The 190,540-nt window shown below is 62.2% G+C and carries 176 protein-coding genes, 5 tRNA genes and 3 pseudogenes; 73 read left to right on the top strand and 111 right to left on the bottom strand.

Annotated elements, in window-relative coordinates; genetic code table 11:
• Positions 1-254 precede the first annotated feature (254 nt).
• The 5 genes from HY921_01415 to HY921_01395 all read left to right on the top strand — a co-directional run bounded on the left by HY921_01415 (position 255) and on the right by HY921_01395 (position 4,618).
• Positions 255-1,010 carry a L,D-transpeptidase gene (locus tag HY921_01415; GenBank protein MBI5629521.1) on the top strand — a complete coding sequence of 252 codons (756 nt, stop codon included), beginning with the start codon at positions 255-257 and terminating at the stop codon, positions 1,008-1,010.
• Positions 1,011-1,086: 76 nt separating this feature from the next.
• Positions 1,087-1,827: a hypothetical protein gene (locus HY921_01410; GenBank protein MBI5629520.1), complete on the top strand. Its 741-nt coding sequence runs from the start codon at positions 1,087-1,089 to the stop codon at positions 1,825-1,827.
• Positions 1,828-1,839: 12 nt separating this feature from the next.
• A complete protein-coding gene (locus tag HY921_01405) occupies positions 1,840-2,739 on the top strand; it encodes a hypothetical protein (protein ID MBI5629519.1) in 900 nt (299 codons plus the stop codon).
• Positions 2,739-4,022, top strand: coding sequence for an amino acid permease (locus tag HY921_01400; GenBank protein ID MBI5629518.1), 1,284 nt, complete (start codon positions 2,739-2,741; stop codon positions 4,020-4,022). The genes HY921_01405 and HY921_01400 overlap by 1 nt, the downstream gene beginning before the upstream one ends.
• Positions 4,019-4,618: a YceI family protein gene (locus HY921_01395; protein MBI5629517.1), complete on the top strand. Its 600-nt coding sequence runs from the start codon at positions 4,019-4,021 to the stop codon at positions 4,616-4,618. The genes HY921_01400 and HY921_01395 overlap by 4 nt, the downstream gene beginning before the upstream one ends.
• Positions 4,619-4,629: 11 nt before the next feature.
• On the opposite strand, the gene HY921_01390 is transcribed toward HY921_01395, so the two are convergent.
• From HY921_01390 to HY921_01370, 5 genes are all read right to left on the bottom strand, one after another.
• Positions 4,630-5,457, bottom strand: coding sequence for an SDR family oxidoreductase (locus HY921_01390; GenBank protein MBI5629516.1), 828 nt, complete (start codon positions 5,455-5,457; stop codon positions 4,630-4,632).
• Positions 5,448-6,272: an aminopeptidase P family protein gene (locus HY921_01385; protein MBI5629515.1), complete on the bottom strand. Its 825-nt coding sequence runs from the start codon at positions 6,270-6,272 to the stop codon at positions 5,448-5,450. The genes HY921_01390 and HY921_01385 overlap by 10 nt, the downstream gene beginning before the upstream one ends.
• Positions 6,269-7,138 carry an alpha/beta fold hydrolase gene (locus tag HY921_01380; protein ID MBI5629514.1) on the bottom strand — a complete coding sequence of 290 codons (870 nt, stop codon included), beginning with the start codon at positions 7,136-7,138 and terminating at the stop codon, positions 6,269-6,271. The genes HY921_01385 and HY921_01380 overlap by 4 nt, the downstream gene beginning before the upstream one ends.
• The gene (locus HY921_01375) at positions 7,138-8,142 is read right to left on the bottom strand and encodes a diiron oxygenase (protein ID MBI5629513.1); all 1,005 of its coding nucleotides are present in this window, start codon (positions 8,140-8,142) and stop codon (positions 7,138-7,140) included. The genes HY921_01380 and HY921_01375 overlap by 1 nt, the downstream gene beginning before the upstream one ends.
• A 66-nt stretch (positions 8,143-8,208) precedes the next feature.
• Positions 8,209-9,168, bottom strand: a complete 960-nt coding sequence (locus tag HY921_01370) for a radical SAM protein (protein MBI5629512.1) — start codon at positions 9,166-9,168, stop codon at positions 8,209-8,211.
• 103 nt (positions 9,169-9,271) lie between these two features.
• On the opposite strand from HY921_01370, the gene HY921_01365 reads away from it, so the two are divergent.
• From HY921_01365 to HY921_01350, 4 genes are read left to right on the top strand one after another with little or no spacing between them, the layout of a single operon-like run.
• The gene (locus HY921_01365) at positions 9,272-11,293 is read left to right on the top strand and encodes a thioredoxin domain-containing protein (protein ID MBI5629511.1); all 2,022 of its coding nucleotides are present in this window, start codon (positions 9,272-9,274) and stop codon (positions 11,291-11,293) included.
• Positions 11,290-12,657, top strand: coding sequence for a DUF255 domain-containing protein (locus tag HY921_01360; GenBank protein MBI5629510.1), 1,368 nt, complete (start codon positions 11,290-11,292; stop codon positions 12,655-12,657). The genes HY921_01365 and HY921_01360 overlap by 4 nt, the downstream gene beginning before the upstream one ends.
• 26 nt (positions 12,658-12,683) lie before the next feature.
• Positions 12,684-13,082, top strand: a complete 399-nt coding sequence (locus HY921_01355) for a hypothetical protein (GenBank protein MBI5629509.1) — start codon at positions 12,684-12,686, stop codon at positions 13,080-13,082.
• Positions 13,083-13,106: 24 nt separating this feature from the next.
• Positions 13,107-13,532: a DUF2231 domain-containing protein gene (locus HY921_01350; protein ID MBI5629508.1), complete on the top strand. Its 426-nt coding sequence runs from the start codon at positions 13,107-13,109 to the stop codon at positions 13,530-13,532.
• Here HY921_01350 and HY921_01345 read toward each other — a convergent pair.
• The 9 genes from HY921_01345 to HY921_01305 are packed head-to-tail and all read right to left on the bottom strand — an operon-like array spanning position 13,519 to position 19,773.
• A complete protein-coding gene (locus tag HY921_01345; GenBank protein MBI5629507.1) occupies positions 13,519-14,211 on the bottom strand; it encodes a cytochrome c in 693 nt (230 codons plus the stop codon). The two genes, HY921_01350 and HY921_01345, sit on opposite strands and share 14 nt — an antisense overlap.
• A complete protein-coding gene (gene cyoE, locus HY921_01340) occupies positions 14,212-15,054 on the bottom strand; it encodes a protoheme IX farnesyltransferase (GenBank protein ID MBI5629506.1) in 843 nt (280 codons plus the stop codon).
• Positions 15,051-15,902 carry a COX15/CtaA family protein gene (locus HY921_01335; protein ID MBI5629505.1) on the bottom strand — a complete coding sequence of 284 codons (852 nt, stop codon included), beginning with the start codon at positions 15,900-15,902 and terminating at the stop codon, positions 15,051-15,053. Before HY921_01335 ends, cyoE begins: the two co-directional genes overlap by 4 nt.
• Complete coding sequence (locus HY921_01330; GenBank protein ID MBI5629504.1) at positions 15,899-16,126, bottom strand: hypothetical protein; 228 nt, start codon at positions 16,124-16,126, stop codon at positions 15,899-15,901. The genes HY921_01335 and HY921_01330 overlap by 4 nt, the downstream gene beginning before the upstream one ends.
• Positions 16,123-16,317, bottom strand: coding sequence for a hypothetical protein (locus HY921_01325; protein ID MBI5629503.1), 195 nt, complete (start codon positions 16,315-16,317; stop codon positions 16,123-16,125). Before HY921_01325 ends, HY921_01330 begins: the two co-directional genes overlap by 4 nt.
• Entirely contained in the window at positions 16,318-16,668 is a 351-nt protein-coding gene (locus HY921_01320) for a cytochrome C oxidase subunit IV family protein (protein MBI5629502.1), read from the bottom strand. It lies immediately after the preceding gene.
• A gap of 2 nt (positions 16,669-16,670) precedes the next feature.
• Positions 16,671-17,249 carry a heme-copper oxidase subunit III gene (locus tag HY921_01315; protein MBI5629501.1) on the bottom strand — a complete coding sequence of 193 codons (579 nt, stop codon included), beginning with the start codon at positions 17,247-17,249 and terminating at the stop codon, positions 16,671-16,673.
• An 8-nt stretch (positions 17,250-17,257) separates the two neighbouring features.
• Positions 17,258-19,000 (bottom strand): cbb3-type cytochrome c oxidase subunit I, encoded by a 1,743-nt coding sequence (locus HY921_01310; GenBank protein MBI5629500.1) that lies wholly within the window; start codon positions 18,998-19,000, stop codon positions 17,258-17,260.
• Complete coding sequence (locus tag HY921_01305; protein MBI5629499.1) at positions 18,994-19,773, bottom strand: hypothetical protein; 780 nt, start codon at positions 19,771-19,773, stop codon at positions 18,994-18,996. The genes HY921_01310 and HY921_01305 overlap by 7 nt, the downstream gene beginning before the upstream one ends.
• Positions 19,774-19,981: 208 nt before the next feature.
• On the opposite strand from HY921_01305, the gene HY921_01300 reads away from it, so the two are divergent.
• Entirely contained in the window at positions 19,982-20,434 is a 453-nt protein-coding gene (locus HY921_01300) for a hypothetical protein (protein MBI5629498.1), read from the top strand.
• Here the strand turns inward: HY921_01300 and HY921_01295 are convergent.
• A complete protein-coding gene (locus HY921_01295) occupies positions 20,418-21,110 on the bottom strand; it encodes a cytochrome c (GenBank protein MBI5629497.1) in 693 nt (230 codons plus the stop codon). The genes HY921_01300 and HY921_01295 overlap by 17 nt on opposite strands.
• A gap of 51 nt (positions 21,111-21,161) precedes the next feature.
• On the opposite strand from HY921_01295, the gene HY921_01290 reads away from it, so the two are divergent.
• From HY921_01290 to HY921_01275, 4 genes are read left to right on the top strand one after another with little or no spacing between them, the layout of a single operon-like run.
• Positions 21,162-21,335 (top strand): twin-arginine translocase TatA/TatE family subunit, encoded by a 174-nt coding sequence (locus tag HY921_01290; GenBank protein MBI5629496.1) that lies wholly within the window; start codon positions 21,162-21,164, stop codon positions 21,333-21,335.
• Positions 21,336-21,340: 5 nt separating this feature from the next.
• Positions 21,341-21,724, top strand: a complete 384-nt coding sequence (locus HY921_01285; protein MBI5629495.1) for an adenylyltransferase/cytidyltransferase family protein — start codon at positions 21,341-21,343, stop codon at positions 21,722-21,724.
• Complete coding sequence (tatC, locus tag HY921_01280) at positions 21,721-22,434, top strand: twin-arginine translocase subunit TatC (protein MBI5629494.1); 714 nt, start codon at positions 21,721-21,723, stop codon at positions 22,432-22,434. Before HY921_01285 ends, tatC begins: the two co-directional genes overlap by 4 nt.
• Positions 22,427-23,653 carry an MFS transporter gene (locus HY921_01275; GenBank protein MBI5629493.1) on the top strand — a complete coding sequence of 409 codons (1,227 nt, stop codon included), beginning with the start codon at positions 22,427-22,429 and terminating at the stop codon, positions 23,651-23,653. The genes tatC and HY921_01275 overlap by 8 nt, the downstream gene beginning before the upstream one ends.
• Here HY921_01275 and HY921_01270 read toward each other — a convergent pair.
• Positions 23,627-24,862, bottom strand: a complete 1,236-nt coding sequence (locus tag HY921_01270; GenBank protein MBI5629492.1) for a C40 family peptidase — start codon at positions 24,860-24,862, stop codon at positions 23,627-23,629. The genes HY921_01275 and HY921_01270 overlap by 27 nt on opposite strands.
• An 18-nt stretch (positions 24,863-24,880) precedes the next feature.
• Positions 24,881-26,614, bottom strand: coding sequence for a trypsin-like peptidase domain-containing protein (locus HY921_01265; protein MBI5629491.1), 1,734 nt, complete (start codon positions 26,612-26,614; stop codon positions 24,881-24,883).
• Positions 26,615-26,782: 168 nt separating this feature from the next.
• Between HY921_01265 and HY921_01260 the strand changes: the two genes are divergently transcribed.
• Positions 26,783-29,836: an AsmA family protein gene (locus HY921_01260; protein ID MBI5629490.1), complete on the top strand. Its 3,054-nt coding sequence runs from the start codon at positions 26,783-26,785 to the stop codon at positions 29,834-29,836.
• 24 nt (positions 29,837-29,860) lie between these two features.
• On the opposite strand, the gene HY921_01255 is transcribed toward HY921_01260, so the two are convergent.
• From HY921_01255 to HY921_01240, 4 genes are all read right to left on the bottom strand, one after another.
• A complete protein-coding gene (locus HY921_01255; GenBank protein ID MBI5629489.1) occupies positions 29,861-30,874 on the bottom strand; it encodes an LPP20 family lipoprotein in 1,014 nt (337 codons plus the stop codon).
• Positions 30,875-30,938: 64 nt separating this feature from the next.
• The gene (locus tag HY921_01250) at positions 30,939-32,306 is read right to left on the bottom strand and encodes a hypothetical protein (protein MBI5629488.1); all 1,368 of its coding nucleotides are present in this window, start codon (positions 32,304-32,306) and stop codon (positions 30,939-30,941) included.
• 6 nt (positions 32,307-32,312) lie between these two features.
• Positions 32,313-32,915: a penicillin-binding protein activator LpoB gene (locus HY921_01245; GenBank protein ID MBI5629487.1), complete on the bottom strand. Its 603-nt coding sequence runs from the start codon at positions 32,913-32,915 to the stop codon at positions 32,313-32,315.
• Between the two features lie 35 nt (positions 32,916-32,950).
• A complete protein-coding gene (locus tag HY921_01240; GenBank protein MBI5629486.1) occupies positions 32,951-33,535 on the bottom strand; it encodes an LPP20 family lipoprotein in 585 nt (194 codons plus the stop codon).
• A 133-nt stretch (positions 33,536-33,668) separates the two neighbouring features.
• Between HY921_01240 and orn the strand changes: the two genes are divergently transcribed.
• Positions 33,669-34,211 carry an oligoribonuclease gene (gene orn / locus HY921_01235; GenBank protein MBI5629485.1) on the top strand — a complete coding sequence of 181 codons (543 nt, stop codon included), beginning with the start codon at positions 33,669-33,671 and terminating at the stop codon, positions 34,209-34,211.
• Positions 34,212-34,246: 35 nt separating this feature from the next.
• Here orn and HY921_01230 read toward each other — a convergent pair whose 3' ends face one another.
• From HY921_01230 to shc, 8 genes are read right to left on the bottom strand one after another with little or no spacing between them, the layout of a single operon-like run.
• Positions 34,247-34,546: a hypothetical protein gene (locus HY921_01230; protein MBI5629484.1), complete on the bottom strand. Its 300-nt coding sequence runs from the start codon at positions 34,544-34,546 to the stop codon at positions 34,247-34,249.
• Positions 34,543-35,526 carry a 4-hydroxy-3-methylbut-2-enyl diphosphate reductase gene (gene ispH / locus HY921_01225; protein MBI5629483.1) on the bottom strand — a complete coding sequence of 328 codons (984 nt, stop codon included), beginning with the start codon at positions 35,524-35,526 and terminating at the stop codon, positions 34,543-34,545. The genes HY921_01230 and ispH overlap by 4 nt, the downstream gene beginning before the upstream one ends.
• A complete protein-coding gene (locus HY921_01220) occupies positions 35,526-37,457 on the bottom strand; it encodes a 1-deoxy-D-xylulose-5-phosphate synthase (GenBank protein MBI5629482.1) in 1,932 nt (643 codons plus the stop codon). The genes ispH and HY921_01220 overlap by 1 nt, the downstream gene beginning before the upstream one ends.
• A 4-nt stretch (positions 37,458-37,461) precedes the next feature.
• Positions 37,462-38,373 (bottom strand): polyprenyl synthetase family protein, encoded by a 912-nt coding sequence (locus HY921_01215; protein ID MBI5629481.1) that lies wholly within the window; start codon positions 38,371-38,373, stop codon positions 37,462-37,464.
• Positions 38,370-39,068: a hypothetical protein gene (locus HY921_01210; GenBank protein MBI5629480.1), complete on the bottom strand. Its 699-nt coding sequence runs from the start codon at positions 39,066-39,068 to the stop codon at positions 38,370-38,372. The genes HY921_01215 and HY921_01210 overlap by 4 nt, the downstream gene beginning before the upstream one ends.
• A complete protein-coding gene (locus HY921_01205; GenBank protein MBI5629479.1) occupies positions 39,052-40,044 on the bottom strand; it encodes an NAD-dependent epimerase/dehydratase family protein in 993 nt (330 codons plus the stop codon). The genes HY921_01210 and HY921_01205 overlap by 17 nt, the downstream gene beginning before the upstream one ends.
• Positions 40,044-41,099 (bottom strand): adenosyl-hopene transferase HpnH, encoded by a 1,056-nt coding sequence (hpnH, locus tag HY921_01200; protein ID MBI5629478.1) that lies wholly within the window; start codon positions 41,097-41,099, stop codon positions 40,044-40,046. The genes HY921_01205 and hpnH overlap by 1 nt, the downstream gene beginning before the upstream one ends.
• 3 nt (positions 41,100-41,102) lie before the next feature.
• A complete protein-coding gene (gene shc / locus HY921_01195; protein MBI5629477.1) occupies positions 41,103-43,154 on the bottom strand; it encodes a squalene--hopene cyclase in 2,052 nt (683 codons plus the stop codon).
• Positions 43,155-43,219: 65 nt separating this feature from the next.
• Here shc and HY921_01190 point away from each other — a divergent pair, with 65 nt between their 5' ends.
• The 20 genes and pseudogenes from HY921_01190 (at position 43,220) to HY921_01095 (ending at position 63,942) form a co-directional block, all read left to right on the top strand.
• Positions 43,220-44,368 carry a branched-chain amino acid ABC transporter substrate-binding protein gene (locus HY921_01190; GenBank protein MBI5629476.1) on the top strand — a complete coding sequence of 383 codons (1,149 nt, stop codon included), beginning with the start codon at positions 43,220-43,222 and terminating at the stop codon, positions 44,366-44,368.
• Positions 44,369-44,384: 16 nt separating this feature from the next.
• On the top strand, positions 44,385-45,281 hold the full coding sequence (locus HY921_01185; GenBank protein MBI5629475.1) for a branched-chain amino acid ABC transporter permease: 897 nt from the start codon (positions 44,385-44,387) through the stop codon (positions 45,279-45,281).
• A complete protein-coding gene (locus tag HY921_01180; GenBank protein ID MBI5629474.1) occupies positions 45,278-46,222 on the top strand; it encodes a branched-chain amino acid ABC transporter permease in 945 nt (314 codons plus the stop codon). The genes HY921_01185 and HY921_01180 overlap by 4 nt, the downstream gene beginning before the upstream one ends.
• A complete protein-coding gene (locus HY921_01175) occupies positions 46,219-46,995 on the top strand; it encodes an ABC transporter ATP-binding protein (GenBank protein ID MBI5629473.1) in 777 nt (258 codons plus the stop codon). Before HY921_01180 ends, HY921_01175 begins: the two co-directional genes overlap by 4 nt.
• The gene (locus HY921_01170) at positions 46,992-47,714 is read left to right on the top strand and encodes an ABC transporter ATP-binding protein (GenBank protein MBI5629472.1); all 723 of its coding nucleotides are present in this window, start codon (positions 46,992-46,994) and stop codon (positions 47,712-47,714) included. Before HY921_01175 ends, HY921_01170 begins: the two co-directional genes overlap by 4 nt.
• A 21-nt stretch (positions 47,715-47,735) precedes the next feature.
• A tRNA-Thr gene (locus HY921_01165) sits at positions 47,736-47,807 on the top strand.
• Positions 47,808-48,060: 253 nt separating this feature from the next.
• The gene (locus HY921_01160) at positions 48,061-49,308 is read left to right on the top strand and encodes a Fic family protein (GenBank protein ID MBI5629471.1); all 1,248 of its coding nucleotides are present in this window, start codon (positions 48,061-48,063) and stop codon (positions 49,306-49,308) included.
• 180 nt (positions 49,309-49,488) lie between these two features.
• Entirely contained in the window at positions 49,489-49,914 is a 426-nt protein-coding gene (locus HY921_01155) for an ester cyclase (protein ID MBI5629470.1), read from the top strand.
• Positions 49,915-50,152: 238 nt separating this feature from the next.
• Positions 50,153-52,435: an O-antigen ligase family protein gene (locus HY921_01150; GenBank protein ID MBI5629469.1), complete on the top strand. Its 2,283-nt coding sequence runs from the start codon at positions 50,153-50,155 to the stop codon at positions 52,433-52,435.
• 72 nt (positions 52,436-52,507) lie between these two features.
• The gene (locus HY921_01145) at positions 52,508-54,337 is read left to right on the top strand and encodes a hypothetical protein (GenBank protein ID MBI5629468.1); all 1,830 of its coding nucleotides are present in this window, start codon (positions 52,508-52,510) and stop codon (positions 54,335-54,337) included.
• A 13-nt stretch (positions 54,338-54,350) separates the two neighbouring features.
• Entirely contained in the window at positions 54,351-55,988 is a 1,638-nt protein-coding gene (pilM, locus tag HY921_01140; protein ID MBI5629467.1) for a pilus assembly protein PilM, read from the top strand.
• The gene (locus HY921_01135) at positions 55,985-56,572 is read left to right on the top strand and encodes a hypothetical protein (GenBank protein ID MBI5629466.1); all 588 of its coding nucleotides are present in this window, start codon (positions 55,985-55,987) and stop codon (positions 56,570-56,572) included. Before pilM ends, HY921_01135 begins: the two co-directional genes overlap by 4 nt.
• Positions 56,569-57,252, top strand: a complete 684-nt coding sequence (locus tag HY921_01130; protein MBI5629465.1) for a hypothetical protein — start codon at positions 56,569-56,571, stop codon at positions 57,250-57,252. The genes HY921_01135 and HY921_01130 overlap by 4 nt, the downstream gene beginning before the upstream one ends.
• Before the next feature lie 14 nt (positions 57,253-57,266).
• Complete coding sequence (locus HY921_01125; protein MBI5629464.1) at positions 57,267-58,928, top strand: hypothetical protein; 1,662 nt, start codon at positions 57,267-57,269, stop codon at positions 58,926-58,928.
• A 66-nt stretch (positions 58,929-58,994) separates the two neighbouring features.
• Entirely contained in the window at positions 58,995-60,740 is a 1,746-nt protein-coding gene (gene tadA / locus HY921_01120) for a Flp pilus assembly complex ATPase component TadA (protein ID MBI5629463.1), read from the top strand.
• Position 60,741: 1 nt separating this feature from the next.
• On the top strand, positions 60,742-61,965 hold the full coding sequence (locus HY921_01115) for a type II secretion system F family protein (GenBank protein ID MBI5629462.1): 1,224 nt from the start codon (positions 60,742-60,744) through the stop codon (positions 61,963-61,965).
• Positions 61,962-62,063: pseudogene (locus HY921_01110) on the top strand (type II secretion system protein). The gene HY921_01115 and the pseudogene HY921_01110 overlap by 4 nt, the downstream one beginning before the upstream one ends.
• Positions 62,064-62,492: 429 nt before the next feature.
• The gene (locus HY921_01105) at positions 62,493-62,963 is read left to right on the top strand and encodes a type II secretion system protein (protein ID MBI5629461.1); all 471 of its coding nucleotides are present in this window, start codon (positions 62,493-62,495) and stop codon (positions 62,961-62,963) included.
• A 4-nt stretch (positions 62,964-62,967) separates the two neighbouring features.
• On the top strand, positions 62,968-63,585 hold the full coding sequence (locus HY921_01100; GenBank protein ID MBI5629460.1) for a hypothetical protein: 618 nt from the start codon (positions 62,968-62,970) through the stop codon (positions 63,583-63,585).
• A gap of 3 nt (positions 63,586-63,588) precedes the next feature.
• Positions 63,589-63,942 carry a hypothetical protein gene (locus HY921_01095; GenBank protein MBI5629459.1) on the top strand — a complete coding sequence of 118 codons (354 nt, stop codon included), beginning with the start codon at positions 63,589-63,591 and terminating at the stop codon, positions 63,940-63,942.
• A gap of 717 nt (positions 63,943-64,659) precedes the next feature.
• On the opposite strand, the gene HY921_01090 is transcribed toward HY921_01095, so the two are convergent.
• From HY921_01090 to hpnJ, 3 genes are read right to left on the bottom strand one after another with little or no spacing between them, the layout of a single operon-like run.
• Entirely contained in the window at positions 64,660-65,634 is a 975-nt protein-coding gene (locus HY921_01090; protein MBI5629458.1) for a flippase-like domain-containing protein, read from the bottom strand.
• A 6-nt stretch (positions 65,635-65,640) separates the two neighbouring features.
• Positions 65,641-66,858 (bottom strand): bacteriohopanetetrol glucosamine biosynthesis glycosyltransferase HpnI, encoded by a 1,218-nt coding sequence (gene hpnI, locus HY921_01085; GenBank protein MBI5629457.1) that lies wholly within the window; start codon positions 66,856-66,858, stop codon positions 65,641-65,643.
• A gap of 7 nt (positions 66,859-66,865) precedes the next feature.
• Positions 66,866-68,311 (bottom strand): hopanoid biosynthesis associated radical SAM protein HpnJ, encoded by a 1,446-nt coding sequence (gene hpnJ / locus HY921_01080; GenBank protein MBI5629456.1) that lies wholly within the window; start codon positions 68,309-68,311, stop codon positions 66,866-66,868.
• Positions 68,312-68,401: 90 nt separating this feature from the next.
• On the opposite strand from hpnJ, the gene HY921_01075 reads away from it, so the two are divergent.
• Positions 68,402-69,208 (top strand): hypothetical protein, encoded by an 807-nt coding sequence (locus HY921_01075; GenBank protein ID MBI5629455.1) that lies wholly within the window; start codon positions 68,402-68,404, stop codon positions 69,206-69,208.
• Between the two features lie 94 nt (positions 69,209-69,302).
• On the opposite strand, the gene HY921_01070 is transcribed toward HY921_01075, so the two are convergent.
• Together HY921_01070 and uvrA are read right to left on the bottom strand one after the other, a co-directional pair.
• On the bottom strand, positions 69,303-70,592 hold the full coding sequence (locus tag HY921_01070) for a hypothetical protein (GenBank protein MBI5629454.1): 1,290 nt from the start codon (positions 70,590-70,592) through the stop codon (positions 69,303-69,305).
• Positions 70,593-70,855: 263 nt separating this feature from the next.
• Positions 70,856-73,705, bottom strand: coding sequence for an excinuclease ABC subunit UvrA (uvrA, locus tag HY921_01065; protein ID MBI5629453.1), 2,850 nt, complete (start codon positions 73,703-73,705; stop codon positions 70,856-70,858).
• 49 nt (positions 73,706-73,754) lie between these two features.
• Here uvrA and HY921_01060 point away from each other — a divergent pair, with 49 nt between their 5' ends.
• Together HY921_01060 and HY921_01055 are read left to right on the top strand one after the other, a co-directional pair.
• Positions 73,755-74,108 (top strand): hypothetical protein, encoded by a 354-nt coding sequence (locus HY921_01060; GenBank protein ID MBI5629452.1) that lies wholly within the window; start codon positions 73,755-73,757, stop codon positions 74,106-74,108.
• Between the two features lie 107 nt (positions 74,109-74,215).
• Positions 74,216-74,980, top strand: a complete 765-nt coding sequence (locus tag HY921_01055; GenBank protein ID MBI5629451.1) for a hypothetical protein — start codon at positions 74,216-74,218, stop codon at positions 74,978-74,980.
• Positions 74,981-75,088: 108 nt separating this feature from the next.
• Here the strand turns inward: HY921_01055 and nadB are convergent, their stop codons facing one another.
• Positions 75,089-76,675, bottom strand: a complete 1,587-nt coding sequence (gene nadB / locus HY921_01050) for an L-aspartate oxidase (protein ID MBI5629450.1) — start codon at positions 76,673-76,675, stop codon at positions 75,089-75,091.
• A gap of 26 nt (positions 76,676-76,701) precedes the next feature.
• On the opposite strand from nadB, the gene HY921_01045 reads away from it, so the two are divergent.
• The 3 genes from HY921_01045 to HY921_01035 are packed head-to-tail and all read left to right on the top strand — an operon-like array spanning position 76,702 to position 79,395.
• Complete coding sequence (locus tag HY921_01045) at positions 76,702-77,229, top strand: gamma carbonic anhydrase family protein (GenBank protein ID MBI5629449.1); 528 nt, start codon at positions 76,702-76,704, stop codon at positions 77,227-77,229.
• Positions 77,217-77,942 (top strand): hypothetical protein, encoded by a 726-nt coding sequence (locus tag HY921_01040; GenBank protein ID MBI5629448.1) that lies wholly within the window; start codon positions 77,217-77,219, stop codon positions 77,940-77,942. Before HY921_01045 ends, HY921_01040 begins: the two co-directional genes overlap by 13 nt.
• A complete protein-coding gene (locus tag HY921_01035) occupies positions 77,920-79,395 on the top strand; it encodes a hypothetical protein (GenBank protein MBI5629447.1) in 1,476 nt (491 codons plus the stop codon). The genes HY921_01040 and HY921_01035 overlap by 23 nt, the downstream gene beginning before the upstream one ends.
• On the opposite strand, the gene HY921_01030 is transcribed toward HY921_01035, so the two are convergent.
• Together HY921_01030 and HY921_01025 are read right to left on the bottom strand one after the other, a co-directional pair.
• Positions 79,381-81,360, bottom strand: a complete 1,980-nt coding sequence (locus tag HY921_01030; GenBank protein ID MBI5629446.1) for a ferrous iron transporter B — start codon at positions 81,358-81,360, stop codon at positions 79,381-79,383. The two genes, HY921_01035 and HY921_01030, sit on opposite strands and share 15 nt — an antisense overlap.
• The gene (locus tag HY921_01025; GenBank protein MBI5629445.1) at positions 81,357-81,602 is read right to left on the bottom strand and encodes a ferrous iron transport protein A; all 246 of its coding nucleotides are present in this window, start codon (positions 81,600-81,602) and stop codon (positions 81,357-81,359) included. Before HY921_01025 ends, HY921_01030 begins: the two co-directional genes overlap by 4 nt.
• A 79-nt stretch (positions 81,603-81,681) precedes the next feature.
• Here HY921_01025 and HY921_01020 point away from each other — a divergent pair, with 79 nt between their 5' ends.
• Entirely contained in the window at positions 81,682-82,650 is a 969-nt protein-coding gene (locus HY921_01020; protein ID MBI5629444.1) for a tetratricopeptide repeat protein, read from the top strand.
• A gap of 426 nt (positions 82,651-83,076) precedes the next feature.
• Positions 83,077-84,915: a hypothetical protein gene (locus HY921_01015; protein ID MBI5629443.1), complete on the top strand. Its 1,839-nt coding sequence runs from the start codon at positions 83,077-83,079 to the stop codon at positions 84,913-84,915.
• On the opposite strand, the gene lptB is transcribed toward HY921_01015, so the two are convergent.
• The 26 genes from lptB to HY921_00885 form a co-directional block, all read right to left on the bottom strand.
• On the bottom strand, positions 84,912-85,631 hold the full coding sequence (gene lptB / locus HY921_01010; protein ID MBI5629442.1) for an LPS export ABC transporter ATP-binding protein: 720 nt from the start codon (positions 85,629-85,631) through the stop codon (positions 84,912-84,914). The genes HY921_01015 and lptB overlap by 4 nt on opposite strands.
• On the bottom strand, positions 85,628-86,323 hold the full coding sequence (locus HY921_01005; protein MBI5629441.1) for a hypothetical protein: 696 nt from the start codon (positions 86,321-86,323) through the stop codon (positions 85,628-85,630). Before HY921_01005 ends, lptB begins: the two co-directional genes overlap by 4 nt.
• Positions 86,301-86,816 (bottom strand): LPS export ABC transporter periplasmic protein LptC, encoded by a 516-nt coding sequence (gene lptC, locus HY921_01000; protein ID MBI5629440.1) that lies wholly within the window; start codon positions 86,814-86,816, stop codon positions 86,301-86,303. Before lptC ends, HY921_01005 begins: the two co-directional genes overlap by 23 nt.
• Positions 86,813-87,166, bottom strand: coding sequence for a zinc ribbon domain-containing protein (locus tag HY921_00995; GenBank protein ID MBI5629439.1), 354 nt, complete (start codon positions 87,164-87,166; stop codon positions 86,813-86,815). The genes lptC and HY921_00995 overlap by 4 nt, the downstream gene beginning before the upstream one ends.
• Complete coding sequence (kdsA, locus tag HY921_00990) at positions 87,163-87,993, bottom strand: 3-deoxy-8-phosphooctulonate synthase (protein ID MBI5629438.1); 831 nt, start codon at positions 87,991-87,993, stop codon at positions 87,163-87,165. The genes HY921_00995 and kdsA overlap by 4 nt, the downstream gene beginning before the upstream one ends.
• Positions 87,986-89,599, bottom strand: coding sequence for a CTP synthase (locus HY921_00985; GenBank protein ID MBI5629437.1), 1,614 nt, complete (start codon positions 89,597-89,599; stop codon positions 87,986-87,988). Before HY921_00985 ends, kdsA begins: the two co-directional genes overlap by 8 nt.
• Positions 89,596-90,369: a 3-deoxy-manno-octulosonate cytidylyltransferase gene (gene kdsB / locus HY921_00980; GenBank protein MBI5629436.1), complete on the bottom strand. Its 774-nt coding sequence runs from the start codon at positions 90,367-90,369 to the stop codon at positions 89,596-89,598. Before kdsB ends, HY921_00985 begins: the two co-directional genes overlap by 4 nt.
• The gene (rfaE1, locus tag HY921_00975; protein ID MBI5629435.1) at positions 90,360-91,370 is read right to left on the bottom strand and encodes a D-glycero-beta-D-manno-heptose-7-phosphate kinase; all 1,011 of its coding nucleotides are present in this window, start codon (positions 91,368-91,370) and stop codon (positions 90,360-90,362) included. Before rfaE1 ends, kdsB begins: the two co-directional genes overlap by 10 nt.
• Before the next feature lie 11 nt (positions 91,371-91,381).
• Entirely contained in the window at positions 91,382-92,194 is an 813-nt protein-coding gene (locus tag HY921_00970; GenBank protein MBI5629434.1) for a DUF3108 domain-containing protein, read from the bottom strand.
• The gene (gene lpxK, locus HY921_00965; GenBank protein MBI5629433.1) at positions 92,194-93,288 is read right to left on the bottom strand and encodes a tetraacyldisaccharide 4'-kinase; all 1,095 of its coding nucleotides are present in this window, start codon (positions 93,286-93,288) and stop codon (positions 92,194-92,196) included. Before lpxK ends, HY921_00970 begins: the two co-directional genes overlap by 1 nt.
• A complete protein-coding gene (locus HY921_00960; GenBank protein MBI5629432.1) occupies positions 93,285-94,262 on the bottom strand; it encodes a glycosyltransferase family 9 protein in 978 nt (325 codons plus the stop codon). Before HY921_00960 ends, lpxK begins: the two co-directional genes overlap by 4 nt.
• Positions 94,263-95,078, bottom strand: coding sequence for a polysaccharide deacetylase family protein (locus tag HY921_00955; GenBank protein ID MBI5629431.1), 816 nt, complete (start codon positions 95,076-95,078; stop codon positions 94,263-94,265).
• On the bottom strand, positions 95,068-95,823 hold the full coding sequence (locus HY921_00950) for a glycosyltransferase family 2 protein (protein ID MBI5629430.1): 756 nt from the start codon (positions 95,821-95,823) through the stop codon (positions 95,068-95,070). Before HY921_00950 ends, HY921_00955 begins: the two co-directional genes overlap by 11 nt.
• On the bottom strand, positions 95,810-96,856 hold the full coding sequence (locus HY921_00945) for a glycosyltransferase (GenBank protein ID MBI5629429.1): 1,047 nt from the start codon (positions 96,854-96,856) through the stop codon (positions 95,810-95,812). Before HY921_00945 ends, HY921_00950 begins: the two co-directional genes overlap by 14 nt.
• A gap of 55 nt (positions 96,857-96,911) precedes the next feature.
• Entirely contained in the window at positions 96,912-97,994 is a 1,083-nt protein-coding gene (locus HY921_00940) for a glycosyltransferase family 4 protein (protein MBI5629428.1), read from the bottom strand.
• Positions 97,952-99,421, bottom strand: a complete 1,470-nt coding sequence (waaF, locus tag HY921_00935; protein ID MBI5629427.1) for a lipopolysaccharide heptosyltransferase II — start codon at positions 99,419-99,421, stop codon at positions 97,952-97,954. The genes HY921_00940 and waaF overlap by 43 nt, the downstream gene beginning before the upstream one ends.
• 246 nt (positions 99,422-99,667) lie before the next feature.
• Positions 99,668-101,023, bottom strand: coding sequence for a hypothetical protein (locus HY921_00930; protein MBI5629426.1), 1,356 nt, complete (start codon positions 101,021-101,023; stop codon positions 99,668-99,670).
• Positions 101,024-101,103: 80 nt separating this feature from the next.
• Positions 101,104-102,408, bottom strand: a complete 1,305-nt coding sequence (locus tag HY921_00925; GenBank protein MBI5629425.1) for a 3-deoxy-D-manno-octulosonic acid transferase — start codon at positions 102,406-102,408, stop codon at positions 101,104-101,106.
• Complete coding sequence (locus HY921_00920) at positions 102,405-103,040, bottom strand: lysophospholipid acyltransferase family protein (protein ID MBI5629424.1); 636 nt, start codon at positions 103,038-103,040, stop codon at positions 102,405-102,407. Before HY921_00920 ends, HY921_00925 begins: the two co-directional genes overlap by 4 nt.
• Positions 103,040-103,624: a hypothetical protein gene (locus tag HY921_00915; protein ID MBI5629423.1), complete on the bottom strand. Its 585-nt coding sequence runs from the start codon at positions 103,622-103,624 to the stop codon at positions 103,040-103,042. The genes HY921_00920 and HY921_00915 overlap by 1 nt, the downstream gene beginning before the upstream one ends.
• A complete protein-coding gene (gene secF / locus HY921_00910; protein MBI5629422.1) occupies positions 103,625-104,530 on the bottom strand; it encodes a protein translocase subunit SecF in 906 nt (301 codons plus the stop codon).
• 3 nt (positions 104,531-104,533) lie between these two features.
• On the bottom strand, positions 104,534-105,952 hold the full coding sequence (gene secD / locus HY921_00905; GenBank protein MBI5629421.1) for a protein translocase subunit SecD: 1,419 nt from the start codon (positions 105,950-105,952) through the stop codon (positions 104,534-104,536).
• Positions 105,953-105,964: 12 nt separating this feature from the next.
• Entirely contained in the window at positions 105,965-106,285 is a 321-nt protein-coding gene (yajC, locus tag HY921_00900; protein MBI5629420.1) for a preprotein translocase subunit YajC, read from the bottom strand.
• Between the two features lie 43 nt (positions 106,286-106,328).
• Entirely contained in the window at positions 106,329-108,470 is a 2,142-nt protein-coding gene (locus HY921_00895) for a sodium-translocating pyrophosphatase (GenBank protein ID MBI5629419.1), read from the bottom strand.
• Between the two features lie 100 nt (positions 108,471-108,570).
• The gene (locus tag HY921_00890) at positions 108,571-109,125 is read right to left on the bottom strand and encodes a hypothetical protein (GenBank protein ID MBI5629418.1); all 555 of its coding nucleotides are present in this window, start codon (positions 109,123-109,125) and stop codon (positions 108,571-108,573) included.
• Positions 109,122-109,889, bottom strand: a complete 768-nt coding sequence (locus tag HY921_00885) for a helix-turn-helix transcriptional regulator (GenBank protein MBI5629417.1) — start codon at positions 109,887-109,889, stop codon at positions 109,122-109,124. The genes HY921_00890 and HY921_00885 overlap by 4 nt, the downstream gene beginning before the upstream one ends.
• A gap of 130 nt (positions 109,890-110,019) precedes the next feature.
• Between HY921_00885 and HY921_00880 the strand changes: the two genes are divergently transcribed.
• Both HY921_00880 and HY921_00875 read left to right on the top strand, forming a co-directional pair.
• Positions 110,020-113,379 (top strand): methyltransferase domain-containing protein, encoded by a 3,360-nt coding sequence (locus HY921_00880; protein MBI5629416.1) that lies wholly within the window; start codon positions 110,020-110,022, stop codon positions 113,377-113,379.
• 45 nt (positions 113,380-113,424) lie between these two features.
• Complete coding sequence (locus HY921_00875; GenBank protein MBI5629415.1) at positions 113,425-114,966, top strand: hypothetical protein; 1,542 nt, start codon at positions 113,425-113,427, stop codon at positions 114,964-114,966.
• Between the two features lie 46 nt (positions 114,967-115,012).
• On the opposite strand, the gene HY921_00870 is transcribed toward HY921_00875, so the two are convergent.
• The 9 genes from HY921_00870 to HY921_00830 all read right to left on the bottom strand — a co-directional run bounded on the left by HY921_00870 (position 115,013) and on the right by HY921_00830 (position 123,075).
• Positions 115,013-116,740: a DUF2723 domain-containing protein gene (locus HY921_00870; GenBank protein MBI5629414.1), complete on the bottom strand. Its 1,728-nt coding sequence runs from the start codon at positions 116,738-116,740 to the stop codon at positions 115,013-115,015.
• On the bottom strand, positions 116,737-117,873 hold the full coding sequence (tgt, locus tag HY921_00865; GenBank protein MBI5629413.1) for a tRNA guanosine(34) transglycosylase Tgt: 1,137 nt from the start codon (positions 117,871-117,873) through the stop codon (positions 116,737-116,739). The genes HY921_00870 and tgt overlap by 4 nt, the downstream gene beginning before the upstream one ends.
• 29 nt (positions 117,874-117,902) lie before the next feature.
• On the bottom strand, positions 117,903-118,934 hold the full coding sequence (gene queA / locus HY921_00860; GenBank protein ID MBI5629412.1) for a tRNA preQ1(34) S-adenosylmethionine ribosyltransferase-isomerase QueA: 1,032 nt from the start codon (positions 118,932-118,934) through the stop codon (positions 117,903-117,905).
• A gap of 1 nt (position 118,935) precedes the next feature.
• Positions 118,936-120,063 carry a SpoIID/LytB domain-containing protein gene (locus HY921_00855; protein MBI5629411.1) on the bottom strand — a complete coding sequence of 376 codons (1,128 nt, stop codon included), beginning with the start codon at positions 120,061-120,063 and terminating at the stop codon, positions 118,936-118,938.
• Positions 120,060-121,073 carry a Holliday junction branch migration DNA helicase RuvB gene (ruvB, locus tag HY921_00850; GenBank protein MBI5629410.1) on the bottom strand — a complete coding sequence of 338 codons (1,014 nt, stop codon included), beginning with the start codon at positions 121,071-121,073 and terminating at the stop codon, positions 120,060-120,062. The genes HY921_00855 and ruvB overlap by 4 nt, the downstream gene beginning before the upstream one ends.
• Positions 121,070-121,693 (bottom strand): Holliday junction branch migration protein RuvA, encoded by a 624-nt coding sequence (locus HY921_00845; GenBank protein ID MBI5629409.1) that lies wholly within the window; start codon positions 121,691-121,693, stop codon positions 121,070-121,072. Before HY921_00845 ends, ruvB begins: the two co-directional genes overlap by 4 nt.
• A complete protein-coding gene (ruvC, locus tag HY921_00840; GenBank protein MBI5629408.1) occupies positions 121,690-122,211 on the bottom strand; it encodes a crossover junction endodeoxyribonuclease RuvC in 522 nt (173 codons plus the stop codon). The genes HY921_00845 and ruvC overlap by 4 nt, the downstream gene beginning before the upstream one ends.
• The gene (locus tag HY921_00835; protein MBI5629407.1) at positions 122,208-122,963 is read right to left on the bottom strand and encodes a YebC/PmpR family DNA-binding transcriptional regulator; all 756 of its coding nucleotides are present in this window, start codon (positions 122,961-122,963) and stop codon (positions 122,208-122,210) included. The genes ruvC and HY921_00835 overlap by 4 nt, the downstream gene beginning before the upstream one ends.
• A 40-nt stretch (positions 122,964-123,003) precedes the next feature.
• Positions 123,004-123,075: transfer RNA gene (locus HY921_00830), tRNA-Arg, on the bottom strand.
• A 102-nt stretch (positions 123,076-123,177) separates the two neighbouring features.
• Between HY921_00830 and HY921_00825 the strand changes: the two genes are divergently transcribed.
• Positions 123,178-126,486 (top strand): PepSY domain-containing protein, encoded by a 3,309-nt coding sequence (locus HY921_00825; GenBank protein MBI5629406.1) that lies wholly within the window; start codon positions 123,178-123,180, stop codon positions 126,484-126,486.
• A 2-nt stretch (positions 126,487-126,488) separates the two neighbouring features.
• Positions 126,489-127,637, top strand: coding sequence for a PorV/PorQ family protein (locus HY921_00820; GenBank protein MBI5629405.1), 1,149 nt, complete (start codon positions 126,489-126,491; stop codon positions 127,635-127,637).
• 65 nt (positions 127,638-127,702) lie between these two features.
• On the opposite strand, the gene typA is transcribed toward HY921_00820, so the two are convergent.
• Together typA and HY921_00810 are read right to left on the bottom strand one after the other, a co-directional pair.
• The gene (typA, locus tag HY921_00815; GenBank protein ID MBI5629404.1) at positions 127,703-129,517 is read right to left on the bottom strand and encodes a translational GTPase TypA; all 1,815 of its coding nucleotides are present in this window, start codon (positions 129,515-129,517) and stop codon (positions 127,703-127,705) included.
• Positions 129,518-129,520: 3 nt separating this feature from the next.
• On the bottom strand, positions 129,521-131,209 hold the full coding sequence (locus HY921_00810; GenBank protein MBI5629403.1) for a hypothetical protein: 1,689 nt from the start codon (positions 131,207-131,209) through the stop codon (positions 129,521-129,523).
• 131 nt (positions 131,210-131,340) lie between these two features.
• Between HY921_00810 and HY921_00805 the strand changes: the two genes are divergently transcribed.
• Together HY921_00805 and HY921_00800 are read left to right on the top strand one after the other, a co-directional pair.
• A complete protein-coding gene (locus tag HY921_00805; protein MBI5629402.1) occupies positions 131,341-132,669 on the top strand; it encodes an aminopeptidase P family protein in 1,329 nt (442 codons plus the stop codon).
• Positions 132,644-133,717 (top strand): N-acetylmuramoyl-L-alanine amidase, encoded by a 1,074-nt coding sequence (locus HY921_00800; GenBank protein MBI5629401.1) that lies wholly within the window; start codon positions 132,644-132,646, stop codon positions 133,715-133,717. The genes HY921_00805 and HY921_00800 overlap by 26 nt, the downstream gene beginning before the upstream one ends.
• A 270-nt stretch (positions 133,718-133,987) precedes the next feature.
• Here HY921_00800 and HY921_00795 read toward each other — a convergent pair whose 3' ends face one another.
• The 4 genes from HY921_00795 to HY921_00780 are packed head-to-tail and all read right to left on the bottom strand — an operon-like array spanning position 133,988 to position 137,288.
• Complete coding sequence (locus HY921_00795; GenBank protein ID MBI5629400.1) at positions 133,988-134,761, bottom strand: undecaprenyl-diphosphate phosphatase; 774 nt, start codon at positions 134,759-134,761, stop codon at positions 133,988-133,990.
• Position 134,762: 1 nt separating this feature from the next.
• On the bottom strand, positions 134,763-135,194 hold the full coding sequence (locus HY921_00790; protein MBI5629399.1) for a hypothetical protein: 432 nt from the start codon (positions 135,192-135,194) through the stop codon (positions 134,763-134,765).
• The gene (locus tag HY921_00785; protein ID MBI5629398.1) at positions 135,191-136,369 is read right to left on the bottom strand and encodes a hypothetical protein; all 1,179 of its coding nucleotides are present in this window, start codon (positions 136,367-136,369) and stop codon (positions 135,191-135,193) included. The genes HY921_00790 and HY921_00785 overlap by 4 nt, the downstream gene beginning before the upstream one ends.
• A 19-nt stretch (positions 136,370-136,388) precedes the next feature.
• The gene (locus HY921_00780; GenBank protein MBI5629397.1) at positions 136,389-137,288 is read right to left on the bottom strand and encodes a hypothetical protein; all 900 of its coding nucleotides are present in this window, start codon (positions 137,286-137,288) and stop codon (positions 136,389-136,391) included.
• A 230-nt stretch (positions 137,289-137,518) separates the two neighbouring features.
• On the opposite strand from HY921_00780, the gene HY921_00775 reads away from it, so the two are divergent.
• On the top strand, positions 137,519-137,809 hold the full coding sequence (locus tag HY921_00775) for a YtxH domain-containing protein (GenBank protein ID MBI5629396.1): 291 nt from the start codon (positions 137,519-137,521) through the stop codon (positions 137,807-137,809).
• A gap of 65 nt (positions 137,810-137,874) precedes the next feature.
• Here HY921_00775 and HY921_00770 read toward each other — a convergent pair whose 3' ends face one another.
• The 4 genes from HY921_00770 to HY921_00755 all read right to left on the bottom strand — a co-directional run bounded on the left by HY921_00770 (position 137,875) and on the right by HY921_00755 (position 141,131).
• Complete coding sequence (locus HY921_00770) at positions 137,875-138,483, bottom strand: DUF502 domain-containing protein (protein MBI5629395.1); 609 nt, start codon at positions 138,481-138,483, stop codon at positions 137,875-137,877.
• On the bottom strand, positions 138,480-139,304 hold the full coding sequence (locus tag HY921_00765) for an SDR family oxidoreductase (GenBank protein MBI5629394.1): 825 nt from the start codon (positions 139,302-139,304) through the stop codon (positions 138,480-138,482). Before HY921_00765 ends, HY921_00770 begins: the two co-directional genes overlap by 4 nt.
• Before the next feature lie 3 nt (positions 139,305-139,307).
• On the bottom strand, positions 139,308-140,078 hold the full coding sequence (locus HY921_00760; GenBank protein MBI5629393.1) for an enoyl-CoA hydratase/isomerase family protein: 771 nt from the start codon (positions 140,076-140,078) through the stop codon (positions 139,308-139,310).
• 276 nt (positions 140,079-140,354) lie between these two features.
• Positions 140,355-141,131 carry a hypothetical protein gene (locus HY921_00755; protein ID MBI5629392.1) on the bottom strand — a complete coding sequence of 259 codons (777 nt, stop codon included), beginning with the start codon at positions 141,129-141,131 and terminating at the stop codon, positions 140,355-140,357.
• Between the two features lie 74 nt (positions 141,132-141,205).
• Here HY921_00755 and HY921_00750 point away from each other — a divergent pair, with 74 nt between their 5' ends.
• Together HY921_00750 and HY921_00745 are read left to right on the top strand one after the other, a co-directional pair.
• Positions 141,206-142,108: a TIGR01777 family protein gene (locus tag HY921_00750; protein MBI5629391.1), complete on the top strand. Its 903-nt coding sequence runs from the start codon at positions 141,206-141,208 to the stop codon at positions 142,106-142,108.
• 21 nt (positions 142,109-142,129) lie between these two features.
• Positions 142,130-142,204: transfer RNA gene (locus tag HY921_00745), tRNA-Asn, on the top strand.
• A gap of 268 nt (positions 142,205-142,472) precedes the next feature.
• Here the strand turns inward: HY921_00745 and HY921_00740 are convergent.
• The 12 genes and pseudogenes from HY921_00740 to HY921_00685 all read right to left on the bottom strand — a co-directional run bounded on the left by HY921_00740 (position 142,473) and on the right by HY921_00685 (position 149,479).
• The gene (locus HY921_00740; GenBank protein ID MBI5629390.1) at positions 142,473-142,781 is read right to left on the bottom strand and encodes a hypothetical protein; all 309 of its coding nucleotides are present in this window, start codon (positions 142,779-142,781) and stop codon (positions 142,473-142,475) included.
• Positions 142,782-142,807: 26 nt separating this feature from the next.
• On the bottom strand, positions 142,808-143,500 hold the full coding sequence (locus tag HY921_00735; GenBank protein MBI5629389.1) for a class I SAM-dependent methyltransferase: 693 nt from the start codon (positions 143,498-143,500) through the stop codon (positions 142,808-142,810).
• Positions 143,501-143,627: 127 nt separating this feature from the next.
• A pseudogene (locus tag HY921_00730) lies at positions 143,628-144,671 on the bottom strand (DUF1016 family protein).
• A gap of 157 nt (positions 144,672-144,828) precedes the next feature.
• Complete coding sequence (locus HY921_00725; GenBank protein MBI5629388.1) at positions 144,829-145,455, bottom strand: DNA-3-methyladenine glycosylase 2 family protein; 627 nt, start codon at positions 145,453-145,455, stop codon at positions 144,829-144,831.
• Entirely contained in the window at positions 145,456-145,965 is a 510-nt protein-coding gene (locus HY921_00720) for a methylated-DNA--[protein]-cysteine S-methyltransferase (protein MBI5629387.1), read from the bottom strand.
• 18 nt (positions 145,966-145,983) lie between these two features.
• The gene (locus tag HY921_00715) at positions 145,984-146,367 is read right to left on the bottom strand and encodes a nuclear transport factor 2 family protein (protein ID MBI5629386.1); all 384 of its coding nucleotides are present in this window, start codon (positions 146,365-146,367) and stop codon (positions 145,984-145,986) included.
• 119 nt (positions 146,368-146,486) lie between these two features.
• Positions 146,487-147,293 (bottom strand): helix-turn-helix transcriptional regulator, encoded by an 807-nt coding sequence (locus HY921_00710; protein MBI5629385.1) that lies wholly within the window; start codon positions 147,291-147,293, stop codon positions 146,487-146,489.
• A complete protein-coding gene (locus HY921_00705) occupies positions 147,290-147,676 on the bottom strand; it encodes a RidA family protein (protein MBI5629384.1) in 387 nt (128 codons plus the stop codon). Before HY921_00705 ends, HY921_00710 begins: the two co-directional genes overlap by 4 nt.
• A gap of 36 nt (positions 147,677-147,712) precedes the next feature.
• Positions 147,713-148,096, bottom strand: a pseudogene (locus HY921_00700) (VOC family protein).
• The gene (locus HY921_00695) at positions 148,093-148,578 is read right to left on the bottom strand and encodes a GNAT family N-acetyltransferase (GenBank protein MBI5629383.1); all 486 of its coding nucleotides are present in this window, start codon (positions 148,576-148,578) and stop codon (positions 148,093-148,095) included. The pseudogene HY921_00700 and the gene HY921_00695 overlap by 4 nt, the downstream one beginning before the upstream one ends.
• Positions 148,575-148,913 (bottom strand): VOC family protein, encoded by a 339-nt coding sequence (locus HY921_00690; GenBank protein ID MBI5629382.1) that lies wholly within the window; start codon positions 148,911-148,913, stop codon positions 148,575-148,577. The genes HY921_00695 and HY921_00690 overlap by 4 nt, the downstream gene beginning before the upstream one ends.
• Positions 148,914-149,332: 419 nt before the next feature.
• A complete protein-coding gene (locus HY921_00685) occupies positions 149,333-149,479 on the bottom strand; it encodes a helix-turn-helix transcriptional regulator (GenBank protein ID MBI5629381.1) in 147 nt (48 codons plus the stop codon).
• A 90-nt stretch (positions 149,480-149,569) separates the two neighbouring features.
• Between HY921_00685 and HY921_00680 the strand changes: the two genes are divergently transcribed.
• Positions 149,570-150,631: a transglutaminase domain-containing protein gene (locus HY921_00680; protein ID MBI5629380.1), complete on the top strand. Its 1,062-nt coding sequence runs from the start codon at positions 149,570-149,572 to the stop codon at positions 150,629-150,631.
• A 148-nt stretch (positions 150,632-150,779) separates the two neighbouring features.
• On the opposite strand, the gene HY921_00675 is transcribed toward HY921_00680, so the two are convergent.
• The 4 genes from HY921_00675 to HY921_00660 form a co-directional block, all read right to left on the bottom strand.
• Positions 150,780-154,049 (bottom strand): efflux RND transporter permease subunit, encoded by a 3,270-nt coding sequence (locus HY921_00675; protein MBI5629379.1) that lies wholly within the window; start codon positions 154,047-154,049, stop codon positions 150,780-150,782.
• A 1-nt stretch (position 154,050) separates the two neighbouring features.
• Positions 154,051-155,403 (bottom strand): efflux RND transporter periplasmic adaptor subunit, encoded by a 1,353-nt coding sequence (locus HY921_00670; GenBank protein ID MBI5629378.1) that lies wholly within the window; start codon positions 155,401-155,403, stop codon positions 154,051-154,053.
• A 3-nt stretch (positions 155,404-155,406) separates the two neighbouring features.
• Positions 155,407-156,645, bottom strand: a complete 1,239-nt coding sequence (locus HY921_00665; protein ID MBI5629377.1) for a TolC family protein — start codon at positions 156,643-156,645, stop codon at positions 155,407-155,409.
• 98 nt (positions 156,646-156,743) lie between these two features.
• On the bottom strand, positions 156,744-157,103 hold the full coding sequence (locus HY921_00660) for a hypothetical protein (protein MBI5629376.1): 360 nt from the start codon (positions 157,101-157,103) through the stop codon (positions 156,744-156,746).
• A gap of 147 nt (positions 157,104-157,250) precedes the next feature.
• Here HY921_00660 and HY921_00655 point away from each other — a divergent pair, with 147 nt between their 5' ends.
• Positions 157,251-158,915, top strand: coding sequence for a cation:proton antiporter (locus HY921_00655; GenBank protein MBI5629375.1), 1,665 nt, complete (start codon positions 157,251-157,253; stop codon positions 158,913-158,915).
• Here HY921_00655 and HY921_00650 read toward each other — a convergent pair.
• Positions 158,890-159,912, bottom strand: a complete 1,023-nt coding sequence (locus HY921_00650) for a hypothetical protein (GenBank protein MBI5629374.1) — start codon at positions 159,910-159,912, stop codon at positions 158,890-158,892. The genes HY921_00655 and HY921_00650 overlap by 26 nt on opposite strands.
• 50 nt (positions 159,913-159,962) lie before the next feature.
• Between HY921_00650 and HY921_00645 the strand changes: the two genes are divergently transcribed.
• Positions 159,963-160,439 (top strand): hypothetical protein, encoded by a 477-nt coding sequence (locus HY921_00645; GenBank protein MBI5629373.1) that lies wholly within the window; start codon positions 159,963-159,965, stop codon positions 160,437-160,439.
• 10 nt (positions 160,440-160,449) lie between these two features.
• The gene (ald, locus tag HY921_00640) at positions 160,450-161,562 is read left to right on the top strand and encodes an alanine dehydrogenase (protein ID MBI5629372.1); all 1,113 of its coding nucleotides are present in this window, start codon (positions 160,450-160,452) and stop codon (positions 161,560-161,562) included.
• Between the two features lie 133 nt (positions 161,563-161,695).
• Here the strand turns inward: ald and HY921_00635 are convergent, their stop codons facing one another.
• The 11 genes from HY921_00635 to HY921_00585 all read right to left on the bottom strand — a co-directional run bounded on the left by HY921_00635 (position 161,696) and on the right by HY921_00585 (position 172,332).
• Positions 161,696-162,400: a hypothetical protein gene (locus HY921_00635; GenBank protein ID MBI5629371.1), complete on the bottom strand. Its 705-nt coding sequence runs from the start codon at positions 162,398-162,400 to the stop codon at positions 161,696-161,698.
• Positions 162,400-163,155 carry an ABC transporter permease subunit gene (locus HY921_00630; GenBank protein ID MBI5629370.1) on the bottom strand — a complete coding sequence of 252 codons (756 nt, stop codon included), beginning with the start codon at positions 163,153-163,155 and terminating at the stop codon, positions 162,400-162,402. Before HY921_00630 ends, HY921_00635 begins: the two co-directional genes overlap by 1 nt.
• Positions 163,152-163,886 (bottom strand): ABC transporter ATP-binding protein, encoded by a 735-nt coding sequence (locus tag HY921_00625; protein ID MBI5629369.1) that lies wholly within the window; start codon positions 163,884-163,886, stop codon positions 163,152-163,154. Before HY921_00625 ends, HY921_00630 begins: the two co-directional genes overlap by 4 nt.
• The gene (locus HY921_00620; protein MBI5629368.1) at positions 163,871-165,457 is read right to left on the bottom strand and encodes a phosphoglycerate dehydrogenase; all 1,587 of its coding nucleotides are present in this window, start codon (positions 165,455-165,457) and stop codon (positions 163,871-163,873) included. The genes HY921_00625 and HY921_00620 overlap by 16 nt, the downstream gene beginning before the upstream one ends.
• Complete coding sequence (locus HY921_00615; protein MBI5629367.1) at positions 165,458-166,561, bottom strand: alanine--glyoxylate aminotransferase family protein; 1,104 nt, start codon at positions 166,559-166,561, stop codon at positions 165,458-165,460.
• Positions 166,558-168,996 carry an endopeptidase La gene (gene lon, locus HY921_00610; GenBank protein ID MBI5629366.1) on the bottom strand — a complete coding sequence of 813 codons (2,439 nt, stop codon included), beginning with the start codon at positions 168,994-168,996 and terminating at the stop codon, positions 166,558-166,560. Before lon ends, HY921_00615 begins: the two co-directional genes overlap by 4 nt.
• Positions 168,993-169,595 (bottom strand): ATP-dependent Clp protease proteolytic subunit, encoded by a 603-nt coding sequence (locus tag HY921_00605; protein ID MBI5629365.1) that lies wholly within the window; start codon positions 169,593-169,595, stop codon positions 168,993-168,995. Before HY921_00605 ends, lon begins: the two co-directional genes overlap by 4 nt.
• Positions 169,596-169,634: 39 nt before the next feature.
• Positions 169,635-170,921: a trigger factor gene (tig, locus tag HY921_00600; protein ID MBI5629364.1), complete on the bottom strand. Its 1,287-nt coding sequence runs from the start codon at positions 170,919-170,921 to the stop codon at positions 169,635-169,637.
• Positions 170,922-171,021: 100 nt separating this feature from the next.
• Positions 171,022-171,105 (bottom strand) — tRNA-Leu (locus HY921_00595).
• A gap of 93 nt (positions 171,106-171,198) precedes the next feature.
• A tRNA-Lys gene (locus tag HY921_00590) sits at positions 171,199-171,271 on the bottom strand.
• A 107-nt stretch (positions 171,272-171,378) separates the two neighbouring features.
• Entirely contained in the window at positions 171,379-172,332 is a 954-nt protein-coding gene (locus HY921_00585) for an NADP-dependent oxidoreductase (GenBank protein MBI5629363.1), read from the bottom strand.
• Between the two features lie 245 nt (positions 172,333-172,577).
• Between HY921_00585 and HY921_00580 the strand changes: the two genes are divergently transcribed.
• The 16 genes from HY921_00580 to HY921_00505 all read left to right on the top strand — a co-directional run bounded on the left by HY921_00580 (position 172,578) and on the right by HY921_00505 (position 189,423).
• On the top strand, positions 172,578-174,167 hold the full coding sequence (locus HY921_00580) for a hypothetical protein (protein ID MBI5629362.1): 1,590 nt from the start codon (positions 172,578-172,580) through the stop codon (positions 174,165-174,167).
• Positions 174,168-174,179: 12 nt separating this feature from the next.
• Positions 174,180-174,677 (top strand): hypothetical protein, encoded by a 498-nt coding sequence (locus tag HY921_00575; GenBank protein ID MBI5629361.1) that lies wholly within the window; start codon positions 174,180-174,182, stop codon positions 174,675-174,677.
• 9 nt (positions 174,678-174,686) lie between these two features.
• Complete coding sequence (locus HY921_00570) at positions 174,687-175,208, top strand: hypothetical protein (GenBank protein MBI5629360.1); 522 nt, start codon at positions 174,687-174,689, stop codon at positions 175,206-175,208.
• On the top strand, positions 175,205-177,055 hold the full coding sequence (locus HY921_00565) for a SpoIID/LytB domain-containing protein (GenBank protein MBI5629359.1): 1,851 nt from the start codon (positions 175,205-175,207) through the stop codon (positions 177,053-177,055). The genes HY921_00570 and HY921_00565 overlap by 4 nt, the downstream gene beginning before the upstream one ends.
• The gene (locus HY921_00560; GenBank protein ID MBI5629358.1) at positions 177,052-178,206 is read left to right on the top strand and encodes a glycosyltransferase family 4 protein; all 1,155 of its coding nucleotides are present in this window, start codon (positions 177,052-177,054) and stop codon (positions 178,204-178,206) included. Before HY921_00565 ends, HY921_00560 begins: the two co-directional genes overlap by 4 nt.
• Positions 178,190-179,050 carry a patatin-like phospholipase family protein gene (locus HY921_00555; GenBank protein ID MBI5629357.1) on the top strand — a complete coding sequence of 287 codons (861 nt, stop codon included), beginning with the start codon at positions 178,190-178,192 and terminating at the stop codon, positions 179,048-179,050. Before HY921_00560 ends, HY921_00555 begins: the two co-directional genes overlap by 17 nt.
• A 1-nt stretch (position 179,051) precedes the next feature.
• Complete coding sequence (locus tag HY921_00550; protein ID MBI5629356.1) at positions 179,052-180,623, top strand: hypothetical protein; 1,572 nt, start codon at positions 179,052-179,054, stop codon at positions 180,621-180,623.
• A 221-nt stretch (positions 180,624-180,844) separates the two neighbouring features.
• Positions 180,845-182,221 (top strand): NADP-dependent isocitrate dehydrogenase, encoded by a 1,377-nt coding sequence (locus tag HY921_00545; GenBank protein MBI5629355.1) that lies wholly within the window; start codon positions 180,845-180,847, stop codon positions 182,219-182,221.
• Between the two features lie 18 nt (positions 182,222-182,239).
• Positions 182,240-183,211, top strand: a complete 972-nt coding sequence (locus HY921_00540; GenBank protein ID MBI5629354.1) for a glycosyltransferase family 2 protein — start codon at positions 182,240-182,242, stop codon at positions 183,209-183,211.
• Positions 183,198-183,620, top strand: a complete 423-nt coding sequence (locus tag HY921_00535) for a DUF177 domain-containing protein (GenBank protein ID MBI5629353.1) — start codon at positions 183,198-183,200, stop codon at positions 183,618-183,620. The genes HY921_00540 and HY921_00535 overlap by 14 nt, the downstream gene beginning before the upstream one ends.
• Before the next feature lie 37 nt (positions 183,621-183,657).
• Positions 183,658-183,885, top strand: coding sequence for a 50S ribosomal protein L32 (rpmF, locus tag HY921_00530; protein ID MBI5629352.1), 228 nt, complete (start codon positions 183,658-183,660; stop codon positions 183,883-183,885).
• Between the two features lie 91 nt (positions 183,886-183,976).
• Positions 183,977-184,759 (top strand): 3-oxoacyl-[acyl-carrier-protein] reductase, encoded by a 783-nt coding sequence (gene fabG / locus HY921_00525; protein ID MBI5629351.1) that lies wholly within the window; start codon positions 183,977-183,979, stop codon positions 184,757-184,759.
• 38 nt (positions 184,760-184,797) lie between these two features.
• Positions 184,798-185,043, top strand: coding sequence for an acyl carrier protein (gene acpP, locus HY921_00520; protein MBI5629350.1), 246 nt, complete (start codon positions 184,798-184,800; stop codon positions 185,041-185,043).
• A gap of 21 nt (positions 185,044-185,064) precedes the next feature.
• Complete coding sequence (gene rnc / locus HY921_00515; GenBank protein MBI5629349.1) at positions 185,065-185,739, top strand: ribonuclease III; 675 nt, start codon at positions 185,065-185,067, stop codon at positions 185,737-185,739.
• A gap of 1 nt (position 185,740) precedes the next feature.
• Entirely contained in the window at positions 185,741-186,988 is a 1,248-nt protein-coding gene (locus HY921_00510) for an acyl-CoA dehydrogenase family protein (GenBank protein ID MBI5629348.1), read from the top strand.
• Positions 186,985-189,423: a HEAT repeat domain-containing protein gene (locus HY921_00505; GenBank protein MBI5629347.1), complete on the top strand. Its 2,439-nt coding sequence runs from the start codon at positions 186,985-186,987 to the stop codon at positions 189,421-189,423. Before HY921_00510 ends, HY921_00505 begins: the two co-directional genes overlap by 4 nt.
• Before the next feature lie 58 nt (positions 189,424-189,481).
• Here the strand turns inward: HY921_00505 and HY921_00500 are convergent, their stop codons facing one another.
• On the bottom strand, positions 189,482-190,150 hold the full coding sequence (locus HY921_00500) for a response regulator transcription factor (GenBank protein ID MBI5629346.1): 669 nt from the start codon (positions 190,148-190,150) through the stop codon (positions 189,482-189,484).
• Positions 190,151-190,540 lie beyond the last annotated feature (390 nt).

Genomic DNA, 190,540 nt, shown 5'->3' with positions numbered 1-190,540 from the left:
AGGCCCGAGCTTGAGGCGAGTTCGAGGCGCGACGAGGGAGCATAGCGGTAGCTATGTGACCGAGGAGCAACGAAGAAATCGGCCAAGCTCGGGCTTCCCCGAAGGGGCCGAGCGCTTTTGGGCTGCGACCGCGTCGCTCGTCGCTCACATACCGCTGCGGGTATGCTCGCTCCTTGCTCCTTGTCTCGCTCCAAAAGCGCTCGGCCAAATTGATCATATTATTACTTGACAGGGCCTAAGCGCACCGCCATCGCATGGATCGCTACATCCTGGCCCTTCTGGCCTGGATCCTGATTTTCGCCTGGCAGGCCTTGAACGTTGGCGTGCAGTGGTCGAGAAGCGCGCGCCTGGCCGAAAGGATCGAGGCGCGCGGCCAAATCCTCAGCTTCCAGGCCAAGGAGCTTTCCAGCCTCCACCGTCTCATCCAGGCCCAGGACGGTGAAATGCGGTTTCTGCAGAACCTTCCCGAGCTTCTTCCCAAGGACAAGGGCTACCTCAGGACCCAGAAGGTGATCTCTGATGATGTGCAGGCCCTGCGGCGCAAGCTCGCCCCCAAGCTCAAGGGAGTCCTCCACGTCCTTGTGGACGCCAAGGCCAATAAGCTTTACGTCAAGAGAGGCTTCCAGCTCCTCTGGCAAGCCGATTGCTCGGTCGGTCGCGGCGGGGTGCTCGTGGACCGCAGGACCGGAAGGCGCTGGGAGTTCGTCACCCCTCGCGGGGAGTTCCGGGTCATCGGGAAAACCGAGAATCCAAAATGGAGGAAGCCCGACTGGGCCTACGCCGAAACCGGAGAGCCTCCGCCTCCCCCGGACGACCCAAAACGCCTCGTGGAAGGCGAGCTCGGGGCCTACCTCCTTAATCTGGGCGACGGCTACCTGATCCACGGCACGAAGAAGGAGGCGCTTTTGGGCCGGCCCGCCTCCCACGGCTGCGTCAGGCTGGGCGCTGCGGACTTAAAGAAGCTCTACGATTTGGCTCCAACGGGAACCCGTGTCTATATATTCTATTAGGACGGCCGGCGCGCGCTGGTCCCGGGCGCTCTCAAGGGGCTCTCCTCGAGACATACTATGGGCTGTCGGCGTCTCCTTGCTGATCGCGCTGAACGCGACCCGCCTCCACCTCAAAAGCGAATGCCGCGCGCTGGAGGAGCGCCTTTCCGATGTCGAGGCGCGCGGGGAGCGCCTTTCCCGCATCGCGGAGGAGGCGGGTGCGGCGCAATCGCTCAAAGCGCGGGATCTTTCCGCGTTCAAGGACGACCTTTCCAAGCTCACCCAGTCGCGCCGCAGTCTCTACGAGGGGGGACTGCAGCTTCAAGAGGAGAAGAGGCTGCTCGAGAAGCAATGGGAGATCGTCTCCGTCTATCTCATGATTGACGAGGAAGCGAAAAAAATACACTTGATGAGGGGCGAGCAGTCGCTCGAGAGCTATCCGATTTCCTACGCCCCATCCCATGGCTTCGGCGCGGGCTTGTCCCCGACCCCGCCCCCTTTTCTCCAAATCGTCTCCAAGGAGCGCTTCGCCCACCCGGAGCGGGGCAAGTCCGAGCAGGTCGCCGGCCAGCTTCAGTGGGAGCCGCCCCAGGTAGGCACCTCGGTGCGCAGCAACGCTTTGGGGGAATACGTCATGTTCACCAGGGGCGCTCTAATCCTTCACGGCCCTCCGCGAAAAACGGAGGAGCACGGCCTTTTCCCTCATTATTGCGTGGGCCTCGGTCTCGGGGCGGCGCGCAAGCTTTACCTCAACAGCTTCATCGGCACCAAAATATGGATCAAGCCCGCGCCGAGACCCGCGGCGCCGGCCGCTCCCGCCAAGGAAAAGAAAAAGTAGTAGAATGTCCCCATGAAAAAATATGGAGCGGTATTCTTGGCCGCGGCGGCTTTGGGCTCGGCCTTGCCGGCGCGGGCCTTATTCTTCAACGCGGGAGCAAGCCAGACCACGGGAAGCCGCAATTACTCGGGCACGCGCGTCTACGCCGACTTCGGGGATTCCCTGCATGTCCGCCCCTCTTTTTCCGCGTACCATTCGGATTCCTCCAGCGGGACGTACAAGACCATCTCGGCCAGGATCGGTTATGACCTGCCTTTCTTCGGCGTCGGGCTGACGGCGGGGGGGAGCCCGACCGTGAACGGCTACGGCAACACCTTCTTCGGCGCGGACGCCGTGGTGTCTCTCTCTCCGACCGGGTCGGGCCCGATCCGCCGCATCAAGGCCTCGGAGCAGGGCGGGGGCAAGGCCCGGGGCAAGGGCGTGGCCCGGGTGGATTTGGGGGCGGGGCTTCTTTACACGGCTCACCGGGACGATCTTCAGGCCGGCGGTGCGCGCAGGAGCCGGGCCGTGAGCGTGGGCCAGACCGACCTTGGGGCCTCCCTCGGAGTCTCCTTCCTCGGCAATCTCGCCAGCGCGGATCTCACGAAATCGGTTTACGACCGGGATTTGCGCGCCCTGTCGCTTCGTCCGGCCCAGACCCTCGCCCCGCAGGGCCTCGCGGCGGTGATCCAGGGATTTCCGAACACCAGCGCCCACCTCCAGTTCGAGATGGGAATGCTGCCTCTGGTCTCGCCCTTTGTCTCCTACACGCGCACGACCTTCGAGCTTGGAGAGCCCTCCCTGAACGCCTACGCGCTCGGGGCCTATGCCGAGCTCATGATGGTGGAAGTCTCGGCTTCTTACCAGCGCTACGCGCAGTCCGGGCGGGCCGATCGCAATTATTTTGGCTTGGGGGCCAGTTTGAGATTTTAATGGCCCAGGAACACTCCCAAAGGCCGCTAACTTTCCTCGACATGACCTGCGTCGGCGTCAACGCCATCGTGGGCTCGAGCATTTTCCTGTTTCCGGGAAAGCTCGCCGCGTTCCTGGGTCCGGCCTCGGTGCTTTCCTTCGCCTTCACCGGCCTCCTGCTTTCCAGCGTCGCCCTGTGTTTTGCCGAGGCCGCCAGCCGCTACGAGCGCCCCGGAGGGGCCTACCTCTACACCCGGGACGCCTTCGGGGACTGGGCCGGGTACGGGGTGGGCTGGATGTGCTGGGTGACCCAGATATTGTCCTGGGCCGCGGTTGCCAACGGCATCGCGGTCTACCTCGGCTATTTCGGCCCGCTTTTCACCCAGAAATGGCTGGTCAAGGCCGTGGCCGCTTCCGTGATCCTCCTCATGGGAACCATCAATTACCGAGGCGTGAAGATGGGGGCCTGGACCTCGGATTTCTTCACCATGGCCAAGCTTGTCCCTTTGCTCCTGTTCGCGGCGGTGGGCCTGGCGCGTTTCGACGCTTCGGCTCTGCATCCCTTTGCGCCGACAGGCCTGCGCTCCATGGGCCCAGCCTGCTTTCTCGCTTATTTCGCCTTCCAGGGCTTCGAGTCCATCCCGGTCCCCGCCGGCGAGGCCCAGAACCCGCAGAGGAATGTTCCTCTCGCCGTGATTTTCTCCATGGCCCTGGCCACGGTCCTCTACATGCTGGTCCAGTTGGCCGCCGTCGGCTCCTATCCCGGCCTGGCGGGCTCCGAACGCCCCCTGGCCGAGGCCGCGGCCCGTCTTTTGGGCCCGGTGGGAGCCTCCGTCATCGTGGCCGGAGCGGTCTTGTCCATGATCGGCTACAACGCGGGCTGCGCCTTGGGCTCGCCGCGCTACCTCGTGGCCCTGGCCCAGGACGCTCATCTGCCCCCAAGCCTCGGCGCGCTCCACGAACGCTTCGGCACCCCGTCCAAGGCCGTGGCTTGGACGGCGGGGCTGTCGTTGCTCGCCGCGGTCCTGGTTGACTTCGGCAAGCTCGTGGACGTCACCAACATCGTGGTCTGTGCCCAATACCTGGCCACCTGCGCGGCCGTTCCCCTGTTGAGACGGGGAGGGGCCGGCCCGTTTCAAATTCCCGGGGGGGCGCTCGTCCCGAGCTTGGGCGTGGCCGCCACTCTATGGTTGGGAGCCCAAGGGGGCTTGGCCGAGATCGCTTGGACCTTGGGCTTTCTCTCCTTCGGCCTGATTTTAAAGCTGGCAATGAAATCGCGCGTTCCTACGGAGGTTTACTCATGAAAACGGCCTTGGCTCTGGCTCTTCTGGCGGCGGCAGCGCCCCGCATCTGCGCAGAAACATACCAAATAGACCCGGACCACAGCGAGGTGCGCTTCAAAATACATCATCTCGTGGGCAACGTGGGAGGGGCCTTCGACAGATTCGAGGGGAGCTTCGACTTCGACCCCAAGAAGCCCGGAGACGCCAAGGCCTGGGCCAAGATAGACGCCGCCAGCATAAACACCCGCAACGAGAAAAGGGACGGACACCTGAGAAGCCCGGATTTCTTCGACGCGGTCCAGCATCCCTTCCTGGAGTTCAAAAGCAAGAAGCTGTCGTTGTTCGACGGCAAAAAGGGGAAGCTCTCGGGCACTCTTACCATGCACGGCGTGACCAAGCCGGTTGTCCTCGAGGTAAAGATGGGGGAGATCGGCAAGGACCCCTGGGGAGGCGTGCGCGCCGGATTCTCGGCCGAGGGCACGCTCCACCGGAAGGATTTCGGGATCGTCTGGAACAAGACCTTGGACAACGGGGGCCTTATGCTGGGCGATGACGTGAAGATAGAGATTGAAATCGAAGGGAAAGCCGCCCCAAAGGACGCCCAGGCGCAGAAGTAGTCGCGCTTCCTTTAAAAGGAGATGGGCGTGAGGCCCAGGGCCTCGGCCAAAGACCTGGCCGCGAGCAGGCGGGAAGCCCGCAGGGCCAGGGCTGGAGAGACCCTGTGGAGGTTTCTCATGATTTTCGCGCTTAAATCCGGGTAAATTTCCGCTTTTCCTTTTTTTATCCCGTTCACGATCCGCGCCGCTACGGCTTCCGGCCGGGCCACCATCCACTCGAGGAATTTCGGGAATGGCGCGTTTTTCTGCCGCATGAGAGGCGTGTCGAAGAATCCAGGGGAAACCAGGCAGGCCCTCACCGGACTGCGGGAAAGGCGCAGCTCGGCCTGGAGAGCCCTCGTAAAGCCAACGACCCCGAACTTGGACGCGGCGTAAGCGGTCATGAACCCGGCGGGGATGTGCCCCGCCATGGAGGAGACGTTCACGATGAGCCCCTCTCCCGCCGGCTTCATCCGAGAAAGCGCGAAATGGCTGCCGTAAACCGTCCCGAGGAGGTTGACCCTCATGATCTCCTCAAAATGGGCGAGGTCCATTTTCTCCAGCGCCTCTATTCGGGCAAGCCCGGCGTTGTTGATGAACAGCTGCGGCGGGTCCTTTTCGCCGCAGCTGCTGGTAAGAGTCGTTAAATAGGATTCCTTGGCCGAAACGTCGGCTTGAAGAGTAGCCAGAGAGAACGCCCTACCCTCCGCCTCTCTAGCGAGAGCCGCGAGTCCCTTTTCATTCTTATCCACGGCCAAGACTTTCGCCCCCTCCTGCAGGAGCTCGAAGACGAGAGCCCGACCAAGGCCCCCGGCCGCACCGGTCACCACCGCTTTTTTTCCGGCCAAGGCTAGCGCCAAGGTATTTCCTCGGAAAGCCAGCGGACGCCCGTTTCCTCCACGACCAGTATCTCCTCGAATTTGGCCCCGAAACCCTTGCCTCCCAAGTGCGGCTCGATGGCCCAGGCTCCCCACAGCTCGCCGCGGTGCTCCTCATTGAGAAGATCCGGGAGCAATCCCTCCCTCAGGAAGCGGCTCAAGGCTTGCCAGCTGAACGGAATGAAGGTGGGAGGGCGCCGGGACTCTGGCATGGGATGGAGCCGGTGCCCCAGGACCCCGCCGGGATATTTATGATGGGCGGGTTCATAGCCCGCGGCCGCGATATGGCGGGCTATGGCGGAGGCGATGTCGCCTCCCGTGGTCCGGCCCGGATTTTTCACGGCCTGCTCGAACAACCGCAGGACGGTCGCACGCAGCTCCTCCAGGACCGCAGCGGCCTTGCCCAGCTCCGGGTCGGGTCCGAGCGAGAAAGAGTAGCCGATGTCTCCGGGATAGCCTTTGAAGACCGGGGCAGTGTCCAAGATCACGCAGTCTCCTGAACCTAGGGCGCGCTTTCCGGGCAGGAAATCGGCCCAGCGCCGCATTCCGTCGAATCTACTTCTCTCCCCGAACCAGGCGAAGGACTTGTGGAAGAAGACCCGAACCCCGTGGTCGGCCAGCCATACATCCATGAGGCGCGCGGTCTGGGCCTCGCTCCAGCCCTCGCGCATCTCCCGGGCGATGGCCTTGGCGCAGCGGTAAGCAAGGTCCTGGGAGCGCGCCAGTCCCTCCAGGACCTCGCGGTCGAGAGTTCGTCCCTTTTTGCCTCGGTAAAGCAGAGCCTTGAGGGGGTTCATACCGATCCGTGGTTTTGAGCCCAAAACTCCGCCAAGAGACGGTTGATGCGCTCCGGCTGCTCGCGGTGGAGCCAATGCTTGCCGCGCACGACCCGGAGGGTGGGCTTGGCCGCGATGTCCTTAAGCTCCAGGGCCGTGGGAGCCTCCAGATAGCGGTCCTGCTCGCTTGATATGACCAGGACCGGGACCTGGACGGGCTTGGCCTTCTCCTTCATGAAATGGGGGATGTCGCGCACGAATTGCCGATACTGGTTCATGGCGTTGATGACGGCCCCCTCGAAGTCATCCAAGGACAGCTCCCCTTGGGGGGGCTCCCAGCCCTCGCGCGAAAGGATTTTAAAAAACTCCTTATGGAAGAGCCAAAGGAGGGCCTCGCAGACGTAGGGCACCTGGAAGGCCCCCATGTACCAGCTTTTGAAGAGCTGGCGCGGCCAGAGCAGGCGCCGCAGGTACTGCCTGGGGTGGGCGCTGTTGAGAATGGTGACGGTCTTGATGCGGGGGTGGGGGTGGCAGGCGAGCATCCAGGCGTGCACGCCTCCGACGTCGTGGCCCACCACGTGGATGGGCCTTTCTCCCGCCGGATCCACGGCCCGCAAGAGCTCGAGGTGGTCGAGGAGAATGGAGTAAGCCCCGTAGCGCCGGAGGTCCTTGGGGGGCTCGGAGGGGCCCACCCCGCGGGCGAAGGGGAGAATCACGCGGTATTTGTCCGCGAAGGCCGCGGCCTGGGGGCTCCAAGTGGCGGGCGTGTCCAGGTAGCCGTGGATGAAGAGAAGTATCTCTCCTGCCGCGTTGTCGTTGTCGAGCCAGGCGGTCTTTAATTCTCGAAAGCGGGTGCTTTTGGCGGCCGTCCCGGCTAAGGTGATCATCAGTCCGCGCTCAGAGGCAGGGGCTGGGGCTTGGGCGTGGGAATGCGCAGGGCCCGGAGCCTTTCCACCAAGCCCTGGTAGTCGTGGTGGTAGTTGGGGTTGAGCAGCAGGCTCACGAAGGGGGCCGCCACGAAGAGGCGGCGGATGATCTCGATGGGGGAGAGCTTGCGCAAGAGGGGCATGCAGGAGTAGAGGGATGCGTAAAAGGGGTGCTTTTTCCTTAGCCAATACGTATTCCGTATCCGGGAGAGCGACGAGAACGCCCAGGAGACCTCGAGGGCTTGGGCCAGGGGCAGATCGGTCTTGCGCCAGAAGACGTTGGCCCAGGACTTGTTCCGGCGGTAGAGATGCTCGAGCATCCAATAGGAGTAGGGATTGTGGCGGATTTCCTCCTCGAAATGCCTGCGATGGATGTCGAAATAGAGGGGGTCGAGCTGTTTTTTAAAGGGCTGCATCTGCTTGTAGATGAGGATGGAGACCTCCTCCACCAAGGTTAGGACCCACCAGAGGGCGTGGCCGCCGTAATGCGAGTTTAGCTTAAGCGTCCTGTGGAGCAAGGTCCCGGACACCGTGGGGAGTATGGTCAGAAGGTCCTTGTGCTCGATGCCGGTTTGCTCCGCGAAGGCCACGAGGAAGCGCTTGAACACCCGGGAGTGCTTTTCCTCCTCGGAGAAGAACTGTTCGCCCATGGCCTCGAATTCGGGGCCCACCGGGTAAAGGGCGAGGTTCCTCTCCCATACCAATTCCTTGGCCTGCACGAGGGCCGTCTCCATCTCGGAGAAGGTCTGGGCGATCACGAGACCCAGGTACTGGCTGATGATGAGCCTTTGCTCGTGGGAGGCCTCCGGGAACACCAGGTTGTCCTGATCGAGGGGGACGAAAAAGCGCCCGAGGTCTATGCCCCGCTCCCAGGGCAGGCCTTTCTCGAAATCCCAGGAAAGCCTTTTCTGCCTTTCCAAGACCTTGGCCAGGGCCTGCTCGTCGTCCGGATCGAGCCTCTTCACCGGATAATTATATAAAACCGGGCAAGGGGCCGGTGAGGTACGGAGCGGTTATTTGCGGTAGACGACCTACCGGCGCATGCCCAAGGCGAGCCTCACGCTGGCGCCGAAGGTCTTCATGGGCTCGCCCAAGGTGTGGGAGATCATGCGCACGCAGCCTAGCGAACAGCCGGCCTCGCAGGGCTTGTGGCGGTCGTTCTGGGCGAGGATATTGGAGTCGAGCTGGTCCAAGGGGTACATGTAGTCGCGCTGCTGGGCGCACCACTGCACGCCTCCCTTGGCGTTGACGTAGAGGAACTTGAAGCCCGCCAGGCATTTCCAGGGCCTAGAGAAGTCGCCCGCCAGCATCTCCGTCAAGTGCTCGCCGTAAAAATTGACGCCCTCGAAGACCCCGTACTTGCGCAAAAGCTCGAGGTACTTCTCGCCGCGGATGGCGATCTGCCCGCCCTTGCCGTGCATGACGGAGAAGCCGAAGGTGAAGGGGAAATCCTTGAGGGCCTCCCGGAACCGGGCGTAGTCGGCCAAGGTCGCCTCGTTGAGCACGGTTTGTATCTCGACCTTGAACCTGGCCTCCCGGGCCAGAAGCTTGAGCCTGGGCAGGATGGACTTGAGGCTCTTGTCCGAGAGCGCGGTGGGCTCCAGGGAGTCCACGGACACCTGCATGAAGTCGAGCCCCGCGGCGTTGAGCTCTTGGATTGCCTTTTCGGTCAGGAGAAAGCCGTTGGTGATGATGGTGGCAAGGTTCGAGCCCCCGCGCTTGGCCTTGACGTAGGCGACGAGGGCCGCGATCTCGGGGTGGAGCAAGGTCTCCCCGCCCAGGAAGTCGTAGACCTGGACCCCGAGCCTGTCGAGCCGGTCTATCCGTTCCTTTAGGACGGCCAGGGGGATTACGGGAGCTCCGGGGGTGTACTCGTCGCAGTAGGCGCAGGTGAGGTTGCAGTCGTCGGTCACGACCACCTGGGCGTACATGGCCTTGGAATCCACCACCCTCTTGGCTCCGGTCAAGATGAAGCGCCAGTCGACAGCCATGAGTCGGTATGATACCAAAAACGCCGTCGCGAACTTATCCACCAAAATTCCCGGGAAGCTTTGGTGGATAACTCGAACCCCTCTCATTGTTATAATAAAACCAATGACAGAGCATGGCGCGCCCAACCGCCTGATACGCGAGAAGAGCCCGTATCTTCTCCAGCACGCGCATAATCCCGTGGACTGGCATCCCTGGGGGGAAGAGGCCTTCGCCAAGGCCCGGGCAGAGGAGAAGCCCATCCTCCTATCCATCGGCTACTCGACTTGCCATTGGTGCCACGTCATGGAGCAGGAAAGCTTCGAGGATCCCGGCATCGCCGGGCTCATGAACAAGTGGTTTATCTCCATCAAGCTCGACCGCGAGGAGCGCCCGGACGTGGACAAGATATACATGACCGCGGTGCAGGCCATGACCGGGCAGGGGGGCTGGCCCTTGAACGTCTTCTTGACGCCCGAGCTCAAGCCTTTTTACGGCGGGACATACTTTCCCCCGGAGCCGCGCCGGGGCCAGCCGGGATTTGCCCGGCTCCTTGAGCGCATCGCCGAGCTTTGGCGCACCCAGCGGGCTGACTTAGAGAAGGACGCCGGCTCCCTCACCGCGGCGGTCGGGGCTTACGTGGCCGGGGAGGCGAAGCCCTCGGAACTCCGCGCCGAATGGCTGGACAGAGCTTTGGCGGCCTACCGGGGAAGTTTCGACCCCGAGCACGGGGGCTTCGGCAGCGCTCCCAAGTTTCCCATGCCGGTCTACCACCACTTCCTCCTCAGGTACTACGCGCGCACGGGGAACAGGGAAGCTCTCGACCTTTGCCTCGTAACCTTGCGCCGCATGGCCCGGGGAGGGATATGCGACCAGATCGGGGGGGGATTCCATCGCTACTCCACGGACGCCGAGTGGCGCGTGCCCCATTTCGAGAAGATGCTTTACGACAACGCCCAGCTGGCCGCCGTCTATTTGGAGGCCTTCCAGGTCAGCGGCGATCCCGAAATGGCCTTGGTGGCGCGGGAAACTTTGGACTATCTCCTGCGCGACATGCGCCATTCCGAGGGGGGATTTTTCTCCGCCGAGGACGCCGATAGCCTAGAGCCTGAAACCGGGCGTAAAGAGGAGGGGGCGTTTTATCTTTGGAGCGAAGTGGAGCTGCGAAACGTTCTGGGAGCGGACACGGAGCCTTTCATCCGATATTTCGGAGTCGAGCCCTCGGGCAAACGTATCCTCCATGCCGGGCCATCCTCACCCCGCCCCGACCTTGGCCAGGCCAAGGCCAGGCTATTGGCCGCCCGCGCCGCCAGGCCTCGGCCGGGGCTGGACGACAAAGTCCTCGTCTCCTGGAACGGGCTCGCCATATCGGCCTTCGCCAAGGCCTGGCTGATTCTTGAGGAGCCCCAGTATCTCGCGGCAGCCCAGGTCGCCGCGGGCTTCATCCGCAAGCGCCTCTACGATTCAGACTCCAAGCACCTTTGGCGGCGTTGGCGAGGGGAGGCCGGGGTGCCGGCGATGGCCGACGATTACGCCTTCCTCGCCCAGGGCCTGCTCGATCTTTACGAGGCGGACTTCGACCACTCGTGGCTAGACTGGGCCATGGCGCTCGCCGAGGAGCAAAACCGCCTGTTCCTAGCCGATCAGGGAGGATTTTATTTGACGGCCGAGGGCCACGATAAGAACCTCATCCTGCGCGCCATGGACGACTCCGACAACGTGGAGCCTAGCGCCAGCTCTATTGGCGCCTTGAACCTTCTGCGCCTCCATCAGTTTACCCGCCGTAAGGACTTCCTGGAGGCGGCGGAGAAAACCCTTCGGCGCTTCGGCCCGCTTATGGAGCGGCGCCCCCTGTCCTTGGCGGCCATGCTCTCGGCTCTAAGCTTCCATCTCTCGAAGCCACGGCAGATCGTGATCGCGGGCGCTCCCGGGATGCCCGGCTACGAGGAAATGCTCCGGACCATACGTTCCCGCTTTTTGCCGGAGAAGATCACGGCCCTCGCCCGGCACATGCCCTTTCCCGAGGCTTTTGCGCCCAAGGACGGCAAGACGCTCATCTACATTTGCGCGGGGGGAGTCTGCGAACTTCCCATCATGGACGCCGCTCTCTTGAGAAAAACTCTCGACGCATTGCTTCCCAAGGCATGAAGGATCCGGCGCGGGGCAAGGAAATCCACCGCCGGGTCATGATGATGCTCGGCCTCATGATCACAGCCTTCGCTTTGGCCGCGGCCTATCTCGCCTTCGGGCCGGGGGGCAGTATGCCGCCGCTTTTCTTTGGCCATTGGCGGCGGCTAGGCCCGCCGTCAGGCGGGCCGGTGGTAAGAATTGCGAAGCATTCCGAAATGAGATGGCGCTCCTTAACTTCTGAGGTTCTTGAGGAAGCACGAAAACGAAACTGCCTCATTCTCCTGCACCTGGCAAGCCCGTCGTCGCGGGCTTCCCAGGTGCAGGAGGAAGTCTTCAACGATTCCCGCGTTGAGTCATGGATCGAGGGTCGCGCCATTGCCGTGAAGGAAGACCTCGACGAAAGACCGGACCTGCAGCTGCGCTTCGGCGCCGGCCTTCGCGCAAGCCTCGCCCTCATCACGCCCTCCGGAGAGGTTCTCGGGGCCTCGGCCGCGGGCTCGCCCGGGCTTTTCCTCAACTGGGCCAGGGCATTGGAGGCGGCTTACCGCAGAAATCCCGCGGCCATTGACGCGGCGCTTAAGAAGCGCCGCGAGGGCGCGCGCTTTCGCCCTCCTCTGGACTCTGCCGTCTTGGGTCCTGAGGATCCGGTCTGGGGCGGGGTTCATAGGTCGGCGGTGGAATACGAGAAATTGCTGGCAGATCAGGCCCGCACTTTGGAGGCCGAATCAGAACCCCAGAGAGCCTCCAGAGCGCTTTCTTATGTGCGGCATTTCCTTTCAGCCCCTGCGGGAGGTTATTTCAACGCCCAAACCGGGGAGCTCCTGCGGCCGGACGGCCGGATCGTGGAGGGGCGCTATTATTTCTCCCTCCCCGAGGCCAAGCGCCGGGGTTTGGGAATTCCCGCCGTGGACAAGCGCCTCTTCGCGGCCCCCAACGCGGCCATGGCGGCAAGCGTTCTCGCCTCGCCCCATGCCCGGGGGCAGGACCGCGAGCAGGCCCTCAAGACCTTGCGGCGCTGGCGCCAAGAAGACCTCTTGGGGGGCTGTGTTGTTCACCGTCTCGGGGGGCCGGCCTCTTGTTTTCTCCAAGACCAAACGGCCATGGGGGAGGCATTTCTCACCGGATACCAGCGGACCGGAGACCCCGCCTATCTCAAGGCATGCGTTGCCATCTTTCGGGGAGCCGAGAGACATCTCGCCGACCCCGTCTCGCGGGGATTGCGGGACCGGCCGGGAGATGGGGTTCTCATCCCAGCGCTTAACGCGGACGCCGGGCGGTTTTACCTGAAGCTCGCCCAGGCTCTCCCCCGGGCCGCGCCGGAGAAAGGCATCCTCCTTGCCTGGGGAGGGAGCTTGCTGAGATTATTTGCTAGGATCAAATGATGCCGCATTTTAGGAGGAACTCCATCATGAAATTCGTCCCATTCTCTTTGCTGCTGGCCGCGCTTGCAAGCGCGCCCCTTCTGGCCCATGAGGGCCACGACGCCAAGGCCCACGCCAAGCATGAGGCGGCCAAGACCGCTGGCCCTGGAACCCTTTCCGGAGAGATCGTGGACATGGCCTGCTACATGGGCCACGGCGCCATGGGGAAAAAACACTCCGACTGCGCCAAGCAATGCATCCTGGGCGGAGCCCCCATGGGCCTGGTCACTGAGAAGGGCGGGGTTTACCTGCTGGTCGAAAACCACGACAAGAAGGAGGCCTACGTTCAAGCCAAGGACTTGGCCGGGAAAAGCGCCAAGCTCTCCGGCACGATCGCCAGCCGCGGCGGGGTGCAGGCCCTGATTGTGGATAAGATCGAGAAATAAGCCCCGGCGGCTGCCGGACCCGCGATGGAATTATTCCTCCTGCACCCGGCCTTCGTGCATTTTCCGATCGCCCTTCTGTCGCTCGGGCTTGCGGCGGAGCTCTCCTCTTTCCTGAGCCGGGGCTCAGGAAACCTCGCCAGGGCTTCCTCCGCGCTGCTATGGCTGGGGACCGCGGCGGCCTTGGCCGCCGCGGGACTTGGGCTCCTGGCCGAGAAAACGGTCCCGCACGTTCCGAGGGCCTGGGAGACCTTCGCCGAGCACAAGAGCCTCGGCCTATGGACTGCAGGGGTTTTCAGCCTCCTTTCCGCGTGGCGCTGGCTCAAGCCCTCGGCCGGACCGCGGCTTTTTCTCGCGGCATGGCTTGCCGCGACGGGATTGCTATTCTCGGCGGCCTACCACGGAGGAGAGCTCGTCTTCCACTATGGAGTTGGGGTCCTTACCACTCGCTAGTCGGACCTTTTTTGGGGGCGAGGGAAATCAAGTAGTCGGCCACGGCCGAGATCTCGTCTTGCTTCAACACCTCCGCCCATTTCGGCATAAAAATCATGGGCGGGGGAGCGTTGGGGTCGGCTGGAGCGGGGAAAACGCCTCCCGCGATTTTCTTTTCCAGTTCTTCCTTGGAGTAGCCCTCCGCGACCTTGGTGAGGGAGGGGATGAGCCCCCCGACCACGTTATTGTTGGGATAGCCCCCGCGCCCCTTCTCGGCATGGCAGGCGACACAGCCCGCCAAATTGAAGATCATCTCCCCGCGCTTGAGCGGATCCTGGAGGATTTCAGGATGATTCCAGGGTCGGCCGCCCTCCCAGGCCTGCCCCTTCTGGGTGGATAGATAGGCCACCAAAGCGGCACGCATCTCCTGGTTGAGGTTGAAATTGGGCATGACGGTTTGCTTGCGCCAGGAATGCGGGTTTTTGAGCCAGGCGTCGAGCCACTGTGGGCTCTTTCTGAAACCGATAAAAGTCAGATTGGGTCCGTAGGAGCCGCCGACCGCGCCGACTTGATGGCATTGGCGGCAGCCCAAGGCGTTGAAATAGGCCTGGCCTCTGGCTTCGGGAGAGGAGGCTCTCTGGCAGGCGGCCAGCGCCGCGGCGGCTAAGATCACGAGACAAGCGGAAGTTTTCAACCTCATTTAAACTCCTCCGAACAAAAGCATTCCGAACAGGAGAGGCAAATAGGCCAATGAGGCCATGAACAGGCGGCGCGTGTCCAAGGCGGCCAAGGTCCAACTGGCGCGCATTCCAAGCCCCAGATAAGCCGTGCTTAAGAGCAAAGCTCCGATGGCGTAGCCCAGCCCCGCCATACCCAAGAATAGGGGGAAGAGACTGGCCAAGAGCACCGTGAAGGAGTGGAGCGCCATCTGGAAGGCCGTCAGGCCTCCATTGGGATCGACCACCGGCATGACGCGAAAGCCCGCGGCCGCGTACTCCTCGCGATAGATCCAAAACAGGGAAAGAAAGTGTGGGATCTGCCACAAGAACTGGATCGCGAACAGAGCCCAGGCGCGAGGCTCAAGATGGCCCATTCCTGCGGCCCAGCCGATCAATGGGGGCATGGCTCCGGCCGCGGCCCCCAGCCAAGTAGTATGGGGAGTGATCTTTTTGAGCGGTGTGTATAGTCCCAAATAGAGAATCAACGTTAAAGCCGTTAGGGCTGCCGCCAGGCCTCCCGCCCCCGCCGCCAGGAGGCCGATTCCGGCGGCCGAAAGCGCGCCGCCCAGGGCCAAAGCGGCCTCCGGTTTTACGGAGCCCGCGGGGAGGGGGCGGGAACTCGTGCGGCGCATGAGCCGGTCCTCGCGGCGCTCCAGGTACTGATTGAGGACGCCGCAGGCGCATGAGGAAAGGGCGGTGCCGGCAAGCAGGCAGAGCAGCGGCCGCGCATCCCGGGCTCCCGAGAGCCAGTACCCAAGCCCGGAGGTCGACATCACCATGAGGGCGATGCGGCCCTTGAAGAGCGCGAGAATGTCCTTGGTCATGGCTGGCGCAGGGACCGCAAGGTCCAAATCACGCAAGTGCCCAGAATCAAGGCCCCCGCGGCCACATGGCAGGCGGTAAGAGCGGCCGAGAAGTTGATGGCGCGCCCCAAGTCCAGCACGAAGCGGGCCCTAAACGACTCGAAACCTAGAAACCACTGGAGGGGCAGAAGGAAAGCGAGCATAAGCGCGGGCCTGGCCAGGGCCGCGCGGTCCCCGCCCCGGGCCCAGGTCTGGTAGAGGAGGTTCCCAAGGGTGGCCGAGGCGGCGAAGGCCCAGAGAAAATGCAGCCACAACCCCGAGCGGGCGTGGCGCACCAAGGCGCCCCAAAGAATCTGGAGGTAGACGGCCCCAAGCGCCCAGGCGCCCGCCTTCCAGAGGCCGCTTTCCGCGGGCTCGGGAGCAGAGCCCGCGTACCACGGAGACGTCGCCTGCGCCAAAGCCAAAAGAAGGCAGAACACGGCCTGGCCGAGGCAGGCGTGGGCAATCGAGACCGGGTGGGGCAGGCCCCAGAGCACGGTAATTCCTCCCAGAAGCGCCTGCAGCAAAATCGCGCCGGCGGCGGCGTAAGCCAAGCTCTTGACCCAAGCTCGAGTTTCTTTGAGGCGCAGTCCCAAGGCCAGGGCGCAGGCCAGAATCGCCACCAGGCCTGCGATCACGCGATGCCCGTGCTCGAAGAAGACTCCGCCTTCCATCCTCGGGAAAAACTGGCCGAAGGAGAGTGGCCAGTCCGGAACGGCCAGGCTCGAGCCCGTCGAGGTGACCAGGCCTCCGGCTAGGATCAGGAAGAAAGCCAGAACCGCGGTGAGCTCCGCCAGGGGATGGATCCAAAGAGGAAGAGGGGGCATCACGCGGAGCGGGCCTCGCTGGCCGCGCGGTTTCTTTCGATCCGCCACATGGTCCAGGCCAAGGCCCCCAGAATGGAGAAGGTAAATCCCAAGAGGACGACGAGCCCCCAGCCGAGGCCGCGGAACAGCCCGCTCTGCTGGGGCTGCCCAAAACAGACCGCGCAGGCGTGAGCCGCGGCGGGCGAGAGAAGCCACAGGACCGCGGCTGGCGCGAGCGCCTTTTTCATAAGAGTTCCTTGTGCCTTCGCATGAACCATCGCAAATAGAAGAGCCCGAGGCTCAGGCCGAGGGCGGACGAGCCCGCCATCATCCAGGCCAGCTCTCCGCGCGAGAGCTGGCCTAACGACCAATAGCCCAGAAACCCCATCAGCGCCAGGCTTGTCAAGATGAAAAAGAGATGGAAATTCTTGAGAGACATCTAGCGAATGCGCGTCTCGGAGGGGCTCTCCTCGGAGGCGACAGAGACCGCAATCCGGGCCCTGCGGTCGGCGATGGAGACGCTGTCTTTGATGGGCGCCAAAAAAAGGAAGGACATGAAGAAGATGGTGACGCCCAGCAGGCCATAGATGACGATCCTCTCGCCCTTCAAGTGCATGAAAAACGCGGCCACCAGCCCCGCCTTGAGCGTGGCGATGGCCATGCCCACGGCCACGCCGGCCGCGATGGGGAGATGGAGGTATGAGACCAGGACGGTCACGACGGTCAGCACCATCAGCGCGCCGAATATCGCGAGGTAAAGCTTCACGTCGGCTTGGGAGTGTCCCTTCATGTTTATAGCAGGTATAGGGCCGGGAAGAGAAATATCCAGACGATGTCGACGAAGTGCCAGTAAAGGCCGGCCCCCTCGACCCGCCCGACAAAGAGAGGATGATCCCACTCCTTGCCGCTCAAATAATACAGCGCGCTGTTGACGATGATCCCGCCGATCACATGAAGGCCATGCAGGCCGGTCATGGTAAAGTAGATCGCGAAAAAGATGTTGGTGGAGGGGTAGTGGTGGTGATGGAACTTCGTGCCGTACTCGACGGACTTGACGGCGAGGAAGGCGAACCCGAGCAGTATCGTGATCCCCATGAACTTCCTAAAGCCCGCCAAATCCCGCTCCACGGCCTTGGCATAGGCCAAGACCATGGTCACGCTCGAGGTGATGAGAACGAAGGTGTTCATCATGGCCAAGGGCACATTGAGGGTTTCCCAGCCGCGCGGCCAGGAGGCCGACCCTAGCCGCAGGACCAGGTAGGTGGTGAACAAGGTCGCGAAAAGCATGACCTCCGAGGCCAGGAAGAGCCAGACGCCGAGCTTGGCGTTGGAAACTCCGCTGCCGGCGCATTGCGGCGCGGAGGCGGCCATGGCGGAATTCATGCGGCCTCCACGTTTTGGGGAATATAGTCCCGCTCGCAGCCGCGAGGGGAGTAATCATAAGGCTCCCGGTAGACGCAGGGGGGTTTCTCGAAGTTGCCGTGCGGAGGAGGGGAAGGGCAGGCCCATTCAAGAGTCGTGGCCTGCCAGGGATTCTCCTCGCTCTTCTGGCCTTTGAAAATGCTGTGGAAGAAGTTGTAAATGAACGGCGCTTGAAACAGGAGGAGAAGGTAGGCCGAGGCCGTGCTCACGACGTTGAGATGCTGGGTGGTGAGGTTGTGGGCTTGGGCCGTGGGATCCCATAGGCGGCGGGAAACCCCGGCCATTCCCATGATGAACATCGGGAAGAACACGCCGTTCATCGAGAGCAAGGTGCCCCAGAAATGAATCCGTCCGAGCCTGTCGTCCATTTTGCGGCCGAACCATTTGGGAAACCAATGGTAGACCCCGGCCATGAGACCGATGATGGAGCCGGTCACCACCACGTAGTGGAAATGCCCGATCACGTAGTAGGTGTCGTGGAGGTAAATGTCCGTGGCGGTCAGGCCCAGGGGAAGCCCGGTGAGGCCGCCGATGCCGAACATGGGCAGGAAGGCCAGGGCGAAGAGCATGGGGGTCGTGAAGCGAATCGAGCCCCCCCGCAGGCTGTAAATGAGGCAGGTCAAAATGGCGACGGAGGGCACCGAGATGATCATGGTGGTGACGAGGAAAAAGTTGCTCAAGATTGGGCTCATCCCGCTGATGAACATGTGATGGGCCCAAACCACGAAGGACATGACCCCCACGGATATCATCCCCAGGACTATCGTTTTATAACCATGCAGGGGCTTGCGGGTGTTGGCGGCCATGATCTCTGCCACGATGCCCATGGGGGGAAGCACGAGGACATAGACCTCGGGATGCGCGAGGAACCAGAACAGATGCTGCCACAGCAGGGGTTGGCCTCCCCCGGAGGCCCGGTGCCTCAGCCCCAAGACCACTAGATCCGAGGGGATGTAGAAGCTGGTTCCGGCCACCCGGTCCATGAACTGAAGCACGGCGGCCGCCTCAAGGGGGGGGAATGCCAGGAGCAGGAGCACGGAGGTGACCAGCTGGGCCCATACGAAGACCGGCATGCGCCAGAGGCTCATGCCCCGAGCCCGCATGTTCAAGGTCGTGACGAGGAAATTGATGGCGCCTAAAAGCGAGGAGGTGATGATGATGACCATGGCCAGGAGCCAGACGGTCTGTCCGGGATTTATGATGGAAAGCGGGGGATAAGAGGTCCAGCCCGACTGGGCGGCCCCACCCGGAAGGATGAAGGACGAAAGCATGAGAAGCCCGCCGGGAAGATAAAGCCAGTACGACATCATGTTAAGCCTCGGGAAGGCCATGTCGGGCGCCCCGATCTGAAGGGGAAGAACGTAATTGCCGAAGGCGCCCACGGCCAAGGGAACGATGCCCAAAAACACCATGATGGTGCCGTGCATGGCGCCGAGCGCGTTATAAAACTCGCCGGTCATCACTCCGTTGGGGGCGAGGCTAGGGGAGAGAAGTTTCCCTATTATGGGGATGGGCTGGCCCGGGAAAGCCAGCTGCCAGCGCATCAGGAGCATGAGACCGAACCCGGCCAAGAGGAAGAGCATGGAGGTCATCAGGTACTGCAGGCCGATGACCTTGTGGTCCACCGAGAAAACGTAGGCGCGCAGCCACCCCGAGGGGGCTTGGGCGTGTTGGTCGTGGGCTGCGTCGTGGGTTACCATGTTGATGGGGCCTTGGCGGGCTCGGGGGCTTGCGCGGCCTGGGCCTTGAGCCAGCCTTGGTATTCCTCCGGATTCTCGACGAACACCTCGCCTCTCATCAAGCTGTGCGCAAATCCGCAAAGCTGGGCGCAGGTGATCTCGTAGTGCCCAACCCTGTTGGGCTCCACCCAAACCGGGATGGTGAGGCCCGGCACGGCGTCCTGCTTCAAGCGGAACTCCGGCACGAAAAAGCTGTGGATGACGTCCTTGGAGCTGAGATGGATGAGAGTGGTCTTGCCCAGGGGGAGATGAAGCTCGTTGGCGCCCACCACGTCGTCCTGGGCGGCGGGATCGTCGCGGTCTAGCCCTATGGGATTGGAAAAATGCACCAGATCCGGGCTTCTGCGGCCAAATTTGCCGTCCGGGCCGGGATAATGCACGTTCCAGGCGAACTGCTCGGCGACGAGCGCTACCTGGTTCGACTCCTGGGATTTTGGGGAGTGAATTTTAATCCGAGACCAGACCGGAATGGCGTACAGGGAGATGAGCGCGATCTCGAAGATCAGGACGACGATATCCGGAATCAGGCTCGTGGAAAACAAACCATGGTCGTCCTCCCGCTGGGCCGCCACGCCCTCGCGGCGCCGATAACGGACCAGAAGATAGGCGAAAAAAATACCCCACAGCACGAATATGACAAGCATCGCGACGTGAATGAGCTTGAGTCCGAAATCGATGTCCTTGGCGAAGGTTGAGGCCGCGATCGGCAGCCCCATGCTGTAGTTGGAATTCATCGAACTTATAACAAATTATCAAATCCGCGGCCGCCTTTGCAACTTTTCGTCCACGAGCCGGCTTGACAGCCGGCGAGTCTCGACCCATACTATCGGCGCCATGCTCCCAAAGGCTTATTGTCTTGCGGCGCTGCTATTGACCGCGGGCGCTTCGAGGCTCTTTGCATGGGGAGAACTGCCGTTCGAGCAGCTCTGGGGCCGATGGAGGGTGGCGGAGAGAACCGGCTTGATTTACGACATCTCGAAAATGACCTCGCGTCAGCTCGCTTTTTTTTTCCCCTTGGAGGCGCGGGTCCAAAACAGCAGGGCTACGGCCGGCCTCATTGAATTCATCGAGGCGGGCAAGGTGAATGCCAATAACATAGGAATAGGCGGGAGCCTGGAGCTGGTAAGTCCTGTCGAATCGATTGAAAACACTGCCCAGGTAATATTCTCCTTGCGCTCGAAATTCTTTTTGGATGACGACGGCAAATTCCGGCTCCGAGCGGACTTGCGCTGCGCGCGGCAAGAAGATGAAAACGGCCCCAGACTCTCCTGCGCCGTTGTCTGGAGCAAGCTCTATCGTCAGCCTGCTTCCGAGAAGAGAATCCATTACACGCTCGCGGGCGTGGTGCGTGAGGATTATGTGTTGAGGCCCGCGCCGTTCACCAGGCGTCCTTAGACCCGGGCCCCTCGGACTTGAGAGAGAAAAGGTACTCCGCTAAGGAGTCAAGCTCGCTCTCCTTCAATACCTGGCCCCAAGCCGGCATGGACACCAGAGGCTGGGGGCCTTTCGGATCGGCTTTCTGGGGCGCCGAACCCGCACGGATCTTGCGCGCAAGCTCTTCCTTCGTATAGCCTTTGGACGTATCCAGGAGCGCCGGAATACGGCCTCCCGCGACGTTGTTGTTGGGGAAACCTCCTAGCCCGCCCTTGCCGTGGCAGGCAGAGCAGCCGGCGCGGTTGAACAGGACCCTCCCCCTCTCTGCCCCGGAGAGGCCCTCTTGGTCCCAAGGCGCGGAGCCCTCGCGGTAACCCTGGCCGCGCAAGGTGGAGAGGTAGTCCGCCACGGCCTTGCGGGCCTCGTCCGATAGGCGGGGGTTGGGCATCAAGGCGTCGCTTTTCCAGGCACGGGGATCTCGCAGCCACGCCTCGAGCCATGCCTTGCTATGTCGGAAGCCCACGAAAGTCAGATCAGGGCCGCCGCTGCCGCCCTGGCCCGCGATTTTGTGGCAGACCCTGCAATTGAGGGCTTTGTAATAAGCCGCGCCCCCGCCCGGCTCTTGGGTCTTTTTCTGGCAGGAGGCCAGGGCCGCGAGGAGGAGGACGCAAGTCCAGGAGCGCCAATTCGGCATCATTCAGATTCTATAAAAATGATAAAATTAAGCCAATCAGCAGCCAGGAGGTATATGGGGAACTTGGGATATGGGGAACTCCTAGTCATTCTCGTGGTGGGCCTCATCTTGTTCGGGCCCAACAAGATTCCGGAATTCGCCCGCCAATGCGGCCGGGCGGTCAATATGTTCAAGAAGGGTCTGCGCGAGGGCCTCGATGAGGACGGGCCGGAAAAAAAATCCGAATAACATAGGTGGCAGGAGTCAAAAAGACCGTATTCACGGCCGGATGCTTTAACAGGCTTCATAAGGCCCATCTGCGCCTGTTGGGCGCTGCCCGCGCCATGGGAGACCGCCTGGTCGTGGTGCTGTCCCATGACGCGCACAACAGAAAGCCCAACGCCGTTCCCGCGAAGCTGCGCCGCAAGCGCCTGAAGGCCCTGGGCGTGGCCGACGAGATCCTGATAGGGCGCCCGGACAGCTTCGCCCGCTCCCTGCGCCAAGTTCGCCCGGACATCCTGGTTCTCGGCTACGACCAGCGCCTGCCGGACGCCGAGACAGAGAAGGCGGCGGCCGAGCTCGGGGTGGAAATCAAGGTCCTTCCGTGGTTCCCGGGCAAGGAGGAGCGTATCCCATGACCCCGCCTCTGGAAGCGCATCTTGACGTTCCCATGCCACTGGCCGAGCACTTGATTGAACTGCGCGAGCGCCTAATCCTCTGCCTGCTTGCCTGGGGTGTAGCCGCCGCTGCGGTTTACCGCTATTCTGGCGCGGCCCTCTCTTGGCTGGTGCGCCCCGCCGGCACCTTGGTGTTCCTGGCGCCCACCGAGGCCTTCATGACCAGGCTCAAGGTCGGCTGCTACGGCGGCTTCATGCTCGCTTTTCCCTTTATATTCAGCCAGGCCTGGCTGTTCGTGGCCCGCGCTTTCGACAAGAACTGGCGCCGCAAGCTGGTCCCGATCCTGCCCGCCTCGTTCTTCCTTTTCCTGCTTGGAAGCGGATTGTGCCTGACCGTCGTGGTTCCGGCCGCGATGAGGTTCCTGCTGGCCTACGGAACGGAGAACTTAAAGCCCCTCCTGAGCCTCGGCGCCTACCTTGATTTTGCGTTGGGACTGGCCCTCTCCTTCGGCCTGGCTTTTCAGTTGCCCTTGGTGCTTTACCTCCTCAACCAGGCCGGCCTCGTTTCCCGGACCCAGCTCGCCTCTTGGCGCAGGCCCGCGTATTTTCTGTGCTTCGTGTCCGCGGCCTTCCTGACGCCGGGCCCCGACGTTATTTCCCAGGCGAGTCTGGCGCTGCCCGCAGCGCTCCTCTACGAGCTTTCCCTTCTTCTGATGCGCCGCGATGCCTGAGGACCATGGCGACCGCGGGCTCTATCTTTTCTTCGCCCTGAACTACTTGGCCCAGGGCTTGGGCGGAATCGTCTATGAGCCGATTTCCTACCTGCTCAAGGACTCCCTCGGCCTTTCCGCGGGGCAAAGCGCGGTTTTCATCGGCTGGATGACCTTCCCATTCCTCCTCAAGCCCTTGTTCGGCGTCCTCTCCGATCTCTGCGCTTATAAAGGGCGCCGCCGCAGGCCCTTGCTGCGCCTGCTCTCTGGCCTGGCCGCGCTCGCATGGATCTGCTTGGCGCTCCGGGGGCGGCACAGCTACGTGCCTTTGTTGGCCGCGCTCATCATGGCCAACGTGGGCCTGGTGGCCGCTGACGTGGCCTGCGACGCGGTCATGGTGGAGCAGGGGAAGAAAACCCGAAAGACGGGAATCTATCAGGCCGTCCAAATCGGAGTCCTTTACGCCTCTCTCGTCTTCACGGGCCTGGGCGGCGGCTGGCTTTCCGCGCACATGCCCATAGCCAGGATTTTCCTCATGGCCTCGATTTTCCCGCTCATGATCCTTTGGTCGAGCCGCTGGTCCCGGGAGGGATTAGCCCCGGCGCCGGCGCGCCGGGGGCTCTCGGGGATTCTTTCCCTGCTCAAAGGCGGCCGCTTCTGGGCTTTGAGCCTTTTTATCTTTCTTTTTAATTTTTACCCGTTCCTGGGCACGGCCCAGTTCTATTATCAAAGCGAATTCCTGAAGCTGAGCCCGATATTCATAGGCTCGTTGAGCACCTTGGCGGGGCTGGCCGGAGCCATGGGAGCGGGCTTTTACGCAAGAAGTGCCAGCAAGTTGATCTCGCCCATTCTCCTGCTCCGGGTCGGAGTTTTAGCAGGAGGGCCTTTAAGCCTTCTTTATCTTCTTTACCTGGGCCCGATTTCCGCGGCGGCCCTCACGTTGCTGTTCGGATTCTCGGGGGTGGTTTTTAGGCTGGCCCTGATGGATCTGGCCGCGCAGTCCTGCCCCGACCATGCCGAGGCCTCCAGCTTCGCGCTCTACATGTCGGTGTTCAACCTGGCGGCCTGGGCCTCCAACATGGCGGGGGGGAAGCTCTACGACGTCCTGCGCGGCCATTGGGCGACGGGCTCCCACGCCGACTACCAGGCCATGGCGGCCCTGACCTTGATCGGGACGGCGAGCACCTTGTGCTGTCTTCCTTTATTGTCTCGATTAGGGAATAATTCGGCGACCGCCTAGGTAGCGGGCCTTATAATATTTCTTCTCGAGCTCGGCGATCACCACGCCGCGCGAGGATGAGGCGTGGATAAAGCGCGGGCCCTCCCGAGAAACAATCATGCCCACATGGGAAACGCCGACTCCCATGGTGTTGAAAAAAACCAAGTCTCCTTCACGCAGGCTCGCGTACTCCACGGGAAGTCCCGTTTGCCATTGCTGGCGGCTCACACGTGGAATTCCCACCAGGTTCTCGCTGTAGGTGTTCTGGGTGAGGCCGGAGCAGTCTATGCCGTTATGCGTGGTCCCTCCCCAGACATAGGGGGTGCCCAAGTAGGAGTAGGAGCTTCCCTTGAGCCCGGGCCAGACGCTGGACAAGACGGGCGGCGGCGCTGCTGGCGCGGCGCGGCCCTTGGGCCCAATGGGCGGCTTTACTGGCGCCGGTTTTTCCACGGCCCCCCGCTCCGCCTTCTTCGGCGCCTCAACAGCCGGCCGGGGAACCGGCTCGGATTGAGGCTTGGCTTCGTAGACGAATTTTTCCGCCGGCTTGCGCGAGAAGGCTCCCTCGTAGGAGGGCAGCTCCGGCTTGGCGCCCGAGGTCTTCAGCTTGCGAAAATAGGCCCGCGCCGATTCGCAAAGAGCTCCGGGCTTGCGCCCATTTTTAGCCATGTTTCCGAAGAGATAGACCGCGTAATCCCGGATCTCGAAGTTCTCCTTGATTCCTTGGACCAAGGCCCATTTGAGGGTGTTGAAGGATGAATCCTCCCATTCGCCCTCCATGGCGTTTCGAACCAAGTCCGCGGCCACGTCGCCTGGAACCCGGTTCTCCACCAGCTGCTGGTAGCCATTGGCCCAAACGCTCAAGCTCTCTGCCGAGACCTTCTTGCGATAGCCGTAAAGCGCGATCCCTTCCACCACCTCGCGGGGAGCCCCGCGCGAAATGGCCTGATAAGCGGAGAATGCCACCTCCGCGATTCTTTCCGCCGGGGCGGCGTCAAGGGAGCCCTCCACGAGCATGTGGAGGGCCGCTTGCGCGGCGTCGGGGCGATCCTTGGGCACGACCTGGAGGGCGTAACTCGCGAATCGCTCCTTAACGGCCTCGAGGATTTCCGATCTCTCATCGGCGGAAAAGCCCCTGTCTTTCTCAAGGGCCGCCGCGAGATATTCCACGACGTTTTGACGGCCCTGGGCCCAGAGGGACGGCGCCCAGAGGCAGAAGATCAGCGCCAGCATTCCGCGCGGGCCCATGACTCAGCGGGACCTGCGCAGGACTTCCTCGTGCATTTCCTGTTCGAGGTCCTCCATGCTCTTGATCTCCTCGAGGATCAGCCGCTCGCGGTCGTAGGGCTTGCTTTCCGTGACCATTTCACGTTTGAAGACGGTGGCCCCGGCGGGCCGAGAGGGCGCCGGGGCCGCGCTCGGGGCGAGGGCTGGAGCTGAAGGCGCGGCGACAACCTTGGGGCTCGACGCATTCCCAAGCGGCTCCGAGGGGCGGGGCGCCGAGGCGGCTTGGGGTCGGGCGTAGGCAAACTTCACCCCATTCTTCTCGAGCCAGCGCTTGGCCACGTCGGCCTTCACCGAGAAGTTAACGGCCGTGATGGCCAGGCCGTCCGCGGCCTTCCTGGCCATGGAGGTGTTGACGCCGATGATTTGCCCCGCGGCGTTCAAGAGCGGTCCCCCGGAGTTGCCTCGGTTGATGCTGGCGTCGGTCTGGAAGGCGTGCTTGCCCTTGACCCCGCCCAAATCGGCGACCACGCTGCTGATCACCCCCGTGGTCAGGGTCCACAGCCCGCCCTGCTCCGGATGGCCGATTGCGGCGACTCGCTCGCCCACCTCGATTTGTGCCGGGTCTCCCAGAGAAAGGGCGGCAGGGGCGGAGACTCCGCCCTTAAGCTCAATCAGGGCCAGGTCCAGCGCCGGATCCCAGGCCAGGATCTTGGCTTCCACGGGGTTGGCCAGGTCCTCCTTGGGGCTTCCCGTCATCTTGGAAGGCTTGAAATAGACGTGAATCGCCGGCCAAGGCTGGCGGGTCGAATCCCGGACCACCACGTGGGCGTTGGTCAAAATCCTGCCAGATGCGTCTATCACGCTTCCGCTTCCAACTTCACCAACGCCCTCTGGACTTGAGGCCAGGATGAACACCACCGCCCTCGATGCGGCGCCGTAAATTTTCCGCGGAGCGAATTCTCCATCGGTCACGGCATCGCGGGATGTAGGAAGCTCGATCGTGGAGTTCAGGGAGGCGGTCTTGCCCGCGGGAGCGGCCGACGCGGTCCGCAGGGGGGCCCTCGAAAGTTCCAGATAGGCCTGCCCCGCCAAGAGGTGGGCCCTCGCCTCCTGCTCGGCTGGAAGATTCTTCTCCTGCCATGAACTCTGCAGGTTCTTGAGCATCTCGTCGATGGAAAGCGTGGCTGGATCGAAGGCCCGGCCCTCGCCCGCAGGTTTCGACTCCAAGGGGGGAGTCAAGGCCCGGCAATACTCTCCCCAACCCGCAGCGACCAAGCCTGCGTCGCTGAGATCGGAGGATGAAGAGCCCAGGAAGGCCTTCAATTTCTCGGGGATGGCGTCCTGGCTCCCTGACCCGGCCCAAAGCGCCAAGGAACGCCTGACATCGGACTTAAACCCGCTTTTTTGGCTCCTTTCCAGGGCCTGCACCCACTGTGACACGGCCAAGGCCCGGTAAATGGCCCTGAGCCGGTTCTCATCCTGGCTTGAGCGGGAATCCGAGAAGAGCCCTTGGCGCAACAGGAAGGCATTGTCAAGAAGGCGTTGATCAAGGTTCTCCCCCTGATCCATGGGAATGCCGCCTCTCACCGCGGCCACGGCCGCGGACACCCGGGCCTTGCGCACTGGCTCCGAATTCAGGTAGCTCGAAACCTGGGCGGCCAAGCGGCTCAGCCCCGAGGGCTGGGCCGCCTTCCGGGAATGGGCCGGATTGGGGAGGGAAAGCGACAGCAAGGCGAAAATCAGGCTTAATTTTCTCATAGCCTGAATTTAACAGAGGGCGGCGACTTTGTCAATAGAACTTAGAACTTGAGACGGAGGACCTCGTTCCTGAAAACCCACTCCCCGGAACTGAGCCGGCTCTCTGACCGGCGGAAAAACCAGGGCTCGATATGGGTCCTCCGAGCTGTGCTATAATCACCTTGTTTTATGGCCATGCGCGGGAAATTGAAGATTCTGGTTGGAATCGCCGCGGCGTTCCTCGGGCTTTCCCTGCTCATCGCGGCCCTGGCTCCTTTCCTGCTCAGGAAGTACCTGCCTCCGGAGAAAATCCGCGCCCTGCTCGTCGGCCAGGCGCAAAAAACCCTGAGACGCGAGCTGCGCCTGGGGGAGGTCTCCTGGAGCCTGGTCAAGGGACTTTCCGCCAGGGACCTCGCCGTGTCCGAATTCCCCGACTTCAAGGCGGGCACCTTCGCGCAGATGCGCTCCTTCGACCTGAAGGTCCGGATTCTGCCGCTCCTGCGCCGGAAACTTATCGTGGACCGGGTCAGAATCGAGGGCTTGGCCCTGTCCGTGGTCAAACGCAGCGACGGCTCCTACAATTTCACGGACTTGTCGGCCTCGAGCGCTCCGGCCAAGCCCCAGCCCTCCGCCGGGGCCGCGGCCGGAGCGGGCGTGGCCCTTCCGCTCTCCTTCGACGTCAACCGCGCCCACATCTCGGGCAGCCGCTTCACTTACCAGGATTTGGCTCAAGGCGAGCATGCGGAAATCTCGGGGCTCGAGGCCGTGATCAAGAATTTCCGCCTGAGCGGGCCTTTCGAGCTGGAGCTTTCCTTCAAGAGCTCGGGGAGGCTCTTCAAGCGCTCCGTCCGCGGGGGGCTGTCTTTCTCCGGCTCGCTGGACCTGGGAAACCAGGACCCGGCGAGAATCTCGGCCGACATAAAACAACTCACCGTCCGCTATCTTGACTGGCGAGCCCAAGCCGAGGGAAAGATCGAAAATCTCAAAAAGCCGAAAGGGCAATTGGCTTTCAGCTTCCTATCGAAGGAAGCTGAAATACTGAGCGGTGAAGTTTCCGGCGCCGCCGTCCTGCCCGGGCCCGAGGCCCAGGCCGCTTTCGAGGGGGATTTCCAGGTGAAGACCCCCGGCTTCAAAGGGAATGCCTTGAGCGGCCTGGTGGCATCCCTTCCTCCGGGACTGCGCGTGCCCGCCTTCAAATCCTCCGGAAGGGCCGCCCTTAAAGGGGACGCGCTCGAGCTTTCTCCCCTCAAACTTGAAGGCTCGGCGGGTATCATGGATATTTCTGGGCGGATTTCGGGCTGGAAAGCCAAGAAGCCGGACCTGGATATCCATATCGCCTCCCGCTTGAACCTGCCGGAGCTTAAGGCCGAAGACATTCCCCTGCTCAAACTTGCGCCCAAGCTCGTCATGCCCGCGGCCAAGGTAGACCTTCAGGCCGGGATAAAAGGGCAGGACCTGAGCCTCTCTCGCTTGCGCCTGGAAACGCGGCAAGGATCTTTCCAGGCCTCGGGAACGGTGAAAAAAGCGACCTCTCCCAAGCCGGAATTCGACCTCGAGATGGCGGCCAACCTTTCCATTCCCGCCTTTAATACCTCGGCCCTCCCTGTGCCCGTTGCGCAGATCCCGCCCGGCCTGAGCGTGCCGCCCTTTTCCCTTGACGCCCAGGTCACCCTTAAGGGGACCGACGCGCGGATTTCCAGGTTCAACCTCAAGACGGGCTGGGGAAAAATGGCCGCCACGGGCGTGGTCAGGCAGGCGCTGGGAGACAAGCCGCTCCCCGATCTCTCCCTTTCCGTCGATCTAGACTTGCCCGAGCTCAAGGCCGGAGAGATTCCTTTCTTGAAGCTTCCGCCGAGCTTCATCACCCCCGCGGCCGCCATCGCGGGCCGGGTTCGTCTCCAGGGCGACACTTTGAGCGTTGACAGCCTCGAGGCCAAGAACAAGGCCGGAATGGTCGCGGTGTCGGGGGTGGTGCAGAAGGCCTTCTCGCGGCGCCCGAAGCCCAACCTCGACGTTACGGCCAAGCTCTCTTTGCCCGCTCTGCGTGCCGCCGATATCCCGTTTGCGGGCCTTCCCGCGGGCCTTGAGCTTCCGCCTTCCCGTTGGGACGGGGCGCTCTCCGCGACTTTGGACGAGGCCAAGATCAAGTCCTTGAGAATTCTCATCGGAAGCAATGATGTTGAACTCTCCGGCAAGATCTCCGCCTTGCGCGCGCCCAGGCCCAGTCTAGACCTCCTAGTGAAGTGCCGTTCCTTCGTGCTCGAAGAGCTCACGAAACTTACGCCCAAAACGAGGGAAATGGAGCTCTCCGGCCGGGGATTTTTAGCCATCGCGATTTCAGGCAAGCCAGACAAGCCGGTTCTCGAGGGGAAGATGCAGTTCAAGGGTCTGGGCGCGACCGTGGCCGGGCTCAAGCTCTCGGATTTCACCGGCACGGTCAAGTTCGACGAGAAGCGCATCGACATCCCGAACCTCAAGGGGCAAGTCGCCGATGGAGCCTTGAGCATGGATCTGACCGTTAAGAACTACGGTAAGGCCCCGGACATCGACCTCGACGCTTCCTTAAGCCAATTCGACCTGGGGAAATTCTTGGCCGCGAAAGCCGCCTTGAAGGCCGCGGCCGAACATCCCTCGGGAGCTCTCGCCCAGGAGACCGCGCAACCCCACAAAGAAGAAGGGCGTCCCCTCATCAACGCCAAGGGAAGGTTTGCCGTGGCTAAGCTCACCCACCCCAACGCCGAATGCCGGGACCTGCGCCTGAGCTGGGACCTGGGGGGGATTTCTCCGGACATGAGCAAGCTTGGGGGCTGGGCCAAGATGCAGGTGGCCGGGGGAAAATTCAACAACTTGGGGATGCTCGCCACCCAATCGCCGCTGGTCAAGGTGCTGATATTTCCTCTCCTCATTTTTCAAAAAATCGGAAGTTTGGGGGGGATCAGGCTCTTCCCGGACTTCAACAACATCGATTTCAGCGAGATCGCGGGAGACTACGCCTTCAAGGAAGGGGTCATGACTTTGCAGGACAGCCACCTCTACAGCGACGCCGCCAACGTAAACTCCCAGGGCCGGATCGACCTGCCGGCCGAGAAGCTCGACCTCACTGTCACGGCCCAGGTCGCCAATATCGCCCCCATGGACATAGACGTCAAGGGCACCTTCTCCTCGCCCTCCACCAAGCTCAAGGTCGGCAAGTTCCTGGCCGAGCCCGCCAAGCAGCTCATCGAGAACATCTTCCGCAAATAGCTGGGTCTTTTTCCGGGCTCGGTCTCACTGATTCTCGAAGTATTCCGTAACGGCCGAACTCACCTGGGACGAGGCTTTCTTGGCGAGCTCGACCTGGACGCGGCGCAGGGCCTCGCTGTAGTCGGCCGAGGCCTGGCGGTCCGTCACCTCGAAAGCCAGGAAAATCTTGCCCGCCTTGTCCTTGAGCTTGAAGGAGCCCGTGCTCCGCGCCCATTTCCAGCGCGGATCGCCGCCCTCCACGGGCTTGGTCTCAAAGCGCCCCTCGACCGCGATGTCGGCGGGAGCCCCGGCAGCCCCGGCCCGGGCTTGGAGGCCCGCCTTGTTGAGCCCCTGGATGATGCCCGTTTCCACGCGGTTTGAGCCCTCTCCAACGTCCACCATGACCTCGAGCTCGGCAAGGGCCTTGCCGGCTTGGATGCGCAAGGTCGCCTCGTCAACCGGGCTGGGGATGGTCTTTCCCTCCGGATCGAGGATGCGCAGCTCGGAATTGACGTCCGCCCGGGCCTTGAGCAAGGCCATGAGCTTCATGGCGGATTTGACGAGGGTGAATTTTTCCTGGGCCTTCTCCATCTCCGCCTTCCATTGCGCGATTTGGCGGTCGAAATCCGATATCTTTTCCTGAACGGCCAGCATGCCCTTGCCCCGGTCGAGCACGGCCAAGGCGTACTGCTCCCTGGTTGCGGGGTCCTGCCAATGGTCCTTGATCGGGGCATCCTCGAGAATTTTGCGCGACGTGGTCTGCACGCTCTGGCTGACGGCCTGGGAGAAGCTCGACTCTTTCTTGGCGCCCTCCTGGCGGCTCGCCTCCAGGGCGCTTGATGCGTCGCTGACCGTGACTTGGGCCGAGAATATCTTCGCGATTTCCGCGCGCGCCCTATCCTCGGCCGCGGCCCGGCTGTCGGCCACGCCCACTCCAATAATGTATTTCTCATTCGGAAATTCGATGCTGGAGCCATCGGCCCATTCCTTCTTAGGCTCTCCGGCCCAGAGAGACGCGGCGGCCGCCAGGGACATCGCGGCGAGTGCAATGCTTTTCATTGATTTTCCTCCTTAAAATGCAACGGAACCCCTCACCGAGTCCCCGCGACGTCGCGGGGACTTTTCAGATCGCGGTCCGGTAGTGCAGATAGACCCTTTTGCCCTTGGGCACCTGAACATCCTTAAAAACCGCGCTTGAGAGCTGAGTGCCGGAAGCGTTCTTGAAGTAAACCGTGATGGTTCGGCTTCCGGGAGGGAGCTTGAGTCGGGCCATGCGTATTTGAGAGGGAAGCGAGGACCAAGCCCTGGTGTCGGCGATCTCGGTCGCGGCCGCGACCCCATGGGCGAGCCCCCGGCTCATCCCGCGGCACAGGGAGGACTGCCAGGTGTTCTTGCCGTACTGCTTGTCGCAGGCGTCGGCCGCGGCCCGGGAGGCGGACTCTGCGATCACGTACTTGACCGTCGCCCGCACTATGGCCCGGGCCTTGACGGCCCCTTGGTGGTCCTTTAAATTCTTCATGGCGATGGCCGAGACGTCCTCCATGAGACGGCTCTCGGCCTTGAGTCCCTCTCCGGCGTCGATCTCGGAGGAGACGATGGCGTAGGAGTCCTGGATATAGTCCGGGAAGGCCACGGTCACGGCCTTGCCCAGGAACCCAGCGGCGACGGCATTTTTATAGCGGGGATCCTCCCGGTCAGAGTCTGGACTCGACTGCACCAGGGCCGCGGCCTGCCCCCAGGCGACCTGGACGGTTTTCGAGATCTTGCGCGGAGCCACGCCGTTGTAGTGGATGAAGACCACCTCCCCCAGATCCTTGCCCGGATCGGGAGGGAGATCGAACCTGGGAGCCGGAGTCCCGTAAGCGGACGCGTACCAGGCATAGGCGGCCTCGGCCGCCTCCCTGGAGATGCGGGCGTCGTCGTATTTCCCGGCATCCTCATAAAGGAGCGCGTCCAGGTAGCGGGCGAACGCGTCATCCTTGTAGACGGGTTTTTTTTCCAGCTTGCGGCCGAGCTCCTCCAGGAAAGTCTCGACTTTCCTGGATTCGACCAGGGCCTCCTCCGGCAGGCCCAAAAAAACATAGTTAAGGGCGCGGTAAACGTTGGTCATGGCCCTCTCGAAGGGTTCGCCCGCGTAGTCCACGGTGTTGTCGTTGAGAAGCATGGTCCCCGCGGCCTTGCTTACGCTCTTGGTGTAGAGCTCCTCCATGCGCTTTTCAGCCATGTCGAAGCTGCCGTCGCTTTCCTTGTATTTGCCGGCATCGTGAAGGACCGCGCCCTTGTCCAGGTAGTAGAGGACCAGATTTTTCTTGCCGTACTGGGTGAGCTTGGCGCTTTCCAGGAACTTCTCCGCCCCGGCGTAGTCCCGCGCCGCGATGAGGCTGTTAAGACCCTTCTTGGTGGCTCCGGAAGGGCCGGCGCAGCCCAGACCAAGCAGGGCGAGAGTCCATGCGGCGGCGGCCAAGGGCCAAGGCCGGCTGCGGTGCCTCATGACGGCTTACCAGGAGGCTCTGGCTCTCTTGATGAACTTCTTGATCTGCTTCTGGCCGTTCCAGGCGATTTTATTGGACTTCATGTTGAGGAGTTTGAGGTTCACCTGGTAAAGGACGACTTCCTTGCCGCCTTCCTTGTCCTGGATCGAATTGATGGTGCCGCTCAGCATGAAGTCGGCGCCGGCCTCCTGGCCGTGAGCCTTGCGCGTTTCCTCCGAGGAGTTTGTGTCCTGGTCCAGACGCTCCTCCCGCACCTCGCCCCTCTCGCCCTTGCTGGCCACGAACTCGACCTTGTCGGAGTTGATGAGCTCGCGCTGGAGGGCTTCCACGAAGGTGTCGGTGGCGATGTGTTCGTGGCTCTGGTTTTTCACCGTGCCCACGATGACGGTGGGGGAAGCCCCCTTCTCCGAGGCGGCCTTGGGGAGCCAGGGCCTGGCCAGGCAGTCCCGAATCATCTCCTCGGCGACCAAGCGCGAGTCGGTGTCGTTCCAGCGGCCGCTGATGTCCTTGACTTCGCCCACGTCCATGCGCTGGACCGAGGTCGAAGCGCATCCCGCCGCCGCGGCCAGCGCCGCGCAGAGCATAAATCCCCTGCCAGAATGAGCCATGTCCGTTCCTCCCTGGAGAATGATCCGGCCGCGTTCTAGTGCTTGGCTTCCTCGGCGGAAAGCTCGTCGAAGGCCTTCTCGGCGTTGGCCCGAACGAAATCCCTCATTTTATTGTCCAGCTCCTTGGATTCCTCCAAGGTTCTCTTGACCGCAGCCAGGTCAAGCTTGCACAGGGCAAATAGCGTGCCGTCCGAGGGATCCTTCCAGTGATCTATGATCATGGCCCCGCGCAAAGTGACCTTGGCGAAGCTCTTCAAGGTGGAGCTCACATGCTGTTCCTCGCTCGATTTGGACATGTCTCCGGCCGTGGTGGAAGCCATGTAGTCCTTGGTCAGGACCGCGATATAGGTCTCCATGATCTTGGCGATCTCGGCCCGGGCTCGGTCGTCGGAGGCGGTCACGGCCAGGGCCCGATTGCGGATGCCCTGGGCGATCCCGACGCCGTAGAAGGCGCCCTGTCCGCCGTCCTTGAAGGCTCCGTTCCCTTTATTGACCCACTCCGGCCCCTTTTCGGCGATGGGGCCCGGGACGTGTCTCGTGGCGCAGCCGGCCGCCAGGGCCAAGGCCGCCGCGAATAAAAAGGAACTGAATTTTGCGGTTACCGCGTTCGCGCTTCGCATAGATGCACCCTCCTTAAAACATGATTCGCCAACCCACGGAACTGGGGGTAGTCTAACAGACCGTCCTTTTCTTGTCAAGACAAGCGCGCCACAACTTGGTCACAGCTTATTTTTGGTATCATGAGAGCGGAAAATGGAAGCCAACGAAAAAAACATGGTTTGGCTTGACTTGGAGATGACGGGCCTCGACCCAGAAAGGGACGTGATCCTGGAAATCGCGACCGTGGCGACCAACAGCGAGCTCAAGATCCTGGCTGAAGGGCCGTGCCTGGCCATCTCCCAGCCCGAGTGGGTCTTAGCACAGATGGACCCTTGGTGCATCGAGCAGCACGCCAAGACCGGCCTCACGCAGCGCTCCCGGAACTCCGCGGTCACCTTGGAGGAGGCCCAGGCCCGCACTTTGGAGTTCGTCTCCCGCCATTGCCAGCCGCAGAAGGCGCCTCTGTGCGGCAATACCATCGGCCAGGACCGCCGCTTCCTCATAAAGTACATGCCGCGCCTGCACGACTACTTCCATTACCGCAGCATCGACGTAAGCTCCATCAAGGAGTTGGTGCGGCGCTGGTATCCCAACGAGAAGTACGTCTACTCCAAGAGCAAGCAGCACCAAGCCTTGGCGGACATCTACGAATCAATCGCCGAGCTCTCCCATTACCGGCGGACCGTGTTCAAATAGGTGGAGTATCTCGGAAAGACCGCCCTCTGCGCGGGCTAATTGCCGTCGGAAAGACGCTTATGGTCTGAGGAGCCCTCGCAGGCGCACCAGTCTGGGTGGGGCTCGCCCTCGCGCCAGCCGCGTTTCTCGAGCTCGGCCTTGACCCAACAGGGGTAGCAGAGCATGAGTCGGTTGACGGGCTTGTTCTGCCCGCAGCGCCGGCAGAGGCCGTCCGAGGGGGGCTTGCGCTGCTTGAGCTTCTTGACGTCTTTTTCGTTCTGAAGCTCATCCTCCTCAATGGGGACGGCGTTCTTGTCAATGGCTTCTTCCAAAAGCTCTTCTATGGTTGTTGTCATGGGACTTGCCTGTTCTTGATGATTTGCTCGAGCTCGTAGGGGAGGGAGAAATGGACGTCCTCCTCGACCGTCTCGAATTCCTCGACCCGGCCGACACCGTAACGGGCCTGGCAGTGCTTGATCACTTCCTGCACCAGTATTTCGGGGGCGGAGGCGCCGGCGGTGAGCCCCAGGTTGCGCACTCCGGAGAGCCACTCGTCCTTAATGTCGGAGGCCCGCTCGATGAGATACGAGGGCAGGCCCTTGGACTTGGCGACCTCGCAGAGGCGCAGGGAGTTGGAGCTGTTCGGAGCTCCCAGAACCAACAGGAGGTCTATGGCCGGGGCCATGGCCTTGACCGCGTTCTGGCGGTTCTGTGTGGCGTAGCAGATGTCGTCCTTGGACGGGGTCTTGAGATGCGGGAATCGCCGCTGGAGCACGCCCACGATCTCCTGGGTGTCGTCCAAGCTCAAGGTGGTCTGGGTGAGGTAGGCGACCTTCTCGGGATTGGGCAGCTCGACTTTTTCTGCCTGCTCCACGCTTCCCACCACTCGAATGCTCTCGAGGGCGTAGCCCATGGTCCCGATGGTCTCGACATGGTCGTCGTGGCCGATGAGGATGATGGTGTAGCCTCTCTTGGCGTAGGCCAGGGCCTCCAGATGGACCTTGGTCACCAAGGGGCAGGTGGCGTCTATGATGTTGAGCTTCCTGTCCTTGGCTTCCTGGACCACGGCCGGGCTCACCCCGTGGGCCGAGAAGATCAGCCAGGAGCCGGGGGGAACCTCGCTTAAATCCTCCACGAAGACGGCGCCCTTGGCGCGCAGCTCGTCGACCACGTAGCGGTTGTGGATGATCTCGTGGCGCACGTAAACCTTGCCGCCGCAGACGTCCAAGGCCTTCTCCACGATGTCGATGGCCCGGACCACGCCCGCGCAAAAGCCGCGGAGCTTGGCCAGGATGAGCTTGTCCACCTTGATTTTCGACGGCGTTTGCGTGGTCATTAAATCTCCTGCGCGGCGGCCGCGGTCCCGTCGCAAGCCGCGGGTTTGCGCCCGATCCACTCCGCCACGCGTTCCGCGATTCTTGGAGCGGACAACCCGAGAGAGTCGTACAGCAACGCCTGAGCCCCGTGCTCAACGAAGTGGTCGCTGATTCCCAAGCGCAACACACGGGCCCCAGCGGGGCCCAGCGCGGGGCCGCTGCCGCGCCCCAGGGCCTCCAGCACCGCGCTGCCGAAGCCGCCGTCGAGCACATGGTCCTCCACCGTCACCAAGCGGGGAGTCCTGGCCGCGGCCTCGAGCAGGAGCTCGGCGTCAATGGGTTTTACGAACCTCATGTTCAAGACCCCCGCGGAGATGCCTCTGTCAGCGAGGATCTGCGCTGCCTCCACCGCGGGATGGACCCTGCTGCCGACGGCGAGCAAGGTCACGTCGCGGCCCTCCTTGCAGCGCACGCCCTTTCCCACGGGCAGGAGCTTGGGCTCCGAATCCATAGAGACCCCCACTCCCGCTCCCCTGGGGTAACGCAGGGCCACCGGAGCCCCGAGCTCAATCGCGGTCCTCAGCATGTGCTGGAGCTCGTTCTCATCGGCGGGAGCCATGATCGTCATGCCTGGTATTGTGCGCAGGTAGGAGTAGTCGAACACTCCATGGTGAGTCGGGCCGTCCTCCCCGACCAGGCCCGCCCGGTCAAGACAGAAGATCACCGGAAGGTTCTGCAGACAGACGTCGTGCTCTATCTGATCGAAGGCCCTCTGGAGGAAAGTCGAATATATGGCCACGATCGGGCGGTAGCCCCCGCAGGCCAGCCCCCCGGCGAAGGTCACCGCGTGCTGCTCGGCCAGGCCCACGTCGAAATAGCGGCGGGGGAATTTATCCCTGAAGGCGTCAAGGCCTGTTCCCTCTGGCATGGCCGCGGTGATGGCCACGATGCGCGGGTCCCGCTCGGCCTCTCGCAGGAGGGCCTTCGAGAACACCGCGGTGTAATTGGGGGGGGCGGGCTTGGCGACCGGCGCCTTCAGGAACCTGCCGCTCGCCACGTCGAATTTCCCGGGGCCATGCCAGGCGATGGCGTCGGCCTCGGCCGGGGCGTAGCCCTTACCCTTCTTGGTGACGCAGTGCAGAAGTATCGGCCCTTTGAGCTCCTTGACGTGCTTGAGGATGCGCACCAGCTGCTTGACGTCGTGCCCGTCCACCGGGCCGAAATAGGCGAACCCCATCTCCTCGAAAAGCATGCCCGGAAAAAGCAGGACCTTGGTCCTCTTGGCCACCCGCAGGATGCTCGCGCCCCAGAACCTGAAGCGAGTGAGGAATTTCTTTATCTGGTCCTCGGCATTGCGCACAGCACCCAAGGTCAGGAGCTTGGCAAGGAAGGTTCCAAGAGCCCCCACCCGGTGGGAGATGAACATCTGGTTGTCGTTCAAGATGACCACGATATCGCTCTGCAGCATTCCCGCGTTCTGGAGCCCCTCATAGGACTCCCCTCCGGTCATGCAGCCATCGGAGACTATGGCCACCACCTTGTGCTTCTCGCCCTTGAGATCGCGCGCCGCGGCCAGTCCCAGGGCCGCCGAGATAGCGGTGGAGGCATGGCCCGCCCCGAATGCGTCGTAAGGAGACTCGGCGCGACGCAGAAAGCCCGAGATGCCGCCGTATTGCCGGATGCGGCCGAGGGAGTCCCGGCGTCCGGTCAATATCTTGTGGCCATAGGTCTGATGCCCGGTATCCCAGACCAACTTGTCCTGGGGGGTATTGAAGACGTAGTGCAGGGCCACCGTGATGTCGGCAGCGCCCAAGCTCGAGCCGAAATGCCCGCCGATCCTGGAGATGGCGTTGATGATGCACTGGCGCAGCTCCGACACCGCCTGGGGGAGGCTCTCCGGCGGGAGCTTGCGCAAATCCTCCGGAGACTCGATCTTGGACAGAAATTCCATGGTCTTATTTGTCCCTCTCCACGATGTAATCCGCGAGGCTGTGGAGCACCGGGACATTGTCCCTGAAAGGCCGCAGGGCCCGGTGCGCGGCCCGAATCAAAATCGCGGCCTTCCCGCGGGCGTTCTCAAGTCCGTAAAGGGAGGCGTAGGTGAGCTTGCGGTTCTTGGCGTCCGAGCCGTTCTTGCCGAGCAGCTTCTTGTCTCCCACCACGTCCAGGATATCGTCGGCGATCTGGAAGGCGAGCCCGATGGAGCGCCCGTAGCGCCGCAGGGCGGCGCGCTGGGCGGAGCTCCCCCTCGCGAGCAGCGCCCCGGCCTCCAGGCTCGCCGTGATGAGGGCGGCGGTTTTGTGGAGATGGATGTATTCCAGGGCCTTCCCCGGGTTAAAGCCGCCGTTGCGCTTGCGCCAGCCCTCTGCCTCGAGATCGGCCACCTGCCCGCCCACCATGCCCCGGGTCCCCGCACCCCTGGCCACGACGCGGACGAGCTCCAGGGAGCCGCGGGCATCCAGGCCAAGCTCGGAGGCGTTCTCGGCGAGCACTTCGAAAGCGTAGGTCAACAGCCCGTCGCCGGCCAGGATCGCGACGGCCTCACCGAAGATCTTGTGGTTGGTGGGCTTGCCGCGCCTGAGGTCATCGTCGTCCATGGCGGGCAAGTCGTCGTGAATGAGGGAATAGGTATGGATCATCTCCAGCGCGGCCGCGGCCTTGAGCACGCGCCGTGCCCGCAGGCCGCAGGCCTCCGCGGCCGCGATCACCAGGGCAGGGCGCAGGCGCTTGCCGCCGGCGAAAAGGGAATAGCTCATGGCCCGGCGGATGCTCTTGGGCTCGTGAGGCTTCTCGCGGAGCAGTTCCTTAAGAGCCCCGTCCACCATGCGGCCGCGGGAGGCCAGATAGCGCTCCAGGATGGGATTCATAGCTTGCCCAGAAGCTCGGCCAAAAACGCGGCCAAAGCCTTCAGGGCTTTTTTCTGCTTGAGCCCCAGACTCACGAGCCAAGGGGCTTGCGCGGGATGCCGCGCCAGATAGGCGACCCCGGCCGACCAGGACTCGCAAACCGGCGGTTCGCTCGGAAGCCGATCCTCGACTTCGTCGAGGACAGCCCTCAGGACCAGGCTTGCCACGCCCCTGCGCCCGGCCCAGGCCCTGATCGCAGCACTTTCCATGTCCACGGCGATGGCCCTCTCCCTGCGCCCCAAGTCTGATTTATCGCCCGGTTCGCAAAGTATCCGATCCGAATGCAGGACCCTGCCGAAATAAATGGGCGCGCTCCTGGCATACGCCGCGGCGCGCATGGTTTCCAAGATTTGAAGATCGCAACCCTGAAGGTCCGCGACCAAATCCCCGGATTTAAGGCCCGGCTGCAGGGCGCCGGCCAGGCCCACGCTCAGGACCATGGAGAAGTCCTCCGCCTTGAGGGCCTCCAATGACACGGCGGCGCGCCCAGGCCCCATTCCCGTTCTCAAAAGAGTCGCCTTCGCCCCGCCGGCGAGAATTCCGGAACGCAGGGCGCCCTCTGCCTCGCCGAGCCCGAGGGACTTGGCCAGGGGGCGGGCCTCCCAGGCGGTGGCCGCGCAGAGCAGGAAACTCTTGGTCTCAGTTGGAATAGCCATGGGATGTGAAATACGCTACCGCGTCAACCAGGGCCTGACGCGCGGCGGCGGGCGAGAATCCAAGCTCCCGGCCCGCTTTTGAGGAATCGAACCACATGTAATATTTTGCCATTTTCACGGCGTCCAGGGGAGCCAGCGGCTCTGCGCCGAAGGCCCTGGCCCGGGCGCTGTCCAAGGCGCTGAAAACCCAGGCCACGGCGTACGGGGTCTTGAAGCGCGGACCGGGCCGGCCCGTGATCTCTGCCAAGGTCTCGAGCAGGGCCTTCAAGGTGAGGTTCTCGCCGCCCAGGATGTAGCGCTGCCCCGGACGTCCCCTGAGGGCGGCCAGATAGTGTCCCAGGGCCACGTCGAGCACGTGCACCACGTTTAAGCCCGTATCTATATAAGAAGGAATGCGGCCCCTCAGGAAATCCACCACGATTTTTCCGGTGGGAGTGGGCTTGATGTCGTAAGGGCCGATGGGAGCCGAGGGATTGACCACCACGATCGGCGCCCCCTTGGCCGCCAGCTCCAAGGCGGCGCGCTCGGCTAGGAATTTCGACTTCTTGTAGGGGCCGACGATCGCCTCGGGGCCCGGATATTCGGAGGTTTCGTCAACCGCCCGGCGGTCCCGGGCGGGGCGCACCGCGGCCACGCTCGAGCAATGCACGATTTTCTCGGCCCCGGCGGCCGCCGCGGCCTCGAGCACTCTGATGGTCCCGGCGATGTTGGTGGCGTACATCTCATCTGGCCGCGGCACCCAGATTCGATAATCGGCGGCCACGTGGAAAACGTAGCGCGCGCCGCGAACCCCCGCTTGCAGAGCCCCTCCGTCTCCGAGGTCTCCCTCCACTATCTCGACGGCCAGGCCCTCCAGGTTCCTGCGGTCGCCCCCGCGGCGAGCCAGAGCCCGGACCCGGAAGCCCTTCTCGAGCAGAAGCCGGACGAGGTTGGCCCCGACGAAGCCCGTCCCGCCCGTGACGAACACGGAATCCATTAGCTGCGGGGGTAGGCCAGCTCGGCCTTGCGGGGCCCGTGAATCGTCGCGTAATCTCGCACCAGCTCGAAGAACTTGGACCAGCTCGAGAAACCGTCCGTCACGGAGGTGGGCTCGAAGCCGCAGTGAGTCATGCAGTTGGCGCACTTGGGGTTGCCGGAGGCGTGGCCGTACTTCGACCAGTCAGTGGTTTCCAGGAGCTCCTTGTAGGTCTTGGCGTAGCCGGCCTCGGCCATGAGATAGCAGGGCTTCTGCCAGCCGAAGACGTTGCGCAGGGGGTTGCCCCAGGGGGTGCAGTCGTAGTCTCGCTTACCCTGGAGGAAGTCCATGTAAAAGGGCGAGTGGTTAAAATCCCAGCCATTCCTTCGCCAATCCTTGAGCACCTTGTTGAACCAGGCCTTGGTCTGCTCGTTCTTGAGGAAGATGTCCTGCTGCGGGGCCTTCTCATAGGCGTAGCCCGGGGAAATCATCATCCCATCCACGCCCATCTCCATGAGAGCGTCGAAGAATCGCCGGAATTCCTCCGCGTCCTCTCCCTGGAATATCGTGGAGTTGGTCATGACCTGGAAGCCCAGAGACTTGGCGAGCTTGATCGCGGCCACTGCCACCTTATAGACGCCCTCCTTGCACACCATCCGGTCATGGGTTTTTTCGAGGCCGTCGAGGTGTATCGAGAAGATCAAGTTGGGGGAGGGCTTGAACTTCTGGATGTTTTTCTCGAGAAGGATGGCGTTGGTGCAGAGGTAGATGAACTTCCCGCGCGCGATGAGGCCCTCCACGATCTGCTGTATCTCTGGATGGATAAGGGGCTCGCCTCCGGCGATGGAAACGATGGGGGCCCCGCATTCCTCGACGGAATCAAAGACCTCCTGCGGGCTGAGCCTCTTGCGCAGGATGTCCGTCGGGTACTGTATCTTCCCGCAGCCGGCGCACTCCAGGTTGCAGGCAAACAACGGCTCCAGCATCATGACCAAGGGATATTTCTCCACGCCCTTGATCTTTTGCCGGACCAGGTATTTGAAAACCGACATCTGCAATTGAAAGGGTGATGGCATGGTTTATTGTCTCCAAGACGCCGAGGCGGTTTCCTTGCGCCCCTCCAGGGCCTTCTGATAGACGCCCAGGGCTTGAAGGGGGAAGTAGAGGCGGTACATGGTGTATTCAAGATAGAAGACCTTGGGGAACCCGGTGCCGGTGCACTCGGACTCGTCCCAATCGCCATCGGGGCGCTGGGTATTCACCAGATGCTGTATCCCGCGCTCCACCGACTCGTCGCAGACTCCCGCGGCCATCAGGCCCATGACGGCCCAGGCCGTCTGGGAAGGAGTGGAGGGGCCGCGCCCCTTGAGGCTGGGGTCGGCGTAAGTGGCGCAGGTCTCTCCCCAGCCGCCGTCTGCCTGCTGAACCGACTTGAGCCACGACACGGCCCGGCGCACGCAGGGCTGGTCCATGTCCTCGCCGATTGCCGCTAGCCCGCGCAGGACCTGCCAGGTGCCGTAAATGTAGTTGACGCCCCAGCGACCGAACCAGGAGCCGTCGGCCTCCTGCTCGCTTTTAAGGAAGCGCACGGCCTTGGCCACGCTCGGGAACCTCCGGTCGTAGCCGATGTAGCCCAGCAGCTCCAGCACCCGGGCCGTGATGTCGGCGTAGGGGGGGTCGATCATGGCGTTGTGATCGGCGAAGGGAATCTTGGTCAGGATGAATTTCGTGTTGTCCTTGTCGAAAGCCGCCCAGCCTCCGTTGGCCGACTGCATCGAGAGAATCCAGTTGAGGCCCCGCAGGCACGCCCTCTCCCGGGCCAGGGCCTGGGGCTCCTCGAGGTGGACGTGGCGCAGGGCCAGCATGACCATGGCCGCATCGTCCACGTCGGCGTAATAGTCGTTCTTGAACTCGAAGGCCCAGCCGCCCGCTCGGCCGTCAGGGTTGTTGACCTTCCAGTCTCCCTCTATCTTGATTTCCCTCTCGAGCAACCAGCGAACAGATCCCCGCAGGGCCGCGTGGTCTCGCCGCAGTCCAGACTCGGCCAGCGCGATGACGGCGATCGCCGTGTCCCAAACGGGGGACTGGCAAGGCTGGTACTCGAGGCTCTCCGCATCCACCGGCAGCTCCAAGCGCTCGAGGACCTCGAGTTGCTCCACGAGTCTGGGGTCGGTGTCGGCATAGCCCAGGCATTTCATGGCCATGATGGTGTTGATGATGCCCGGGTAAATCGCCCCGAGCCCGTCGGATTCCTGCAGACGCTTGAGCGTCCAGTCCTCGGCCAGGCGCAGGGCCCAGAGCCGGATCCAATGGCCGCCGCGGCCCTCGACCGTCTTTAGGAATCTGTCCCAGAGCAGGAAAAATTTGGTCCACGAAATCCAGTCGTGGGGCTCCACCGCCTCCTCGAGAGGAATGTGCCGCTTGGAGTCGGGGAAAAGCTCGGAGAGCACGGCGTGGGGCGGGCAAGCAACGGCCGGCTGGTAGGCCCAGACGATGCTCAAGGGAACCACTATGGAGCGGGTCCAAGCCGACATCTGGTAGATGTTGAAGTAAAACCAGTTCGGGAAAAGCATCAGCTCCGGGGGGATGGAGGGCACGCCGCGCCAATCGTATTGGCCGAACAGGGCCATGTAGAACTTGGTGTAGGTGTTGACCCGATGCACGCCGCCCAGCTCCTTGATCTTGCGCCGAGCCAGGGCCATGCGCGGCTCCTGGGCGGAGTATCCGGCGAACTTCAAGGCCCAATAAGCCTTGACGGTGGCGGAGATGTCGGCCGGGCCGCTCGGGTGGATGGGCCAGCCTCCATCCGGCATTTGGCGGCTCAGGATTTGGTTGGCCAGCCTCCTCACCTTAATCGAGCTTCCCCGGCCCAGGAAATTGAGGAGCATGATGGTGTCCGATTCCAAGGTGGTGTCGGCCCTGAGAGGCGCGCACCAGTAGCCGTCATCGTGGTTCTGGCGGTGAAGCAGGGCTTCCTGGGCCTTGGCCACGGCGCGCCGCAGGGCCTCGGGAATCGAGTCGCCCGGCTCCAGGCAGGCGAAGGGGGGACGCAAATTCTCGGCCCAATCCTTGGGCTTGCGGTAGAGCCGGAAGCTTTGATCCATCCAACCGCTCATGAGGTTTCTGATCACGTTTCTCTCCTGATATTCAGCGAAAAATGATTGATAATTATACCAAGAATCGCTATAGTCATGCCATGAGATTTGCAAGATCGCCGTTTTTCGCGGTTTTGGCGGCACTCCTGGCTTCGGCGGGCTGCGCCTCCAAGGACAAAGCCGTGAGAATCGCCGTGGCCGTGCCCTTGACCGGAGACATGGGGACCGAGGGCCAAGGCCTGCGCCGGGCAGTGGAGCTCGCCGTGGAGGAGGCCAACGCGGCCAAGCGCTTCCCTTATAAAATCGAGGCCCTGCCCTACGACGACCGCGCCGATCCCAAGGAGGCCGTCAACGTCGCCAACCTCATCATCTCCGACCCCAGGATCGTGGCCGTGATCGGCCATTATAACTCAAGCTGCGCCATCCCCGCGGCGAAGGTTTACGCCAGGGCTCCGATCCCTTTCGTAACCCCGGCGGCCACCAATCCCGACGTCACACGGCAGCAATTGAGTCCCGACTGGAGGGGCCCGCTCGTGGTCTTCCGAGTGGTTCCAACCGATGATGTGCAGGGGCCCTATGCGGCTCAGTTCGTCTATCGCAATCTTGGAAAAAAAAGAATCTCCTTGCTGCATGATAAAACATCCTACGGCCAAGGCTTGACTGAAGAATTTAAGGAAACTTTCGTCCCGCTGGGAGGGCAAATCCTGAGCGAGGACGGTATATCGGTGGGCGACAAGGACTTCAAGGCCCTGCTTACCCGGCTCAAGCAAGTCAACCCGGAAGCCGTCTATTTCGGCGGGCTCTACACCGAGGCCGGCCTCATCGTCAAGCAGATGCGCGAGCTCGGGATGAAGTCGCTCTTCCTTTCCGGCGACGGCTCCAAGACCACCGGCTTCTTTGACGTGGCCGGCGACGCCGCGGACGGCGCCTACCTGTCCATGGTCGGGACCCCGGTCGAGGCCCTGCCCAGCGCGAGGGAATTCGTGGCCCATTACAAGAAGCGCTGGCAGGGAAGCTCCGAGGAGCTCAAGCCCTTCGACCACTTCGCCTACGAGGCGGCGCAAATTCTTTTCGAAGCCCTGGAGCGGGCCGGGCCGGACAGGGAAAGGCTCATCGACGCCTTGCGGCGGACCAAGCATTCGGGGCTTCTCGGGACCACGGTCTTCGATGCCAAGGGCGATACTCTCAACAAGACCATCACCATGACCCAGGCTCGGGCCAGGGACCGCTCTTTCCCCGCCGTCAACTAGAGTCCGCGCAAAGGCCATGCTCGCCCAGCAAATAGTCAACGCCCTCACCTTGGGGGCCATTTACTCCCTGATCGCTTTGGGCTATACCTTGGTCTACGGCATCCTCCTCATGATCAACTTCGCCCATTCCGAAGTCTTGATGTTGGGCGCCTTCATGGCTCTCTTCTCGGCCAAGGCGGCCGGCGTGCGCTCCGGCAGCTGGGGCCTCATGCTCTGGCTCCTGGCCTCGAGCATGGCCGCGGCTGGGCTTCTCAATCTCGCGATCGAGCGCCTGGCCTACCGCCCCCTGAGGCAGCTCTCTCGTCTAGCGCCATTGATCTCGGCCATAGGCGTCTCGATCGTCCTGCAGAACGCGGCCTTCCTGTGGATCAGTAGCCAATCTTTGCCTTTCCCCACTTTGGGCGCCTCTCGTGTTTACCGCCTCGGACCGGCGACCGCCTCCTCCCTGCAGATCGCCATCCTGGCCGCGGCCCTCTGCCTCATGGCCTCGCTTCATTTCTTCATCCAGAAGACCAGGATGGGCAAGGCCTTGCGCGCCTGCTCCGATGATTTGGAGGCGGCCGGGCTCATGGGGATCGATGCCAACAAAGTCATCGCGCTGGCATTTTTCATGGGCGGGGCCTTGGGCGCGGCCGCGGGCGTCCTCTATGGCATGAATTACGGCTCCATCAAGTACAACATGGGATTTCTTCCCGGCATCAAGGCCTTCACCGCCGCCGTCCTGGGGGGGATCGGCAACATCCACGGCGCGGTCCTGGGCGGTTTTCTCCTGGGAGCGCTGGAAGTCCTGGCCGCCGGCTACCTCCCGAGCGGCGCCCAATGGCGGGACGTCATCAGCTTCGGGGTCCTGATCCTGGTCCTCTTATGCCGCCCTTCTGGAATTCTTGGCGAAAAAATAGCCGACAAGCTATGAGGAGACTCCCGCCTTTTCTTCTCGCCGCCGCGGTCCTGGCCCTTCCCTGGGCCGTGCGCGGGACGCACTTGGAGCATCTGGTGCGGGCGGGCGGCATCGTGGGCCTGCTCATGCTTCTGGGGCTCGGGCTCAACTTCACCTTGGGCTACGTCGGCCTCTTCGACCTCGGCTTCATCGCCTTTTACGGCGTCGGCGCCTACGGCGCGGCCTTGGCCGCGGCCAGGGGCTGGCCGGCCCCCGCGGCGGCTTTGTTCGCGGTCCTCTTGTGCGTGGGGTTGAGAGCCCTCCTCGGTCTCACTATCCTTCGCCTGCGGGGGGACTACCTGGCCGTGGTCACCCTCGGCTTCGGGGAAATGGCGCGACTCACCATCAACAACCTTGACCGATTGACCAATGGCCCCAAGGGTCTGCAGGTCCCGGCCCTGCGCCTGGGTCCCTGGCTCCTCGCCGCCAATTGGCAGTTCTATTACCTCATCATGGCCTGCGTCCTCCTGGTCGCGGCCGCTTCCCTGAGATTGGAGAACTCCCGCTTGGGACGGGCCTGGGTCGCCATCCGCGAGGATGAGGCCGCGGCCGAGCTCTCTGGCGTGGCCGTGGGCTCGCTCAAACTCTTGGCTTTCATCCTGAGCGCGGTACCCGCGGGCCTGGCAGGGGCGCTATTCGCCTATTGGGAGGGCTTCGTGACCCCCGAATCCTTCGTGTTTTGGGAATCCATACTTGTCGTAGCGGTGGTGGTCCTGGGAGGGATGGGCTCGGTTCCCGGAGTTCTCCTCGGCGCCGCCATCTTGAGCGGCGCGCCCCTCGTCCTCCAAGCCTGCCTCTCTCCGGAGTGGATTAATTTGCGCTACCTCTTTTTCGGCGCGACTTTGGTGGCTTGCGTCATCTTCCGCCCCCAGGGCCTATGGCCCTCGCGGCGGCGCCAAGCGGAGCTCTTGGAATGACCCTCTCGGAGAAGCCGCTTCTTGTGGTGTCCGGCCTGTCCCAGCATTTCGGCGGCCTCAAGGCTCTCGATCGAGTGGACTTGAGCGTGGCCAAGGGCGAGATCATGGGCGTGATAGGCCCCAACGGGGCGGGCAAGACAACCTTCTTCAACGTCCTGACCGGGGTCTATCCCGCAAGCGCGGGAAGCATTCTTTTCCAAGACCGCCCCATCCTGGGCCTGCCGAGCCACAAAATCGTGGCCCTGGGAATCGCGCGCACATTTCAGAATATACGCTTGTTCCCCGCGATGACCGCCCTTGAGAACGTGATGGTAGGGCGGCACTGCCGCTCCAAGGAAGGAATGCCGGGAGCGCTCCTGCGGCTGCCCTCTTTTAGGCGGGAGGAGGCGGCCATCGAGGCCAAGGCCAAGGACATCCTTGGCTTCGTGGGTCTGCGGGGTGTCGCGAACACTTTGCCCAAGAACCTGCCTTACGGAAGCCAGAGACGCCTGGAGATCGCCCGGGCTCTGGCCACGGAGCCCAAGCTGCTGGTTTTAGACGAACCCACCGCGGGCATGAACCCGACTGAGAGCCAGGGGCTGGTGGACCTGGCGCGGCGCGTTCGCGACACGGGGATCACGGTCCTTCTCATCGAGCACCAGATGAGGGTCGTGATGGACGTCTCGGACCGCGTCGCGGTCTTGGACTACGGCGTGAAAATCGCCCAGGGCACCCCCAGCCAAGTGGTCGAGGACGCCCGCGTCATCGAGGCCTACCTGGGAAAGGGATCATGAGCCAACGCCCGCTGCTCGAAGTCTCGGAGCTCGCTGTCGTCTACGGCCGGAAGATTGAGGCCCTCAAGGGCGTCTCCCTCTCGGTTTTCCCGGGAGAAATCGCGGCCCTCATCGGCAACAACGGGGCGGGGAAAACCACCCTTTTGCGGGCAGTCGCCGGGCAGCTCAAGCCCGAGCGAGGCTCCATCCGCCTTGACGGCGCCGAAATAAGGGGCCTTGCGTCCCATCGCGTCATGCGCCTGGGCATTTCCCTGGTGCCGGAGGGGCGCCGGATTTTCCCTCGGCTCACGGTGAGGGAGAACCTCGAGATGGGGGCCTACGCGCGTCCCGACAGGGATCTGGGTCGCGATTATGCCCGGGTCTTCGAGCTTTTCCCGCTTCTAGAGAAGCGCGCTTCCCAGCTGGCCGGAACTCTCTCTGGGGGAGAACAGCAGATGCTGGCCATGGGCCGTGCCCTCATGAGCCGGCCGCGCCTCCTGATCCTGGACGAGCCTTCCATGGGGCTAGCGCCGGTGATCGTGGACAGGGTCTTCGACGCCATAGCGCGAATCAGTCAGGAGGGCATGACCATCCTCCTCGTTGAGCAGAACGCGAGGAGGGCCCTCAAGGCGGCGCGAAGGGCCTACGTCCTTGAGACCGGGCGCATCGCGCTCTCCGGCGCGGCCGAGGCCCTTCTCAACGACCCATCCGTCAAGGAGACCTACCTGGGTCTCAAGTAATTTGCTAAAATCGTTTTCCTTGCCGGGGTAGCTCAACGGTAGAGCAATCGCTTCGTAAGCGATAGGTTGTGGGTTCGAGTCCCATCTCCGGCTTTCTTCTTTTTGAGGTTCCTGGAAACCAGGCGCTCAACTGTTGCCGCGTCCTTGTTTCTCACCAATCCAGTCTCCGAAGAACCGCGGATTCCGTATACGAAGGTCGGGCGGCTGACGCGGTTCCCGGAGGAGCACATTGACACCTGGATTCGCTCAAATACGGTCGAACCGAAGGCCGAGGTTTCGATAACGGCTTGACAGACTATTATCGTCAATCTATACTATCCGATAATAAGATGAGGCGCTATTTTCGATGATCCGAAAGCAGGCTGCGGCTGGCCCTAAGCCGCCCGGACGCTGGCTGCGTTGCCCAGGGGGCTATTCCGCCTTCGTTCCCGACCCATTGCCGCCCGAAATCACTTGGACGCCGCGCTTGGTGCGCGCGTTGTCCGATGCGGACCAACTGATCGGCCGCTTGGCGGGCGAAGGCGGGCGCCTGCCCAATCCGCATCTGTTGATGCGCCCCTTCATCAAGCGCGAGGCCGTGCTCTCCAGCCGCATCGAGGGCACTCAAGCCACCTTGGGCGAACTGCTGGAGGCTGAGGCCGGCGGCTCTGTTGACCGGAGTCCGGACGATCTCCGGGAAGTCGGGAATTACGTCATAGCTCTGGAGTACGGTATCAAGCGGCTCAAACAGCTCCCGCTGTCGCTACGGCTTGTCCGGGAGCTGCACGAGCGCCTGATGAAGGGCGTTCGCGGAGAGCGCGCGACGCCGGGCGAGTTCCGGCGGTCTCAGAATTGGATCGGAGCCCCAGGATGCACTCTGTCGCAGGCCTCGTACGTGCCTCCGCCGCCGGCGGACCTCATGGACTGCTTGGGGGCTTGGGAGAAATTTCTCCATGAATCTAGTCTGCCGCCGCTCGTTCAAGTGGCGCTGGCGCATTACCAATTCGAGGCGATCCATCCCTTCCTGGACGGCAACGGCCGTGTAGGACGCCTGATGATAACCCTCTACTTGGTAGAAAGGGGGATTCTGCCGACGCCGCTCCTTTACTTGAGCGCCTTCTTCGAGGCCACTCGCCGCGACTACTACGACCTCCTGGGCGCGGTCACGGCGCGCAACGAGTGGGAATCGTGGCTCACGTACTTTCTCAACGGCGCTGCCCGACAGTCCGAGGACGCGCTTGGAAGAGCCGGGCGGATCAACAAGCTTTTGGAAGAATGGCGGGTCAAGGCCGGGGGGTTCGCCATGCCTCGCAGAGGCAAGGGCGAACTAGCGGAAGGCGGCCGTCTGACCCAGGTTCCCTTGAGCCTGGTGGACATGCTGGCGGCCAACCCTTTCATCACGATCAATAAGGCGGCTGAGCAACTCGGCGTCGCCTTCACCACGGCGCAACGCGGCATCGAGAAGCTGGAGAGGCTCGGCGTGCTCCGCCAAGCGAACAAGGCTAGGCGCGGCCGAGTGTACTGCGCGCAGGCGATCTTCGACATACTGGAGGAATCGACCCGTATCGTGCCGGACGGACCGCCGGCGCGCGGGGTGAAGGCGCGGGAGGGGTGATGGGGATCAAACGAAGGGCGACAACTGGTTCATCGACTACCGCGCCGGAGGGCGGCGCATTCGCGAGAAGATCGGGCCGAGCAAGAAGCTCGCCGAGTCGGTCCTGGCCAAGCGCAAGTTGGAGCTGGCCAAGAATCGCTTCCTCCACGTGCGCAAGGTGAGCCGCGAGAGCTTCGGACGATGACCACGCATGATAAGGCGGTCGCACGGCGCTTCTATTTGGAAGCGGTTGGAGGCGGGGAACTCGCGCATGTCGAGTCTCTTGTTGGGGCCGACTATGTTGACCATAACGCAGGACTCGCGGCGGGGCGGGGGCCGGAGATGGTCCGCCGCCATCTCGCAGCGCTCCGTCGCACATTCCCGGACTTCACGCTCCAGATCGAAGACATGGTCGCTGAAGGAGACCGGGTCGCAACCCGGGTCAGCGGACGTGGTACGCACCTCGGGGAGTGGAAGGGCATCCCTCCGACAGGAGCGTTGATTCAGTTGCGCGGCATGAACATCGACCGTCTTGCGGGTGGAAAAATTGTGGAGCATTGGGGTGAGGCCGACACAGTCGGCATGCTCGTTCAGATGGGAATCGATCCGTTTGCAGGCCGACGCTGATGCATTCCGCCTGGAATCTATGGCGGGGAAATCGCCGCGACGTTTGCTGTTGGTGATCGAACGCCTCGCGGGACGAAGCCCCACGCGATCGTCCTGTGGTTATCCACAGAACTTCGCTGCGAAGTTCTGTGGATAACTGGGATGAGCAAGGGGGTAAATCTCCAGCTTGCGCTGCGCGTTTATTCGCAGGCGGGCGCGACCGGCAGCGCCCGAAGTTTTTTGTATGATTCTCATCACCATGGCCGCCACGCTCGGATCCGCCCTCCTGGCCGCGTGCTTTTTTGCCTGTCCCCTGCTGTTTTTCACCAACCTCACCCGCAACCCCTACGTCGCGCAAATAGTCCTGCTCAACGTCTGCCTGGCCGCGGCCTCGGCTCTCTGCATCCATGAGGCGCTGTCCCAGGGCCGGCCCTGGCGGCCGCGCAGTCCCTTGGATCTGCCCTGGCTTGGCTGGCTGGCGGCATGCCTGGTCAGCTGGGCCGTATCCTATTGGGGCCGGACCCCGTTTTTCAGACCCGCCATCGCCGCCGAGGGGTCTCGCGCCTTCCTCTTCCTGGGCGTCAACTGCTTCCTGCCCTTTCTGCTGGCGCTGCACCGCGTCAAGGCCGAGGATTGGTCCGCTCCGGTTTCCGCCGGGGCTTGGGCTTGGTTCATCTTGGGCTGGGGGCTGGCTTGGATGGGATTTCCGGCCCTTCGTCGCCCGGGCGGGGGAGCCGTGGATTTCATCGGCAATTTCTGGGACCCCTACGGGGCGCTGCTCTGGGCCCTGGGGCTGGCCGGAGCCTGCCGACTCTGTCGAAAGGGCCGGGCGATCGACTTCCTGCACCTGGCCCTGGGCACGGCCTTCCTGGCCTCGGCTTACGGGGTGCTGCAATATTTCAACATCGAATGGATATGGCCCAACGTACTCAACCCCTACGGCGGGCGCTCCGTCTCGACTTTCGGAAATCCCAACTTCATGTCCTCGTTCAACGTGGTGCTATTTCCGTCCGCCGCCGTCTTGTTCCTCCTGAGCAACGCAAGCCGGCGCTGGATTTACGCAACCCTCCTGTTGACCATGGAGGCCGGCCTCCTCTGCAGCCTCACCCGCTCCTCGTGGCTCGGAGCCTTGGCCGGGCTTGCGGCACTCCTGGCGGCGCCCGAGCTGCGCCGCCAGCTTCGCCAAAACCCCCGCCCGCAGGGCTTGATGCTGGCCCTCGGGCTCGCCCTGGCCCTTCTCTGGCCGCATAGCTCGATTAAGAGCGGTTACACCCCGACCGTCATCGGGCGCCTGGCGGAGATCGGCCAGGCCGCCCAAGCCCGGACCATCTACGGCCCTTGGCACCAAAGACTGCTCATTTGGACCGCGTCTTGGAGCATGGGCGCCGAGAACCCGGCCACCGGCGCGGGGTACGGGCTCTTCGAGCTCTTTTACCCCTTCTACCAGGGCCCCTTGGTGGAAGCCCTGGAGGTCTTTCGCGGGCTGCGCACCCACGCCAACAACTCCCATAATGAAATCCTCGAGGTCTGGGCCCAAACCGGCGTTTTAGGGCTGGGGGTCTGGCTCTGGTTTTGGACGGCCTTCTTCACGCCTATGCTCAAGGCCGCCAAAAACGCCCCGCGCTCTTTTCTCCTGCCGTTGGCGGCTGCGGCGGGCGCCTTCGGCATGCTCGCCGACAACCTCTTGAACGTCTCCCTGCATTTTCCCGTGCCGGCCTTCGTGTTCTGGTGGTGCGCGGGCGCGGCCTTGGCGAGCCTGCCGGGGCGGCAAGAAGACGCTCGCCAGCCGCGCCGATGGAGCGGCGTGGCCGTCGGCCTCGCATCTGCCGCGCTAGTGGCTGGAATAGCCTGGCATTGGACCAAGGTCTTCAACCGGGAGTGGCGGTATTTCTCCGGATTCAAGCTTCTGCGCCACTCGGCGCTGGCCCAGGCCTCCCAACAGCTCGAAAAGGCTCGGGACTGGGGGCCGCCGGAGGTCAACAGCCTCTATGAGCTCGGCAACTCCTACGCCCGCGCCCAGCGTTTCCAGGAGGCCCGTAAGGCATACGCTGCGGCCTTGCAAGCCAACGCTGGTTATGACGAGATTTATTATAACATCGGCGTGATCGAAGCCGCCCATTTGGGCAGTCCCCGGCAGGCCATCCCTTTCCTCGAGGCCGCCCTCTGCATCAATCCCCTCTCCGCCGAGGCGCACAACCAACTGCAGAACATTTACCTCGGCGATCCGCAAAGCCATGCAGAGCGGGCCGAAGCCCTCCTCAAGCGCGCCCTCGCCCTGCACCCGGGAAACCCCAGCCATTGGAACAACCTCGGGTTCCTGCGCGCCTTGAGCAGCGATTATCCGGCGGCGGAAAGGGCCTACGCCCAAGCCTTGCGGCTGGACCCCAACTTCTCCGCGGCCGAGAGGAACCTCTTGGCGCTGGCTCGCCAAAGCGGGAGGCCGATCCACCCCATCGTGGAGCGCCTGCCTCTTTTGCGCCGGCAGCTCCAGAATCCCCCCCGAATCCCTCCCGGCAATCCTGTAATAAATCAGCAACGATAACAGTCTAACATTAGGCAGATTTCCAAAGGCTTTTTCAGGGCCTTTGGGAGCCGCGATTGCATCGGGACAAAAATGGCACGGATAATGAAAGCGATCGGGATTCTCTTCTTAGGCCTGCTCCTTCAGGGGGGCTTGCCCGCCATGGCCCAAGAGGAAGAAGCCGCGCCCCGCGACGCGGGCTTAAGCCGGCAAATGCGCATGGGCATCTACTTCTTCGAGAAGGGCGACGACATGCAGGCCATGGACCGCTTCATGGACGTTCTCACCAACGGCGCCCCCGCGGAGAGATCTCTGGCCAACGAGTACATCAATCTCCTCAACCGGCGCATGAACACCCTGGAGAAGACGCCGCTCCGCCCCAGCGCCTTGAAGCCTCATGCGGCCACCATCGAGAGCGTGGAGCCCGAGAAGAAGGCGGCAGAGGTGGCTCCCGCACCGCCTCAAGCTCCGGTTCAGGTGCTGGTGGAACCCGGGGAGGAGGTCGCCGCCGCTCCGGTTTCCGAGTCGCCCAAGCCCGCACCCAGGCCGCTCTACGAAACGCGGCAGCCTCCGGCGGAAAAATCCGCGATGAAGCAGGAGATACGAGCCCAGCTTCAAGCCCTCAAGGAGTCGGCCCTGCGAAAGCTGAAAGCCTGGGAGCAAACGCGCGTCATCCTGCTGGAAAACGGCGATCCGCAAGCCCTGGCCATCCCCTCCGCCCTGCTGTTCCAGCCGGGGGTGGTATTCCAAAGGCAGGCCCGCGGCGTTCTCGACGCGTTGACCCAGCTGACCTACGCCCTGGGTTCGGCGCAAATCTCCATTCTCCCGGAGGGAACGGCCGTCGGAGACGCAAAGGTGCTCGACATGCGGCGCAGCATGGGCATCTCCGCTCATCTCTATTCCGCGGGCATCGCCCCTGCCCGCGTCAAGGTCAACCTCCTCAACGGCCAAGTGGAAATTCCCAAGGCCTTGCGCAGCTACAAGGGTATCATCCTCCTGTTCGAGTACGGCAAGCCTCTGAAGCTGGACATGGACGGCGCGTTGGGGGAGGAGGCGGGGCCCGCGATTTCACTCGGGGTTTATCCCCGGGCCGTGCGCGCCGCTTCCGCGGAGGGGGGCGCCATCATAGAGTTCTCGGTCCAAGACCCGCCCTCCGGCCTGGCCTCGTGGAAATTCCAGCTCCTGAGGCCAGCTTCCTCGGACGGCAAGGATTTGGCTCCGCTTCAGGAGCTCTCGGGAACGAGCCCTATTTTTCATCAGATCTATTGGAACGGGTCTATCAATTATTCCGGCCCGCCCCTGCCAGCCGGCCGCTATGAGTGCGTGTTGACCGCCACCGACTCCAGAAACCGGCAGAAAACCCTGCATCGCTGGATACAGATATCCGGGGCTTCCGCCGGCCCGGCTCAAGCCAAGCCCGGAGGCGGAGCACCCTCGCCGGAAATGCCGCGATCCCCGTCTTCTTCGGCGAAGTCCCTGATCAAAGATTCTCTTATTAAGGAAACGCAGACCCGGCCGCGGGCGGGATTGTCCAAGGTCGAGATCTCCCCAAGGCGCAAAAAAGGGCTCAAAGCGAAGACTCGCCAGAAACCGGTGAAGAAGCCCACAGTCAAGGCGCCGGCCCCCACTGACTACGAGATAATCTTCCTCCCGGACGGCTACAAGACGGCCGGGAACTCAGGGCCCATTTTATCGCAGATCGCAGAGCGCAGCGTCTACTACCCCCAGGAAACTCTGCAAGTGACCGGCTACGCGCGCAGCTCCGAGCCGGACGCCTCCGTCTTGGCCGAAAAAAGGGCGCAGATGTTGGCTGGCCTCTTGATAAACAAATACCAGGTCGAGTCGAAGAAAATCAAGGTCAGCTCGAGCGTCTCGGACGCCGCCGAACCCAAGGCCGCGGTGAATTTCGTGAGGGGAGAATGAGGACGAAGAGAGAATGGCTTTAGACGAATTCATAGACCAGCTGGCCTTCGGCAGCAGCACGCCCCAGGTGAGCGCCTGCCTTGGGATGTACCTCAGCCCCGAGGTCATCTACATAGCGGAGGCGCGGATCGAGAAGGGAAAGCCGCTGGTGGACCATCTGGTGCGCATCCCGGTGCCTGCTCCGGCCGAGGCCGCCAAACAGCCGGGAGCCGGCCCCAGCACCACGTCTCTCAACACCGACTTCCTCTCCGATGGGGAGAAATTGGCGCTGCTCATCCGGCAATCCATGTCCCAGACGAAATGGAAGACAAAGAACGTCATGGTGACTCTGTCCCACCACCTGGGGCTCCTGCGCTACTTCACCATGCCGGAAATCAACCCCCGCTTTTGGAAATCCGCCATACCCCTGGAGGCCAAGAAATACATCCCCATCCCGTTGGACATCTTGAGCCACGACTACCAGGTGATTGCCCTCCAGCCCGACGCCAACAACAAGGCCCGCCAGGGGGTTTTGATCGCCGTGACTCAAAAGAAAAACATAGCGGCCATCAGCACCCTCCTCCAGGGCTTGGAGCTCAACCTCGTCGGAATGGAGGTCGCGCCCTGCTCCGTCCTGCGGCTTTGGCAAAGCCTGGAGCCCGGACCACTCGACAAGCCGCTCTGCCAGGTCCATTTCGACGGGGGGAACATACGCATCCTCGTGGCGGACAAGGGCCTGCCCGTGTTTTTCAGGGAGCTGTTCCTGGGTTCAGACGTCTCTATGGGAGACATCAGGAAGGTGGACCTCGGCGGCTGCGTGGCTTTCGCCCAGAAACAGCTGGGTGTCGCGGCCCTGGGACAGGTCAAGGTCAGCGGCGCGGCTCAGGCTCTGCCCAGCTGGCAGGCCGCCTTCTCCCAGGAGTTGGGCCTTCCCGCAGGGCTCCAAGACACCGCGGCCCTTCTGGGAATAAAGGGGGGAGACTGGGGCGGATACGCCTCCATCGGGACCGGGCTGCGCTTTTTACGCCCCGCCACCATGAACCTGGATTTGGGCCGGGTGGGCAAAGTCTCGGAAGAAGACCACCGCGTGGCCCGGGACATCTTCATGATCGCGGCCTTCCTCTCGGTTTGCTTCTTGGCCCTGGGCCTGGGCCGCATGGGCTTGTACCGCTATAAATCCAGGGAATTAGCCCGCTTCCGAAGAGATCCGGAGATAGAGGCGGTATTCACAGGGAAAACGCCCCAGCAGATAGAAGAGATGATCAAAAGCCTGCAAGGCCAGGTGGAGTCCGTCCAGGGGTTGGGCATCGACCGCGTCAAGGTCTCGACCCTCTTGAAGGACGTGGCCGAAAGCCTTCCCGAGAAAACCTGGATCACGAACATTTCGCTCACCAATCCGCTCGTCAAAGGGAGCCAAAGCCTCGAGCTGCGTCTTTCCGGTCACGCCGTGGCACCGAGCCTAAGCCAAGAGCAGGACCTGGCGTTCCAATTCAAGGAGCAGTTGATCAAATCCAAGGTCGTGGGAAAAACTTTCTCGGACATTCAATTATCCGTCACGGGTAAACCCCTCGCCGACGACGCCGTTCAAGGCCTTGACCCGGGCGCGTTGATGCAGCGTCTGGAGACCAGGACTCAATTCGTGATCACCGCCCGAGCGAGGAAGCCGCAATGATCATGGCCGATCTGGGAGAATGGCTGGAATCGGCGCGCAACGAAGCGCGTATTATCAACTCCACCATCCGCGAGAGAGGCTTAAACCGCTTCCTTCGGCCGATCCTTTTCGGCGGAATCATCGTCTACATCTGCTATTCCATGGTCTATCAGAAGCCCGGCCGGCAATTGGCCGGGCTCAACAAGAAAATCGAGGCTTCGCGGGCCACCTCCCAGTACGCCGACAATTACAAGACCCTCCGGGACAGGCTGGGAGAAGTTCGGGCCCTGCTTCCCACGGTCAAGGAGCGCGACCGCTGGCTCACCGGAGCGATCCTCGATTCCATGAGAAGCGGGAACATCCTAGCCGACTCCATTCTTCCTCCGGATGAGGTGGAGCAGTCAGGGCTGGTGTTCCAAAAGGTATCGGTCAGTCTGGAGCTCAAATTCCCCGATCTCGTGGCCTGGCTCTCGCGAATGGAGGATGCCAAGCCGCTGATGCACATCGCCTCCTTCGACCTAAGCAAGAAGGCCGATCGGCCGGGCCGAAACGGCGTCAACTGCACGATCGCGACCATTATTCCCGCGCAGGGCGGAGCCAGATGAAGGGCTTGGGCTCCTGGAGCTGGGCCGTGTTGGCCGGGGTTCTGGCCGTGCCCGGCTTCATGTTTTACCAATGGCGAGCCAGACTCGACACGACTAACCGCCAGCAGATGTCACAGAAAGTCCGCAAACGCCTTCCAGAAGGGCAAGGCTTGTTCTCCGATTCTCCCAGCCGGGGACGCCTTAATAATCCCATGACCGAGGCCTCCAAGCAGTCGGAAAGGGAAACATTGGCGATCGCCGCCCCCATGCCGAGTCTAAGCGACGAATCGGCCGCCAGCGTGGAGCAGTCCACCCCCACTGTCCAGCCCAACGCATCTCCTGAAGGGTCCCAGTACAGCGCCCCTGCCGGGGCGCAGCCCGCTGCGCCCAGGCGAGACCCCACTCTTTCTCCTTACGACATGCTTCGGCTCCAGCAGGCGGAGCTCGAAAAATCCGCGGCCCAGGGAGGGGTTGTCCGCGCGGCGGTCAAGCGCATACAGGCCAAACGGGAGCCGCCCGTCGAAAACGACATCTCCCTGCAGGGAATCATTTCCATCGACGGCCGCAACAAGGCCATCGTCAATGGAGAGACCGTCGGAGAGGGAGACATGGTCGGGGCGGCCAAGGTCCTGCGCATTACATCACAAAGCGTCATTTTCATCCATAAAAACAGGAGATTCACTAAGACGATTGGAAGATAAGGGGAGAGGTTCCCATGAGAAATAGAAAAGACATCTTGGCTTGGCTTTGCGAATCCCTCAAAAGGGCGGCGGCCCTGGCCGCTGCCTTGGGGCTGGCTCTCTCGAACGCCTCCCCGAGTTGGGCCCAGCGCCGCTCGGCCGAGCCCGAGGCCAATCCTCAATTCCAGAAGGAGCTCCAGTCCCCGGAAAACTCGCCCGCGGGAACCCCCTTTACCACGGCTCCCCCGGAGGAAGAGGCTGCGCCCGCCTCGGCGTCGTCCGCTCTGGAGTCGGTGCAGATAGGGACGTCCCCGGCTCCAAAGCCCTCCGGCCAGGAAAAAGTATCGCCCCTAGACATCCGCGTGAGCGTCAGGGTCAAGAGCGCTCCCTTGGCGACCTTTCTCGACACCATAGCGGCCCAGGCGAGGGTGAATTTCATCATCACGGAGGGCCTGGAGACCAAGAGAGTGACGGCATTCCTGCAAAACGTCACCGTGCGCGAGGCCCTCCAGGTTCTTCTCGAGATCAAGGGACTGACTTATCAGCAGATCGGCAAGAGCAACACCTACGTCGTCACTCCCCGATCCAAGACCGTCGAGAACCTTGTGACGCGCATCTATACCCTATCCTACGTCCCGCTGATTCCCCTGGCGACCCCCGCCTCGGATCAGTCCGCCTCCGGCGCCGCCGCGGCGGCCGCATCCTCATCATCGTCCGGCAGCGAGGTGGCGATCGTGAGCGTCCTCAAGAGCGTGTTGTCCAAGTCGGGTCAGGTCGCCATGGAGCCGCGCACCAATTCGCTCATCGTCACCGACATACCGGAGGTGTTCCCGCAAGTCGAGCAAATCATCGCGGAGTTAGACAAGAAGGCCCCCCAGGTCATCATCGAGGCGCAAATCGTGATGATCAACTCCACCCGCAGCAAGGATCTCGGCATCGAGTGGGGAGGGCCGAATGGGGAGCTGGGGAGCTTTACGGCCGGTCAGCGCGACACAAGCTTCCCGATGCAACTGCCTGGCAATTTCTCGAAGCTCCGCTTCCTCGACCCGGTCAGCAACGTGGTCACCACCGTGGGCTCGGCGTCGGGAAACACCGCTCTCTTGGCCGCCAGCAACAGCGCGCTATTTACGGGAGGGCTCAAGACCAGCTTGATTGATCTGACCCAGCTCAAGGTGACGTTGAGAGCCCTGGTCTCCCGCTCCGAGGCCAGGTTCCTGGGAAAGCCCAAGGTCCTCACCCTCAACAACAAGGCCGCCTTCATCGAGACCACGAGCCGGGAGGGGGTCTCGGTGCAGCAAAGCCAGTCCAGCGGAGGCTCCTTGACCCAGTCCAGCATCACCGTGGAGCGCTTCGACACCGGCCTCAAGCTCACCGTCACCCCCCAGATCAACAAGGACGGCTACATCACCATGCTGGTCCAGCCCAGCTTCACGGACGTGGAGGAGGCCGTCATCTCGTCCGCCGCCCAGAGGGTGTTCAACCCGGTCGTCCGCAAGGCCTCCACCCTCGTGCGGGTCAAGAACGGGCAAACCTTGGTCCTGGGAGGGCTTCTGGAATCCAGGGAAATAAAAACCGTCCGCAAGGTCCCGTTCCTGGGCTACATTCCCCTGATCGGCTGGCTTTTCACCAGCACCCACGCCCAACGCCGCAACGAGGACCTGGTGGTGTTCCTAACACCCACCATCGTCAATGACTGATAAATCTGCGGGTTTAGGCTTGATTTTTGGAGCACTCCCGCTATACTTAAAGAAGGCCGCGAAACCATGAGCCAAAAACTGCAGTTGGCCGATATCCTTGTGGCCAGCAACGTCATTACAGAGGACCAGCGCCAGCGCGCGGCCAAAACCGCCGCGCAAAGCAAATGCCTGTTCGGCGAAGCCGTCGTCAAGCTTGGATTTGCCAAGGAAGAGGACATAGCCGTGGCCTTCTCCAAGCAGCTCGGGATCCCCTATGCCTCGCGGGAAAACCGGATCCTTAAGGTTGAAAAGAACCAGAACCTCGAGAAAGTCATCACGGAGGATTATGCCCGTGAGCACCTGGCCCTGCCGCTATTCCTGGACGACAAACTCCTGGCCGTGGCCATGGCCGACCCCGACAACGTCCTCACCTTGGACAATTTAAGGCTCCTGACCGGCTTGGAGATACAACCTTTCGTCGCCACCAAGACCCAAATACTCAAAGCCATCGATGATTTCTACCAGGCCGGGGGAACCGCCCTTATCGAGACGACCATGAACGCGCCGAGCGGAACGCCGGACAGCGACGTTCAGGAGGCGGAGTCCTCGGACATACGGCTCGACCTCGACCAGGCCTCCGTTGGAATCAAGAGCGAGCAAGTCGTGGCTCTCGTCAACGCCGTGATCAAACAGGCCATTTCCGAGCGCACCTCGGACATCCACCTCGAGAGCTACGACGAACGCGTCATCCTGCGTTTTCGAATAGACGGCATCCTCTACGAGCGCCTTCCTCCGCCCAAGAAGGTGTTCATGGCCGTGGTCTCGCGCATCAAAATCCTGTCCAAGCTCGACATCGCCGAGCGGCGCCTCCCCCAGGATGGAACCTTTTCCATCAAGCTTCAAAACCGGCCTATCGACCTGCGCGTTTCAATATGCCCCACGGTTTACGGGGAGAAGGTGGTGCTGCGCATCCTCGACAAGGGGGCCGTCGAGCTCGACATAGAAAAGATCGGCTTCGAGGCCAAGCAAAAGGAAGACTTCCTGACCGCCGCCAAGATGCCCCACGGCCTGATCTTTCTCACCGGCCCCACCGGATCGGGGAAAACCACCACCCTCTACGCGGTGCTAAACACCATCAAGACCTCCGAGCTCAACTTCATGACGGTCGAGGATCCCGTGGAAATTAAGCTCGAGGGGATCAATCAGGTCCAGGTGCGCTCCAACATCGGGCTCACCTTCGCCTCCGCCCTGCGCTCCTTCCTCAGGCAGGACCCCGACGTCATACTCGTGGGAGAGGTCAGGGACCAGGAAACGGCCCAGACCTGCCTGCGAGCCGCTCTCACCGGCCACTTGGTGCTCTCGACCTTGCACACCAACGACGCCCTTTCCTGCGTGGTGCGCCTCATAGATCTCGGCATAGAGCCATTCCTGCTCTCCAACAGCCTGGCCCTGGCCGCCGCCCAGCGCCTGGTGCGCCTGCTCTGCCCCCACTGCAAGAAGCCCTACAAGCCCGACAAGCAGGCCGTGGAGACCTGCATCAAGGAGTCCCTCCTCGAACACCCTCCGGACCCGGACTCCGTGGTCTTTTACCAGCCTCGGGGCTGCGATCACTGCGCGCGGACGGGATTTGTGGGGCGCAAGGCCATCTACGAGGTTTACCGCATCAACCCCGAGATGCGCGAGATCATCTACCGCTACGGCGGTGATTTGGCCCGGCTCAAGGAGGTCGCGGTCAAAGCCGGGATGTGGAGCATCCGCGCCAGCGGGTGGAGGAAGGTCTTGAAGGGCCTCACCACGCCGGAAGAGGTCATGGCCGTCACGACGGCGGACTGACATGGGGCGATTCTCCTACACCGTCCAAGACAACAAGGGCGACACCAGCGTCGGCGTGGTGGAGGCCTCCGATGAAAACGAGGCCATCAACAGCCTCCAAGCCAAGGGTTATTTCATCCTGTCTCTGTCCGCCGACAAATCCACGACTTCCACCGCCCGGGGTGCTGGCAAGCAGTCCGGCGGCAAGGCCGGCATCCGGGATCTTGTATTCCTTGCCGAGCAGTTGGCGACCTTGCTCAACGGGGGGGTCCCCCTCGTGCGAGCCCTCTCTCTCTTGGGAGAGCATTCAAGCTCCAAAGCCTTGCACCTGGCCTTGGGCCAAGTCACCAAGGACGTGGCGGGGGGAATGGCGCTTTATAAGGCCCTAGAGAAGCACCCCCGCATATTCAACACCCTTTGGGTCTCCTTGGTGCAGGCCGGCGAGATGGGCGGTCAGCTTCCCAAGGTCTTGAAGCAGATCGCCGCCTACTTGTCGGCCCAGGCGGAGCTCCAGGGCAAGGTCATCACGGCCCTGGCCTATCCCGCGGTGCTGGCCACCTTCTCGCTGGGCGTACTCGCGTTCTTTATCATCAAGATCGTTCCGGTATTCGCCGAAATCTTCAACAGCTTCCAAGTAAAGCTTCCCGTCCTCACGCAGGTCATCATCATGATCTCGAACCTCCTGGTCCACCACTTGGCCCAGGTCATTTTCGTCGTGATGGGCATTGGCTTTATGTGGAACGCCTACACATCCACCGAAACCGGCAAGGAGATGCGCTGGAATTTGATCTTCGGAGTCCCGTTCTTCGGCACCTTCCTCAAGAACCTGATGGTGGAGCGGCTTCTAACCACCCTTTCGACTTTGATAGAGAGCGGTGTCAGCATCTTGAACGCCATCTCGGTCCTCGAGGGCGTCTTTGGCGACAACATCATATTCCAGCGCCTGCTCAAGTCGGTCAAGAACGACGTGGCCAGCGGCAAGGCCATCTCCGCGGCCTTCCGCAAGACCGGGGTCCTGCCGCCCCTGGTGACCGAGATGATGTACATGGGGGAGGAGTCCGGCAAGCTTCCCGACATGCTGGTGACCCTCTCGGACTTCTACCGCGAACAGATAGACCAGTTCACCCGGCGCTTCACAGCCATCATAGACCCCATTCTCGTCGTCGGGATTGGAGGGCTCGTCGGGGTGATCGTCCTGGCCGTGTTCCTGCCCATATTCAAGCTGTCCACTTTCGGAGGGAAATGATGCCTGGAAACGCCGAAGGCGGCTACACCTTGGTCGAGCTGCTGGTCGTTATCACGATCATCGGCGTGCTGGCCCTGGTGGCCGTTCCCTCCTACCTCAAGTCCATAGAAACCAGCAGGGCCGACGACGCGGTGGCCGTGAGCAACATGCTCGCGGCCGCCAACCGCATGTTCTATCTAGACCACGTCAGCACCTACACCACCGGCACCCTGTCGACCACAGCAACGGGATGCAACGCAGGAGACTCCTGCCCCACCTCAGGCCCCTACACCGCCTGCGCCTTGGTGGCCTGCAAGTACCTCGCGGCCCAGGATTGGACCTCCAAGCACTACACTTTCGCGACTGCCGACGGCACCGCGGGCGGCTGCCAGTCCATGAGCGGCTCTTACGTGGCCTGCGCCAAGCGAAAAACTTCCGGAACCAACAGCACGAGCATCTCGCCGTACAACACCTGGGCTTACGGAGTCCAGTCCAACGGCGTGATCGCCACCGAGGGAACGTCCACTCCGACCCCCGTGCAATGATTTATGTCCAACGACGGCCGTTCGGGTTATACTCTGGTAGAGGTGGTGGTGGCGATGCTCATCAGCGCGATCATGGTCGCCGCCATCATGAGCGTGGCCTTGTCCGCCAAGAAGGGCGAGGTCAAGAACGATAGGAAAATCGTGGCCAACCAGGCGACTCGGGAGCTGGCCGCCAAGCTCAACGCCTACATCACCGCCGACCCCGCCAGCACCATCATCGCCGGGCCTGGCTCTGGCTCCAACAAATGGTCCATGACCTCAGGAAGCATCGTGGACACCTGCCCAGACGCCAGCACCAACTGCTACGCCCTCACCACGGGCTCCCATACCTTGACGGGATTTCTTCCCACCTGGTTCGAGGCAACGCCCTACAGCGCGCGCGCGATCTATTTCGTATCCTACCCCCAGGCCTACAGCGTGGCCAACGGAACCGTTCCCCTGGTCAACGTCACCGTGAGCTGGACGGAGCCCTAAACCCATGAAAATACGCAAGGCGGGGGGATTCACCTTGATCGAGCTCCTGATCGCGGCGGTCCTCTCGATCGCGGTCCTCTTGGGCATCATTTCCCTGTCCTCGTCGATTTTGCGCTACCAGTATGAAGGCGTGCGAAAGGGCAAGGTCTCCGGGCAGACCCTTTTCGCCCTGTCCCGGATGCAGAAGGAGATCGAGGAGGCGACCCATCTCGAGCTTCCCTCCTATTCCTCGACCACCGGGAACGTCCTCAGCGCCTGCGCCAACTGGTCCATGGCCCTGAGCCCGCCGGGGGGGGCCAGCGTCGACTCAACCCTTGCCGTGAGCTCCTTCTACTATTGCGTGGACTCGAGCAACAGCCTGCTGCGCTACTCGGGAACGACCTGCCCTTACACGGCTCCCGCCTCCTGCGGGTCAGGAACCTTCGAGACCGTGGTCTACCAGAACTTTTACCTGATGGACAATTATTCGTATTATTTCGCGAGGGCCTCGGACGTGGGCGGGGTGGAGATGCACTACATCGTCGGAAACTCGACCCCGACCGCGAACGTGCCCAATCCCGCGGCTTACAAGATCAATACCAAGATCGGCATGCGCAAAAACTACCTCAACACCTACGATTGATCCATGGCGCGCTCGAAAGGCTCGGTTCTCATCCATGTCCTGGTAATAGCGGTGATCACCTCCATCATCGCCGCGGGGCTGTTGCGCATGCTCCTTCTCCGCCACACCTTGATTTCCAGGGCCCAGGAGGGCTCCGCGGCCAAGAAATCGGCAGAGTCCGCCATGGCCAGGCTCGTCTCTTCATGGAACAGCGTCAACATCGTCTGCTCCAACGTGAGCGGAAGCGGCTACACTTGCTCTCCGGCCAGCACGACATCCCCCGGCACCTGCTCCTGCACTTGCACAAGCCCTGGAGATGCCACCGTGGTGGCCGCCCTCTCCGGCAGCCTTTGCCAGCTCACCATCACATCCCCTTGAAGCGCCTCATCCTGACGGCCGACGATTTCGGCTATGACCGGCGGATCAACGCCGCGGTCCTCAAGGCCTACAAGGAGGGAGTCCTGCGCCACGCCAGCCTCATGGTCGACAGGGAGGGCGCCGCCGAAGCCGCCGAGATCGCCAGGAAAAACCCGGGCCTGGGGGTAGGCCTGCATCTCGAGCTTTGCCGCTCGCAGCCTGCCCTGTGGGGCCTGCGCTATTTCTTCCTGCCCGCCTTTCGGAGAAAAATCGAACCCGAGATCAGGCGCCAGATCGAGCGCTTCCTCTCCCTTGGCCTAGCACCCTCCCATGTGGACGGGCATTTCAACATCCACGTTCATCCCGCCATTTTCCCGGTCCTGGCGCGCCTCTGCCGCGAATATCGAATCCCTCGGACCCGCCTGCCTCGCGGGGAAATGCCCCTGTGCGGGCGCTACCAGCCGTCTTCATGGCTCGCCATCGGCCCCTTGGCAGTGGTGTTTTCTCTGTTGGGGGCGTATCTGAGGCTCCGGGAGGGCAAGGGCCTCGTGATTCCCGAGAGGACCTTCGGGCTCCTGCGCTCGGGGCTCATGAAGGAGGATTACCTGGTTTTCCTGCTCCGGAACCTCCCCGAGGGCCTGACTGAAATCTATTTCCACCCAACGACGGATCCCGAATCGGAGGTGGACAGCGCCCCGACCACGACCCACCACACTTTGAGCGAGCTCAAGGCCTTGCTCAGTCCGCGGGTGCGAGAGGCCTTGCGCTCAGCCGAGGCTCGCTTGCTGGAAGAGGGGAGTCCTCCCTCCCGCGACCCAGGCACAGAAGCAGGCCCAAGCACGCCCACAGGATTTCCCGGCAGTGCCTGATCAGCCCGAAAGCCAGGCCTTGAGCCGGCGCATAGCCAAGGGCGTGGAATATAGCCGTCTTGCCGGCCTCCTGGGTGCCCACCTTGGCCGGAACCATGAAGAATAGGGAATCTATCAGATTCGACAATATCTCCACGGCCAAGGCCGCGGTCACCGACAGGCTCAGCCCCATGAAATGGCATATGAGCAGGACCTCGGCGGCTCCCCAGGCGTAGCCCGCGATAAAAAACAGGATCGAGAGGGAAAAACGCCCCGGATGGCGGGCGAGATAATCTTGGAGCTGTCCCCCCAGCTCGGCGAGCTTCCCGGTTTTGGGGAGCTTGCGTGCCATGACGTAAACGGCGAGGCTTATCAGGCCGATTAGGAGCGACGAACCCGCGATGCCCCAGGCCCGTTGGGTCCCGGAAAGGAGGTTCAGCTTGCCGTTAATGACGAACAGCATTCCCAGGAGGATGAAGAGAGCCTGGCCCAAGGCTTGGGAAAGTTTGGCGACCACCACGCTCGCGTTGCGGACCGGCTCGGGGGCAAATCCCACGAGCAGGCCCGGGCGGATGAGCTCGCCCGCGATGGTCCCGCTCGGCGTGAGATAATTAACTCCATCCCCGGCGACGCGGCCGCGAATCAGCGCCAGAAAGGGGATCCCCTTGGCGTCGCCCCCGGAGAAAGCGAACCGCCAGCCCAAGGCGTTGAGCATATGGTCGAATATCTGGAAGGCCAAGATCGCCAGGAATCCGAACCCGAGACCGCGGATCCGCGCCCAGACCAAAGCCGGCTCGAAGCGCCACAGGAGGAGCGCCATGGTGGCCAGGCCCGCCGCCAGAATCGCCCGCCGAAACCAGCGCATGAAACCCTAGTTCTCCACGGCCAGGGGCTGTTGCATCTCGGCGGGGACGAGCCTTCCCTTGGCCTCCACCACGTATATCTGGCCTCGCCAGCTTACCCGGCCGCAGCCGAATCCCGACAGCCACGCGCAAAAAGCTATCCACTCGCTGAGGGGAAGGATCGCCAGGAAGGCATGGCTCTGCCTTCCGCCCAACAGGCGGGCCACCGCCAATTTATTGAGAGCCTTGGCCGCCAGCAGGGCGCCTGCCAGCCGCCAATCCCCCGAGGAGGCTCCGAAGAAGAGCATTTTGATGGTAAGAAGCGAAAAGCCGTGCAGGAGCACTGCGCCGAAATAACCGCACGGCTGGCAGAGGCGAATGGTCCTGGCCCAGCGTGCCTGGTGCTCGAGATGCTCGCGGCCGCTCGAAATGCAGGGAATGGAGTCCACGGCCACGGTTGAGAAGGCAATCTCCAGGCCCAGGGCCTTCACCGATTCTCCCAGGACATAGTCATCGGCCAGATGCGCGGAGAGATTTTGAAAGCCCCCGGTCCTCTCCAAGACAGATTTCCTGATGAGCATCGCGGCCCCCATGGCAAAGCGCATCCCGAAGGCGCCTGCGGTCAAGGCCTGCGGGAGAAAATTGCAGTTGACCGAAAGGGCCTCGAGCCCGGCCCAGAGGCCCTTGGGGACGGCGGACTGATAAAAGCAGGTCACCAGGCCCACCCGAGGATCGCGCAAGGGGGCCACGCTGCGCTTAAGGAAATCCGGCGCTATTCGGATGTCCGAGTCCGACATGAGCAGAACGTCGTGGCGGATGAAGGCGGCGGTGTTGGAGAGATTGTTGATCTTGGGGTTGAAGCCGATGCGGTTCTTGGAGATCACTATCTCCATGTCCAGGGAGGGGAATTCCTCGCGCAGGCGCAGGAGCGTGGGCAGAGCCGGATCCTCCGATGAATCCAGGGCGAAAACCACCTGGAATTGGGGATAATCCAGGGTGCAGAAGCTGCGCAGGTTCTCGTAAAGCTCGCGGTCCTCGCCCTTCAATGGCTTGAGTATCGTGACCGGCGGCTCGAAGGCGGGGTTAGGTGGCGCCATGCCGCGCCTGAGGAGGAAGTAAGCCGCAGGAATCGAGACTATGGTGAAGGCCAGAGAGAACTGGGCCGTAAAGCGCGCCAAGGGCGCCAAGAACCCCTCGCCAACGATTCGGGCGCCTAGAAGGACGGCGCCGATGATTTCCCAGTCCATTCAGGGTTCAAGAAGCCGCGGCGGCGGTCTCCGATCCTTCCGGGGCCCTCGTGCGGCCCCTTAGATAATCGAGGAACTCGCGCCCCTCCCGCAGCCTTCGGCGCCGCTCCAGCGGATCCTTGATCATGCCCGCGAGCATGCGCGCGATGGGCTTGGGCCGGGCGTAGAACTTGGTGTAGAATCGCTTGACCCCGGCCGTGATCTCGGCCGAGGAAAGATGCGGGTACTGCAACGTGCAGGACTGCGTGCCGTCGTTGCGCACCAGCGCGTCCGCGTCGTACCACTTGTTGGCCATGGCCTGGCGGTAGAGTTCGGTGCCGGGATAGGGTGCGGCGAGAGACACCTGGATGGTGTCCACGTCGAGCCCGCAGGCAAAGCGCATGGAGTCCTCCATGGTTTCTTTGGTCTCTCCGGGAAGGCCCAGGATGAAGGTCCCATGGATGACGATGCCGAGCTTGCGGCAGTTGCGCGTGAACTCCTGGGCGATGTCGATGCGGACTCCCTTCTTGATGTTGTTGAGGATCTGCTGATTTCCGGACTCGTAGCCCACCAGGAGAAGACGCAGGCCGTTTTCCTTGAAAATCTTGAGGTACTCGCGGGGCACATTGGCCCGGGAGTTGCAGGACCATGTGATGCCGAGCCGGCCCAGACCCTTGGCGATCTCGGCCGCCCGGGAAAGATCCGCGGTGAAGGTGTCGTCATCGAAGAAGAATTCCTTGACCTGGGGGAAATGCTCCTTGGCCTTGGACATCTCGGCCACCACGCTCTGCGGGCTGCGGGTGCGGTAGACGTGGCCGCCCACGGTCTGAGGCCAGAGGCAGAAGGTGCAGCGGGCGGGGCAGCCCCTTCCGGTATAAAGGGAGAGATAGGGGTGCTTGAGGTAGCCTATGTAGTAGTTCTCCGCGGTCAAATCCCGCTTGTATATGTCCACCACGCTGGGCAGGGCGTCCATGTCCTCGATGAGCCGGCGGTCCGGATTATGCCGGACCGAGCCGTTCTCCCGGAAGCTCAAGCCGCTGATCTCGGAATAGGGCCTGCCTTGGGCCACTTCCAGGAGGGTGTAATCGAATTCCTCCCGGGCCACGAAATCGAGCGCCGGGGAGGCTCCAAGGGACTCCTCGGGAAGCACCGCCACATGGGCTCCCACAAGGCCTATCCTGAGACCAGGACAGGCCTTTTTCAGGGCCTCGGCCACCTTCACGTCATTGTCGAAGGAGGGAGTCGAGGTATGGATCACGCAGAGTTCGAAGCCCTTGGCCCTTTGGAGAACTTCCTCGAGGCTTAAGTCGTCGGCGGGAGCGTCGATGAGCTTCGAGTTTTCGATCATGGCCGCGGGCTGGGCAAGCCACGTCGGATACCAAAAAGACTTGATCTCGCGCCGGGCCTGGTAGCGCGAGCCAGCACCACCGTCGAAGCCGGAATAAGAAGGGGGGTTCAAGAACAGCGTTCTCATGGTCGCGGGCATATTCCTCCGTTATTTGAACGGTAATTTTAGCAAATACCTCTCCTGGCTAACAATTGCTTTATCTGCTACACTCCGCCGGTGCGGCTTCCATGCGCCCTCGCTGTCCTTCTGGCGCTCTGGACGGCGGCCCCCGCCCGGGCCGGCGAAGGCGAATGGCGCCAGTCGGACTCCTTCCATTTCAGCGTTTTTCATGAAAATCCCTGGCTTTCGGGCGGATTCAGCCTGGGCCTTGAGAATCTCCACTCCCGCCTGCGCCGGGATCTGAGTTCCATGGCGCCCTGGATGTCCTCGGAGCGGGTCAAGGTCTATATTTACAAGGACAGAGCCTCCTACCTCAAGGGTCGGTTCCAACCGCCGCGATGGTCCAACGGCCTGGCCATCCCACAAGAAAGGGCCGTGGCGGTCCATGAGGGAAGGGACAAGAAAAAGCTATTTTCCGTCCTGGCCCACGAACTCACCCACCTCATCTTCGAGAGCTTCTGGGGAAAAGCCGGCCGCCCTCCGGCCTGGCTCAACGAGGGCCTGGCCATGGTGGAGGAGGCCGAGGCGGGAGACATTCCCAGAAGCTCTGGCTGGCACTCGGCCATGCAAAACCTGCCTCCCAGGTCGTATTTTTCCATGGCCGAACTCGAGAGGACAAGCCCCGGCGAGGACCTAAACGCGGCTCAAGTCAAAAATAACCCGAAAATCGAGATCTGGTACACGCAGAGCTACTCCTTGGTCTACTTCCTGACGCGCCAGAACTCCAGCTTCAAGTTCAAGAGCTTCTGCTCCTACCTGCGCTCGGGCAAAAGCCTCAAGGAAAGCCTCTGGCTCTCCTATCGCTACCGCTCCGTCCCAAAATTCGAGGAAGCCTGGAAGAAATGGCTGGGTGCCAGCCATTGATTTTATTTCAGCCACGCCCGGCAGGGCGTCGCCAAAGCCTTCTCAAGCAGCGCCACTGTTTTAGAGTCGTTATAGGCCACGAATGCGATCCGCTTCACCTGGGCGGGCTTTCAGGCTTGGGAGTTGAAATCTCTTTCGGATTCTCGAACTGTGTGAGCCCGCCTTTTTTCATGGACAGGCTCACAAAGCTTTCCGCCATGGTCAATCCCTCTTGAAGGGAAATCGCCCCGTTCTGTTCTAGCTCCCCATTCTTATAAAGGTACCCTGTCATCTGACCGTTCCCATCAGAAATCAAGATACTGTGGTAAGTCGGTCTCAAATCTACGCCTCCCATCATGTGGTCATAAGGATTGTCGGACTTCCTGAAAGCGTCGATGAAAGATTTAGCCCCGTCGGGATGGACAATCTCGTATCGAACCATGTCATAGCCGACGTTCCAGGCTTGAGCATGCTGGCTCGATTGATAGGTGGTTCGAGTTATGCTGGCGATTCCACGCTGGAGTATTCGCGCTATTGGTTCCATTGTCCTGAGACGGTAAAATGGATTAGAACCGATTTCCTGATCATGCGGATTTAAAACAATGAAACTATCAGTCTCCATGGCTTCAATCAATTTTTGCCCGTTTTCTCCTATCGGGAATTTTTTTAGTTCTCCCAAAGAAGTCGCGGCGGCCATCTTTGCATTTTGACTATTAGATGGGGCGGGCACATCCACCCGCCTCGTTACAACGCCTGACCCGTCTCCATGGCGATAACGCCGCAACCGCCATGATTCAGGAAGGATTTTTTGCCACAAAGGAATGGCCGGCTGGGGGGGCTTTACAGCCTCGGCGATTCCCGGGACAAGCAGTCCGCGGTCCAAAGCTTCGGCCATGCGCTCCATCTTCTCCCTCAATTCATCCTGCCGCTTTCGCTCTTCTTCTGGAAGGTGGGATGCCATAATGGCGTTAAGTTCAGCGACTCTCGCCGTGAGAGCGGCTGTTTCTTGCGGCGTGGGATTGCTCAACTTCGCTACAAATTCAGCGGCCCTGGTTGCCACAAAATCCTGCATGCCGGGGAAACCCTGCCCCCGGGCCCCATAGTCAAGGCGGGCACGCTCAGCCTCCTGAGGCGTTGGCTCTGGCAGAGCCGAAATAGCTTGCCTCAAGTTTGCGGCGCGATATGAAGGAACGTTCAGGAAGTCGCCGATGGCGGCATGCCAAGGCGGAGGAACCGACTGTAATATTCCGCCGACGGCTTCAATTATCGCGCTTCTGAAAGCTACGCCGGGGTTCTCCGCCGTCGGGCCAGCATGAATCGTCCCATTGAGAATAATGATCGCCGCAAGCGCAAGCGACGTCGGGAGATTTTGATTTGACGATCGAGACTGCTTTCTTGACTTCATGGCTCCTCCAGTTAAACACCTGAGCGGATCTTGAAAAACTTTTTCAAATCCCTCTGAGCGATCCGCTACTTCTTGTCGAAGCGTCCAGCCACTTCGATGCCCAATGTCATGCGTTGATATTATGTCCTGGACTCTCATATTCGTCAGGGGTCGTTGGGGCATGCATAAGAACCAGAAGGCCTACTGCAAAATATGGGTCGAAAGACCTATACGCGAACGCGTAAATCCTCGTATCTGCCTTGTTTTTCTTGGGGCAGGTCTGCTTATGGCCCAGGAACGCGGGCATGCTGCGGCAGAAGAGCCTTAAGGTAGCGCCCGGTGTGGGAGGAGGGATTGCGGGCCACGCCCTCGGGCGTGCCCGCGGCCACGAGCTCTCCTCCGCGGTCGCCGCCCTCGGGACCTAGGTCCACGATCCAGTCCGCGGTGCGGATGACGTCCATGTTGTGCTCGATCACGAGCACGGTGTTGCCGCTGGAGACCAGACGGTGGAGCACCTCGAGGAGCTTGGCCACATCCGCGAAATGGAGGCCGGTCGTGGGCTCGTCCAGGATGTAAAGGGTTCTTCCCGTGTCCCGGCGTGAGAGCTCGGAGGCGAGCTTGACGCGCTGGGCCTCCCCTCCTGAAAGCGTGACAGCGCTTTGGCCCAGCGCGATATAGCCCAGGCCCACGTCGTCCAAGGTCCTCAAGACCCGGCATATCGAGGAATAAGAGGAAAAGAATTCGAGGGCCTCCTCCACGCTCAAAGCCAGGACCTCGGCGATGCTCTTGCCCTTGTAGCGCACCGAAAGGGTTTCCTCGTTGAAGCGCGCCCCGTGGCACTCGTCGCATTGCACGTAGACGTCGGGCAGAAACTGCATGGAGATGCACAAGGTGCCGTCGCCAGAGCAATTCTCGCAGCGCCCGCCCTTGACGTTGAAGGAGAAGCGGCCCGGCTTGTAGCCCTTGGCCTTGGAGAGGGGCAGCATGGCGAAAAGCTCCCGGATCGGACCCCAAAGCCCGGTGTAGGTGGCGGGATTGGAGCGGGGGGTGCGGCCGATGGGGGATTGGTCCACCACGATGACCTTATCCAAATGCTCAAGGCCCTTGACCCCCTTGTGCTTGCCCGGCGGGTCCTTGGCTTGGTGGAGCTTCTGGGCCAAAGCCTTGTAGATCACCTCATGGACCAAGGTGGACTTGCCCGAGCCGGAGACCCCGGTGACGCAGACGAATAGTCCCAGTGGAATCTCCACGTCGATGTCCTTGAGGTTGAATTGCCCGGCCCCCATGATTTTCAAAGCGCCCTTGGGCTTGCGGTCGAGAAAACGCGGCAGGGGCTTGGCCTCGCCGCGCAGATACGCTCCGGTCTGGGACTTCGAGGAGGCGAGAATCTTCTCGAGAGGCCCCTGGGCCACGATGGAGCCGCCGTGAACCCCGGCCCCCGGCCCCAGGTCCACGATCCAATCCGCGCTGCGGATGGTCTCCTCGTCATGCTCGACCACGACCAAGGTATTGCCGAGATCGCGCAGGCGCTTCAAGGTCGTCAGAAGGCGGGTGTTGTCGCGGGGGTGCAGGCCGATCGAGGGCTCGTCGAGAACGTAAAGGACCCCGGTCAGCCCCGAGCCGATTTGGGTCGCCAGATGGATGCGCTGGGCCTCGCCCCCGGCCAAGGTCTCGGAGGCGCGGTCCAAGGTCAGATACTCGAGCCCAACGTTGGCCAAGAACTCCAGACGAGCCAATATCTCCTTCAGTATCTGCCTGGCGATGAGTTTTTCCTGCTCGGAAAGGGATAAAGCCTTGAAGAACTCGCAGGCCTTCCCCACGGAGAGCCCCGACAATTCCGTAATGCCGCACCCCCCGATCTTGACCGCAAGAGATTCGGGCTTGAGCCGCGCGCCGCGGCAGGCCGGGCAGAGCTTCTTGCGCATGAAGCGCTCGGCGATGGCGCCCTTGACGAAATCCGATTCGGTTTCCTGGCAGCGCCTCTCGAGGTTCGCGATCACGCCCTCGAACTCCTGGTCGTTCTTGGCCCAATGGGGCTTGTAGGTGCCGCCGCCATGCAGGATGATTTGCTTGTGCTTGGGCGGGAGGTCTTTCCAAGGCAGGCCCATGGCGATGCCGTGCTGGCGGCAGATCTGCTCGAGTATTTCGCCGTAGTAGCCGGACCAGGATTTCTTCCAGCGATTGGTGCGGGTGGTGACGGGATCCGACCAGGCGAGGATGGCTCCCTCGTCTATGGAGCGCGACGGGTCCGGCACCACCAAGGCCGCGTCCACCTCCGTCTTAGAGCCCAGGCCGTCGCAAGCGGGGCAGGCCCCATAGGGAGAGTTGAAGGAGAAAAGCCGCGGCTCGAGCTCGGGAAGGCTCAAGCCGCAATCCGGGCAGGCGTGGTGCTCGCTCATTACGGCCCCGTTCTGCGGGGCCTGGGAGGGCTCGACTTTCACCAGGCCCTTGGATTCCTTAAGCGCGATCTCCACGGAGTCGGCCAGGCGCTGCTTCTCGCTTTCCGAGACTTTGAGCTTGTCGATGAACAGCTCTATGGTCTGCTTCTGGTAGCGGGAAAGCGCGGGAATATTGTCGAGGTCTAGGGCCCTGCCGTTGACGCGCACGCTCGCAAATCCACTGCGCTTCAAGCGCTTAAAAAGCTCCTCGTAGGTTCCCGTGCGGCCGCGGACGAGGGGGGAATAAATCGCCACGCTCTGCCCTGCGTGCTTGCGCAGGACCTCGCTCACGATGGATTGGGCCGATTGCCGCCGCACCCTCTTGCCGCATTGCGGACAATGGGGGAGACCCACTTTGGCGTAGAGCAGGCGCAGGTAGTCGTAGATCTCGGTCACGGTGGCCACCGTCGAACGCGGATTTCGCGAGGGATTGCGCTGCTCGATGGAGATGGCCGGGGACAGGCCCTCGATCAAGTCCACGTCCGGCTTGTCCATGAGCTCCAGGAACTGCCGGGCGTAGGCCGAGAGGCTCTCCACATAGCGCCGCTGGCCCTCGGCGTAGAGCGTGTCGAAGGCCAGGCTCGACTTGCCGGAACCAGACAGCCCCGTGATCACCGCGAGCTTTCCCCGCGGGATGTCGAGGCTGATGTTTTTGAGGTTGTGCTGCCTCGCCCCTCTGATGATTATCTTGTCCACTGCGCTTTTTTAGCTTGTTTGGCTCAATTTCTAATTTTATCATTAACCCATGGATTCGCGCCATGGCGCTCTGGCTCTTATCCTCGTCGCGGCTGCCGCGGCCGCGATCGGGGCCTTCCAGCGGGCCGAAGTGGTCCTGCCGCAGAGCCATGAGCCTCCCGTCCTGGACGAGGACAGCCGGCAGTATTACGCCGCGGTATGCCTCGCCTTGGCGGGACAAGCCCACGAGGCGCTTCGACATGCCGAGGCCGCCGTACGCCTCGAGCGCGGGTTCCTGCCGGCCTATATGACTTTGGCCTCGTTGCGCCTGCAAGCCAACGACAAAAAAAACGCCCTTCGGGCCTACGACCAGGCCCTCGCCCTGGCGCCATGGGAGCAGATCCGGCGCTCCGCTCGATTATAGCCGAGAGCCGGGCGAGGCTGCTTACCTTAAAATAGGTCCAAAGTCTCGGAAAGTATAGGCCGAAAGCCCCAGGCATAAAGCACCCTCTGCTTTATAATTAATAAGTTATGAATACCTTCCTTAAACTAGCACTCATTCTCTGCCTCTCGAATGCGGCAGCGGCTGCAACAGAAACGGATTTTTCATACTTGAATTTTCATCGCATCCAACAATCGGCCAAGGAGGCGGAACCCAGCCCAGGCTCAATCCCTATTCCATCCCCCCGACCGACTCTCGTATGGGCCTGGCCCTACGATAGGGCGCAGCCGCCCGACATGCCCGCGATCGGCAAGTGGATGATCGGCGCCGATGGTCGCGTCGCGCATTGGCTAAAGTGGGGCTACGGGCCAAACGTGCAGATAGATGAGCCCATCAATGTCATAATCCGGATCCGGGCGGAGACGATGGCGGCCGCCGATGAGAAACTGCGGGCCGCACTAGAGCGTGCAGGCTTTTCCGCCAGGAGCGGGCATTCCAGCGGCTATGAGGCCTATCTTGGCCCCTCGCGGCATCGCCAGCCGCAGCGGCCGCAAGAGGAAGGCCGAGCATACGCTGATAACGACTGCATTTGGCCGAACGATCATGGGCGCCTATTCGGGCCGATACGCTCCCATGGCGCGTATTATGTCATTGGAGCCTTCAGCCGGGAGGACGCCCCGCTCCACTCCTATATCTCGTTTCAACAGGCCCGCGACACTTTCGCGCGGAAGATGCGGGATTTCGCGCGCGCGACGATTGGGCAACCCATTCCCCTTGAGAACGCCGTTCCCAAGGACTTTCCCACCGAGACCACCGGCGATCACGACGGCTTCGCCGTACTCGTCAATTTATAAAATCCGGCGCTGCGCTCGATTATAGCCAACAAATGGACGCGACTGAATCGGGGTTATCCACAAAAATTTCCCGGGAAGTTTTTGTGGATAACTGATATACAACCAGCCCTAGTCGTGGGCCGCAACGGCTTCTTTCTTGGAAAGCAAGGTGTCCCGGCGCTCGGACTTCAGCGGGCGGGGATAATCGAGGTTGTAGTGCAGGCCGCGGCTTTCCTTGCGCTTCATGGCGGAAAGAATCATAGCCGTGGCGACCTCGGCGATGTTCCGGAGTTCCACCAAGTCTGACGTCAGGAGAAAGTCCCAATAGTACTCTTGGATCTCCTCGTTTAACAACTTCATGCGCCGCAGCGCCCGCTCCAGGCGCTTGTCGGAGCGCACGATCCCGACGTAGTCCCACATGAGCCTGCGGATCTCATGCCAGTTCTGCGATATGACCACCGCCTCGTCCGAGGGCACGGCGTTGCCCGGGTTCCATGGGGCTGGACGGAAGGAGGGAAGGTCGAGAGCGCCGCTGTCCTCTTTGAGGCGCCGGTACGCCCGATACGCGAAGACGCAGCCCTCAAGAAGGGAATTGGAGGCCAGGCGATTGGCGCCATGAAGCCCGGTGTGGGCGGTTTCGCCCACGGCGAATAGGCGGGGGACATCGGTCATCCCGTATTCGTCGGTGCGCACGCCGCCGCAGAAGAAATGCGCGGCCGGCACCACGGGAATCGGGGACTCGGCCATGTCGAGGCCGAAGCCCAGCATCTTGCGGTAGATGTTGGGAAAGCGCTTGAGGAGAAAGGATTTAGGGCGGTGGGTGATGTCGAGGAAGACGCACTCGTCGCCGGACCTCTTAAGCTCCGAGTCTATGGCCCGGGCCACGATGTCGCGGGGAGCCAGCTCCGCGTCCGGGTGGTAGCGTCTCATGAAGGCCTTGCCGCCCTCGAGGCGGAGCCTGGCCCCTTCTCCGCGCAGGGCCTCCGAAAGAAGAAAGGACTTGGCCTGCGGATGGTAAAGGCAGGTGGGGTGGAACTGCACGAATTCCATGTTGGCCAAGGTGGCCCCGGCGCGGTAGGCCATGGCCATGCCGTCTCCCGTGGCGATGTCGGGATTGGAGGTGTAAATGTAGACCTTCCCTGCCCCTCCCGTGGCCAGGATGACGACCTGGGCCGTCATGGCGTGGATGGCCCCGCCGCGCCGGTCCATGACATAGGCGCCCCGGGCGCGGCCTTGCTCATCCAGGATCAGGTTCACGGCCAGGTGATCCTCGAAGAATCGGATCTTCGGATTATCCCGGCACAGGCGGAGCAGGGCCCTCTCGATCTCCCGGCCCGTGATGTCCCCGGAGTGGAGGATGCGCCGCTGGGAGTGCCCGGCCTCCAGCCCAAGGTCCGCGGACTTTTTATTGCGGCTGAAGCGAACCCCTAATTCCTGGAGCTCGCGGATGCGCTCGGGGCCTTCCTCCACCGTCAAGCGAACTATCCGCTCGTCGCAAAGTCCGGCCCCGGCCTTCAAGGTGTCCTGAACATGGCTCTCAAAGCTGTCCAAGGGGTCCATGACCGCGGCGATGCCGCCCTGCGCGTAATTCGTGTTGGACTCGGCCGCCTCCTTCTTGGTCACGACGCGCACGGAACCGAGCTCCGAGAGCTTGTGCGCGCTCAGAAGCCCGGCGATGCCGCTGCCCAGGACCAGGAAATCGGAGTGGTATTTCATCCGGAAGTAAATAATATAATATTGCCGTGATCAGGACTTTCGCTGGGAAAAGCCCGCGGATACATAAGACCGCGTTCATCCATGAGAGCTGCGAAGTCATCGGGGACGTGACCGTGGGAGCCGAGGTTTCGATTTGGCCCATGGCCGTGCTCCGGGGCGACGTGGACGCCATCCGGGTGGGGGCGGGCACGAACATCCAGGACAATGCCGTGCTGCATTGCCGCCGCGCTTTGCCGGCCATCATCGGCAAGGGCGTGACCGTGGGGCACGGAGCCATCGTCCATGGCTCCAAGATCGGGGACCTGTGCCTGGTGGGAATGGGGGCCATCGTGATGGAGGCCGAGATCGGACGGGAATGCCTGATCGCGGCCGGGGCCCTGGTGCCCAAGGGGCTAAAGATCCCGTCTCGAAGCCTGGTCATGGGATTTCCAGCCAAGGCGGTTCGGCCGCTCAAGACCGAGGAGCTTGCGCACCTGCGCCAGAGCGAGGCCGGCTACCGGAAGCTCGCCCGAAAGCATCGAAAGACTTCCCAAACCGTTCCATGCCGCGGCTGACTCCGGCCCTGGCTTACCGCCGCCTGCTCAAAACCTACGGCCCGCAGGGTTGGTGGCCTGTAACCCCCGCTGATAAGGGGGAGACCGCGGCCGTGTACCGTCCGGGGTACTTCGGGCCCCTCAGCGAGCCCGAGCGGGCCGAAGTCTGCGCGGGAGCCATTCTGACCCAGAACACCGCTTGGTCGAACGTCAGCAAGGCCCTCGTCAATCTGCACGCGGCGGGGATTTGGACCTTGGCAGACCTGGCCCGGACTCCCCGGGCCAGGTTGGAAAAACTTGTGAGGCCCTCGGGATACTTCCGGCAAAAGGCCAAAAAGCTCCAAGCCTTCGCCAAGCATATCCTAGCCGGCGGAAACGGCCTAGGTCTATGGCTGGAGAAACCCTTGTCGGAGCTCAGAGAAGAGCTCCTCACTATATGGGGCATCGGCCCCGAGACCGCGGATTCCATGCTGCTTTACGCGGCCGGGAAAAAGGCGTTCGTCGTTGACGCTTATACGCTGCGCATCGGGAGGCGCCTGGGCTGGCTGAAGAATCACGGCTACGCCGAGGCGCAAGCATTTTTCACCGCCTCTCTTCCGGCCAGGGCGCGCGTCTATTCGGAGTTTCACGCCCTTTTGGTGGCCCTGGCCAAGCTTCACTGCCGGGTCAAGCCCCTTTGCCGGAGCTGCCCCCTTCTCGCCTTCTGCCCCCATGGACAAGCCCAACACGCCTAACACAACCGCGGCGGCTCTAATCCTCGCGCTTCTATGGCTCACCCCGGGCCGCCTCACGGCGGCCTTACTGGCCGCCGCGGGCAAAGCGGATGTCACCCCGGATTTAAGGAAGGAGAAGGTCTGGCTCGCCGGCTACGGCAGTTCCGGCCGCAAGGCCCGCGGCGTGCACGACGCCCTTTACGCCCGGGCTCTCCTGGTAAAGGACGAAAGAAAAACAACGGCCATCGTGGCGGTGGACAGCATCGGGCTTTTCCGCGGCGACATCCTGGAAATGCGCCGGCGCTTGGGCTGGGACGGGAAGGATAAATTCCTCTTCGTCTCGGCCACGCACGACCACAGCGCTCCCGACGCCATGGGCCTCTGGGGGCCGGTGCCGGGCTTCTCTGGCGTGGATCCCGAGTACCGCCTTCGCCTGATAGACTCGGTCGTTTCATTGGTTGGCCGCCTTGAAAGCCAGGCGCTCCCCGCCCAAATCAAGGCCGCGAGCCGAAACTTAGACCCAAGAGGCCTGTGCCGCGACAGCCGCGATCCCGTGGTCATAGACCCGGAGCTAAACGCCGTCCAGATCTCGCGCCTGGGAAAACCCAGGGAAGTGATCGCCACCCTTTTACGCTGGTCCTGCCACCCCGAGGTGCAGGGCCCGGACAACCTGGAGGTAAGCGCCGACTATCCCGGCGCCCTATGCGCCGCCGTCGAGGCGCGCCAAGGCGGAACCTGCGTGTTCCAATCGGGCCTCGTGGGCGGGCTCATGACCCCGGACGTGGACCACGCCTTGAGCGTCCCGGCGAAGTTCGAGGAAATAAAGCGAGTCGGAGGGGATCTCGCCCAAGCCGGCCTCGACGCTCTCGCCGGGGCCGCGTGGCATACGAAAGGAAAGGTCGCATTCGCTTTCCGGCAGCTCAAGATCCCGGTGGAGAACTCCACTTACCTTCTATTTCTGCCCAACCTTGCCTTCGGCCATCCCATTTACAACGCCCAAGGCGAGCGGCTGGGGCGGTGGAGAGTCCTGGGGCTCGCCCTGCGCCATTTCGCCTTCTTCCCCCTGCCTGAACGCGCCAGGCCCTGGATCGAGACGGAAGTGTCTCGGATCCGTTTGGGGCCGGCTGAATTTTTGGGCATCCCGGGCGAGATGTTTCCCGAGCTCGCCATCGGGGGCTATGATGGGCGCTACCGCTTCTCCCATCCCTTATTCGGCGCGGAGAACCCCAACCCGCCGCGGCTGGCGAGGGCCCCGAAAGGGCCTTACCTGAAGGAGCGAAAATTCTCCCTCATTCTAGTCGGGCTGGCCAACGATGAGCTCGGCTACATCGTCCCCGAGTACGACTTCCAAGTCACACCCAGCCGTTCCATGCTTCCCCATCCCAAGGGAACCCATTACGAGGAAACCAATTCCATCGGCCCTTCGGCGACCCGGATCATTCTCGGCGGTCTGCGGGATTTACTGAAGGAATAGCTTGGTGGCGTGATAGCCGGCCCACGACATGGAATAGGCCAAGGCGAAAAAGGCGCAGAACTGCAGAGCCGGCCATTTCCAGGAGCCAGTCTCCCGCTCCACCACGACGATCGTGGACACGCACTGCAGGGCGATCGCGAAAAAAAACAGCAGGCTCACCGCCGTGGCCAGGCCATAGCGGGGGGAGCCGTCCGGGGTCCGGGAATTCCTGAGCGCCTCCACCAGCCCCTGCGGAGAGGAACCCTCCCCGCTCAAAGCGAACAACGTGCCGAGCGTGCCGACGAACACCTCGCGCGCCGCCAAGGACGAGATGACGGCCACACTCAGCCTCCAGTCATAGCCGATGGGCTTGAACAGCGGCTCGACGGCCCGCCCCAGCCTTCCCAGCAGGCTGTTCTCGATGGTGACGGCCGCCATGCGCGCCTTCAGTTCCCGGACCCGAGCCTCTCTGGCCGGGCCGGGAAGGCTTTGGGCTAGTTCGATTCCCCGACGCATAGGAGCGACGGCCTTCTCGGACCTGGGAAACGAGGCCAAGGTCCAAAGAGCCAGGCTTAAAACGAATATCACTTTCCCGGCCTTTCCCAGAAAATGCCAGCAACGCACCCAAACGTAGCGGAAAAGTTCCTTGGCGCGGGGCAGTCGGTAAGGCGGCAGCGGCGTGAGAGGAGAGGGATGCGCCTCGTAAAGTGGGGTCCCCCTCAGGGCCAAGGCCATAAGAAGAGCCGCGACGATGCCGAAGGCGTACATGCCGCTCATAACCAGTCCCTGGGCATTGAATCCCATGATCCTGCAGGAAGAGGGGACGAAGGCCGCGATGATCAAGGTATAGACAGGGATGCGCGCCGAGCATGTCATGAGCGGAGCCAGGAGGATGGCCGTGAGCCGACGTTTCTTGTTGGCGATGGTTCGGGTCGCCATCACCCCGGGAATGGCGCAGGCAAAGCTGGATAAGAAGGGGATGAATACCTTGCCGTCGAGGCCGAAGGGCCGAAGGGCCCTGTCCACCATGGCACCGGCACGAGGCAGATAACCGCTTTGCTCCAGGATCCCGATGAGGACAAAAAGAATGGCGATCTGCGGGATGAAGGTCGCCACCGCGGAGACTCCCGCGATGATCCCGTCGCAAACGAGGCTTGCCAAGAGCTCTCCCGGAAGAACGGGGCGCAAGGCGTTGGAGAACGAGGCCAGGCCCGAGGCGATGAAGTCCCTCGCCGGAGCGCCCAAGGCGAAGAGGGATTGGAAAACGAGGAACAGGGCGGCCCCCAAGGCCAGAGGCCCGAGGAAGGGGTGAAAAAGCCAGCGGTCCAGGCGAATCGACTGGGACAGGGTTTTCCAGTTGGCGGATGGGGGCATGCGAACGGCGCGCGCAAGCGCGGCCCAAGCCAGGGCCTGGGACTCCTCCTGGATGGACACCAGCTCCGCCACGGAGGCCGCGCTCAGATCCAGGAAGTCTCGGCCGGATGGGCGAGCAGCGCAAGCCTCGGCCAGGAAGCTCTTCAGCTCTGTCATGCCGGTGCCATTTCTAGCCGAAATAAGGAAAACCGGGACCCCCAGCTCCTCTTCGAGCCTCGGTTTATCTATGACAACTCCATTGAGCGCGGCCTCGTCCATCATGTTCACCGCCAAGATCACCGGATAGCCGCAGCCCTTGAGGCTGAGCGCCAGGGGAAGATCGTTGACGAGATTGCTGGCCTCCGTCACGCAAACCACTTGGAAGGGGCGCGCCGAGGACAGGCATTGCGCCATGAATTTAAAGGCGACCTTCTCGTCCTCGGCATGGGCAAGGATGGAGAAGGTTCCGGGCAAATCCACGACCTCCATATCGCCAGAGCCCCAACTCGCCTGGCCCACGGCCTTCTCCACGGTGCACCCGGCGAAATTGGCGACCCTTTGGCGCAGACCGGTCAAGGCGTTGAAAAGGGTGGTCTTGCCGGTGTTGGGCCGCCCGGCCAAGGCGACGATCATCCCGCGGAGGCCTCGACCGGGAGCTCGACCAGGATGCGCTCCATGAGCCACGACTCGATGGCGACGAGCTGGGGGCCGATCAGGCATTCCACGGGATCGCGCAGGGGGGTTTTAAGGAGCTTGGTCACCACGGCCTGCTCCCGCAGGCCCATGGAGGACAGGCGGAACGTCTCCGGAGCGCTCAAAGACTCGAAGCCGACGATACGGACCGGCTCGCCCAGGGCGGCTTCTTTCAGGGTCATGCCCTATTATACTCTTATTGATATGCTATTTCAATAAACCCGATCCGCCCCCGGCTCTTCTTTTAGCTATAATCTCGCCATGAGCAGCCTGGAGGGTCTTTTCTGGAAAGCCGAAGCCTTGAGGGGGCGCGGCTATTTTAGCCGCTGCGAGCCTCTCTACCGGAAGGTCCTGAGCTCAAGCCCGGACCGCGCCTCTCTATGGTTCGACTCCTGCTTGGCCTTGGCCAGCGTGAAGAGAAGCCTCGGCGGCGTCGCCGAGGCTCGCGAGCTCTTGCGCGCAAGCGCTTCGGCGGCGAAAGACGCGGATCAACGACAGCAATTAACCCTGGAATCCGCGCTGGTGGACCGGGCCGCGGGGCTCTACAAGAAAAGCCTGGCCAAGCTTCAGCCATTTCTCATCCATTACAAACGGGAGGGCGATTGGGTCGGGGCGGCCTACATCCTTTGGGCCATGGGCGGATCCCTCCGATTCTCGGGGAACTTGGAGGGCTCGAGGAAGGCTTTTCTCGCCTCTTTGGCCTACGCCGGAAAGGCCGAGGACCGCTCCGGACAGGCCTACGCCCTCTTCGGCCTCGGGGGCACCTGCCGGATCCAGGGCCGTTTTAAAGAGGCCGAGGATTATTACGCCCGCGCCTCGCGTCTTCTGGCCGGCACCGACGACGTTTTCGGACGGGCCTACGCCCATTGCGGCCTGGCCAACGTGCTGAGGCAACGGGGAATGCTCGGACCGGCCGAGAGGAATTACCATAAAGCCCATCGGCTTTACTCCCTACTGGAGGACGCGGTAGATCTTGCCTACGTTGACTGGGGGTTGGGCAAGGTTTGCCTACACCAAGGCCGGCTGCGGGAGGCCGAAAAGCGCTTCCAGCAGGCCCTCAAGGCCTTCGCCAAGGCGGGCGAGGCCCGCGGCATGGTCTTATCGGAAGTTTCCTTGGCCCAGCTCTGGCATGCTCAAGGCAAAACCACCCGAGCCGAGGCTCTCTTCGACAAGGCCTGCCGGCGCTCGCGCAAAGCCGGACTGCACGCCCACCTGGAAATCTTCACGTAGAGGCTTTTCGCCGTGGGGGTCCAAAGGCCCAATCTCCGGCGGGTCCAAAGCCCCAGGCGCAAAGGCGCGTCATCCCCTACAATAATGGGGTATGCGGTTTCCCGCACATTTCTTGTTCTCCGCCGCTCTCCCGGGTCTTCTCGTGATCCAATCCTGGGGAGCGCCGGCACTTTCCGCTCCCTCCCCTGGACATGCCATCGCCTCGCGGGAGTTTTTGCGCTTGCCAGCCTTTGGGCGCGGGATAGCTCCGGCAACCTCCGCGGCGATCCTGTCGCTGACCGCAGCCCTGCGGACAGCGGCGCAAGGGCAGCCCAGCAAGGCGGATCGGCAGCAACTGGGTTTGGCCATATAAGCCAGATCATCCTCGCAGGCCTCGCGCCAGATTCTCCGGCCGGAGCGGCTCTTTGGAGCGCAATCCTTGGGAAAATGGAGAACCCTGAGGCGATTTTAGGCATAGCGACTTTGCAGAGCCCCTCCCAAAAAACCCAAGCTGCGATCGCCTTGCTTCCTCAATTGTCCTTGGCCGCGGGGGCGGCCTTCTCCGAGCGCGCGTTTTTGAGGTCCCTGAAAACTCTCATTGAAGATCGCCTGTCAATCTATACGGAGCTTGATGGTGCCGAGGCGATCAAAGAGCGATTGGATGAAATTCGCGAGTATGACAAGCTCTTGTCAGCCATTGCTCTGCTCAATCCCACGATGAAAATGGGGCTGCAAGCCCAGTGTTCTGAACTTGCCAACGTGCTGGCAGAAAGCTGGGCCAAGGCGCAGATCCGACCCCAAACCGCCACGCCGAATGGCAATCCACCTCTGGAAATTTACGCGGAACTGCCTGATCCCTATCATGATAGCGTAGACAGAGATCTGTGGCATCTCTGGGAAATCGCCAGGAAAGCCCGAACCGGCCTGCGAGTCACGTTGGCTCCGGCGACTAAACTCGATGCGCGCGCCCTGCGAGACCGCGTCATGGCCATAAACCTCGATCATGGCAATCCCAACTGGATCACGCGAAAGGCGCATCGCATCGAGGGTGTCTACGGCCTCCTGGGCGCCCTCAGCCGGTCCATCCCGGAGGATCAGGAGCTCAAGGCCTGGTTTCAAGACATAGGCCAAGCCCTGCAAGCGGCCCGGCACGCCTTTTCCCGAACCCATGCGCAGGAGGGGCCCACTCCAAACCCCAAGAAGATAATTCGCAAGCCGCCGCGGCAAAGCCAGCCCAGCGCTGAAGGAGCCTCGGAGAAGAGGCTTCTGGCATCCGCTCTGAAGACAGCCTACGGCAAGTTCGCGGCCTTTCTCCTCTATTCCTTCGGCTGGAAAAAATCGGAGATTCGCGACCTGACGATCATCGAAGCGACAACAACTGCCCTTGAAAACGGGAAAACGGCCTACCGATTTAAGGTAAGGACAAAGCTCTATAGGGGCCTCGAGGGAGCTGAGCGCTCATCCGGCATCACCGACATCCATTGGAATGTCGCGGCTGCTCCTCCATCTGATGAGCATGATGCCGATCCCAGACGATTTGACGCCAAGCCAGGGACATTCCACGTCAGCGTCGTGGCGAAAAAGCGAGAGATTTTGAGGATAGGCTTTGCGGTCGAGGAGTTGGCCCCGCAATTCATCCCCCCTCCTGAAGTCGCGCCAAAAATATCACTTTCCGACTTCCTTAGTTCCAACAGGGCACGAATCTCCCGGGTGGAAGGCGTGCTCGATTACCGCTTGGACGCGCCTGCAAATCCGGGCAATCAGCCCTCTCTCACAATATTTTGGGACACCAGTCGCGGCGGGCTATGGTCCCATATCTGGGAAGAGCTCAAGTCCACCGCTCCCGGAATCGAGGATTACCCCGTCATATCCATCGGCCAGGCCGATGAAGACAACCCACGACCCGGCCTCTACCCCTTGAATCTGCCTCCCTACCCTCACCTGAAAGCCGATGCGCGCCCGGAGACCGCCCTGCAGATCTGGGGAAAGTCCTGGCCTCAGGAAGCCTGGTACGAGTTCTCGCTGAGGCTCTGCGAGCGGGTGGGACTCAACCTGGACGAGGTGGATTACCTAAAGTGGGCTCTCGAAGCGAGCGGCTACAAGCTCAGCTTCCAGCAGAGTACGGAGGAACCCTTGTTGCTCGTAGGCGTCCTGGGCCCCGAACGAAAGTCCCAGTTGGAAAATTACCTAAGGGGAGAACCCCGCCTAAAGTCTATGCTCAACCGCGGCTTTCTGCGCATAAACGTCTATCCCAGGACTTCCGGCGGCGGGGCGCGGCGCCATTAGATTTTAAAATCCGCGCCGAGGTAGAGGTCGCGCGCCTTGGGGTCCTCGAGGAGCTCTCGCGAGGAGCCCTCCACCAGTATCTTTCCGTCGTAAATGAGGTAGGCCCTCTCGATGATGGGCAAGGTCTCGCGCACGTTGTGGTCGGTGATCAGTATCCCGATGCCCTGGTCCTTGAGCTTGGAGATGAGAACCTTGAGTTCGCCCACGGTGATGGGGTCTATGCCGACGAAGGGCTCGTCCAAAAGAATGAGTTTAGGATTGTTGATCATGGCCCGGGCCACCTCGAGGCGGCGCTTCTCGCCCCCGGAAAGGGTGGCCGCCTTTTGGCGCCTAAGCCCCCAAAGCCCGAACTCCTCCAGAAGCTCTTTGACCCGCCGCATCTGCTCCAGGCGCCCCGGCATAGTGCGCTCGAGTACCGCTCTCAGGTTCTGCTCGACGGTGAGCCCCCGAAAAACCGTGGGCTCCTGGGCCAAATACCCGAGGCCCCGGCGCGCCCTCTCGTACATGGGGGAGGCCGTCACGTCCCGGTCGTCTATGAAGATGCTCCCGGACTCCGGGCGGATGAAGCCCGCCAGGCTGTAGAAGGTGGTGGTTTTCCCGGCCCCGTTGGGCCCCAGAAGCCCCACGATCTCCCCGGAGCGAACCTCCAGGGAAAGCCCCTTGAGCACCTGGCGCTCGCCGTAGGACTTGTGGATATCCCTGGCCGAGAGCCTCATGGGCCCCCTCCCTCGAAGCAAATCCAGCCCACGGCTTTTCCATCGGCGGAGACTCCCTCTACAGAGCTCTGGGCGCTTGGCTCCCAGGCTGCGATATGATTAGCCTTGACCGCCCCTTGCCAGGATCGGCCCGATCGCAGGAGCACCGGCCTGCCTCCCGAGAGATCGAGGCGGCGCCCATCGGCCCGCCCTTGGGCCTCGTCGGCCCAGGCCTCGAGCCTCGGCCCCCAGACATGGACTTTCCCCGACAGCTGCATAAAACTCTCGCCCTCCCAATCCAGGCGGTCCGCGCGGCCGCGGTCTGGCTCGCCCGAGTCGGGGGCCCTCGAAAACTCGATGCCGGATTCAGCCGTCAGCGCGCCCTTCTTGGTGGCCAGGGAGTAAGTCCCGGCGTCGCCCTCGGCCGTAACGCGATCGCCGCTCAGCATGCGATGCTCAAGCCGCACGTGTCCCCGCACTGTCCACAGCTCGGTTTCATGGCTGAAAAGGGCCCAATCCGAGCGCAGGCGGGAGCGTCCAGCCTGGTAGCGCACGTTGCCGGTGAATTCCTCCTCCCGATGGGGGGAGCGGCGCACCTCCCACTGGTCGCTTTGAACCACGCTCCCGGCCGCGCGCGGCCGGGCCTCCCCAGCCCGGGCCGGAGCGAGCAAGAGAAGGCCCAGAAGCGCCTCAATGAGCGCTAATCTTGTCATCCTGAATCACGGTTTTCTGTTTGAAGATTTTGACCTGGGAAAAATCCGGCGAAGCCTCCAGCCCGGAGCCGCGCAGGCGGGCTCCGGGACGGGTGACGATCACTTCCTTGTCCGTGAAGAATTTATTCTTCTTGGAGGAGTATTCCAAGGACTCGGTTTCGAGCATCGAGCCATCCTCCAGGGAGCGGACCACCACGCTCTTGACGAGGGTCATGTCCTGGCTTGCGAGCCGCACCAGCCCCAGCCGGGAGCTGAGAAGGCTGATCGGTTTCTGGTTTTTGTAGAATTTCATCGCGGGAAAGGAGACTATCGCCAGCCCCTGGTCCTCCCGCAAAACCGCCTTGGGGGACTTCAGGAACCAAGACGAGCTCCCGCGATAGGCCTGGCTCAGGGAGAAGCCCTCCATGACCTGCTGGGGCTGCTCGAAGAAACGGCCTGCCCGGCTGCAGGAAAGCAGAGTAAAACTCGCCAATAGAGCCGGAAGATACATCACCGAGGCGTGGGCTGCGGCGCGGAAGCGCCGTGGTCCTTGGATCCGTCGGGGAATGCCTGGGGGCTAATGGGCGGCTTCAACTGATCCTCCGGCAGGTGCTTGACGCCTTTTCTAAGCCAGGGCGTCATCTCCACAGGGATGGTCCTGATCTGGTAGGGCTTGGGAAGGGACTTGAGAAGCCGGCTTACCCCGAAGTAGGCCAGGGCGAGGCTTGCGTAGATGATTCCCAAGGTCTTCAAGTGCCAGCGCGGGTCTGGAAACCAGGCGGGAGGAATGGAGAGGTCTCGGGAGCATTTCCGGCAGCTCTTGGCGGAATCCTTGTTTTCTTGGCCGCAGTTGAGGCATTTCATCGGGTTTTCTTGACCACCGCGTCGATTTGGCGAAGCTTTCCCACCAAGGCCGGAACGTCCTTCAAGAAAACAGAGTTGGGTCCGTCCGAAAGGGCCTGAGAAGGCGACGGATGGGTTTCCATGAAAATGCCCGCGATTCCCAGGGCGGCAGCGGCGCGGGCCAGGGGGGCGGCGTACTGCCTTTGGCCGTCCGTGGCGTGGCCCAGCCCTCCAGGAAGCTGCACGGAATGCGTGGCGTCGTAAATCACAGGGTAGCCCAGCTCCTTCATGATCTCCAGGGAGCGCATGTCCACCACGAGGTTGCCGTAGCCGAAGGAGCTCCCCCTCTCGGTGAGGAGGATTTGGCGGTTGCCAGTGGATTCGATTTTCTTGACGGCGTTTTTCATGTCCCAGGGCGCCAGAAACTGGCCCTTCTTGATGTTCACAGGCTTGCCCGTCTTCCCGCAGGCCAGGAGAAGATCCGTCTGCCGGCAGAGGAAGGCCGGCACCTGGAGGATGTCCACGTGCCGGGCGGCTATCTCGGCCTGGAAAGGCTCGTGGACGTCCGTCAGCACGGGCACGCCAAGATTTCTCCCGACGCGAGAGAGTATCTCAAGGCCCTTTTCAAGCCCCGGGCCACGGAAGGAGGAAAGCGAGGTCCGGTTGGCCTTGTCGTAGGAAGACTTCAGAACGTAAGACGTCCTGAAGGCGCAAAAAGCTCTCTTCAGGGCTTCTCCCACCTTAAGGAGGAGAGGTTCCGACTCCAAAGCGCAGGGGCCCGCGATGAAGGAGAGGGGCCCCTCGTTGTCGAAAACCACCGGCCCGACCTTGACCTTAATGCTAGGCATGGCTCTTGGAGGCCCTCATGGAAAGCGCGCGCTCCAAGGCCGCGCCCACGAAGCCGGCGAAAAGCGGATGGGGGCTTTCCGGGCGGCTCTTGAACTCGGGATGGAACTGAACCGCGAGAAACCAGGGGTGGTCCTTGAGCTCCACCACCTCGACCAGGTTCTTGGGGGCGTGGACGCCGCTCGCCGCCAGGCCCGCCTCCTCGAAAAGCTTCCGGTATTTGTTGTTGACCTCGTAGCGGTGGCGGTGGCGCTCGGAAATCATGGTTTGGCCGTAGGCCCGCTGGGCGAGGCTTCCCTTTTTCAAGAAGCACTCGTAGGTCCCGAGCCTCATGGTGGCCCCTAGGTCCTTGACGGCCTTCTGCTCGGGCAGGATGTCTATAACGGGGTAGCGGGTCCTGGGCTCGAACTCCGTGGAGTGGGCCCCGGAAAGCTTGAGGACGTTGCGGCAGAACTCGATCACCGCGATCTGCAGGCCCAGGCACAGCCCGAAATAGGGGATGCGCGATTCCCGCGCGATCTGGGCCATGCGGATCTTGCCCTCGATCCCACGGTCTCCGAAGCCTCCGGGCACGAGTATCCCGTGGACGTCGGCGACCTGCTTGTGGATGTCGGGGTTGGTGGTGTCGAGGAATCGAATGCAGATCTTGGCGTCGTGGGCGATGCCGCCGTGGGCCAAGGCCTCGTTGACGGACTTATAAGCGTCCTTGTAGTCGGTGTACTTGCCGGCCAAAGCGATATTGAGCTCGTGCTTGGGGTTCTTAGAGCGCGCCACGAATTGGTTCCAGTGCTCCAGATCCTTGGATTGGCTGCGCAGGCGCAGGAGCATCATGACCTGTTCGTCGAGGCCCTGCTTTTGAAAAATCATGGGGACTTCGTAGATGCTCTCAACGTCCGGAGCCTCGATCACCGACTCCTTGGGCACCGAGCAGAACATGCTGAGCTTGGCCTTCATCTCCGGGCTCAAGGGCTTCTCCGTGCGGCAGACGATGATGTCGGGGTTGATGCCGATCTCCCGGAGCTTGCCCACGCTGTGCTGAGTGGGCTTGGTCTTGAGCTCCTCGGAGGCCTTGATGTAGGGCAGCAAGGTGACGTGCAGGTACAGGACGTTGTCCTTGCCGAGTTCCAGGCCCATCTGTCGGGCGGCCTCGAGGAAGGGAAGGCTCTCTATGTCGCCGACGGTCCCGCCGATCTCGACAAGGACCACGTCGGCTCCCTTGCTCACCTGGCGGAAGCGGTTCTTGATCTCATCGGTGATGTGGGGGATGACTTGGACCGTGGTGCCGAGAAAGTCCCCGCGGCGCTCGCGCGCGATCACGGTCTCATAGACCTTGCCCGCCGTGAAGTTATTGATCTGGTGCATGTCGCGGTTGAGGAAGCGCTCGTAATGTCCGAGGTCGAGATCCGTCTCGGCCCCGTCCTCGGTCACATAGACCTCCCCGTGCTGGAAGGGGTTCATGGTCCCTGGGTCCACGTTGATGTAGGGGTCGCACTTGAGCATCGCGACCTCGAGGCCCCGGGCCTGCAGGAGCTTGCCGAGCGACGAGGCGCTGATCCCCTTGCCTAAAGAGCTCACAACGCCTCCCGTCACGAAAATGTACTTGGTCATGTTCGGCTCCCTGACATGTTCTTGCTTGCGGCCAAGCGGGCCAGGCGCGCGGCCCGGCGCAGGTCGGCCGGCGTGTCCACGGCCACGGGATAGTCCTCGACCTGGGCGGCGTAGATGGACATGCCGTTCTCAAGAGCCCGCAGTTGCTCGAGACACTCGGTCCTCTCCAAGGGAGAGGGCGACAACCTCACGAATCTGTCGAGAGATTTCCGGCTGAAGCCGTAGATTCCCAAGTGCTCGTGCCGAGGGACTCGGCCCTCTCTTGGGTACGGAACGGGGGAGCGGGAGAAATAGAGAGCGCGATAAGGCGCGCCCTTGCCGGGGCCCGACAGGACCGCCTTGACCACGTTGGGGTTCTTGGCGCGGCTCTCGTCCTTCAAGGGGATCACGGCCGTGGCGATGTCTGCCTTGGGGTCCTCCCGGAGAACCCGAGCCACCCGGCGCAAAGTCTCCGGGGCGATCAGGGGCTGGTCGCCCTGGAGGTTGACCACCCAGCGAGAGGGCCGGACCCGAGAGGCCTCGTGGACCCGGTCGGTGCCCGAGGCGCAGCGCGGCGAGGTCATAACCGCCTCCCCGCCGAATTTTCGGACCGCGGCGGCGATCCGCTCGTCCTCCGTGGCGACCAGCACGGGCCCCAGCCCCGCGGCCTCGGCCGCCCGCCAGCACCACTCCACCATGGGGCGGCCCAGGAGAAGGGCCAAGGGCTTGCCGGGAAATCGCCTCGAGGCCCAGCGCGCCGGGATCACCACCGTAAAATCGTTCACAAGGATTTTTTGATCTCTTCGATGCCGGCGACCGCCGTGCCGAGCTTGCCCACCACGATGCCGGCGGCGTGGTTGGCGATGATGGCCGCGTCGCGGATGGAGGCTCCGCAGGAAAGGGCCAAGGTCAGGACCGAGATCACGGTGTCCCCGGCTCCGGTCACGTCGAAGACCTCCCGGGCCTGCGTGGGGATGTGCTCGACTTGCCCGTCATCCTTGAACAGGCTCATGCCCTCCGGGCCCCGGGTGATGAGAAGGGATTGGCTACGCAGGATTCTCATGATGTCTCGCCCCAACTCCTCCAAGGCCGAAAGCTCTTTTTTGGGCGGCCGGTGCAGGCCGGCCCAAGCCTCCTGGAGGTTGGGGGTAAGGCAGCTCACTTTGCGGTAGCGCCTGAAATGCTCTATCTTGGGATCCACCGTGATGGGAATGCCGCGCCGCCGCGCGCCGCTGATGGCTCTCTCGAGCACGCGCGGGGTGAGCACTCCCTTGCCGTAGTCAGAGAGAATCACGGCGTCCGCGGTCTTCAAAGCCTCGGCGAGAGCCCCGAGGAGGAGGTTCTCTGTCTCGCGGCCGATGGGATTCCCGTTTTCCCGGTCGTAGCGGACCATTTGCTGGCGCTCCGCGATAACCCGGCATTTCTGCGCGGTCACCCGCTCGGGATCGCATAAGAGATGGTCGGAAGGGATGCCCTTCAAGCCCAGTTGGGACCGGAGTTCCCGCCCCGCCCCGTCGTTTCCCACGACTCCGAGGAGGATCACCTGGGCCTCGAGGGCGGCCAGATTCGAGGCCACGTTGCCAGCGCCTCCAGGGATGAAGGACTCCTGCGATACGCGCACCACCGGAACCGGAGCCTCAGGGGACAGCCGCGCCACCGAGCCCCGGATATATTGGTCGAGCATGAGGTCGCCGATGACGAGGATGCGTTTGTTGGGAAACCGGGAAAGAAGAGACCTCAGGGGTCTCGTCGCGCGGCCCCTTGGGTGTTGGCGCTCGGCCGGCCTGGGCATGATATGAGGCATTATAGCATTTTGGACAAAGCGGCCGTGACGTGGCCGAAGAACACCTCCACCTTCATGAGCACGGGAACTTTCCGCGCGTCGTCGCTCAACCACACCTGCAGGCGTTTGCCTTTCTGGATGAAGATGCCCTCCTGGCGGATGGCCGGCTCGACCAAAATGGCTTGGAATTTTCCGGCCGGGGTCTTCACTGTTTCCCTCTTTACGACTTTTATGACCAAGGGCCAGTTTTGCTTGGTGTTGACGTCGAGGACGATCTCCCTGCCGGGCACGAGGTTTTGGAAGCGGATGTAGTAAAGGCTGGAGAGTATGTCCTGGACCGATATTGGGGAGGTCCCGGCCGAATAGCTGTAATTTCCGTCCTTGCTCGTTAATTTGGCCAGGAAATTCCCGTTCTCCTGGTCATAGAGGACCCACTCGTCGCGGAAATAACGGCCCTCCCTCAGCTTCTTGGCGTAGCCGAGCGAGACCAGGCGCTCAGCATCTATCCAGGACTCGTTGATGTCGCGCACCTGGTAAAAGGCGTCGCAGAACTTGTTGGAGTCGGCGGTGGAAACCACGTGATAAGCCGGACGCCCCGCGAAAAGCACGATTTCCTGCACGCTCAAGGCCGCTTCTCCGACAGGGAGCAGGCCCCAGGAAACATCGTAAACCAGGCGCTCGGGGTAGACCGTAAGCGGCCTCATCGGGGCCGCGAACGCCGTCGTTCCTGTCGAAAGCCCGTAAGGAGAAGAAATGGCGGCCGAGGAAAGAGTCACCGCCTCGGCCCTGGCCAGCCCGCCAGCCAGCGCAGCGCCCAGGGCCAGGATTTTCATCAAATCACGACCTTGCGGGAGATGTTGATGAGAGCCTGGTTCCAGACTTGCTCGCCCTTGAATATCTCAAGCCGGATGGCGAGGAGCAGAACCTGGGCCTTCAATATCTCCCGCCATTCCTTGGGAAAGCGCGTGAAGTCCTTGAACGTCGTCACCAAGGGGAGGCCTTGGCGCAGTTTCTCGATGGAGCGCAGCTCGCGTGGGCGGTAGGCATGATGGTCGGGGTAGCGCCATTTTTGAGTCGCCCGGGCCCCCAGGGATTCAAGCTGGGCCTCGAATGAGGCCGGATCGGCCAGTCCAGAGAGGACGGCGACCTCCCGGCCCTGGATGAGGCTCACGGGATGCTTCTGCTGGGTCCCGGGATCCATGAGGAAGTCCGCCTTGTGCGCGGCCTCCAGGATCGGAGCCGAAGGCTGCCAGCGGCGGATGGTCTTCTTGAGCTCCTCCAGGGCCAGGGCCTGAACCTGATCGGCATGGGTGATTACCACGAGCCCCGCGTGGGCCAGGCTCGACAAGGGCTCCCGGAGATTGCCGAGCGGGAGGAACTCGCCGTCGCTGAAGGGTGCCGCCGCGTTGACAAGGAGTATGTCCAAGTCGCGCCGCAGCTTCAGATGCTGAAAGCCGTCGTCCAAGAGCAGGACCCGGGAGTGATAATAGGTGATGGCCGCCTCCCCGGCCTTGGCCCGGTCGGCGCACACTACGACCGGGACTCCGGCCTCCTTGAGGACCTGGTTCATCATCCACGGCTCGTCGCCGCACTCCTTCCAGCTGGGGGCGGTGTGCTGGGTCAGCACCAGGACCTTCCCATTGGCCTTGGCTCCGTAGCCGCGGCTGAGCACGGCCACGGCCTGGCCGTGCCTGCGCAAGGTCTGCGCGGCTAGGAGCACCGCCGGGGTCTTTCCGGTCCCGCCCGCCGTGAGGTTTCCGATGCAAATGACCTTGGCCGGAAGTCTCTTCGAGGGAAAGATTTTCTTGGCGTACAGCCAGCGCCTGAGCCTGGCCCAGGCCCCGTAGAGGCAGGAAAGCCCGGCCAGGAAAATCCAGCCCAGGAAATTGCCTTTCAGGCGCTGGCGACGCTTCTCCCAGTTATTCACGCGCCCTCCTCCAGGAGAGCGCAGGCTGAGGCGAAAACCCTCTCGGGTGGGAGGCCCTCCAGGCATTCCAAATGGTAAGGGCAGGAATTGAGCCCGCAGCCGATGCAGAAAAGCTCGTCGCGGCGCAGGAATCGGTGGCGGGGATGGGGGGGATTCCAGCTCCTGGGATCGCTGCTGCCGTGCACGGTGAGGGTCGGCACTCCCATGGCCACGGCCAAGTGCTTGGGGCCGTTGCAGTTGGTGACGATGAGACGGCACTTCCCGACGAGGCCCGCTAAATCCTTAAGTCCGGGGGTCTCCGGGCTCGTTTCGGCCCCCTCTCCCACGCCGGCGGCCACCTCATCGGCCAAGGCCCTCTCTCCGGGTCCCCAAAACACCATGATCCGCGAGCCGAACCTGTCGCGCAGGAGGCGCCCGAGCCGCGCGTAATGGACCGCGGGCCAGCGCCGGGTCGCGCGGCGGGAAGCTGGAATAAGTCCCACCATATTTTCCGCGGTCCCCCTGGAGAACGCGAGATGGGGGAGGAAATCGGCGTTGCGGCCGTCCACGCCCAAGGTGGCAAGCATCCGGATCTTCTCCTCTGCCGCGTAATGAGGCGTGGGGGACTGGATCAGACGGTGGTTGTAGGCCCAGCGGTGCGCCACGTGCCCGGGCCCGGCCTTGACTCGCGCCCCGCTCAGGGCCGTGACGAGGGCGCTGCGGGGATTTCCCATGTAGTCGATCACCCAGTCGTAGCCTAGCAAGCGCACGCGGCGCACCCAGGAGAGAGCCCCAAAAATTCCGCGAGCTCGGTAAGAGTGGACCCGCCCCAAATGGGGATTGCCTTCGAGCACCTCGTCGCAGGGGGGCTCAACCAGGAAGTCGATCCGGGCCTGGGGGTAGCGCGCCTTGAGCGCGGCCAAGGCGGGAGTCGTGAGGATGACGTCCCCGATGCGGCGCAGTTGAATGACGAGGATCGAACGCGGCTCTTCCATTTAGAAATAAGCTTTCCCCCGGGTCATCTGCAGGTGGAAGTCGAGCATGCCGTCGTCGCCGCGGATGAACAGCCGCTTGAGCGGCCCCGAATCGGGGCTCCACGGCCAGGAGGATATTCCCTGTCGGATGCCGAAGTCGTAGTGGTAGCCGGCCGCCCGCGCCAGACGCCGCACGTCGGGGTTGTAGGCCCCGGCCCCGTAGGGATAGGCAAACCCCACCATGGGACGGCCAAGCTTATCTTCGAGCCTTTTCTTGCTCTCCTCCAGCTCCCAACGCGCGTCTTCCAGGGAAATCTTGTCGAGATTGCGGTGACGCATGGTGTGGGAGCCGAACTCGACCACCCCTGAATCCTGCATTTCCCTGATCTGGGCCCAGGTCAGCATGGAGAGCCAGGACTCCGAGGCCGGGTTGTGCCAGGAGTTGTAACCGTCCATGGTTTCGCACACCAGGAAAATATTGCCCTTCATCCCGAATTCCTTGAGCAGGGGATAGGCGACCTCGTAGTTGTTGGCGTAGCCGTCGTCGAAAGTAATAAGGACCGGCCGAGTGGGCATGGGCCGTTTGTTCATTTCTATTTCCAGCAATTCCGCCAATAGAAGCGAGGTGTACCCCTTATCCTTCAAGTACTTCATGTGTTTCCTGAAGTTCCCCGCGCTTGCCCATAGTTTCTTGAGCTGGGAGTTGGGCGGATAATCGCCCACCTTATGGTACATCAAGGAAGGAATCCCGCTCGTCCTGGGGCGCCACCAATTCCAACGGGCGCTGGCGCCCAGGATGGCGGCCGCGCCCAAGCCCGCTCCTATCTCAAGCATCATTTTTCTCCAATTCTTTTAGTTTGACATATTTAAGCCAGCTATGAAACGCCGAGAGCCCGGCCCAGACGAGCCCGGGCTGGCCGTCTAAAAATCCCAGTTTGAGCACTGCCCGGCAGAAGAATTCCCAGGCAAGTATGAGGTGCCGCCAAGGGCGCCACCGAGCTCCCATCGCGAAGCGTTTGCGCGCCGCCAAGTCCGTGTAAAGGTCCATTTTCCGGACGTACTCCGAGATGTCCTTGTAGGGGCGGTGGATGATTTTTCCGCGCAGGCGAGAGACCGGCCCCGCCACCTCCACTCCCTCGTGCAGGGCCCCGCCCGCAAAGCGCGCCTTGTCCCGGCGGAACAGGCGCAGATGAGATTCACGGCCCAAACCCCCGTGGCCAAGCCTGCGGCCGAGGAAGTGGACCTCGAAGGGGATGTCGTAACCCGAAGTTGCGGCGTCTTGGCTCAAGACGCCAGGCATCTCCTCCTTGAGCTCCGGAGACGCCCTTTCGTCGGCGTCCAATGAAAGGACCCACTCCCCGCGGGCCAGCTCCAAGGCAGCCTGCTTCTGGCCGGCATAGGTGTCGAAGGGCCTGCGGCGGACCACGGCCCCGAATTCCTCGGCGATCTTATCGGAGCGGTCCGAGCTCGCTGTGTCGAGAAGGACGACGATCTCGTCGGCCAGCCCCTTGAGGCTTTCGAGCGCCCCCGGCAGGTCCTCCTCCTCGTCCTTGGCGATAATAATCGCGCTAAGCCGCACCATAGACCTCCTCCATGCGCTCGGCCATGCGCGCAAGGCCAAAGCGGGGCAGACGCCCCAAGGCCTCGTCCGCCAGGGATTGCGACAAGGCGGGAGAGTCCATCAGACTCAGGATATTCCGGGACAAGCCCTCGGGATCGCGGGGCCGGCAGAGAAGGCCGCTTCGGCCGTCCTCCACAATCTCGGGAATGCCTCCCGCCGTGGTGGCGGCGATCGGCAGGCGGCACGCCGAGGCCTCCAAAAGCACGCTTCCCATGCCCTCTCCCCAGGAAGATAATACGAAAATGTCCAAGGCCCTCAGGAGGGCCGGCGCGTCCTCGCGCTGCCCCAGGAAGAATACACGCCCCAGGAGATTCAGCCTCTTGACCTGCTCCAAGAGGCACGCCTCCTCCGGCCCCTGGCCGGCGACCAGGAAATAGGCCCGGAGATTCTTGTGGACAACAAGAAGAGCCGCGGCGAGCAAAGTGTCGTGGTCCTTGTGCGGGACCAGGGCCGCGAGGTTTCCGATCCAGAAGCCTCCCTCCGGGATCGAGAACTCCTCAGAAAGACTCCGACGCAAGGCCGCCTTCTCCTGGCTCGAGGCGGGGGAAAACGAGGGCAGGCCCGCGGTCCAGCGCCGCTCCTCCTCGGTCGCGGCGACACCATCGCAAACGACCTCTATCCTCGCGGCATCGAGCCCCGCCCGGACCATGACCCTCTTGATGGCGGACGACACGGCGACGACCCGATCGGCCAGTCCGTACTTGAAGCGCGCGCTCCAGGAACTAAAGGGGAAATCCACGCGCCGGTGCATGACGCCAACGAAGTCCCGCCCGATTCCGGCCATAACCGCTGTTCCCGCGGCGTGGGCGGTGTGGGCGTGGGCCACCGGATTGGGGGTCCTAGCCATGGCGGCCCTAAGAATCCAGGCGCTGGCCGGGTCCCATTCCATGAAAAAGGGTAAGGCCAAAACCTCGAAGCCCAAAGCCCGGGCGCGCTCGTATAGGGGCCCGCCTTCCCGGCAGGCGATCACGTTGCGGTGGCCCCGGGCGCGCAAAGCGCAGGCCAGATAGAGGAGTTGGCGCTCCCCGCCCCGAAATCCCCGCTCCCCGTCAATGTGAAAAACGTCGTATTTCGTCTTCGTAGACCTTCTCCGTTTCCTCGACCGCGCGCCCTATGCGAAAGCGCGCCTCGAAACTATTCCGGGCCTTGGCCCCCAGCTCCTCGGCCCGGGACGGAGCAGCAAGCAAACCCCTCAAGGCCTCGGCCAGGGCCCCGGGGGCCCGGGGGGCAACCAGGAGCCCGGCACCCTCGACCAAGTCGGGAATGCCGCCCACCGCCGCGGCGATCAAGGGCCTGCCCGCCGACATCCACTCCAAGGCCGCGCGCGAGACGGCCTCAGAGCCGATGGAGGCCACGACTCCTATCCGGCAGGAGGCAATGAAGGCGAAGGCGTCGGGAACCTTGCCCAGCCATTCCACTTTGCCCTCAAGGCCCAAGCTACGGGATTTTCTCCCGAGCTCCTCCATTCGCGCGGGCTCGCCCGCTCCCGCGGCGAGAAAACGGGCCAGAGGGAACTCTTCCCGGAGCATCGCCGCGGCTTCAAGAAAAGTCTCGTGGCCTTTCACGGGATCCAGGCGCCCCAGAATCCCGACCACTGGCTCACCCGCCAGCGCAGGCGCCGCCGCGTCCGGCAGGCCGGGCAACACCGTGGCCACTCTGGCGCCCGGAAAGGCCAGCGAGAGCTCCGCGGCGATCCGCGAATTGGCCGCGATGAAGGCCGCGGTGCGTCGGGCCATAAAACGGGAAAAAAAATGCCTCGAGGTCGGCCTGGCGTCGGCCCTTGTCCGCACCAGCGGGACATTCCCGCCCAAGGCCAAGGCGGCGCCCCAGGCCTGCGAAGAACCAGTATGGGCATTAATGATCTCCACTCCCAAGGCAAGCGCCCTCTCCCTGAAAACCGCCAAATCCCGCCACGGCGACGCAACTTCCAGGCACTCCAGACCGAGATCCCTGGCCGCCTGCGCCGCGAAGGCGGCCTCTCGGCTCCAAAAGAACACCCGATGCCCGCGCCTTTTCTGCTCCGCGGCCAAGGTCAGGGCGTAATGGGCGATCCCGGAGTCCCATGGCTCGTCGTGAAGGTGCAGTATCCTCACCCGGCGCGAACCCCCAGCATCTCCGCGGCGTTCTTCCAAACCTCCTCGGCGGAAATGAGGCGCATGCAAAGAAAATGCCCGTGCGGGCACTCTCGCGAGCCGTGAAGCCCGCAGGGGCGGCAGGGCAAATCCGCCTCGAGGACCCGGTGCTTGGGGCCATAGGGGAAAAATCCGAGCTCGCGGGTTGTCGGCCCGAATATCGCGAGCGTGGGAACACCGCTCGCCGCCGCCATGTGCATGGGGCCGGAGTCATTGGTGATGAAAAGAGAGAGCCGGCCCATGAGGGCCCTGAGCTCCGATAGGCTCGTTTTCCCGGACCAATCGAGAGCGCACGACTCCCGCGCGATCTCGGCGCAGATAGCCGCGTCCTTGGGACCGCCCACCAGCACCACCTTGACGCCATCGCGCGAAAACCGGCGGCAGACCTCGGTAAAGCGCCCGGAAAGCCATTGCTTCGTGGGCCAGGCCGAGCCTGGGTGCACGCCGACAAGCTTGTCTGCCTGGGCGACTCCCGCGCCCGCCAGGCGTCGCCCGAGCTCTTCCAGGGCGCTCTGGCCAACGTTGAGATAAACAGAGTCGCGAGGTGGAGCCAAGGCCCCGGCCTTAAATGGCCCCAAAAGCGCCAAATTCCGCTCCAAGTCATGCATGAGCCATGTGAATGGCACTGACTGGGTAAGCAATAGCCTCCCCGCGCTCGAGGAAAACCCCACTCTCTCGGGGATTCCCGAAAGCCAGGCCAGAACCGCGCTGCGAAGCGAGCGGTGCGGGATCACAGCCGCGTCGAAGCCGCGGCCCTTGAGCTCCCTGGAGAGGTTGAAAAGGCCGCCCGCTCCCGAATGACGGCCATTCTTGTCGTCCTCCAGGACCTCGTCCACGCCGGGCTGTCCCCGGAAAAGCTCCGCGCTCTGGGGCAAGGTCAGCACCGACACCGTGCATTCCGGCCTGAGGGCCTTCAATCCCTTGGCCAGGGGCAACGTGAGCAAGGTGTCTCCCAGAAAAGCGCTTTGAACAATCAATATCTTCTCTCTCTCCCCCCCGGGCGGACGCCGGGCGGGGATCTCAAAGTCTCCCAATTCGAGGCTCCGCGAAGAAACCGGAACTCCCCAGGCCGCGAGCGGCTCCAGATACTTGTCCACGGTGTGCTTTTCGAGTTGGGGGGAGCGCCAGCCGAAGGCGACAAATAGACGGCGGGCCATGACGAGCTTCCGGTAGATCAGCACCTGAGGCGCTCCGCAGAGGCGCCTCAGGAAGAAGGACCTCAGGTTTGCGTGAAGATCGAGAAGATGCGTGAATCCCGCCCGCTTCAGTCGGGGCAAGGTCCAGGCCAGGCCTCGGTAGGGTATGACCTCGTCAAGATAGGGGTTTCCCTCCAAAGCTTGGGCAAACGGCTCTTTCACCAAAAGAGAAATCGAGCAGTCCGGCCAGGCTTTTTTGAGGTTTTTATAGACGGGGGCGGTGAGGATCACGTCCCCCAATGAGGAAAGGCGGATGACCAGGATTTTCTTGATTGGTCTATTATATCATTCTTGCGGCACCACGCAAAAATGCTTGCCCCGGGCGGGCTTTTGCCGGAACCCATTGCCATGGGCCTTAAGGCCTAGGCCCCGTGAGGCACGTTAAACGAAATCCAGGCAAAAGTTATCCCCAAAAACTTCCCGGGAATTTTTGTGGATAACTACGGAATTGACGTCGCCGGGACAGCCCTCTGACTACTACAGGCGATCGGCCCGGTCCAGGAAGGCCCTGGCCCTCTCGGCATCGCCTTTTTTCAAATACAGCCGCGAAGCCTCGCGATAGACGCGGACCTGGGACTCTTTGGCGCGCTCAAGTTCGGCCAGGGCCTCGCCCTGCCGGCCCTCGAGAGCGAGGGCCTGGGCCAGGTTCCTGCGGGCGAAGTAGGAACCGGGGTCGAGCTCCACGGCCCGGCTCCAAAGGCTTGTAGAATTGCGCCAGACCTCCGTCTGGCGCCGGGTGAGCCCCGCCAGCGTGATGAGTATTGCGATTCCGCCGGCCAGTCCGGCGCCTCTTAGAATTCCAGGCGCTCGCGCCTCAAGAAGCGTTTTCAACCCCGCCCCCGGCAACAAGGCCCAGCCGAGGCAGCTGAGATAACTATAGCGATCGGCCACGGTCTGCCGGCCCGACTTGACCAGCCCCAGCATTGGGAGCAGCATGAGGACGTAATAAATCCCAGCCGCGAAGCCCCAGGGCCAGCGCTTTCGCAGCCGCATCAGCGCCGCTCCCAGAGTCAGCACGAAAACGGCGCTAAGATAGAACGGGCTCGGAGAAAGAAGAAAAGATTTCTCGTAGAGGGGGGAAAGCCCGCTCGGCCAGGCCGTCTTTCGCAAATAGAAGGCAAGGCCGTAAAAAGCCTGCGCGATCCGCGCCTGAAACCCGGCCTGATCAAGCCCCACCAAGGCCGTGGAAGCTCTTTGGGCCCATATCCCAGAAGCCCCGCCGAGTGCCGCGATGCAAGCAAAGGGGAGCATCTCCTTCCATTGCGGTCTCCGATCAAAAAAAATAATATCCAGGAGGACTACTACCGCGGGGAAGAGAAGGGCCGCCGTTTTGGATAAAATGCAGAAAAGATAAAAAACGGAGGAAAGGGCGAGCCAAGCCTTTGCGCGCCCGCCGACTCTCGCCCGAGCATGGGCCAGCAAAGCCGCAAGAAAGAAGAATCCGGACAGGACATCCCGCCTTTCCGTCGCCCAGGCCACGGATTCCACTCGTAGAGGATGGAGGGCGAAAAAAGCGGCGGCCAGCAAGGCCCCGCAAGCCGCGGATAATCGCGGGGCCGGAAGGGACGGCGTCTGCGGCCGGCGATCACGTAAAAACAGGATCAGGGCCAAGAAATAGAACATCATCGCGTTGGCCGCATGAATCAGTATATTCGTGAGATGAAATCCCCGCGGGTCCAGCCCCCAAATGGAATAATCCAAAGCGAAAGAAAGCCAAGTCAATGGTTGATAGTGCCCGAGATGGGAAGTCATGAACATCCACTTAAGCGAAGCCCAACTCCATACCCGGTAACGCGTGTTGGCGACGAGATTGGCGTAATCGTCCCAGCTCACGAAGGAATTGCCAAGGCAGGGAGCGAATACCAAGATGGTAATCAGACCTAAAGCCGTCGCGAGGAGAATCTCGAGACGACTCACTGGGGGCCCGCGACGAGCGGCCAGGCCCAGTCGAGACAGCGCTCGGTAGCGCCCTGTAGGCCTCGGGACAGCTCCGAGGCTTGTCTCCCCAAAGCCTGAGAGCGCACGGGGTCGGCCAGCAAATCCCCAAGAACTCGGGATAGGGCGTCCGCGTCCTCCACCATGAATCCGCAGCCAGCGCTCTCCAAGAGCCTGGCAACGCTCTCGGTGTTGTCCACATGGGGCCCGAACAGGACCGGGGACCCCGCCAGCGCCGGCTCAAGCAAGCTGTGCCCGCCCACCGGCACCAGGCTTCCTCCGACGAAGCAAGCCCGGGCGAGGGCGTAAAAAGAGGGGAGCAGACCCATGATGTCGAGAAGCAGCACGGAAGTCTTCGTTTGGGGAATGCCCCGCGTCAAGTCAGACCAGCATGCGAAATCGATGCCTTTGGCCCGCAAGAGGGTTTCCGCCCGCTCCGTTCTTTCCACATGCCGAGGTGCTAGGACAAGCTTCAATTCGGGGAAGCTGCGCCTTGCCCGCGCGTAAGCGTCGAGGAGAATCTCCTCCTCGCCCGGATGGGTGCTGCCCGCCACGAAAACGGGCCGCCCCTCCCAGCCCAAAAGCCGAAATGCCCCCTGGACCTCCCCAATCTGGGCGGGAGGCTCCGACTGGTCGCATTTCATGTTGCCGGCCACCCGGACAGCGTCAGGGTTTGCTCCCAGCTCCAGGAAGCGCCCGGCCTCGGCCTCGTCCTGGGCGCAAATCAGCGAAATGCGCCTTAAATAGGGGCGAACGAAGATTCGGGCTTTCCTGTAGCGTCCGAAACTTCTTTCAGAAAGTCGCGCGTTCAAGACGGCGATGGGAATCGCCCTGCGCGAGCAAAACTCTATCATGGCCGGCCAAAGCTCGGTCTCGGCTATGAGAAGGGCCCGCGGCCGCGCCGCGGTGATGAAGCGCCCGAGGCAGGGAATAAAATCGAGGGGGGCCATGACCGCGGCCGAGACGCCGGGAAGAGCTCGGGCTCTCTCACGGCCGGCGCTCGTCGAGCTCGTGACGAGGATGCGCGCGCCCGGGTCCCTATGCGCCAGGGCCTTGATGAAGCCCGCCATGGCCCCGACCTCTCCCGACGAGGCCGCGTGGATCCAAACAACCCTGCGGAGGTTCAACCTCCGCAGGGCGGCGTGACCCAGAAATCCGAGCCGCTCCTTGATTTCATCGCCCAACCCTCGGAGAAGCCCCCTCCTTGGCGAAAGGGCGAAAACGGCCAGCCAGAAAAGCGCGGCGGGCAAAAAGAGGAGCTGGTAGGCGATTAAGCCGATCACACGCGCACCAGCCTATCGGCCTCTTCGGTGAGGAGGTTTAAGGCTTCCTCCAGCTCCTTGGCCTTCTTGGAATGGTCGTCGTCGAGAGCCACCGAGATCGGGGCTCCGTAGCACAACGCGGCTTTGCCGAAGGGGAGAGGGACTTGGAATCGGTCCCATGCTCTTTTGAACTCGATCCGGCGCGAGAGCGCGTTGGTGATCGGGAGAATTGGGATCTGGAGCTTTTGCGCAAGGTAAATGACCCCGGGCTTGACCTCGCGGGCCGGGCCCTTGGGGCCGTCCGGGGTAACCCCCAAGTCCAGACCGCTGTCCAAGGCCTCGATCATGCCGCGCACGGCCGGGACCGCCCCCCTCGTCGAGGAGCCGCGCAAGGCCGAGAGGCGCGAGAGGCGCATGGTCCGGGCGATAAGCTCGCCGTCCCGGCTGCGGCTGACCAGGACCGCGGCGGGGTCTCCCCGGTGGCTCCAGGTGAAGAACACCTGGCGCTGGTGCCAGAAGGCGTAGATGAACCTCTGGCCGCGGCCGCGCAGGCGCCTGCGGTGCTCCGCCCCAAAGACCGTCACCCGCGTGGTAACGCCCACCAGCGACATGTACAGGTAAACCAGGGGAGGAACGATCCAGGCGAGCAGCACTACCGGGACTTGCCGGAGCCCTTGGACCTTGACTTGGCTTTCGCGACCCAACTCAAGGCGCAGGCCAGGGCCGGCTGAGGGGACAAAGCCCCATCGGCCAGGGAGAGCCCGATCTTGGCGCCCTCGAGCTTGCGCAAGGCCGCCTCGAGGGCCGCGGGCTCAGAGAGCTTGGAGATGGGGCTCAACTCGCAGGAGTCCTTCTTGGCCTCCTCCTCGATAAGAGAAGAGGCGAAGCGCAGGGACTCGTCCAATGCCGAGTCCCTAATAAGGGGCATCAAGCACGCGAGCGACGGGGTCTGGGCCCCAAGATCTGCCGCCACCTCCAACCACCCCTCGCCCAAGGTGATCAAGGCAAGGCTATAGGCGAGGCCCGGGATGGGGGAAAGCAGGGACTGCTCCGGATCCGGATGCGCGAAGGTGTCGAAGAGAAGGCCGGGCCTGAGCATCTTGGCGGCTTCTCCCGACAGCTTTTGGAGCTCCGCCTCGCCCATGGCGAGAGCGTCGAGGGCTACTTGTGCTTTTTTTGCGCGGCGCTGAATATCTCTCGGACTTAAGGCGAGCTTAAATCCGATGATTTTCCGCATCTATTTTTTCGCCGCCGTTCGGGAATGAAGGGACCATTCATACACCAATGGGGCCGCCACCGCGATGCTGGAATAAGTCCCGACGATCACGCCGAAGACCATGGCCATCGCGAAGTGGTGGATGACCTTGCCGCCGAAGAAAAAAACGATGATGACCACGGCAAGCACCGTGAGGCTCGTGATCACGGTCCGAGACAAGGTCTCGTTGATGCTCTCGTTCATGACCACGTTCAAGGGGTCCTTGCGCATGATCCGCATCTTCTCCCGCATGCGGTCGAGAATGATGATGGTGTCGTGTATGGAATAGCCGCCGATGGTGAGAATGGCCGAGATGATGAGAAGATCCACCTCCGCCCCCAGGACCGAGAAGAGGCCGTAGGTGGCGAGCACGTCGTGAAAAAGGGCCACTATTCCCGCCACGCCCCACATCGGATTGGCGAAGCGGAAAGCCAGGTAAACGATGATCCCGGCCAACGACAGGACGATCGCCCACAAAGCCTGGCGAAACAAGTGCTTTCCCACGGCTGGGCCCACGAACTCCTTGTTGTCCACCCGGAACTTGTCCTCGCCCACCGCGGCCTGGATCGCCGCCAATTGCTTCTCGATCTTCTCGGCCGACTGGTTGGGGTCGGCCTGGATGCGGATGACGAAGGTGCTGGTGCCGGAGAAATGCTGGAGGGCGGCGTCCGCCAACCCCGCCTTCTCGACGGCTGCGCGGAGTTCGGAGAGCTCCAAGGGCTTATCGAACGTGATCTGAAGGACCGTGCCTCCGGTGAAGTCGATGCCGTACTTGACCCCGCGAACGGCCAAGGAGATGATGCTGCCGCCCAGGAGAAGCGCGGAAATAAAGAAGAACTTGCGGCGCCAGGCCAGAAAATCGAAATGGGTTTTCGGGAAAATGTGCATGTCTTATCCTATGCTCAAGGTGTCGACGTCGCGATTGGAGAGGTAGGTCTGGAACACCAGCCTCGTGAAATTAATGGCGGTAAAGCGCCCGATGGCCATGCCCAGGAGCAAGGTCACGGCGAATCCCTTAATGGGGCCGCTGCCGAACTGGAAGAGGAAAATGGAGGAGATGCCGGTGGCCACCATCGAGTCCCAGATCGCGGTCCAGGCCTTATCGTAGCCGGTCTCGAGCGCGATGCGCACGGGCTTGCCCAAGGCCAGCTCCTCGCGGATGCGCTCGAAGATAAGGACGTTGTCGTCCACCGAGATGGCCAAGGTGAGCACGATGCCCACGATGCCGGGCAGGCTCAAGGTGAAGCCGAAATAGGCCATGCAGGCCAGAAGGAGCACCAGGTTCAAGATCAGAGCGAGGTCGGCCACGAAACCCGCGAAGCTGTAATAGACCACCATGAAGGCGAAAATGAGTGCCCCCGCGATGAGGGTCGAATAGAGCCCGGACTTGATCGAGTCCTCTCCCACCGTGGGACCGATGGTGCGCTCCTCGATGATGTTGACGGGGGCGGGAAGGGCGCCCGCCCGCAGCACGATGGCCAGGCTCTTGGCCTCCTCGATCGTGAAATTGCCCTCGATGATGCCGGAGCTCCCGGGAATCCTTCCTTTAATGACGGGAGCCGAGTAGACGACGCCGTCCAAAACAATGGCGAGGTTCTTGCCCACGTTGGCCGCCGTGAGATTGGAGAACACGCTCGCCGCTTCCGGCTTGAACTTGAAGGCCACCACCGGCATCCCGTAGTCGCCGCCTCCGGTCTCGACCCTGGCCGTGTCAAGCTGGGCACCGGTCAAGGGCGCGTTCTTGCTCAAAAGATAGATCGAGTTGTCCTTGCCCCGGAAAAGCTCCGTTCCCGCTGGCACGAGCTTGGCGGCCGCAGGGGAAATCTTCTCGCCCTCGAAGGCCGCGCCCAGCTCGGATAATTTATTGAGGGCCTGCTGGGCCTTCTCCGAGCTCTCCACCATCCGGAACTCGAGAAGGGCGGTTTTGCCGATGAGCTCCTTGGCCTGCTGGGAGTTGGTGATGCCGGGCAGCTGGACCACGATCCAACGCGCGCCCTGCTTGACGATGAGCGGCTCGGCCACCCCGAATTGGTCCACGCGGTTGCGGATGATCTCGATGGCCCTGCTCATGGCGTCGTTCACGTCGGCCTGGGGGGGAAGTTGGGAGACGTCGAGCTCCATAAGAAGATGGGTTCCGCCCTTGAGATCGAGGCCGAGGTTGAGCAGCCACTTCGGCCGCAGGCGGTAGGCCTCCAGGCGCCCGCGCTCCTTGGCGTCCATGGAATACCAGTTGATGGAGGGATAGAGGAGAAAAACGGCAAGGCCTATGGAGGCCAAAACCCCCAGCCATTTGAGTTGGAATTTATTCATGGTGTCAAGGTCCTAGGAGATGGCGCTGGGCGTCTTGGCCGAGGTTTGCGCGCAGTCTCCCTCGGAGGAAAGAAGAGAAGCCACCGCGGAGCGTGCCACGGTCAGCTTCACGGTCTCTGAGAAGCGCACCTCGAGATCATTGCCCTTGAGCCCCACTATGGCGCCGTAAAGGCCTCCGGTGGTTAGTATCCGGTCCCCTTTCTTAAGGCCCTCCAGCATCTTCTGATGCGCCTTCTGCTGCTTCTGTTGGGGGCGGATGAGCAGGAAGTAGAAAATGAGGAATATGGCGGCGATGGGGAAAAGACTGATGATGGGATTGGCTTGCGGTTGCATGAAAGCTCCTAGTTAAAAAAACCGTCAGTATTATAGCAATTTTCTAGAGAAACATGGGTGCCAGCACCAAGGTAATGGTGGCCAGGAGCTTGATCAAGACGTGCAAAGACGGGCCCGCCGTGTCCTTGAAGGGATCGCCCACGGTGTCGCCCACCACGGCCGCCTTGTGGGTGTCGGAACCCTTGCCGCCGTAAGCCCCGGTCTCGATGTACTTCTTGGCGTTATCCCAGGCCCCGCCGCTGTTATTAAGGAAAAGCGCCACCAGGATTCCGCTCACCGTGCCGATCATGAGCAGCCCCGCCACGGCCTCGGCCGCGATGGTGGGATCGGCGGGGGTAATGAACACCTTGAATATGAGGCCCACCAGGATCGGTCCGGCGACTGCCAGTATTCCGGGAAGGACCATGGCCTTCAAGGCCCCCAAGGTCACTATGTCCACGCATTGCCCGTAATCCGGCTCCTCGGTGCCCTTCATGATGCCGGGCTTGGCCTTAAACTGCCGGCGCACCTCGTTGATGACCGCGAAGGCCGCCGTGCCCACGGCCCGGATGGCGAGAGACGAAAAGAGGAAGACGAGCATGGCCCCGAGCATAGCTCCTATGAAGACCTCTGGCTTGGAGAGGTCCACGCCGATTCTCCTGGCAGTGTAGTTGAATATCTCGTCGAGGTAGGCCGAGAAGAGGAGGAAGGCCGCCAACGCCGCCGAGCCGATGGCGTAGCCCTTGGTCAAGGCCTTTGTCGTGTTTCCGACCGCGTCCAAGCGGTCGGTCTTCTTGCGGATGTTCTCGGGCTGGCGGGACATCTCGACGATACCCCCCGCGTTGTCCGTGATCGGACCGAAGGTGTCCATGGCCAGTATGTAGGCCGCGGTGCCGAGCATGCCCATGGTGGCCACGGCCGTGCCGAAGAGGCCGCCCACCGCGTTCGAGCCCAGAGCCAAGCCTCCCAGTTTATACGAAGAAAGGATGGCGGCCGAGATCACGAGCACGGGAACGGCGGTGCACTCGAACCCAACCGAGACCCCGGCGATGATGTTGGTGGCCGGCCCCGTTTGCGAGGCCTCGGCGATGGAAAGGACCGGCCGGTACTTGTACTCCGTGTAGTATTGAGTAATGTAGACGAAGGCCTGCGCGGTGAGGATGCCGATCACGCCGCAGAAAGTGTAGTAGATCCAGGCCTGCGGGGCCTTGTCCGAGGAGAGCAGCCACCACGCCGAGAATGCGAATCCCAGCGCCGCGAGGAGAGAAGCTAGGTAATACCCGCGGTTCAAGGCCTCCATGGGATCGGCGTCCTCCTCGGTCTTGACCACCATGATCCCGGCGATGGAGGCCAGTATCCCCAGGGATCGGGCGACCAGGGGGAAGAGAACCCCTTTCCAGCCGAAGAAGGGCACCAGCCCGGTGCCCAAAATCATGGCCCCGATGTTCTCCGCGGCCGTGGACTCAAAAAGATCGGCGCCGCGGCCCGCGCAGTCGCCCACGTTGTCTCCCACCAAATCGGCGATCACCGCGGGGTTGCGGGGGTCGTCCTCAGGTATCCCGGCCTCGACCTTTCCCACGAGATCGGCGCCCACGTCGGCCGCCTTGGTGTAGATGCCGCCGCCCAACTGCGCGAAAAGAGCCACGAAGCTCGCCCCGAAGCCGTAGCCCACGATCATGAAGGGAATCTTCTCGTAGCCAAAGCCCATGAGCTTCAAGGCCGAGAACAAGCCGCCCACGCCCAGGAGGGAAAGAGCGGTCACGAACAAGCCGGAGACAGCACCCCCGCGCAAGGCGATCCGGAGGGCGTCGTTTAGGGAGTGGCGCGCGGCCGAGGCCGTGCGGATGTTGGTGCGGATGGAAACCCACATTCCTATGTAGCCCGCCACTACCGAGCAGGCGGCGCCGATCGCGAAGGAGAGGGTGGTGCAGAGGGCCAGGACCATGGCCCCCGCGGGATCGTGCTGGTTGTGCTCGCGCACGAAGGCGTAGAGAACAAAAATCACCGCGGCCAGAACCACGGCCAGCATGCCGATGGTCTTGTTCTGGCGGCGCAGGAAGGCCTCTGCCCCGCTCTTGACCGCGTCCGATATCTTGCGCATCTCAGGGGTTCCCGTATCCTTTCCCATCACCCACTGGATGAGCCAGAAAGCCACGGCCAAGGCGAATAAGGAAGACCCAAACACCAGAATCAACGCCGGTTTCATCGAGGAAGAGAAATCCATTTCCAGTCCCAACCCTCCTATGTTTTAAATATGGCTAGAAATTAAATGAATTATTCGGAAAATGGTCAAGTTAAAAGAGGGCTTAAAAGACTATGGGGCGACGCTTGAAGTGTTCTTGAAGGAGAATATTGAATGTTTGATCGAGCCTCGGGAGATGCCCGACATAATACTGCCGGGCGGCCTTATAATAAGCTACGAGCTTTTTCACATCAGGCCTGTGTTTTTCAACCATGAATTGAATATCCTCGCGGTCACGGTCGTTGTAGCGGCTCAACTTGCTCAAGATCAGGTCTTCCTTGCCCAACGCCATCACTTGGATATGTTTAAGACGGCCCTTTAATATCTCAACGCAGCGATCTTTCCAATCGGGCTCAAGAAGCATGAGGGCGGCGTTCGCGCTGTCGAAATAGAGTCCATGCCTTCTTGCCAGCTCTGTTCCTCTGCCAGCCCAATCCGAGAGCTTGCAGCGCAGTCGCTCGTCATCCAAATATGCGTCTATATCGATCGTGCCTCGCCCTGATCCATAGGCGATCACCGCAGCCGCGCCTCCCAAGATATAAAGCGCAAGCCCTTCTTCCAAGAGAGCATCGATATCCCCTAGAAAGCGGAACAATTCTTCTTCGCCAGCTGTTTTCATCGCAAAAGGTGCCGGCGGAAGGATTCCGAGTCTGCGCAGCCAAGCCCATGCCAGAAACGCAGCCATTCAGGAGTTCGCTCACGCAGCAACGCGATCGCGGCCTCGGTTTTAGGCCTCGGCCCCACGACTTCTTCGCGATCAAGCCTTTCCTCGGCCAATGCGTCATGGAGCCCGCGCAGCTTCGCCCAGCTTTCCTCGTCCACATTTCGAGCCTCGTCCTTCAGGGAAAGCGCGGCAGCCAGGACCATGCCGAGGCGGTTTTGCAATCGAAGAGAATAGGCTCCCGAGGCAAGGCCGGCCCAATCCACCGATTTGAAATGGCCCAGAAGCAGGGCGGGAAGCGCTTCGAATACCCGCGGGTCTTGGGCGAATTTCAAAGCCGCCAACACGACCTCGTGAGCTGGCATATCCACCAAGGCCGTGGGATGCCCGGCGCCAAGAAATCGGACATTGTATCGCTCCAACTGGGCCAACAGGGCCTCCTCGTCCGCGCAAGCCGCGAAGAACCCCGGGGTGAGGGGGCGAACCTCCAGGTCGGCGACATCGGGAAACTCCAACTCGTGAAGAAGCCTGCTCAAGGAGCACCGGAACACGCGGGCCAAGGCAAGCAATTCGGGCCACGTCACGCTCCTCTTTCCCTGCTCCACGCGGGAGACTTTCGCCTGGGGCCATTTGAGGCGTCTGGCCAGCTCCACTTGGGACAAGCTCAGCGCCTCCCTCTTGCTTCGCACGGCATGGCCCAGCGAATGGCTCGATTTATTCATATATGAATATTATTATTCATATTTAACTATAAGTCAATAGGCCGGGCGTGGGCCTAATGGGCACCGGAACCAGGACCCTTTGGCCCAGGACAAGGCAAAAGACTCCCTTTATCCTTACCGCAGGACTTCCATGGTTAAAAAATGCGTTGCGCTTTTGCTATGCGGCTGCCTGGCCTTGAGCGCCATGCCCGCCCAGGCCGTCGCCCATCGGAGATCCCCCGGGAAAGTTCCGGCTTTAGAAAGCCCGGATCGTCTTTTCGACAATCAAGCCGCGCATCGAGAGCTGGGGATCTCGCTTCCTGCGATCGCGGCTGCGGCAAAAACCGCCAGGCTTTACAGCCCGGCCGGGATTGCTCTTGCAGCCTATCCCAGGCTCGACATGCCCGATGGGCGCGGCTACGCGCCGGAGCGCCAGCGGGCCTGGTTCATGCGCATCGTGATCAATTCCCTAAAGGGCGGAGATTTCGCCCTGCCCAAGCTTCTCTCGGCCGATGAGGAAGCGGCCTTTGGGGCCATCATCCCCTCCTGGGGAGAGCCGCGCCTGGCCGCCTATCCCCTCGAGCCCTCCCAATGCGCCATGGGGCACACTATCCGCTGGGGCTTCAACTACGTGCACCCGGAGGGGAGGTTTCGGGTCGAGCTCGGGCAGGACGAGGTTGTAAGCCTCGGCCTCTTGAGCGAAACCCGCAAAGAAAATCTCAAGAGCCAATACAAGGAAGCGGTCAGAAAAGCCAACGAATCTCATCCAGCCCTGGGCCTAGTCTTGGAGCACGTGGAAAGGCTTGCCGCCATGCCGCAATTCAAGGATGAGGAGAATCAACGGCGCCTGGCCGCGTTATCCGCCATCAAGGCCGCGCCGCCCGGCCTCATAGACGTCATGGAACAAAAGATCCTCGCGCAAAATCGCCTCGTTTCGCTCCTCTCCTCCGAGGATTTAAGCGCCTATCGCGCGGCCCTGGAAGAGGCCGGGCTGATGTTGAAGCCAAGCCGGGGGCGGTCTACGCCCCTGCAGGAACTTTTGAGGGAAATCGCCGTGGCCGTGCAAATGGCCGGGCGCGGGGACCCCTCTGGTTGGGACAGAATAGCCGAGAGCTACTCGCGGAACCTCGAGAAGCTCTCGGCCTTCAGCATCAAGGTCGCGGCCCTGTTTCGTTTCGCCGGCCTCGCTCGAAATCCACCAGAAAAGGGGAAATCCCTGCACGAGCTCAAGGCCTGGGGATTTTTCGGCTCCGGCCCCTCCATAGGCGCCCGGGGCCTGGCCAAACTCGGCCTGCTCAATGGGAAGGCCGTCCACGACTTCGACTTCAGCGAAGCGATGCTGGCCCAAGGCCGGGAGGCCGTAAGGCAAACCGGCCTGGCGACGCAACACTCCTCGACCCGCGCCGATATTCTGGCCGAGCGCGTGAACCTCGCGGACAAATCGCTCGATGCGGCCGAGACCGGCCTCATGGAGAGCATTGCAGAGCCCGAAAAGCGCCTCCACCTTCTTTCCGAGCTCAACCGGGTCCTATCTATAGGAGGCTATCTTCTCATCACTTTCAAGCACGGCCCCGAGAGCCCGGAATTCCTCCAAGCCTTGGAGGAGCACTTGGGATTCACAGTCCTAGACAAGGGGTCCGAGAAATTAAGCTACGACAGGGGCCTTCTGAAGCGAATCGCAAAGAACGAGCCGCGCCAAGCCGGGCATTTGCGAAAGCAAATCGAGGAAGGCTCGCTCCTCGTCGCCATGAAGGTCCGGGATGTCCCGGCTGCGCAGGAGAGCGGAGCGCGGGAAAGGCTTCTGGGGCTCCTGCGCCACGCCAAACCAGACCCGGCCCAGGAAAGCACTCCAGCAAATGCCCGCCAGCCTGCCGCGGGGGAGGAGTTCGCCATCCCCGATTACGCCCCGCTCCAACAGGAGATCCACGAAATGCTGGAGAACAGCCCCGCTCCCGACTCTCCTGCGGACCCCGAGCTCTACGCCAAGATCGAGGAGCTCGCCCTCGTCCTGCCTCTCCTGCCCAAGTCAACCCCTGCCCTGGGCAAGGTCCAGGAACACGCGCAAGACCTAATCGCCCGCTGGAACGCCCATGGCCATGCCCGGCTCTCGCAAGGCGAGCGGCGATGGCTCGAAACAGTTCATTCGGAACATGTCATCAAGAACTACTACAGAGAATACACCTGGAACGAGCTGGACAAAAAGCTCGACTTGACCGGGCGGGTGAAGGCTTTCATCAAGGGTGCTCAAGAAGGTGATGAATATTGGACTCTGGAAGGACTGCTCTCTTCTCGAGAAAAAATATCCCTCTACAGCCTCATTCTGCACCTCAAAACAATTCGCCCCCTTCCTGCGGCGGCAGCGGCAGACGAGTATGCAAGGAGAATGAAGCGGCAAGCCCATGGAAAGGAAATACAACTATCCTCACTCTTTCACGAAGCCGTGACAATCTCCCTGCGCGGCCACCTCCTGGCTACAAACATGTATGCCTCAGCAAGGGCGACGCGGCAGAAGGCACTGGATCGTTTGGAAAAACTCGAGACTGCCGGCGAATTATGGTCGATCAGCGAGTTGCTGAACGTTCGCGAGGAATTCCTGCACGCTTGTTTGGAGAGCGCAGATTTTAGGGGCAACGGGTCTTTTCGCGCGACGGCCCTAGCCCTAAAACTATTGGCCGCGTTCGGGCGCCCGCTGGGCCAAGCTGACGTATACGAAGCTCTCGAGTGGGACCCCTTCGCGGGAACAGCCCTGGTTCCTGAGGATTGGAGCAATCTGCTGCTGGCAGTTTTCGGCCCGAACGCCGCGCAAGCGGCAATCGGGGCCACGCCAAAAAATGAAATCGAGAAGTCACGTCTGGTCCTGTATGGTCTCTCGTATTTCGTTGATGAATTAGACATATTTGCCCATCGCAACAACGAGCTGTTCACTCAAAAGAGACTAGCCGCGTGGGATGATCCTCTTGTTACAACCATGAGCTTTGAAGATGTGCTGGTGCTTAGATATTTCCACGATGCCTACGTCGATTCTGGATGGACTTTCGCATACAAAGCCGGGGATCTTCGGAAAATGTTTCCCATGCTTGAGCATCAGCTCGCCCTGCTGTCGAAAATACGCCGTTCCAGCTATGCGATAAGCCTTCAACATAAATTGATCGAAAAGGGGCTTACTATCGCGGAGGTTAGGAATTTCTTCGCCGTCTACCGAAACGAGTACATGACATACCACGATATGGCCTCAGATTCTCAGTTTCGCTATCGGAAATTGAGGCCAGAAACCAGGCGCTTAGCTGTCCTGGAAACCGACCTCAAAGAAATGCGGCAAGAATCATCGGACGCCGACATTAGGCGGAGCGCCAGCCGTTATCTCCGACTTCTGCGTTACGGGATCGAATTAACCGATGACGATCTCCGCATGATTCATGGCGATTACATCGCGACCCAAAGCCCCGGCGGCACGTTAAAGCGTGACAACCCGCAAACGCTCGATCCTTCCGACTTCCTATCGGGCGGCTAGAATTTTCCCGTTGCGATTCCGGGGGAAGTTAAGTAAGTTGGGGAAATGAATGACTGGCGCCTATGCGCGCTGCTGCTTCTGGCTGCCGGAGCGTTCTACCAGCCCGTCGAGTACGACAACACCAAGAGCCGGCTCATCCTCTTGAGCTCCATCGTGGACCAAGGCACGCTCTCCATTGACCCTCAGCGGCAATACACCTTGGACAAGGCTGAGGCCCGCGGGCATTATTACTCCAACAAGGCCATCGGCGCGCCGCTCTTGGCCGTGCCGGTGTATTGGGCCTTGCGCCATACCGTATTGAAGCCTGTTTCGACCCTGCCGGACCCGACCATACTGGCCGACCCGGTGGCCAAATACTTGGTGCGCCTCATCGTGGTGAGCCTGCCCTTCGCCCTATTCGGCGTTTTTCTGCGGCGTTTTCTAGTCCGGGCCGGGGCAGCGCCTAAGCAGGCCCTGGCCGCGGTCCTGGCCTACGGCCTCGGCAGCATAGCCCTGAACCACGCCTCTCTTTTCAGCGGGCATGAACTCGCGGGGATTTTCTGCTTTCTATCTTTCGCGCTGATAGCCCAAGGGGGAAGCGGCTTTGCCGCGGGGCTAGGCGCGGGGCTTGGGGCGCTATGCGATTACACCGGGCTATTCACGGCGCTCATTCTCCTCGCATACGCCCTCGTCCGCCTTCCGAGCAGGCGCTCGAAAGGCGGATTTCTGCAAGGAGCAGCGCTTTGCGCCATTCTTCAAGGAGCTTACAACCATATCTGTTTTGGGCATTTCTGGTCCTTTCCTTACTCCCATTTAGAGCAAGGTCCTTTCGGGCCGCAAGTGGCGCGAGGGCTTTTCGGTGTGACTCTGCCGCGGTGGGAAATACTGCGGGCGCTCTTGTTTTCGCCCAGCCGGGGGCTTCTTTTTGTTTCTCCTATTTTTCTGTACTCAATCATGGGGCTCGTCCATTTCTGGCGGCGCCGCGATTTGCGTTCGGAATTTTGGACCTGCGGCGCCATTATTGCTGGGACACTACTGCTAAACGCAAGCTACTTCGGCTGGCACGGGGGTTGGACCTACGGTCCGCGCTACCTGGTCGGCGCTCTGCCGTTTCTTTGCCTGCCCCTGGCCTTGGCCGTGGACATAAGTCCCTGCTTCTGGGCGCTGGCCGGGCTCTCCTTCTTGCAAGTATCTTGCGCTCAAATCGCCCTGCCGCATGCGCCCCAAGAAATAAGAAATCCCATCATAGAACTCTTCATCCCGCTGTGGAAGTATGGCTACGGAGCCGCGACTCCCTTCGGCAGCGCTAATTGGGGAGCTATTTTGATCTTGGGCTCCTGCTCTGCATTAGGAGTTTTCTTGGTCAACCGGGAAAAGGGGGGGGCCATTATGGAAAGCCATCCTTTTTTTCGCAAGATATGCTGGTCCTGGGCAGGGCTCATCCTGCTGTCTTTGGCGACCTTGCGCAGTCCCGATCCCAAGGCCGTGCACCGCTACAGAGGCATTTTGCTCTATGACGGCGCTCTCTGCCTGCGCTCCGTGCCGATCCTGCGCGCGGCCGAGCGCGAACTCGCTCTGGCCGGCGGTTCCTCTCCCGCCGCGCCATAATTCGGTGACAGTTACCGAATTCGATCCGAACGCAATTCGGTAACTGTCACCGAATTGCCGACAGCGCCAGATGAATGCGCAGGGAAAGCTCCGCGTCCTCGGGGCGCAGGAAGGTGGCGTACCATTCGAGGATGCTGCGGTAGCTCTGGCGCAGGTAGGCCTCCTGCGTGAAGTCGAAAATTCCCTGGTCCATGTAGTTCTGGAAAGCCTTGCTTTGCAGGAGACGGTAGGCCCCGAGAAGAGACTCGAGGCGCGCGGGTTCCCGGCTTGAGATCTGGACGAGCGGGCCGCGCGGGCGGCTTTTCGGCCACTTGGCCAGGAGCACCTCGCGCAGGACGGCCTCCCCGTAGAAGCTCTTGCCGGGATTGAGCTTCTGCCATAGCCCCCAATCCGTGGAAAGGCCCTCCGGGCCTAAAGGCGGCACATGCAGCTCGGGATGCCTCCTTTGAAGCTGTCGGATATAAGCAGGATAAGAGAAAAGGGAAGGCGTCAGGAAAATGCGCTTCCCAGTCTTATGCTCCACGAGTTCCAAATAGCGCAAAGCGAATATGGAGTCGTCCGCGGCGAGTATCACCACGTCCTCCGGCCCCGAATTTTTCAGGATCAGCTCCGCGTAGTCCTTGAGGAGCTCATGGCGCCGCAAATCCATGGGCCTCAGGGCCGCCGGGACGAAGACCAAGGCTCCCAGCAAAGTCCAGATGAAACCCGGACGCACCTTCTCGGCCAAGGCCTCGATGCCGAAGCCCGCCAAGGCAAACAGGGCGATAAGGGGGAGAAGGTAGAAGCGCATGACGAGCCCCCTCAAATAGGCCTCGTCGCAGAGCGCCATCTGCTGGCTGCTGAGAAGAATGAAGCAGAAAGCCGTGAAGAAAAGCCATGCTCCCCAAAATGCCAATATTCTCCTGTTCTTGGCGAAAGCCGCGGCGGCCCCGATGCCGGCGAGCACCACCCCCGAGCAGGAAAGCTCCCAAAAGGCGGCGCTTAAAAACCAGCCCGAGTGCTTGAGAAAACGCTCCGGATCGAAGCGGCCGAAGCCCATCACCCCCGTTCCGCTCACCATCCGGAAAAGCCCGCCCACGCGTTGGCGCATGGCCAGAGCCAGCACGCCCTTCCAACCCTGAACCTCGTCCGGATTGTAGAGGGGAGGGGAATGGTCGAGACGAGCCTTCAATACCAGGTAGGGAAGAATCGCGCAGAAAATCATCAACAAAAGCGCGCCTCCGGCCCTGCCGCGTCGCGGCAGGGCCGCTTCATGCCAAAGCCAATAGGCTATCGCCGGGAGGATCAAGACGAAGGTGGGATGGTGGGTTAGCCCGAAGCCCAAAGCCGCGGCCAGAAGCCAAAGGCGGCTGATTTTTCGCTCTTGAGCCCAGGCCGCGGCCGCCCAGGCCGCGCCCACGGCCAAGAAGTCGTTCAAGGCCCTAACCTCGGGGATTTCCGCGTAATACCAGAATAGCCGCGACAGCGCCATGAAAGCTGTCGCGGCCATGGCTGGCAATGGTTTCAAACCTTGCCTCTTCAATAAGAGATAGAACAGCGCCGCGGCACCGGCATGAAAAACCGCGGAAAGAGCGGCCACGGCCGACAGCCCGCCTCCCGAGAGGCGCGCGGACCAATAGCCCAGCATCACCTGGAGCGGATAGCCCGGCGCTACGGGCACGCCCCAGGTGAGAGCGCTCAAGGCGTGCTGGGGGCTGTCGCCCGGACCAAAACTCGGGCAGAGGCCGGCCCAATAGAGCAGGCTCAAGGTCGCGAAAATCAGGGGCGCAATCATGCCTTGGGGACGAGCTGGGAAAAGAAGGCCTTGCGCCTTTCCTCGAAACGGCCCTCGCGCAGGGCTCGGCGGATCTCCACGGTGATGGACTCCATGAGGTGGAGGTTGTGGTAGGAAAGGAGGCGGTGGGCCAGGAGCTCCTTGGCTCTAAAAAGATGGCTGAGATACGCCCGGCTGTATTTGGCGCACACAAAGCAAGCGCATTCCAGTTCGAGCGGGGAGAAATCCCGGCGCATGGCGCTGTTGGAAATGTTGAAGCGGCCGCGCCGAGTCATGACCTGGCCGTTGCGCGCCACGCGGGTGGGCCAAACGCAGTCCATCATGTCCACCCCTAGGGCCGTGGCCTGCCAAAGATCCTCGGGTATGCCCACTCCCATCAAGTAGCGCGGGCGGTCCTTGGCAAGAGCCTCGGTCGTCAGATCGAGGGTGGACCAGGTCAACTCCTTGGGCTCGCCCACCGAGAATCCCCCCAGGGCGACGCCGTCGCAGGCAATCTCGGCCATGCGCTCGGCCGCGCGGCGCCGGAGCTCCGGATAGAAGGAGCCCTGTAAAATGGGAAAGAACAGGGGCTTTTGCCCGCGGTCCCGGGCCCGGGCGAGGGCCGGGAGCGAGCGTTCGGTCCAGCTCATGGTGCGCTCCAAGGCCTTGCGGGCCTGGGCCGGCTCGCAGGGATAGGGGGGGCACTCATCCAAGGTGGTCCAGCAATCGGAGCCCAAATCGGACTGGATATCGATCACCTTCTCGGGGGTCAATCGGTGGGGGCTGCCGTCTATATGGGAGCGAAAGGCCACTCCATCGTCCTCGACCGTGCGCAGGTCGGCGAGGCTCAGCACCTGGAAGCCTCCCGAGTCCGTGAGAATCATGCCGTCGTAATTCATGAAGCGGTGCAGCCCCCCGGCCGCGCCGATGACGGCCAGGCCTGGTCTCAGGTAAAGATGGTAGCTGTTGGCCAGGATCGCCTTCACCCCGAGCGCTGCGAGGTCCTCCTGCGAAATGGCCTTGACCGATGCCTGCGTGGCCACGGGCATGAAGACCGGGGTTTCGACCGGGCCATGGGCCGTCTGAAGGATGCCCAGCCGGGCCTTGGTCGAGGAATCCTCGCCTAGAACCGAGAAGGAAGGCATTGCGGCCATCATAGCATTTCACGATTAGCCGACAGCAGTTACAACGCGAGCATGGCGTCGCCGTAGGAATAAAGGCGGTAGCCGCGCTCGAAGGCCTCCCTGTAGCAGGCAAGGAGCTTCTCCCGGCCGAGGAAGGCCGCGGCCAGCAGCAGGGGCGTGGATTTGGGGAGGTGGAAGTTCGTTAGAAGCCCGGAGGCCAACTTGAACTCGCAGCCGGGGTGGATGTAAAGCTCGGTCCAGCCTTCCCCCGGGCCGAAGCCTTCCGGGCGCCGAGCCAAGCTTTCGAGCGTCCGGGTGGCCGTGGTCCCCACAGCGATCAACCGGCGGCCCGCGCCGCTCGCTTCCTTGATCTTTCTGGCCTCCGGCTCGGCCAGGATATAGTATTCCGGCAGCATGCGGTGGAGGGATGCGTCCAAGCCTTGGATGGGCCGGAAAGTGCCTCGCCCCACGTGCAAGGCGAGCTCGGCGATCACAACTCCTTTATTAGCGAGCCTCGCCAGCAGCCCCTCGGTGAAATGAAGCCCCGCGGTGGGTGCTGCGATGGAACCCTCCTCCTTGGCGTAAACCGTTTGATAGCGCTCGCGGTCCCGCGGGTCGGCCTCGCGGCGCTTCTTCAAGATATATGGCGGCAGGGGAGCCAGGCCATGCTCTTGGAGATAGCCCTTCAAATCCGCGCTTCCAAAGCGCAGCACATATTCCCCATCCTCATTCAAGCCCTCGACAGCGGCGGCCATGCCCCCCGGGAACTCAAGACTCATTCCCGCCTTAAGCCCCGAGGAGAGCGCCGCCCACCGGCCTAGACCCAGCTCCTTGGCCAGAAGCAGCTCGACCCTGCCGCCCGTGCTCTTGCGCCCCGCCAGGCGGCAGAAAAGAACCTTGCTCCGATTGAGGACCAGGCAGTCGCCGGGCTCGAGGAGGTCGGGCAGGTCCCTGAACGAGAGATGCCTCCTCCCGGGACCGAACCTTTCGACGACCATCAATTTGCAGGAGTCCCGCGGCTCGACCGGTCGGTCGGCCACCAGCTCCTCCGGAAACGGGAAATCGTAATCGTCGAGCGGCAAGGCGGGCATTTTACTCGTCGATCTCGGCAAGGACGGAGGAGGGAAAGTAAAACTGGAGGATTTGCTCGTAGGAGCGCCCTTTCTCCGCCTGTATCTTGGCGCCCCACTGGCAGAGCCCGACGCCGTGGCCAGAGCCGCTACCGATGAACTCTATGCCGTCCTCGACCTTGCGTATGCGGCTGACGCGCGCGCTGCGGAATTCCGACGCCCCCAGACCCTGGCGAAGGTCATCGGCCTTGACGCTCATCTCGTCACGCCCGATCTTGACCAGGAAGCTGCGCACGTGTCCGGAGATCATGTCGCGGCGCGCGATCTCGAAGCGCCGGAGGACTCCCGAGAAGAGATGGTTGCGCTGCAGCGCGGCCACGATGTCATCATATGAGAAGAAAGCCTTCCAGCGAGCCAAGGGCGAAACCACGCAGTACCTGTCCTTGACGCCCCGCAAGGGGGGCGCAACGTCGCCGTTCTGGCCCCAGACCGCCCCGGCATTGGCCGTGTGCCCTCCGCAGCAGGCGTGGTAGAAAGCGGGCAGGATGCGCCCCTTGTAGCCCAGCACCTCCGCCTTGGTCTGACGCACCGCCAGGCGCACCACCGGCGAGGCCTCTCCGAGGCCGCCGAAAACCTGCGAGCGAGTGTCCGAGGTGAGGTCGAAGCCAGATTTGCGGAAGCGCCCGAGCTGGGTGTAGGCGAAGGTCCGGGCCACAACGGCCTGGGCCTTCAGGGCTTCCAGAGGCCAGTCGGCGTCCATCTCATGGGGAAGCACTCCCAGCAGATATTCCTCGATGCCCAGCTCGTCGATGACGGTGAGGGAAGCGTCAGGGTTTCGCCTGAAAATGAGGCTGCCGGGATATGATTTCCCTCCCAAAAGAAGAAGTTGGGAGGAATCCCGTGGGGAAATCCTGACTTCGGCCCGCATATAAAGAGAGCCTGCCTTGATTCCTTCGGAGGCGGGAGTCAAAACGACCTCCTCTCCCGCCGCGAAAATATGCCTTTGCCCCGAGGAATCTCGCGCCGAGATCTCTCCCGCGCATTTCACCACCGCTTCCGCGGATTTCTGCATAACGCGGATTTGGATGAGTCGCGGCGCGGCCTGGGACGAGGCCGCCGCCAGCGCCACCGTCAGAAGGGCGACGGTCAAAGAAGTTCTGGTTCCTTCGGGGGCTTAAGGCCGAGATGGGAGTAAGCCTTGCCGGTCACGACCCGTCCGCGGGGGGTGCGCGCGATAAACCCGGCCTGGATCAAGTAAGGCTCGATCACGTCCGAGAGAGTATCGAGCTCCTCGCTCACCGCGATGGCCAGGTTCTCGACCCCGACCGGACCTCCCGCGAACTTCTCTATGATGGCCGAGAGGAGCCTCCTGTCCATGGCGTCCAGGCCCTCGGCGTCCACCTCGAGGCAGTCCAATGCGTAGCGTGAGAGCTCGGCCGTGATGACGCCCTCGCCCTTGACCTGGGCGAAGTCGCGCACGCGGCGCAGCAGACGGTTGGCGATGCGCGGCGTTCCGCGCGAGCGCCGCGCGATCTCCGAGGCTCCCTGGGGATCGGCCTCTATCCGGAGAATGGCCGCGGATCTTCCCACTATCGCCTCGAGCTCTGCCTGGCCGTAAAAGCCGAGGTTGCCGATGATGCCGAAGCGGTCGCGCAAGGGGCCGGTCAGAAGCCCGGCCCGGGTCGTGGCCCCCACCAAGGTGAAGCGCGGCACGGCCAGCTTCAAGGTGGAGGCGGCCGGCCCCTTGCCCGTAGAGATGAAGAAGGTGTAGTCCTCCATCACCGGGTACAGGGACTCCTCGACCAGGGGATTCAAGCGGTGGATCTCGTCGATGAAGAAAATGTCGCCGTCCCCAAGATCGGTGAGCATCGCCGCCAAGTCGCCCACCCGCTCCAGAATCGGGCCGGAGGCGGTGCGCAGGTTCACTCCCATCTCTCGGGCGAGAATGTTGGCCAAGGTGGTCTTGCCCAAGCCGGGGGGAGAGTAGAAAAGGCAGTGGTCCAGCGGCTCGCCGCGCTTCTTGGCGGCCTCGAGGAATACCTTGAGATTCTCCTTGAGCTTGTCCTGGCCGACGAACTCCTCCAAGGTCCGGGGCCTCAAGGCCCGGTCGAAGGACTCCTCCTCGGCTTTGGCGGCGGGGCTCAGCACCGATTCGGTCATAATTTCTTGAGGGCCATGCGCAGGATTTCCTCGACGCAAAGGCCTTGCCCCGAGCTCTCCTCCGCGACGGCCTGAAGGACCGCGCGGGACTCGGAGGACTTATAGCCCAGGGCCGAGAGAGCGCCCAAGGCCTGGGACAGGGCCCCGGACGAGAGCCCCGCCCCGGGGTCCCGGAAGAATTTCTCGGAGCCGGAGATGGGCACCGCCTCCAGCTTGTCCTTGAGCGCGTCGATCAGACGTTCGGCGGTTTTTTTGGTGAACCCGAACACGCCGCAGAGCAGTCGGGAGTCCTTCTCCATGATGGCGCGGCGGAAATCCGGCAGGGACTTCGAGGCCTTCTCGAGGTATTCGAGAGCCTTCTTAGCCCCGGTAGAGGGAACGCAGTCCTTGAACGTCAGGAAGAGAGCTTTCTCCTGGGGCGTGAAGAATCCGTACATGGTCTCGCCGCCGCCGTACATGCCGAAGGAAGACACGACGTGAAGGAACACCGGGCACCCGCACTCCGGGAGCCGGGCCAGATCTGCGGGCGTGGCCAGGATTTCATAGCCCACGCCCCCGACCTCGAGGACGAGCGACTCTGAGCCCCTGGAGAGCAAGACCCCGCGCAGGCTGGCGATCACCGCCCGCCTCCGAAGCTGTCCAGGACCTTGAGACGGCGCATCCGGGAGCTCCGCCAATGGCAGACCGCGATGGCCGCAGCGTCGGCCACGTCATCGGGGCGCAGGATGTCGGCCAGCCCCAGGGATTTCTGAAGCGCTCTCTGCATCTGGGGCTTGCCCGCGCTGCCGCTGCCCGTGAGTGTTAGCTTGACCGTGCGCGGGTTGTACTCGGAGATGGGCCGTCTGGCCTCGGCTGCGGCCAATAGAATGACCCCGCGGGCCTGCAAGGTGCCGCGGATGGTGTGAGCCGCCTTCAAGAAGAACATTTCCTCGATGGCCACGGAGTCGGGCTGATGCTCGCGAAAAACCAAGCTCAAGGAGCGGTGGATATCTCTCAAGCGCTCTGGAAGCTCCCGGTGGGCGGGTGTCGTGATGAGGCCGCAGGCCCCGAGCTTCAGGGCGCCGGAACAATCCGCATTGAGCAAAGCCCAGCCCGTTTCGGACACTCCGGGATCGATTCCCAGAATCGAACCGTTCACGAGCTTAGTTTAGCTAAAATCGAGTCGGGAATGTCGAAGTTGGCGTAGACGTTCTTGACGTCGTCATGCTCCTCCAAGGCCTCCATCAGCTTGAGGACCTTGGGGGCCGCGGCCTCGTCCAGTGACACTGTATTTTCGGGCTTCATGACAGCCTCGGCCGAGGCCGCCGGGATCTTGAGGGCCTCCAGGCCCTGCTTGACCTTCTCCAAATCCTTGGGCTCGCAGTAAATCTGGTAGGCTTCGGGCAAATCCGTGGCGATGTCCTGAGCCCCTAGGTCGAGGGCCTGGCCCAGGAAGGCATCCTCGTCCTTGACCGCGGCCTTGGGAACAGACACGAGCCCGATGGCCTTGAACATCCAGCCCACGCAGCCGGCTTCGCCGAGATTGCCGCCGCCCTTGGTGAAAATCGTGCGAATTTCGCCCAGAGTGCGGTTGCGGTTGTCCGTGGTCACCTCCACCAGAATGGCCACGCCCGAGGGGCCGTAGCCCTCGTAGGTCAGCTCCTCGTAGGATATCCCTGGAATTTCGCCGGTGCCGCGCATGATGGCGCGCTTGACGTTCTCGGCGGGCATGTTCGCGGCCCTGGCGTCGTCGACGGCGCGACGCAGGCGCGGGTTGGCGTCGGCGTCACCGCCCGAGAGCCTGGCCGCGATCGTGATTTCCCTCACGATCTTGGTCCAAACCTTGCCTTTCTTGGCGTCGGTGATGGCTTTCTTATGCTTGATTCCGGCCCAGTGAGAATGACCGCCCATAAAATATCCCCCTTCGCGGCTGCGCGCCCGGCTTGCGCCATGGGCCCGCCAGGAATCGAACCCGGATCCCGTGGTTCGAAGCCACGTACTCTATCCATTGAGCTACGGGCCCAAGGTCCTATTTTACCAAAGAAAAACAAGCGTAATCCTCGAAATCTTTTCTTAACCGGCCCGAAACATTTCCGAAAACGCTACCCGTTATTCTTATAGCCACATGCGACTCGCTTGGTCCGCCGCACTGGCCATGAGCCTGATTCCCACGCAGGCCCAGGCCGTCAAGCCCTCCCCAGATGGCAGACGCGAGGCCCGCCGATTCGGCCTGGACCAGTTGGAGAGGCGCGTCCGTCGCGGCCCGGACAAGAAAACCCTCAAGGTCTTCCAGGAGTTCCGACGCCGGGAAGGGACGAACTGGGAACTGCGCTTCGATCCCAGGACCGGAAAGCCCGCTGCTCTCACGGGCGGAAAAGCCAGGGTCCGCAGCCTCGGGCCGGCCGGCTTGGCGGCGGGCCGCGCCCCGCGTCCCGAGCAGGCAGCGGGGCTGTTCCTCGCCGAGACCAAGGACCTCCTGGGAATAGATCCGGGCTCCCTTCTGGTCGAGAAAAAGAGCTCCTCTGACGGGCATTCCCATCTTCTCTACCGCCAAACCTACCGAGGACTCCCGGTGGAATTCGCCCGAGTAAAGGTGCACTTGGGCCCCGGCGGCTCCGTGCTCGGCGTCAACTCGAGGTTCGAGCCGGACCTTTCTCTCGACACAGAGCCATCGCTCAACGCCCGCCAGGCCGCGCAGGCCGTGGAGCGCGACCTGGGCCTGCCGCCGCGCTCCGAAGGCTCGCTCGTCATCTTCCCCAATGAAAGGTCCGGGCGCAGCCATTTGGCGTGGAAGTTCAGCGTGAGCGGCCGCGGCGGGCTCTGGCGCTACTACGTGGACGCCCATACCGGGGAGATCCTATTCCGCTACAACGACCTCAGATTCCAGGCGCCCCCCGTCTGCACCACCTCCGGAACCGTGCGCGGACTCGTCTATGACATAGACCCGGTGACCACTCCCACCCCCGTCGCCCGCCCTTTCCTGCATCAAAAGGTCTATGTCGCCAGCGGCTCGAGCTACGCCCTGACCGGAGGCGACCCCATCTACGGCCAGGGATTTTTCTGCAGCGCCACCGCGGGCAAGGTCTTCTCCCAGCTCCAGGGCCCCTTCGTCAACGTCTCCAACGCCAGGGGCCCGAGCGCGCACTTCGACAACGGCAGCGGGGTCTGGAGTACCGTGGCGACGTCCGCCTCCTCGCCCCACCCGTACTCCAACAGCGCCACCCACCTTTCCACGATCGACATAAGCGCGCTGGCCCCGACGGCGGTCAAATTCCTTCCGATATTCTCGAGCTTTAACGTGGGGGCCATCAGCTCGGGGGAATTCGGCGAGGCCCTCGACATCGCCGACGACGACGAGGTCCACATCCTGGACTCCGCTGGCAACCCCGTGGCCGCCTATCTGGGCAGCCTGGGCTCGTTTAAGGGCGCGGCGGTCCCCGGCCAGACCATGACCCTGCGGCTCAAGAGCAACTCATCGGGGCAGAACACGGGCTACGACGTGAGCCTCTCGAGCTGGCTGGCCTTAACCGCCCCGGCCGTGATCAACCCCGCTGGCTCCTCCTTCACCTGGAGCCCCGCGGAGCACGCCTATGAGGCGATGAGGAGCGAGCTCAGCCTCTTCTACCACTTGAACCTCATGCACGACTACTTCATGGCCGATGTCAACAAATCAAGCGCGGCCTACCTCGGCGCCCCGGTCGCGGCCATGGCCTTGGCCGGGCCGAACCTCGTCAACGCCTTCTACAACCCGGAGCACGACGATCTCTATTTCGGCGACGTTTCAGCGGCCCAGCCATCCGACGCCTTCACCGACGACGCCACGGTCGTACACCATGAATACACCCATTACGTGGTCGAGAAGATATGGCCCATCCAGAACTTCGGCCAGGCCGGAGCCATCTCCGAGGGCGTGGCCGACTATTTCTCGGCAAGCTCCCTCAACACGAGCGCGATCGGAACCTTCGTGGTCACCACCTTGGGTGGAAACGGCCCCCTGCGCGAGCTCGACTGCCCGACCAACACCGCCTGCCGCGTGCTCAGCAACACGAACTGGAGCGGGGAAATCCACGACGACAGCCTTTTTCTCAGCCAAACCCTCTGGGACATCCGCAAGGATCGGGTGACGGCCCTGGGAGCCGCGGTCGGGCGCTCCTGCGCCGACGGCTTGGCCTTCCAGGCGCTTCTCTTCTTTCCGGAGAGCTTCCAGGAGTTCTTGGACGCCATGCGCCGTGCCGACAGCCTGGGTCTGGTCTCGGCCTGCGGTGGAGCGGGGACGGCCCAAACCGTCATCAACAGCAAATTCGCCTCCCACGGCCTCACTTCGGTCGCGGGCGTGAGCGACTCCTTCGACACCGCCAGCGCCCGAAACGACGGCTTCGAGACGGCCGTGGACGTGGCCACCCGACCCATCGTTAGCGCGAGCATCTATCCCGCGGGAGACCTTGACTTCTACACCTTCGGGGCCGGAGCCGGGCGCATCACCGCCACCATGGACCTGCCCGCCGACGGCTCCTTCTATAAGGGCTACGCCCTGACCCTGTACGACTTGAACCACCGTGCCGTGGCTACGGCCGCACCCGCCTTCGACGGCATCAACACGGATTCCGGCTTCTGCACCCCCGCCGACTGCACCACTACTCAGTCGCAGGTTCGCCTCACCTACGACAACGGCTCGGCCGGGCAATTCTACCTCCAGGTAGCCGGCGGTGAAACCGTGGGCGGAGGCTCCAACAGCGGAGTCAACTCCACCGCCCCCTACACTTTGCGCTTGAGCGTCCCCAGCGCCGGGGCGCTCTCGGCAAGCCTAGTAAGCGCCTCCTTCGACAACGACCGCTTGAGCTTCTCGGTGCGCGTCACGACCTTCCCGCGCACGCAGGATTATAATTTCGCCTACGCCCAACTGCGCGACCACGCCCAGAACGCCCTTCCCGGCACCCTCTCCCACGTCCCGGCCCAGGCCGGGGATTACCTGCTATTTCTCTCTTCCAACAACGCCTTGGGCAACATCACCGGACAGCTTCAGCTCGCCTCCGGCTTCGCCGCTCGATTTCCGGCCGTGGGCACGATCCATCTCGAGGTCTTCGCCTACAACGTGGCAGGCAGTACCGTCTCCCTGGGGCTTTCCCAGGCGCTCAACTTGACCACCAACCAAAGCGCGCTCACCGCCTGGAACAATGTCTTCAATCCGGCGCGGGGGGAAAAGACCACGATCAAATACGAGGTCCAAAGCCCCGGGAAAGTGACCCTCAGGCTCTACACCTTGGGGGGGACACTCGTCTCGACCCTATTCGACGGCGAGGTCCCGGCCGGGAAGGGTTCGGTGGACTGGAACGGCACCAATTACAGCGGAACGGTCGTGGCCAGCGGCATCTATCTACTGCGCATGACGGGCCCCGGATTTTCCAAGACTCAAAAGGTGGCGGTCGTCAAATAGGCATGCCCCTCTGGATATCGGCCCTTATCCTTCTCACGGCCCGGCCGGCGAGTGCCGCGGAAAACCCCGGCGTCACCGCCGCCCCGGTCCTCTCCATTCCCATGGGCAGCCGCGCCCTGGGGATGGGCGGGGCCTTCACCGCTGTGGCCAGCGACGTTAGCGCCCTCCACTACAACCCCGCGGGCTTAAGCCGCCTGAACGCCCATGAGCTTGCCGCGACCTTCATCTCGGGCCTAGCCGGCAACAACATCCAGCATTTCGCCTACGGGGGGCCGCTGCCTTTCTCGGGAATATCGGGAAGCGGCTATGCCGGCTGGGGTGCGAGCCTCCTCTTCTCCCAAAGCGGCAGCATCGAGATCAACCGCACCAATTCGAACGGTTCGTTCTTGAGCTCGGAGACACGCAGCGCGGGCTCGGACCTGGTGGCCACGCTAGGCTACGCGGAAAGGGCGGGCACGACCTCGCTCGACTCCAAGGATGCGCACTATGGAATCAACCATTACCTGGGAGCCTCCGGCAAATTCATACGCTCGACCTTGGTCGAGCAGTACCATGCCAGCGCCATGAGCGCGGACGCCGGGTATTTGGCCCACTCCCCGGAGGCGGGGGCCTCGTTCGGTCTCTCTGTCCTCAACCTAGGGGGCCAGCTCAAGTACATTGAGCTCGCCGACCCCCTGCCCACGACCTTGCGCTCCGGCGTGGCCCTGCAGCAGAGCTACGCGGGCTCTCACGGCGTGACCTGGGCCGCCGACAGCGAGTACCTGACGCATGAGAGACAGTGGCGGGCCGACGCGGGCGTTGAGTATATCTGGCTAAAAACCTACGCCGCGAGGCTGGGGTATCAGTTCCTGCGCGACAACGGGGGGCTCACCATGGGGCTGGGCCTGCGTTGGCGGGGAAGGATTTTCGTGGATTACGCTTGGAGCATGGGCGGCGACCTCGGAGGCACGCACCGCTTCACCTTCACCTACCGCTTCGGCGCGGCGGCGCCAGTGCAGAGAAGCAAGCCGCGCCGCCAGCGCGTCTGGCAACCAGCCCGCCCCCGCCTCCAGGAGCTAGACGACAAGGTGCCTGAGCCGCTCGACTCCCCGCCCGCCCCCAGGCCAGCTCCGAGGGAGCAGTCGTTGGGAATCCCGGGGTGGATATACTAACGCGGGTTATCCACAAAAACTTTCCAGGAAGTTTTTGTGGATAACTCAGGCTTGGGGCTACGGGGTCAGCGCTCGGCGCGCTTGCGGCTGCTGTAGGCGAGGATCTTCTTCCTCAAGCGGATGCTCTTGGGGGTGACCTCGACGAGCTCGCTCGTGTCGATGAACTCGATGGCCTGCTCCAAAGTGAGGACGAGGGGGGGAGTCAGATCTATGGCCTCGTCGCTGGCCTTGCTCCTCATGTTGGTCAAGGCCTTGGCCTTGCAGGGGTTGACCACCAAGTCGTTCTCTCTGCTGTTGATGCCGACAATCATGCCCTCGTAAACGTCCACGCCGGGGCCCACGAAGAAGCGGCTGCGCTCCTGAAGGTTGCAGAGAGCGTAGCCTGTGGTTCGGCCCTTCTCCATAGCGATGAGAACCCCGCTGGCGCGCTGGATCGGGTCAGGGCCCTTGGGCGCGTAGCCGTGGAAGGAGTGGTGCATAAGCCCCATGCCTCGGGTAAGAGTGAGAAGCTCGGACTTGAATCCCATGAGCCCCCGAGAAGCCACCAGGTACTCCAGGCGCAGGCGCTCCGCACCTTCGGGGATCATATTGAGCATCTGGGCGTTGCGTTTGCCCAAGGCCTCGATTACGGCCCCTTGGTATTCGGCGGGTATGTCCACCACCAGATGCTCAAAAGGCTCGGTCCACTGCCCGCCGTCCTCCTTGAATATGACCTCTGGGCGCGAGACAGCGAGTTCATAGCCCTCTCGACGCATGGTCTCGATGAGAATGGCCAAATGGAGCTCTCCCCGACCTGAGACCTTGAAGTGGCCTTCGCCCTCAAGAGCCTCTATGCGCAGTCCGACGTTGACCTGCTGTTCCTTCAAAAGCCTTTCCTTAATATGGCGGCTGGTGACGAACTTGCCCTCCAAGCCCGCGAAGGGGCTGTTGTTTACCATGAACTCCATGGACAGGGTGGGCTCATCGATCTCGAGGGGGGGCAGGGCCTGGGGATTCTCGGGCGAGGTCACGGTGTCTCCGACGTTGATGTCCTCAAAGCCCGCCACGGCCACGATGTCGCCGCTGCGAGCCGAACTCACGTCCTTGCGGGAGAGCCCGAAATACTGCTGAAGCATGGTCACGCGGCCATTAAACACCTCCCCAGAGGGCTTGACCAGAACCGCCGAATCAGCCTTGGCGATCGTCCCGCTCAAGAGCCGGCCGATCCCGATTCGGCCCAGGTAATTGCTGTAGTCGAGCATGGTGACCAGCATCTGCAAGGGTCGGTCGGGATGGACCAAAGGCGCTGAGACATGCTCGAGGATGGTGTCCAGGAGCGGGGTCAGATCGGCGCCCGGCTGGGGAATGTGGCTGGCCCAGCCCTCACGGCCCACCGCGTAGATCACGGGGAAATCAAGCTGGGGGTCGGTGGCGCCCAGGTCCATGAACAGCTCGAAAATCTTTTCCAAGACCTCCTGGGAGCGGGCCTGGGGCTTGTCCATCTTATTGATGACCACGATGGGGCGAAGGCCCAGAGCCAAGGTCTTGCGCAGGACAAAGCGCGTCTGGGGCATGGGCCCCTCGGCCGCGTCCACCAGAAGAAGAGCCCCGTCCACCATCTTGAGTATGCGCTCCACCTCCGAGCCGAAATCCGCGTGGCCAGGGGTGTCCACGATATTGATGGTCACCCCCTTGTATGGGACCGATGTGTTCTTGGCCAGGATAGTAATGCCGCGCTCGCGCTCGAGCTCGTTTGAGTCGAGCACCTGCTCCTGGGCCTGGTCGGCCTTCACCGTGAAGGTTCCGGTGGCCTTCAACAGGGCGTCCACCAAGGTGGTTTTGCCATGGTCCACATGCGCGATGATGGCGACGTTGCGGATGTCCTGGCGTCTGTCTTCCATGAATTATTCGGCTCCTTGAATGGGTCGGCTCATCCGCATATCGGCGCTCTTCAGGGTTCCGAGGGGGATCAAGGTATGGAACCCTTGGTCGGGATTCCCCAAGACCAGGTAGAGCCAGTTTATGTCCAGCACCGTCCCGCGCTCGGAGTTGACCTTGATCTCCTCGCCCTTGCGTATCCTTAGGGTGCGACGAATCCAAAAAGCCTCGGCCAAATTGGTCAAGGCGTCTCCCGATATAAAGGAGAGCAGGCTTGCAGCGCCCAAGGTAGCACCCATCACCTGATACCAGCCCAAGTCGAAGAAGCGCAGCACCGCGACCCCGGCCGCGGCGTACGGCAGTATCTCGGCGAAGAGCTTCACGAGCAAGGCCTTTTCCCGCGCCCAGCCGAGGTTGCCCGCCAGGCGGCTGACCAGGCCCCGGGCCCAGGGCTGGGCGGCTTGGGCCGCGAGCAAGGCGAAGTCAGCGCCCAAGGATTGGGCCAGGGCCGCCCAGGCGAAGGGAAGGGCCCAGAAGTTCAGCGCCGCGGCCGAGGCCAGGCTCAGGCCAGACCAGGCGAAAGTCCAGCCCAAAGCGGCGCCGCGAGAGTCCCACGCGGCGCGTAAGGCCTTGGCCGCGGACTGCCTGAGAGCCGGCGCCTTGAAGTCGAGGGGGAGAGAGGGGGGCGTGTAGGAGCGCAGCACGGTGAGCGCTTGGCCGGCGAGCTTGGCGTAGGGAATGGGAGCCCAGTCGAGCTTGCCCTTAAAATCGGACTTATACCTCAGCACGAATCGGTTTCCCTTATCGTCGCTCTCCCGGCCTAGCGGGTCCACCGAACCAAAGGACACGACCTCGTAGCCCTCTTCGACTAGCGCGGGCGCCTCCTTGAGCATCCTCCCGGCCTCCCTGAACAGAGGGATCTCGATCGACAGGTCCGCGAGCTTGAGCAGGACGTCCCCGCTCTTGACCATCTCATCAGGCCTGAAAGGCTTGACCTTCAAGAGCACCACGGCCTGCACGGTGTTGCTGATGATTTGCTTGAAGGCAAAGGAGGCGAACACGCTGAAGGTTCCCAGCACCGCCAAGGGGGAGGCTCCGGCCATGAGCAAAGCGTAGCTCAGACCCGCGTTCCAGATGACGAAGCTCACGGTCCGGCGGGCCGCGGCCAGGCGCACCTCTGGCCAGGCATGGGCCTTGGCCCAGCGCTCCAAGCCCGCCTTGGCCAGCAGATAAAGTCCCCAGGTCCCGGCCGCGATGCCCCCGCCGATGAGGAAGGGCTGCGCCTGGACGGGAAGAATCCCCAGGGCCCCGGCTCCCAGCCGCGAGGGCCGTCTCTTGGCGGGCGCAGGGGCCCGCAGCCGGAAGGCCCGCGCCAGCCCGGGCCGCGCCGACGGCATGGGCCGGGAGAGAACCTGGAGATGAGCCGCCCTCCACGCGTTAGAGCCAGTCCATAAAACCTCGAGGCCGCCCCTCGCGGCCAGAGCGTCGCGGCGCAGAAACGAGGCCCGGCCCATCCCCAGCGGCGCCCAGGCCGCCCTCAAGCCGGCCAAGCGGGAAAGACGCAGGGGCTTGGCGGCGGGCATCGGCCGGATTAAGGAGAGGATTTTGTGAAGCGGGGGGCGCTGGGAGATCTGCGCCAGAGCCGGGGCGGGGCTTGCGCAAAATAAGAGGCAAAAGGAGAGGAGAACCCGCAGGCCCTTCGTTGGATTTTTCACAAATTTATTATATATACTGGGTGGATGCTCTAAAAATAAAGAAAGCCACCTTCGGGATGCGGTACATGCTGTGGGGTGGTGGCTTTCCGAAAGATAGTCTACAAAATTAGCGCTTCCTGGACAATTAAAAAGTGCCGACCCACTACCGAAAGCTCCGCCGAGCCCTGGCCCGGCGGCTGCCCGATGGCCTCATTTGCCTTTCCGGCGGAGCGCCGCTCCCCCGCAACCACGATGTCGAGTTCGTGTTCCGCCAAGGATCCGATTTCCTCTATTTGACGGGCGTGGAGGAGGCCAACTGCCACCTCGTCATCGACCCCAAGTCAGGGCGGGAGATACTGTTCATGCCGCGCATCGACAGCCATCACAGGGTTTGGCTCGGGCATGTCCCCGGGGCCGAGGAGGCCCGCTCCTTGTTCCAAGTGGGAGAGACCTTATACAACGACCAGCTTCCCGGCGAGCTCAAGAAACTCAAGGCGCGCCACCGCAGGGCCTACGCCAACCCCTCCTTCCACCGCAAATTCCGCAAGAGCCTCGGCTTGCCCAACAAGCCAGCGGCCCTGCGCGACGCATTGGACGAGCTGCGGGCCTGCAAGAGCGCACCGGAAATCGAGCTCATGAAAAGGGCGAACCTCGTGAGCGGACGGGCCCACGCCGAGGCCATGCGCCAGACCCGAGCCGGGCAGTACGAGTACCAAGTGCAAGCGGTTTTCGAGGCGGCATGCCTGAGGGAGGGCCTGCGCCACCTGGCCTACCCCAGCATAGTGGCCGCCGGAGCCAACTCCGCGGTTTTGCATTACCATCGCAACAACACCCGGCTCAAGGAAGGGGATCTGCTCCTGCTAGATGGAGGAGCCGAGTGCGCGGGCTACGGCGCCGACATCACCCGGACTTTCCCGGCAAGCGGGCGCTTCACCCAGCGCCAGAAAGACATTTATTCCATCGTCCTTGAGACTCAGAATGCCTGCATCGAGAAGGCCCGTCCCGGCGTGGTTTCGGCAGATCTCCACGTGTTCTCCATGGCTCGCATCGCGGAAGGCTTAAAGTCTTTGGGGCTTCTCCGGGGAGAGGTCTCGGGACTCATCGAGAGCGGAGCCGTGCGCCTCTTCTACCCCCACGGGCTGACTCACATGCTCGGGCTCGACGTCCATGACGTCACGGGGGGCAAAAAGCGCCGAATGGCCAACCCCACCAAGGTTCCGGTGCGCTTCGTGGCCCGGCTCGAGCCCGGCTTTGTCATCACCATGGAACCGGGAATTTACTTCATCGAGGCCCTGCTCCGCGATCCGGAGCTGCGCCTCAAGCATAAAAACTCGGTAGACTTCGAAAAGGCCGATAGCTTCCTTAATTTCGGCGGCGTGCGCATCGAGGACGACATCGTGATCCAAGAAGAGGGTCCTCCCCTCAATCTGACCGGCGTGGCCAAGGAGATCGCCGATGTGGAAGAAATCTGCCGCCGCTAGCTTAACGGCTGCCGTTTGCCTTTCCCTGCCTTGCCTGGCCCTGGATTTGGGCGACACGGTGAACTTCGGTGGCGGGGCTCGTGTCCCGCTCGGCAAAAGCCTCGGCCCCTCAGTTCCGGGGAAGGTAATCTACGAAACCCCAGAAAGCGATCCGATCCCTCGGCCATGGAACACCGTTTTATTCCATGGAATTTGCTCCGAGCCCGCGCCGACGTTCGAGGTCTCCCGGCGCGCCGAAGGAATCTGGTCTGCATGGGTCAAAGCCGACCTCAGGCGCTTCCCGGACGGCCGCTTCTGGGCCAAGGCCCCTATGCAACTGGGGCCGGGCCCCCTACGTATCCGCGCAGTCGGCCAAGGACAGTCCTTCGAACGCCTTGAGATTTTCGGCGTCGAGGTCTTCATCGCCGGGACGGAGCCGCCCGCGGGGCCGGGCAAGAAGCTTTCCCGGCCTGCTCGGCGGCGCGCCGTGAGGCCCCGCATTTATTTGCGCTCGGAATGGGGCGCGCGCGCGCCCTCGGGCGCGTACGAGCCGCATGTTCCCTGGCGCATCACTTTGCACCATACCGCCGGCATCCAAACCCGCGCCGAGGAGGACACCTTCAGGGAAGCGCGCTTCATCCAGGATTTCCACCAGTTCGGGCGGGGCTGGAAAGACATCGGCTATCACTTCTTGATAGATTCCGAGGGCCGCATCCTCCAGGGACGGCCCCAGGACGCCATCGGCGCCCATGTGGAGGACGACAATCTGGGAAACATCGGAATCGCCCTGCTCGGGACCTACCACGCTCCAAAAAATGACGCGGTCTCTCCCGCCCAGCTCAAGGCCATCCTGGACCTGGCCCGCTATCTTCTGGACATCAACCGCCGCATCGAGCCCGCCAATCTCCTCGGCCACCGGGATTACCTCGCCACGGATTGCCCCGGCGATAAAGCCTATCCCCTGCTCAAGAACATCCGCGAGAAGTTGAAATCCTCCGGCAAGAGGGGGGGGGCCTGGCGCCAACAAGCCCTGCCCGGACTGGCGGCCCCTCCCAAGGCCTGGAATTAAGGGGTCGCGTCATAATAATATGAGCCATTTGCCAGGGCGATGTTGGAGCGAGACGAGGATGGAGGAGCGAGCATACCCGCAGCGGTATGTGAGCGACGAGAGACGAAGTCGCAGCCCAATAGTGCCCTGGCCCCCATCGGGGGAGGCTCGTCTTTGGCCAACTTCATCGTTGCTCGTCGGTCACATAGCTACCGCTATGCTCCCTCCTCGCGCCTCGAACTTGCCTCAAATCCGAGCCTCCAAATGGCTCATATTATTATGACGCGACCCCTAAGTTAAGCCCAGGATCAAGAGCCCCAACAGGACTCTGTAGACCACATAGGGGCGCAGGCGCCAACGCGGCAGTTGATTGAGGAAGAATCCAATGCAGGCCCAGCCCATGAGCGCGGACACGCCCACCGACAAGAAAAATGGGCCGCTCATATCGCCGGCGGAGAAATGCCTCAGCTTGAAGACGCCGGCCCCGAAAATGATGGGAGCCGCCATCAGAAAGGAAAAGCGGGCCGCGGCCGCGGGGGTTAAGCCCAGGAACAGCCCGGCGGTCAAGGTCGCGCCCGAGCGGGAGACCCCCGGCACCACGGCCAGGGCTTGCGCCAGGCCCATGCCGACGGCTTGGCGCAGCGTCATCTCATTGAGAGAGCCTTTCTTGGCGCCCATGCGGTCGGCCCCTTCCATGAGAAGAGCGAAAAGGATCAAGGTCGAGGCCATGGCTTGGGGTCGGCGGAAGGCGACCTCTGCCTGAGCTTCGAGGAAGACTCCGGCCAAGGCCGCGGGAATCGAGGCCAATACCAGGAGGACGAAATTCCTCCTGGCCACGCCGCCATCCCTGGAGAAGACCCCGGAGGCCATGCAAACCCAATCGTGCCTGAAATATGCCATTAGTGCCGCCAAAGTCCCCATGTGCAGGGCCACGTCAAAGCTAAGACCCGGGTCGCGCCAACCGAGCAGCCAGGGCAGGAGGGCCAGGTGCGCCGAGCTAGACACTGGCAAAAATTCCGTCGCGCCCTGGAGCATTCCGTAGACCAAGGCTTGCCAGTAGCTCATTCTATCTGTCGGCCGTTTTAAAGGGATTGGAGCCGGCGGCGGGGCCGGACACCGGCGTTTCGGAGATCGTCGTGTAGTAGAAAACGGCTAGGCTCAAGGCCGTCAGAATCGCGAGCGTGGCCGCGTAAATCTTCCAGTAGTTGCGGCGACTCTCGGCCCGGGCCTCCGCCTTTTCCGAGGACGGAGCCAAGACCACCTCGGGCCTCGCCGCGGATTTCTTAAATCGCTCGGCGGCGTCGCCCGGCGCCGAGGAACCGAATTCCTCAAGCCGCTCAGGAGGTGCTTCCGGCTTGATGGGCTGCACCGCGGCAGGCGGCTTAACCGGAGGAGGCTCCCCCGCCTTCCTCTTATTCTCGAAATCCCAGCTGCAGGAGGGGCAATGAGCCGCCTCCTCGTCCACCTGCGCCGCGCAATGAGGGCACCTGACGATCATATGATTATGAGCCCCAAGAGGGGCCAAAGCCACAGCCATACAAAGGTAATAATTTTTTGAACCCCTGTGAAGGCGCAAAACATCGCCCAAAGAGCCCGCGGGGCATCAAGCCATATCGCCCATCCAGAGGCCTCCGCGGGCCTGTTCCTTCGCACGACTCGGACGGCCCCGTAGCCTCCCCGAGACAACGCGTCTAAAAGCATGCGGCGCCGCTCGTCCGCCGAAGCCGCGCGCCAACCCGGAAGGCGCATCAGGTTCCAAACGCAGGCGGCCCGCCCATAGCCGTGAATGTCGGTCGCGCCCGCCGCGAATACGTTGAAGCGGCGGCACAGCTCCAAAACGCGTCCTCGCTCGCTCTCGGGAAACTCCAGGCCCTTGGGCGTAGCGTTGACGATCTCGAAGCCCGAAAGCCCCCAGGAGGGCATCTCCGCCAAGGCCTCTCCCCAGGGGTATTTCCAATATTCAGGCAGGCTCATGATCGTGACCCAGCCCTGGCGCTTGGCCTCGCCTAAAAGCCTGCGCACCCCGTCGACGCCGCCGCCGTAGAGGGCGGGATCCACCGCGGAACGCGGCCCCAGCAGCACAATGTGGGATTGGAAGAGGCTCAACTCCTCGCCCCGCAGGCTCAAGTGCGATTTGGAGGGTCGGGGATCCTTGGACTGGTCCCAAATGTTGTGGTCCGTGATGAATGAGGCGTCAAAGCCCGCGGCCTCGTGCCACGAGGCGTTTTTCTCGGGAGTGAAGGATTTGAGACCGTCCCACGAGATCGAGCTGTGGGAGTGGAAATCAACCGCCACCAAAGAGGGGTCGTCCAAGACCAGGCGAGCGGGAGTCCGCGGGAAGAATATCACGCCCGATAGGAAAAGAGCCACCAAGGCGAAGTAAATGAAAAATGATTTGAAAACTTCTCGCGCCGCGAACCACTCGCGCCTTCCGTGCCCCAGGACGAAGAACCGCCAAGGGCCGTAGAGAAACAAGAAAAACATCAGAAGTGCTATATGCTGGCGCAGGTTGTTGCAGGTGATGAGGTCAGCCCAGCCGGCCAAGGGAGTCAGGAACAGATGAGAAAGGGGAAACTCGAGATGCGCCCACGGCGCGGACCCGCCGGTCGCGGCATCGACAAGGGCCGGCCGCGGATGGAAATGGGCGGCGCCCAGGGCCAAGGAACCCGCCAATGGCGGAAGATATCTCCGGCTAAGCCGACCCAAGAGAGGCGAGGCGCTCCTCGAACTTCTGGCGCGCGGAGGCCCCTTCCTCCTTGAGCAGGAAATACTTGCTCGCCTTGTGAGACATCAGGATCAGGAAGCGGGCCGGAATCCCTGCCCGACGGTAAGCGGCAAGCTTATGGTGGCCGTCCAGAACGAAGCCCGCCATGAAGGAGTGGAGATTCTTGTTCTGGCCGCGCTTGACCGCCTCGGGGATGCCGCGCTGGTACATCCCCAAGAGAAGGATGCGAGGGCGGTCCCCATTGGCGATCATGGACTGATAAAGCTTCACATACTCTTCCTTAAGAGAGGCGCGGGGAACCAAGGGAATCACGAAATCGAACTCCTTCTCCATGATGCTGGCCTCGGGATGGCGGAAAATCCTGGGGCGCTGGGACTCATAGTGCTCCCATCCGGAGAGCAGGCCCTCCTCCTTGGGGTCTGCGATGTCCCAAAGCTCCATGAATTCACTGTTGAAGAAATAGGAGCTCTCGTCATCGCCGTCGTAGGGACCGGCGAGGTTGATGGTCGTTTCAAGAATGGAGTACTCTCCCTTCTCTAAAAGCTCTAGCAGGGGGGAGAGCTCCTGGACCATGGCCTCATCGAGGGGCCGCGGCATCTGAATGGTCTTGGGAAGGTTGGCCACCTTCTTCTGCGCAGGCAGGCGAGGCTCATGCAGGCATTTAAACCAGAAATGGCAGGTATCGCAATCGTTGCCTATCTCGAATTTTCTCGAGCCGTTGATCTCGAGATAGATGGAGTTGGCCTCTCCATGCTTCTTCTCGACGGCGACCTTGAAAAATCCCTTGCCTTGGCTGAGCTTGACTTTCATCAAGCCATCGGCGATGGTGGCGATCTCAAGCTTCTGGGTGGCGGCCTCTGATTTCACGGAGCCCTCCGTTCGCCCTGCTCCCTGATAATTTATTTTAGTCATTTCCTCTCCTAGTCGCAAGGGTTGTCGTCCTCAAGCGCTATGAGGATAGGGACAAAGACCGATTCTGTCAAGACCTTGACAGCGACAAGCTCCCATGTTATAAAGGGAGTTGGGAATTCCAATATCCTGCCGGAGATTTTATCGCTGAAAAGCGGCCGAGATAACCAGTCAAGGAGGCAAGAAAAATGTCGAGAGAGGAGATTAAGACCCACATGGCCTATTTTGTTTTAGGAACCATTGCTGGCGCGGCGGCGGGGGTTCTTTTCGCTCCCAAGGCCGGGAAGGAGACCCGACAAGAGCTGGGAGAATGGATCAAGAACAAGAGGGAGAAAAGCTCGGAGTTTATGAGCAAGCTTAAAGAGGAGCTGCCGACCAAAAGGGATCAGGTGGCCGCCGCCCTGCGCGCGGGCAAGAAAGCTTATTACGAGGCCAGCGGGGACAGGAGACAGCCCGAGAATGAATCCTTAACCGCTTGACTCAAACGGCAGTTTGACGGCGAAAGGCCCGCCGAAGGCGGGCCTTTCCTCCATTATAGACGGCTTCACTGGAACTTAAACAGGGTAGGAAGCGAGGCCCCCGCGGAAACCGCGCACTGGATGCCTTCCTGGAGGGTGAGCGGGGTGGAGAACACCTGGCTTTCTGGGACCAAGACGATGTCGCCGATGTACATGTGATTGGTGGGGACATAGACGCAGACGAAATTACGCGATTCCCCGCCACGCTCGATTTCCAGATCGCGCGTCACGAACCCCAACGAATAAACAGCTGGCCGCGGGTATTCAACCAGGACCACACGCCTGAACGCGTTTTTGTTCGCTGGGGAAAACACCTCTGTCATCTGCTTGATGGTGCTGTAGACCCAATTGAACCCGGGGATCTTGAGGAGAAGCTCCTCGAAATACTCCAGGAGGTGCTGGCCCATGATGTTATTGGCCAGAGCCCCCAGCCCCAGCACTATGAGGAGGGCGACCACGAGGCCAATCCCAGGCAGGTTCCTGCCGAACAGCCCCGCTACGGGGGCCAGGAACTTGTCCACCGTGGAAACAAACCAAGCCAGAATCATGAAGGTCAGGCTGAACGGCCCCACCACGAATATGCCGCTGAGCAACGTGCGTTTAAAGCGCTTGGTGAGGGAAGCCTCCTTGCTCACTCTGCGGCCCCTGGTCGGCGCAGGCTTTTCAAGTCCTCCGCGAAAGCCATGGCTCCGCGCCCCAAGGACTCCCCGCCGTCCACCACGATCACCTCTCCCTGTATGTAGCCGGCCATGGGGGAGACCAGAAAAAGCACGAGGTCGGAGACGTCCTTCTCACGGCCGAAGCGGTGCGCCGGAATCTTGTCCAAAAGCTTCTTGCGAACCCATTCCTGAGGCCAGAGGCGCTCGCGCGACTGCGGGGTGTCGATGTAGCCTGGGCAAACGGCGTTTACCCGCACGCCCCTGGCCGCCCACTCCACCCCCAGGCTGCGGGTGAGAGCCACCACCCCGGCCTTGGCGCTGGCCGAGGGGGCCAAACCTGGGGCGCCGAGCCAGGCGTAGGAGGCCACAAGATTTATGATGCTCCCCGAGCCTTGCTTGAGCATCCTCTTGCCGGCCTCCATGCTGCAATTGAAGGTCCCATTGAGGACGATGTCGATTACCTTGCGCCAGCGCACGCTGGTGAGCGCCTCGCTCGGACGGATGAAGTTGGCGGCGGCGCCATTGACGAGGATGTCCACCCCGCCCCATTGAGATTCAACGCGCGCAAAGAGGTCCTTGACCTGGCCTGGCTCGCTCACGTCCGCCGGACAGGCCATGGCCGAGAGGCCCTTGGCGCCAAGCTCCTGAGCCGCGGCTTCTAGCCTCGAGGCTTGGCGCCCGACCAAGGCCACCTTGCAGCCGTGGGCCGCAAGCTCCTCGGCTATCACCTTGCCTATGCCGGTACCGGCGCCGGTGACCACCGCGGCCCGGCCTTTGAGCAAGTCCTTGACGAACATCCCTCAGGCCTGCCAGCGCGGCCGGCGCTTCTCCACCATGGCCGCGATCCCTTCCCTGGCCTCGGCGGTTTCGACGATGCGCTCAAAATCTCGCAAGCTGTCCTGCCAGAGGGCGGCAAATCCGGGCGCCGACGGGCCCTGCAGGGCCTTCTTGACGGAAAGGTAGGCCGGCAGCGGGGCCGAGGCCAGGCGCCTGGCCTCGGAAAGGGCCTGCGCGTCAAGCGTCTCGCCCGGAGCCAGCGCGTCCACGAAATTCCCCTCGAGGGCCTGCTCCGCCCTCAAGGCCTTGCCCTTAAGCACCATCTCCTTGACCAGGAACGGGCTCGAGGATATCTCGCGCATGCGCTGGATGAGACAAGCGGTGGGAGAAAGCCCGAAACGAATCTCGGAGAGGGATATCTTGCCATGCTCCCGGCCCATCAAGCGAAAATCGCAGGCCATGGCCAATATCCAGCCGCCCAGGACGGCGCTGCCCGACAGAACGGCCAAGGTCGGCTTCGGAAATTCCAAGATTTGGCGGTAAGCCTCCAGAAGGCTCAGGAAGGGCTCGAAGCGGCGCCCTTCGGGCAGGGCCTTGATCTCCTGGGGATCGAGCCCCGTGGAGAAATAGCGCGGGTAGGCAGAGGCCAGGACCAGACAGCGCACGGAGGAGTCCTCCCGGGCTTGCGAGAGTTCTTCCCTCAGGGTTTCCAGCAGGGAGAGGGTCAGATTGTTGGAGGGGGGATTGGCCAGGCGCAATACTCGGACCTGCTCTTTCTGCTCCTTGATCAGCATGAGTTAGGGCTCGCAATGAAATAATATGCCCAACTGGCAGGCCCAGATTCGAGTTGATTTCGAGGCGCGAGAAGGGAGCAATGCCGCAGCGCATTGTGACCGGCGAGCAACGAAGAAATCGGCCGAAGATGGGCCTGCCCGAAGGGTCGGGGCACTTTTGGGCTGCGACTTCGTCTCTCGTCACTCACATACCGCTGCGGGTATGCTCGCTCCTCGATCCTCGTCTCGCTCCAAAATTGCCCCGGCCAGTTGGTCATATTATTTCATTGCGAGCCCTTAAGGCCGCGCCAAGCGCAAGCTACTTAACATCCTATCAAAAGCAGGCTCGAAAGTCTCGAAAAGCGCTTCCGGAGCGCTGTAGCTCAAGATGTAATAGCGCCCTTCGCCGGCGTCGAGATAGGCGGAGCGGCTTTGCCCTGACACCATCGTGAATCGCGCGGGAAGTCCGGCCGCCCGCCCCCGCTGGCCCTCTCGGGCCTTCTGCCAGCGCCTCTCCTTGGCCACGGCCGTGTCCAGGTCCAGGTACCCGTACTGTCCGATCTGCGCCCTGGAAATGGTCAGAACCACTTGCCTGCCCTGGGCCCCGGTGTCATGCTGGATGTAGAGGGTCGGCAGCTCGTCGTCCCAACCATCGGTCATGGACCAGCCCCGCGGATAATCGAACGAAAGCTCGGAAATCTGGTAGCGCTCGTACTTGAGGGCCTGCGCGGCATGCGCTCCAGCCCTCTTGGTTCGCGCCGGAAGCGGCGCGGCAACGCTAGGCTCCAAGGAAGGCCTGAGCTTTGGCGCGACGGGAAGGGACTTGAAAGAACCCATCTTAGGAAAATAGGGCTTCCCTGCGTCCGGCAGCTCCTCGTCAGGCACGCAGCGAAACGGCTCCAGGGGATCGTCAGTGACCATGCGCGTGCTGCCCCTTGGGCAATCCGCGCACCAGGCTCGGCCGGCCAGCGTTAAAAACGCGGCGGCCGCCGCAATCAGCCTCATTTGCCGCGCATTCCCGCTGCACGCGGTCGTTGCGTCGTCCACCGCGATCCTGGGGGAGGCTTTCTCCATGTCGAAATAGAGGATAAGGGGGGATTCCCCATAAATCAAGGCCTCCCGTGCGGCAGCAGTTGTATAATAAAATCATGAGAGTCGTGGTCGCGGGAGGGACGGGCTTTATCGGAACGGTCTTGTGCCGCAAGCTTCAAAGCCTCGGGCATGAGCCCATAGCGCTTTCGCGCAGCGCCCGGCCCTCATGCCCCTGGCCCGTGCTGTCCTGGAACCCAGCCGACCCCTCCGCGTGCCAAGCAGCGCTCGATGGCGCCCAAGCCGTGATCAACCTCTGCGGCGAGTCCATCGCCGAGGGCCGCTGGACGGCTCAAAGAAAGCGGGTTTTGGCCGAAAGCCGGCTCGTCCCGACCCGGACCCTGGTGCAAGCCTTGGCTCAAGCCCGCACCAGGCCCGCCGTGCTCATCAACGCCTCGGCCGTGGGCTATTACGGCGATTGCGGCGACCAGGAGTTGAGCGAGGACTCCCCGCCCGGCGGCGGCTTTTTGGCCGAGCTTTGCCGGCTCTGGGAAGAGGAAGCTCTCCAGGCCAAAATCCTCGGGGTCAGAGCGGTCACTCTGCGGCTCGGGGTGGTCCTCGGCCCCGGAGGGGGGGCCTTGGCCAAAATGCTCCCCATTTTCAAGCTGGGCCTCGGAGGCCCCCTAGGTTCGGGCCGGCAATGGATGTCATGGATTTCCCTGGACGACGCGGCGGGCCTAGCCGCGCATCTCCTGGACACGGAAGTCTCCGGCCCCGTCAATGCCGTCTCGCCCGAGCCGGTGGAAAACAAGGATTTCGCGCGGGCCTTGGGCCGCGCCTTGGGCCGCCCGGCCGTCCTGCCAGCGCCGGCCTTCGCCCTGCGCCTGGGCCTCGGGGAAATGTCCAGCGTCCTTCTCTCCAGCCAAAAAGTCCTCCCGGTCCAGGCCGTGAAGGCCCGCTACTCCTTCAAGCATCCCAATCTGGACTCCGTCCTGCGGCTGTTTTTGACCCCAAGAGCCTAATCTGGTAAAATACCCCTTAATTCCGGGCTAGCTCAATGGTGGAGCAGGCCGCTGTTAACGGCAAGGTTGTAGGTTCGAGTCCTACGCCCGGAGCCATCTTAAGTTGGGGAACCAACAGCCCTTTCGAGTTTTCGAAAGGGCTGTTTTTCATTGGGCTTTTCGCTTTGGTTCCCCTTTTGGTCCTGCGCGCCCCCGCAGTACCTCAGCGGAACCCTGAGGCTCCCGTTTATTCTCGAAGACGAGTCGCATGATCTCCGCGAAGACGGCTTGCCTTCGTTGCTGATCCGACATTGGGAATAGCTGGCCTTGATGCGGATCGGTCTCTTTCGCATCCATGAAGAAGTCATCGGCTGGAAACGGATCATTATCCGGCCCCGAGATGATCGTTTTCTTCGCAGGAAAGCTCCCATGTCCGCAACTCGTAGTTTTCAAAGCCGCTGGAGATGAAGGGATCTGACTCAGCGATTCGCCGAGCCTCCTCGCAGGAAGGTGCCTTTACGATCAACATGCCGCCGCCGTTATCTTGGAACGGACCGCACAGGACCAATTGTCCTTTCCGGTCTAGATCCCGCAAATGCTGGATATGTCCCGCAAGCAGGTCTCTGGTCATGGGTTTGCCCGTCTTGTTGAGGAGGATCACGTAACGTATCCATTTCGGGTCTGTCGCACTCATGCTATGCCTCCCTCAGCCTCAAAGGGCTAGACTTTATTGCCTTGGATTCTGCGTAGTTTGAAGTAAGCCGTTGCTCCCGGCGTTTTGGCAAACCGTTCCCATTCCTGGTAGGCCAGGTCTAATTGCGCCCTTGCAATCAGTTTCTCCTTAAGAATATCCTTCTCGGAAGCTTTGACCATTCCGCAACCACCCAAGGCATAGCCGTGGATTTCCTCCGTGCTCTCCAGCCTGAAGGTCAGCACATCAGATTTTACCTTATCCATGCCGGCCGCGACAAAAAGCCGCTCCAACCTGTCGCCGATACGTGGATTCCCTCCGCCCAGCTTTTGGAATTGGTAAAGGGCGTTCAAGGCTTTCATTGCATGCGGGAGGGCTGGCTCGGTAGAGGAACAGCACCCGACCTGGCATTCACAGGCTACAACCTCGCCGCCTTCCTTGGCAACTCGGAACATTTCTTTGATGACCTTAAGAGGTTCGGGAACATGCTCCAGAAGAAAACGGCAATAGACAAGATCGAAACTGCCAGAGGGAAACTCGAGGTGCTCAGCGTTTCCCAGATGGAACTCGACATTCGTAATAGCTTCCCGCTCAGCCAAAGACTTGGCCTTCCGTATCTGTTCTGGCTGGGTATCGATGCCAACTACGGCGCCGGGAGCGATCTTGGGTGCAATCTCTCGGGCTATGACACCGGTGCCGGAGCCCACTTCGAGGACGGTCATTCCAGTGCGAAGCGGAGGAAGAAACGAAGAGCCTCCTATTAGACGATGTTGAAGTTCTAGGCGATCCTGCTCATCGGACTTCGCACCATGGATATAGAATGTTTTGGGAGACATTTTCGCCCCTTCCCTACTTCCACCTCGCCCGGAGAGAGCGTTGGGTCGTCACTATTTCTCGCCGCAGGGTCTCCGCGTCGGGAAGATTCGTCAAGTACTTCGACGCGAAGACTCGCGTGAGGATGCCGCCCGTCGCGTATTTTACGATGGCGTCGTCCTTGTCGCTGCACAGGATGATGCCTACCGGCTCGGCTTCGCCGGAAATCATCAAATGCTCTTTTACAAAGTTGAGGTAAAGGTTCATCTGGCCCGCGTCGGCGTGAGTGAAGGCCCCCGTCTTGAGGTCAATCACGACAAGGCAGCGGAGCCCGCGATGATAGAGCATGTCCTGCCGCTGCGGCGAATGGCCGTGGGTCAATAGGTCATGCGGGCGTTTCGAGCGGACGGCACGGTCATAAAACTGCGTGCTGATCTGCCGGTCAAGCTGGCGGACGGACCATCCTCCGCGAATAGCCTCCACCTCACAGAAGGCGCGAGCCCGCGGATTGTCCACCGACATCAGCCGGACATACTGGGACCAGGAGAGTGGGAAGGCCACGGCGCTCGCAAACGGGGGTTGGATCGGCGCATGAACGGGCGCGAGAGCCTGAGGGGATTGCGCGAGCGACGTCTCGGGCTTCCCGCGCTTAAATTCGCCCGACACCATCGGGCATTTTGCCCGAGCCTCCGATTTGCCCGACGGTGTCGGGCAAATCTCCCAGCCCATGTAGAAGGAACGCATCTTCTGCAATCCCTGACGGGAGAAGCCTCGTCCATGCCGCGTGGTCAGGTCGGCTCCCAGACGAGCCAGAAGCTGCTTGCCATATTCTCGGCCCAGGCCTTGCCCCCCTGTTCGTATTCCACGATCCGGCGTCCGACATCCCAATAGGTTGTTGACGGACCGGGCGGCGCTCCGCCGAGCTTCCTCCAGGAGGCCGGAGATGTCCGACACCAGGCGGCCGTAGTCGTCTGTCTGCCGGGCAGCGCGGGATCGCAGCGCGAGCGTGCCGGCGGAAACCGGGACTATGACGCGGGATGCCGAGACTCCAGGGATTCCTTTGGCTCGTTTTTTCGTCATGGGACCAAGTCCAAAGTAGAGCTTACCAATTCCGAGTAAATCACAGGAACTGGTCGCACTCACCATTCAGCTTGAACGCCCTCGCGGGACTCAGGTCCCGTGTTTAGGGCTTTAGATAAAGCTTTACTAGCCAGCCCCCTCAATTATTCTCCGCCGCCTAAGTCGTAGGGAGTTCTCCGGTGACGTGCCGCCAAATGTACCACGTCCCAATCGAACGGTAAGGCTTCCAACGCGCGGCAACTCGCGCCACGCTCTTGGGATGGGGCAAGCCCTTGAAGCCATAGGCTTTTTGGATTCCCTTTTGCAGTCCCAGATCGTTGACAGGCAGCACATCCAGGCGGCCCAGCCTGAACATCAGAAACATCTCCACGGTCCATCGTCCAACGCCTCTGACCTGCGTTAAAGCCTCGATGATCTCGTCGTCCGTCTTCGCATGCAGTCGATCTACTTGAACGGTCTTCGTTTGGATCTTGAGCGCCAAATCCTTAACGTAGGATGCTTTCTGGCCTCCCAGGCCGATGCTCCTCAATTGGCTGTCAGGGATGTTCATCACATCTTCCGGGCTTGGGAAGCGTTTCTTGCCGAAAAGATCCTTGAATCGTCCGTAGACCGTCGCACCGGCCTTCATGCTCACCCGTTGATAGAGGATCGCTTCGACAAGGACCTGAAAATAACTCCACTTTTTTTGGGTCTGCCCGAGGCTGCAGGGGCCGACTTCATCGATGATCCGAGCAAGGATCGGATCAGAACGCTTTAGGCTCCTCGTCGCCTGGGCTAACATCACTTAGCCCTTGGCCGCGCCACGTTCCAGCTCGATTAGAAACTTCTTTTTGTCGAGACCGCCCCCATAGCCCGTCAGAGCACCGCTCTTACCGACAACGCGATGGCAAGGCACGATTATGGAGATGGGATTGCGCGAGTTGGCAAGGCCGACAGCGCGAGCCTTTTTTGCGCTGCCAAGACGTCTGGCTTGCTCTGCGTAGGAGATGGTCTCGCCGTAGGGAATGCCCGAAAGCTGCCGCCAAGCCTGTTTCTCAAACGGCGTTCCATCGATGACGAGGGGAATGTCGAACGACTTGCGCCGTCCGGAGAAATATTCGGCGAACTGCTCTCTGGCTTTCGCGATTACCGGATGTTTCCTGGACGATTTAAGCGCGCCAAAGATGCCTGCATAGTCTTGACGGTCATTATCCCACAGCGCTCCATGAAGACCGGCGTCGGATGCGATCAGCCACAAATTTCCGACGGGGCTATCCACCTTGTCCAAAACGCAGTCCCTGGGAAGCGATTTCATCATCGTCAACATGGAGCCCTATTCAGGGACGGTGCATATATTCGAGCCGCATTGATTCCATCCCTGCGGCTCTTTCCGATAGATATCGACGGAGCGCAGACGGATCGCCTTTTCACCACCCGAGGGGGCGATCGTCCAATATTTCGCCAGATAGAAAACAATCGCGACGTCGTCATGGACCTGGACATCGAGGTCCAGCATCTCATATCGCTTTCCCTCGAAGTTCTTAAGGGCTTGCTTTGCCGCCTCCATATACTCTTCGATGCCGCGCACCAGATGCTGGCTGCCCACTTGGAAGCCCTTCCAGTCAGAAGTGTGGCCTCGCCGGATCGCATCGAGGTCTTTGCGGATGAACGCATTGAACAGCCCGTCAATATGATGGACGATCTTCTCGCGATCCACGTTCTCCTTCGCTATAGCGTTTGCCATTTCATCTCCTTGAGTGAAGCGCCAAGGCAAATGATGCGAAATCGAGGGAAATGCAAACTTGCAAAATCTTGCTTTTTCGGAGCCGCCTAAAACTATTTCCGATACGCGGACGGCGGCTTGCCGAAATGCGCCCGAAACGAGTTTATGAACAGGCTTAAGCTCTCGAATCCGACGTCGTAGGCGATATCGGTGACGGGCAGGCTGGATTGGCGGAGGAGTCGCGCGGCCCTTTTCAGGCGCAGGTCCCGCAGATAGCTGTAAGGGCTATGTCCTGTCTGCTTTTTGAACATCCGGCTGAAATGAAAAGGGCTTAAGCCGACGCTTGAAGCTAAATCGTGCAGTTGGAGGCGATCCGCGAAGTGTTCCTCTATAAACTCCTTGGCCGCGCATACACTGTCTCGATGCCGCGTCCGTAGCGGCAGTTCGGGCCTGCGGCCTTCCCCCACAGACGTCGTTAGCTCGGCAAGGAGTTCCTGACCGACCTCATCGATGTTTAGGACGTCTTCTGCGGCGTCGGCCAGCCGCTTTATTCGCTCCTTGAGCATGATGAGCCGCGGATTCGCGCGCAGGACCGTAACCCGAACCTGACGAGGATCTTCCAGCAGCGACGGCTTTTTAAACTGAATGTCGATACAGCAGTCGCTGGGTATCTCCTCTTCGTGTCGGCATGAATAGAACCGGCCTGGAAGGGCCAAAATCGCCATCCGCGGGTTTATCTCGGCGCGTGCATCACGATCTCGATAATGCCAGCGCCCGGTCTCGGTAAAAATAAGATGATAACCCGTAAATTGTTCTTCGGATGGGTCGACGTGGGGTTCGGAGGAATGCTTGTGGGCGTTGACGCTGATGAGAGGAGTATCCACGATCAGGCTGGATCGAGTAGGCGTTTCGGCGCTCATAAGGCAACGGCGTCGGCTTCGATCTCGATCAGCATCGCCGGATCGATCAGACGGCACACCTCGACCATGGTTGTCGCCGGGCGGTTCTCCCCGAAGAATTCCCGATGTGCCTTGCCAAACTCGGCCCAGCGGCCGATGTCAGTCACGAACATCCGCGTGCGGACGATGCGGGTTCGGTCGCAGTCGAGGCTATTGAGAGCCTTCTCTATGATTTCTAGGCAGCGCTTGGCTTGGCCGTGGCCATCACCGGGAGCGAACACGCCGCCTTCTTGTGCCACCGAGGCCGTGCCGGTGACATAGATGTGATCGCCCGCCCGAATGGCGCGGCAATAGCCAACCTCGGTCTCCCATGGGGCTTTCGAGTATGCCCGCTCAAACTGCACTGGTTTCTCTTGGTGCGAAGCGCCGTCTCGCGCTTTCGGCTGAATCAAGTCGATTCGATTGCCGTAAAGGTCCTTAAAAACTGCGGCCTTCCCATAAATGTCATTCCAGGGCTCCTGGGCAAACTCAATGCCCGCCGAGCGAAAGGATTTGTAGTCCGCGTCTAAATTGTCGGTGTGAAGGAAAAAAAGAACTCGGCCGCCGGTTTGATTGCCAATGCTGGCGCGCTGTTGATCATCGACTGCTCTCGATAGAAGGATCTCGGAGCCCTGATTCCCTGGAGCTCTGAGGCGCACCCACCTCTTGCCGGTCGGTAGCTGAGTGTCTTCGATAACGGAAAATCCAAGCTTCCCGCAATAGAACTGTTTTGCCTCCTCGTAGTCACGAACAAGAAGCGCGGTATGAGCAACGCCGACGATCATCCTTTGCTCCCGAGCACGTTTTCTGCCAACGTTTTCTTGTAGACCGTCTGTGTCTTCACCTTGGCGAACCCTAATCTCTCGTAAAATGCATGCGCATCCTGGCGGACCACATTGGTTCGCACACGCAGGAAACGGCATCCGCGAGATTGCGCCCACCGTTCGGCCTTATCCATGAGCTTGCGCCCAAGTCCCGAACGCCGGAGTCCTGCGTCAACCACAAGTCCCATTACTTCGGCTTCTGATCCGCCATCGACCAGCAGAGGCTGCCGCTGGTGGACTTCGACCCAACCAGCCACCCGGCCATCTATCTCACCGATGAAAACGGCGCCGCTGTCGAGAGACTGGACTTTGATCAGTCGCGCAGAGACCTGCTCTGAGGAAGAAGGGTATCCGAGTTGAACGCTCAACTCAGCGAGGCGGGGTCCATCCTCAATAGCTGCTGGTCGAATGCCAACAGGGAGGGACAGCGTTTGTTTTGTCATCGTCCCCGGTGCTTTGCGTGAATGCAGAGAGCATTTCCTTCCGGGTCCAGCACCTCGGCCATGCGGCAGACCGATCCCGAGGACGGTTCGACCTTAATGGCGGCTCCATGGTCGCGCAGTTTATTCACCACGGCATCCACATCATCGACCTCGAAGGCTATTTGGCCGGAATTCGCGCTTGGTGTTGCGTCCTCGCCCATGGTCGTGATGGCAAAGCAACCATTATCGAGGTGGTATTCGATCCAGCCATCCTTGAAGTTCTTTGTGAGTTTCAATCCCAAAGCTTCCTCGTAGAACTTCCGGGCACGCGCCATATCCTTCACAGGATAAACCATAAAGGCAATATGCTTGATCGTTCCGGATTTCTTCGCCTGCCGCGCGGCTTCAACAATTGCTTTTTTCACGGCCGGCCCCCTTGAGTCGCGAAGTGGAATCAGTACTAACGACTTTTTTCAATGCGGCGCGCGCCAACAGTCGCGTCGAGAACTGGTGCTGGCGTGGTAGAGCCTAATTTTATCTATAGAGGCTTCGCCCCCTGGCTCTTGCTCATAACGCATCATCCTTGTGCCAGCACCGCTCCACTCATAACAGCATCCGCAAATAAAGAGTTGTTTATTTTACTAAATTCGTGATTTCTGACGATTGAGTTTGTCGGGCGCCTTCTCGACTGGTGCAGCAAGAAGCTGGAGGCGGCAGGCATGGGAAGGCGCTAGGCGACAGGAAGTGGCCGCACTCTCCATTCAGCTTGAAGGCCTTATTTATCCTTCTCACTAATTACGTCTTGGGGATTGGAAGCGTTTCGCTCGTAGCGGCAGATTGTGACGTTCGAAACCCCGATGGCCTCAGCTAACTCCTTCTGCTGAATACCCCGCTGGAGCCTGAAATTCAGGACTCCCGACATGCCAGGAGTCCTGAATTTGCGCCGAATGAACCGTAGCCGTTCACCCGTCACACCGTTGCGTTGAGCAGATTTTTCTGTTAGCCTTAGGGCATGAGGGCCGCGCTCTCCCTGATCTGCCTGGCGCTTGCGCTCTCCTACCCATCCGCTGAGGACGTTCGCGCACCCAACCTGCCCACTCTCAAAGACGTGCGAAAGGCTCTGGACGGATCAGCGACTACGCAGGAGCCCACAAGCAAGCCGATAACTCCGGCAACGCTGACTCCTTACCATAGTCATCCTCAGTCAGCGCTCGCTGCCGGAGCGCAATCCAAGATCGACATCAAACAGGTTGCAGACATCCTGAAAGAGGCCGGCGTGGCGGGCAGCGATGGGCTTAAGGACGCCGCACGCATTCATCAATGGATTGAGGACAACTTCGCAAGCAGTCCGGATGGGGGAAAAACCTCCGGAAAGTACACTGCCGCGAAGCTTCTTGAATCCCGCACGCTTGCGGGGTGCCATGACTGGGCGCTTGTGCTGGCGACGCTGCTGCGATCGGCGGGTTATCCCGCACTCATGGCCGATACGGCCAGCATCCCTTGGATGATGGATGTGCGAGCCGGCCGGCCTGTCCAAGAATATCGCGGTCATGTCTTCGTGGAAGCCTATATCGATGGCCGGTGGGTCCTTTTGGACTCGACGGGCCGCAGCTACATCGCCGATTATGATCCGGCGAATCCTTTTATACCCATGCAGGTCGGCGGCGATAATCGGTTTTGCGTCATGTTCAAGGGGTTGGACCCTTCTGGTTATGGCCTTGATTCAATTCGCCTAGGCGACTACATGGTCCGATTTTCGAAGGCCATCGATCCGATGAAGCTCAATGAGAAGAACGGACGGGTCCTCGATCTTCCGCGAGCGGGAGCGGAGCTCCCAGCGCTCTCCGAAGAGATTTTGGCTCGCCCGATGCAGGCCTACCCGTCGCGCGCGGGCGTCGTTCTGCAGTTCCCAAAGGCAGATCTCGATATACATATCGAAAAGACCAAAGGGGGGGGTTACTCGGCGCACCTCTACCGCTACGGCCGGGTTTTTGCAGAGTCCGTCAAGACGCTGTCCTTCTCCAACCTCGGCGAGCTGCGCAGCTACCTGCGCAGCCTTGAACCAACTGAATGACCAGCGGCAAGGAGCCCCGGAGACTGCAGACGCAGAACTCTGGGCAACAGGTTCTACGAAGAGGTCTTAGACTTCAAGCGGACTGCGACTGTGCCGGAAAAAGTAGCGGCAGATGGCAACCTTGGAGATGCCGAGAATTTTGGCAAGTTCAACCTGCTGCCTTTACAGCGGCCCCTCTTTTCATCTCATAGCGCCATTTCCATAGAAAGAAGATCGGCGGATACACCAGAAGCTCCATGATAAAACTCGTAAACAGCCCGCCGATCATGGGCGCGGCGATGCGTTTCATGACGTCGGAACCCGTCCCCAAGGACCACATGATCGGAATCAGACCCAAGAAGGCGCACGCCACCGTCATCAGCTTTGGCCGCACGCGCTTGACCGCTCCATGGATGACAGCCTCATTAAGGTCCTCCGCGGTGCGCATGCGGCCCTCGCGCACCCGCTCTTGGTAGGCCAGATCGAGGTAAAGGAGCATGAAGATGCCCGTCTCGGCGTCGAGCCCCATGAGCGCGATCATGCCGACCCAAACGGCGATCGAGACATTGTAGCCGAGGGCGAAGAGAAACCAGACGGCTCCGACCAGCGAGAACGGGACGGCCAGCATCACGATGCCCGTCTTCACCCAGGACTTCGTGTTCATGTACAGGAGAAAGAGGATTATGAAAATGGTCAGCGGCAGGACGATCTTCAGCCGCTCCCGCACTCGCACCATATTCTCGTACTGGCCGCTCCACTGAAGCGAGTACCCGGCCGGTAGGCGCAAGCCCTCGGCCACCCTCCTTTTGGCCTCCTCGACGTAGCCGCCGATGTCGCGGCCCGCCACATCCACATAAACATAGCCTGCCAGCAGGCCGTTCTCATTGCGGATCATCGCCGGCCCGAGCCGCAGCTCGATGTCTGCGAGCTGGGCAAGCGGGACCTGAGCGCCGCTCGTTGTGGGAACCAGGACGCGACGGAGCTTGGGCAAAGTGTCGCGCAGTTCTCGGGCGTAGCGGACGCTTACCGTGTAGCGCTCGCGGCCCTCGATGGTGGTCGTGACCGGCTCGCCTCCGATGGCGGACATAATGACCATCTCCGCCTCCTTGATGGTCAGTCCGTAGCGCGCGAGCTCCTCGCGCTTGAGGTCGAAGTCGAGGAAGTAACCGCCCGCGGTTCTCTCGGCATAGACGCTCCGGGTTCCGTCAATGCCTTGGAGCAAGCCCTCCAGCTCCGTGCCGAAGCGCTCCACCTCCTTCAAATCAGATCCGAATATTTTGATCCCGATCGGCGTGCGGACTCCCGTCGTCAGCATGTCGATGCGCGCCTTGATGGGCATGGTCCAGGCGTTGGTCACCCCCGGGAAGCGCATTTTTGAATCCATCTCGGAAATCAGTTCATCCCACGTGATGCGATCATTCCAAAGATGGCGCAGCGGCCGCTGTAGGAGCTCCGGCAGCCACGACGAATACCAGCGCGGCTTCTTTCGCCACTGGTCGCTAGGTTTCAAGACGACCGTCGTCTCCATCATGGAAAACGGCGCGGAGTCGGTCGAGGTGTCGGCGCGGCCGGCCTTGCCGAAGACGCTCTCCACCTCCGGAAAACTCCTGAGGATCTGGTCCTGGGTCTGAAGGAGCCCCTGGGCCTCGGTCACGGAAAGCCCCGGCAAGGTAGTCGGCATGTAGAGGATCGTCCCTTCGTTCAAGGGGGGCATGAACTCGGAACCGAGGCGCATGTAAACCGGCACTGTCGTCAGCACGAGCAGGGCGGCTGCGGCGACCGTCTTGTACGGGTTGCGCAGAACAAAGCGGCAGGCGGGCTCGTAGAAGCGGAAAAGGAGGCGGCTGACCGGGTGCTTCTCCTCGGGGTAGTATTTGCCCACGGTCGCCTGGTTGAGGATCCAGGAAAGCCACGCGGGCCGGAACGTGAAGTAGTCCATGCGCGAGAACATCATGCGCACCGCCGGGTCGAAAGTCACGGCGAGAATCGCGGCGATCGCCATCGCGAAGTTCTTCGTGTAGGCCAACGGCTTGAAAAGACGCCCTTCCTGATCCAAGAGCGTGAATATCGGCATGAAGGCGACGGCGATGACGAGCAGGGAAAAGAAGACGGCGGGCCCGACCTCCTGAAGCGCCTTGAGGCGGACCTCGTGGAAATCGCCCTGCCGCCCGCCCTCGATCCAGCGTTCGAGCTTCTTGTACGCGTTCTCCACCTCGACGATGGCGCCGTCGACCAGCACGCCGATGGATATGGCTATCCCGGAGATGGACATGATGTTCGAGGTCAGCCCCATGAAATACATGGGAATGAAGGTCAGAACGACCGAGACCGGGATCGTCACGATGGGAATGATGGCGGTCGGAAAGTGCCACAAGAACACCAGGATCACGAGGCTGACGATCAGAAGCTCCAGAAACAGCTCTTCTTTGAGCGTGGCGATCGAGCGCTCGATGAGCTCCGAGCGGTCATAGGTCGTGAGCACCTCAACGCCCTCGGGAAGCGACGGCCTGATCTCATTGAGCTTCGCCTTGACCCGCTTGATCACGTTGAGCGCGTTTTCTCCGTAGCGCATGATGACGATGCCGCCCACGGCGTCCCCTTCCCCATCGAGATCGGCGATGCCGCGCCGGATGTCTGGACCCAGCGCCACCTTGCCCAGGCTGCGGACCAGGACCGGGGTTCCTTTCGCGTCCCGCCCAACGACGATATTCTCGATATCCGAAATGGATGTGGCGTAACCGCGGCCCCGGACCATGTACTCCTTGCCGGCAAACTCAACCAGGCGCCCGCCCACGTCGTTGTTGCCGTCGCGGATGGCGTCGAGCACCTTCATGAGCGGGACGTTGTAGGCGATGAGGGCGTTCGGATCCAAATTGACCTGGTACTGCTTCTGAAAGCCGCCAACAGAGGCCACCTCCGCCACGCCGGGCACCGATTGCAGGTAGTAGCGCAGGTACCAATCCTGGAAGCCGCGCAGTTCGGCCAGATCATGGCGCCCGCTGGTGTCCTTAAGGGCGTACTGGAACACCCAGCCGACCCCCGTCGCGTCGGGCCCGAGCTGGGTCCGCACGCCCTCGGGAAGCTGGGCCTGGATTTTGCTGAGGTACTCGAGCACGCGCGTGCGCGCCCAATAGACGTCCGTCCCGTCTTGGAAGATCACGTAGACGTAGGAATAGCCGAAGTCGGAAAATCCTCGTATCGCCTTCACGCGCGGCGCGCCGAGGAGAGCCGTCACGATCGGATAAGTGACCTGGTCCTCGATGATGTCTGGCGAGCGGTCCCAGCGCGAGTAAACGATGACCTGCGTGTCGGACAAGTCCGGGATGGCGTCGAGCCGGGCGTGCTTGATGCTGTAGGCCGCGCCAGCGAGCGCTGCTCCGACAAGGATCAAGACGATGAACTTGTTTCTGGCCGACCAGGCGATCAGTTTCTCGATCATTTCAATGCCCGTGCCTGGGCGCGGTCTTCGGCTTGGCCCCGGCCTTCGACATCGCCGCCTTGAGCTTCGATTCGGAATCGATTAAAAATTGGGCGGAGGTGACCACTTTCTCGCCTTCTTGGACCCCGGACAGGAGCTCATAATAGCCGTCCGCCTCCCGCCCGACCGCCACTTCCCGCGGCTCGATGCGGCCCTCACCGAGATCCACGAAGGCGACGCTGCGCTCTCCGGTATCGATGACCGCCTCCTCGGGTATCGCGAGCCTGCGCCCCATCTCGACCTGGATCACCGCGTTGACGAACATCTCGAGCTTCAAGAGCCCCTCGGGATTTGGCACTTCGACGCGCGCCTTAAGCGAGCGCGTCTCGGCCGAGAGGATGGGGTCGACGGCCTTGATCCTCCCGTGGAACTTCTTGCCCGGATAGGCCGGGGTCGTGATCGTCACCGCCTGCCCTGGCTTGACCAAGCCGATCTCGTACTCGTAGATCTGGGCGTAGACCCAAACCGCGCCGCCCGGACTGCCCAGGAGGAGGTTCAGGGGCTGCTCGGATTTCACGCTCTCCTCTATCTGGGACTCCGAAAGGCCCATCTGCCGCAGACGCAGGTAGGCGGCGCGCACGAGGGCCTCGGCGCGCTCGTGGACGTCCGGATACGGACTGTCCTTGACCTTGCCCCGCGCGCGCGCGGCCTCGCGGTACTCGGCCAGAGCGTTGTAGAGGTCCGGGTCGTAGGCCACTCGCCCGCTCGCCCTCACGGTCACGCGCAGGTCTCGGCGCTCGACCGGAGCGGACTTCATCCCGATCATTTGACGGCGCTCGGCCGAGATCACGGTCGTCGCCTGGCCCGGCACCGTCTCGGCCGCCCTCTCCTCCTCGGCGTAAACCGGAACGTAGTCCATCCCCATCTCATCCTTCTTGGGAACCGGCGAGGAAACCTCCGGCCGCATCGGATGGCGGTAATAGAGCACCTGCCCCTTCTTGGGCGGCGTTTGGAACGCTTCGGCCACGTGGACGCCGCACACCGGGCAAGACACCTTCTGCCCCGGCTCAAGCGGCAGTTCCATGAGGCAGTTCGCCATCTTGCAGTTGTGCAGCAAGCACGTCTTTTTCCCCGTGACGGCCTCTCCCGCCCTAGACGAGGAGCCGTCCGCTTCGACCGGCACGAGCGACATGCCGCAGATCGGGCAGTCGCCCGGCCTTTCGGAGCTGTAGCTCGGATGCATCGGGCAGCGGTATCTTGGCGCCGCGGCGCGCCGCGACTGGCCGATGCCGTCGTGGCGCAGCCAACGCGCCGTGAAGGCGCCGGCGGCGGCAAGCGCGGCCAGCAAGGCCAGGATCAAAACTTTTCGTCTCATGGCTTACAACCTCCTTCCGACCGCGCGCTCCAGCTCCGACAGCCGGAGCTGATAATCAGCGAGAGTCTGATAGTATTCCAGCCTGAAGTTCAACAGGGAGCGCTCCGCGTCCAAAAGGTCGAGAAAGCTGGTCTTCTCCGCCTGATAGCCGGCCTCGGCGACGCGCAATGCCGCCTCCGCCTGCGGAAGCACCGTCGTTCGAAATATTTCCGAGAGCCTTTGCGCCGTCTCTACGCGGATGCGCGCTGTCTTGAGGTCGGCGAGAGTCATGACCTCCATGGCTCTAAGCTCCGCCTCGGACATCTCCTTCTCGGCCTTGGCCTCTGCGATCATCGCGGCGGGCCTCCAGAACCACAACGGGACCGAGAATCCAAGGACGCCGTCCTGCGTGCTGCCCCTGGTCGGATCCCAACGGCGGCGATATTGAAGCATCAAGCTGGGAAGATATTCCGATCGAGCAAGGCTCACTGAGCGCGCGGCTCGCTCGGCCCCGATTCTAGCTCCGGCGAGCTCCGGGCGCTGCGCGAGAGCCGAGTCCCTGAGCTCCTCGAGAGGCGCAGGGGCTTTGGGCGGTTCCGGTTCGCCCGGCGTCCCCAAAAGCTCGCCCGCGTCCCGGCCGAGCAATGCGTTGAGCATCGCCTGCGCGGCCTCGCTGTCTTGAAGGAGCACCAGGCTCATGTTCAACATCTTGGTAAGCTCCACCTGGGCCTTGAGCGCGTCCGACTGGCTGGCGCGCCCGGCCGTGTATTTGGACTCCGCCACCTTGGAAAAGCGCTTCATCAGCTCGACGTGCTCGTTGGATATGTCGATGCTGCGGTGCGCCAGGTAGTACATCGCGTAAGCGGCGCGGACTCCGGAGAGGACATCTCGAACCTTCGCCCGATATTCCTGTTCGGCGATGCCGGCGTCCTGCCGGGCTAGGGCGTGCCTGAGGTAGAGACTCGTGGGGAAAGGCAGCTCTTGGGTGATGGAGAAGGAGCGCTCATCGGCGCCGGCGGCAAGGCTCTTGCCCGCGGGAGCGTACATCCTCTCGATATCCAGCCGCGGCTTTTCCGGAGTCGCCGCTTGAACGGCGCGGTGCCTGACAGCATCCCAGCGCCTCTTGGCCGAGAGAATTCCCGGGTTGGAAGCCTCGGCCAAGTCCAGCGCCTGGCTCAAGGTGAAGAAGGGCGCTGAGGGCGCCTGGGAGGCCCGCGCCCCAGCAAACTGGCCGCAAGCGGCCAAGACCGCGGCTAATCCCAAGAATAAACGTGAATATCCGATGGCACAATCTATCATAAATCTCATATGCGCTTTTCTCCTCCAGGCAAGCGATGGCGAAACACAAGGCCGACAAACGGCTACGCCGAGAGGGCGGGGGGAGCGCGGGGCAAGCAAGCGGCAAGGGGCGACAAGCCGGGCGGAGGCCGTCCGGAATCGGACTCAACGGCCGCGACGCCGATCAAAACCTCGCGGGCGCCGGAATCGAGGAGGCAGAGGAAGGGCTGGTCATCTGGAACCGGAGGCGAGACATAAGGCTGAGCCGGCGCCCGAAGGCAACAGTCTCCACCCTGATGCCCCTGCCGGTCCTTCGGTATTCGTTTTGACGGGCAACAGGAGTGCGGGCTTGCGAGTCCGGCCAATGAGGAGAGCGCGGCCACGCAGGGGCAAACCCCGAGAATCAACGCGATGGCGCCGCTCAAAAGAATCTTGGCCTTCATTCGTCATGAGTATAGGTTACTATTGCTGCTTGCGCAATACTCCTTTCGCGGCGCAGGATCTCGGCGCGGATCTGCTCAGCGAGGGCCGGCGATCTTAGCAAAATCACGGCCGGGTTCGTTGCGCCGAATTTTGGCTATAATCCCCTGGTGCACCAAGCGCCCTTGCCGCTTCTCACCGACATCGGCCTCGGCATCATTTTCGCGGCCGCGGCCGGCAATCTCCTACGACTCCTGGGACAACCGCTCATCCTGGGCTATGTCCTGGGGGGAATTCTCCTGGGACCCCAGTTGGGCCTCGGCCTGGTAAACGACCCCGCCAGCATCGAACTCATCTCCGAAATCGGCCTTATCCTCCTCCTTTTCATCATCGGCCTCGAGATCAACCTGCGGGAGCTCTCGAGCATGGGCCGGGCCGTGTTTTTCCTTGGGACGATCCAGTTCCTCTCCTGCCTCGCCTTGGGGCTCGGCTACTTCTCCTCCTTGGGCTCGTGGATGGCGCCGTGCCTCTATGACCGCCTCTACCTGGCCCTGGCCCTGGCCTTGAGCTCGACCTTGATCGTGGTAAAGCTCCTCCACGACAAATTCGAGGTCGCCACCACGCCCGGCCGGCTCACGATCGGAGTGCTCGTGCTCCAGGACCTATGGGCCATCCTTTTCATGGCATTCCAACCGAACCTCCTCCATCCAGAGCTGGCCTCGGTGCTCAAGTCCCTGGGGCAGGGTGCGGTGCTCGTGGCCCTGGCCTTCGGCGCCAGCCGGCATCTCTTGGGACGAATCCTCCACGCCGCGGGAAAGGCCCCGGAGCTGGTGCTCCTGACTTCCCTGGCCTGGTGCTTCTCCCTCTGCGGCCTGGCTCAAAGCGCGGGCCTGTCCAAGGAAATGGGGGCTCTGATCGCGGGAATGAGCATCGCCGCCTTCCCTTATGGAGCCGACGTCGCGGCCAAGCTTTCCGGGGTCCGCGACTTTTTCGTCACATTGTTTTTCGTGTCTCTGGGCCTTAAATTCCCAAACCCGACGGGGGAAACCCTGGCCGCGGCGGGAGTCGCGGTGGGCGTGGTCCTGGCGACGCGCCTCTTGACCGTAGCGCCCGCAGCGCGGCTCCTGGGCCTGGGCCTCAGAACCGGCCTGGTCGCGGCCTTAAACCTGGCGCAGATCAGCGAGTTCTCGCTCGTGATATTGGCCCTGGGCGCGGGCTACGGCCATGTCTCCTCCGGGCTGCCATCCCTTCTGCTCATGGCCATGCTTTCGGCCTCGGTTCTGTCCACCTACATCATCATGTTCAACGATCCCCTGGCCCGCGGTATTATGGCGCTTCTGGGCCGCTTCGGCATCGCGGAGAAAACCGGGCCAGGCAGCCGCCCAGAAGAGGTGAAGGCCCGGGACATCGTGCTTCTAGGCTGCTACAGGGAAGGAGAGGCTTTCCTGCGGGTCGTGGAATCGGACTGGCCCGAGGCCAAGGAACGGATTCTCGTGGTGGACTACAACCCCGCCTTGAGAAGCCGCCTCGAAAAAAGAGGCTTTCTCTGGGTCTATGGGGACTTGGCCCATCCCGAAACCCTCGAGCATTTGAAGATCGAGCAGGCCCGTCTCGTCATCTGCTCTCTTTCGGACACCTTCCTCAAGGGCACCTCCAACCGCAGGCTCCTGGGGCATTTGAAGCGCCTGGCTCCAGAGGCCCGGCTCATTCTGACCGCCGAGGAAACGGCAGAGGCCGAGCATCTTTTGGCCGCGGGGGCGCAAGAGGTGATCCTTCCCAACAAGCTTGCAGGCGGCCGCCTCTTCGAGCTTATGCGCCGGAGCCTGGCGGGGTGAAAATCCAGCGCACGACCGCCTCCGTAAGATCGGCGGCCAAGCTCGTGTAAGCGATGCGCGCCCCGGCCAGGCTCAAGACCGGGCTCGGCGCGTACACCGTCTCTTGATGGTTGACGTCCCCCAGGACCGCGAAGCGCGAACCCGGCATGATCTGGCTCAAGGTCGGAATGATCCCGTCGTTTTGGCGCCCGTAGAGTTCCGGAATGAGGCGGCTCCTGATATTGCCCTGCAGGCCCCCCGAAGACGACCAGGTCGCCATCGAGAAGAGCCGGATGCCGGGGTCGAGCCAAGAACCGTCAGCGGCCCGCTCGGCGCGGTAAGCCTGGGACAGCTCCTCCACCGCCCGCATCCAGTCCCTGGGGATCGCGGCCCCCAGGCGGGACGGGACCAGGAGACGGCTGCCCAGCATGGCGGCATGGTAGAGCCAGGGGTGGGACAGGGCCCAATCAGCGGTGGGAGTGCCCCAGTGCGGAGTCTGCAAGGTGACCAAGGCCCTCACCCGGGACTGGAGAGAAGGCCTGAGCCTCAACGCCTCCAGAAAATCCGTCCCGCCCTTGCTGTGGGTCAAGGCCACGACAGGCATGCGGGCCTCTTCTATGGCCGAGGCAAGGACCTCTGCGTTGTCCGCAGCCGGACCCAGGGGGTCGGTCGGCACGAAGCGCCCCTCGAGACCCAAATAGGTCAGCCTGCCCAGGTTCGGCTTTAAATAGCCCGGCAAGAGGTCCCAACTGATCCCGGGGATTAGAAGGTAGGAATACCTCCCGGCCATGGCGGGCAGGGACCCGGCCTTGCTGGCGGCCACGGCTTGAAGTTCTTTATAAAGGGGACCGGACTCCTCGGAGGTTCCGAGCATCCGCGCCTCGGGGAAGAACTCCGGGCGGGCCAAGGCCTCGAAAGGCGTAGGGCGGGGAAGGCGGGAAGGCGCCGTCCCGCCCCAGGCCGAAGTGGAAACGCCGAGAATGAGGCCGGCGACGATGGGGGAAAGACGTTTTCGCATTGGGGGCCGCCGATTCTCAGAGATTTTAGCTTATTTTGCTAGAATACCTCATGGTGCGGGAGCGTCTCCTGTGGACCGTTCTTCTTTTGTCCGTCTGTTTTAGCGCCTGCTCCCGGCGCTCGAACCAATTTTCCCTGGACGTGACTTTGCCGAGGCTCTCGGGCGGCGAGGGAAAATCCCTTGCCTCTTGCCCGACTCCCAAGTGCCTGACCGTGTACGTAGCCCCCTGGTGCGGCTACTGCCGCGCGGCGACCCCGACCTTCCTGGCGCTCAGGACCTACCTCCAGGGTCAGGACGTGGCCACCCGCTTCGTGGTGGGACTTTCCAGAGGAGAAGACCTCCGACAATACGCCCAGGTCTTCGGCCCGGACACCTTGCTCGATCCCGAGGGCCGGCTCAAGCTGTCCGGTGGGGTGCCGCATTTCGTGGTCTCGACCCGGGACGGCCGGATCCTGCGCGACGTGGCCGGCTACCCCATGGGAGTGGATAGCATCCCCGAATTCGCCTCTTATTACGGATTGCCCTAGGAGCCAACCCATGAGAATCGGAGTGCCGAAGGAGATCAAGAACAGGGAGCATCGGGTCGGGCTCGTTCCAGGCGGGGCCAAGGCCTTGGCCAGCGACGGCCACGCCGTTTTCATCGAGAAGGGGGCCGGCGTCGGCTCGGGCATCACGGACCAGGAGTACATCGAGGCCGGGGCCAAGATCGTGGCCGACAAGAAAAAGCTCTTCGCCGAAAGCGACATGATCGTCAAGGTCAAGGAACCCCTGGAGGCGGAATACCCCTATTTTCATGAAGGCCAGATTCTCTACACCTACCTCCACCTGGCCGCCGCCCCCGGACTGACCCGCTTCCTCGAGAAAACCGAGGTGAAGGCCGTGGCTTACGAGACGATCCAGCTCAAGGACGGCAGCCTCCCGCTCCTGACCCCCATGAGCGAGGTGGCCGGCAAGATGGCGGTCCAACTCGGGGCGCAATTTTTGGAAAAGCACTACGGCGGCCGGGGCATCCTCCTGGGGGGAGTGCCGGGGGTCAACCGCGCGGTGGTGAGCATCATCGGAGGAGGTGTCGTCGGCATCAACGCCGCCAAGATAGCGGTCGGCATGGGCGCACGGGTAAACATCCTCGACATCTCCGCCTCGCGCCTGGCCTATCTCGACGACGTCTTCGGCAACGCGGTCACGACCTTGATGAGCCACGATGAGAACATCACCAACGCCGTGCTGAGCTCGGACCTGGTCATCGGCGCCGTGCTTATCCCCGGGGCCAGGGCGCCGCACCTGGTCACGGCAGGCATGATCAAAAGGATGCGCCCGGGCTCGGTCGTGGTGGACGTGGCCGTGGACCAGGGGGGCTGCATCGAGACCTGCGAGACGACAAGCCACGACAACCCGGTGCTCGTCAAGCACGGGGTCCTGCATTACGCCGTGCCCAACATCCCCGGGGCCGTGCCCAATACATCTACTTACGCCCTCACCAACGTCACCTTGAAGTACGCCCGCGCCATCGCGCGCCTTGGCCTCGAGGAGGCCGTGCGCCACGACGAGGCCCTGCGCAAGGGAGTCAACGTCTACAAGGGCAAGGTCACCTGCCCCGGCGTGGCCCAGGCCTGCGGGGAGCAGTCCCAGGAAATCCTGGCGCTGCTCTAAGCGCCGGCGACCACATGAAGAGTGGGCCGGTACAGGGGTATTCCGGGAATTGCTTTTGCCGGAGCGTTTGTTTTCATGCTGTTTCAATTTTTCTAATCGTGAGCGCTCCACGGTGCCTCACAATCCTGCAGTTTTATTCAATTTCCTTGAGCATTCTTTCCGCGGTCTCGCGGTAGCCGACGTCTCGCGTGGTCTCTATGATCTCACGGTAGAGGCGGATCGCCTTCTCCCTTTGCCCGGACTTCTTGTACAGGAAGGCGACCATGCTCTTGATCATGGTCGGACAATCCGGCTGGCCCAGGACCGGCTCCAAGAGCCTCACCGATTGCGCGATGTCCCCGCGCTTGTGGAATCCGATGGCCGCTATGTAGGCGTGGAATTGGAAGTTGCCGGGGTCGCGCTTGAGCCCGTACTCAAGGAGCCCCAAGGCCTCCTGCGGGCGGTTGAGGTTGAAGGCCAGGGCCCCGGCGGAAAATAGCGCGGGATAGCTGAACTTGGGGTCTATGTCCAAGAGGCGCCTGGCCCGCGGCCCGAGCTCCGGATAAAATCCGCCGCCCCAGGAGCGCTCGGGATGATCGGAGTCGAAAGGCTCGTGATGGTGCCCCGGTTCGCCCTCGTGCGCCTCACGCGAGTCTGGCTCGGGCGTGCCGTAATAGACGAGGAGGCGAATGAGGCCGAGGTCGGCCGCCAGGCGCCTCATCCCGAAACTCATAAGAGACGCGCTCTCGACGGCGTTATCCGCGCTCAGCCTCACTCCCAGGGGATCGCGGGACGCGGACGGGCCCAGCCGGAGGGCGGCCAGGTTGAGCGCGGCGCTGGCGGCCAGGGCCCAAAGCATCAGAACTCCTTTTTTCTGAGGTATAGGCAGGCCAAGCCCAGCCACACCCCGGCGTAGGCCGCGGCGTAGGCCAGGGGAACGAAAAAGGCCTGCTGGCCCGAGCCCAGATGATCGCGATAATTGAGGAGCTGGAGGTTCGGAATGACGTAGGATAAAATCGTCAGCGGAACCATGGCGGCCCGGGCCGAACCCCAGGCGATCATGAAGCGAATCTCGGGAAGAAAATGCCCGAGACTCCAAAGTATCGCGGAGATGCAGAGCGCGGTGAGGGCCGACGAAGAAAAGAGGGCCATGAAGGTCGTGAGCGCCGCGGCCAAGGAGACTTTGAGGAATGAGCCCCACAGCGCCAAAAAGTAGCCCCACTGCCACTCCCACCCCTTGACGAAAAGAAGCGAAAGATGCGCCGCGGCCATGAGAAGCATCGAAGCCAGGATAGAGAGCAAAAGCCCGATGAAGCGCCCCAGCAAATACTGGCCCCGGCTCACGGGCCTGGTGAGGATCAGATAAATGGTCTTGGTCTCCATCTCCCTCAAGATGATCGTGGCGGCGCCATACGCGGCTCCCGCCAAGGCCATGAGCTCGATGAAGCTCAAGCCGAAATCCAGGAGCACCCGCAGCTCCTGGTCCGCGGCCAAGAGCCCCAGGAGAAGGCTCACGTACAAGGTGACGCCGCCGAAGATGACGGCGAGCATGTAGAAGCGGCTTCTCAAATTCTCCTGCCAGGAATTGAAGGCGATGATCCAGACGTTTCTCACCGCACCGTCTCCACGAACAGCTCCTCCAGACGCCCCGGCCTGGCCCGCCATTCATCCTGGCGCAAAGTGCGCACCAGGCGCCCCTCCTTGAGCACGCCCACGCGGTGGCAGACCTTTTCGAGCTCCGATATGCTGTGGGAGGATATCACCAAAGTTTTCCCTTTGAGGCTGAGATCCAGGAGGGTATCGCGAAACTCCTTGATGGCCAGGGGATCGAGGCCGCTCACGGGCTCGTCTAGGATGATGACCTGGGGATCATGAAGGACCGCTTGGGCCAGGCCGATGCGCTGGACCGTGCCCTTGGAAAGTTCCCGAATCTTGCGCCGGGCCTGGGACGCGAGCCCGACGGCCTCGAGGGTGCGGGAAATCCTCTCCCCTAGGCCCGCTTCGGCAAGGCCGGAGAGGCGGGCGTAGAAGCGCAAGGATTCCTCGGGAGTGAGGAACGGGTAGAAATAGGGAAGCTCGGGGAGAAACCCAACCTGGGCATAGGCCTGAGCAGAGGAGGGGGCAAGCCCAAGAAGGCTCACCGAGCCCCGGGTCGGGCGCAGGAGGCCGAGGGCCAGCTTGAACGTGGTGGTTTTGCCACTGCCGTTGAGTCCGAGCAAGCCGAAGGCCTCTCCGGCTTCCACGGTCAAATCCAGGCCCTCGATGCCGCGGCTATAGGTCGTTTTTCCCAAATGCGAGCGGGAATAGACCTTGGAAACGCTCCTAAAGGCTAGAGCTTCACCCATCTCACGCTGGTGATTCCCTCGATTTTCTCGAGCTTGCGGCGCAGGGCCAAATCCGCCTCTTCATCCACCGTAAGCACCATGACGGCCTGCCCATGGGGAGCGTGCCGCCCGACGCGCATGTCCGAGATGTTGATGCCGCTTTGGCCCAAAAGACCTCCCACCTTGCCGATCATCCCGGGAGTGTCGCGATTGGTCAAGACGATCATTTTCCCGCGCGGCCGGACCTCGACGCTCAAGTCCCCCAGACGCACGATCCGGGGCTCTCCCTGGGACATCAAGGCCCCGCTCACCGAAACCGGGCCCTTGTCGGTGACGGCGGTCAAGGTAATGAGCTGGCGGTAGCCTTGGCGCGCCGCGGGATCGGCCGAGTCCGAGGTTTTGATGCCCCGCTCGTTGGCCAGCACCGGAGCGCTCACATAGGTAACGCCCTGGGCGAGCATGGTCGAAAGAAGCCCCTTCAAGGCCGCCACGGACAAGGGCCGCCGCTGGGAGGGTTTGAACTCGCCCTGCAGGTTGCAGTCGAGCTCCCTCAAGCCCGAATCGATCATCTGCCCCAAGAACCGGCCCATGATCTCGGCCAAATCCAGGAGCTCTCCCAGGGATTTGAGGGTCTCGGCGTCGAAGCCGGGAAGATTCAAGGCGTTAAAGGCTATCCCCTTCTCGTAAAAGGAGATGACGCTCTGGGAAAGCTCGGCCGCCACCTTGCTTTGGGCTTCCTGGGTCGAGGCTCCGAGGTGGGGAGTCAAAATCACCTGAGGGAACTGCCGCAAGGGGCTTTTGGGATCCAAGGGCTCGCCCTCGAAAACATCGAGGGCGGCCCCTCCGAGCCGGCCTGAGGAGAGTGCTTGGACGAGCGCTGCCTCGTCTATGAGCTCCCCGCGGGCGCAGTTGATGAGGCGCCCGCCCTTCTTCATCCAGGACAAGGTCTCGGCGTTCATGAGACGGCGGGTCTTCTCAGAGGCCGGGGCGTGCAAGGTGACAAAATCGCTTTCGCCCAGCAAAGTCCTCAAGTCAGAGAGCTCGACGCCGAGCTCTCGCGCCTGCTCGGCGGAGATGAAAGGATCCAGGGCCAGCACCGGCATGCCGAAGGCCAGCGCCCTCTTGGCCACCTCCCTGCCGATCCGGCCCAGGCCCACGATGCCCAGGGTCTTGCCCTGGAGCTCGGTCCCCATCCATTTGGCGCGCTGCCAGCGCCCGCCCTTGACGTCGGCATCGGCCTGGGCAATGTTGCGGGAAAGAGCCAGCATGAGCCCGAAGGTATGCTCGCAGGCCGCGATGGTATTGGCGGAGGGGGCATTGACCACGGCGATGCCCTTCAAGGTCGCGGCCTGAACGTCGATGTTGTCCACCCCGACCCCGGCGCGGCCGATGAGGCGCAGGTCCGGAGCCTTCTCGATCCAGGCCTTGGTGACCTTGGTCTCTGAACGCACCAGCCACGCCCCCGTCCCGGATAGGAACTTCTCGAGCTTTTCAGGAGAGGGGTGGAGCTCGTAGCAAAGCTCGATGCCGGGATGGTTCTGGAGGGACTCGAGCCCCTCCAAGTCTATCGCGTCGGTGACCAGGACCTTCATTCAGCGCTTGGAGGCGCCGGCGTGGGCGAGATGTTTTGCCAAAGCCTCGAGGCCCGCGTCCACATCCGCCCGGGTGATGTAGCCCATGTGGGCGATGCGGATGATCTTTCCCTTCAGGTGCATCTGCCCGCCCGCGATCGAGATGCGCTCCTGGCGCAGGATATCCGCGATCAAGGCGTTGCCGTCCGTGCCCTCCGGCAGGCGCAAGGCCGTGAGGATGTTGGCCGGATCCTTGGCGAACAGGGAGAGCCCGAGCTTGGCCTGGGCCTGCTCGCGGGTGTGAGCCGCGAGCTCCCCTGTCCTCTTCCACACGTTCTCGATCCCCTCCTGGCGGATAAGGCGCAGGGCCTCGGCCTGGCCCGCCACCAAGGTGACTCCGGGAGTGTAGGGGGTCTCCCGGTCGGCCAGGGATTTTTTCATGGCGCGCCAGTCGAAGTAAAAGCGGGGGAGCTTGGCGGCCTCGACCGCCTTCCAGGCCCGTGCCGAAACCGCGGCGAAGGCAAGCCCAGGAGCGTTCATGAGCCCCTTTTGGGAGCCGGTCAAGACCACGTCGAGATTCCAGGCATCGGTCTCGAGCCTCTCGGCCGCCAGGCCAGAAACGGAGTCCACGACCACGAGGGCCTGCGAGTTCTCACGGACGACGGCGGACAAGGCCTCGATGTCGTTGACCACGCCGGTCGAGGTGTCGGTGTGCTGAAGAAAAACCGCCTTCGTCCCGGGATTGGCCTTCAAAGCCTCCTTGAGGCGCTCCGGGGAGGCCGCGCGGCCCCATTCCTCGCTTATCACCGCCGGAGACAAGCCGTAGCTCTTGAGGATGGAAACAAATCGGTCCCCGAAAGCGCCGGTGGTGTGAACGAGGGGCTTATCCCCCGGCGAGAGGATATTGGCCACCGCCGATTCCATGGAGCCGGTACCAGAGGTCGTCATCATGAGCACCGTATTCTTGGTCCGATAGACGTACTGCATCTCTGCGATCACATACTCGAAAAGCCTGCCGAACTCCTCGGTGCGGTGGTGCAGAATGGGCTGGGCCATGGCCTGGGACACGGAAGGCGGCAAGGGCGTAGGGCCCGGAGTCAATAAAATGTATTTCTCGGCGCTCATGAAAGGCCTCCTGGAGGGGGGGGGATGGCGGGCCGCTGCGGCGGGCCGGGAGGCAGCCACGCCGGGCCCGAGGGCGCAGCCTTCCGCATCTCGGGAGCCGTCGCTTGGCCCAAGGCCAGACTTAGCACCTCATCCATGGCCCTGACCGGCAGCATCTTGAGCTCGGCCAGGATCTCGGCGGGGATGTCTTCCAAGTCCTTCTGGTTGAGTTCTGGGTAAAGCACGGTCTTGAGCCCCTCGCGATGGGCGGCCAGGACCTTCTCCTTGAGGCCGCCGATGGGAAGGACCCGTCCGCGCAAGGTGATCTCGCCGGTCATGGCGATGCCGGCAAGAACCGGCCGGCCGCTCATGAGGCTGGCCAAGGCAGTCGCCAGGGCGATTCCGGCCGAAGGGCCGTCCTTGGGCGTGGCCCCTTCCGGGACATGGATGTGGTAGTCCACGTCCTTGAAGGACTCGGGGGGAATTCCCAGCTCCTTGGCCCTGGCCTTGATGTAGGAGAAAGCGGCCTGGGCGGACTCGAGCATCACCGAGCCGAGCTTGCCGGTGAGCCTGAGCTCGCCCTTGCCGGGCATGGAGACGGCCTCGATGGCCATGGTGACCCCGCCCACCTCGGTCCAGGCCAGCCCGGTCGAGACTCCCACGGCGTTGAAGGAGTTGCGCTCGCGTTGGAATTTAGGAATGCCCAAGTATTGGGGCAAATTGCCCTCGTCGATTTTGACGGGCTTCTTCAAGTCTGAGGCGAAGGCCGTGGCCACCTTGCGGGAGAGCGCGGCCATCTCGCGGTCCAGGCTCCTCACCCCGGCCTCGCGCGTGTATTCTTCGATGATTCGGTCGACGGCGGTCTCCGTCACCGCCACCAGCTTGGGGTTTATCCCGTGGGCCTTGAGCTGCTTGGGCAGAAGGTGCTTGACCGCGATGAGGCGCTTTTCCTGGTGGGTGTAGCCCGCAAAGCGCAGTATCTCGAGCCGGTCCTGCAGGCTCATGGGAATCCCCTCCAGAGTGTTGGCCGTGCAGATGAACATCACCTGGGAAAGATCGAACTCGACGTCGAGGTAATGGTCGAGGAAGGCCGCATTCTGCTCAGGGTCCAGGACCTCCAGCAGGGCGGCCGCGGGGTCCCCGCGCCAGTCCATGCCCATCTTGTCTATCTCGTCGAGAAGGAATAGCGGGTTGCGGCTGCCGGCCTTGCGCAGGGACTGGATGATGCGCCCGGGAAGCGACCCGATATAGGTCCGGCGGTGGCCGCGGATCTCGGCCTCGTCGCGCACGCCGCCCAAGGACAGGCGCACGAATTTGCGGCCCATGGAGCTGGCGATGGAGCGTCCCATGGAGGTCTTGCCGACCCCGGGGGGCCCGACGAAGCAGAGAATGGGGCCCTTCAAGCCCTTGGTCAGGCGGCAGACGGCCAGATGCTCCAAAATCCTTTCCTTTATCTTCTTTAGGTTATAGTGGTCCTGGTCGAGAACGGCCTCGGCGCGCTTCAAGTCCAGGTTGTCCCGGGTGCGCTTGGACCAGGGCAGATGGGTCATCCAATCGAGGTAGGTCCTGGAGACCGTGGACTCCGGAGAATAGGGCATCATCTTCTCCAGGCGCCCCAGTTCCTTCAAGGCCGCCTCCTCCGCGGTCTTGGGCATGGCCGCCTCCTTGACGGCCTTGCGCAAATCCTCGATCTCCACCGCGAAATCGTCCTTTTGCCGAAGCTCCTTCTGGATCGCCTTCATCTGCTCCGTGAGGTAGTACTCTTTCTGGGTCTTCTCGATCTGGCTCTTGACCCGGCTGTGTATCTTCTTTTCCAAGGCCAGGATCTCGATCTCGGCCTTCAAGTACTCCAAAATCTTCTCCAAGCGCTCCTTGACATCCAAGGTCTCGAGAATGGCCTGGCGCTCCGGGGTCTTGGCCAGGGAATTGGCGGCCACGGTGTCAGCGAGCTGCCCTGGATCATCCAGGGACTTGATCGCGGTCAGGATGTCGCCCGCGGGTCTGCGGCCGAGCTTGGAGTGCTCCTCGAAAAGCTCGACGGCATGGCGCATCAGGGCCTTGAGCTCAGGGGTGGGCCGGGCGGGCTCGTCGGGATACTCGAGGCAGGCCTCCCAATACCCGTTCTCTTGGGAAAACTCGATCGCCTTGATTTTCGCGCGGGAAAGGCCCTGCAGGAAGACCTTCAAGGTGCCGTCGGGCATCTTGAGAAACTGAACGATCTCGGTCAATACTCCCATCTCGAAAAGGTCCTTGGGCTGGGGATCCTCGAGCTGCATCTCGCGCTGGGCCACCACGCACAGGAGCTTCTCTGGAACGCGCATGGCGGCCTCAAGGGCCTTCACGGATTTGGCCCGCCCCACCGACAGGGGCAGAACCATTTGCGGGAAAACGACAACGTCGCGCACCGCCAGGAGCGCCAGGCGCTGGGGGCGCTTCAAGGCTCTAGGGGAGCTCATTTCTTGTTTCCAGGCAGAACATGATCCACCAGTCCGTACGTCTTGGCCTCCTCCGCGGAAAGGTAGTAATTGCGCTCCATATCCTGGCGCAGCTTCTCTGGGCTCTGCCCGGAATGCTGGGCCAGTATGGCGATGAGTTTCTCCTTGGTCCGAGACATCTCAGCGGCCTCGATGACGATGTCGCTGGCCTGCCCGGAGAGCCCGCCCCGTATCAGGGGCTGGTGGATCATGACGCGGGCATGAGGAAGAATGTAGCGGCTGCCCTTGGCCCCCGCGGCCAAGAGCACCGCCCCGAAGGACATGGCCATGCCCATGCACATGGTGGTGATGGGAGCCTTGATATACTGCATGGTGTCGTAGACCGCCATGCCCGCGGTCACCATGCCGCCGGGGGAGTTGATATAAAGGCTGATCTCCTTCTCGGAATCCTCGGCGTCGAGGTAGAGCAGCTGGGAGATGATGATGTTGGCCGAGTCGGTGGTGACCACTCCCTCGGTCCCGCCGGCGAACACGATGCGCTCCTTGAGCAGGCGCGAGAAGATGTCGTAGCCGACGGCCGAGCCCTGGTTCCACTTTTCAAGAATCGTTGGAATGATCATGGCTCCATTATAATCCTTTGGCCGGAGGCCGGCAACTGCCTACGCCTTGACTTCGGTATAGACGGCCTTCTCCTTGATGAAGGCCAAGGTCTTGCGCTCCGAGATCATTCCCACCACGGCCTCCTTGCGGTCGGAAAAGAACTTGCGGATATCCGCCTTCTTCTCCTCGCTCTCGGCCGCGGCCAGGTTCTTATCGAGCTCGGCCTGGACCTCGTCATCTAGCACCTGGAGCTTTTCCTTCTCGGCGATGGCGGGGAGAATGTAGGAGAGGCGCAGCTCGTTCTCGGCCTGGGGCCGGAGCTTGGCCTTGAGGTCTTCCAGCTGACCCGCCGGCCACTGGCCCTTGGGCCCCATGAGTTGGCGCCGGAGCTGCTCCATGCGGTGCTCGAGCTGGGCCTCCGCCAAGGAGGGAGGCAGGGGGATCTGGTTGGATTTGAGGAGAGCCTCCTCGATCTGCTGGGAGACCTCCTTCTCGGTTTTTCCGCGGCCCTCGCTCTCGATGACTTCCTTGAGCTTGGCCTTGAGTTCATCCAGAGCGCCGAAGCCCAGGTCCTTGGCGAACTCGGCGTCCAAGGCGGGCAGGACCTTACGCTTGATCTCCCGAAGCGTGGCCGAGAGGGTCACGTCCTTGCCGCCGAGCTTGACCGGGATCTGCTTGGTCTGACCGCGCTTGAGGCCCAAGAGCCCCGCGGCCAAACCCTCGAGTATCTGGTCCGAGGACAGGTCCACGAGCTCCGAGCGACCCTTCACGTTGGCCATGGGCTTGCCGTCCTGAAGGCCCTCGTAGTCGATCACGGCGTAGTGCTGGACCGCGACCGCCTCCTCCTCGGCTCTTTCCAGGCGCGCGTTGGCCTCTCGCAACTCCTCAAGCCGCGCCTGCAGGGCCTCCTCGGTGGCGGGATAGGCCTTGCGCTGGACCTTGATCTTGAGGTAGTCCTTGGGGGAGACCGCGGGGGCGGTCTCGGCGCGGACCTGGAGCCTCAGGGGCTTGCCTTCCTCGAAAGAAACGTCCTCAACCGCGGGTGCCACCACCGGCCTTATCCGGAGCTCCCGCAGGGCCTCCGGGACGTGCTTGCGTATGAGGTGGTCGAGGGCCTCCTCACGGGCATGGCCGATGAACTGCTTCTTGACCAAGTCCAGGGGCGCCTTGCCGGGACGAAATCCCGGAACCCGGGCGCGCTGCTGGATCCTCACCAGGAAGTTCTGGGTCTCGTCCTCGACATGCGCCGCGGGGATCTCCACGGAGATCGAGACAAGGCACCCATCCTCCTTGAGCTTCTTAAACTTGACCTTCTTGGCTGTGTCCAGAACGCTGAATAATCCCATGACGAGACCCCCTGCGAACTCGAATTAAAAACGGCAAAGATCAAAAAAAACGCAAAGCCCCCACGCGCAGCTTCCCTCCCCCATGGGGGAGGGAAGCGACTGGGCAAGGGGGGACTCGAACCCCCAAGGCCTCTCGGCCACACGGTCCTAAGCCGTGCGCGTCTGCCAGTTCCGCCACCTGCCCGTGTAGCAAGCCTCTCACGCGGAGAGGCGCGCGGCTATAATAAAAACGCCCACACCCTAGCGGGGATATGGGAGAAATTCGGGCCAAATTCTATGGGCTATATAGGACTCGAACCTATAACCTTGTCCTTAAGAGGGACCTGCTCTACCAATTGAGCTAATAGCCCAACAATTGATTATACAAAAATGTGGCGCTCCAAAAAAGGCGCACCGGCGAGGCCGACTTATCCACCAAAACTTCGCGGGAAACTTTTGGGGATATCTTTGCAACGGCTTAGGAAGCGACTTTCAGCACGACCTTGCCCGTAACGCGGCGCGCTTGGTTCTCGTCCTGGGCCGCGGCGGCCGCCTCAAGCGGTCGTTCCAAGATATGGGGAGGCCGAACCCTCCCCTCCTCAATAAGGCGGGCAATCTGGGACAGCTGGGATCCGTTCGGAGCGACGAAGACGAATCCGGATTTGAGCTTTCTGGCCGCGGCGAGCTTCTGGTCAGGCTCGTCAACGATGCTGACCAGCCGCCCTCCTTCCTTGGCCGCGGCGAAGATTTTGACGAGGCTGTCGCCGCCCACGCAGTCCAGGACCACGTCCACCCCTTGGGGATGGACGCGGCGCGCCGCCTCGGCGGGGTCCTCAAGCGCGTAATCTATGGCCTCCTGGGCCCCGAGCTCCCTTAAGTAGCCGTGTTTTGTCCGGCTCGCGGTGGCGAGGACCTCTGCGCCGGCCGCCCGCGCGAACTGGATGGCCAGGCTTCCAACGCCGCCCGCGCCGGCCAGAATCAGGACGCTTTCCCCGGCCCTGAGCTCGGCGAAATCGAACAAGGCCTGCCAAGCCGTGAGCCCCACCAAAGGGATAGCCGCGGCTTGGGCGAAGTCCAGGTTTTTCGGCATCGCGGCCGCGGCGGATGCCTCCACCGCCACATACTGGGCATAGGTTCCCCACCGAACGACGGGCTTGCGGCAATAGGCGAATACGCGATCGCCCGCCTTGAACCCCTTCGCCGCGGGCCCGACCGATTCCACGGTTCCGGCCGCGTCCCAGCCCGGAATGAGCGGGAATTGATGCGGGATGAAATCCTTCAAGTACCCCTCTCGAATCTTCCAATCTACGGGATTGACCGAGGCATAAGCCACCTTGACAAGAACTTCCGCAGGAGCCGTAGCCGGCTTCGGAACATCCATGAGCTTCAATTGCTCAGACCCGCCGAATGATTCTATCACCATCGCTTTCATGTTTCGTTCTCCCAATTCATTTGCCCGGAATCCGCGGCCCAAGATAAGCCGGCCAATAGCAGCAGCAAAAGAACTCGCGCTATTTTTCAAGAATAGCATCTTATATTATGGCCGCCCCAGGGTCCAAAGGTCCATGCCGCGGCCGGTAAAGGGCCTAGGCTGGCCTGGGACTTGTCCCGCGCCCATGGAGGAGCCCGTAACAACTTAGACATTGACGCCTTTGGCGCGGCTGTTATACTTCAGGCATGCGCTACTGGGTATTCCAAAACAATCAAGTTCTGGGCCCCTACGAGCCCGATGATCTCTCCCATCTGCCCTCTTACTCCGGGGAGGCCTTGGTTTGCCCGGAAGGGCGCAAGGGAACCAATATGGGAGATTGGCAGAGAGCGTGCCTGGTGTCCGAGCTCTCTGTGTCCTTGGTGAAGGCCCGGGAGTTGGCCTCGGCGCTCAAGGAGCCCGCCGGAGCCGGAGCGTGCGGGCGCCTGCCGCCGGAGCACACCCTCAAGGATTTGGCCGCGCTCGGAAGCCTTCAGGAAAAATTCTCGCTTCTAGAGGGAACCGTCTCCCAGCTCCAGGAGGAGCTGCGCCTCAAGGAGGGGGAAGTCCACTCCCTTCAGAAGGAATTCAACGACAAGCTCGCCCAAGCCCAGGAGCTGGCTCTCAAGGTGGGAGCCTTGGAGGAGAAGCTGTCCTCGGCTGGAAGCTGGAAGGAGAGCCTCGACAAGGTCTCCGCCTCCCAGGATGATTTTCTTTCCACCATTAAACGGCAGAACGAGACCATAGAGGAACTCACGCGCAAGATGGCGGAGCTCAAGGCCGCCCCGCCCCCCGTTCCCACGGAGCCGGCTCCGGCGATTGGCGCGCCGGCGCTCATGAGTTTCGAGCCCGCGTCCGGTGCGCAGTCCATGGAGACCAAGGCGTTTCCCGGGCCGAACCTTCCCCCCTTGACCCCGACCTTGCCGCCCCTGACCGGCCCGGCCAGAGCGGAGGAATCCTTCGCGCCGCCCAAGCCCCAACTGCCCGAGCCCATGGGGCCACAAACATCTCCCGTGGCGCCTAAGAAAAAGGGCGGGGCCAAGGCCGCGCTGGCGGCCGTGTCCGTCGTCACGCTCTTGGCGGGGGGTTTTTTGCTCGTGAATAAGCGGCCAAAGAAATCGGCCGAGCCCCAAACGCTTCCCGAGGGGCTCCAGACCCTCGGGAAAGAAATCGACGCCTCCCCGATGCCCCCTGCCACCCTAGATGCTGCAGGGGTTCATCCCCCCGCACCCCAGGCCCAACAGCCCGAAGCGGACGTCGATCAGCAAAAGCAGGCGGCCGTCGAAGTGGTCAAAACCTGGCCTCTTCCCGACGCGAGTAAGACCGTGGGCGAGACTCTCGAGGCCGCGGCCCCGGCGGGCGGCAACCTGAGCCCGTGGCTGGCGGAGAAAATCAAGGAGGACATTTTCCAGGTTAATTTCTATGCGACCTCCGGGGAAGGCGGCGGCAACCGCCCCTACGCTTTCGAGGTGCACCTGGGTGACAAGAAGGTGTTCGCCCAGAACGCCGCGGCGCAAGAAATACTCTCCGGGAAGGTATCCGCCCCGAAGGTGCTCAAAGCATCACCCTTTCAGGCGGCCACGCCCGCGCGGCGCCGGACCGCCCGAGAAGCGCCCCGACGGAGACTGACCAAGAAGGAGGACGCCAAGAAGAGCCTTGACGAGCTTCTCCTTCCGGGCGCTCCCGGCAAAGCCGATTTCGAGGAACCCTCCCAGGCTCAGCCCCCCAAGCCCGCCACCGAAAAGAAGGCCGCGGGCGGCGGAGAAGACGAGCTCTTGGACGAAGTGCTCAAGCCCTAAGGGCCTAAGGGCATGTCCCAGCAGCACCTCATCAAGCTGGTGCAGGAAAAAGCCTCCGCCATCGCGGACCGCGCTCGGGCCTCCCAGAGCCGGGCCGACGACATCCTGTTCCGTTCCCAGCAGGTGGCCAACGCTCTCAAAAACGGTTTTCCTCTGCGCGACAGGGGCTTCGGCGACGATTTGCAGGTATTCCGCAAAATTCTCAAGACTTTGGCCGCCGATGTCGTGGAAATACCAAACTTCATGGCGCGCCTGGAGCGCACGGCCCGCTATGAAGAAGATGCGATCAAGGCGGCCCAAGCCCTGTTCAGGGACATCAGCGTCCTCCAGAGGGAAATACGGGGGCTCCAAGAAAAGGCCCTCATGGCGCACCAAAACATCCGCAACTCGCCGTTCTTCACGGATTCCATCTACCTGATGCTCGAGATCGAAAAGATGATCGAGAAGACGGACCTGCTTCCCGCCTACGCGAACAAAATCCTGATCGCGATCAGCAGCCCTTCCTCTTGAAGGACAAAAGTGCTAAAGAATACCATGGAATGGCTCTTGAGTCTTCTCACCAAGCCGCGCTATCTCCTTTGCGCGGCCGCGCTCGTTCTGGCCCTGCGCTATCAATCTTTTTTCACTGGGAATTTCGCCAAGCTCTACCGACAATGGCGCTACCCTCCCCAAGGAGAGGCCCCAGCGGCCGGGGCGGACATCCTCAAGGAGATAGACGAGCAGGCTTCGCGCAAGGTCGCGGCGAAATACCGCGCCGTGACGGCTTTGCTCGATAAGGCCGCCGCCAAGGGCGCGAACGTGGGAGCCTTGCGCGCCCAAGCCGACCGGGCCTTGGCCTACAACGCGCCTGGCTCCCGGAAAAAGGCCTTGGATCTCCTGTCCGAGATCGCGGGGAAACTGCCGCGGCAGGGACCTCGGTACGCGCCCGCCGATCCATCGGAGGATGATTTGCTCATCCCCCAGGACGCATCGCGGCGGGAAGTGGCGACGGGCGGGCGGGCGCTTAAGCGCAAAGCCGCGCGAAAAAAGGGCGGGCGATGAGCTGGAGAGCCCTGGCACTTTGCCTCGCCGTCTCGGCCCCGACCGCGGCCCAGAACCAGGCCTTATCCCTCAATGAAACGGCGTGGGAAAACCTCTCCCAGGGCAAGGCCAAGGAGGCCGCCGATCATTTCAAGCAGGCCCTAGAGCGTTCAAGCAGTTCCGGGCAGCAAGCCCAGGCGCGCCTGGGCCTGGCCCTTACGGCCCTCAAGCAGTCCAAGCCTGACTTGGCGCTGGAGGAACTGCGCCAGGCTCTCTCCAATGGACCCTACATTCTTCCCGCGGCCTATCTGCAGATCGCGCGCATCCACGCCAAGCGCGGGGAAACCAAGGCCGCCCTATCCTATCTGCGCCAAAGCCTCGAACTCGACCCAGGCAATGTACAGGCCTTGAAGGAAATGGCGGGCCTCTATGGCCTTATTAAGGAAAAAGCCGCAGCCTGGCGGCTTTACCAGCAGGTTCTAGCCCTGGACCCCGCCGATGACGAGGCCCTTCGGGCCGCGGGGCGGCTGGCCAAGGAGATGCCGGACGTCGAGAAGTACCGGTCAGTCCGGAGGCTCAACCGGCCGCTTCTGGCGGCCCAGGCCCCGGAAAAGAGCAGACCGACCGGAGAATTGATCCGCGTCGGGCTTTTCAGCTCGCCGAAGGGAGTCCCAGGCGCTCTGCGCTCCTTGCGATTGACCTCCAACTCGCCGTTCGAGATCATGATCGGCTCCTCCGCGGTGCTGGCTCAAGGGGAAGCCTATGAGGGGTGGGAAGCGCGCTTGGCTCCGGATAACGAGGCCGTCGAGCTGCGCGATTCCGGACGAAACCTCAGGGCCTCTAGCCGGGAGCCCTTGCGCCTAGTGCCCCTGCGCCGCCCCGGCTCCTTCCTTCTCCAAGAGGCGCGCCTGGAAGGGGAGCAGCCCGCCGACCCCGGGGACCGGGAGCTGCGCGGGTACATCGAGCTTCGACCCCAGGCCGGGGGATTTTACGCCGTCAACGAGCTGCCCTTCTCGGAATACCTCTACGGAGCCGTGGGAGCGGCCTTGCCGCCCGGAAGCCCGGCCGAGGCCTACAAGGCCCAGGCAGTGGTCTGCCGCAGCCTCGCCCTATGGCTCAAGTCCCGGTCCAAAGCCGGCCTGTCGGCCGCGAGCGCCGACCTATGCGATTCTGCCGTATGCCAGAAATACATCGGGGTGAGCGCCGAGATGAGGGAGGCCAGCCAAGCCGTGGACGCCACGCAAGACCTGGTCTTCGCCTTCGAGGGCCACCTGGTCCCGGCCTTCTACCATGAAAACTGCGGAGGCACTACGGAGCAAGGCGGGCAAGATCTGGCGCATCTGGCCTCGGTGCGCGATGGCTCCGCCTCGCCCAAGCCCGATGCCTTGCCGGACAACTTCGAGGCCTGGGTCCGCGAGGCCCCGCCGCGGGATATTTTTTGCCAAGCCGGCCGCTCCATCCCGATCGCTCAATCACGCTGGATCCGATTCATTAAAGTCTCGGAGCTGGAGAGGAGAGCGAACATGATCGGGGAAGTCGGCTCCATCAAGGCCCTCGCGGTCACCGAACGAAGTCCGGGCGGGCGCGTTCGCCGCCTCGAGATACGCGGCAGCCGAGGCTCCGCGTTCTTGGAGGGCGAGAAGGCGATAGCGGACTTCCTGTCTCCCGGCTCGCTGTCCTCGACTTTGTTCAGCCCCGGTCCGGTCATCTCCATTCCAGAGCCCTCCATCGTGCTCTGGGGCGCTGGCTCTGGCTCGGGTTTGGGCCTCTGTCAGGCGGGGGCCATGGCCTTGGCCCAGCAGGGCCGGGATTGGAGGGCGATCCTCGCGCATTATTTCCCGAGGCTCAAGATCGAGAAACGGCCGTGAAGCGGCTCAAAGTCTTCCACATCATCACCCGCCTGGACCTGGGAGGCGCCCAGCAGAACACCCTTTACACCGTATCCCACCTCGATCCAGCGCGCTTCGAGCCTTGGCTCATTTGCGGTCGGGGGGGGATGCTGGACCAACAGGCTCTCTCGCTCCAGGCCCGGAGACCCTCCTGGAGCCTTCGCTTCCTGGAGGGCCTAGAGCGGGAGATTCATCCCTTGAAGGACGTCCTGGCCTTCCTCGAGCTCGTCAACCTGTTCCTGAGCGAGAGGCCCGACGTGGTGCATACCCACAGCTCCAAGGCCGGCATCCTCGGGCGCCTGGCCGCGGCGATGGCAGGAGTTCCGGCCATCGCGCATACCTACCACGGCTTCGGGTTCCACGATTATCTTCCTCCACGCCGCAAGGGCTTCTACGTCCGCCTCGAGAGGCTATGCGCGGGCTTGAGCCGCGCCTTGATTTTCGTGTCGAAGGCCAACCAGGACTACGCCCGGAGCCATGGGTTGGGAGATCCCGGCCGGTACGCCCTCATCCGCTCGGGAGTCGAGCTCTCCCGCTGGCCGGCCGCCGACATCGACCGGACCGCCAAAAAAAAATCCCTGGGGGTGGGAGTGCACAAGCCCCTGATCTCTTCGGTGGGAAATCTCAAGCCCCAGAAAAATCCGGGGGACTTCGTGTCCATGGCCGAGACCGTCCTGCGCTCTTTCCCGGAGGCGGAGTTCGTTTTCGTGGGTGACGGCCCCTTAAGATCACGCCTGGAATGCCGAATACTCGCCTCGGGACTGGGAAACCGCCTGCGCCTGCTCGGTTGGCGCCGGGACGTGCCTGAGATACTGGCCGCCTCAGACGTCTTCGTGCTTACCTCCCTGTGGGAAGGGCTTCCCCGGGCGTTGGTCGAGGCCATGAAGTCGGGTCTTCCCTGCGTCTGCTACGCGACCGACGGGGTGAAAGACTTGATCCAGGACGGCATCAATGGATTCTCCGCCCCTCCGGGAAACGTCCACCTCCTGGCCGAGAGGGTCGTGGAACTTCTCAAGGACGAGCCCAGGCGCAAGGATTTGGGAAACCGCGCCAGCCGGACCATCTCCGAGGAATTCGACATCGACAGGATGGTCGAAGCGCAGGAGCGGCTCTATGAGCGGCTCTTCTGAGTATTTCCGAAAACCCCTGGGCCTGGCCTTGTCAGGCGGAGGCGCGCTCGGCTGCTGGGAGGCCGCCGCCCTGCACGCCTTCGAGAGAGCGCGCGGCCCGGCCTTCGACTCCGTTCTCGGATTCAGCGCCGGAGCCTTGGCTGCGGCCGCCTACGCTCAAGACCGCAGCGAGACGGCGCTCTCGCGCTGGAAGCGGATCGACGGTCATATCCTGCGATTCTCTCCACGTCTGTGGCCCCTCTCGCTCTGCTCGGACCGCCCGGTATGGGAACAGGTGGATTACGCCCTGGACGACTCAGCGGCCCAGAAGCGGACTCGCTGCCGTCTGGCCGTGATCTCGACGCGCTTGCGGAGCGACAGACGGGTCTACGCGCTTTTCCACCCGGAGGGACCTTGGGACGCGCCGCTCTCCCGCCACTTGGCGGCGAGCTGCTCCGTTCCCCTGATTTTTCCTCCGGTCGAGGTCGAATTCCAGGGAAGCCGTGAACGTCTTTTCGACGGAGGAGTTCCCTGCGCCGAGCCATTGAGCTTCCACCCCCTTTCCCCGTGCCGCGATGTCATCGTCATTGAGGTGGTCCGGCCCGATGAACGGAGCCGCGTTCGCCATGGGATCGCCGCGCGCTTGGATCAGAAAGGCCGGCAAACCCTGATAACATTGATGGGCCAGGGAATAGCCTCCTTGAAGAGTATCCCGGAGCCGCCCCGTATTTTCAGGCTTTTCCCATCCCAAGTTTTGGACTTCGGCATGCTGGACTTCAATGGCTCCAACATCTCCCGCGCCATCTCCCTGGGCGCCCGGGACGCCCACGACTTCATGAGCAACCCCAGCCGCTATCTGGCATGACATGAAGTCCAAGCTCTTGACCGTCGCCGCCCTCGCGGCGATGCTGGCCGGGCACGCGGCCCTGCGCTGGCACGGCCTGGCCCTTCCCATGACCTGCGACGAGGGGGAATACGCCTACGAGGCGCGCCTCATGATGCAGGGTGGGCTTGCCTACCGCGACGCCTACAATCAGAAGCCTCCGGCGGTATTCTTCATCTACCGCCTGGCCTACGGATTCTCCCTATGGCCCAACGCCCCGCGGGTGGCCGCCCTGATAAGCTCCTGGGCCACCATGGCATTCCTCTTTTGGACCACCCCGGCATCATGGAGCCCCTGGGCGCGGCTAGCGGCCCCGGCGTTCTTCGCGGTGCTCTCCCCCGCGCCCATCGGGGACATGGGGTTCACGGCGAACACGGAAGTCTTTCTGTGCCTGGCGATGGCGATATGCGCCTGGGGCGTGAAAAAAAGTTGGGCCGCGCGCGCGCCTTGGCCATGCCTGGGACTGGCCGGACTTGCCGCGGGCGGGGCTCTCATGACCAAGCCCACCTGCGCTTGGAGCGTCCTCGGCTTTCTGGCCTTGACCTGCTGGGGAAAGGCGCTGCGGTGGAAGGCGAAGGCCGCGGTTCTTTATCTCGCCGCGACTGCCGTAGCACCCGCAACCCTCGCCGCCTATTTTTGGCTCAGGGGAGGCCTCGGAGATTTTCTCGAGCAGGCTTTTTGGCGAAACCTCGATTACGTCCGCGTCATGGCAAATGGACCGGCCTTGGCGCTCCAAGGCCGGTGGCTTATCGGGACCTTGCTGCCGCAATTCCTGAGAGGACTTTGGCCCATTTATCTTTCGGCCCTCGTTGGGCTTTACGCGGCGGGCCCGCGCCGTCCGGAAGAGCGCCTGGCCGCGGTTTGGCTTGGCACGAGCCTCCTTGGAATAGGGGCGGGTTTTTATTTTTTTCCACACTACTTTCTACAAGCCGCTCCGGCCATGGCCTTGGCGGCGGCGGGAGGGCTGCAGGAAGCAGGGGCGAGCAAGAACTCACTTCTCCAAAGAACGGCGCCCCTTCTTCTTGCCGCGGCACTCCTCTATCCGGTATGGGACCGGCGCGACATATACTTCCAGGCCTCGCCGCAAGTCGCTGCGAGGCGACTACTTTACCCCAACCCCCTTTACGAATCCTACCCTATCGCGGCCTACATCCGCAAGCACTCGCGCCCGACGGACAGCATTTACGTCTTCGGCTCCGAGCCCCAGATATACATACACTCCCAGCGTCGGGCCGCGACCCGGCATATCACGTCCTATCCCCTGACTTTGTTCCCCAGAGGAGAGCGCGATTACCTCCAGGAAATGCGGGACTTGGAGAGAGCCCGCCCGAAATTCATCGTCTACAGCGGCCAGCCCTCGTCGAACTTGATTTTCTCGCCTTGGGGGGAGATGTTCCAGCAAGCCATGCGGGAATTCCTGTCGCGCGAGTACCGCTTGGCGGGAGAGGTCGAAGTGTCCCCGGAGCCCTCTGCCTTCACCACGCTCCGGCTTCTCTCAGGAAGGCCGGACTGGTCCCGGGAAAACACGCTGTATTTATTCCAGTTGCGCGGTTAAATAACCGGGCCGCGCTCCCTGGCCGGAAGATATCCACCGAACTTCGCCGCGAAGTTCGGTGGATATCTTTTAGATAGCCCCGCTCTGGAATCGAAGCTCCATGGAGTGAGGCAGGGGGCGCAGGTTCTTTATCCGCCTCGGCGACTTCATCCTGCTGACGAGTCCAGACAAAAATGCTAGTATGTGCAAAATTTGAGGTTTTTATCAGAGGGAGGGTGATCATGGCAAGCTACAAGAAGATCAACGTTCCGGCGCAGGGCGAGAAGATCGAATTGAAGGGGGGCAAGTTGTCCGTCCCTGATCGCCCCATCATCCCTTATTTCCCCGGCGACGGCACTGGCCCGGACCTCTGGCGCGCCACCCAGGTGGTGCTCGACGGCGCCGTGGAAAAGGCCTACGGCGGCAAGAAAGCCGTCGCCTGGATGGAGGTCTCGGCGGGCCTGACGGCACTCCAGAACTACGACAAGGACACCGTTCTCCCCCAGGAGACCTTGGACGCCATCCGCGAGTTTCGCGTGGCCATCAAGGGCCCCCTCACCACCCCGGTCGGCAGCCACCGCTTCGTGTGCCTGGTCTGCTCCGCGGAACAGAACGAGGCGGGCGGCAAGCGCCCCGAGAAATGCGTGAAATGCTCCTCGGAGTGGGTGACTCCTCGCTTTCGCTCGGTCAACGTGGGCCTCCGGCAGAAGCTGGACCTCTACGCCTGCGTGCGCCCGGTGCGCTGGTTTACCGGAGTGCCCTGCCCGGTCAAGGAGCCCCACAAGTTCAACATCGTGATCTTCCGCGAGAACACCGAGGACGTTTACGCGGGAATCGAGTTCGAGTACGGCACCCCGGAGCAGAAAAAAGTTTACGAGTTCCTCACGAAGGAAATGGGCAAGAAGTTCAACCCGGACTCCGGCATCGGCATCAAGCCGATCTCCCTTACCGGCAGCAAAAGGCTGGTGCGCATGGCGATCCAGTACGCCGTGGACCACAAGAAGCCCTCGGTCACCATGGTCCACAAAGGCAACATACAGAAGTTCACGGAAGGGGCCTTCCGGGACTGGGGCTACGAGGTGGCCCGCGACGAGTTCCGCGACAAGATCGTCACCGAGGCAGAGCTTTGGGACAACCACGGCGGCAAGATGCCGGCCGGAAAGGTCCTCGTCAAGGACCGCATAGCCGACCAAACCTTTCAGCAGCTCCTCCTGCGCCCCGACGAGTACAGCGTGCTCGCCACCCCGAACTTGAACGGGGATTACATCTCGGATGCGGCCGCGGCCCAGGTGGGCGGGCTCGGCATCGCCCCCGGCGCCAACATCGGCGACGGCGTGGCGGTCTTCGAGGCGACACACGGCACCGCTCCCAAGTACACCAACAAGGACATGGTCAACCCCGGCTCCTTGATCCTCTCGGGGGTCATGATGCTCGAGCACCTGGGCTGGCAGGAGGCGGCCGACCTCATCGTCGCGGCCTTGGAGAAGACCATCCAGAACAAGACGGTGACCTACGACCTCGAGCGGCAGATGCAGGGGGCCAAGAAGCTCAAGACCTCGGAGTTCGGGGCCGAGATCGTCAAGAACATGGCGGTCCGCGCGCCAGCCCTCTCGCGATAAATGCTCGTTACGAAATAAGTGCCAGAAACGGTCGCGCTGAGCGTACTGGTCCCCGTCTATAACGAGGGGGAAAACATTCCCGGAGTGGGGGAAGAGCTCTCCCAGGCTCTCGCGGAATTACAGCTCGAGCACGAGGTGCTCTTCATCGACGACGGCTCGACCGATGACACCTACTCCCAGATCAAGAATCTCCTGGCGCGCCACCCCCGCTTCAAGGCCGTGAAACTGGGCCGCAACGCGGGCCAGACCGCGGCACTCTCCGCCGGAATCAAATACAGCCGGGGCAGGCTCATCGCCTGCCTCGACGGCGACGGGCAGAACGACCCGCGCGAGCTCAAGAAAATGCTCGCCAAGCTCGAGGAAGGCTTCGACGTGGTGAGCGGCTGGCGCAAGGACCGCAAGGACCCCTGGCTGTCCCGACGCCTGCCCTCCCAAGTCGCCAACGGCTTTATCTCCATGGTGACGGGAATTCATCTCCACGACTACGGCTGCACCCTCAAGCTCTACCGGGCCGAGTACTTGAAGCCCCTGCGCCTCTACGGCGAGATGCACCGCTTCGTGCCGGCCTTCACCGGCTTCTTGGGCGCGCGGATCGCAGAGATCCCGGTCAACCACAGGCCGCGTCTCAAGGGCTCCTCAAAATATGGGATTTCCCGAACGTTCAAGGTGCTCCTCGACCTGCTCACCGTTAAGTTCATGGACGTCTACATGGCCAAGCCCATCTACCTTTTCGGAGGGGGAGGCCTGCTCATGGGATTGCTGGGCTCGGCCCTGGCCGGGGTCACTCTGTACAACAAGTTTTTTAGGGGCATCTACGTGAAAGATCAGCCCCTCTTCCAGATCTCGATCTTCTTCGCCCTCATCGGCATACAGCTGATCCTCTTGGGGCTTTTGGCCGAGATCCTGGTGCGGGTTTACTTCGACATCAAGGACAAACCCGCCTACTTCGTGAGGGAAACCTTGGGTTTCAGCCGCGATGGATATCTCTAGATACGACATCAGGAGTCTCACGCCCCAGGGGCGCTGGGAGTTGAAGACGGACCTGGAGCCTGAAATGTTCCAGGACGTCCTGGAGGGCCAGGCAAAGCTCGATGCTCCCCTTCACGTCGACCTCGCCTTTCACGTGAAAGGCGAGGTATTGCTCTACCGCGGTTTCGTTGCAGGCCGGTGGGAGTTGGAGTGCTGCCGATGCCTGGCTTGGCAGACTTTCCCTTATACCGCGAAAATAGAGGGCTCCTGCCCGGCCTCGGAGACCATCCTGGACGCGGCCGAGGATGTGCGCCAGGCTTTGGTCTTGGCCCTGCCCCTGAAGTCCTGCTGCAGACCCGACTGCCGCGGACTCTGCCTCAGATGCGGGGCCAATAATAACGCAACCCCTTGCGGTTGCCCTCTCCCATAAATGCTAAAATTATCAAAGTTTTTCAAGGAGCCCTGATATGCCCAATCCAAAAAGGAAGCACACGCGTTCCCGCCGTGACAGCCGCCGCTCGCAGAACTGGAAGCTGGAGCGCCCCGCGCTCGCACCCTGCTCCAACCCGGCCTGCGGGAAGCTGAGGAGGCCTCATACGGTCTGCCCTCACTGCGGCAGCTACGGCGGGCAGATAGCCGTGGCCCCCAAGCAGAAAAAGTCCAAGGGCCAAGACTCTTCGGGAGATCAGAAGTAGCGGGGTCAAGCCTCTCGCGGCGGCGCCGAAAATGAGTTATGATGGTGCCGTCGGCGCGCTTCACGCCGCAACAGTCCGCAAGGAGAGAGCTATGAGTCCAGAAACAGCCGTTCAAACTCAAGCCCCGTCCGTCCGACGGCTCACGGGGAAGGTCGCCATCGTCACTGGAGCGGCGCAGGGCATTGGTCTGGCCATTTCCGATCTTTTCTGCCGGGAAGGCGCTAGCGTCGTGATGGTCGACATCGATTTCGCCGCGGTCGAACAATCGGCCAAGAAGCTTGAGGCTTCGGGCGCCAGAACCCTCGGCCTCAAGGCCGACGTCACCCGCCACGAGGATTGCGAGGCCGTCGTCAAGGCCGCCTTGGATAAATTGGGGAAAATTGATATATTGGTCAACAATGCCGGCATCACGCGCGACAACCTGGTTCTCAGAATGTCGGAGGCCGATTGGGACCTGGTCCTCGACGTCAACCTCAAGGGGGCCTTCAACTTCACCAAGGCCGCGCTCCGCCCGATGCTCAAGGCGCACTCGGGCCGGATCGTGAACATCGCCTCGATCGTCGGGGAGGAAGGAAACGGCGGCCAGGCCAATTATTCGGCCTCCAAAGGCGGCCTCATCGCCATGACCAAATCCTGCGCCAGGGAGTTCGCCTCGCGCAACATCCTGGTCAACGCCGTGGCCCCGGGATTCATCAAGACGCGGCTTACCGAGGTCATCCCGGAGGCCGAGAAAGCCAAGCTCATGAACAAAATTCTTCTGGGCAGAATGGGAGAGCCCATAGACGTCGCCCGCGCCGTGCTTTTCCTGTCGTGCGAGGAGTCGTCTTACGTGACTGGCCACGTGCTCAACGTCAACGGCGGCGGGTACATGTGACGCGCTGGGGCAAATAGAGAGACAAGGAGGACAAGGACATGGCGGACACCAACGTCGCAGATCGGGTAAAGCAAATCATCGTGGAGCAGCTGGGTGTGGACGCTGCCGAAGTGACTCCCCAAGCCCATTTCGTCAACGACCTGGGGGCCGACTCCCTCGACACCGTGGAGCTCGTGATGGCTCTCGAGGAGGAGTTCGACACCGAAATCCCCGATGAGCAGGCCGAAAAAATCCAGACCGTGGGCCAGGCCATCGATTACATCCAGGCGCACGCAAAAAAATAGACCCCACGGGCGGACGCAAATGTGCACAAGCCTCTAGAGGAGGTCCTAGGCCATCATTTCAGGAATCCGGAATTGCTCAAGGAAGCCCTGTCCCATAAATCCTACGCTTCCGAGACCCAGTCCGGAGTCTGCAATGAGCGCCTCGAGTTCTTGGGAGACAGCATTCTGGCGGCCGTCGTGGCTCATCAGCTTTACGATGACTATCCGCTGGAGGATGAGGGCCGACTTTCCAAGAAAAAGTCGCAGCTGGTCTCCCGGCCAAGCCTGGCCCATTGGGCCGCGGACCTCAACCTCGGAGCCTACCTCTATTTAGGGATAGGGGAGGAAAGCTCCGGAGGCAGGGCCAGGCAGAGCCTCCTGGCCAACGCCATCGAGGCCATCATCGGGGCGCTTTATCTGGACGGAGGCTACCAGGCCGTGGCCCGCTTCATACGCCAGTGGTGCGCTGGGCGGCATGCCCACCTCAAGGAAACAGACTACAAAAGCCGCCTGCAGGAAGTCCTCCAGAAGAAGCATAAGGTGCCGCCTTCGTACGAGATGATCCATGCCGTCGGCCCGGATCACGACAAGACGTTCCAGATCGTGGTCCACATGGGCAAGAGAATATTGGGAAGAGGCTCGGGGAAAAGCAAGAAGGACGCGGAGCAGTCTGCCGCGTGCAACGCTTTGGAACAGATGCATTTGGGGGAGAATTAAAATGGACTACGACTTGACGGAATCGCAAAGAGATATCATCGGCCTGGCCTATCAAATCGCCCAGCAGAAGGTAAAGCCCGTCCGCGAGCATTACGACGCCACCGAGGAGGAGTTCCCCTGGCCAGTGGTCGAGGAAATCCGCAAGGCCGACCTTTTCGGGGTGTACCTCCCCGAGGCCTACGGGGGGCTGGGAGGGGGGACCTTGGAGCTCGTCTTGGTGACCGAGCAGCTCTCACGCGCCTGCGCGGGGATCGCGCTGGCCGTGGCCGCCTCGGGACTATGCGCCATCCCGATCCTTTTGTTCGGCAATCCTGGTCAGAGGAAGAAATGGCTCACCGACATCGCCTCCGGCAAAAGACTCGGGGCCTTCACCATCACCGAGCCCTCTGCCGGGTCAGACGCCACGGCCACCAAATGCACGGCACGCCTCGATGGAAGCCACTACGTCCTCAACGGCATCAAGAACTTCTGCTCCAGCGGCCACGCCGCCGAAATCTACACTTTGTTCGCCTCGACCAACCCCGCCCGGGGGGCCAGGGGCATTTCCGCCTTCGTGGTCGAGAAAGGAACCCCCGGGTTCACCTTCGGCAAGAAGGAGACCAAGATGGGCATCCGCGCCTCACCGACCTATGAGCTCGTCTTCAACAACTGCCGGATCCCCAAGGAGAACCTCCTTTATAGGGAAGGCTACGGGCTCTTCGTCGCTCAGAACACCTTCGACATGTCCCGCCCGGGGGTCGCCTCCCAGGCCTTGGGCTTGGCCCAAGGGGCCCTGGACGAGACCTTGGCCTACATCCGTGTGCGCAAGCAATTCGGACAGACCATCGCGAGCTTCCAGGCCATACAGCACATGCTGGCCGATTGCGCGACCTCGATCGAAGCCTCCCGGGCCCTTCTCTACAGCACGGCCCGCGCCATGGATAAAGCCTTGAAGCCCGCCATCGTGAAGGCCCTGGAGGGGGGAACCATCGTGTTCGACGAGATGAACGCCTTGGAGGTCAAGCGCTGGACCAAGGAGTCCGCCATGTGCAAGGTGCTCTGCTCCGACACCGCCATGAAGGTTACGACCGACTGCGTCCAAATGTGCGGCGGCATCGGCTACATGAGGGACTTCCCCGTTGAGAAATTCATGCGCGACGCCAAGATCACTCAGATCTACGAGGGCACCAACCAAATCCAGAGAAATGAGATCGCCATGATGATAATCAAGGAAGCCGCGTCCAAGGCGCGGGAGGCCGTGGCCGCTTGAGCATGGAATTCCTGCGCTGCTCCCGCTACCATTCCGGAGGGAGCGGGCCGAATCTGAAGGCGACCTTGCTGGGCAAGACCCCCCGCTACGCGCCAGACAGATCTTTCGACACTCTCCACGTGCGCCTGGAGCTCGAAATAGACTTCGCCGCGCGCTCGGCGGCCGGGCTGTGCGCGACTCGGGTCAAAGCCTACAGGGACGGAGTCCGCTCCCTGGAATTCGACGCGGTGGACCTCTCCGTCTCCTCGGCCGCAGTGGACGGCAGGCCCGTGAAAATCCGCCGGGAGAAGGAAAAGCTCGTCCTGCCCCTCCCGCGCCCCTTGAGCGCGGGCCAGGAGGCAGAGGCCGTGGTCCGCTACCGGGTCGTCCGTCCCAAGGCCGGGCTCCACTTCGTCTATCCCGGCCCGCACAACCCTAAGAACCCCGTCCAAGTCTGGAGCCAGAGCCAGCCAGAGGACGCCCGGTATTGGTTCCCCTGCCACGACAGCCCTCACGAGAAGGCCACCTCCGAGCTCAAGATCACGGTGCCGGAGGGCTTCCGCGCCGTCTCGAACGGAACCTTGGCCGAAACCGTGACGCGGGGAAAAAAAATCAGCTACCACTGGAAAATGCTCCAGCCGCACTCCCTCTACCTCATAAGTCTCGCGGCCGGAAAATTCGCCGAGATAGAGGAGCGCTGGGAGGACATCCCCGTCACCTATTACTGCGAGAAGGGCCGGGAACGGGATGCCCGGCGGGGCCTGGGGAAAACCCCCAAGGCCATGGAGTTTTTCTCGAAGATGACGGGAATCCGTTACCCCTACGAGAAATACGCCCAAGTGGCGGTCGCCGAGTACCCCGGGGGCATGGAGCACACCACCGCCACCACCCAGACCGACGCGGTGCTTGTCGATGAGGTCGCCGCCCTCGACAACGACATGGACACCTTGATGGCCCATGAGCTCGCGCACCAGTGGTTCGGGGACCTGGTCACATGCAGGGATTGGTCCCACGCATGGCTCAACGAGGGATTTGCCACCTACTTCGAGGTGCTCTTCCAGGAGCACGACAAGGGCCGGGACATGGCGGACTACGAACTCCATCAGAACAAGCGGATTTACTTCGACGAGGACGCCCGGCGCTACCGCCGCCCCATCGTCTGCTCCACCTTCAAGTACCCCTGGATCCTATTCGATCGCCACACCTACGAGAAAGGCTCCTGGATCCTGCACATGCTCCGCCACGAGTTGGGCGACGACCTATGGTGGAAGGCCGTCAACCATTACCTCACGTGCTTCCGCGACCGGAGCGTGGAGACGAGCGACCTCATCCAAGCCGTGGAGGAAATTTCCGGCAGGAATTTGCGCTCCTTTTTCGACCAATGGGTGTTCAAAAGCGGCTACCCGCGTTTTCGCGTCCAATACACATGGGATCCTGGTTCCAAGAAGGGGGGCCTCTGGATACTGCAGACCCAGCCCGTCTCGGAAGAATCTCCGCTGTTCAAGGTTCCAGTCGATATCCGATTCACGGGGCGGGGCTGGGTGAAGACCTTCACGGAAGTCGTCTCAGATAAGGAGCATCACTTCCAATACCGACTGCCCGCACCGCCCGTCAACGCGGAGTTCGACCCCGAGCACAGGATCCTCAAGAAGCTGGACTTCCAGAAACCCCAGGCGCACTGGCGCCACCAACTCCTGGAAGCGCCTCGAGCCCAGAGCCGGCTCGAGGCCGCCCGGGACGTGGCGCGTTGGCGGGGCGAGGGCTCCGTGAGCCTCCTTGAAAAGGCGGCGCGCCGGGAATCCTTCTGGGGAGCCGGCACTGAGATGATCCGGGCCTTGGGCTCGATCGAAAGCGAGAAGGCATTCGCGGCCCTCAAGGGCCTGCTAAAGCTCGAGCATCCGAAAATGCGGCGCGCGGCGGTAGATGCCTTGGGAGCCTACAAGAGGCCGGAGAACGCCAAAATATTCCTCTCCCTATCGAGTGCGGACGCCAGTCTTCATGTGCGCTCCGCCGCCTGCCGGGCCCTGGGGGCCCTGCAGGACAAGCGTTTCTCGGGGACACTCAAGAGGAATCTGGGCAAGGACAGCTACCGCGGGATCCTGTCCTCGGGAGCGCTTCAGGGCCTGGCACTCACCAGAGCCCCCGGACTTCTACAAACACTCCACAAGGCCTGCCTGCCTCCAAGAAGCTATTGGGGCCGGCTCTCGGCCATGCGCGCCCTTTCCGAGTACGCCCCCATGGCCGCGGAGGTCGTGCCCTGGCTCTGCGAGATGAGCTCGGACCCCGATGAGCGCATTAATCTCGCCGCCATCCACCTTCTAGGGGAACTCGAGGACTTCAGGGCCTTGGACACGCTCGCCAAGGCCCTCAAAAGCCCCAACAGCCGGGTCCGGGTCTACGCCGAGGAGGCAATCGCCCATATCCGGGCGGGAATCGAGCCGCCGGGCAATAAGTGATTTTTAACGCAGAGAATTTCCGTCCCAGCCCAACTCAGCGCGGCGCTGCTGCCGGGTGCTAGTCGGCTTTTTCGGCCGAGATGAGGCCCAGGTCTATTCCCTTGACCACGGCCTCGGTGCGATTGGACACGCCCAGCTTCTGGAACATGCTGTTCAGGTGGTTCTTGACGGTCTTGACGCTGCAGTCGAGCTTGGCCGCTATCTCCTTGTTGGACTGGCCTTTCCCCAGGAGGGCCAGGACCTTGATCTCCGTCTTGGTCAGGGCCACGAGCGAGGCCTCGGCCGAGGCGCTGCCCATCTGGCGCAGGCCATCTATGAGCTTGCTCATCACCGGCTGGGGGATCATGACGCCCTCGTTGGCGAAAGCCTTGAGCGCGTTGACAAGCTCAGAGGCCGGCAGCATCTTGGACAGGTAGCCGTTGGCTCCGGCCTGTATCGCCTCCATCACGTGGGACTCATCCTCATAGGAGGATAAGATCAGCACGTTGGTGTTGGGGCATTCCCGGTGAATCATGCGCGTCGCCTCGATCCCGTCCATGTGGGGCAGCTTGATGTCCAGCAGGATGACGTTTGGCCGCAGCTTCTTGACCACCTTGATCGCCTCCTGCCCGTCCGCAGCCTCTCCGACCACCTCAAGCGCTTTCTCGTTCTCGAGAAGATCCTTGATCCCCTCTCGAAAGAGGGTCTGGTCATCGGCGATGACGACACTGATCTTTCTTTTTGCCATTTCTATTCCTCTCTTGCCCGTATTTCTGCGCCGCCATCGTATGGCCGCGACCTCTTAAGAATAGCCGGAAGGCGTAAAGCGGCAGGGGCCATTAGGGCAGTCCTTCCCTTTTTTTGGACCTACCTGGATTTAGGCCTTTGGACCTATTTTCCGACGGGACCTCCCGAGCCCCCTGGGTCCAAGGTCCCGAAGAACTTATCCACCGAACTTCGCAGCGAAGTTCGGTGGATAAGCCCCCGTCTCTCTGGTCGGCCGTGCCCCGATGTCCGGGGAAATTGCGTAGCGTAACCTAATTGGTGAGGGATTCATTCTAACTTTTTAGGCCGCGACTAGTTGCCTCACCTCCGCTTGCTCTTCGGTTCCAATCGCGGCCAGCGCAGGAACATTGCT

The organism is Elusimicrobiota bacterium, from assembly GCA_016218575.1.
GTDB lineage: Bacteria > Elusimicrobiota > Elusimicrobia > UBA1565 > UBA9628 > JACRDN01.
The sequence above is the reverse complement of the archived record's forward strand: the minus strand, read 5'-3'. Positions and strand labels throughout refer to the sequence as shown.

Coding starts and splice junctions, on each gene's coding strand:
- tatC (MBI5629494.1), top strand. CDS start 21,721: ATGACCCCGCCTCTGGAAGCGCATCTTGACGTTCCCATGCCACTGGCC.
- HY921_01415 (MBI5629521.1), top strand. CDS start 255: ATGGATCGCTACATCCTGGCCCTTCTGGCCTGGATCCTGATTTTCGCC.
- hpnJ (MBI5629456.1), bottom strand. CDS start 68,311: ATGAGAACGCTGTTCTTGAACCCCCCTTCTTATTCCGGCTTCGACGGT.
- lptB (MBI5629442.1), bottom strand. CDS start 85,631: ATGAGGCTCTCGGCCAGGGATATCCACAAGTCCTACGGCGAGCGCCAG.
- HY921_01290 (MBI5629496.1), top strand. CDS start 21,162: ATGGGGAACTTGGGATATGGGGAACTCCTAGTCATTCTCGTGGTGGGC.
- HY921_01025 (MBI5629445.1), bottom strand. CDS start 81,602: ATGACCCTGAAAGAAGCCGCCCTGGGCGAGCCGGTCCGTATCGTCGGC.
- tig (MBI5629364.1), bottom strand. CDS start 170,921: ATGGGATTATTCAGCGTTCTGGACACAGCCAAGAAGGTCAAGTTTAAG.
- typA (MBI5629404.1), bottom strand. CDS start 129,517: ATGGAAGACAGACGCCAGGACATCCGCAACGTCGCCATCATCGCGCAT.
- ald (MBI5629372.1), top strand. CDS start 160,450: ATGAGAATCGGAGTGCCGAAGGAGATCAAGAACAGGGAGCATCGGGTC.
- HY921_01090 (MBI5629458.1), bottom strand. CDS start 65,634: ATGCGCTGGTTTCGGCGGGCGATTCTGGCGGCGGGCCTGGCCACCATG.
- HY921_01255 (MBI5629489.1), bottom strand. CDS start 30,874: ATGAAAAGCATTGCACTCGCCGCGATGTCCCTGGCGGCCGCCGCGTCT.
- HY921_00670 (MBI5629378.1), bottom strand. CDS start 155,403: ATGAGACGAAAAGTTTTGATCCTGGCCTTGCTGGCCGCGCTTGCCGCC.
- HY921_00625 (MBI5629369.1), bottom strand. CDS start 163,886: ATGGGTGAAGCTCTAGCCTTTAGGAGCGTTTCCAAGGTCTATTCCCGC.
- HY921_01105 (MBI5629461.1), top strand. CDS start 62,493: ATGTCCAACGACGGCCGTTCGGGTTATACTCTGGTAGAGGTGGTGGTG.
- HY921_00970 (MBI5629434.1), bottom strand. CDS start 92,194: ATGAAAATCCTGGCCCTGGGCGCTGCGCTGGCTGGCGGGCTGGCCAGG.
- HY921_00885 (MBI5629417.1), bottom strand. CDS start 109,889: ATGAATAAATCGAGCCATTCGCTGGGCCATGCCGTGCGAAGCAAGAGG.
- HY921_00685 (MBI5629381.1), bottom strand. CDS start 149,479: ATGTCGGGAGTCCTGAATTTCAGGCTCCAGCGGGGTATTCAGCAGAAG.
- HY921_00995 (MBI5629439.1), bottom strand. CDS start 87,166: ATGAAATGCCTCAACTGCGGCCAAGAAAACAAGGATTCCGCCAAGAGC.
- HY921_01355 (MBI5629509.1), top strand. CDS start 12,684: ATGAAATTCGTCCCATTCTCTTTGCTGCTGGCCGCGCTTGCAAGCGCG.
- HY921_01155 (MBI5629470.1), top strand. CDS start 49,489: ATGACCACGCATGATAAGGCGGTCGCACGGCGCTTCTATTTGGAAGCG.
- ispH (MBI5629483.1), bottom strand. CDS start 35,526: ATGACCACGCAAACGCCGTCGAAAATCAAGGTGGACAAGCTCATCCTG.
- HY921_00795 (MBI5629400.1), bottom strand. CDS start 134,761: ATGAGCTACTGGCAAGCCTTGGTCTACGGAATGCTCCAGGGCGCGACG.
- HY921_01070 (MBI5629454.1), bottom strand. CDS start 70,592: ATGAAGTCAAGAAAGCAGTCTCGATCGTCAAATCAAAATCTCCCGACG.
- HY921_00615 (MBI5629367.1), bottom strand. CDS start 166,561: ATGAGCGCCGAGAAATACATTTTATTGACTCCGGGCCCTACGCCCTTG.
- HY921_00565 (MBI5629359.1), top strand. CDS start 175,205: ATGAGCTGGAGAGCCCTGGCACTTTGCCTCGCCGTCTCGGCCCCGACC.
- hpnH (MBI5629478.1), bottom strand. CDS start 41,099: ATGCCATCACCCTTTCAATTGCAGATGTCGGTTTTCAAATACCTGGTC.
- HY921_01345 (MBI5629507.1), bottom strand. CDS start 14,211: ATGAGGTTGAAAACTTCCGCTTGTCTCGTGATCTTAGCCGCCGCGGCG.
- HY921_00660 (MBI5629376.1), bottom strand. CDS start 157,103: ATGAAGGCCAAGATTCTTTTGAGCGGCGCCATCGCGTTGATTCTCGGG.
- HY921_01020 (MBI5629444.1), top strand. CDS start 81,682: ATGAGCAGCCTGGAGGGTCTTTTCTGGAAAGCCGAAGCCTTGAGGGGG.
- HY921_00680 (MBI5629380.1), top strand. CDS start 149,570: ATGAGGGCCGCGCTCTCCCTGATCTGCCTGGCGCTTGCGCTCTCCTAC.
- secD (MBI5629421.1), bottom strand. CDS start 105,952: ATGAATAAATTCCAACTCAAATGGCTGGGGGTTTTGGCCTCCATAGGC.
- HY921_01215 (MBI5629481.1), bottom strand. CDS start 38,373: ATGAATCCCATCCTGGAGCGCTATCTGGCCTCCCGCGGCCGCATGGTG.
- HY921_00750 (MBI5629391.1), top strand. CDS start 141,206: ATGAGAGTCGTGGTCGCGGGAGGGACGGGCTTTATCGGAACGGTCTTG.
- HY921_01095 (MBI5629459.1), top strand. CDS start 63,589: ATGGCGCGCTCGAAAGGCTCGGTTCTCATCCATGTCCTGGTAATAGCG.
- HY921_00800 (MBI5629401.1), top strand. CDS start 132,644: ATGTGGAAGAAATCTGCCGCCGCTAGCTTAACGGCTGCCGTTTGCCTT.
- HY921_01160 (MBI5629471.1), top strand. CDS start 48,061: ATGATCCGAAAGCAGGCTGCGGCTGGCCCTAAGCCGCCCGGACGCTGG.
- HY921_01125 (MBI5629464.1), top strand. CDS start 57,267: ATGAGAAATAGAAAAGACATCTTGGCTTGGCTTTGCGAATCCCTCAAA.
- HY921_00755 (MBI5629392.1), bottom strand. CDS start 141,131: ATGGAGAAAGCCTCCCCCAGGATCGCGGTGGACGACGCAACGACCGCG.
- rfaE1 (MBI5629435.1), bottom strand. CDS start 91,370: ATGCCCAGGCCGGCCGAGCGCCAACACCCAAGGGGCCGCGCGACGAGA.
- HY921_01250 (MBI5629488.1), bottom strand. CDS start 32,306: ATGAGGCACCGCAGCCGGCCTTGGCCCTTGGCCGCCGCCGCATGGACT.
- HY921_00880 (MBI5629416.1), top strand. CDS start 110,020: ATGGTTAAAAAATGCGTTGCGCTTTTGCTATGCGGCTGCCTGGCCTTG.
- HY921_01305 (MBI5629499.1), bottom strand. CDS start 19,773: ATGAATTCCAACTACAGCATGGGGCTGCCGATCGCGGCCTCAACCTTC.
- HY921_01205 (MBI5629479.1), bottom strand. CDS start 40,044: ATGGATTCCGTGTTCGTCACGGGCGGGACGGGCTTCGTCGGGGCCAAC.
- HY921_00710 (MBI5629385.1), bottom strand. CDS start 147,293: ATGAGCGCCGAAACGCCTACTCGATCCAGCCTGATCGTGGATACTCCT.
- HY921_01380 (MBI5629514.1), bottom strand. CDS start 7,138: ATGATCACCTTAGCCGGGACGGCCGCCAAAAGCACCCGCTTTCGAGAA.
- HY921_01220 (MBI5629482.1), bottom strand. CDS start 37,457: ATGGAATTTCTGTCCAAGATCGAGTCTCCGGAGGATTTGCGCAAGCTC.
- HY921_00765 (MBI5629394.1), bottom strand. CDS start 139,304: ATGTTCGTCAAGGACTTGCTCAAAGGCCGGGCCGCGGTGGTCACCGGC.
- HY921_00545 (MBI5629355.1), top strand. CDS start 180,845: ATGGCAAGCTACAAGAAGATCAACGTTCCGGCGCAGGGCGAGAAGATC.
- tgt (MBI5629413.1), bottom strand. CDS start 117,873: ATGGCCGCAATGCCTTCCTTCTCGGTTCTAGGCGAGGATTCCTCGACC.
- HY921_01185 (MBI5629475.1), top strand. CDS start 44,385: ATGCTCGCCCAGCAAATAGTCAACGCCCTCACCTTGGGGGCCATTTAC.
- HY921_01265 (MBI5629491.1), bottom strand. CDS start 26,614: ATGAGAAAATTAAGCCTGATTTTCGCCTTGCTGTCGCTTTCCCTCCCC.
- HY921_01310 (MBI5629500.1), bottom strand. CDS start 19,000: ATGGTAACCCACGACGCAGCCCACGACCAACACGCCCAAGCCCCCTCG.
- HY921_00575 (MBI5629361.1), top strand. CDS start 174,180: ATGTCCCAGCAGCACCTCATCAAGCTGGTGCAGGAAAAAGCCTCCGCC.
- acpP (MBI5629350.1), top strand. CDS start 184,798: ATGGCGGACACCAACGTCGCAGATCGGGTAAAGCAAATCATCGTGGAG.
- secF (MBI5629422.1), bottom strand. CDS start 104,530: ATGCACATTTTCCCGAAAACCCATTTCGATTTTCTGGCCTGGCGCCGC.
- HY921_01320 (MBI5629502.1), bottom strand. CDS start 16,668: ATGAAGGGACACTCCCAAGCCGACGTGAAGCTTTACCTCGCGATATTC.
- HY921_00985 (MBI5629437.1), bottom strand. CDS start 89,599: ATGACCAAGTACATTTTCGTGACGGGAGGCGTTGTGAGCTCTTTAGGC.
- HY921_00720 (MBI5629387.1), bottom strand. CDS start 145,965: ATGAAATCGCTTCCCAGGGACTGCGTTTTGGACAAGGTGGATAGCCCC.
- HY921_00580 (MBI5629362.1), top strand. CDS start 172,578: ATGCGCTACTGGGTATTCCAAAACAATCAAGTTCTGGGCCCCTACGAG.
- kdsA (MBI5629438.1), bottom strand. CDS start 87,993: ATGCCTAGCATTAAGGTCAAGGTCGGGCCGGTGGTTTTCGACAACGAG.
- HY921_01330 (MBI5629504.1), bottom strand. CDS start 16,126: ATGAAAAAGGCGCTCGCGCCAGCCGCGGTCCTGTGGCTTCTCTCGCCC.
- HY921_00510 (MBI5629348.1), top strand. CDS start 185,741: ATGGACTACGACTTGACGGAATCGCAAAGAGATATCATCGGCCTGGCC.
- HY921_00740 (MBI5629390.1), bottom strand. CDS start 142,781: ATGAGTGCGACAGACCCGAAATGGATACGTTACGTGATCCTCCTCAAC.
- HY921_01385 (MBI5629515.1), bottom strand. CDS start 6,272: ATGAACCCCCTCAAGGCTCTGCTTTACCGAGGCAAAAAGGGACGAACT.
- orn (MBI5629485.1), top strand. CDS start 33,669: ATGGAAGCCAACGAAAAAAACATGGTTTGGCTTGACTTGGAGATGACG.
- fabG (MBI5629351.1), top strand. CDS start 183,977: ATGAGTCCAGAAACAGCCGTTCAAACTCAAGCCCCGTCCGTCCGACGG.
- HY921_00870 (MBI5629414.1), bottom strand. CDS start 116,740: ATGATTGCGCCCCTGATTTTCGCGACCTTGAGCCTGCTCTATTGGGCC.
- HY921_01270 (MBI5629492.1), bottom strand. CDS start 24,862: ATGCTGGCGCTGATCTTCTGCCTCTGGGCGCCGTCCCTCTGGGCCCAG.
- HY921_00775 (MBI5629396.1), top strand. CDS start 137,519: ATGTCGAGAGAGGAGATTAAGACCCACATGGCCTATTTTGTTTTAGGA.
- HY921_01240 (MBI5629486.1), bottom strand. CDS start 33,535: ATGCGAAGCGCGAACGCGGTAACCGCAAAATTCAGTTCCTTTTTATTC.
- cyoE (MBI5629506.1), bottom strand. CDS start 15,054: ATGACCAAGGACATTCTCGCGCTCTTCAAGGGCCGCATCGCCCTCATG.
- HY921_01275 (MBI5629493.1), top strand. CDS start 22,427: ATGCCTGAGGACCATGGCGACCGCGGGCTCTATCTTTTCTTCGCCCTG.
- HY921_00960 (MBI5629432.1), bottom strand. CDS start 94,262: ATGGAAGAGCCGCGTTCGATCCTCGTCATTCAACTGCGCCGCATCGGG.
- HY921_01315 (MBI5629501.1), bottom strand. CDS start 17,249: ATGGCCGCCTCCGCGCCGCAATGCGCCGGCAGCGGAGTTTCCAACGCC.
- HY921_01175 (MBI5629473.1), top strand. CDS start 46,219: ATGACCCTCTCGGAGAAGCCGCTTCTTGTGGTGTCCGGCCTGTCCCAG.
- HY921_00555 (MBI5629357.1), top strand. CDS start 178,190: ATGAGCGGCTCTTCTGAGTATTTCCGAAAACCCCTGGGCCTGGCCTTG.
- HY921_01210 (MBI5629480.1), bottom strand. CDS start 39,068: ATGGCTATTCCAACTGAGACCAAGAGTTTCCTGCTCTGCGCGGCCACC.
- pilM (MBI5629467.1), top strand. CDS start 54,351: ATGGCTTTAGACGAATTCATAGACCAGCTGGCCTTCGGCAGCAGCACG.
- HY921_01035 (MBI5629447.1), top strand. CDS start 77,920: ATGGACAAGCCCAACACGCCTAACACAACCGCGGCGGCTCTAATCCTC.
- HY921_00535 (MBI5629353.1), top strand. CDS start 183,198: ATGGATATCTCTAGATACGACATCAGGAGTCTCACGCCCCAGGGGCGC.
- HY921_00790 (MBI5629399.1), bottom strand. CDS start 135,194: ATGATCGTCAGGTGCCCTCATTGCGCGGCGCAGGTGGACGAGGAGGCG.
- HY921_00875 (MBI5629415.1), top strand. CDS start 113,425: ATGAATGACTGGCGCCTATGCGCGCTGCTGCTTCTGGCTGCCGGAGCG.
- HY921_01325 (MBI5629503.1), bottom strand. CDS start 16,317: ATGTCTCTCAAGAATTTCCATCTCTTTTTCATCTTGACAAGCCTGGCG.
- HY921_01365 (MBI5629511.1), top strand. CDS start 9,272: ATGACAGAGCATGGCGCGCCCAACCGCCTGATACGCGAGAAGAGCCCG.
- HY921_01295 (MBI5629497.1), bottom strand. CDS start 21,110: ATGATGCCGAATTGGCGCTCCTGGACTTGCGTCCTCCTCCTCGCGGCC.
- HY921_00645 (MBI5629373.1), top strand. CDS start 159,963: ATGGTGCGGGAGCGTCTCCTGTGGACCGTTCTTCTTTTGTCCGTCTGT.
- HY921_00890 (MBI5629418.1), bottom strand. CDS start 109,125: ATGAAAACAGCTGGCGAAGAAGAATTGTTCCGCTTTCTAGGGGATATC.
- HY921_01100 (MBI5629460.1), top strand. CDS start 62,968: ATGAAAATACGCAAGGCGGGGGGATTCACCTTGATCGAGCTCCTGATC.
- HY921_01015 (MBI5629443.1), top strand. CDS start 83,077: ATGGAGAACCCTGAGGCGATTTTAGGCATAGCGACTTTGCAGAGCCCC.
- HY921_01370 (MBI5629512.1), bottom strand. CDS start 9,168: ATGGCTGTCGACTGGCGCTTCATCTTGACCGGAGCCAAGAGGGTGGTG.
- HY921_01135 (MBI5629466.1), top strand. CDS start 55,985: ATGATCATGGCCGATCTGGGAGAATGGCTGGAATCGGCGCGCAACGAA.
- HY921_01055 (MBI5629451.1), top strand. CDS start 74,216: ATGAATACCTTCCTTAAACTAGCACTCATTCTCTGCCTCTCGAATGCG.
- HY921_00550 (MBI5629356.1), top strand. CDS start 179,052: ATGAAGTCCAAGCTCTTGACCGTCGCCGCCCTCGCGGCGATGCTGGCC.
- HY921_00915 (MBI5629423.1), bottom strand. CDS start 103,624: ATGCGGAAAATCATCGGATTTAAGCTCGCCTTAAGTCCGAGAGATATT.
- HY921_01360 (MBI5629510.1), top strand. CDS start 11,290: ATGAAGGATCCGGCGCGGGGCAAGGAAATCCACCGCCGGGTCATGATG.
- rpmF (MBI5629352.1), top strand. CDS start 183,658: ATGCCCAATCCAAAAAGGAAGCACACGCGTTCCCGCCGTGACAGCCGC.
- HY921_01180 (MBI5629474.1), top strand. CDS start 45,278: ATGAGGAGACTCCCGCCTTTTCTTCTCGCCGCCGCGGTCCTGGCCCTT.
- HY921_01245 (MBI5629487.1), bottom strand. CDS start 32,915: ATGGCTCATTCTGGCAGGGGATTTATGCTCTGCGCGGCGCTGGCCGCG.
- HY921_00585 (MBI5629363.1), bottom strand. CDS start 172,332: ATGAAAGCGATGGTGATAGAATCATTCGGCGGGTCTGAGCAATTGAAG.
- HY921_00895 (MBI5629419.1), bottom strand. CDS start 108,470: ATGAAACCGGCGTTGATTCTGGTGTTTGGGTCTTCCTTATTCGCCTTG.
- lon (MBI5629366.1), bottom strand. CDS start 168,996: ATGAGCTCCCCTAGAGCCTTGAAGCGCCCCCAGCGCCTGGCGCTCCTG.
- HY921_00955 (MBI5629431.1), bottom strand. CDS start 95,078: ATGATGCTTGAGATAGGAGCGGGCTTGGGCGCGGCCGCCATCCTGGGC.
- hpnI (MBI5629457.1), bottom strand. CDS start 66,858: ATGGACTGGGAAATCATCGGCGCCGTCCTTCTAGGCGCCCGAATCGTT.
- HY921_01260 (MBI5629490.1), top strand. CDS start 26,783: ATGGCCATGCGCGGGAAATTGAAGATTCTGGTTGGAATCGCCGCGGCG.
- HY921_00650 (MBI5629374.1), bottom strand. CDS start 159,912: ATGCGAAAACGTCTTTCCCCCATCGTCGCCGGCCTCATTCTCGGCGTT.
- HY921_01115 (MBI5629462.1), top strand. CDS start 60,742: ATGGGGCGATTCTCCTACACCGTCCAAGACAACAAGGGCGACACCAGC.
- HY921_00620 (MBI5629368.1), bottom strand. CDS start 165,457: ATGAAGGTCCTGGTCACCGACGCGATAGACTTGGAGGGGCTCGAGTCC.
- HY921_00950 (MBI5629430.1), bottom strand. CDS start 95,823: ATGGTGCGGCTTAGCGCGATTATTATCGCCAAGGACGAGGAGGAGGAC.
- HY921_01060 (MBI5629452.1), top strand. CDS start 73,755: ATGGATTCGCGCCATGGCGCTCTGGCTCTTATCCTCGTCGCGGCTGCC.
- HY921_01130 (MBI5629465.1), top strand. CDS start 56,569: ATGAAGGGCTTGGGCTCCTGGAGCTGGGCCGTGTTGGCCGGGGTTCTG.
- HY921_00825 (MBI5629406.1), top strand. CDS start 123,178: ATGCGACTCGCTTGGTCCGCCGCACTGGCCATGAGCCTGATTCCCACG.
- queA (MBI5629412.1), bottom strand. CDS start 118,934: ATGCCCGCCTTGCCGCTCGACGATTACGATTTCCCGTTTCCGGAGGAG.
- HY921_00690 (MBI5629382.1), bottom strand. CDS start 148,913: ATGGTTTATCCTGTGAAGGATATGGCGCGTGCCCGGAAGTTCTACGAG.
- nadB (MBI5629450.1), bottom strand. CDS start 76,675: ATGAAATACCACTCCGATTTCCTGGTCCTGGGCAGCGGCATCGCCGGG.
- HY921_01190 (MBI5629476.1), top strand. CDS start 43,220: ATGAGATTTGCAAGATCGCCGTTTTTCGCGGTTTTGGCGGCACTCCTG.
- HY921_01030 (MBI5629446.1), bottom strand. CDS start 81,360: ATGATCGTCGCCTTGGCCGGGCGGCCCAACACCGGCAAGACCACCCTT.
- HY921_01145 (MBI5629468.1), top strand. CDS start 52,508: ATGGCACGGATAATGAAAGCGATCGGGATTCTCTTCTTAGGCCTGCTC.
- HY921_00500 (MBI5629346.1), bottom strand. CDS start 190,150: ATGGCAAAAAGAAAGATCAGTGTCGTCATCGCCGATGACCAGACCCTC.
- HY921_01150 (MBI5629469.1), top strand. CDS start 50,153: ATGGCCGCCACGCTCGGATCCGCCCTCCTGGCCGCGTGCTTTTTTGCC.
- HY921_00835 (MBI5629407.1), bottom strand. CDS start 122,963: ATGGGCGGTCATTCTCACTGGGCCGGAATCAAGCATAAGAAAGCCATC.
- HY921_01350 (MBI5629508.1), top strand. CDS start 13,107: ATGGAATTATTCCTCCTGCACCCGGCCTTCGTGCATTTTCCGATCGCC.
- HY921_01405 (MBI5629519.1), top strand. CDS start 1,840: ATGAAAAAATATGGAGCGGTATTCTTGGCCGCGGCGGCTTTGGGCTCG.
- HY921_00695 (MBI5629383.1), bottom strand. CDS start 148,578: ATGACAAAACAAACGCTGTCCCTCCCTGTTGGCATTCGACCAGCAGCT.
- HY921_01040 (MBI5629448.1), top strand. CDS start 77,217: ATGCCGCGGCTGACTCCGGCCCTGGCTTACCGCCGCCTGCTCAAAACC.
- HY921_00735 (MBI5629389.1), bottom strand. CDS start 143,500: ATGACCGTCCTCGAAGTGGGCTCCGGCACCGGTGTCATAGCCCGAGAG.
- HY921_01170 (MBI5629472.1), top strand. CDS start 46,992: ATGAGCCAACGCCCGCTGCTCGAAGTCTCGGAGCTCGCTGTCGTCTAC.
- HY921_00760 (MBI5629393.1), bottom strand. CDS start 140,078: ATGCTGATCAAGGAGCAGAAAGAGCAGGTCCGAGTATTGCGCCTGGCC.
- ruvB (MBI5629410.1), bottom strand. CDS start 121,073: ATGACCGAATCGGTGCTGAGCCCCGCCGCCAAAGCCGAGGAGGAGTCC.
- HY921_01400 (MBI5629518.1), top strand. CDS start 2,739: ATGGCCCAGGAACACTCCCAAAGGCCGCTAACTTTCCTCGACATGACC.
- HY921_00675 (MBI5629379.1), bottom strand. CDS start 154,049: ATGATCGAGAAACTGATCGCCTGGTCGGCCAGAAACAAGTTCATCGTC.
- HY921_00635 (MBI5629371.1), bottom strand. CDS start 162,400: ATGCTTTGGGCCCTGGCCGCCAGCGCCGCGCTCAACCTGGCCGCCCTC.
- yajC (MBI5629420.1), bottom strand. CDS start 106,285: ATGCAACCGCAAGCCAATCCCATCATCAGTCTTTTCCCCATCGCCGCC.
- HY921_01005 (MBI5629441.1), bottom strand. CDS start 86,323: ATGACAAGATTAGCGCTCATTGAGGCGCTTCTGGGCCTTCTCTTGCTC.
- HY921_00605 (MBI5629365.1), bottom strand. CDS start 169,595: ATGATCATTCCAACGATTCTTGAAAAGTGGAACCAGGGCTCGGCCGTC.
- HY921_01395 (MBI5629517.1), top strand. CDS start 4,019: ATGAAAACGGCCTTGGCTCTGGCTCTTCTGGCGGCGGCAGCGCCCCGC.
- tadA (MBI5629463.1), top strand. CDS start 58,995: ATGAGCCAAAAACTGCAGTTGGCCGATATCCTTGTGGCCAGCAACGTC.
- HY921_00820 (MBI5629405.1), top strand. CDS start 126,489: ATGCCCCTCTGGATATCGGCCCTTATCCTTCTCACGGCCCGGCCGGCG.
- HY921_01230 (MBI5629484.1), bottom strand. CDS start 34,546: ATGACAACAACCATAGAAGAGCTTTTGGAAGAAGCCATTGACAAGAAC.